Origin of the sequence: Thioalkalivibrio sp. ARh3 (assembly GCF_000377265.1) — a bacterium.
GTDB classification, from domain to species: Bacteria; Pseudomonadota; Gammaproteobacteria; order Ectothiorhodospirales; family Ectothiorhodospiraceae; genus Thioalkalivibrio; species Thioalkalivibrio thiocyanoxidans.
Genome location: NZ_KB897950.1, coordinates 1 through 225,082, shown reverse-complemented (window position 1 = coordinate 225,082; position 225,082 = coordinate 1). Strand labels below are relative to the sequence as shown.

At 67.2% G+C, this 225,082-nt stretch carries 227 protein-coding genes, 4 tRNA genes, 1 other RNA gene and 1 pseudogene (1 of these 233 cut by a window edge); 81 read left to right on the top strand and 152 right to left on the bottom strand.

Features of this window, described 5'->3' with window-relative positions:
- The 4 genes from C995_RS0109685 to leuS all read right to left on the bottom strand — a co-directional run.
- Positions 1–93: the 5' portion of a glutamate-5-semialdehyde dehydrogenase gene (locus tag C995_RS0109685; protein ID WP_018864747.1), read on the bottom strand. It extends 1,212 nt beyond the left edge of the window; 93 of the gene's 1,305 nt are visible here — the first part of the coding sequence; the start codon lies at positions 91–93; its stop codon lies off the left edge, out of view.
- A 4-nt stretch (positions 94–97) separates the two neighbouring features.
- Positions 98–1,135: a DNA polymerase III subunit delta gene (gene holA / locus C995_RS0109680; protein WP_018864746.1), complete on the bottom strand. Its 1,038-nt coding sequence runs from the start codon at positions 1,133–1,135 to the stop codon at positions 98–100.
- 278 nt (positions 1,136–1,413) lie between these two features.
- The gene (gene lptE, locus C995_RS0109675) at positions 1,414–1,971 is read right to left on the bottom strand and encodes an LPS assembly lipoprotein LptE (protein ID WP_018864745.1); all 558 of its coding nucleotides are present in this window, start codon (positions 1,969–1,971) and stop codon (positions 1,414–1,416) included.
- The gene (gene leuS, locus C995_RS0109670) at positions 1,968–4,559 is read right to left on the bottom strand and encodes a leucine--tRNA ligase (protein ID WP_018864744.1); all 2,592 of its coding nucleotides are present in this window, start codon (positions 4,557–4,559) and stop codon (positions 1,968–1,970) included. Before leuS ends, lptE begins: the two co-directional genes overlap by 4 nt.
- 209 nt (positions 4,560–4,768) lie before the next feature.
- Between leuS and C995_RS0109665 the strand changes: the two genes are divergently transcribed.
- A complete protein-coding gene (locus C995_RS0109665; protein ID WP_018864743.1) occupies positions 4,769–5,623 on the top strand; it encodes a DUF2189 domain-containing protein in 855 nt (284 codons plus the stop codon).
- 86 nt (positions 5,624–5,709) lie between these two features.
- On the opposite strand, the gene C995_RS0109660 is transcribed toward C995_RS0109665, so the two are convergent.
- Entirely contained in the window at positions 5,710–8,124 is a 2,415-nt protein-coding gene (locus tag C995_RS0109660; RefSeq protein WP_018864742.1) for a Lon protease family protein, read from the bottom strand.
- A gap of 195 nt (positions 8,125–8,319) precedes the next feature.
- On the opposite strand from C995_RS0109660, the gene C995_RS0109655 reads away from it, so the two are divergent.
- Complete coding sequence (locus C995_RS0109655) at positions 8,320–8,883, top strand: zinc ribbon-containing protein (RefSeq protein ID WP_018864741.1); 564 nt, start codon at positions 8,320–8,322, stop codon at positions 8,881–8,883.
- 47 nt (positions 8,884–8,930) lie between these two features.
- On the opposite strand, the gene lnt is transcribed toward C995_RS0109655, so the two are convergent.
- From lnt to C995_RS0109620, 7 genes are all read right to left on the bottom strand, one after another.
- Positions 8,931–10,433 (bottom strand): apolipoprotein N-acyltransferase, encoded by a 1,503-nt coding sequence (gene lnt, locus C995_RS0109650; protein ID WP_018864740.1) that lies wholly within the window; start codon positions 10,431–10,433, stop codon positions 8,931–8,933.
- Positions 10,433–11,365: an HlyC/CorC family transporter gene (locus tag C995_RS0109645; RefSeq protein ID WP_018864739.1), complete on the bottom strand. Its 933-nt coding sequence runs from the start codon at positions 11,363–11,365 to the stop codon at positions 10,433–10,435. Before C995_RS0109645 ends, lnt begins: the two co-directional genes overlap by 1 nt.
- The gene (gene ybeY / locus C995_RS0109640; RefSeq protein WP_018864738.1) at positions 11,358–11,873 is read right to left on the bottom strand and encodes an rRNA maturation RNase YbeY; all 516 of its coding nucleotides are present in this window, start codon (positions 11,871–11,873) and stop codon (positions 11,358–11,360) included. The genes C995_RS0109645 and ybeY overlap by 8 nt, the downstream gene beginning before the upstream one ends.
- Positions 11,860–12,855 carry a PhoH family protein gene (locus tag C995_RS0109635; RefSeq protein WP_018864737.1) on the bottom strand — a complete coding sequence of 332 codons (996 nt, stop codon included), beginning with the start codon at positions 12,853–12,855 and terminating at the stop codon, positions 11,860–11,862. The genes ybeY and C995_RS0109635 overlap by 14 nt, the downstream gene beginning before the upstream one ends.
- A 3-nt stretch (positions 12,856–12,858) precedes the next feature.
- On the bottom strand, positions 12,859–14,211 hold the full coding sequence (miaB, locus tag C995_RS0109630) for a tRNA (N6-isopentenyl adenosine(37)-C2)-methylthiotransferase MiaB (protein WP_018864736.1): 1,353 nt from the start codon (positions 14,209–14,211) through the stop codon (positions 12,859–12,861).
- A gap of 36 nt (positions 14,212–14,247) precedes the next feature.
- The gene (gene ssb / locus C995_RS0109625; RefSeq protein ID WP_012983503.1) at positions 14,248–14,730 is read right to left on the bottom strand and encodes a single-stranded DNA-binding protein; all 483 of its coding nucleotides are present in this window, start codon (positions 14,728–14,730) and stop codon (positions 14,248–14,250) included.
- Positions 14,731–15,129: 399 nt separating this feature from the next.
- Positions 15,130–16,518 (bottom strand): MFS transporter, encoded by a 1,389-nt coding sequence (locus C995_RS0109620; protein WP_018864735.1) that lies wholly within the window; start codon positions 16,516–16,518, stop codon positions 15,130–15,132.
- A 170-nt stretch (positions 16,519–16,688) separates the two neighbouring features.
- Here C995_RS0109620 and uvrA point away from each other — a divergent pair, with 170 nt between their 5' ends.
- Positions 16,689–19,538, top strand: coding sequence for an excinuclease ABC subunit UvrA (gene uvrA, locus C995_RS0109615; protein ID WP_018864734.1), 2,850 nt, complete (start codon positions 16,689–16,691; stop codon positions 19,536–19,538).
- A gap of 89 nt (positions 19,539–19,627) precedes the next feature.
- Here the strand turns inward: uvrA and rplQ are convergent, their stop codons facing one another.
- The 32 genes from rplQ to C995_RS0109455 form a co-directional block, all read right to left on the bottom strand.
- Positions 19,628–20,023, bottom strand: a complete 396-nt coding sequence (gene rplQ / locus C995_RS0109610) for a 50S ribosomal protein L17 (protein WP_018864733.1) — start codon at positions 20,021–20,023, stop codon at positions 19,628–19,630.
- Positions 20,024–20,065: 42 nt separating this feature from the next.
- Entirely contained in the window at positions 20,066–21,052 is a 987-nt protein-coding gene (gene rpoA, locus C995_RS0109605; protein WP_018864732.1) for a DNA-directed RNA polymerase subunit alpha, read from the bottom strand.
- A gap of 30 nt (positions 21,053–21,082) precedes the next feature.
- Positions 21,083–21,703 (bottom strand): 30S ribosomal protein S4, encoded by a 621-nt coding sequence (rpsD, locus tag C995_RS0109600; RefSeq protein WP_018864731.1) that lies wholly within the window; start codon positions 21,701–21,703, stop codon positions 21,083–21,085.
- Positions 21,704–21,718: 15 nt separating this feature from the next.
- The gene (gene rpsK, locus C995_RS0109595; protein WP_012983509.1) at positions 21,719–22,108 is read right to left on the bottom strand and encodes a 30S ribosomal protein S11; all 390 of its coding nucleotides are present in this window, start codon (positions 22,106–22,108) and stop codon (positions 21,719–21,721) included.
- Between the two features lie 21 nt (positions 22,109–22,129).
- Positions 22,130–22,486, bottom strand: coding sequence for a 30S ribosomal protein S13 (gene rpsM / locus C995_RS0109590; RefSeq protein ID WP_018864730.1), 357 nt, complete (start codon positions 22,484–22,486; stop codon positions 22,130–22,132).
- A gap of 66 nt (positions 22,487–22,552) precedes the next feature.
- Positions 22,553–22,666, bottom strand: a complete 114-nt coding sequence (gene rpmJ / locus C995_RS0109585; protein ID WP_012983511.1) for a 50S ribosomal protein L36 — start codon at positions 22,664–22,666, stop codon at positions 22,553–22,555.
- Between the two features lie 36 nt (positions 22,667–22,702).
- Positions 22,703–24,049, bottom strand: a complete 1,347-nt coding sequence (gene secY, locus C995_RS0109580) for a preprotein translocase subunit SecY (protein ID WP_026279052.1) — start codon at positions 24,047–24,049, stop codon at positions 22,703–22,705.
- Positions 24,049–24,483 (bottom strand): 50S ribosomal protein L15, encoded by a 435-nt coding sequence (rplO, locus tag C995_RS0109575; protein WP_018864728.1) that lies wholly within the window; start codon positions 24,481–24,483, stop codon positions 24,049–24,051. The genes secY and rplO overlap by 1 nt, the downstream gene beginning before the upstream one ends.
- A 3-nt stretch (positions 24,484–24,486) precedes the next feature.
- On the bottom strand, positions 24,487–24,666 hold the full coding sequence (gene rpmD / locus C995_RS0109570) for a 50S ribosomal protein L30 (RefSeq protein ID WP_018864727.1): 180 nt from the start codon (positions 24,664–24,666) through the stop codon (positions 24,487–24,489).
- Positions 24,667–24,668: 2 nt separating this feature from the next.
- Positions 24,669–25,175 carry a 30S ribosomal protein S5 gene (gene rpsE / locus C995_RS0109565; RefSeq protein WP_018864726.1) on the bottom strand — a complete coding sequence of 169 codons (507 nt, stop codon included), beginning with the start codon at positions 25,173–25,175 and terminating at the stop codon, positions 24,669–24,671.
- Positions 25,176–25,202: 27 nt separating this feature from the next.
- Positions 25,203–25,553 carry a 50S ribosomal protein L18 gene (gene rplR, locus C995_RS0109560; RefSeq protein WP_018862116.1) on the bottom strand — a complete coding sequence of 117 codons (351 nt, stop codon included), beginning with the start codon at positions 25,551–25,553 and terminating at the stop codon, positions 25,203–25,205.
- A 10-nt stretch (positions 25,554–25,563) separates the two neighbouring features.
- Positions 25,564–26,094: a 50S ribosomal protein L6 gene (gene rplF, locus C995_RS0109555; protein WP_018864725.1), complete on the bottom strand. Its 531-nt coding sequence runs from the start codon at positions 26,092–26,094 to the stop codon at positions 25,564–25,566.
- A 10-nt stretch (positions 26,095–26,104) separates the two neighbouring features.
- On the bottom strand, positions 26,105–26,497 hold the full coding sequence (rpsH, locus tag C995_RS0109550; RefSeq protein WP_018864724.1) for a 30S ribosomal protein S8: 393 nt from the start codon (positions 26,495–26,497) through the stop codon (positions 26,105–26,107).
- 13 nt (positions 26,498–26,510) lie between these two features.
- Positions 26,511–26,816 (bottom strand): 30S ribosomal protein S14, encoded by a 306-nt coding sequence (gene rpsN / locus C995_RS0109545; RefSeq protein WP_018864723.1) that lies wholly within the window; start codon positions 26,814–26,816, stop codon positions 26,511–26,513.
- Between the two features lie 13 nt (positions 26,817–26,829).
- Positions 26,830–27,369, bottom strand: coding sequence for a 50S ribosomal protein L5 (rplE, locus tag C995_RS0109540; protein WP_018864722.1), 540 nt, complete (start codon positions 27,367–27,369; stop codon positions 26,830–26,832).
- Positions 27,370–27,385: 16 nt separating this feature from the next.
- On the bottom strand, positions 27,386–27,700 hold the full coding sequence (gene rplX / locus C995_RS0109535; protein WP_018864721.1) for a 50S ribosomal protein L24: 315 nt from the start codon (positions 27,698–27,700) through the stop codon (positions 27,386–27,388).
- Between the two features lie 7 nt (positions 27,701–27,707).
- The gene (gene rplN / locus C995_RS0109530) at positions 27,708–28,076 is read right to left on the bottom strand and encodes a 50S ribosomal protein L14 (protein ID WP_018862121.1); all 369 of its coding nucleotides are present in this window, start codon (positions 28,074–28,076) and stop codon (positions 27,708–27,710) included.
- A gap of 21 nt (positions 28,077–28,097) precedes the next feature.
- The gene (rpsQ, locus tag C995_RS0109525; protein ID WP_018864720.1) at positions 28,098–28,364 is read right to left on the bottom strand and encodes a 30S ribosomal protein S17; all 267 of its coding nucleotides are present in this window, start codon (positions 28,362–28,364) and stop codon (positions 28,098–28,100) included.
- Between the two features lie 4 nt (positions 28,365–28,368).
- The gene (rpmC, locus tag C995_RS0109520; protein ID WP_018864719.1) at positions 28,369–28,560 is read right to left on the bottom strand and encodes a 50S ribosomal protein L29; all 192 of its coding nucleotides are present in this window, start codon (positions 28,558–28,560) and stop codon (positions 28,369–28,371) included.
- Positions 28,560–28,973 carry a 50S ribosomal protein L16 gene (gene rplP / locus C995_RS0109515; protein WP_018862122.1) on the bottom strand — a complete coding sequence of 138 codons (414 nt, stop codon included), beginning with the start codon at positions 28,971–28,973 and terminating at the stop codon, positions 28,560–28,562. Before rplP ends, rpmC begins: the two co-directional genes overlap by 1 nt.
- A 12-nt stretch (positions 28,974–28,985) precedes the next feature.
- The gene (gene rpsC, locus C995_RS0109510; RefSeq protein WP_018864718.1) at positions 28,986–29,666 is read right to left on the bottom strand and encodes a 30S ribosomal protein S3; all 681 of its coding nucleotides are present in this window, start codon (positions 29,664–29,666) and stop codon (positions 28,986–28,988) included.
- A 2-nt stretch (positions 29,667–29,668) separates the two neighbouring features.
- Complete coding sequence (rplV, locus tag C995_RS0109505) at positions 29,669–30,007, bottom strand: 50S ribosomal protein L22 (protein ID WP_018864717.1); 339 nt, start codon at positions 30,005–30,007, stop codon at positions 29,669–29,671.
- A gap of 9 nt (positions 30,008–30,016) precedes the next feature.
- On the bottom strand, positions 30,017–30,289 hold the full coding sequence (rpsS, locus tag C995_RS0109500; RefSeq protein ID WP_018864716.1) for a 30S ribosomal protein S19: 273 nt from the start codon (positions 30,287–30,289) through the stop codon (positions 30,017–30,019).
- Between the two features lie 12 nt (positions 30,290–30,301).
- Entirely contained in the window at positions 30,302–31,123 is an 822-nt protein-coding gene (gene rplB, locus C995_RS0109495; protein WP_018864715.1) for a 50S ribosomal protein L2, read from the bottom strand.
- A 2-nt stretch (positions 31,124–31,125) separates the two neighbouring features.
- A complete protein-coding gene (gene rplW, locus C995_RS0109490) occupies positions 31,126–31,422 on the bottom strand; it encodes a 50S ribosomal protein L23 (protein ID WP_018864714.1) in 297 nt (98 codons plus the stop codon).
- Positions 31,419–32,024 carry a 50S ribosomal protein L4 gene (rplD, locus tag C995_RS0109485; protein ID WP_018864713.1) on the bottom strand — a complete coding sequence of 202 codons (606 nt, stop codon included), beginning with the start codon at positions 32,022–32,024 and terminating at the stop codon, positions 31,419–31,421. Before rplD ends, rplW begins: the two co-directional genes overlap by 4 nt.
- Positions 32,025–32,029: 5 nt before the next feature.
- A complete protein-coding gene (gene rplC / locus C995_RS0109480) occupies positions 32,030–32,674 on the bottom strand; it encodes a 50S ribosomal protein L3 (RefSeq protein WP_018864712.1) in 645 nt (214 codons plus the stop codon).
- A 111-nt stretch (positions 32,675–32,785) separates the two neighbouring features.
- Positions 32,786–33,097: a 30S ribosomal protein S10 gene (rpsJ, locus tag C995_RS0109475; protein ID WP_012983533.1), complete on the bottom strand. Its 312-nt coding sequence runs from the start codon at positions 33,095–33,097 to the stop codon at positions 32,786–32,788.
- A gap of 5 nt (positions 33,098–33,102) precedes the next feature.
- Positions 33,103–34,293, bottom strand: a complete 1,191-nt coding sequence (gene tuf / locus C995_RS0109470; protein WP_018864711.1) for an elongation factor Tu — start codon at positions 34,291–34,293, stop codon at positions 33,103–33,105.
- 68 nt (positions 34,294–34,361) lie between these two features.
- Positions 34,362–34,437: transfer RNA gene (locus C995_RS0109465), tRNA-Thr, on the bottom strand.
- Positions 34,438–34,484: 47 nt separating this feature from the next.
- Positions 34,485–34,558: transfer RNA gene (locus C995_RS0109460), tRNA-Gly, on the bottom strand.
- Positions 34,559–34,615: 57 nt separating this feature from the next.
- Positions 34,616–34,700 (bottom strand) — tRNA-Tyr (locus tag C995_RS0109455).
- A 218-nt stretch (positions 34,701–34,918) separates the two neighbouring features.
- Between C995_RS0109455 and pilB the strand changes: the two genes are divergently transcribed.
- The 5 genes from pilB (at position 34,919) to zapD (ending at position 40,308) form a co-directional block, all read left to right on the top strand.
- A complete protein-coding gene (gene pilB, locus C995_RS0109450; protein WP_018864710.1) occupies positions 34,919–36,637 on the top strand; it encodes a type IV-A pilus assembly ATPase PilB in 1,719 nt (572 codons plus the stop codon).
- Positions 36,638–36,700: 63 nt separating this feature from the next.
- Positions 36,701–37,912, top strand: coding sequence for a type II secretion system F family protein (locus C995_RS0109445; RefSeq protein WP_018864709.1), 1,212 nt, complete (start codon positions 36,701–36,703; stop codon positions 37,910–37,912).
- Position 37,913: 1 nt separating this feature from the next.
- Positions 37,914–38,777, top strand: a complete 864-nt coding sequence (locus C995_RS0109440; RefSeq protein ID WP_018864708.1) for an A24 family peptidase — start codon at positions 37,914–37,916, stop codon at positions 38,775–38,777.
- Between the two features lie 3 nt (positions 38,778–38,780).
- Positions 38,781–39,389, top strand: a complete 609-nt coding sequence (gene coaE / locus C995_RS0109435) for a dephospho-CoA kinase (RefSeq protein WP_018864707.1) — start codon at positions 38,781–38,783, stop codon at positions 39,387–39,389.
- Between the two features lie 148 nt (positions 39,390–39,537).
- On the top strand, positions 39,538–40,308 hold the full coding sequence (zapD, locus tag C995_RS0109430; RefSeq protein WP_018864706.1) for a cell division protein ZapD: 771 nt from the start codon (positions 39,538–39,540) through the stop codon (positions 40,306–40,308).
- Between the two features lie 22 nt (positions 40,309–40,330).
- On the opposite strand, the gene C995_RS0109425 is transcribed toward zapD, so the two are convergent.
- The 4 genes from C995_RS0109425 to C995_RS0109410 all read right to left on the bottom strand — a co-directional run bounded on the left by C995_RS0109425 (position 40,331) and on the right by C995_RS0109410 (position 46,335).
- Entirely contained in the window at positions 40,331–41,332 is a 1,002-nt protein-coding gene (locus C995_RS0109425) for a Nudix family hydrolase (RefSeq protein ID WP_018864705.1), read from the bottom strand.
- Positions 41,313–42,524 (bottom strand): bifunctional glutamate N-acetyltransferase/amino-acid acetyltransferase ArgJ, encoded by a 1,212-nt coding sequence (argJ, locus tag C995_RS0109420; RefSeq protein WP_018864704.1) that lies wholly within the window; start codon positions 42,522–42,524, stop codon positions 41,313–41,315. The genes C995_RS0109425 and argJ overlap by 20 nt, the downstream gene beginning before the upstream one ends.
- Before the next feature lie 21 nt (positions 42,525–42,545).
- Positions 42,546–45,332 (bottom strand): preprotein translocase subunit SecA, encoded by a 2,787-nt coding sequence (gene secA / locus C995_RS0109415; protein ID WP_018864703.1) that lies wholly within the window; start codon positions 45,330–45,332, stop codon positions 42,546–42,548.
- Positions 45,333–45,444: 112 nt separating this feature from the next.
- Entirely contained in the window at positions 45,445–46,335 is an 891-nt protein-coding gene (locus C995_RS0109410) for a M23 family metallopeptidase (protein ID WP_018864702.1), read from the bottom strand.
- 48 nt (positions 46,336–46,383) lie between these two features.
- Here C995_RS0109410 and C995_RS0109405 point away from each other — a divergent pair, with 48 nt between their 5' ends.
- Positions 46,384–46,812 carry a DciA family protein gene (locus tag C995_RS0109405; RefSeq protein ID WP_018864701.1) on the top strand — a complete coding sequence of 143 codons (429 nt, stop codon included), beginning with the start codon at positions 46,384–46,386 and terminating at the stop codon, positions 46,810–46,812.
- A gap of 12 nt (positions 46,813–46,824) precedes the next feature.
- Here the strand turns inward: C995_RS0109405 and lpxC are convergent, their stop codons facing one another.
- The 19 genes from lpxC to rsmI all read right to left on the bottom strand — a co-directional run bounded on the left by lpxC (position 46,825) and on the right by rsmI (position 66,962).
- On the bottom strand, positions 46,825–47,748 hold the full coding sequence (gene lpxC, locus C995_RS0109400; RefSeq protein ID WP_012983556.1) for a UDP-3-O-acyl-N-acetylglucosamine deacetylase: 924 nt from the start codon (positions 47,746–47,748) through the stop codon (positions 46,825–46,827).
- A 120-nt stretch (positions 47,749–47,868) separates the two neighbouring features.
- Positions 47,869–49,026 (bottom strand): cell division protein FtsZ, encoded by a 1,158-nt coding sequence (ftsZ, locus tag C995_RS0109395; protein ID WP_018864699.1) that lies wholly within the window; start codon positions 49,024–49,026, stop codon positions 47,869–47,871.
- 91 nt (positions 49,027–49,117) lie between these two features.
- Positions 49,118–50,353: a cell division protein FtsA gene (gene ftsA / locus C995_RS0109390; RefSeq protein ID WP_018864698.1), complete on the bottom strand. Its 1,236-nt coding sequence runs from the start codon at positions 50,351–50,353 to the stop codon at positions 49,118–49,120.
- Between the two features lie 23 nt (positions 50,354–50,376).
- Complete coding sequence (locus C995_RS0109385; RefSeq protein WP_018864697.1) at positions 50,377–51,099, bottom strand: cell division protein FtsQ/DivIB; 723 nt, start codon at positions 51,097–51,099, stop codon at positions 50,377–50,379.
- A gap of 59 nt (positions 51,100–51,158) precedes the next feature.
- The gene (locus C995_RS0109380; RefSeq protein ID WP_018864696.1) at positions 51,159–52,100 is read right to left on the bottom strand and encodes a D-alanine--D-alanine ligase; all 942 of its coding nucleotides are present in this window, start codon (positions 52,098–52,100) and stop codon (positions 51,159–51,161) included.
- The gene (gene murB, locus C995_RS0109375; RefSeq protein WP_018864695.1) at positions 52,097–53,056 is read right to left on the bottom strand and encodes a UDP-N-acetylmuramate dehydrogenase; all 960 of its coding nucleotides are present in this window, start codon (positions 53,054–53,056) and stop codon (positions 52,097–52,099) included. Before murB ends, C995_RS0109380 begins: the two co-directional genes overlap by 4 nt.
- Positions 53,053–54,489, bottom strand: a complete 1,437-nt coding sequence (gene murC / locus C995_RS0109370) for a UDP-N-acetylmuramate--L-alanine ligase (RefSeq protein ID WP_018864694.1) — start codon at positions 54,487–54,489, stop codon at positions 53,053–53,055. The genes murB and murC overlap by 4 nt, the downstream gene beginning before the upstream one ends.
- Positions 54,486–55,586, bottom strand: a complete 1,101-nt coding sequence (gene murG / locus C995_RS0109365) for an undecaprenyldiphospho-muramoylpentapeptide beta-N-acetylglucosaminyltransferase (RefSeq protein ID WP_018864693.1) — start codon at positions 55,584–55,586, stop codon at positions 54,486–54,488. Before murG ends, murC begins: the two co-directional genes overlap by 4 nt.
- Positions 55,583–56,785, bottom strand: coding sequence for a putative lipid II flippase FtsW (gene ftsW / locus C995_RS0109360; RefSeq protein WP_018864692.1), 1,203 nt, complete (start codon positions 56,783–56,785; stop codon positions 55,583–55,585). The genes murG and ftsW overlap by 4 nt, the downstream gene beginning before the upstream one ends.
- Entirely contained in the window at positions 56,782–58,128 is a 1,347-nt protein-coding gene (gene murD / locus C995_RS0109355; RefSeq protein ID WP_018864691.1) for a UDP-N-acetylmuramoyl-L-alanine--D-glutamate ligase, read from the bottom strand. Before murD ends, ftsW begins: the two co-directional genes overlap by 4 nt.
- A gap of 4 nt (positions 58,129–58,132) precedes the next feature.
- The gene (gene mraY / locus C995_RS0109350; protein ID WP_018864690.1) at positions 58,133–59,215 is read right to left on the bottom strand and encodes a phospho-N-acetylmuramoyl-pentapeptide-transferase; all 1,083 of its coding nucleotides are present in this window, start codon (positions 59,213–59,215) and stop codon (positions 58,133–58,135) included.
- The gene (gene murF, locus C995_RS0109345; protein ID WP_018864689.1) at positions 59,196–60,569 is read right to left on the bottom strand and encodes a UDP-N-acetylmuramoyl-tripeptide--D-alanyl-D-alanine ligase; all 1,374 of its coding nucleotides are present in this window, start codon (positions 60,567–60,569) and stop codon (positions 59,196–59,198) included. The genes mraY and murF overlap by 20 nt, the downstream gene beginning before the upstream one ends.
- Positions 60,566–62,083: a UDP-N-acetylmuramoyl-L-alanyl-D-glutamate--2,6-diaminopimelate ligase gene (locus tag C995_RS0109340; RefSeq protein ID WP_018864688.1), complete on the bottom strand. Its 1,518-nt coding sequence runs from the start codon at positions 62,081–62,083 to the stop codon at positions 60,566–60,568. Before C995_RS0109340 ends, murF begins: the two co-directional genes overlap by 4 nt.
- Entirely contained in the window at positions 62,080–63,795 is a 1,716-nt protein-coding gene (locus C995_RS0109335; protein WP_018864687.1) for a penicillin-binding protein 2, read from the bottom strand. The genes C995_RS0109340 and C995_RS0109335 overlap by 4 nt, the downstream gene beginning before the upstream one ends.
- The gene (gene ftsL / locus C995_RS0109330) at positions 63,783–64,067 is read right to left on the bottom strand and encodes a cell division protein FtsL (RefSeq protein ID WP_018864686.1); all 285 of its coding nucleotides are present in this window, start codon (positions 64,065–64,067) and stop codon (positions 63,783–63,785) included. The genes C995_RS0109335 and ftsL overlap by 13 nt, the downstream gene beginning before the upstream one ends.
- On the bottom strand, positions 64,067–64,996 hold the full coding sequence (rsmH, locus tag C995_RS0109325) for a 16S rRNA (cytosine(1402)-N(4))-methyltransferase RsmH (protein ID WP_038070513.1): 930 nt from the start codon (positions 64,994–64,996) through the stop codon (positions 64,067–64,069). Before rsmH ends, ftsL begins: the two co-directional genes overlap by 1 nt.
- Positions 64,997–64,998: 2 nt before the next feature.
- Positions 64,999–65,439, bottom strand: coding sequence for a division/cell wall cluster transcriptional repressor MraZ (gene mraZ, locus C995_RS0109320; RefSeq protein ID WP_018862592.1), 441 nt, complete (start codon positions 65,437–65,439; stop codon positions 64,999–65,001).
- A gap of 292 nt (positions 65,440–65,731) precedes the next feature.
- An RNA gene (gene rnpB, locus C995_RS13675) (RNase P RNA component class A) lies at positions 65,732–66,078 on the bottom strand.
- 47 nt (positions 66,079–66,125) lie between these two features.
- A complete protein-coding gene (rsmI, locus tag C995_RS0109315; RefSeq protein ID WP_018864684.1) occupies positions 66,126–66,962 on the bottom strand; it encodes a 16S rRNA (cytidine(1402)-2'-O)-methyltransferase in 837 nt (278 codons plus the stop codon).
- 80 nt (positions 66,963–67,042) lie between these two features.
- Between rsmI and C995_RS0109310 the strand changes: the two genes are divergently transcribed.
- Genes C995_RS0109310 through C995_RS0109300 form a run of 3 tightly spaced genes read left to right on the top strand, consistent with a single transcriptional unit; the run spans position 67,043 to position 70,659 of the window.
- Positions 67,043–68,908 (top strand): penicillin-binding protein activator, encoded by a 1,866-nt coding sequence (locus C995_RS0109310; protein ID WP_018864683.1) that lies wholly within the window; start codon positions 67,043–67,045, stop codon positions 68,906–68,908.
- Positions 68,909–68,911: 3 nt separating this feature from the next.
- On the top strand, positions 68,912–69,268 hold the full coding sequence (locus C995_RS0109305; RefSeq protein WP_018864682.1) for a YraN family protein: 357 nt from the start codon (positions 68,912–68,914) through the stop codon (positions 69,266–69,268).
- The gene (locus tag C995_RS0109300; protein WP_018864681.1) at positions 69,265–70,659 is read left to right on the top strand and encodes an FAD-binding oxidoreductase; all 1,395 of its coding nucleotides are present in this window, start codon (positions 69,265–69,267) and stop codon (positions 70,657–70,659) included. The genes C995_RS0109305 and C995_RS0109300 overlap by 4 nt, the downstream gene beginning before the upstream one ends.
- Here the strand turns inward: C995_RS0109300 and C995_RS0109295 are convergent.
- The 6 genes from C995_RS0109295 to C995_RS0109270 form a co-directional block, all read right to left on the bottom strand.
- Positions 70,652–71,086 carry a ClpXP protease specificity-enhancing factor gene (locus tag C995_RS0109295; RefSeq protein ID WP_018864680.1) on the bottom strand — a complete coding sequence of 145 codons (435 nt, stop codon included), beginning with the start codon at positions 71,084–71,086 and terminating at the stop codon, positions 70,652–70,654. The two genes, C995_RS0109300 and C995_RS0109295, sit on opposite strands and share 8 nt — an antisense overlap.
- Positions 71,083–71,709, bottom strand: coding sequence for a glutathione S-transferase N-terminal domain-containing protein (locus C995_RS0109290; protein WP_018864679.1), 627 nt, complete (start codon positions 71,707–71,709; stop codon positions 71,083–71,085). Before C995_RS0109290 ends, C995_RS0109295 begins: the two co-directional genes overlap by 4 nt.
- Before the next feature lie 105 nt (positions 71,710–71,814).
- Positions 71,815–72,558 carry a cytochrome c1 gene (locus C995_RS0109285; RefSeq protein ID WP_018864678.1) on the bottom strand — a complete coding sequence of 248 codons (744 nt, stop codon included), beginning with the start codon at positions 72,556–72,558 and terminating at the stop codon, positions 71,815–71,817.
- A complete protein-coding gene (locus tag C995_RS0109280; protein ID WP_018864677.1) occupies positions 72,558–73,967 on the bottom strand; it encodes a cytochrome bc complex cytochrome b subunit in 1,410 nt (469 codons plus the stop codon). The genes C995_RS0109285 and C995_RS0109280 overlap by 1 nt, the downstream gene beginning before the upstream one ends.
- Entirely contained in the window at positions 73,967–74,569 is a 603-nt protein-coding gene (petA, locus tag C995_RS0109275) for a ubiquinol-cytochrome c reductase iron-sulfur subunit (RefSeq protein WP_026279051.1), read from the bottom strand. The genes C995_RS0109280 and petA overlap by 1 nt, the downstream gene beginning before the upstream one ends.
- A 332-nt stretch (positions 74,570–74,901) precedes the next feature.
- The gene (locus C995_RS0109270) at positions 74,902–75,651 is read right to left on the bottom strand and encodes a Nif3-like dinuclear metal center hexameric protein (RefSeq protein WP_026279050.1); all 750 of its coding nucleotides are present in this window, start codon (positions 75,649–75,651) and stop codon (positions 74,902–74,904) included.
- Positions 75,652–75,874: 223 nt separating this feature from the next.
- Between C995_RS0109270 and C995_RS0109265 the strand changes: the two genes are divergently transcribed.
- Entirely contained in the window at positions 75,875–76,999 is a 1,125-nt protein-coding gene (locus tag C995_RS0109265; protein ID WP_018864674.1) for a S1C family serine protease, read from the top strand.
- A gap of 42 nt (positions 77,000–77,041) precedes the next feature.
- On the opposite strand, the gene C995_RS0109260 is transcribed toward C995_RS0109265, so the two are convergent.
- From C995_RS0109260 to pepN, 6 genes are all read right to left on the bottom strand, one after another.
- Positions 77,042–77,950: a copper resistance D family protein gene (locus C995_RS0109260; RefSeq protein ID WP_018864673.1), complete on the bottom strand. Its 909-nt coding sequence runs from the start codon at positions 77,948–77,950 to the stop codon at positions 77,042–77,044.
- A gap of 3 nt (positions 77,951–77,953) precedes the next feature.
- Positions 77,954–78,322 carry a copper resistance CopC family protein gene (locus C995_RS0109255; protein WP_018864672.1) on the bottom strand — a complete coding sequence of 123 codons (369 nt, stop codon included), beginning with the start codon at positions 78,320–78,322 and terminating at the stop codon, positions 77,954–77,956.
- 108 nt (positions 78,323–78,430) lie between these two features.
- The gene (locus tag C995_RS0109250) at positions 78,431–79,852 is read right to left on the bottom strand and encodes a multicopper oxidase family protein (protein ID WP_018864671.1); all 1,422 of its coding nucleotides are present in this window, start codon (positions 79,850–79,852) and stop codon (positions 78,431–78,433) included.
- Entirely contained in the window at positions 79,852–81,585 is a 1,734-nt protein-coding gene (locus tag C995_RS0109245; RefSeq protein ID WP_018864670.1) for a TolC family protein, read from the bottom strand. Before C995_RS0109245 ends, C995_RS0109250 begins: the two co-directional genes overlap by 1 nt.
- 146 nt (positions 81,586–81,731) lie before the next feature.
- Positions 81,732–82,184: a hypothetical protein gene (locus tag C995_RS0109240; RefSeq protein ID WP_018864669.1), complete on the bottom strand. Its 453-nt coding sequence runs from the start codon at positions 82,182–82,184 to the stop codon at positions 81,732–81,734.
- A gap of 269 nt (positions 82,185–82,453) precedes the next feature.
- Positions 82,454–85,090: an aminopeptidase N gene (gene pepN / locus C995_RS0109235; RefSeq protein ID WP_018864668.1), complete on the bottom strand. Its 2,637-nt coding sequence runs from the start codon at positions 85,088–85,090 to the stop codon at positions 82,454–82,456.
- Between the two features lie 371 nt (positions 85,091–85,461).
- Here pepN and C995_RS0109230 point away from each other — a divergent pair, with 371 nt between their 5' ends.
- Both C995_RS0109230 and C995_RS0109225 read left to right on the top strand, forming a co-directional pair.
- A complete protein-coding gene (locus tag C995_RS0109230) occupies positions 85,462–86,283 on the top strand; it encodes a TatD family hydrolase (protein ID WP_018864667.1) in 822 nt (273 codons plus the stop codon).
- Positions 86,276–87,043, top strand: coding sequence for an SDR family oxidoreductase (locus tag C995_RS0109225; RefSeq protein WP_018864666.1), 768 nt, complete (start codon positions 86,276–86,278; stop codon positions 87,041–87,043). The genes C995_RS0109230 and C995_RS0109225 overlap by 8 nt, the downstream gene beginning before the upstream one ends.
- A gap of 106 nt (positions 87,044–87,149) precedes the next feature.
- Here C995_RS0109225 and C995_RS0109220 read toward each other — a convergent pair whose 3' ends face one another.
- Both C995_RS0109220 and C995_RS0109215 read right to left on the bottom strand, forming a co-directional pair.
- Positions 87,150–87,611: a UPF0158 family protein gene (locus C995_RS0109220; protein ID WP_018864665.1), complete on the bottom strand. Its 462-nt coding sequence runs from the start codon at positions 87,609–87,611 to the stop codon at positions 87,150–87,152.
- 260 nt (positions 87,612–87,871) lie between these two features.
- Positions 87,872–90,496, bottom strand: a complete 2,625-nt coding sequence (locus C995_RS0109215) for a PEP/pyruvate-binding domain-containing protein (protein WP_018864664.1) — start codon at positions 90,494–90,496, stop codon at positions 87,872–87,874.
- A 152-nt stretch (positions 90,497–90,648) separates the two neighbouring features.
- Between C995_RS0109215 and C995_RS0109210 the strand changes: the two genes are divergently transcribed.
- Positions 90,649–91,197: a glycine cleavage system protein R gene (locus C995_RS0109210; protein WP_018864663.1), complete on the top strand. Its 549-nt coding sequence runs from the start codon at positions 90,649–90,651 to the stop codon at positions 91,195–91,197.
- An 85-nt stretch (positions 91,198–91,282) separates the two neighbouring features.
- Here the strand turns inward: C995_RS0109210 and C995_RS14430 are convergent.
- Positions 91,283–91,584: pseudogene (locus C995_RS14430) on the bottom strand (haloacid dehalogenase type II); the annotation flags it as partial.
- A 116-nt stretch (positions 91,585–91,700) separates the two neighbouring features.
- On the opposite strand from C995_RS14430, the gene C995_RS0109200 reads away from it, so the two are divergent.
- The 11 genes from C995_RS0109200 to C995_RS0109150 all read left to right on the top strand — a co-directional run bounded on the left by C995_RS0109200 (position 91,701) and on the right by C995_RS0109150 (position 103,834).
- Positions 91,701–92,015 carry a BolA family transcriptional regulator gene (locus tag C995_RS0109200; RefSeq protein WP_018864661.1) on the top strand — a complete coding sequence of 105 codons (315 nt, stop codon included), beginning with the start codon at positions 91,701–91,703 and terminating at the stop codon, positions 92,013–92,015.
- Between the two features lie 10 nt (positions 92,016–92,025).
- Positions 92,026–93,231 carry an alkaline phosphatase family protein gene (locus C995_RS0109195; RefSeq protein WP_018864660.1) on the top strand — a complete coding sequence of 402 codons (1,206 nt, stop codon included), beginning with the start codon at positions 92,026–92,028 and terminating at the stop codon, positions 93,229–93,231.
- 65 nt (positions 93,232–93,296) lie between these two features.
- A complete protein-coding gene (locus C995_RS0109190; protein ID WP_018862566.1) occupies positions 93,297–93,599 on the top strand; it encodes a hypothetical protein in 303 nt (100 codons plus the stop codon).
- Between the two features lie 18 nt (positions 93,600–93,617).
- Complete coding sequence (locus tag C995_RS0109185; RefSeq protein ID WP_018864659.1) at positions 93,618–98,174, top strand: DEAD/DEAH box helicase; 4,557 nt, start codon at positions 93,618–93,620, stop codon at positions 98,172–98,174.
- Positions 98,175–98,470: 296 nt separating this feature from the next.
- Positions 98,471–98,914, top strand: coding sequence for a type II 3-dehydroquinate dehydratase (gene aroQ / locus C995_RS0109180; protein ID WP_018864658.1), 444 nt, complete (start codon positions 98,471–98,473; stop codon positions 98,912–98,914).
- Between the two features lie 7 nt (positions 98,915–98,921).
- Positions 98,922–99,380 (top strand): acetyl-CoA carboxylase biotin carboxyl carrier protein, encoded by a 459-nt coding sequence (accB, locus tag C995_RS0109175; protein WP_018864657.1) that lies wholly within the window; start codon positions 98,922–98,924, stop codon positions 99,378–99,380.
- 33 nt (positions 99,381–99,413) lie between these two features.
- On the top strand, positions 99,414–100,760 hold the full coding sequence (accC, locus tag C995_RS0109170) for an acetyl-CoA carboxylase biotin carboxylase subunit (protein ID WP_018864656.1): 1,347 nt from the start codon (positions 99,414–99,416) through the stop codon (positions 100,758–100,760).
- On the top strand, positions 100,760–101,641 hold the full coding sequence (prmA, locus tag C995_RS0109165; protein ID WP_018864655.1) for a 50S ribosomal protein L11 methyltransferase: 882 nt from the start codon (positions 100,760–100,762) through the stop codon (positions 101,639–101,641). Before accC ends, prmA begins: the two co-directional genes overlap by 1 nt.
- Before the next feature lie 78 nt (positions 101,642–101,719).
- Positions 101,720–102,457 (top strand): hypothetical protein, encoded by a 738-nt coding sequence (locus C995_RS0109160; protein WP_018864654.1) that lies wholly within the window; start codon positions 101,720–101,722, stop codon positions 102,455–102,457.
- A 61-nt stretch (positions 102,458–102,518) separates the two neighbouring features.
- A complete protein-coding gene (gene dusB / locus C995_RS0109155) occupies positions 102,519–103,511 on the top strand; it encodes a tRNA dihydrouridine synthase DusB (protein ID WP_018864653.1) in 993 nt (330 codons plus the stop codon).
- Positions 103,512–103,513: 2 nt separating this feature from the next.
- Complete coding sequence (locus C995_RS0109150) at positions 103,514–103,834, top strand: helix-turn-helix domain-containing protein (protein ID WP_018864652.1); 321 nt, start codon at positions 103,514–103,516, stop codon at positions 103,832–103,834.
- Positions 103,835–103,895: 61 nt separating this feature from the next.
- Here C995_RS0109150 and C995_RS0109145 read toward each other — a convergent pair whose 3' ends face one another.
- Positions 103,896–104,675, bottom strand: a complete 780-nt coding sequence (locus tag C995_RS0109145) for an inositol monophosphatase family protein (protein WP_018864651.1) — start codon at positions 104,673–104,675, stop codon at positions 103,896–103,898.
- A gap of 119 nt (positions 104,676–104,794) precedes the next feature.
- Here C995_RS0109145 and C995_RS0109140 point away from each other — a divergent pair, with 119 nt between their 5' ends.
- Complete coding sequence (locus C995_RS0109140; RefSeq protein ID WP_018864650.1) at positions 104,795–105,112, top strand: DUF2322 family protein; 318 nt, start codon at positions 104,795–104,797, stop codon at positions 105,110–105,112.
- 64 nt (positions 105,113–105,176) lie between these two features.
- Here C995_RS0109140 and C995_RS0109135 read toward each other — a convergent pair whose 3' ends face one another.
- Genes C995_RS0109135 through C995_RS0109120 form a run of 4 tightly spaced genes read right to left on the bottom strand, consistent with a single transcriptional unit; the run spans position 105,177 to position 106,840 of the window.
- The gene (locus tag C995_RS0109135) at positions 105,177–105,764 is read right to left on the bottom strand and encodes a histidine phosphatase family protein (RefSeq protein ID WP_018864649.1); all 588 of its coding nucleotides are present in this window, start codon (positions 105,762–105,764) and stop codon (positions 105,177–105,179) included.
- Complete coding sequence (gene ampD / locus C995_RS0109130; RefSeq protein ID WP_018864648.1) at positions 105,761–106,327, bottom strand: 1,6-anhydro-N-acetylmuramyl-L-alanine amidase AmpD; 567 nt, start codon at positions 106,325–106,327, stop codon at positions 105,761–105,763. The genes C995_RS0109135 and ampD overlap by 4 nt, the downstream gene beginning before the upstream one ends.
- Complete coding sequence (locus C995_RS0109125) at positions 106,324–106,650, bottom strand: co-chaperone YbbN (protein ID WP_081618891.1); 327 nt, start codon at positions 106,648–106,650, stop codon at positions 106,324–106,326. The genes ampD and C995_RS0109125 overlap by 4 nt, the downstream gene beginning before the upstream one ends.
- A gap of 31 nt (positions 106,651–106,681) precedes the next feature.
- A complete protein-coding gene (locus C995_RS0109120) occupies positions 106,682–106,840 on the bottom strand; it encodes an entericidin A/B family lipoprotein (protein ID WP_018864646.1) in 159 nt (52 codons plus the stop codon).
- 137 nt (positions 106,841–106,977) lie between these two features.
- Here C995_RS0109120 and C995_RS0109115 point away from each other — a divergent pair, with 137 nt between their 5' ends.
- Positions 106,978–109,029 carry a UvrD-helicase domain-containing protein gene (locus C995_RS0109115; protein WP_018864645.1) on the top strand — a complete coding sequence of 684 codons (2,052 nt, stop codon included), beginning with the start codon at positions 106,978–106,980 and terminating at the stop codon, positions 109,027–109,029.
- Between the two features lie 343 nt (positions 109,030–109,372).
- On the opposite strand, the gene C995_RS0109110 is transcribed toward C995_RS0109115, so the two are convergent.
- Entirely contained in the window at positions 109,373–111,094 is a 1,722-nt protein-coding gene (locus tag C995_RS0109110) for a potassium/proton antiporter (RefSeq protein ID WP_018864644.1), read from the bottom strand.
- Here C995_RS0109110 and C995_RS0109105 point away from each other — a divergent pair.
- Complete coding sequence (locus C995_RS0109105; RefSeq protein WP_018864643.1) at positions 111,093–112,133, top strand: lipid A deacylase LpxR family protein; 1,041 nt, start codon at positions 111,093–111,095, stop codon at positions 112,131–112,133. The genes C995_RS0109110 and C995_RS0109105 overlap by 2 nt on opposite strands.
- Before the next feature lie 15 nt (positions 112,134–112,148).
- Here C995_RS0109105 and C995_RS0109100 read toward each other — a convergent pair whose 3' ends face one another.
- The gene (locus C995_RS0109100) at positions 112,149–113,096 is read right to left on the bottom strand and encodes an MBL fold metallo-hydrolase (RefSeq protein WP_026279047.1); all 948 of its coding nucleotides are present in this window, start codon (positions 113,094–113,096) and stop codon (positions 112,149–112,151) included.
- A 149-nt stretch (positions 113,097–113,245) separates the two neighbouring features.
- Between C995_RS0109100 and C995_RS0109095 the strand changes: the two genes are divergently transcribed.
- From C995_RS0109095 to dut, 3 genes are read left to right on the top strand one after another with little or no spacing between them, the layout of a single operon-like run.
- Positions 113,246–113,842 carry a DUF502 domain-containing protein gene (locus C995_RS0109095; RefSeq protein ID WP_018864641.1) on the top strand — a complete coding sequence of 199 codons (597 nt, stop codon included), beginning with the start codon at positions 113,246–113,248 and terminating at the stop codon, positions 113,840–113,842.
- 18 nt (positions 113,843–113,860) lie between these two features.
- Positions 113,861–115,069, top strand: coding sequence for a bifunctional phosphopantothenoylcysteine decarboxylase/phosphopantothenate--cysteine ligase CoaBC (gene coaBC / locus C995_RS0109090; protein WP_018864640.1), 1,209 nt, complete (start codon positions 113,861–113,863; stop codon positions 115,067–115,069).
- A 30-nt stretch (positions 115,070–115,099) separates the two neighbouring features.
- Complete coding sequence (gene dut / locus C995_RS0109085; RefSeq protein ID WP_018864639.1) at positions 115,100–115,561, top strand: dUTP diphosphatase; 462 nt, start codon at positions 115,100–115,102, stop codon at positions 115,559–115,561.
- Between the two features lie 18 nt (positions 115,562–115,579).
- Here the strand turns inward: dut and msrA are convergent, their stop codons facing one another.
- The 13 genes from msrA to def all read right to left on the bottom strand — a co-directional run bounded on the left by msrA (position 115,580) and on the right by def (position 129,875).
- On the bottom strand, positions 115,580–116,215 hold the full coding sequence (gene msrA, locus C995_RS0109080) for a peptide-methionine (S)-S-oxide reductase MsrA (protein WP_018864638.1): 636 nt from the start codon (positions 116,213–116,215) through the stop codon (positions 115,580–115,582).
- A 31-nt stretch (positions 116,216–116,246) separates the two neighbouring features.
- Positions 116,247–117,407, bottom strand: coding sequence for a PQQ-dependent sugar dehydrogenase (locus C995_RS0109075; protein ID WP_018864637.1), 1,161 nt, complete (start codon positions 117,405–117,407; stop codon positions 116,247–116,249).
- 87 nt (positions 117,408–117,494) lie between these two features.
- Complete coding sequence (locus C995_RS0109070; RefSeq protein WP_018864636.1) at positions 117,495–118,316, bottom strand: Fpg/Nei family DNA glycosylase; 822 nt, start codon at positions 118,314–118,316, stop codon at positions 117,495–117,497.
- Positions 118,317–118,329: 13 nt separating this feature from the next.
- On the bottom strand, positions 118,330–119,307 hold the full coding sequence (locus C995_RS0109065; RefSeq protein WP_018864635.1) for a lysophospholipid acyltransferase family protein: 978 nt from the start codon (positions 119,305–119,307) through the stop codon (positions 118,330–118,332).
- Positions 119,304–119,642 carry a tetratricopeptide repeat protein gene (locus tag C995_RS0109060; RefSeq protein ID WP_018864634.1) on the bottom strand — a complete coding sequence of 113 codons (339 nt, stop codon included), beginning with the start codon at positions 119,640–119,642 and terminating at the stop codon, positions 119,304–119,306. Before C995_RS0109060 ends, C995_RS0109065 begins: the two co-directional genes overlap by 4 nt.
- A gap of 28 nt (positions 119,643–119,670) precedes the next feature.
- The gene (locus C995_RS0109055) at positions 119,671–121,125 is read right to left on the bottom strand and encodes a TrkH family potassium uptake protein (protein WP_018864633.1); all 1,455 of its coding nucleotides are present in this window, start codon (positions 121,123–121,125) and stop codon (positions 119,671–119,673) included.
- A 13-nt stretch (positions 121,126–121,138) separates the two neighbouring features.
- Positions 121,139–122,518 carry a Trk system potassium transporter TrkA gene (trkA, locus tag C995_RS0109050; RefSeq protein ID WP_018864632.1) on the bottom strand — a complete coding sequence of 460 codons (1,380 nt, stop codon included), beginning with the start codon at positions 122,516–122,518 and terminating at the stop codon, positions 121,139–121,141.
- Positions 122,519–122,580: 62 nt separating this feature from the next.
- A complete protein-coding gene (locus C995_RS0109045) occupies positions 122,581–123,960 on the bottom strand; it encodes a sigma-54 dependent transcriptional regulator (protein WP_018864631.1) in 1,380 nt (459 codons plus the stop codon).
- A complete protein-coding gene (locus tag C995_RS0109040; protein WP_038070493.1) occupies positions 123,957–126,167 on the bottom strand; it encodes an ATP-binding protein in 2,211 nt (736 codons plus the stop codon). The genes C995_RS0109045 and C995_RS0109040 overlap by 4 nt, the downstream gene beginning before the upstream one ends.
- A 280-nt stretch (positions 126,168–126,447) precedes the next feature.
- Positions 126,448–127,017: a DUF4390 domain-containing protein gene (locus C995_RS0109035; protein WP_018864629.1), complete on the bottom strand. Its 570-nt coding sequence runs from the start codon at positions 127,015–127,017 to the stop codon at positions 126,448–126,450.
- Between the two features lie 3 nt (positions 127,018–127,020).
- A complete protein-coding gene (gene rsmB / locus C995_RS0109030; protein ID WP_018864628.1) occupies positions 127,021–128,376 on the bottom strand; it encodes a 16S rRNA (cytosine(967)-C(5))-methyltransferase RsmB in 1,356 nt (451 codons plus the stop codon).
- Positions 128,377–128,379: 3 nt separating this feature from the next.
- Entirely contained in the window at positions 128,380–129,342 is a 963-nt protein-coding gene (gene fmt / locus C995_RS0109025; RefSeq protein WP_018864627.1) for a methionyl-tRNA formyltransferase, read from the bottom strand.
- On the bottom strand, positions 129,342–129,875 hold the full coding sequence (def, locus tag C995_RS0109020; RefSeq protein ID WP_018864626.1) for a peptide deformylase: 534 nt from the start codon (positions 129,873–129,875) through the stop codon (positions 129,342–129,344). Before def ends, fmt begins: the two co-directional genes overlap by 1 nt.
- Positions 129,876–130,019: 144 nt before the next feature.
- Here def and C995_RS0109015 point away from each other — a divergent pair, with 144 nt between their 5' ends.
- The 9 genes from C995_RS0109015 (at position 130,020) to ubiA (ending at position 139,984) form a co-directional block, all read left to right on the top strand.
- Positions 130,020–131,198, top strand: a complete 1,179-nt coding sequence (locus tag C995_RS0109015; protein ID WP_018864625.1) for a LysM peptidoglycan-binding domain-containing protein — start codon at positions 130,020–130,022, stop codon at positions 131,196–131,198.
- A gap of 28 nt (positions 131,199–131,226) precedes the next feature.
- Positions 131,227–132,360: a DNA-processing protein DprA gene (dprA, locus tag C995_RS0109010; RefSeq protein ID WP_018864624.1), complete on the top strand. Its 1,134-nt coding sequence runs from the start codon at positions 131,227–131,229 to the stop codon at positions 132,358–132,360.
- Entirely contained in the window at positions 132,357–132,842 is a 486-nt protein-coding gene (locus C995_RS0109005) for a DUF494 family protein (RefSeq protein ID WP_018864623.1), read from the top strand. Before dprA ends, C995_RS0109005 begins: the two co-directional genes overlap by 4 nt.
- A 141-nt stretch (positions 132,843–132,983) precedes the next feature.
- Positions 132,984–135,548 carry a DNA topoisomerase I gene (locus tag C995_RS0109000; protein WP_018864622.1) on the top strand — a complete coding sequence of 855 codons (2,565 nt, stop codon included), beginning with the start codon at positions 132,984–132,986 and terminating at the stop codon, positions 135,546–135,548.
- Complete coding sequence (locus C995_RS0108995; RefSeq protein ID WP_018864621.1) at positions 135,535–136,140, top strand: L-threonylcarbamoyladenylate synthase; 606 nt, start codon at positions 135,535–135,537, stop codon at positions 136,138–136,140. Before C995_RS0109000 ends, C995_RS0108995 begins: the two co-directional genes overlap by 14 nt.
- A 16-nt stretch (positions 136,141–136,156) precedes the next feature.
- Positions 136,157–137,086 (top strand): oxygen-dependent coproporphyrinogen oxidase, encoded by a 930-nt coding sequence (gene hemF / locus C995_RS0108990; protein ID WP_018864620.1) that lies wholly within the window; start codon positions 136,157–136,159, stop codon positions 137,084–137,086.
- Between the two features lie 22 nt (positions 137,087–137,108).
- Positions 137,109–138,125, top strand: coding sequence for a porphobilinogen synthase (hemB, locus tag C995_RS0108985; RefSeq protein WP_018864619.1), 1,017 nt, complete (start codon positions 137,109–137,111; stop codon positions 138,123–138,125).
- Positions 138,122–138,970 (top strand): shikimate dehydrogenase, encoded by an 849-nt coding sequence (gene aroE / locus C995_RS0108980; RefSeq protein ID WP_018864618.1) that lies wholly within the window; start codon positions 138,122–138,124, stop codon positions 138,968–138,970. Before hemB ends, aroE begins: the two co-directional genes overlap by 4 nt.
- A 144-nt stretch (positions 138,971–139,114) precedes the next feature.
- Entirely contained in the window at positions 139,115–139,984 is an 870-nt protein-coding gene (gene ubiA / locus C995_RS0108975) for a 4-hydroxybenzoate octaprenyltransferase (protein WP_018864617.1), read from the top strand.
- Positions 139,985–139,989: 5 nt separating this feature from the next.
- Here ubiA and C995_RS14465 read toward each other — a convergent pair whose 3' ends face one another.
- A complete protein-coding gene (locus C995_RS14465; RefSeq protein WP_255349342.1) occupies positions 139,990–140,742 on the bottom strand; it encodes a ComF family protein in 753 nt (250 codons plus the stop codon).
- Between the two features lie 36 nt (positions 140,743–140,778).
- Here C995_RS14465 and C995_RS0108965 point away from each other — a divergent pair, with 36 nt between their 5' ends.
- The 6 genes from C995_RS0108965 (at position 140,779) to C995_RS0108940 (ending at position 146,258) form a co-directional block, all read left to right on the top strand.
- Positions 140,779–141,237: a hypothetical protein gene (locus C995_RS0108965; RefSeq protein ID WP_018864615.1), complete on the top strand. Its 459-nt coding sequence runs from the start codon at positions 140,779–140,781 to the stop codon at positions 141,235–141,237.
- Positions 141,234–142,229, top strand: coding sequence for a biotin synthase BioB (gene bioB / locus C995_RS0108960; RefSeq protein WP_018864614.1), 996 nt, complete (start codon positions 141,234–141,236; stop codon positions 142,227–142,229). The genes C995_RS0108965 and bioB overlap by 4 nt, the downstream gene beginning before the upstream one ends.
- Before the next feature lie 12 nt (positions 142,230–142,241).
- Positions 142,242–142,994 carry a class I SAM-dependent methyltransferase gene (locus C995_RS0108955; RefSeq protein ID WP_018864613.1) on the top strand — a complete coding sequence of 251 codons (753 nt, stop codon included), beginning with the start codon at positions 142,242–142,244 and terminating at the stop codon, positions 142,992–142,994.
- Positions 142,995–143,018: 24 nt separating this feature from the next.
- Positions 143,019–144,200, top strand: a complete 1,182-nt coding sequence (bioF, locus tag C995_RS0108950; RefSeq protein ID WP_018864612.1) for an 8-amino-7-oxononanoate synthase — start codon at positions 143,019–143,021, stop codon at positions 144,198–144,200.
- 121 nt (positions 144,201–144,321) lie between these two features.
- Complete coding sequence (locus C995_RS0108945; RefSeq protein ID WP_018864611.1) at positions 144,322–144,900, top strand: glycine zipper domain-containing protein; 579 nt, start codon at positions 144,322–144,324, stop codon at positions 144,898–144,900.
- A 134-nt stretch (positions 144,901–145,034) separates the two neighbouring features.
- Positions 145,035–146,258: a DUF418 domain-containing protein gene (locus tag C995_RS0108940; RefSeq protein ID WP_018864610.1), complete on the top strand. Its 1,224-nt coding sequence runs from the start codon at positions 145,035–145,037 to the stop codon at positions 146,256–146,258.
- 21 nt (positions 146,259–146,279) lie between these two features.
- Here the strand turns inward: C995_RS0108940 and radC are convergent, their stop codons facing one another.
- Entirely contained in the window at positions 146,280–146,951 is a 672-nt protein-coding gene (gene radC, locus C995_RS0108935; RefSeq protein WP_018864609.1) for a DNA repair protein RadC, read from the bottom strand.
- A 176-nt stretch (positions 146,952–147,127) separates the two neighbouring features.
- Entirely contained in the window at positions 147,128–147,265 is a 138-nt protein-coding gene (locus C995_RS14240) for a hypothetical protein (RefSeq protein ID WP_018864608.1), read from the bottom strand.
- A gap of 164 nt (positions 147,266–147,429) precedes the next feature.
- Here C995_RS14240 and C995_RS0108925 point away from each other — a divergent pair, with 164 nt between their 5' ends.
- Positions 147,430–149,466, top strand: a complete 2,037-nt coding sequence (locus C995_RS0108925) for a methyl-accepting chemotaxis protein (RefSeq protein WP_018864607.1) — start codon at positions 147,430–147,432, stop codon at positions 149,464–149,466.
- Between the two features lie 109 nt (positions 149,467–149,575).
- On the opposite strand, the gene ilvD is transcribed toward C995_RS0108925, so the two are convergent.
- Positions 149,576–151,432 (bottom strand): dihydroxy-acid dehydratase, encoded by a 1,857-nt coding sequence (ilvD, locus tag C995_RS0108920; RefSeq protein ID WP_018864606.1) that lies wholly within the window; start codon positions 151,430–151,432, stop codon positions 149,576–149,578.
- Between the two features lie 82 nt (positions 151,433–151,514).
- Here ilvD and C995_RS0108915 point away from each other — a divergent pair, with 82 nt between their 5' ends.
- From C995_RS0108915 to argA, 3 genes are all read left to right on the top strand, one after another.
- Entirely contained in the window at positions 151,515–151,787 is a 273-nt protein-coding gene (locus tag C995_RS0108915; protein WP_018174900.1) for a heavy-metal-associated domain-containing protein, read from the top strand.
- Between the two features lie 15 nt (positions 151,788–151,802).
- Positions 151,803–152,273 (top strand): DUF192 domain-containing protein, encoded by a 471-nt coding sequence (locus tag C995_RS0108910; protein WP_018864605.1) that lies wholly within the window; start codon positions 151,803–151,805, stop codon positions 152,271–152,273.
- A 78-nt stretch (positions 152,274–152,351) separates the two neighbouring features.
- Positions 152,352–153,722, top strand: a complete 1,371-nt coding sequence (gene argA, locus C995_RS0108905; RefSeq protein ID WP_081618888.1) for an amino-acid N-acetyltransferase — start codon at positions 152,352–152,354, stop codon at positions 153,720–153,722.
- A gap of 33 nt (positions 153,723–153,755) precedes the next feature.
- Here the strand turns inward: argA and C995_RS0108900 are convergent, their stop codons facing one another.
- Positions 153,756–154,634 carry a sterol desaturase family protein gene (locus C995_RS0108900; RefSeq protein ID WP_018864603.1) on the bottom strand — a complete coding sequence of 293 codons (879 nt, stop codon included), beginning with the start codon at positions 154,632–154,634 and terminating at the stop codon, positions 153,756–153,758.
- Positions 154,635–154,677: 43 nt separating this feature from the next.
- Entirely contained in the window at positions 154,678–155,103 is a 426-nt protein-coding gene (dksA, locus tag C995_RS0108895; protein WP_012983659.1) for an RNA polymerase-binding protein DksA, read from the bottom strand.
- 141 nt (positions 155,104–155,244) lie between these two features.
- Here dksA and C995_RS0108890 point away from each other — a divergent pair, with 141 nt between their 5' ends.
- The 3 genes from C995_RS0108890 to murU are packed head-to-tail and all read left to right on the top strand — an operon-like array spanning position 155,245 to position 157,717.
- Positions 155,245–156,042 (top strand): metallophosphoesterase, encoded by a 798-nt coding sequence (locus C995_RS0108890; protein WP_018864602.1) that lies wholly within the window; start codon positions 155,245–155,247, stop codon positions 156,040–156,042.
- Complete coding sequence (locus C995_RS0108885) at positions 156,039–157,025, top strand: aminoglycoside phosphotransferase family protein (RefSeq protein ID WP_018864601.1); 987 nt, start codon at positions 156,039–156,041, stop codon at positions 157,023–157,025. Before C995_RS0108890 ends, C995_RS0108885 begins: the two co-directional genes overlap by 4 nt.
- Positions 157,025–157,717, top strand: coding sequence for an N-acetylmuramate alpha-1-phosphate uridylyltransferase MurU (murU, locus tag C995_RS0108880; protein WP_018864600.1), 693 nt, complete (start codon positions 157,025–157,027; stop codon positions 157,715–157,717). The genes C995_RS0108885 and murU overlap by 1 nt, the downstream gene beginning before the upstream one ends.
- Here murU and C995_RS0108875 read toward each other — a convergent pair.
- From C995_RS0108875 to C995_RS0108865, 3 genes are read right to left on the bottom strand one after another with little or no spacing between them, the layout of a single operon-like run.
- Entirely contained in the window at positions 157,702–158,196 is a 495-nt protein-coding gene (locus C995_RS0108875; protein ID WP_018864599.1) for a DsrE family protein, read from the bottom strand. The two genes, murU and C995_RS0108875, sit on opposite strands and share 16 nt — an antisense overlap.
- A gap of 40 nt (positions 158,197–158,236) precedes the next feature.
- Positions 158,237–159,049 carry a hypothetical protein gene (locus tag C995_RS0108870; protein ID WP_018864598.1) on the bottom strand — a complete coding sequence of 271 codons (813 nt, stop codon included), beginning with the start codon at positions 159,047–159,049 and terminating at the stop codon, positions 158,237–158,239.
- Positions 159,042–159,602 carry an RNA polymerase sigma factor gene (locus C995_RS0108865; RefSeq protein WP_018864597.1) on the bottom strand — a complete coding sequence of 187 codons (561 nt, stop codon included), beginning with the start codon at positions 159,600–159,602 and terminating at the stop codon, positions 159,042–159,044. Before C995_RS0108865 ends, C995_RS0108870 begins: the two co-directional genes overlap by 8 nt.
- A gap of 144 nt (positions 159,603–159,746) precedes the next feature.
- On the opposite strand from C995_RS0108865, the gene C995_RS0108860 reads away from it, so the two are divergent.
- From C995_RS0108860 to C995_RS0108850, 3 genes are read left to right on the top strand one after another with little or no spacing between them, the layout of a single operon-like run.
- A complete protein-coding gene (locus C995_RS0108860) occupies positions 159,747–160,190 on the top strand; it encodes a hypothetical protein (protein WP_018864596.1) in 444 nt (147 codons plus the stop codon).
- A 2-nt stretch (positions 160,191–160,192) separates the two neighbouring features.
- Entirely contained in the window at positions 160,193–161,629 is a 1,437-nt protein-coding gene (locus C995_RS0108855) for a glutamate-cysteine ligase family protein (RefSeq protein WP_018864595.1), read from the top strand.
- Positions 161,630–161,637: 8 nt separating this feature from the next.
- Positions 161,638–162,651 (top strand): M14 family metallopeptidase, encoded by a 1,014-nt coding sequence (locus C995_RS0108850; protein ID WP_018864594.1) that lies wholly within the window; start codon positions 161,638–161,640, stop codon positions 162,649–162,651.
- A gap of 45 nt (positions 162,652–162,696) precedes the next feature.
- Here the strand turns inward: C995_RS0108850 and C995_RS0108845 are convergent, their stop codons facing one another.
- The 5 genes from C995_RS0108845 to C995_RS0108825 form a co-directional block, all read right to left on the bottom strand.
- Complete coding sequence (locus C995_RS0108845; protein ID WP_018864593.1) at positions 162,697–164,928, bottom strand: hypothetical protein; 2,232 nt, start codon at positions 164,926–164,928, stop codon at positions 162,697–162,699.
- 211 nt (positions 164,929–165,139) lie between these two features.
- On the bottom strand, positions 165,140–165,349 hold the full coding sequence (locus tag C995_RS0108840) for a hypothetical protein (RefSeq protein ID WP_018864592.1): 210 nt from the start codon (positions 165,347–165,349) through the stop codon (positions 165,140–165,142).
- 139 nt (positions 165,350–165,488) lie between these two features.
- Positions 165,489–165,565: transfer RNA gene (locus C995_RS0108835), tRNA-Met, on the bottom strand.
- 60 nt (positions 165,566–165,625) lie between these two features.
- Positions 165,626–165,931, bottom strand: a complete 306-nt coding sequence (locus tag C995_RS0108830; RefSeq protein WP_018864591.1) for a ferredoxin — start codon at positions 165,929–165,931, stop codon at positions 165,626–165,628.
- A gap of 54 nt (positions 165,932–165,985) precedes the next feature.
- A complete protein-coding gene (locus C995_RS0108825; protein WP_018864590.1) occupies positions 165,986–166,720 on the bottom strand; it encodes a YdiY family protein in 735 nt (244 codons plus the stop codon).
- Positions 166,721–166,826: 106 nt separating this feature from the next.
- Between C995_RS0108825 and C995_RS0108820 the strand changes: the two genes are divergently transcribed.
- A complete protein-coding gene (locus tag C995_RS0108820; RefSeq protein ID WP_081618887.1) occupies positions 166,827–168,011 on the top strand; it encodes a (Fe-S)-binding protein in 1,185 nt (394 codons plus the stop codon).
- A 96-nt stretch (positions 168,012–168,107) separates the two neighbouring features.
- Positions 168,108–168,746, top strand: coding sequence for a 2-polyprenyl-3-methyl-6-methoxy-1,4-benzoquinone monooxygenase (gene coq7, locus C995_RS0108815; RefSeq protein ID WP_018862698.1), 639 nt, complete (start codon positions 168,108–168,110; stop codon positions 168,744–168,746).
- 24 nt (positions 168,747–168,770) lie between these two features.
- On the opposite strand, the gene C995_RS0108810 is transcribed toward coq7, so the two are convergent.
- From C995_RS0108810 to C995_RS0108800, 3 genes are read right to left on the bottom strand one after another with little or no spacing between them, the layout of a single operon-like run.
- Complete coding sequence (locus tag C995_RS0108810) at positions 168,771–170,942, bottom strand: HAD-IIB family hydrolase (protein WP_018864588.1); 2,172 nt, start codon at positions 170,940–170,942, stop codon at positions 168,771–168,773.
- Positions 170,943–170,954: 12 nt separating this feature from the next.
- Positions 170,955–172,352, bottom strand: coding sequence for a glycoside hydrolase 100 family protein (locus C995_RS0108805; protein ID WP_018864587.1), 1,398 nt, complete (start codon positions 172,350–172,352; stop codon positions 170,955–170,957).
- Between the two features lie 57 nt (positions 172,353–172,409).
- Complete coding sequence (locus C995_RS0108800) at positions 172,410–173,486, bottom strand: EAL domain-containing protein (protein ID WP_026279046.1); 1,077 nt, start codon at positions 173,484–173,486, stop codon at positions 172,410–172,412.
- 121 nt (positions 173,487–173,607) lie between these two features.
- Between C995_RS0108800 and msrB the strand changes: the two genes are divergently transcribed.
- Positions 173,608–174,003, top strand: a complete 396-nt coding sequence (gene msrB, locus C995_RS0108795) for a peptide-methionine (R)-S-oxide reductase MsrB (protein WP_018862690.1) — start codon at positions 173,608–173,610, stop codon at positions 174,001–174,003.
- Positions 174,004–174,034: 31 nt separating this feature from the next.
- Positions 174,035–175,234: an MFS transporter gene (locus C995_RS0108790; RefSeq protein ID WP_018864585.1), complete on the top strand. Its 1,200-nt coding sequence runs from the start codon at positions 174,035–174,037 to the stop codon at positions 175,232–175,234.
- Between the two features lie 861 nt (positions 175,235–176,095).
- Here the strand turns inward: C995_RS0108790 and C995_RS0108785 are convergent.
- The 4 genes from C995_RS0108785 to gshA all read right to left on the bottom strand — a co-directional run bounded on the left by C995_RS0108785 (position 176,096) and on the right by gshA (position 183,171).
- Positions 176,096–179,254 (bottom strand): efflux RND transporter permease subunit, encoded by a 3,159-nt coding sequence (locus C995_RS0108785; RefSeq protein ID WP_018864584.1) that lies wholly within the window; start codon positions 179,252–179,254, stop codon positions 176,096–176,098.
- Complete coding sequence (locus C995_RS0108780) at positions 179,251–180,366, bottom strand: efflux RND transporter periplasmic adaptor subunit (protein WP_018864583.1); 1,116 nt, start codon at positions 180,364–180,366, stop codon at positions 179,251–179,253. The genes C995_RS0108785 and C995_RS0108780 overlap by 4 nt, the downstream gene beginning before the upstream one ends.
- 76 nt (positions 180,367–180,442) lie before the next feature.
- Positions 180,443–181,459 carry a glutathione S-transferase family protein gene (locus C995_RS0108775; RefSeq protein WP_018864582.1) on the bottom strand — a complete coding sequence of 339 codons (1,017 nt, stop codon included), beginning with the start codon at positions 181,457–181,459 and terminating at the stop codon, positions 180,443–180,445.
- Positions 181,460–181,584: 125 nt separating this feature from the next.
- Positions 181,585–183,171, bottom strand: a complete 1,587-nt coding sequence (gene gshA, locus C995_RS0108770) for a glutamate--cysteine ligase (RefSeq protein WP_018864581.1) — start codon at positions 183,169–183,171, stop codon at positions 181,585–181,587.
- 147 nt (positions 183,172–183,318) lie between these two features.
- Between gshA and budA the strand changes: the two genes are divergently transcribed.
- The 9 genes from budA (at position 183,319) to C995_RS0108725 (ending at position 190,817) form a co-directional block, all read left to right on the top strand.
- The gene (gene budA, locus C995_RS0108765) at positions 183,319–184,131 is read left to right on the top strand and encodes an acetolactate decarboxylase (RefSeq protein ID WP_026279045.1); all 813 of its coding nucleotides are present in this window, start codon (positions 183,319–183,321) and stop codon (positions 184,129–184,131) included.
- Between the two features lie 78 nt (positions 184,132–184,209).
- Positions 184,210–184,608, top strand: coding sequence for a hypothetical protein (locus C995_RS0108760; RefSeq protein ID WP_018864579.1), 399 nt, complete (start codon positions 184,210–184,212; stop codon positions 184,606–184,608).
- Between the two features lie 100 nt (positions 184,609–184,708).
- On the top strand, positions 184,709–185,581 hold the full coding sequence (locus C995_RS0108755; RefSeq protein ID WP_018864578.1) for a helix-turn-helix domain-containing protein: 873 nt from the start codon (positions 184,709–184,711) through the stop codon (positions 185,579–185,581).
- Positions 185,582–185,770: 189 nt separating this feature from the next.
- A complete protein-coding gene (locus C995_RS0108750; protein WP_018138892.1) occupies positions 185,771–186,859 on the top strand; it encodes a class I SAM-dependent methyltransferase in 1,089 nt (362 codons plus the stop codon).
- A 21-nt stretch (positions 186,860–186,880) separates the two neighbouring features.
- On the top strand, positions 186,881–187,243 hold the full coding sequence (locus C995_RS0108745; RefSeq protein WP_018864577.1) for a group 1 truncated hemoglobin: 363 nt from the start codon (positions 186,881–186,883) through the stop codon (positions 187,241–187,243).
- A 28-nt stretch (positions 187,244–187,271) separates the two neighbouring features.
- Positions 187,272–187,739 carry a DUF302 domain-containing protein gene (locus C995_RS0108740; protein WP_018864576.1) on the top strand — a complete coding sequence of 156 codons (468 nt, stop codon included), beginning with the start codon at positions 187,272–187,274 and terminating at the stop codon, positions 187,737–187,739.
- A complete protein-coding gene (locus C995_RS0108735) occupies positions 187,720–188,343 on the top strand; it encodes a hypothetical protein (RefSeq protein ID WP_018864575.1) in 624 nt (207 codons plus the stop codon). The genes C995_RS0108740 and C995_RS0108735 overlap by 20 nt, the downstream gene beginning before the upstream one ends.
- A 20-nt stretch (positions 188,344–188,363) precedes the next feature.
- A complete protein-coding gene (locus C995_RS0108730) occupies positions 188,364–188,885 on the top strand; it encodes a TlpA family protein disulfide reductase (protein ID WP_369771652.1) in 522 nt (173 codons plus the stop codon).
- 246 nt (positions 188,886–189,131) lie between these two features.
- On the top strand, positions 189,132–190,817 hold the full coding sequence (locus tag C995_RS0108725) for an alpha/beta-hydrolase family protein (protein ID WP_018864573.1): 1,686 nt from the start codon (positions 189,132–189,134) through the stop codon (positions 190,815–190,817).
- Here the strand turns inward: C995_RS0108725 and C995_RS0108720 are convergent.
- Together C995_RS0108720 and C995_RS0108715 are read right to left on the bottom strand one after the other, a co-directional pair.
- Entirely contained in the window at positions 190,814–191,230 is a 417-nt protein-coding gene (locus tag C995_RS0108720) for an ABZJ_00895 family protein (RefSeq protein ID WP_018864572.1), read from the bottom strand. The genes C995_RS0108725 and C995_RS0108720 overlap by 4 nt on opposite strands.
- A 92-nt stretch (positions 191,231–191,322) precedes the next feature.
- Positions 191,323–191,685 carry a hypothetical protein gene (locus C995_RS0108715; protein ID WP_018864571.1) on the bottom strand — a complete coding sequence of 121 codons (363 nt, stop codon included), beginning with the start codon at positions 191,683–191,685 and terminating at the stop codon, positions 191,323–191,325.
- 214 nt (positions 191,686–191,899) lie between these two features.
- On the opposite strand from C995_RS0108715, the gene C995_RS0108710 reads away from it, so the two are divergent.
- Positions 191,900–192,736 (top strand): zinc-dependent peptidase, encoded by an 837-nt coding sequence (locus C995_RS0108710; protein WP_018864570.1) that lies wholly within the window; start codon positions 191,900–191,902, stop codon positions 192,734–192,736.
- Entirely contained in the window at positions 192,733–193,131 is a 399-nt protein-coding gene (fliL, locus tag C995_RS0108705) for a flagellar basal body-associated protein FliL (RefSeq protein WP_018864569.1), read from the top strand. The genes C995_RS0108710 and fliL overlap by 4 nt, the downstream gene beginning before the upstream one ends.
- Positions 193,132–193,232: 101 nt before the next feature.
- Here fliL and C995_RS0108700 read toward each other — a convergent pair whose 3' ends face one another.
- Complete coding sequence (locus C995_RS0108700) at positions 193,233–193,529, bottom strand: hypothetical protein (RefSeq protein ID WP_018864568.1); 297 nt, start codon at positions 193,527–193,529, stop codon at positions 193,233–193,235.
- A 75-nt stretch (positions 193,530–193,604) separates the two neighbouring features.
- Positions 193,605–195,527: an ATP-binding cassette domain-containing protein gene (locus C995_RS0108695; RefSeq protein WP_018864567.1), complete on the bottom strand. Its 1,923-nt coding sequence runs from the start codon at positions 195,525–195,527 to the stop codon at positions 193,605–193,607.
- Positions 195,528–195,789: 262 nt separating this feature from the next.
- Here C995_RS0108695 and C995_RS0108690 point away from each other — a divergent pair, with 262 nt between their 5' ends.
- Positions 195,790–196,713: a GGDEF domain-containing protein gene (locus C995_RS0108690; protein WP_018864566.1), complete on the top strand. Its 924-nt coding sequence runs from the start codon at positions 195,790–195,792 to the stop codon at positions 196,711–196,713.
- 19 nt (positions 196,714–196,732) lie between these two features.
- Here C995_RS0108690 and C995_RS0108685 read toward each other — a convergent pair whose 3' ends face one another.
- Together C995_RS0108685 and C995_RS0108680 are read right to left on the bottom strand one after the other, a co-directional pair.
- Positions 196,733–197,674, bottom strand: coding sequence for a hydrogen peroxide-inducible genes activator (locus C995_RS0108685; protein ID WP_018864565.1), 942 nt, complete (start codon positions 197,672–197,674; stop codon positions 196,733–196,735).
- Positions 197,671–198,024 carry a DUF3301 domain-containing protein gene (locus C995_RS0108680; protein ID WP_018864564.1) on the bottom strand — a complete coding sequence of 118 codons (354 nt, stop codon included), beginning with the start codon at positions 198,022–198,024 and terminating at the stop codon, positions 197,671–197,673. Before C995_RS0108680 ends, C995_RS0108685 begins: the two co-directional genes overlap by 4 nt.
- Positions 198,025–198,083: 59 nt before the next feature.
- On the opposite strand from C995_RS0108680, the gene C995_RS0108675 reads away from it, so the two are divergent.
- From C995_RS0108675 to C995_RS0108660, 4 genes are all read left to right on the top strand, one after another.
- Positions 198,084–198,917, top strand: a complete 834-nt coding sequence (locus C995_RS0108675; RefSeq protein WP_018864563.1) for an inositol monophosphatase family protein — start codon at positions 198,084–198,086, stop codon at positions 198,915–198,917.
- Positions 198,914–200,314 (top strand): adenylate/guanylate cyclase domain-containing protein, encoded by a 1,401-nt coding sequence (locus C995_RS0108670; RefSeq protein ID WP_018864562.1) that lies wholly within the window; start codon positions 198,914–198,916, stop codon positions 200,312–200,314. The genes C995_RS0108675 and C995_RS0108670 overlap by 4 nt, the downstream gene beginning before the upstream one ends.
- On the top strand, positions 200,311–201,459 hold the full coding sequence (locus tag C995_RS0108665) for a hypothetical protein (protein WP_026279043.1): 1,149 nt from the start codon (positions 200,311–200,313) through the stop codon (positions 201,457–201,459). Before C995_RS0108670 ends, C995_RS0108665 begins: the two co-directional genes overlap by 4 nt.
- A gap of 130 nt (positions 201,460–201,589) precedes the next feature.
- A complete protein-coding gene (locus C995_RS0108660; protein WP_018864560.1) occupies positions 201,590–202,804 on the top strand; it encodes a TraB/GumN family protein in 1,215 nt (404 codons plus the stop codon).
- 22 nt (positions 202,805–202,826) lie between these two features.
- On the opposite strand, the gene C995_RS0108655 is transcribed toward C995_RS0108660, so the two are convergent.
- The 4 genes from C995_RS0108655 to C995_RS0108640 all read right to left on the bottom strand — a co-directional run bounded on the left by C995_RS0108655 (position 202,827) and on the right by C995_RS0108640 (position 205,881).
- Positions 202,827–203,825: a zinc-binding dehydrogenase gene (locus tag C995_RS0108655; RefSeq protein ID WP_026279042.1), complete on the bottom strand. Its 999-nt coding sequence runs from the start codon at positions 203,823–203,825 to the stop codon at positions 202,827–202,829.
- A 71-nt stretch (positions 203,826–203,896) separates the two neighbouring features.
- Positions 203,897–204,409: a Slp family lipoprotein gene (locus tag C995_RS0108650; protein ID WP_018864558.1), complete on the bottom strand. Its 513-nt coding sequence runs from the start codon at positions 204,407–204,409 to the stop codon at positions 203,897–203,899.
- Positions 204,390–204,962, bottom strand: a complete 573-nt coding sequence (locus C995_RS0108645; RefSeq protein WP_018864557.1) for a Slp family lipoprotein — start codon at positions 204,960–204,962, stop codon at positions 204,390–204,392. The genes C995_RS0108650 and C995_RS0108645 overlap by 20 nt, the downstream gene beginning before the upstream one ends.
- A gap of 37 nt (positions 204,963–204,999) precedes the next feature.
- Complete coding sequence (locus tag C995_RS0108640) at positions 205,000–205,881, bottom strand: HDOD domain-containing protein (RefSeq protein WP_018864556.1); 882 nt, start codon at positions 205,879–205,881, stop codon at positions 205,000–205,002.
- A gap of 161 nt (positions 205,882–206,042) precedes the next feature.
- Between C995_RS0108640 and C995_RS0108635 the strand changes: the two genes are divergently transcribed.
- Positions 206,043–206,822, top strand: coding sequence for a dienelactone hydrolase family protein (locus C995_RS0108635; protein WP_018864555.1), 780 nt, complete (start codon positions 206,043–206,045; stop codon positions 206,820–206,822).
- An 80-nt stretch (positions 206,823–206,902) separates the two neighbouring features.
- Here C995_RS0108635 and C995_RS0108630 read toward each other — a convergent pair whose 3' ends face one another.
- From C995_RS0108630 to C995_RS0108605, 6 genes are all read right to left on the bottom strand, one after another.
- Complete coding sequence (locus C995_RS0108630; RefSeq protein WP_018864554.1) at positions 206,903–208,195, bottom strand: response regulator; 1,293 nt, start codon at positions 208,193–208,195, stop codon at positions 206,903–206,905.
- Between the two features lie 143 nt (positions 208,196–208,338).
- Complete coding sequence (locus tag C995_RS0108625) at positions 208,339–209,892, bottom strand: bifunctional GNAT family N-acetyltransferase/carbon-nitrogen hydrolase family protein (RefSeq protein ID WP_018864553.1); 1,554 nt, start codon at positions 209,890–209,892, stop codon at positions 208,339–208,341.
- A 41-nt stretch (positions 209,893–209,933) separates the two neighbouring features.
- A complete protein-coding gene (locus C995_RS0108620; RefSeq protein ID WP_018864552.1) occupies positions 209,934–210,257 on the bottom strand; it encodes a hypothetical protein in 324 nt (107 codons plus the stop codon).
- Positions 210,254–210,646 carry a PH domain-containing protein gene (locus C995_RS0108615; protein WP_018864551.1) on the bottom strand — a complete coding sequence of 131 codons (393 nt, stop codon included), beginning with the start codon at positions 210,644–210,646 and terminating at the stop codon, positions 210,254–210,256. Before C995_RS0108615 ends, C995_RS0108620 begins: the two co-directional genes overlap by 4 nt.
- A 106-nt stretch (positions 210,647–210,752) precedes the next feature.
- Positions 210,753–211,562: an adenosylmethionine decarboxylase gene (gene speD, locus C995_RS0108610; protein ID WP_018864550.1), complete on the bottom strand. Its 810-nt coding sequence runs from the start codon at positions 211,560–211,562 to the stop codon at positions 210,753–210,755.
- A gap of 111 nt (positions 211,563–211,673) precedes the next feature.
- On the bottom strand, positions 211,674–212,102 hold the full coding sequence (locus C995_RS0108605; protein ID WP_018864549.1) for an OsmC family protein: 429 nt from the start codon (positions 212,100–212,102) through the stop codon (positions 211,674–211,676).
- A gap of 223 nt (positions 212,103–212,325) precedes the next feature.
- Between C995_RS0108605 and crp the strand changes: the two genes are divergently transcribed.
- Positions 212,326–212,964, top strand: coding sequence for a cAMP-activated global transcriptional regulator CRP (gene crp, locus C995_RS0108600; protein ID WP_012983719.1), 639 nt, complete (start codon positions 212,326–212,328; stop codon positions 212,962–212,964).
- Positions 212,965–213,023: 59 nt separating this feature from the next.
- Here crp and trpC read toward each other — a convergent pair whose 3' ends face one another.
- The 13 genes from trpC to C995_RS0108535 all read right to left on the bottom strand — a co-directional run bounded on the left by trpC (position 213,024) and on the right by C995_RS0108535 (position 224,419).
- Positions 213,024–213,830 carry an indole-3-glycerol phosphate synthase TrpC gene (trpC, locus tag C995_RS0108595; protein WP_018864547.1) on the bottom strand — a complete coding sequence of 269 codons (807 nt, stop codon included), beginning with the start codon at positions 213,828–213,830 and terminating at the stop codon, positions 213,024–213,026.
- Positions 213,830–214,867: an anthranilate phosphoribosyltransferase gene (gene trpD / locus C995_RS0108590; RefSeq protein ID WP_018864546.1), complete on the bottom strand. Its 1,038-nt coding sequence runs from the start codon at positions 214,865–214,867 to the stop codon at positions 213,830–213,832. The genes trpC and trpD overlap by 1 nt, the downstream gene beginning before the upstream one ends.
- A gap of 77 nt (positions 214,868–214,944) precedes the next feature.
- Positions 214,945–216,135 (bottom strand): multidrug effflux MFS transporter, encoded by a 1,191-nt coding sequence (locus C995_RS0108585; RefSeq protein ID WP_018864545.1) that lies wholly within the window; start codon positions 216,133–216,135, stop codon positions 214,945–214,947.
- The gene (locus tag C995_RS0108580; protein ID WP_018864544.1) at positions 216,132–216,725 is read right to left on the bottom strand and encodes an aminodeoxychorismate/anthranilate synthase component II; all 594 of its coding nucleotides are present in this window, start codon (positions 216,723–216,725) and stop codon (positions 216,132–216,134) included. The genes C995_RS0108585 and C995_RS0108580 overlap by 4 nt, the downstream gene beginning before the upstream one ends.
- A 114-nt stretch (positions 216,726–216,839) precedes the next feature.
- Complete coding sequence (trpE, locus tag C995_RS0108575) at positions 216,840–218,327, bottom strand: anthranilate synthase component I (RefSeq protein WP_018864543.1); 1,488 nt, start codon at positions 218,325–218,327, stop codon at positions 216,840–216,842.
- A 91-nt stretch (positions 218,328–218,418) separates the two neighbouring features.
- Entirely contained in the window at positions 218,419–219,102 is a 684-nt protein-coding gene (locus C995_RS0108570) for a phosphoglycolate phosphatase (RefSeq protein ID WP_018864542.1), read from the bottom strand.
- A 17-nt stretch (positions 219,103–219,119) separates the two neighbouring features.
- Complete coding sequence (gene rpe / locus C995_RS0108565; protein WP_018864541.1) at positions 219,120–219,809, bottom strand: ribulose-phosphate 3-epimerase; 690 nt, start codon at positions 219,807–219,809, stop codon at positions 219,120–219,122.
- Between the two features lie 179 nt (positions 219,810–219,988).
- The gene (locus C995_RS0108560) at positions 219,989–220,312 is read right to left on the bottom strand and encodes a cytochrome c (protein ID WP_018864540.1); all 324 of its coding nucleotides are present in this window, start codon (positions 220,310–220,312) and stop codon (positions 219,989–219,991) included.
- A gap of 134 nt (positions 220,313–220,446) precedes the next feature.
- Entirely contained in the window at positions 220,447–221,112 is a 666-nt protein-coding gene (locus C995_RS0108555) for an energy-coupling factor ABC transporter permease (protein ID WP_018864539.1), read from the bottom strand.
- A 2-nt stretch (positions 221,113–221,114) separates the two neighbouring features.
- Positions 221,115–221,732: a class I SAM-dependent methyltransferase gene (locus tag C995_RS0108550; protein ID WP_018864538.1), complete on the bottom strand. Its 618-nt coding sequence runs from the start codon at positions 221,730–221,732 to the stop codon at positions 221,115–221,117.
- Positions 221,729–222,892 carry a 5-(carboxyamino)imidazole ribonucleotide synthase gene (locus C995_RS0108545; protein ID WP_018864537.1) on the bottom strand — a complete coding sequence of 388 codons (1,164 nt, stop codon included), beginning with the start codon at positions 222,890–222,892 and terminating at the stop codon, positions 221,729–221,731. The genes C995_RS0108550 and C995_RS0108545 overlap by 4 nt, the downstream gene beginning before the upstream one ends.
- A complete protein-coding gene (gene purE, locus C995_RS0108540) occupies positions 222,889–223,404 on the bottom strand; it encodes a 5-(carboxyamino)imidazole ribonucleotide mutase (RefSeq protein ID WP_018864536.1) in 516 nt (171 codons plus the stop codon). Before purE ends, C995_RS0108545 begins: the two co-directional genes overlap by 4 nt.
- A gap of 103 nt (positions 223,405–223,507) precedes the next feature.
- Complete coding sequence (locus C995_RS0108535) at positions 223,508–224,419, bottom strand: fructosamine kinase family protein (protein WP_018864535.1); 912 nt, start codon at positions 224,417–224,419, stop codon at positions 223,508–223,510.
- A gap of 71 nt (positions 224,420–224,490) precedes the next feature.
- On the opposite strand from C995_RS0108535, the gene C995_RS0108530 reads away from it, so the two are divergent.
- Positions 224,491–224,871, top strand: a complete 381-nt coding sequence (locus C995_RS0108530) for a group III truncated hemoglobin (RefSeq protein WP_018864534.1) — start codon at positions 224,491–224,493, stop codon at positions 224,869–224,871.
- Positions 224,872–225,082: the final 211 nt, after the last annotated feature.

Sequence of the window (225,082 nt, the reverse complement as noted above, 5' to 3'; positions counted from 1 at the left end):
CCGCGAGGCCACGCGCGCGGCACGGCCCAGCGCCTCGACCTGGGCGATCACGTCGGCGGCAGCGGATTCGGTCGGGTGTACGGCAGCGTTCATGCAATCAGACTCGTTCGGTGTTCAGTGCGGGCAATGGCCGGGACAACCGGCGGCCCGCCATACGGGCCACCAAGTCTAGCAACCCCTGCCGGGCGTTGCCGTTTTCCTGACCCTTGATGACGCGATCCACGCGCGCGGCCTCGCCCAGCAACCCGCGCGCCGCCGGCAGGCTCAGCCGCGACATCGCCTGGCGCAGGGCCTTCTGGCCGTCCCCGAAGCTGCCCTGAAAGGCCTCGCGATCCGATGCCCCGGCCGCCTTGCGCTCCATCGCCTGTACCAGCAACCGGCATTCGCGCGCCAGCGCCCAGAGGATCAGGGGCTCCGGCTGCCCCTCGTCCAGCAGGCCCTCCAGCATGCGCAGGGCATGGCGGGCATCGCCGCGCAGTGCGGTCGGCGCCAGTGAAAAAAGCTCGAAGCGTGCGGCGTCGGTGGTGGCCTCCGCCAGCACGGCCTCGTCGATCTCGGTCACGCCCGCCAGGGCCAGCTTCTCGATCTCCTGGCGCGCGGCCAGCAGATTGCCCTCGATGCGCGAGACCAGCAGCGCCAGCGCCGGGTCGGTGATCGTCAGGCCGTGGCGCTGCAGGCGGGCGCGGACCCACAGACCCAGCTGGGATGGCGGGATCGGGCGCGCGTGCAGTACCACCGCGCGGTTCTCCAGCGCCTTGAACCAGGCCGCCCGGCGCATGTCCCGATCCGGCCGCGGGAGCTGCACCAGCAGCACGAGGTCGTCCTGGGGCTCGGCCGCATAGGCCTTCAGGTGATCGCCGCCCACCTTGCCCGGCTTGCCGGTGGCCAGGCGCAGGTCCAGCACGCTGCGCTCGGCGAACAGGGACCGGTCACGGATTGCGGACTCGAACGGCGCCCAGTCGGCCTGCGCGGTCATATCCAGCACGGTCCGTTCCAGATAGCCCTGATCGCGGGCCGCCGCGCGGATCGCATCGGCCGCCTCGATCGCCTGCAGCGGCTCCTCGGCCAGCAGCAGGTAGATCGGCGCCACGCCGCGCGCCAGATCCTGTTCCAGGCGGGCGAGATCCTGGGCCATCAGTCGGTGGGTTCTCCGGCTAAGGGAACACTGATCCATGTACACGCTCGCGCTCGAGTCGCTTTTGCGTGCGAACAAGGCGCGGTGACTGCCGTGCAGTCATTCTGCACAAGGGAACCGCAACGCCGTGCGCGCGCAAAAGCGGCCGAGCCCCTTCGGGGTTGGTGCCCCAGGTTCCCCGATCCTGCGTTGCGCCGCTTGCGGGTAGAACCACTACCCGCTGCACGACGCGCCTTGTCTCGGAAAACCTGGGGTACCAACGCGAGTGTGTACATGGATCAGTGTTCCCTTGACGGTTCTTCGTCCTCGAACTCGACGTCCTCGCGCAACTGCCCGTCGGGGCCGATCACCGCCTCGATGCGGCGCTGCAGCTGGCTGACGATATCCCGGTTCATCGCCTCGCGCAGGGTCTCCTCGCGCTCGGAACGGCTGAGCACCGCCGAGCCGTCGAACAGGTAGATCCGGCTCGCGTGCAGCGTGCCCAGATCCACGGCCTCGCCGTCCACCGGGCGCAGGCGCACCTCCACCGACCGGATCAGTTCGTACTCCGCGACCCGCGCCGCGTCGGTCACCGACAGCGTGCGCCGGCGGTCGCGCACGGAACGCACATCCAGGGTCGCGCCCTGCCCCTCGGGGCGCTGATCGACAACCTCGACCCCGGCCGAGCCGAAGGCCACCGCCAGCTCGCGGTACAGGGAATCACGCGGGTTCACACCGGTGATATGCACCGGGGCCAGGGCCTCCGGCCAGTCCATGCTGCCGCGCAGCTGGAAGCCGCAGGCGGCCACGGAGACCGCCAGCCACACCACCAGCCCTGCGCGCAGCAGCGCGCTCATTGCGGCTTGACCACGAAGTTCACCAAGCGCCCGGGCACCACGATCACCTTCACCACGTTCTGCCCCTCGATGTGCCGCTGCACGTTCTCGTCACCCCGCGCGGTGGCCTCGATCGCGTCGCGGTCGGCACCGGCCGGGACCGCGATCTCGGCGCGGCGCTTGCCGTTCACCTGCACCGCCAGGGTCTCCTGCGCGGCCTGGCGCGCGGCCTCGTCGACCGTCGGCCAGGCGGTGGTCGCGACCAGCTCGTCATGGCCCAGCGCGCGCCACAGGGTCTCAGTCACATGCGGGATGATCGGCGCCAGCATGCGCACGATGCCCTCCAGGGCCTCCTGGCGCACGGCCGCGGCCTGCGCACCATCTTTCGGGAATTTTCCGAGATCGTTCAGCAGCTCCATGTTCGCGGCCACGGCCGTGTTGAAGGTCTGGCGCCGGCCGATGTCGTCGGTGACCTTGGCGATGGTGTCGTGCAGCTTGCGCCGCAGCTCGCGCCCGGCGTCGTCCAGCGCGTCCACGTCCAGCGTACCCGGGGCATCGCCGTTCACGTGCTCGTGCACCGCCCGCCACAGGCGCTTGATGAAGCGCTGCGCGCCCTCGACGCCGGAGTCGGACCACTCCAGCGACAGGTCCGGCGGTGCGGCGAACATGGTGAACAGCCGCGCGGTATCGGCGCCGAAGCGCTCGATCAGCGCCTGCGGGTCCACGCCGTTGTTCTTCGACTTGGACATCTTCTCCATGCCGCCCACGACGACCGGCTGGCCGTCCTCGCGGTGGCGTGCGGCCTTCACCGAACCGTCCTCCGCGCGTTCCAGCTCGACATCGGCCGGGTTGATCCAGTCCTTCCCGCCGTCACCGCGCTCGCGGTAGAAGGTCGGCGCGATCACCATCCCCTGGGTCAGCAGCCGGGTGAATGGCTCGTCGGAGGCCACCAGGCCCTCGTCACGCAGCAGCTTGTGGAAGAAGCGCGCGTACAGCAGATGCAGCACCGCATGCTCGATGCCGCCGACGTACTGGTCCACCGGCAGCCAGTGGTCGGCACGCGGGTCCAGCATCGCGGTGTCGTTGTCCGCGCAGGCGTAGCGGGCGAAGTACCAGCTGGATTCGAAGAAGGTATCGAAGGTATCGGTTTCGCGCCGCGCCGGCTTGCCGCATTCCGGGCAGGTCGCCTCGAAGAACTCCGGCATGCGCGCCAGCGGCGAACCGGCCCCATCCGGGATCACGTCCTCCGGCAGGCGCACCGGCAGGTCGGCTTCCGGCACCGGCACCGCACCGCAGTCGTCGCAATGGATCACCGGGATCGGGCAGCCCCAGTAACGCTGGCGCGAGATGCCCCAGTCGCGCAGGCGGTAGTTGCGCCGGCGCCGACCAAGCCCGGCCTGCTCCAGGTGTTCGGCGATCGCGCCCTTGGCCGCCTCGGAGGCCTGCCCGTCGAAGTCGCCCGAGTTCACCAGCACGCCAGGGTCTGTGAACGCGGCCCGCTGCACGTCGCACTCGGCACCGTCGGCCGGGGCGATCACCTGCCGGATCGGCAGCCCGTATTGCGTGGCAAACTCGTGGTCGCGTTCGTCGTGTGCCGGCACGGCCATCACCGCGCCGGTGCCGTATTCCATCAGCACGAAGTTGGCGACCCAGACCGGGACCTCCGCACCGGTCAGCGGATGGCGGGCGGTAAAGCCCAGCGACCGGCCCTTCTTCTCCATGGTCGCCAGATCGGCCTCGGCCACCCCACCCTGCGCGCAGTCGGCGACGAACGCGGCCAGTTCGGCATCATGTTGCGCCAGGGCCTGCACCCGCGGGTGTTCCGGGGCCAGCGCCATGTAGGAGACGCCGAACAGGGTGTCCGGGCGCGTGGTATAGACGGTCAGTGGCTCGCCGCCATCCACCGCGAACTCCAGCTCCACGCCCTCGGAACGCCCGATCCAGTTGCGCTGCATGGTGCGCACCTGGTCCGGCCAGCCATCCAGCCCGTCCAGGGCGTCCAGCAGCTCGTCGGCGTAGTCGGTGATGCGCAGGAACCACTGCGGCATCTCGCGGCGTTCGACCAGCGCGCCGGAGCGCCAGCCACGGCCCTCGATCACCTGCTCGTTGGCGAGCACGGTCTGATCCACCGGATCCCAGTTCACGGTCGCCTTCTTGCGATAGACCAGGCCCTTCTTCAGCAGGCGCACGAACAGCCACTGCTCCCAGCGGTAGTAGTCGGCATCGCAGGTCGCAAACTCGCGCGACCAGTCGTAGGCGAAGCCCAGGCGCTTGAGCTGGGTGCGCATCTGCTCGATGTTCTGGCGCGTCCAGGCGGCCGGTGGGACGTGGTTCTGCATCGCCGCGTTCTCCGCCGGCAGGCCGAAGGCGTCCCAGCCCATCGGCTGAAGGACGCTCCGGCCCTGCATGCGCTGGAAACGGGCGATCACGTCACCGATGGTGTAGTTGCGCACATGCCCCATGTGCAGCTTGCCCGAGGGGTAGGGGAACATGGACAGGCAGTAGAACGGCTCGCCGGGGGCGTCCTCGCGCGCGCGGAAGCAGTCGGCCTCCTCCCACTGGCGCTGTACCTGCGCCTCGATCACCTCCGGGGAATACTGCTCCTGCATGCGCCTCACCTGTGCCTTTATCGCGGGAAACAAAGAACTGCGCAGAATACCAGCCGCTCCCACCCCCTCCAAGCGACGGGTCAGAACCGGGAGACCCCGAAAACCAGACCGGTTTTTCGGAACAGCCTTCAAAAATTTTCCGGAACCACTGCGCAATTCCACTGGCCGAAACAGTGAGTCCACGAGAAAAGTTCCAAGGAGCTGAGGACATGAGCAAGGAAAAGGACGAAATCCCCGTTGTGAGGCGCGCCTACCCCGAGGATCTGGGGGAGCTTGCAGAAGAACACACACCGGAAACCGAGGGCCCTGCCATCCGCACAGTGGAACCCGACCATCTCGGGACCTGGCTGGGCAAAGGCTGGCGCGATCTCTGGAACACCCCCGTCGCCCTGATACATGGCCTGGTGATCGCCATCGCGGGTCTCGTAGTACTCGGCTTGTCGTGGAACCAGCCCTGGATGGCCTTCTCCTTCCTGGCCGGTTTTCTGTTCCTGGGGCCGGTGTTTGCCGTCGGCGTGAACTACCTGGCGCTCGAGCGTGAACAAGGCCGCTCGACAGGTGTGGGCCTGGGCTGGGTCACCCACCTCGGGGGCTCGGTCTGGGTATTTGCCCTGCTCCTGGCGCTGATCTTCGTCATCTGGTCCAGCTTTGTCTGGATGTGGATCGGCGTACTGAATATCGGCGCGCTAGGGGTAACCGGGCAGCTGCACCACATGGTGGCGGCAATGCTGACCACCGGCTCCGGGATCATCTCCCTGATTGGGGTGATCGTCGCCGCGATCGTGTTCGGGCTGCTGGCGTTCGTGCTGAGCCTCGTGACACTTCCCGCCATGATTGACTACCGGGCCCGCGAGGAGACCCCGCAGGCCACGCTGTTTGACGCGATCGGCGTGAGTCTGAAGGCCTTCAACCATAATCGGGGCACGCTGATTTTGTGGGGCCTGATCATCACCGCGCTATTCGTGGTGTCGGTGGCGACCGCCCTGCTGGCCTTGATCGTGATCTTCCCGTGGCTCGGCTTCGCCATGTGGCATGGCTACCGGGACTTGGTCGAGACCCCCTAGGGAAACACCCGTTAACGGCTGGTCCGCCTTCGGGGCGGACCAGACCTCAGGGGAAACTCTGCCTGGGTCGCAGCGGACACCAACACTCAGGCGTCCCTTTCGGAGGGGCTGTCCGGTCCCGCATCGGCCTGGTCATCGCGGTACCGGCGCCGGTGACTCAAGCGCGCGAACTCCGCCAGGCGATCGGCGACCATCCGGTTGAAGCTGCCTTCGGGGAACCCGCCACCCGGTGCCCGTTCGCCCGCCGTCATGCCGCTCAGGAGTTCAATGGCCTCGTCCACCGTGGCGACAGGGTAGACATGGAATCGCCCGTCGGTGATCGCGTCGCGCACATCGCGTCGCAGCATCAGATGTTCGACATTGCTACCCGGCAGCAGCACGCCGTGACCATCAAGTGCGCCCGCCTCGCGACAGACGTCGAAGAAGCCCTCGATCTTTTCGTTGACCCCACCAACAGCCTGAACCTCGCCATGCTGGTTGAGCGAACCGGTGACCGCCAGCGACTGGCGCAGCGGGATACGCGCAATCGCGGACAGCAGCGCACAAGTCTCGGCCACCGAGGCGGAGTCCCCCTCGATGTCGCCATAGGACTGCTCGAACGCCAGACTGGCGGACAGTGACAGCTCGCTGTCCTCGGCATAGTGGCTGGCAATGAAGCGGGACAGGATCATCACCGCCTTGCTGTGCACCGGTCCGCCCAGTTTCGCCTCGCGTTCGATATCGACCACCTGCCCCTTGCCCGACCGCGCAGTGGCGGTAATCCGGATCGGTCGTCCGAAGGTCGCATCGCCGAGCTGCAACAGCGAGAGGCCATTGACCTGGGCAATCTGCGCCCCGCGTGTCGCGATCAGGACCACCCCGCGCCGGATCTGCTCCAGACTGCGGCGCTGGAGCCGGGCCCCGCGCTCCTGGCGTTCCCGGATGGCCTGTTCGACCTGCACAACATCCACGATATCCGCGTCAATCTGTCCGGCCCAGTAGTCGGCCTCCAGCAGCAGATCACGCAGGGTGCGGTCATGCGCCGAGAGCTTGCGCTGATCGCCGGCCAGACGGCTGGCATGCTCGATCACGCGAGCCACGGCTGCACGATTCAGCGGCCTCAGTTCGGCACGACGCGCCATGGTAGCCAGCATGCGCGCGTACAGCGCATGGGTGTCAGCCCCGCGGTCCAGGTCGTCCTCGAAGTCGGCCTCGACCTTGAACAGCTCCAGGAAGTCCGGGTCGAACGCGGACAGCAGGTAATAGAGCAGGCGATCACCGATCAGAACCACTTTCGGCATCACCGGGATCGGCTCCGGCTCCAGCCCCACCGTGCTCACCAGTCCGAACAGGCGTTCCAGCGACTCGATGCGCACCTCGCCAGAAAACAGCACTCGCTTGAGGCTCTCCCAGGCCAGTGGCTGGGTCAGCACACGCCGGGCGTCCAGGATCAGGTACCCCCCACTGGCCCGGTGCAGGGCGCCGGCACGCACCAGCGAGAAGTCCGTGAACAGAGCCCCTTCGTGCATCTGATGCTCAATCAGGCCGGTCAGGTGCTGATGATTCGGCAGGTCCTCGTAGATCACCGGAGCGCCCCGTGTGGCGGCATGATCCACCAGCAGGTTGATGCGAAAGCGTTCCAGCAGTCCTTCGGGGGGTGCATGGCCACGGCCGCGGCGAAATGCCTCCGCGTGCCGGACTACATCGTCCAGGATCGCTTCCAGGTGTTCGACCACGGCCGGCAGATCCGACCACCGCTCCTTCAGTTCGTGGATCGGGCCACCCAGCGTCCACTGCAACATTTCGGCGTTCAGCGCCCGGATCTTTTCCTGCAACTCCTTGCGCAAGCGGGGGATCTGGCGCAGCGCCTGGCGAAGCTTCTCCTGCAGTTCCTCGACCTTGGCGTCGATGCGGTCGCGTTCCTCCTCGGACAGAGCATCGTATTCGTCTGGCTTGAGCATCTCCCCGTCACGCATCGGCGCGAACGAGAAGGTGTTCGGCGCACTGATCAGCGCGATATCGTGCGCCTCGGCCTCTTCCTGCACCTTGCGCACGCCCTCGGTCTGCTCCTCTTCCGAGGCGTCCTTCAATTCCTGCAGGCGCCGCTGGTACTCCTCGCTCTCGAAGGCGGCCGGGATACTGCTGTGCAGGTCGTCGATCAGACGATCCAGATCGGCCTGCAGAGTCTGGCCCTCGCCGGCCGCCAGCCGCATGGCTCGCGGACGCTCCGGGCAGGCAAAGTTGAACACATAACCCCAGTCCGGCGGCACAGGCTCGTCGGCCGCGCGCCCTTCCAGAAAGCGCCGTACCAGCTCGTGCCGTCCGCTGCCCGCTGGCCCCAGCACGAACAGGTTGAAACCGTTGCCACGCATCGACGCACCGAATTCCAGCGTGTGCAGCAACCGTTCCTGGCCACAGGGCAGCTCCAGTGCCTCCAGCGTCTCGGTGGTCTCGAACTCCAGATGCTCCGGAGGGCACCGGTGATAGACCTGCTCCGCGGTCAGGGGTGCGGGTCGCGTCATGATCGTCTCCCTTGTCGTCAGCCCCTACCTTGCAGCAGTTCCGAGTCGCTATGCACCCCCTCGTTTGCCCGGACCCGGCCAATTCGCTTTCGCGACTCTGGCTTGGTCCGGGCATCGTGCTACCTTGGGCGCATCAGCGTCCGACACGTCCCCGAACGGGACCCCAGTCACCTATCGGCCAGCGAGGAACAGCGCATGAGCGACAAGCCCAGTGGTACGCCCCCGGAGCATGATCAGGAACGCGAACATCGCCTGAGCAGCGCTTACCAGCGCATGCTGCACGAGGTCACCGAAGACCTGGAAAAACTGGAGGAGAAGACCAGCAAGGCGATAACCGAGTCGCTCGAGAACGCCCGCGATCGCGTGCAGAAGGCTCGCAACCTGACCCGCGAAGAGGCCCACGAAGTGATGGACTACCTGCGCCGCGACCTGCAGGACCTGGGGGCCTATCTGGACAGCCGCAGCGAGGACTGGCGCGGCTGGCTGCGGATCGACCTCGGCCTGATCGAGGCCAGCATCCTCAGCGCACTGGAACGCATCGCGGATCGCACCCGGATCGAGATCACGGAATTGACCGCCCGCGCCCAGGTGATGGGCGAATGGCACACCGGCGAGATCACCGGCCCCGGCGAGCTGCTGTGCAAGAAATGCGGCCATGCGCTGCACATGACCAAGGTCGCGCGCATTCCGCCCTGCTCCAATTGCCACAACACGACCTTCCGCCGTGGCCCGGGCGCCAGCGAGACCGCAGAGGCCTAGGAGCCGATCAGTCCCGGGTCCGACAGGCTCCTAGTCCAGCGGAAACGTCAAAGCGACTGTGACCGGGTACGGCGGCGCCCCACCGCCGCACCCAGCACCACCAGGACCAGCGCGGCCAGCACGGCCGGGCCCTCGCCCAGCGCGGCGGCCGGGGTCAGCCCGGTGCGCGGCTCCAGGGTCCCGCGGACCACCTCGCGGGTAAACAGTCCCGAACGCTCCAGAATGCGGCCATCGGCATCGATCAGCGCCGAGATGCCGGTGTTGGTCGAGCGCACCATCGGGCGCCCGGTCTCCACCGCGCGAACCCGGGCGATCTGCAGGTGCTGGGCCGGGGCCAGACTGTCGCCGAACCAGGCGTCATTGGAGACGTTGACCAGGAATCCGGCCTCCGGCAGGGCTGCGCGGATGTGACGGGCATAGGCGGACTCGTAGCAGATACTGACCCCGGCGGTCGTCCCGGCCATCTCCATGCGGCCATCACCCGTACCCGGAGAGAGATCCGACATCGGGATCTGCAGCAGCCGGTCCAGCCAGGCCAGGCGGTCGCGCAGCGGGATGTACTCGCCAAAGGGCACCAGCTGGCGCTTGTTGTAGCCCGCGCCACTGCCGACATGCACCACCGAATTGAAGACATCCCGCCCCTCGGCCTCGTAGTCGAAGATGCCGACCACCAGCTCGCCACCGGCGTCGGCCAGCTCGCTCGCAATGCCTTCCAGGGGGTCATGCACCTCGGTGTAGAACGCCGGGATCGCGGTCTCCGGCCAGACGATCAGGGCGTCCCCGACGGCCTCGCGGGTCAACCCCCGATAGATGTCGAGCGAATGCTCGATGCCGTCCGGGGCCCACTTGCGGGCCTGGTCGATGTTGCCCTGTACCATCGCCACCGGGATCTCCTCCCCGGTGGGGTCCACCCAGCGCACGAGCCCCAGTGCCAGCGATGCGATCACCACCGCAACGGCGAGCCCCGCGCCCACCCAACGCTGCCCGGCCAGGAACACGCTGACCACGGCCACCGCGAGCAACGCGACCATCAGACCGGCGCCCAGCTCCCCGGCCAGTGGCAGCCAGCCCTGCAGCGGGGTGTCCAGCACCGTATGCCCGAACAGCAGCCAGGGGAAGCCCGAGAACAGCCAGGAGCGGGCCAGCTCCACCAGCACCACGCCCCCGGCCAGGGCCAGCAGTCCGGCTGGTTGCGCCAGCGGCAGAAAGCGCGCAGCGAGCCCCGCGAGCAGGGCCGGATAAAGGGCCATCACCAGCACGAAGAGCACGGTAATGACCGAGGCCACGATCAGGGGCGCCTCCCCGAACACCAGCAGGCTGTTGAAGATCCAGCTAACCCCGGTCCCGAAGAACCCGAGCCCGAAGGCATAGCCGGTAAATGCGGCCTGCCGCGCCGGGGCGCCAATCAGGAGCCCGAACCAGACGGCCAGGCCCAGGGGCGCGGCCAGAAACCAGCCCACCGGGGCAAAGGCGAGGGTCGCCCCCGCCCCTGCGACCAGGGCCAGCAACGCGATGGCCCAGGTGGGCAGACGCTCGGCCAGTGGCTGCATCAGGCCCCCTTGTGCTCGCCACCGTCGGCCGGCTGGCCCTCGAAGGTCTGGCCGGGGTCATCCGTGGCCGGGGCCACGTCGGGTCCCGGCCGGCGCATCTCCAGCAGATGCAGACGGCGGTTGTCCGCGCGGAGCACGCGAAAGCGCATGCCGTCGATCACGATCTGCTCGCCGCGGCGCGGCACATGGCCAAAGTGCGACAGCACCAGTCCGCCAATGGTGTCGAAGTCGTCCTCGCTGTAAGCGGTCTGGAAGTAGGCGTTGAACTCCTCCATCGGCGTCAGCGCCTTGATGGTGTAGCGCCCGCCGGGGTGCTGCATGATCTGGGTCAGGTAGTCCTCGACATCGTGCTCGTCCTCGATCTCGCCGACGATCTGCTCCAGCACGTCCTCGATGGTCACCAGCCCGGCCACGCCACCGTATTCGTCCACCACGATGGCCATGTGGTTGCGGCTCAGGCGGAATTCCTTCAGCAGCACGTTCAGGCGCTTGCTCTCCGGCACGAACACCGCCGGGCGCAGGATCTCCTGCATGTCGAAGGCGGCATCGTCGGGCTCGCCGAAAAAGCGCAGCAGGTCCTTGGCCAGCAGCACACCGACGACCTCGTCGCGGTGGTCCCCGACCACCGGCAGGCGCGAGTGCGCGGAGGCCACCACGTCGGGCAGGAACTCGGACAGGCGCGCGTCGCGGCGGACGACCTCCATCTGGGCACGCGGGATCATGATGTCGCGCACCTGCATGTCGGCCACGTTGAGCACGCCCTCGAGCATGGTCAGGGCCTCGGGGTCGACCAGCTCGCGACCGTGCGCGTCGCGCAGCGTCTCGATCAGTTCGGGGCGGGTGGCCGGATCGCGGCGCGGCCACAGGCGCGTCTTCGCGCGTTCCAGCCAGCGCCGCCAGGCAGGTTGCTCGTCGGGTACGGGTTCAGGCATCGGGGACGGTTCCGGTGGAGGGCGCGTTCGAGTCACGGGCCGGAGAGCCGGTCTGATAGGGGTCCGGATAGCCTAACCCGGCCAGGATCGAGCGCTCAACGGCCTCCATCGCCCCGGCCTCGCCGGGTTCCTGGTGATCCATGCCCTGCAGATGCAGCAGGCCATGCACCACCATGTGACTGTAATGGGCCCGCAGGGACTTGCCCTGCTCGGCCGCCTCGCGCGCCAGCACCGGCGCACAGAGCACGATATCGCCGAGATAGAGCGGCTCGCCCGCCGCCATCGCGGGCAGGTCGGGGGCAGGGAAGGACAGCACGTTGGTCGCGTAGTCACGCCCGCGAAACCCCCGGTTCAGCTCCAGGCCCTCGTCGGCATCCACCACGCGCAGGGTTACACCGGCCCGACCGGCCCCGCGCCATGCGGCGCGCGCGGCCCGATGCAGGGTGCCCGCGGACGGGAGCCCCCGGCGCGGCAGGGCATACTGGACCACGACCTCAAGCGTCGCCATCGCCCCGGGATCCGCCCTCCTGTGCCGCGCCATCCTCGTGTGCGTCGTAGGCCTCGACGATGCGCTGCACCAGCGGGTGGCGCACCACATCACCGGCCTGGAAACGCGTAATGCTCACACCGTCCACGCCCTGCAGGATCTGCATTGCGTGCTTCAGGCCCGAGCGCTGGCCGCGCGGCAGATCCACCTGGGTGATATCGCCGTTGACGACCGCCGTGGAACCAAAGCCGATCCGCGTGAGGAACATCTTCATCTGCTCGACGGTGGTGTTCTGTGCCTCGTCAAGGATGATGAAGGCCTCGTTCAGCGTGCGCCCGCGCATGTAGGCCAGTGGGGCGACCTCGATCACCTGGCGCTCCATCAGGCGCGCGGTCTGGTCGAAGCCCATCAGCTCGTACAGGGCGTCGTACATCGGGCGCAGGTAGGGGTCGATCTTCTGCGCGAGATCGCCAGGCAGGAACCCCAGGCGCTCGCCCGCCTCCACCGCCGGCCGCACCAGCACCAGACGCTGCACGCGGTCCTGCTCCAAGGCCGCGACGGCGGCGGCCACCGCAAGAAAGGTCTTGCCGGTCCCGGCGGGGCCGATCCCGAAGCTCAGGTCGTACTGCTGGATCGAGGCCAGATAGCCGCTCTGGCGCGGACCGCGGCCCCGGATCACCGCACGCTTCAGGCGCAGGGCGGGATCGGCGGCGGCCGGCTCGGCCTCCGCCAGCCCCTCCATGTGTGCGGTCTGCAGCGCGGTGTGCACCTGCTCCAGGCTGACCGGTTCCTCCTGCGCCATACGGTGGAGGTCGTGGATCAGCGCGCCGGCGGCCCGCACCGCGTTCTTTGGCCCGGTCAGATTGAAGCGCGGCCCGCGGTTGTGCACGGCCACGCCCAGGCGCGACTCGATCAGGCGCAGATGGGCATCCAGCGGACCGGACAGACGCGCGAGCGTCTCCTGATCCCCCGGCTCCAGGGTGAAATCCAGGCGGTTACTCATCAATCAGGCGCCGACGGCGGCGGACATCGCCCGCTCCACCGCGCGGCCGCGCAGGGAATGCGCCAAGGCCTCGGTGATCTCGACCGGAATCATCTGCCCGATCAGGCCGGGATCGCCCGCAAAGTTCACGATGCGGTTGTTCGCCGTGCGTCCGGCCAGTTCGCCGGGATTGCGCTTGGCCGGGCCCTCGACCAGGACCGGCTCGATGTTGCCGACCATCGCCTGATTGCGTTCGCGCCCGTGCTGTTCGATCAGGGCCTGCAACTCGGCCAGGCGGGCCTTCTTGGTGGCCAGCGGCACGTCGTCCGGCAGCGCGGCCGCCGGCGTACCCGGGCGGGCGCTGTAGATGAAGCTGAAGGAGAAGTCGAAGTGCAGCTCCTCGATCAGCTTCATGGTCGCCGCGTGGTCGGCATCCGTCTCGCCGGGGAAACCAACAATGAAGTCGGAGGACAGGTCCAGGTCCGGACGCGCCTCGCGCAGGCGGCGGATCTTGGACTTGTATTCCAGGATCGTGTGGCCACGCTTCATCTGCGCCAGGATGCGGTCGGAACCGCTCTGCACCGGCAGGTGCAGGTGGCTGACCAGCTTCGGCTCGTCGGCATAGGCCTGAATCAGCGAATCGGAGAACTCCACCGGGTGCGACGTGGTGAAGCGGATGCGCTCGATACCGTCCACTGCGGCGACGTAGTGGATCAGCAGCGCGAGGTCGGCGGTATCACCGTCCTCCATCGGCCCGCGATAGGCATTCACGTTCTGCCCCAGCAGGTTGATCTCCTTGACCCCCTGCCCGGCCAACGCCACGACCTCGGCGATCACGTCGTCGAACGGCCGGCTGATCTCGTCACCCCGGGTGTAGGGCACCACGCAGAAGCTGCAGTACTTGGAACAGCCCTCCATCACCGAGACGAACGCAGTCGGGCCATCGGCCTTCGGCTCGGGCAGGCGGTCGAACTTCTCGATCTCGGGGAAGGAGATGTCAACCACCGGGGCGCGCTCGCGGCGCACCGACTGGATCATCGCCGGCAGGCGGTGCAGGGTCTGCGGGCCGAACACCAGATCCACGTACGGGGCCCGGGCCCGCAGGGCATCGCCCTCCTGGCTGGCGACACAGCCGCCAACCCCGATGATCACCTCGGGCCGGCGCTCCTTAATCTGCCGCCAGCGCCCCAGCAGCGAGAACACCTTCTCCTGCGCCTTCTCGCGGATGGAGCAGGTATTCATCAGCAGGACGTCGGCCTGCTCGGGGTCATCGGTACGCTCCGCCCCGTGCAGCTCGCGCAGGGCGTCGAGCATGCGGTCGGAGTCGTACTCGTTCATCTGACACCCGTGTGTCTGGATGTAGACCTTGCGGATCATGCGTTCGTACTTGTGTTGGTGGACGTCAGGTACTTCTCAAAACGGGACGTCGTCGTCATCGAAGGCGCCGCCGGAGACCGGGGCGCTGCTGCGGTTGCCGCCCTGCTGGCCACCACCGCCGTAGGAACTGCCGCCGCCATAGCCCGGATCCTGGTCGAACCCGCCGCCACCGCCGCTGCCCCCGCGGCCGCCGATCAGCTGCATGTCGTTGGCCACGATCTCGGTGCTGTAGCGGTCATTGCCGGACTGGTCCTGCCACTTGCGGGTCTGGATCTTGCCCTCGATATAAACCTGCGAGCCCTTGGACAGGTACTGCGCGGCGATATCGGCCAGACGCCCGAACATCACCACGCGGTGCCATTCGGTGTTCTCGCGCTTCTCGCCGGAGTTCTTGTCGGTCCACTGCTCCGAGGTGGCCAGACGCAGATTGGTCACGGTAACCCCGTTGGGGGTCTCGCGCTTTTCCGGGTCGGCCCCGAGATTACCGAGCAGGATGACTTTGTTGACGCCACGGGCCATGGGAACTCCTTGTGTCTGGCGCCTTGTGCAGGGCGCGGGAAACGAACCGTTAAGGAAACACTGATCAATGTACACACTCGCGTTGGTACCCCAGGTTTTCCGAGACAAGGCGCGCCGTGCAGCGGGTAGTGGTTCTACCCGCAAGCGGCGCAACGCAGGATCGGGGAACCTGGGGTGCCAACCCCAAGGGGCTCGGCCGCCCGTTTTTGATAACAACGGGCGCGGGAACGGCGTTGCGGCTCCCTTGTGCAGAATGACTGCACGGCAGTCACCGCGCCTTGTTCGCACGCAAAAGCGACTCGAGCGCGTACATTGGTCAGTGTTTCCTTAATTGTAGCAGGGCGCCCGCGAGCCGGCAGCGCCCATGTGCGGTTTTGTGCTCCACCCGAGCGGAGTAGCTCAATCCCCGCGCGCAGCCACCACAGCGGGGGGCTGCGCCAGCCAGGCCACCAGATCCTCCGTATCCGGCCCGCCAGGGTCGACCTTGACGTACAGCGAGCGCACATCGGGCGACAGCGCCACCTCCACAATGCCCGGCCAACCGGCCAGCGCGTAGCGCAGTTCGGCCTCGCGACCGGCCCAGTGAGCGGGAACCGCCAGCACACGGTTCGAGCGGTAGCGCGGCTGCATGTGCCAAGCGGCCGCAAACCAGATCAGCAACAGCGGCACAGCCGCAAGAAAGACACCGGCCGGCCCCGCCAGAGTCAGGACACCACCCCCGAGCAGCCCCCCGGCGAATATGCCCAGAAACTGGGCCGTCGCAAATCCTCCCATGGCCGTGCCCTTGTGCGCGACGGGCGCCTCCCGAGCGACCAGCGACGGCAGAGCGGCCTCCAGCAGGTTGAAGGCGGCGAAAAACGCCACCATCAGGGCCACAATGAACACCATCCCCATGCCGTTGAAGAGCACCAGCGCCAGCAGGAGCTGGACCAGCACGAGCAGGGCGATCGCGCCGCGCATCACCGCATGCACACGCCGGCGGCGCTCGCCCAGAATGATCCCCGGCAGCATCAGGGCAAAGCCCGCCAGAAGCACCGGGACATAAAAGCGCCAGTGCTCGGCGCCTCCCAGGCCCAGATGTTCGACCAGTAGCAGCGGGATCACGAGGAAATTGGCCGCGAGCACCAGATGCAGCACGAAGATACCGAGATTCAGGCGCAGCAACTCCGGTTCGCGCAGCACCCATGGCAGCGCGGACCAGATGGGGACCATGTCCGGGTGCTGCCGCACGCGCTCCGGATTGGGTACCCAGAACAGCAGGATCACGATCGCGAGCACTCCGAGCAGCGCGGACAGGCCGAAGACCCCGCTCAACCCGGCCGCTCGATCGACCACCGGCCCCAGCGCCATCGAGGCGGTAAAGGTCACCCCGATGGTCAGGCCAATGGCCGCGAGTGCACGCATGCGCCGTTCCTCGCCGACCAGGTCGGCGGTCAGCGCCAGGATCACCGCGGCCACCGCCCCGGCGCCCTGCAGGGCGCGACCCAGGATCACCCCGTGTACAGTCTCCGCCAGAGCCGCAACCAGGCTCCCGAGCACGAAAAGCGCGAGCCCGCCGAGGATCAGGGGCTTGCGCCCCAGCCGGTCGGACAACAGACCAAACGGGATCTGCAGCAGCGCCTGGGTCAGCCCGTAGATCCCCAGCGCCAGCCCCATCAAGAACGGCGTGGCGCCCGCGAGCGTGTCCAGGTGCAGCATGAACACCGGCAGCACCATGAACAGACCGGCCATGCGCGCGCCATAGATGGCCGCGAGACCGGAGGTTGCGCGCAGCTCGCGGGGCGTCATGCCGGTGAAATCCGAAGGGAAGGACGGGCTGTCATGCGTGCCGAGTTTACCGGTAACAATGCCACGGAAACCATGGCGGCGGTCGCCGGGGTGTTACCATGAGCGGTTTGCGCCCCACAGCCGTCTGGCGGGCGCCCATCGCCCAAACAGGTTAGAGCCAATACCGATCCATGGACAGCATCAGCATCCGCGGGGCCCGCACCCACAACCTGAAGAACATCGATCTCGACCTGCCGCGCGACCGGCTGATCGTGATCACCGGCGTGTCCGGTTCCGGCAAGTCCTCGCTGGCCTTCGACACCCTGTTTGCCGAGGGGCAGCGCCGTTACGTGGAGAGCCTGTCCACCTATGCCCGGCAGTTCCTGTCGATGATGGAAAAGCCGGACGTGGACCAGATCGAGGGCCTGTCGCCGGCGATCTCCATCGAGCAGAAAAGCACCTCGCACAACCCGCGCTCCACGGTTGGCACCATCACCGAAATTTACGACTACCTGCGCCTGCTGTTCGCCCGTGCCGGCGAGCCGCGCTGCCCGGAACACGGCGAGACCCTGGCCGCCCAGACCATCTCGCAGATGGTGGACCAGGTGCTGGATCTGCCCGAGGGCGAAAAGGTGATGCTGCTGGCCCCGATCGTGCGCGGACGCAAGGGCGAGCACCACAAGCTGCTGGAGTCCATGCGCGCCCAGGGCTACCTGCGCGCCCGCATCAACGGCGAGATCCACGACCTCGACGCCCTCCCCGCGCTGGATCCCAAGCGCAAGCACAACATCGAGATCGTGATCGACCGCTTCAAGGTCCGCGAGGACCTGCGCCAGCGCCTGGCCGAGTCCTTCGAGACCGCGACCGAACTGGCGGACGGGCTAGCACTGATCGCCTGGATGGATGAGCCCAAGCGCGAGCCAATGATCTTTTCCGCGCGCTATGCCTGCCCCGTCTGCGGCTATGCGCTGCGCGAGCTGGAACCCCGGCTGTTCTCGTTCAACAACCCGGCCGGCGCCTGCCCCACCTGCGATGGGCTCGGCGTGCGCCAGTACTTCGACCCGGAGCGGGTGGTCTCGCAACCCGAACTGAGTCTGGCCGGCGGGGCAGTGCGTGGCTGGGACCGACGCAATGCCTGGTACTTCAGCCTGCTGAACAGCCTGGCCCGGCATTACGGCTTTGACGTCGAAACCGCCTGGCAGGAGCTGCCGGCCGAGGTCCGGGCCGTGGTGTTGCACGGCTCCGGCAAGGAGAAGGTCAAGCTGTCGACGCCAGCCGCGAATGGCCGCCTGCGCACCGACGAGCGCGTGTTCGAGGGGGTCATTCCGAACCTGGAGCGGCGCTACCGCGAGACCGACTCCGCTGCGGTACGCGAGGAGCTGGGGCGCTATCTGGCCGAACAGGCCTGCCCCGAGTGCCACGGCACACGCCTGAATTCCGCAGCACGACATGTATTCATCAGCGACCTGACACTGCCCGAGGTCACGCACATGAGCGTGGCCGACGCACGGGCCTTCTTCGCCGAGCTGCGCCTGCCGGGACGCTTCGCCCAGATCGCGGAGAAGATCGTGCGCGAGATCGGCGCGCGCCTGGGATTCCTGAACGATGTCGGGCTCGACTATCTGACCCTCGACCGTTCCGCCGACACGCTGTCCGGTGGCGAGGCCCAGCGCATCCGGCTGGCGTCACAGATCGGGTCCGCCCTGGTCGGGGTGATGTACATCCTCGACGAACCTTCGATCGGGCTGCACCAGCGCGACAACGAGCGCCTGCTCAACACCCTGTGCCACCTGCGCGACCTCGGCAACACCGTGATGGTGGTCGAGCACGACGAAGACGCGATTCGCGCGGCCGATCATGTCGTCGACATCGGTCCCGGTGCGGGCCGCCACGGCGGCCGAATCGTGGCCGCCGGCACCCCGGACGAGGTGGCCCGTAACCCGGATTCCCTGACTGGGGCCTACCTCAACGGCACGCGGGCCATTGCGGTGCCGGAACAACGCATTGCGCCGGACCCCGAGCGCGAGATCCGCGTGATCGGCGCGCACGGCAACAACCTCAAGGGCGGCGAGTTCGCGTTCCCGACGGGCCTGCTGACCTGCGTCACCGGGGTCTCCGGCTCCGGCAAGTCCACGCTGGTCAACAATACGCTGTACCCGGCCGTCGCCGTCGCGCTGCATGGTGGTCGCCATACGGTCGCGCCGCACGAGCGCATTGAAGGCCTCGAGTTGATCGACAAGGTCGTCGACATCGACCAGAGCCCGATCGGGCGTACCCCGCGCTCCAACCCGGCGACCTACACCGGGCTCTTCACCCCGATCCGCGAGCTGTTTGCCGCCACGGCCGAGTCCCGCTCGCGTGGCTACAAGCCCGGGCGCTTTTCGTTCAACGTGCGCGGTGGGCGCTGCGAGGCCTGTCAGGGCGATGGCGTCATCAAGGTCGAGATGCACTTCCTCCCGGATGTGTTTGTCCCCTGCGACGTCTGCAAGGGCAAGCGCTACAACCGCGAGACCCTGGAGGTCCGCTACAAGGGCAAGAGCATCCACGAGGTGCTGGATATGACCGTCGAGGAAGCCCTCGAGTTCTTCCAGCCGGTCCCCGTGATCCATCGCAAGCTCGAGATGCTGATGGAGGTCGGGCTGTCCTACATCCAGCTCGGCCAGAACGCCACCACCCTGTCCGGGGGCGAGGCCCAGCGCATCAAGCTGGCCCGAGAGCTGTCCAAGCGCGATACCGGCCGCACGCTGTACATCCTCGACGAGCCGACCACCGGCCTGCACTTCGAGGACATCGCCCAGCTACTGCGGGTCCTCCACCGCCTGCGCGACCACGGCAATACCATTGTCGTGATCGAGCACAACCTCGACGTGATCAAGACCGCCGACTGGCTGATCGACATCGGACCCGAGGGCGGCAGTGGCGGCGGCGAGCTGCTCGTTGCGGGTACGCCGGAGACGGTCGCCGCCACCCCGCGCAGCCACACGGGGCGCTTTCTTGCGCCGTTGCTGCGCCGCTCTCAGGGCAGGGTCGCCTCGGCCTGAGGCAATCCGCTGCCTGTTATTTACCGCACCCCAGACGCAAGAAAGCCGACCACCTGGGCCGGCTTTCCTGTCGCGGGTCGCTTAGCCGATCAGGCGGCTTCGCCATTCCCCTGATCCGCGTCCGGCTCCGGCCGATCGACCAGCTCCACGTACGCCATCGGGGCATTGTCGCCCGCGCGATACCCGCACTTCAGAATCCGCAGGTACCCACCGGGCCGCCCCTCGTAGCGCGGGCCCAGCTCGTTGAACAGCTTCCCCACGACCTCCTTGTCGCGCAGCCGCGCGAACGCGGTCCGGCGCCCGTGCACGCTGTCTTCCTTCGCGAGGGTGATCAGCGGTTCGGCGACGCGGCGCAGTTCCTTGGCCTTCGGCAGCGTGGTCTTGATCAGTTCGTGCCGGAACAGGGCCACGGACAGGGCCTGAAAGGTGGCCTTGCGGTGCGAGCTGTTACGGCCCAGCTGACGGCCGGAATGACGATGACGCATGAGAGATTTCCTCTGAAATACGGTTGGCGCGAAGCGCCGTGATTACTCGTTGTCGTCGCGCAGACCCGGCGGCGGCCAGTTCTCGAGACGCATCCCGAGCGACAGACCATGAGTGGCCAGCGTGTCCTTGATCTCGGTCAGCGACTTCTTGCCCAGGTTGGGCGCACGCAGCAGCTCAACCTCAGTGCGCTGCACCAGATCGCCGATGTAGTACAGGTTCTCGGCCTTCAGGCAGTTCGCCGAACGCACGGTCAGTTCCAGCTCGTCCACCGGACGCAGCAGGATCGGATCGATCGCGCCGGCAGTCGTGCCCGGCACCTCGCCCATCTCTTCCTGGAGATCGACGAACGGGGCTAGCTGACCCTGCAGGATCGTCGCCGCCTGACGCACCGCGTCATCCGGGGCGATCGCACCATTGGTTTCGAGCTCCAGCACCAAGCGATCCATGTCGGTGCGCTGCGCCAGACGGGCGCTCTCGACACGGTAGGCCACGCGGCGGATCGGGCTGAAACTGGCGTCCAGCAGCAGCCGACCAATGCCGGTCTCGTCGCCTTCGGCCTGGCGGCGAGTGCTCACCGGCTCGTAGCCGCGTCCGGCACGGGCGCTCAGGGTCATGTCGAGCTCGACGTTCTTGGTGATGGTCGCGATCACGTGCTCGGGGTTCACCACCTCGACGTCGTGATCCACGGTGATGTCACCAGCGGTCACCACGCACGGGCCCTTCTTCTTCAGGGTCAGCGTCGACTCTTCGCGGCTGTGCATACGCAGCGCCACACCCTTCAGGTTCAGCAGGATGTCGACCACGTCTTCCTGCACACCCTCGATCGCGGTGTACTCGTGCAGCACGCCCTCGATACGGGCCTCGACGATCGCGGCACCCGGGATCGACGACAGCAGTACGCGGCGCAGGGCGTTACCCAGCGTATGACCGAAGCCCCGCTCGAGCGGCTCCAGCGCGACCTTGGCCTGGTTCCGATTCTCGGCCTCGACCTCGATCTGTTGTTTCTTGACCAGTTCGTTGGACTGCATGGTGTCTCCTGGCGGAAGGCCGCTATACGATTACTTCGAGTACAGCTCGACGACGAGCGACTCGTTGATGTCGGCGGGCAGGTCGGAGCGGTCGGGGATCGCCTTGAAGGTGCCCTCGAACTTGCTCGTATCCACTTCCACCCAGGACGGAAAACCGCTCTGCTCGGCCAGGGTCATCGCATCCTGGATGCGCACCTGCTTGCGTGCCTTCTCGCGTATGCTGACCACGTCGGAGGGCTGCACCTGGTAGGCAGCAATGTTCACCACCTGTCCATTGACCAGCACCGCGCGGTGCGACACCAGCTGACGCGCCTCGGAGCGGGTGCTCCCGAAGCCCATGCGATACACGACGTTGTCCAGACGGCCCTCCAGCAGCTTCAGCAGGTTCTCACCCGTGGAGCCCTTGCGCTGGGCGGCCTTCTTGTAATAGTTGCGGAACTGCTTTTCCAGCACCCCGTAGATGCGGCGCAGCTTCTGCTTTTCGCGCAGCTGCACGGCGTAATCGGACAGGCGGGTGCGGCGTTCGCCGTGCTGCCCCGGGGCCTTGTCCAGCTTGCACTTGGTCTCCAGCGCGCGCGCCCGGCTCTTCAGCCCCAGGTCCACGCCTTCGCGGCGACTCAGCTTGCATTTCGGTCCAATGTAACGAGCCATTCTTGAACTCCAGCCTTAAACGCGGCGTTTCTTGGGCGGCCGGCAGCCGTTGTGGGGGATCGGGGTTACATCACTGATGTTGGTGATCTTGAACCCCGCGTTGTTCAGCGCACGAACCGCCGACTCGCGACCCGGGCCCGGCCCGCGCACCATCACGTCGAGGTTCTTCACGCCATGCTCGGCGGCAGCCGAACCCGCACGTTCCGCGGCCACCTGGGCCGCGAACGGGGTCGACTTGCGCGAGCCACGGAAGCCGGACCCACCGGAAGTGGCCCAGCTGATCGTGTTGCCCTGACGATCGGTGATGGTGATGATCGTGTTGTTGAACGTGGCGTATACGTGAGCCACGCCCTCGGCGATATTCTTGCGGACCTTTTTCTTGGTCCGGGTCTGCGCTTGTGCCATGTACCTGTGATCCCAGTCTGATTACTTACGAATCGGGCGACGCGGGCCCTTGCGGGTCCGGGCGTTCGTCTGCGTCTGCTGGCCGCGCAGCGGCAGGCCGCGACGATGACGCACCCCGCGATAGCAGCCCAGATCCATCAACCGCTTGATGTTCATGCTGATCTCGCGGCGCAGATCCCCTTCCACCGGAATGCGATCGATCTGCGCGCGCAGAGCGTCGACTTCGGCATCGGTCAGATCCCGCACCTTGATTTCCGGACGCACCCCGGCGGCCTCGCAGATCTGGCGCGCCCGGGTCGGGCCAATGCCATAGATCGCGGTCAGCGCAATCACGGTGTGCTTCTGGTCAGGAATATTGATTCCAGCGACGCGAGCCATCCAACATCTCCATCAGAATCCGGCAAAGCCGGCTATAGTAGCAATGAATACCAGTGACGCCAAGCCTTAGCCCTGGCGTTGCTTGTGGCGCTTGTCCGAGCAGATCACGCGGACCACGCCATTACGCCGGATCACCTTGCAGTTGCGGCAGATCGGCTTTACGGATGCCCGTACCTTCATGGTCTTTCTCCTTCAACGGATTCCCAACGGGATGGTCTAGCGGATCCCGGTCCCGCCGAATCCCTTCAGATTCGCCTTTTTCATCAGTCCTTCGTACTGGTGCGACACCAGGTGCGACTGCAACTGGGCCATGAAGTCCATCACCACAATCACGATGATCAACAGCGACGTCCCACCAAAGTAGAAGGGCACGTTCCAGTACAGAATCAGGAACTCCGGTAGCAGACACACGGCGGTGATGTACACCGCACCCACCGCGGTCAACCGGGTCATGACCCCGTCGATAAACCGTTCCGTCTGGACGCCCGGCCGGATCCCCGGGATAAAGGCGCCCTGCTTCTTCAGGTTTTCCGCCGTATCGCGCGAGTTGAACACCAGCGCGGTATAGAAGAAACAGAAGAAAATAATCGCCGCCGCGTAAAAGCCCACGTACAGCGGCTGCCCGGGCGCAAGCGTCGTCGACAGCTCGCGCAGCCAGTCCATCCCCTCGGCCTGCCCAAACCATTGCCCCAGAGTCGAGGGGAACAGAATGATACTCGACGCGAAGATCGGCGGGATCACGCCCGCCATATTCAGCTTCAAAGGCAGGTGGGAAGACTGGCCGCCCACGACCTTTCGCCCCACCTGGCGCTTGGCATAGTTGATCGTGACGCGCCTTTGTCCGCGCTCCACGAACACCACGAAGGCGGTCACCGCAAGCGCCAGCACGATCAGGATCACCACAAACGCGGCCGCCAGTTCACCGGTGCGCGCCAGTTCCAGGGTTCCGCCAATCGCACCCGGAAGGCCCGCCACAATCCCGGCGAAGATAATGATCGAGATCCCGTTGCCGATCCCTCGCTCGGTAATCTGCTCACCCAGCCACATCAGGAACAGCGTCCCGGTCACCAGCGACACGACTACCGTAAAGATAAAGATCGGCCCCGGATTCAGCGCCATCGGCATCCCCTGGATGGTCTGTCCGTTCAGGGCGATCCCGATCCCGATACTCTGAAAGAGCGCAAGCGCCACGGTCCCGTAGCGCGTGTACTGCGTAATCTTCCGGCGACCCTGCTCGCCTTCTTTCTTCAACTGCTGCAGAGCCGGAACGGTCGCCGCGAGCAGCTGCATGATGATCGCCGCCGAGATATACGGCATCACCCCCAGGGCGAAGATCGACAGCCGCTCCAGCGCACCCCCGGAGAACATGTTGAACATGTCCAGGATGGTCCCACTCTGCTCCTCGAAGAACTGAGAGACCGCCACCGGATTGATGCCCGGCACCGGAATAAATGTCCCGATGCGGTAGACGACCAAGGCGCCCAGCACGAAAAGCAGGCGTTGCCGCAACTCCGTAAAGCCGGTGAGCCCGCCACCGGATCGTGCTGTCGCTCCTCGCGCCATTATTCGGCCTCGACGCTCCCGCCGGCCGCCTCAATGGCTGCCTTGGCCCCCTTGGTCACGCCCACGCCATTGACGACGCAGGCCTGGGACACCTCGCCGGAGGCGAAGATCTTCGCGCTCTGGGCGATCTCGGGAATCACGCCGGCCTTTTTCAGGCTCTCCAGCGTGACCGCCCCTTCCACCTTGGCCAGCTCGCTCAGACGCACTTCGGCTGCGTAGCGCTGCTTGCGCGACCGAAAGCCCACCTTGGGGAGGCGGCGCTGCAGCGGCATCTGGCCGCCTTCGAAGCCCGTCTTGGTAAAACCGCCCGACCGGGACTTCTGTCCCTTGTGGCCACGGCCACCGGTCTTGCCGAGGCCGGAGCCGATACCGCGGCCCACGCGCTTGCCCGGCTTGCGAGCGCCGGCGGGGCTGGAAATGTCGTTGAGTCTCATAGGTCAGACTTCCTCTACCTTCAGCAGGTACGACACCTTGCGGACCATACCCAGATTCTCGGGCGTGGCCTCGACTACAGAGGTGCTGTGGGTCTTGCGCAGGCCGAGGCCGCGAACACAGGCCTTGTGGTTCTTCAGCCGTCCAGCGGTGCTGCGCACCAGGGTCAGTTTCAGCTTGCTCATGACTAGCTCGTCACTTCGTCGACAGACTTGCCGCGCTTGGCAGCGACGCGTTCGGGCGAGTTCACCTTGGTGAGCCCTTCGATGGTCGCCTGCACGACGTTAATCGGGTTCCGCGAGCCAACACACTTGGCCAGCACGTTGTGCACCCCCGCGACCTCGAGCACCGCACGCATCGCGCCACCGGCGATCACGCCCGTACCTTCCGAGGCCGGCTGCATGTACACCTTCGCGGCGCCGTGGCGGCCATTGACCGCATAGTGCAGGGTACCGTCCTTCAGCGAGACATCGCGCATCTCCTGACGCGCCTGCTGCATCGCCTTCTGGATGGCCTGAGGGACCTCGCGGGCCTTGCCATAGCCAAACCCGACGCGACCTTCTCCATCACCCACGACAGTCAGGGCGGCAAAGCGGAACTGACGCCCGCCCTTGACCACCTTGGCCACGCGGTTCACGCCGATCAGCTTTTCCTGCAGGCCGTCGGTGGCTTCGCTTACATCATTACGTGCCATTAATCTTCTCCGGTGGGTCGCGCTGGACTAGAACTGCAGGCCGTTTTCACGGGCGGCGTCGGCCAGGGCCTTTACGCGTCCGTGATAACGAAAGCCCGCACGGTCGAACGCGACCTGTTCGATTCCGGCTTTCTTTGCGCGCTCGGCGATCACCTGGCCCACGCGGGCCGCCGCTTCGGCGTTCCCGGTGTTGCCGGCGCTCTTGAGCTCCTTCTCGACGGTGGAGGCCGCAGCCACCACAGCGTCGCCCGAAGGGGCGATGATCTGCGCATACATGTGGCGCGGCGTCCGGTGAATACAGAGACGATGCACCCCCAGCTCGCGGATCTTGAACCGCGCGCGACGCGCCCTCTTGAGTCTAGCCTCTTTCTTGTCCACTGGTGCCTACCTACTTCTTCTTGGCTTCTTTACGCACAATGCGCTCGTCTTTGTACTTCACGCCCTTGCCCTTGTAGGGCTCCGGCGGACGGAAGGCGCGAATATTCGCGGCCACCTGCCCCACCTTCTGGCGATCCGTTCCCTTCACCACCACCTCGGTCGCGCTGGGGGTCTCGATCGTGACCCCTTCGGGCACATCGAACTCGATCGGGTGCGAGTAGCCCAGCGTCAGATTGAGCTTCGTGCCCTGCATCTGCGCCCGGTAGCCAACGCCGACCAGCTCGAGCTTCCGCTCGAAGCCCTCGCTGACGCCGTGTACATGGTTGCCCAGGATGGCGCGGATGGTACCGGCCAGGGCCATGTTCTTGGCGTTTTCGTTGGCCTTCACCCGGACGACGCCGTCCTCGACCGTGACCGTAACCGCCTCGGGGCAAGCCAGCTGCAGCTCGCCCTTCGGACCCTTGACCTTGATCTCGCCTTCGGCCTGCTCCACGGCCACGCCGTTGGGCAGCTGGATCGGCAGATTTGCAATGCGCGACATGGCTGATTCCTCAGTAAATCTTGCAGAGGACCTCGCCACCCTGGCCGGCGGCCCGGGCTGCGCGATCACTCATGACACCCTGCGACGTGGAGATCACCGCAACACCGAGCCCCTGGTTAATCCGCGGGAGCTCGTCCTTGCCGCGGTAGATCCGCAGACCCGGGCGGGAAATCCGTTCAACGCTCTCGATGACCGGACGCCCTTCGAAATATTTCAGCTTAACCAGGAGCTTCTTCTGCGCGGCCTCGCCCTCGACCTGCACGTCGCCCACAAACCCCTCGTCGGCAAACACCTTGAGGATGCGTTCCTTGGCCTTGCTGAACGGGATCGCGACCTGCTCCTTGTTCGCGCGCTGCGCATTGCGCACGCGGGTGAGCATGTCGGAAATCGGATCGGTCATCATTGCTTCTGTCTCCTTACCAGCTCGACTTGCGCAGGCCCGGGATTTCGCCCTTCATGGCGTGCTCCCGCAGCTTGTTCCGCCCAAGGCCGAACCGACGGTAATAACCCTTCGGGCGACCGGTGACGCCACAGCGATTCTTCTGTCGCACCGCCGCGGAATCGCGCGGCAGCTTCTGCAGGGCGTGCATCGCCGCCAGGCGCTCTTCGGAGGACTTCGTTTCGTCCACCAGGATCGCCTTGAGTTCCGCACGCTTCGCTGCGTATTTCTTGACCAGACGGGCGCGCTTTTTTTCGCGCTCGATCATCGATGTCTTCGCCATGTGCGCCTACCTCTTAGTTGCGGAACGGGAACCGGAAGGCTTCCAGCAGTGCCTTGGCTTCCTCGTCCGTCTTTGCGCTCGTTGTAATGGTGATGTCCATGCCGCGCAGTTTGTCGACACGGTCATAGTCAATTTCGGGGAAGATGATCTGCTCCTTGATCCCCAGCGAGTAGTTCCCGCGACCATCGAACGCCTTGGCGCTGAAGCCCCGGAAGTCACGCACACGCGGCAGGGCCACGTTGATCAGGCGGTCCAGGAACTCGTACATCTGCCGACTACGAAGGGTCACCTTGCAACCGATCGGGTAGTCGTCTCGGATCTTGAACCCGGCGATTGACTTGCGGGCCTTCGTCACCACGGGCTTCTGCCCGGCGATGGCCGTCATGTCGCTGACCGCATGCTCAATGATCTTCTTGTCCGCGACTGCATCACCCAGACCCATGTTCAGGGTCACCTTGGTGACACGCGGGATTTCCATCACGTTCGCATAGCTGAACTGCTGCTGCAGCGCCTGCTTCACGTTGGATTCGTATTCTTCTCTCAAGCGTTCCATAAACCGTCCGTCCGCGTTATGCGTCCACGACCTCGCCGTTCGAACGGAAGACGCGCACCTTGCGGCCGTCTTCCAGGGTCTTGAACGACACGCGATCACCCTTGTCGGTTGCCGGGTTGAAGAGCATTACATTGGAGACATCGATCGGCATTTCCTTCTCGATGATCCCGCCACCGATCCCGCGCTGCGGGTTCGGCTTCTGATGCTTCTTCACCATGTTGATGTTCTGGACCAGGACCTTTCCGTCCAGCACCTTGATGATGGTGCCGCGCCGGCCCTTGTCCTTTCCTGCGATCACGACGACGTCGTCGCCTTTGCGAATCTTCTTCATCACGACCTCACAGCACTTCCGGGGCGAGGGAAATAATCTTCATGTACTTCTCCCCTCGCAGTTCACGCGTCACCGGCCCGAAGATACGAGTGCCGATCGGCTGGTGCTGGTTGTTCAGCAGCACCGCCGCGTTGCGATCGAAACGAATGATCGACCCGTCGGGGCGGCGCACGCCCGAGGCGGTGCGCACCACGACCGCGTTATACACGTCGCCCTTTTTGACCTTGCCGCGCGGGATGGCGTCCTTGACGCTCACCTTGATCACATCGCCCACGCGCGCATAACGACGGTGCGAACCACCCAGTACCTTGATGCACTGGATGCGACGGGCGCCGCTATTGTCGGCGGCCTCGAGAACGGTCTGCATTTGAATCATGACTTATCTCCCAGCGGCCGATCAGAGCGCGTCGTGCCCGACCACTTCGATCAGGGCAAAGCGCTTCTGCTTGGACATCGGCCGGCACTCACGGATACGCACGCGGTCACCCATGCGCGAGACATTGTCCTCGTCATGGACGTGCAGCTTGGTGCTGCGCCGGATGAACTTGCCGTACAGCGGATGACGCACGCGGCGTTCGACCAGGACCGTGCGGGTCTTGTCCATCTTGTCGCTGATCACGCGCCCAACGACGGATCGCTGGGTCTTGGAGACTTGCTCGGTCATCTTCTTAGCCTGCCTTTCGTTCGTTCATCAGCGTCTTGATCTGCGCGATCTCGCGCCGCACCTTGCCGACCCGGTCGGGGCGCGCCAACTGGCCAACGGCCTTCTGCATGCGCAGCCCGAACTGCTCCTTGTAGAGCGCCTCGAGCTCGGTGTTGAGCTCTTCGTCGGATTTCTTTCTCAGTTCGCTCGCTTTCATCACATCACCTGCCGACGGGTAAACACCGTCTTCACCGGCAACTTGGCGGCCGCCAGACGCATCGCTTCGCGCGCCACGTCTTCCTGCACACCTTCCATTTCGTAGAGCATGCGACCGGGCTGCACCTTGCACACCCAGTATTCGACGCCGCCCTTGCCCTTGCCCATACGCACTTCGAGGGGCTTCTTGGTCACCGGCACGTCCGGGAACACGCGGATCCAGATCTTCCCGCCACGTTTGATGTGACGGACCATCGCGCGACGCGCGGCCTCGATCTGGCGGGCGGTAATCCGGCCGCGTTCGACGGCCTGCAGGCCGTACTCGCCGAAGCTGACCTTGGCACCGGTCGAGGCCATGCCCCGGTTACGGCCCTTGAACTGCTTGCGGAACTTGGTTCTTTTTGGCTGCAGCATGATCTTTAAGTCCTAGCTCGCTTTGGCGGCGGCACGGGTCCCTTCGGTCGGCTCCAGGCCAAAGACCTCGCCCTTGAAGATCCAGACCTTCACGCCAATGATCCCGTAGGTGGTCCGCGCTTCCGCAAACCCGTAGTCGATGTCGGCACGCAGGGTGTGCAGCGGTACGCGCCCTTCGCGATACCACTCGGAGCGCGCGATCTCGGCACCGTTCAGGCGACCGGACACGTGTACCTTGATGCCCTGGGCACCGAGGCGCATCGCATTGCCCACCGCCCGCTTCATCGCGCGACGGAACATGATGCGGCGCTCGAGCTGCTGGGCGATCCCTTCGGCCACCAGCTGTGCCTCGACCTCGGGCTTGCGCACTTCCTCGATATTGATCTTCACGCTGCCCTGGTCGAGACCCGTCTCGCGGGCGACGTCGCGGCGCAGCTTCTCGATATCCTCGCCCTTCTTGCCGATCACGATACCCGGACGCGCGGTCTGGATCGTGATGTGCGCGGCCTTGGCCGGTCGCTCGATGCTGATCCGGCTCACCGACGCGTGAGCCAGCTTCTTTTGCAGAAACTCGCGCAGCTGGATGTCGTTGTTGAGCGTCTCGCCAAACTCGCGACCATCGGCGTACCAGGTGGCTGACCACGGGCGAGAGATGCCCAGGCGGATGCCGGTCGGATGTACTTTCTGACCCATGCTTAGGCTCCCTTCTCGCTGACGCCGATGACGATATGGCTGGTACGCTTCAGGATGCGGTTACCGCGGCCCTTCGCACGGGCATGCATCCTCTTGAGCACCGGGCCTTCGTCGACCTGGATACGCGACACGAGCAGCTCGTCGATATCGGCACCGTCATTGTTCTCCGCGTTCGCGATCGCCGACTCCAGCACCTTCTTGACGATGGCGGCCGGCTTCTTCGCGCTGAACGTGAGCTCGTTGAGCGCTTCCTCGACCCGCAGCCCACGGACCTGATCGGCGACCAGGCGAGCCTTTTGCGGGGAGATCCGCGCGAAACGCAGTTTTGCAATCGTTTCCATCGTTCGTCCTCAGCGCGACTTCTTGTTCGCGATATGACCCTTGAAGGTCCGCGTCAAGGCAAATTCGCCCAGCTTGTGGCCCACCATGTTCTCGTTGACGAGTACAGGCACGTGCTGCCGGCCGTTGTGGACAGCGATGGTCAGCCCGACCATTTGCGGGATGATCATCGAACGCCGGGACCAGGTCTTGATTGGACGGCGATCGTTTTTCTCCACCGCCTCTTCCACCTTCTTGCGCAGGTGGTGGTCGACGAACGGGCCTTTCTTCAGTGAACGCGGCATGCTGGGACTCCGTTACTTCTTCCGCCGACGCACAATCATGCCGTCGGTACGCTTGTTGTTGCGGGTCTTGTAACCCTTAGTCGGACGACCCCACGGGGTCACCGGGTGGCGGCCGAAGTTGCGGCCTTCGCCACCACCGTGCGGGTGGTCGACCGGGTTCATGGCCGTACCACGAACCGTCGGGCGCACACCCTTCCAGCGCTTGGCGCCGGCCTTCCCGAATTTCTTCAGGCTGTGCTCGGAATGACCCACTTCGCCAACCACGGCACGGCACTCCGACGGCACCCGGCGCATTTCGCCCGAGCCCAGACGCAGGGTCGCATGCTGGCCTTCGCGGGCCACGACCTGCGCGGAGGTACCGGCGGAGCGAACCATCTGCGCGCCCTTGCCGGGCTTCAGCTCCACGCAGTGCACGGTGGTACCGACCGGGATCGAGCGCAGCGGCATCGCATTACCCGGCCGAATCGGCGCCTGGCTGCCACTGGCGACCTGATCACCCTGTTTCAGCCCCTTCGGCGCGATGATGTAGCGACGCTCGCCATCGGCGTAGAGCAGCAGGGCCAGATGGGCGCTACGGTTCGGGTCGTACTCCAACCGTTCGACGCGCGCGGGGACGTTGTCCTTGTTGCGCTTGAAGTCGACCACGCGATAGCGCTGCTTGTGGCCTCCGCCGACGTGACGGGTCGTGATCCGGCCCGTGTTGTTGCGACCACCGGACCGAGTCTTCTTTTCGATCAGCGCGGCATGCGGCGCACCCTTGTACAGGTTGTCACCACGGATCTGGACCGCGTGGCGACGCCCGGCCGAGGTCGGATTCGTCTTGATAATCGCCATGACTAGACCTGGTCTCCTTCACCCATGTCGATGCTTTCGCCTTCGGCGAGCGACACATAGGCCTTCTTCCAGTGGTTGCGACGCCCGAACAGGCGGCCGAAGCGCTTCTGCTTGCCCTGCTGCTTGAGGGTGCGCACATTTTCCACACGCACCTCGAACAACTGCTCGACCGCCGCCTTGATCTCGTCCTTGCTCGCATCGGGCAGCACGCGAAACACGTACTGGCCCATCTCGCCGGCCATGGTGGACTTCTCCGAGACCACCGGACCCTGAATCACCTGCATCAGACGCGCACTCATGCCAGCCACCCCTCAATCTTGCGGATTGCCGCTTCGGTCATCACGACCGTTTCCGCGCCGACCAGGTTCGCCGGGTTGATCCCGGCAGCGTCGACCACGTCGATGTGCGGCACATTACCGAGCGCACGCGCCGTCATCTCGTCGTATTCGGCCAGCACGACCAGCCCCTTCGCCAGGCCGAGCTCGTTGAGCTTCGCCACGCCGTCACGGGTCTTGCCGGAGGCAACCGCGAAGTCCGCAACCACCTTGAGACGATCCTGACGGACCAGCTCGGAGAGGATCGACGCCATCGCGGCGCGATACATCTTCTTGTTCAGCTTCTGCGAGAAGTCGCGATTGCGCGCCGCGAACACCTTGCCACCACCGGTCCACAGGGGGCTGCGGATCGTGCCCGCGCGGGCCCGGCCGGTGCCCTTCTGGCGGAACGGCTTGGCGCCACCCCCGCTGACATCGGAGCGCGTCTTCTGTGCGCGCGTGCCCTGGCGCTGGCCGGCGAGAAACGCGACCACGCTCTGGTGCACAAGCGACTCGTTGAAGTCGCGCTCGAAGCAAACGGGCGACAACTCCACGCTGGCGCCGGTATCGGCTGTCGTTACTTGCATTGTCTTCAACCCTTCGCCTTGACGGCCGGACGAATCATCACGTCGGTGCTCGGCGCACCCGGGACCGCACCCTGGATCAGCACCAGACTGCGATCCGCATCCACCCGAACCACCTTCAGGTTCTGGATGGTCTTGCGCTCGGCGCCCATATGGCCAGCCATCTTCTTGCCCTTGAACACGCGACCCGGGCTCTGGTTCTGCCCGATCGAACCCGGGGCGCGGTGCGCCAGCGAGTTCCCGTGCGTCGCGTCCTGGGTGCGGAAGTTGTGACGCTTGACCGCACCCTGAAAACCCTTGCCCTTGCTCTGCGAGGTCACGTCCACGACCTGACCTTCCTCAAAGCGATCGACGGTAATCGCATCGCCCGGGGCAAGACCGTCGAGCTCGGATTCGTCGACCCGGAACTCCCACAGGCCGCGACCCGGCTCCACCGAGGCTGCCGCGTAGTGCCCGGCTTCGGGCTTGCTGACCCGGGACGGCTTGCGGCTGCCCGCCGTCACCTGGACCGCGTTGTAACCGTCGCCTTCGGTGCGCTTGATCTGGACCACGCGATTGTTGTCCACCTGCAGCACAGTCACCGGCACGGAGACACCGTCGTCGGTGAAGACGCGGCTCATGCCTAGTTTGCGACCGATGAGTCCAATGGCCATTGCAAAACCCCTTCCGTATCGAACGGCGCTGGCGAGCGCCCTAAAGCCGTGGCCCGGCGAACAATTCCGCCGGGCCACGGAAAGCCCAATAGTATGGCAGAAAGTTACGAGTTAGTTAAGTCGAATCTGAACATTCACGCCGGCGGCGAGATCCAGCTTCATCAGGGCATCCACGGTCTTGTCGGTCGGATCGAGGATATCCATCAGACGCTTGTGCGTGCGCAGCTCGTACTGGTCACGCGCGTCCTTGTTGACATGCGGCGAGATCAGCACGGTGTACGACTCGCGCTTCGTCGGCAGCGGGATCGGTCCCTTGACGCGGGCGCCGGTGCGCTTCGCGGTCTCGACGATCTCGGCCGCGGAGCGGTCGATCAGTCGATGGTCAAAGGCCTTAAGGCGAATTCGGATACGCTGGTTTGCCATCTCGTTCACTCAATAATCTTGGATACGACGCCGGCGCCGACGGTGCGGCCGCCTTCGCGGATCGCAAAGCGCAGACCATCTTCCATCGCGATCGGGCTGATCAGCGACACAGTCATTTTCACGTTGTCGCCCGGCATCACCATCTCGGTGCCTTCCGGCAGCTCCACCGAACCCGTCACGTCTGTCGTACGGAAGTAGAACTGCGGGCGATAACCATTGAAGAACGGGGTATGACGGCCGCCCTCGTCCTTGCCCAGGATGTACACCTCGGCCTCGAAATGCGTGTGCGGGGTGATCGAACCCGGCTTGCACAGCACCTGACCACGCTGCACCTCGTCGCGCTTGGTCCCACGCAGCAGAATGCCGACGTTGTCACCCGCCTCGCCCTGGTCCAGCAGCTTGCGGAACATCTCGACACCCGTGACGGTGGTCTTCTGGGTGTCGCGGATACCGACAATCTCGATCTCCTCGCCCACCTTGACCACACCGCGCTCGATACGGCCGGTCACCACCGTGCCGCGGCCCGAGATCGAGAACACGTCTTCCACCGGCATCAGGAAGTCGCCGTCCACGGCGCGTTCCGGTTCCGGAATCCAGCTATCCATCGCCTCGACCAGCTTGTAGATCGCCTGCGCGCCCACTTCGCTGTCGTCACCCTCCAGCGCCTTCAGCGCGGAACCGGTGACCACCGGGGTGTCGTCGCCCGGGAAGTCATACGAGGACAGCAGATCGCGCACTTCCATCTCGACCAGCTCGAGCAGCTCGGGGTCGTCGACCATGTCGGCCTTGTTCAGGAACACCACGATGTACGGCACACCGACCTGACGCGCCAGCAGGATGTGCTCGCGGGTCTGCGGCATCGGGCCATCGGCCGCCGACACCACCAGAATCGCGCCGTCCATCTGCGCCGCACCCGTGATCATGTTCTTCACGTAGTCCGCGTGACCCGGGCAGTCCACATGCGCGTAGTGACGCGTGTCGGATTCGTATTCCACGTGCGCCGTGGCAATCGTAATCCCGCGCGCCTTCTCTTCCGGCGCATTGTCGATCTGGTCAAACGCACGGGCCTCGCTGCCGTACTTCTTGCCCAGCACCGCCGTCATCGCCGCCGTCAGCGTGGTCTTGCCATGGTCCACATGACCAATCGTCCCCACATTCACATGCGGCTTCTTACGCTCGAACTTTTCCTTGGACATCTCTCGCTTCCCCGGATCGTGACGCTTTCACAAGCGACGCAGGTTGTACGCTGACTTACACAAAAAATTGGAGCTCATGACCGGACTTGAACCGGTGACCTCTTCCTTACCAAGGAAGTGCTCTACCGACTGAGCTACATGAGCCTGACCTACCTGGCCAGGGCCGGACCCGAACCTAGCGCCGGATCAACTGGAGCGGGTGATGGGAATCGAACCCACATCATCAGCTTGGAAGGCTGAGGTTCTACCATTGAACTACACCCGCAGAACCCTGGCTTGCCGAACCACCGCCCCGCTACAGGCCGCTGGCTTGAAAACCCGATGGTGGAGGGAGGAGGATTCGAACCTCCGAAGGCTGAGCCAGCAGATTTACAGTCTGCCCCCGTTGACCGCTTGGGTATCCCTCCTCGATCAAGCCGCGTATTCTGAACCAGTGCGAACGACAGCGTCAAGCGGAGACTGCGGGACCGGCGCCGAAGACAGGATTCGCAGCCCGCACGCGCGGGCTCGGCTTCCATTCTCTGCCTATGATCGCTCTCATACGTGGCGTCTGACGGTTTCCATTCCACCACGGACACACGTAGAGTGTGCCTATTGAGGATCAAGGATTCGCGCGTAGACGCCCATGTCCAAAACCACAACGGCGCCCCGCCTGCCGGGGCTGGCCAAGCGTCTCGTGGACGCTGGCCTGATCGCGGAAGATATCGCTGCCCAGATCGCCGAGGAATCGCGCGCTCAGCAGACCCCGTTAATGGCCCTGCTCGCCAGCAAGGGGCAGGTGTCCGAGGCCCGCCTCGCCGAGGCCGCGGCCGAGGAGTTCGGGCTCCCGGTACTGGATTTGTCCTGCTTTGAACCAGAGCTGCTGCCCAAGGATCACCTGAACGAGAAGCTGATCCAGAAGCATCACGCCCTGCCGATCATGCAGCGCGGCAACCGGCTCTATATCGCCGTCTCCGACCCCACCAACCTGGGCGCCACCGACGAGTTCAAGTTCGCCACCGGGATGCCCGTAGAGGCCGTGCTCGTCGAGGGGCACAAGCTGGACCGGCTGATCGACAGCGCCCTGAGCGCCGCCTCGTCACTGATGGACGACCTCGGTGACGACGACCTGGAAAACCTGGCGATCGAGTCCGGTGGCGGCGACGAGGGCGACACCTCGGATGCCGCCGATGCCGTGGACGACGCGCCCGTGGTGCGCTTCGTCAACAAGCTGCTGATGGACGCAATCAACCGCAAGGCATCGGATATCCACCTCGAGCCTTTCGAGAAGGACTTCCGGGTGCGCTTTCGCATCGACGGCGTGCTGCACGAGGTGGCCCACCCACCCAACACCCTGGCGCCAAGGATCACCGCGCGCGTGAAGGTCATGTCGCGCATGGACATCGCCGAACGCCGTGTCCCTCAGGACGGACGCATCAAGCTGAAGCTGTCACGCACCCGTGCGATCGACTTCCGCGTCTCCTCGCTGCCCACGCTGTACGGCGAGAAGATCGTGATGCGTATCCTCGACCCCAGCAGCACCCAGATGGGGATCGACCAGCTGGGCTACGAGGAGCACCAGAAGGAGGCCTACCTCCAGGCGCTCAAGCGGCCCTACGGGATGATCCTGGTTACGGGCCCGACCGGCTCGGGCAAGACGGTGTCCCTGTATACCGGCCTCGGGATCCTGAACACCGCGGACCGCAACATCTCGACGGCGGAAGACCCCTCCGAAATCAACATGCCCGGGGTCAACCAGGTGAACATAAACCCCAAGGTCGGACTGACCTTCGCGAGCGCCCTGCGCGCCTTCCTGCGCCAGGATCCGGACGTGATCATGGTCGGGGAGATCCGCGACCTGGAGACCGCGGAGATCTCGATCAAGGCCGCCCAGACCGGACATCTGGTGCTCTCCACGCTGCACACCAACGATGCGCCGCAGACCCTGACCCGCCTGGCGAACATGGGTGTCCCACCCTACAACATCGCCTCGTCGATCCTGCTGATCATTGCGCAGCGCCTGGCGCGCCGGCTGTGCCCGAACTGCAAGGAGCCGGAGGATCTCCCGGAGGAGGTTCTGCGCAAGGAGGGTTTCACGGACGCGGACATCCAGGCCGGGGTAACCGCCTATCGGGCGGCGGGATGCGACCAGTGCACCAACGGCTACAAGGGGCGGGTCGGCATCTATCAAGTCATGCCGATCAGCGAGGAGATGCAGCGCGGCATCCTGGAGGGCTACAACTCGATGCAACTGGCCCAACAAGCGGCAAAGGAAGGGGTCGAGGACCTGCGTCGCGCCGGCCTGATGAAGGTCATGGCAGGGCTGACCAGCCTCGAGGAAGTCAATCGGGTGACAAAAGACTAGAACGCCACGACCCGTCGGGAGGGACTCCTCCGACCCGGGTCGCCAGCACAGGGGGACAGGTAGATGGCCGATTCCGGGACAATCTACGCGTGGGAAGGGCTGAACAAGAACGGCGACCGGGTCAAGGGCGAGACCCCGGCGGACAGCGAGGCCGTCGCACGGTCAGAGCTGCGCAAGAACGGCATCAACGTCGTCAAGATTCGCAAGAAACCGAAGTCGCTGTTCTCCGGCGGCAACAAGAAGATCGTCCCGGCGGACATCGCCTACTTCCTGCGACAGATGACCACGATGCTGCAATCCGGCGTGCCGCTGGTGCAGGCCTTCGAGATCGTTGGCCGCGGCAACGAAAAGCCGGCCATGCGCGATCTCGTGCTCAAGCTCAAGGCCGACGTCGAGGGCGGCGAGACCTTCGCCGCCGCACTGGCCAAGCAGCCCAAGCACTTCGACGACCTGGTGGTCAACCTGGTCGAGGCCGGTGAACAGGCAGGGACGCTCGAGACCCTGCTGGACAAGGTCGCCACCTACAAGGAAAAGACCGAGGCCCTGAAGGCCAAGATCAAGAAGGCCTTGTTCTATCCGGCCGCGGTCATTGTGGTCGCGATCGTGGTCACCGCGATCCTGCTGATCTACGTGGTCCCGCAGTTCGAATCGCTGTTCCAGGGATTCGGCGCCGACCTTCCGGTCTTCACCCGCATGGTGGTCGACCTCTCCAACTTCGTGCAGGCCTGGTGGTGGTTGATCCTCGCGATCATGGTCGCAATCGGCTTCGCCTTCGTGCAGACCCGACAGCGCTCGCCGCGCTTCGCACGCTTCCTCGACCTCGCCTCGCTCAAGGCTCCGGCTTTCGGCCCGATCCTGCGCAAGGCCGCCATCGCCCGCTTCGCGCGGACGCTGTCCACCATGTTCTCCGCGGGTGTACCGCTGGTCGATGCCCTGACCTCGGTCTCCGGCGCCACGGGTAACGCGCTGTATCGCGAGGCCACGCTGCGCATGCGCGACGAGACCTCGGCCGGGGCCCAGCTGCAGTGGTCGATGCGCAATACCGGGGTGTTCCCCAACATGGTCGTACAAATGGTTTCGATCGGAGAAGAATCCGGGTCGCTGGACTCGATGCTGGCGAAAGTCGCGGACTTCTACGAGGCGGAGGTGGACAACGCCGTGGACAGCCTCTCGAGCCTGCTGGAGCCCCTGATCATGGTGATCCTGGGCGTGCTGGTCGGCGGCCTCGTGATCGCGATGTACCTGCCCATCTTCCAGATGGGTCAGGTTATCTAGGATGCCCGGCACGGAAGCGTTGCTGCCCCTGTCCTGGGCAATCGCGGTCGCGGCGGTATTCGGGCTGCTGATCGGCAGTTTTCTGAATGTCGTCATCGCCCGGCTGCCGGTGATGCTGGAGCGCGGCTGGAATGCCGAGGCACGGGCGATCCTGGAGCAGGAACCCGCTGCGGACGATACCCCGTTCGACCTGCTGCGCCCGCGTTCGCGCTGCCCCCACTGCAAGCGGCCGATCCGGGCACACGAGAATATCCCGATACTCAGCTTCCTCTGGTTGCGCGGGCGCTGCCCGGGATGCGGCACGGCCATCAGCTGGCAGTATCCGCTGGTCGAGATCCTCACTGCGACCCTGTTTGCACTGACCATCTGGCACTTCGGGGCTGGCACGACCGCGCTGCTGGCGCTGGTCTTCACCGGCGTCCTCATCGCCGCCGCCGGGATCGATGCGCGCACCACCCTGCTGCCGGATCAGCTGACCCTGCCGCTTCTGTGGCTGGGCCTGCTGGTCAACATCCCGGGCACCTTCACCGACCTGCAGTCGGCCGTGATCGGGGCAGCGGCAGGCTACCTGGTGCTGTGGCTGATCTTCCACGGCTTTCGCCTGGCTACCGGCAAGGAGGGCATGGGGTACGGCGACTTCAAGCTGCTCGCCGCACTGGGGGCATGGCTGGGCTGGCAGGCGCTGCCGGTCATCCTGCTGCTCGCCTCCCTGGTCGGGGCAGTGGTCGGCGTCCTGCTGATCCTGCTGCGCGGGCGCGACCGCAACATACCGATCCCGTTCGGACCGTATCTCGCGGCGGCCGGCTGGCTGGCGCTGATCTGGGGCGATACGCTGGTGGCGTTCTACTTCCCACAGGGGCTCTAGTTCATGCGGCGGGTCGGACTGACAGGCGGGATTGGCTGCGGCAAGAGCCGCGTCGCCGGACTGTTCGCCAGCCTGGGGGTTCCGGTGCTGGACGCCGACCGGGTCACCCGCGAACTGCAGGAGCCCGGACACGACCTGCACGCCGCGATCGTCCGCCACTTCGGCCCGGGGATACTGGACCCCCGGGGGCACCTGGACCGAGGAGCCCTGCGCGCGCGGATCTTTGCCGAGCCCGAGGAGCGCAAGGCCCTGGAAGCGCTGGTGCATCCCGCGGTCCACGCAGAACTGGAACGCCGGCTCCGCGACCTGCCAGACACGAACGGATATGCGCTGATCGTCGTGCCATTGCTGTTCGAGGCCGGCTGGGACAGCGAGTTCGACCAGGTCATCGTGGTCGACTGCCAGCCGGAGGAACAGCTTGCGCGGGTCACCCACCGCGACGGCCGCACACCGGCCGAAGTGCAGGCGATCATGGACTGCCAGCTGAGCCCGGAAGAACGCCGCCGGCGCGGCGACCGGGTGATCACCAACGACAGCACGACCACGGACGAGGATCTCCACCGCCAGGTCTCCGCCCTGCACCAACAGCTGCGATCCGGAACAGACAACTAGGAGCCGGTCGGCGCGCCTCGCGGGACCAACACTGTGCGCCGGCCCCGACTCCTGGCGGGGGCGGGTAGAAAGTCCCCCCCAAAATACCGGATACTGCCGTGATCTTGTTGCCGCGCAACGCTGCGAACCCAAGCCGGATGGGCCGCCCGTGACCCAATTGCTCACCTTCGAACAACCGCTCCATGAACGCGTGCGACTACTGTTGCGCCTGGAGGCGCTGGCGCAGCGGTTCGGGGACGCCCTGGAGTCCGGACGCCCGTTCGACCACCACGAGGCCCTGGTCTCGCTGGTCGACATCTATGCGCTGGTCACCCGGGTCGACATCAAGCGTGAACTGATGGGCGAGATCGAACGCCAGACCGCAAATCTCAACCGCCTCACCAACCAGCCTGGCGTCGACCCGGAACGCTTTTCCGAGACCATGCAGGCCCAGAAACGCCTGCACTCGGCGCTGGAGGAACAGGCCGGCGCGCTCGATCACCGGGTGCGCGGAAACGAATTTTTCAACAGCGTGCGCCAACGCATGGCGCTGCCCGGCGGCGCTTTCGACTTCGACCTCCCCATCTATCACCACTGGCTGGCCCAGAGCTCCCCGGAGCGCACGGCCCTGCTGCTGGAGTGGTTCGAGCCGCTAAACACAGTCGCCGAGGCAACCGTGCAGGTCCTGTCCTACATGCGCCAGTCCGGACGCTCGGAATCCGCCCTCGCGGAAGACGGCTATTTCGAGCGCAGCCTGGACACGAGCCACGCATGGCAACTGATCCGCGTCAGTGTCGACCCCGACGCGGGGTTCTATCCGGAGATCAGTGCGGGGCGCCAGCGCTTCACGGTCCGATTTTTCTCGCCCGAGGACTTCCGCAACCGCCCCGTACCCGCGGCACGAGACATCGAGTTCCAGCTGTGTTGCTGCGCCCTTTGAGCCGGCCGCACGCCCCCGCGCTTTAACCCGGTTGTGAACCGGGGCCTTGTTCGAGCAACCCGCGGATCGCCGCGATACCCTGCGCACCGCAGGTCCGGGCCTGCCCCAGGTCTGCCTCCTGCATCCCGCCCAGGGCATAAACCGGGACCCCCGCCTCGCGCACCTGTGCCGCAAAGCGCTCCCACCCCATACCGGGCAGACCCGGGTGGGATGCGGTAGCCCGAACCGGGCTCAGGACCGCAAAGTCCAGCCCCAGGCGGGCAACCGCCGCCAGCCCTTCGGCGTCGTGCACCGAGGCGGCGACCGGCCCCGAGACGGGAGGACGCCCCGAACACTCTCGCCAGCGCCGTTCCGGCAGGTGCCAGCCCGTCCCCGGCAGATCATCGACCCACTCCCAGGGCGCATTTGCGAGCAGCGGGATGCCGCGCGCCCGAGCGAAGCGATGCAGCGGCTCGATCAGGGCCCGGTAATCCGCCCGCTCGAGGCCCGGGGCGCGCACCTGTACCATCGGACTCGACAGACGCGCCAGCGCCGCCTGTACCTGCTCGATCACAGCCGGGATCTCGGACCGCCCGGCGGGTGCAGGGGTGATCAGGTAGTGCTGCGGCAGGACCAGGGCCTGGAACATCGGGTGATTGGCGGCGGGGAAATCCGTGGGTTCCAGAGTCGCCGGGTCGCGCCAGGCCCATTCCTGACCCTCGCGACCATGCACCTCGCCGGACCAGTCGGTCACCCGGAACACGCGCAGGGCCACGGAACACTCGGCAAAGTCATGGCGCACGGTCAGGCACTGGACACCCCCACGCACGACGATCCCCAGCTCCTCGTGCAGCTCGCGCGCAAGGCCCGCAAAGGCACTCTCGCCGGCATCAATTTTGCCGCCCGGAAACTCCCAGTAACCGCCCAGGTGCCGTCCGGCCAGGCGACGACTGACCAGCACGCGGCCGTCGCCATTGAGGACCAGCCCCACCGCGACCTCCAGCGGCGAAGTCGGATGGCCCGGCTCAGGACCGGTATTCGGCATTGATACGAACGTACTCGTGGGAGAAATCACAGGTGTACTTGCGGGCCGCGGCCTGCCCCCGACCCAGCGCGATCCGGATCTCGATCTCGTCCTGGGCAAAGGCCTGCTGCCCGGCTGCCTCGGTGTAGTCCGGGGAACGCCCGCCCCCACGGACGATCTCCACACCATTGACGGTGATGGCGACCTGCTCGATCACCAGGCCCGTAACGCCGGCGCGACCGACTGCGGCCAGGATGCGCCCCCAGTTGGGGTCGGAGGCGAACAGGGCGGTCTTGACCAGCGGCGACAGGGCAACGGTCTCGGCCACCCGCGAGGCCTCGGCCCCGTCACGGGCCGATTCCACCGCCACGGTCACGAACTTGGTCGCACCCTCGCCGTCGCGCACGATCGCCTGCGCGAGCTCAAGGCACAGATCCCCGAGTGCGCGCGCGAAGGCCTCGCGGTCCTCGGCCGTTGCCAGCGTTGCGCCACTGGCGCCCGAGGCCATGCAGACGACCGCATCGTTCGTGGAGGTGTCGCCATCCACCGTAATGGCGTTGAAGCTGGCCGCATTCGCTTCACGCAGCAAAGGCAGCAGCTCGGCTTCGGTGATAGCGAGATCGGTCCCGATGAACCCGAGCATCGTGGCCATGTTCGGGTGAATCATCCCGGAGCCCTTGGCGATCCCCGTCAGGGTCACGGTACCGCCCGACAGCTCGATGCGGCGACTGCTGCCCTTGAGCACCGTATCGGTGGTCATGATCGCGCGGCCGGCCGGCATCCAGCCATTTGGGACCAGGGCCGCGTGCAGGGCGGGCAGGGCCGTGGTGATCCGCTCGACCGGTAACGGCTCGCCAATCACCCCGGTGGAAAACGGCAGCACCGCGCGGGCATCGCCCCCCACCACCTCGGCGACCGCCTCGCAACAGGCACGCGCGGCGGCCAGCCCCGGCTCGCCGGTCCCGGCATTGGCATTGCCCGCGTTGATCAGCAGCCAGCGGCCGGAAGCCTCGGCCTGATGCTCGCGGGCGACGATGACCGGGGCGGCACAGAAGGCGTTGGTAGTGTAGAGCGCGGCAATGGTGGCATCCGGGCCGGCGTCGACCAGCACCAGATCGTCACGCCCGGCGTAGCGAATGGCTGCCGCCGTCGTGGCCAGGCGGATGCCCGGCACCGGCAGCAATGTGTCCGGGGGTTGCAGCCCAACGGCCATGTTCAGTGTTTCCCTAGACGCTCAGAGCTTGCCGTGGCACTGCTTGTACTTCTTGCCCGAACCGCACCAGCAGGGCTCGTTGCGCCCGAGCTTGGGACCCTCGCGACGATAGGGGGTATCACCGCTCGCCACCGGCTCGCGCTCTTCCGCCCCGGCCTCCAGCGCGCTGTCCGGATTCTCGTGCTGGAACTCCATGTCGGATTCGGCCGGGGCCTTCTTCTTCGGCTGCAGCGCCTCGACCTCTTCGGGCGAACGCAGTTGGATACGCAGCAGATACTTGATCACGTCGTGCTTGATGCGCTCCAGCAGGGACTGGAACATCGCGAAGGCTTCTTTTTTGTATTCCTGCTTCGGGTTGCGTTGCGCGTAACCGCGCAGCCCGATGCCCTGGCGCAGGTAGTCCATCGCGGCCAGGTGTTCCTTCCACTGGGTATCCAGCACCTGCAGCATCATGTCGCGCTGCAGGCGGTTCATCGTGGTGTCGCCCAGCTGCTCGCGCTTGCCGGCGAGCAGCGTTCGGGCGTGCTCGATAATCCGCTCGCGCAGCGGCTCCTCGTGCAGGTCTTCCTCGGACTCGAGCCACTGCTTCACGGGTAGTTCGATCCCGAACTCGCCGGTCAGGGCCTGCTCGAGACCCTCGACGTCCCATTCGTCCTCGATCGAGCCCGGCGGGATGTACTCGCTGATCTGGGCATTGATCACGTCGCCGAGCAAGGCATCGATGGTGTCACTGATGTCCTCGGTGGTCAGCAGTTCCGCACGCTGCTCGTAGATCACCCGCCGCTGGTCATTGGCGACGTCGTCGTACTCCAGCAGCTGCTTGCGGATATCGAAGTTGTGCGCCTCGACCTTGCGCTGGGCGTTCTCGATCGCCCGCGAAACCCAGGCGTTCTCGATCGCCTCGCCTTCCTTCATCCCCAGGCGCTGCATCAGGCCGCGGACGCGCTCGGAGGCGAACACCCGCATCAGGTTGTCTTCCAGCGAAAGGAAGAAGCGGCTGGAACCCGGATCGCCCTGGCGCCCGGAACGCCCGCGCAACTGGTTGTCGATACGGCGGGATTCGTGGCGCTCGGAACCGATGATGTGCAGTCCCCCGGCCTCCAGCACCTGGTCGTGACGCTTCTGCCAGTCGGCCTTGATCTTCTCCCGCGTCGCGGTGTCCTCCGGATCGACCTCGGCCAGCTCGGCATCCAGCGAGCCCCCCAGCACGATGTCGGTCCCGCGGCCGGCCATGTTGGTCGCCAGCGTGATCGCGCCCGGGCGCCCGGCATGGGCAATGATCGCCGCCTCGCGCTCGTGCTGCTTGGCGTTGAGCACCTCGAACTTGATCCCGGTCTTCTTCAGCCGGTCTGCCAGGCGCTCGGAGGCCTCCACGGAGGCGGTGCCGACCAGTACGGGCTGGCCCCGATCCACGCACCACTGGATCTCCTTGATGATCGCATCGTACTTCTCGTCCTGGGTCAGGTAGACGAGGTCCTGCATGTCGTCGCGCACGAGCGGCTTGTTGCCGGGCACGACCACGACCTCGAGTCCATAGATCGTCTGGAACTCGTAGGCCTCGGTGTCCGCGGTACCGGTCATGCCGGAGAGCTTCTCGTACAGGCGGAAGTAGTTCTGGAAGGTGATCGAGGCCAGCGTCTGATTCTCGCGCTGGATCGGCACGCCCTCCTTCGCCTCGATCGCCTGATGCAGGCCCTCGGACCAGCGGCGGCCGCCCATGATGCGGCCGGTGAATTCGTCGATGATCTGCACCTTGTTGTCGCGCACCAGGTAGTCCACGTCGCGGTGGAACAGGGCATGGGCCCGCAGCGCGGCATTCAGGTGATGCAGGACCTGGATCGAACCGGCGTCGTACAGGGACTGGTATTCCTCCAGCAGCCCCTCCTCGCGCAGCAACTGCTCAGCCTTCTCGTGACCGTCCTCGCTCAGGAAGACCTGCTTGGCCTTCTCGTCGACGTAGTAGTCGCCCTCGCTCTCCTCGTCTTCCTGACGGGTGAGCTGGGGCGGGATCTTGTTCAGCCTTTCGTACAGCTCGGAGCTGTCGCCACTGGGGCCGGAGATGATCAGCGGGGTCCGGGCCTCGTCGATCAGGATCGAGTCGACCTCGTCGACCACCGCAAAATTGAGGCCGCGCTGTACCCGCTGATCGGCCGAAAAGGCCATGTTGTCACGCAGGTAGTCAAAGCCGAACTCGTTGTTGGTGCCGTAGGTAATGTCCGCGGCATAGGCCTCGCGGCGAGTCACGGGGCGCAGGTGATCCATCCCCCCTTCCTCGGCCTTGTAATCGGGGTCGTACAGATACGAGGCGCTGTCCACGCCCTGCCCCCCGGAGGAGTTGACTACACCGACGCTTAGCCCCAGCGCATGATAAAGCTGACCCATCCAGGCGGCATCGCGGCGGGCCAGGTAGTCGTTCACCGTCACCACGTGCACGCCGTCGCCAGTCAGGGCATTGAGGTACACGGGCAGCGTGGCGACCAGGGTCTTGCCTTCCCCCGTGCGCATCTCCGCGATGCGCCCGTCGTTCAGCACCATGCCGCCGATCAGCTGTACATCGAAGTGGCGCATGCCCAGCACGTGAATGCTCATGGCACGGCAGACTGCAAAGGCCTCCGGCAACAGCTTGTCGAGGGACTCGCCGTCCTGGGCCCGCTTGCGCAGCTCGGTGGTCTTGTGATGCAGCTCTTCGCGCGGCAGGGCCTCGTTGGCTTCCGCCAGGGCGTTTATCTGCTCGACCTGCTTGCGATATCGCTTGATGATGCGGTCGTTGCGACTGCCGAAGAACTTCTGTACGAGCTGCTTGACCATAGGGATCCGCTTGAGGGGGCTTGTGAGAGCCAACCGTTGTCCGAAACCCGCTTAGGATAAACCATCCGCCCACCACCTGCGCGGGGGCGGACACCGGCAAGGGGTTTCGGTTTCAGTCGTCGTCGGGCAGGAAGTCGTAGGGGTTGACGGCCCGCCCTGCTTTCAGGACTTCGTAGTGCAGATGGGTATCGGTGGCGCGGCCGGTGCGGCCCATCCGCGCAATGCTATCGCCGGCGCTCACGCGCTGACCGGCCTCGACCAGCAACTCCGAGTTGTGCGCATAGCGCGTGCGCAAGCCACCGCCATGGTCGATTTCGACCATCTTGCCGTAGGCGTCGCGCTTGCCCGAGAAAACCACCACGCCACCCCCCGCCGCACGGATGTCCGAGCCATGGCTGCCGGCGAAATCCATCCCCGAGTGGAAGCGTCGCTCGCCGGTAAACGGGTCATTCCGATAGCCAAACGCGGAGCTAATCCAGGCCTCGTCATCCACCGGCATGAGCTGAGGGCGCAGGGCCTCGCGCGACGCATCCTCGCGCAGCGTATCGTCGATCAGGGCCACCGAGGCCTGGTGCCGATTGAGAAGACGCTCCAAGGCATGGAGGCGTTCATCCATGGCCATGGGGGAATCCGGGCCTTCCAGTTCGGGGCCACCCTGCCCCCCCATCGCGGGCACCAGTTCGGACAGATCCAGATCGAGGGTCTCCCCCACCGAACGCATGCGCAGATCCACACGAGCGAGCTGCCGCTCCAGTGTCACCACACGCTCTGCCAGATGCTTGAGCCCCTCGTGGGCAACCTCGCGCTCGGCGGCCTCGATGACGGCCTGGTCACTGCCCGGGACAACGGGGACCTGGACGACCTCTCGCTGCTGCTGCCCCACCCAGTAGGCACCAGCGACGGCCGCCACCATCAGGGCCAGCAGCGTGGCGGCGAGGATAAGGGTGGCACGCAGCGGAAGCCGGGTACACAGGCCGTCCGGTCGTAGTACGATCAGTTGCATGGCTTTCTCGATTACTCTTGTACTGTCGGACTGCGCGGGGCGGCAGCGATGATGCCGCGCCCCGCCAACCGCTTTGTTGCGGCCAATCTGAGCGTTCACTGTTCCCGCGATCTGGAGCTGGAGCGGGCTCTCGCCCCCGTGGTGGGCGAGGAACTGCGGCGCGGGCGCCTGGCCCTGACCCGACAGGGAGAAACCCTGATCGCGGTTTGCACCGATCGCGCGCTGGCGACCGAGATCCGCTTCCAGCAGCGCGAGCTGCTCAAGACGCTCGCGGCGGCCGGCATCGACGGCACCACCGAGGTGCGCATCCGACTCGACAGCACGCCACGCGCGCCGCAACCCGAGCCGGTCGCGGTCCAGCGCGAGATCCCGGAGGCGGCCCGCTCGCTACTCAGGCAGACCGCCCGTTCGGTCAGCGATCCGGCGCTGTCCGGGGCGCTGGAACGCCTGGCCGCGCTGTCCTCGCGGGGACGCTAGCCCCCGCCGGGCCTAGCCGGTAGCGATCGTTGGCGCCAACTGGCCGAAGGAGATCGGCAGCCGCTCCGAGGGGTCCTCGAAGGTAACCTTTTCCCAGGCGGTCTCGTCCGCCGCCAGCTGGCGAATCAGCTGGTTGTTCAGCGCATGCCCGGACTTGTGCCCGGTAAACGCGCCGATCAGGCTGTGGCCCAGCAGGTACAGATCCCCGACCACATCGAGGATCTTGTGCTTGACCAGCTCGTTGTCGTAGCGCAGGCCATTCTCGTTCAGGATCTTGTAGTCATCGAGCACTACGGCGTTGTCCAGGCTGCCGCCCAGCGCCAGCTGGTTGGCGCGCAGGGCCTCGATGTCGCGCATGAACCCGAAGGTCCGGGCACGCGAAACCTCCTTCACAAAGGAGGTGGACGAGAAGTCCAGCTCGGCACGCTGGCTCCCGTCGGTGAACATCGGGTGTTCGAAGTCGATGCAGAAACCGACCTTGAACCCGTCGTAGGGGTCGAAGCGCACCCATTTGTCGCCCTCGCGGACTTCCACGCTGCGCTTCACCCGGATGAATTCCTTGGGGGCGTCCTGTTCCTTGAGCCCGGCGGACTGCAACAGGAACACGAACGGCCCGGCACTGCCGTCCATGATCGGGACCTCGGCGGCACTGACATCCACGTGCAGGTTGTCGATACCCAGCCCCGCGATCGCGGAGAGCAGGTGTTCCACGGTGGAAACACGCACGTCTCCCTTGACCAGCGTTGTCGACAAACGTGTGTCGCCCACGTTCTCCGCCCGGGCCGGGATTTCGACGACAGGATCCAGATCGCTCCGATGGAAAACGATCCCGGTATTCACCGGCGCTGGTCGCAACGTCAACACGACCTTCTCCCCGGTATGCAGCCCCACGCCTGTGGCCCGGATGCTGTTCTTGAGCGTTCTTTGTCGAATCAACGCGTATAACCTCTTTCTTTTCAGGCGCATAGTGGAGCCCGGGCCCTCCCGGGCTCCTCATGCACACAACGATTACCGCATTATTGCAAGTTTCCGCCCTCCCTGCATGCGGCCCCTTGCTCAGTCGGCCTGTTTGCGCAGAAAGGCCGGGATATCGAGCACATCGATGCCTTGCTGCTGGTTGTAGTCCACCGCGAGATTGTCCCCGCCACGACGTTTGACGGTCGGCTGATCGAGGTCCACCTCGACGTCGGAGCCCACCGCGCGCTTGGGCTGGGCATCCACAACGCGTACCTGGGGACGTTCCTGCTGGGACGGCTGAGCCCCCAGACCGGTGGCCACCAGGGTCACGCGCAGTTCGTCGCTCATCTCCGGATCGATCACGGTCCCGACCACCACGGTCGCGTCCTCGGAGGCCAGGGCCTTCACGGCCTCGCCAACCTCCTCGAACTCGCCGATGCCGACATCCATACCCCCGGTAACGTTCACCAGGATGCCGCGAGCGCCCGAGATGTCCACATCCTCCAGCAGCGGGCTGGCGATCGCAGCCTCGGCAGCCTGCCGCGCACGGTCCTCGCCGGTCCCGGACCCGGTCCCCATCATGGCCATGCCCATCTCGCGCATCACGTTGCGCACGTCGGCAAAGTCGACGTTGATCAGGCCCGGACGGGTGATCAGCTCGGCGATCCCCTGTACCGCACCGAACAGCACGTCGTTGGCGGCCTTGAAGGCATCCAGCAGCGTGGTGTTCTTGCCCAGCACGGTCAGCAGCTTCTCGTTCGGGATGGTGATCAGCGAATCGACCTGCTCGGTCAGCGCCTTGATCCCGGACACAGCCACCTGCATGCGCTTCTTGCCCTCGAACGGGAACGGCTTGGTGACCACCGCGACGGTCAGGATGCCCATCTCCTTTGCGATCTGCGCGACCACCGGGGCCGCCCCGGTGCCGGTACCACCACCCATGCCGGCGGTGATGAACACCATGTCCGCACCCTGGAGCAGGTCCTGGATGCGCTCGCGGTCCTCCAGGGCCGCCTCGCGCCCGACCGACGGATCGGCCCCGGCACCCAGGCCCTTGGTGATGTCGCCGCCCAGCTGCAGCAGCGTCTTGGAGTCCAGGCTCTTCAGGGCCTGGGCATCGGTGTTGGCGCAGATGAAGTCCACGCCGTCGAGTTGCGAGTGAACCATGTGCTGTACGGCATTGCCGCCACCACCCCCAACACCAACGACCTTGATCGTGGCGTTCTGGCTAAAGGTATCCATCAGTTCGAACGTCATGGCTGCGTCCTCTCGGTTCGTGTGTACATGTCAGTTGTTTGTCCATGGTCGGAGAGCGGTCCGACCCCCATAACTCCGGCGGCCCCGGTCATCAGAGCTGTCCGGAAAACCAGCGCTTCATGCGCGCCCATACACCCTGGAACCCGCTGCTCACGGGCCGGGCCTCCTGCTCCGCACGCGATTCGCGGGCATAGAGCAGCAGCCCCACCCCCGTCGCGTGGATCGGATTCTTCACCACATCCAGGAGCCCGGTGACGCGTTGCGGCACCCCCAGGCGCACGGGCATGTGAAAGACCTCTTCGGCGAGGTCCACCACACCTTCCATTCGGGACGAGCCGCCGGTCAGCACCACCCCGGCGGCAATCATTTCCTCGGTACCGCTGCGGCGCAGTTCCGCCTGCACCAGTTGCAGCAGTTCCTCGTAGCGCGGCTCGACCACGGAGGCGAGCGTCTGGCGCGACAGCCGGCGCGCGGCGCGATCGCCGACACCGGGGACCTCGATGGTCTCGCCCGGGTCGGCCAGCGTGCGCAGCGCGCAGGCGTACTTGATCTTGAGTTCGTCGGCGTACTGGGTCGGCGTACGCAGGGCCACCGCGATGTCGTTGGTCACCTGGTCCCCGGCAATCGGGATCACCGCGGTGTGCATGATCGCGCCGTGGGCGAACACTGCGATGTCGGTCGTGCCGCCGCCGACATCCACCAGGCAGACACCCAGGTCCTTCTCGTCCTCGCTGAGTACCGAATAGCTGGAGGCCAGCTGTTCCAGGATGATGTCGTCCACCCGCAGCCCGCAGCGCTCCACGCACTTGACGATGTTCTGCGCCGCGGACACCGCGCCGGTCACCAGGTGCACCTTGGCCTCCAGCCGCACCCCGGACATCCCGATCGGCTCGCGGATGCCCTCCTGTTCGTCGATGATGTATTCCTGCGGCAGCACGTGGAGGATGCGCTGGTCGGCCGGGATGGCGATCGCACGGGCGGCATCGATCACCCGGTCCACGTCACCGGGGACCACCTCGCCATCCTTGATCGCGACCACGCCGGTGGAGTTGTAGCTCTTGATGTGGGAGCCGGCGATCCCGGTGTAGACCGAATGGATCTCGCAGCCGGCCATCAACTCGGCCTCCTCGACCGCGCGCTGGATCGACTGGACGGTGGACTCGATGTTCACGACCACGCCCTTCTTCAGCCCGCGCGATGGCGAGGAGCCGATACCGATGATCTCGATCTCGCCCTCGTCGGTCAGCTCGCCGACGATCGCCTCGATCTTCGAGGTGCCGACATCCAGGCCAACGATCAGTCCGGGTTCCGACTTCTTTGCCATCATCTTTCTGCGTCCTGTCGTTCGTGTCATCGGGCGTTGCCGCCGTTGTTGTCCGCTTCTTCGGCCCAGGCCACGGCCAGACCGTGCGGATAGCGCAGGTCCACCCGCGCAATCGGGGCGTCCTCGCGCGCCCGCAGGGCCGGTGCCGCGCGCACCAGCTGGCCCAGCCGGTTCAGATTCACGTCGCGGCCCATCAGGACCTCGGCCCCGTCGGCCAGATGGATCGTCCAGTCATGCCGCTTGCCCTCGTGCACGCCCACGACCTCGAACCCGGCATCGGCCAGGCGCGCGGAGACCTCCAGGTAGCGGTGCATCAGCACCACCTGACGGCCGTCCTCGCCGGCCAGTGCCGGCAGGAAATCCCATTCGGCGAGATCCACCGGTCCGAACAGACGGCCGTGGCGGTCCACCAGGTGGTCGTCGCCCCACTGGGCTACCGGAACCGGCTCGGTCACATGAATCTCCAGGGTGTCCGGCCAGCGCCGGCGCAGCTGCACCGCGTCCACCCAGGGCATCGCCTGCAACTCCTCGCGCAGGACCTCGAGGTCCGTGCCCACGAACCCCGGCGCATGCGCCCGCACCCGCTCGAGGATCGCGTCCGTGTCGGCATGACTCGGCTCGCCGGCAATCTGGATGGAGCCGATCGGCAGATGCTGGTCCGGATCGAAGTGCAGCCACAGGCTGAAGCCCAGCACCAGCGCCCCCGCCAGCCCCATGCCGGCGAGCAGTCGCAGCCCCGGCCCCGCCATGGCCTGCAGGCGCGATGGACCTTCCGGCCGCCGCGCGGGTCGCATTGTGCGTCGCGCGCTCAACGCAGCCCCCCGCATTCAAAGCTGGAATCGAGGATGCGCAGACACAGCTCGTCGAAATCGATGCCCGCCTGCGCGGCCGCCTTCGGCACCAGCGAGTGGTCGGTCATGCCGGGGATGGTGTTGACCTCGATCAGGAAGTTCTCGCCGTGCTCGTCCTGCAGGATGTCCACCCGGCCCCAGCCGCAGCCCTCGAGCGTGGCAAAGGCAGCGATCGCCAGCGACTGCAGCTCCAGCTGGGCACTGCGCGACAGGTCCGGGGGCGGGCACAGGTAGCCGGTATCGTCCGCCTCGTACTTCGCGTGGTAGTCGTAGAATCCGGTCGCCGCGCGAATCTCGATCACCGGCAGCGGCTCGTTGCCGAGCACCGCAACCGTGTATTCGCGCCCGGTGATCCACTGCTCGGCGAACACCTGCCCCGGCTGCACGCGCGCCGCATCAAAGGCAGCCGGCAGGTCCTCGGCACGATCAACCCGGGTGATGCCCAGACTGGAACCACCGCGCGCGGGCTTGACGATCAGCGGGAGGCCGAGGGCATCGGCCACCGCCTCCGGATCGAAGCCCGGCGTCAGCAGCCGATACGGCGCGCTCGGGAGATTGGTCCCCGCCCAGAGTCGCTTGCAGGCCAGCTTGTCCATGCCCAGCGCCGAGCCCAGCACCCCGGTCCCGGTGTAGGGCATGCCGGCCATGTCGAGGCAGCCCTGCAGCGTGCCGTCCTCGCCGCACTCGCCATGCAGGGCGATGAACACCCGGTCATAGTCCTCCAGCGCCATGCAGCGCGCCGTCTCGCGGGTGAGATCGACGGCATGGGCATCGACGCCCTGGCGGCGCAGCGCGGCCAGCACGGCGTTGCCGCTCTTGAGCGAGATGTCCCGCTCGCCGGACCAGCCGCCCATCAAGACCGCCACACGTCCATATTCTTCCGGTTTGCGCCTGCTCATTGCCTTCCCTCGATTGTCTCGTCCGTGGGACCCGGTCGACCCAGCAGCCGCACCTCCGGCTCCAGGCGTACACCAAAGCGCCGCTCCACCTCGCTTTGCGCGTGGCGTAGCAGCCATTCGATGTCGGCGGCCTGCGCCGAGCCATCGTGGGTAATGAAATTCGCGTGCTTGGGCGAGATCTCCGCGCCACCGTGGCGCAGGCCCTTCAGTCCCGCCGCCTCGATCAGGCGCGCGGCGTGATCGCCGGGCGGGTTGCGGAACACCGACCCGCAGGACGGCAGGCCCAGTGGCTGCTTCTGTGAGCGCTCGCGCAGCAGCTCCTTGATGCGCGCCGTGCCAGCGGCCGGATCGCCGGGCTCCAGCTGCAGCACGCAGCCGGTAAACCACTCGTCCGGACCCTCGACGCTGCGATAGCCGATGCGGTACTCGCCCGGTTGACGCTGGTGCTCCTGCCCGCCGGCATCCACGGTGGATACCGACTCGACCAGCGGCCAGATCTCGCCGCCCCAGGCCCCCGCGTTCATGCGCAGCGCGCCGCCCAGGGTGCCCGGGATGCCGGCCAGGAACTCGCCGCCCACCAGGCCCTCGCGGGCACAGAACCGTGCGGCCTGGGCACAGGCGAGCCCCGCACCCAGTTGTACACGGTTGCCCTCCAGGCGCTCGCGCTCGTTGAGGACCCCGGACAGGTGCACCACGAGCCCTTCGATGCCGCCGTCGCGGATCAGGACGTTGCTGCCCAGGCCCAGGAAGGTCACCGGCATAGCGGGGGCATGCCGGGCGTGATCCGCCAGTGCCGACACCAGGTCGGCCCGGTCCACCGGCCGGAACAGCCAGTCGGCCGGACCGCCCACACGCCAGGAGGTCAACCCGGCCAGCGGGGCCTCGGGCCGCACCTGGCCCCGAGGGGCATGAGCAAACGGGCCGTTCACCGGTTCCACCGCGCGCGCCGCCATCATGTCGCACTCCCGGGGCGCTTCTTCGCCCCCAGCTGTTCCGGCAACAGGCTCGCCAGCCGGCCGATATCACCGGCCCCCTGGGTGATCACGACGTCGTTGGACTTGAGCATCCCGGACAGGACGTCGGCGACGTCCGCCGCATGCTCGACGAACACCGGCTCGACCTGTCCGCGCAGCCGGATCGCCCGCGCGAGGCTGCGGCCGTCTGCGCTGGGGATCGGCTCCTCGCCGGCGGGATAGACCTCCAGCAGGATCAGCACATCGGCCTCGGACAGGGCCTCGGCGAAGTCCTCGAACAGGTCGCGTGTGCGGGTGTAACGGTGCGGCTGGAACACGGTGATGCGCCGCCGGTCGGGCCAGGCGTCGCGCCCCGCGGCCTGGGTCGCCGCGATCTCGCGCGGGTGGTGGCCGTAGTCGTCGACCAGGGTCAGCGGGCCCTGCGCGGTATCGAGCTCCTGCACCTGGAAGCGCCGACCGATCCCCTGGAAGCGCTCCAGCGCCGCCTGGATCGCGTCGGGGGCGACCTCCAGTTCGTGCGCGACGGCCGCCGCAGCCAGGGCATTGAGCACGTTGTGGCGCCCGGGCAGGTTCAGCGTGACCGGGAACGCGGCCTGTCCCGGCAGCTTCAGATCAAAGAACATGCGCACGCCTTCCTGGCGCACGTTCAGGGCGCGCACATCGGCTTCCGCCTCGATGCCGTAGGTCAGGCGCGGGCGCTCCAGTTCCGGATAGAGATCGCGCACCTGCGGGTCGTCCGCGCACAACACGGCGATGCCGTAGAACGGCAGGTGGTGCAGGAACTCGAGGAAGGTCGCGCGCAGGTTCCCGAAGTCGTTGCCATAGGTCCCGAGGTGGTCGGCATCGATATTGGTCACGATGCTGATCATCGGCTGCAGGTGCAGGAACGAAGCGTCGCTTTCGTCGGCCTCGGCGACCAGGTAGTCGCCCGCCCCCAGGTTCGAGTGACTGGCGGTGCTGTTCAGGCGCCCGCCGATCACGAAGGTGGGGTCCATGCCGGCCTCGGCAAGCACGCTGGCCACCAGGCTGGTCGTGGTGGTCTTGCCGTGGGTACCCGCCACGGCGATGCCGTAGCGAAAGCGCATCAGCTCCGCGAGCATCTCCGCCCGGCGCACGATCGGGATCCCGCGGCGGCGGGCCGCCTGCACCTCGGGGTTGGAGGGGTCGATTGCGCTGGACACCACCAGCACATCGGCCTCGGCAACGTTCTCTTCCGTATGAGCGGGTGCCACCGGGATCCCCATGCCGGTCAGTCGCGCGACCATCGCGGACTGGCCGAGATCCGATCCGGAGACCTGGTAGCCCAGCTGATGCAGGACCTCGGCGATCCCGCTCATGCCGGAACCACCGATGCCGACACAGTGAATACGGCGGATGCGGCGCATCGCGTGGCGTGGCAGACGCGGGGCATTCATGAGCTCTGCCTCCCCCGCCGGGCATTGGCCATCTCCAGGCAGGCCTCGGCCAGACGCTCGGCAGTGTCCGGGCAGGCCTGGTCGCGGGCCAGGCGCGCGCGTTCCCGCAGCGCCTCGCGCCCCAGCGGACGCACAATCTCGGCGACCCGCTCGGGCGTCAGATCGGCATCCGCCAGGCGCCAGGCCGCACCCGCCTCGACGAGGGCTCGGGCATTCGCGGTCTGATGATCGTCGACCGCATGCGGATACGGCACGAACAGGGCCGGGACGCCAGCCGCCGCAACCTCGGCCACGGTCAGCGCACCGGCCCGACAGATCACCAGATCCGCCCAGGCATAGGCCTCGGCCATGTCCTCGATAAACGGGGTCACTTCGTATTCCAGCGCGGTCTCGGCATAGGCCGCGCGCGCCTCGTCCAGCGTGCGCTCCCCGGCCTGGTGGCGAATCACCAGCGGCTGCGCGGGACGGGCCTGCTCGAGCCCCGCCGGCACGACACGGTTCAGCGAACGCGCGCCGAGGCTGCCGCCCAGCACCAGCACCCGCAGCGGGCCGGAGCGCGCGTCGAAGCGCTCCTCGGGCTCCGGCAGCGCCGCGATCTCCGTGCGCACCGGATTGCCCACGACGGTCACCGTATGGCGCTCGGGGAAGGCATGGTCGAAGCCCGCATAGACGCGGTCTGCGATGCGTGCCAGCCAGCGGTTGGTCAGACCGGCGACCGCGTTCTGCTCGTGGATCGCCAGCGGGCGGCCCAGCGCGGCGGCCATCAGGCCGCCGGGGCCGGCCGCAAATCCGCCAAAGCCGATCACGGCGGCCGGACGCAGCCGGGTAATCAGGGCCAGCGCCGCCCACAGCGAGATGCCGAGACGCCACGGGGCCAGCAGCAGCCCCACCAGCCCCTTGCCGCGCACGCCGCTGATCGGGAGGGTGTGCAGCTCGATCCCCGCCGCGGGCACCAGGCGCGATTCGATGCCGCGCGAGGTACCCAGCCAGAGGACCTCGGCACCGCGGGCGCGCAGGGCCTCGGCGACGGCCAGCCCCGGGAAGACGTGTCCGCCGGTACCCCCGGCCATGATCAGGATGCGCAGGGGATTGTTCATGTCCGCCCCCTCTTGCGCCGCGGCGAGCTCGGCTGGCGCGGGGCCGGGACCTGCGCCTCGCGATAGACCCGCATCACCAGCCCGATCGCCATCAGCGTGACGATCAGCGAACTGCCGCCGTAACTGAGGAACGGCAGCGTCATGCCCTTGGTCGGCAGGAGCCCCATGTTCACCGCGAGATTGAGCGCGCTTTGCAGCGCCAGCCAGATCGCGACACCGAAGGCCAGGTGAGAGCCGAACGCATGGCCCGCACGCTCCGCCCAGAGCCCGATCTTCACGCAACGCCAGACCACCACCGTAAACAGCACGATCAGGGCAAGCACACCGATAAAGCCAAATTCCTCGGCGAAGACCGCGAACAGGAAGTCGTTGTGGGCCTCCGGCAGGTAGAACAGCTTCTGCACGCTGTTGCCCAGACCGGCGCCGAACCAGCCGCCCGAGCCGATTGCGATCAGCGACTGGGTCAGCTGGAACCCGGTCGCAAACGGATCCTGCCAGGGGTCCAGGAATGCAGTCAGGCGCGCAACCCGGTAGGGCGCGGCTACCGCGACAAATGCCATGCCCACCGCGATGGTCGCGCCGAGCGCGGCAAACTGCCACAGCTTGGCACCGGCCAGGAACAGCATGCCCATGCCGATCGCCAGCATGATGGCCGCGCCGCCAAAGTCGGGTTGCAGCAGCAGCAACACGGTGCCGAAGCCCAGCACGACCAGCGGACGCACAAACCCCAGCAGGTGCAACCGCAGGGTCGAGTAGTGGCGCACGATATAACCGGCCAGGTACATCACCACCAGCAGCTTCACCGGCTCGGCCACCTGGAGATTGAACATCCCGATCGGGATCCAGCGGGTCGCGCCGTTCACGGTGCGGCCCACGCCCGGCAGCAACACCGCGATCAGCAGCACCATCACCAGGATCAGCAGCCACGGCCCGGCGCGTTCCCAGCGCTGCAGCGGGACCGTCCACATAACCGTCGCCAGTGCGAGCCCGATGGCGGCGAACAGCACCTGGCGCTGGAAGAAGTGCCAGATGTTGCCGTAGTAGCGCTCGCCCAGATCCATCGAGGCCGAGGCGACCATGATCAGACCGAGCCCGAGCAGCAGCGCGGCCGCAGCCAGCAGCGGCAGATCCACGCTGTTGCGCAGGCCGTCGAGCGAATCGCGCGACGGCAGTCCGAGGGGCAGCGATCCGGTACTCATGCCGCACGCTCCCGCACAGCCCGCGCGAAGTCGTCACCACGCGCCTGGTAGTTGTCGTACATGTCGAGGCTCGCGCAGCCCGGCGAGAGCAGTACGGTGTCGCCGGGCTGCGCCCAGGCGGCCGCCTGTTCCACGGCCGCGGTCATGTCGTCCACCCGCTGCACCGGCACCACCGAGGCCAGGGCCCGGGCAATCAGCGGGGCATCCTCGCCGAGCAGCACCACGCCCCGGACCTTGCCGGGCACGTAGTCCGCCAGCGGCGAGAAATCCTGCCCCTTGCCCTGCCCGCCGGCGATCAGCACCAGCGGCCCCGGGGTACCCCGCAGCGCGGCCAGGGTCGCACCCACGTTCGTGCCCTTGGAGTCGTTGATGTAGTCGACCTCGGCCACCCGCGCGATCCACTGCGAGCGGTGTGGCAGCCCCGCAAAATCGGCCAGCGCCGCCAATGCCTCCGCCCGCGCCTGCGGCGATTCCAGCCACGGCCAGGCCAGGGCCAGGGCGGCCAGGGCATTGGCCCAGTTGTGTTGCCCGCGGATGCGCAGACGTGCCGTGGACAGCAAGCGCTCGTTGCCACGCACCAGATCCGGCTCGTCCTCGCCGGTGGTGACGCCAAAATCGGTCGCTGCGAGCGGGGCATCCAGTCCAAACGAGACCACTCGCAACCCTGCCGGCAGGGGCAGTTCGCGCAACCAACGGTCATCACGGTTGAGCACGCCGCGTTCGGCGCGATCGAGGATGCGGGCCTTGGCCTGGATGTACGCCCCGAGGTCCGGATAGCGATCCAGATGGTCCGGAGAGATATTCAGGATTGCGGCCCCGGCCGGTGCCAGGCAATCGCTGCGCTCGAGCTGAAAGCTCGACAGCTCCAGGACATAGACCTCCACCGCCGCATCCAGCAGGTCCAGCGCGGGGGTACCGAAATTGCCCCCCATGGCGACCTTCTGGCCGGCCGCGCTCAGGATCTCGCCGACCAGGGCCGTGACCGTGCTCTTCCCGTTGGACCCCGTAATCGCGACGACCGGGGCGTCGACAGCCTCGGCGAACAGGTCGATGTCCCCGGTGATGGTCGCACCCGCCTTGCGCGCCCGAGCGACGGCCGGGCATTCCAGCGCGACTCCCGGGGAGACGATCAGTCGCGCATAGCGCGAGGTATCAAGCTCGTCCAGCGGCCCGGCCCAGGCCTTGGCAAGCCAGGCGGCGTCGGCGCCGGCCGTCAGTGCCGGTGGGTCGCGACGCGTGTCGGTGATCGCGAAATTCTCGCCACGCGCACGCAGGAATCGAGCGACGGACTGCCCCGTCGCTCCGGTTCCCACGATCAGATTGTGCGGCTGTGGCTTCGACATGGCGTCAGCGGATCTTCAGGGTCGCGAGACCGATCAGGACGAACACGACGGTCAGGATCCAGAAGCGCACGATCACGCGCGGCTCCGGCCAGCCCTTGAGTTCGAAGTGGTGGTGCAGCGGCGCCATGCGGAAGATGCGCCGCCCGGTGAGCTTGAACGAGGCGACCTGCAGCATCACCGACAGCGTCTCCAGCACGAAGATGCCGCCCATGATCAGGAGCACGATCTCCTGACGGGTCAGGATCGCCATCATGCCCAGGGCTGCCCCCAGGGCCAGGGCCCCGACATCACCCATGAAGACCTGGGCGGGATAGGCGTTGAACCACAAAAAGCCGAGCCCGGCCCCGACCAGTGCGGCGGCGAAGATCCCGACCTCGCCCACCCCCGGCACTGCGGGGATCTGCAGGTAATCCGCGAATACTGCGTGGCCGGCCGCATAGGCGAAGACCCCGAGGGCCCCGGCCACCAGCACCGCCGGCATGATCGCCAGGCCATCGAGGCCGTCGGTCAGGTTGACCGCGTTGGAGGAGCCGACCACGACCAGCCAGACCAGCGGGATAAACAACCAGCCGAGGTGGTACTCGAAGTCCTTGAAGAAGGGGAGATAGAAGCTCGTTTCGACCGGGCTTTGCGCGGTCGCCATGATCACCCCGGCGGCGACCAGCGCGAACAAGGTCTGCCACAGGATCTTTGCCCTGGCCGTCAGCCCCTTGCTGTTGCCGTAGCGCAGCTTCAGGTAGTCGTCCCAGCCTCCGACCGCACCAAAGGCCAGCGTGGTCAGCAGCACGATCCAGACAAAGCGATTGGTCAGATCGCTCCAAAGCAGGGTCGCTACTGCGACCGCCACCAGGATCAGCGCCCCGCCCATCGTCGGCGTGCCGGCCTTGCTCAGGTGCGACTCCGGGCCGTCGTCCCGGACCTGCTGGCCGACATTGCCGACCGTCAGCCGGCGGATCATCGCCGGACCAATCAGCAGCGCGATCGCCAGCGCGGTCACCACGCCCAGGATCGCGCGCAGGGTCAGGTACTGGAAGACCGTGAAGCCGCTATGGAACTGCGCGAGATATTCAGTCAGCGCGAACAGCATTCGCAGCCCCCCGTGCCGACGGGGCCAGCTCCAGGCCCTCTATGATCCGCTCCATGCGTTGGCTGCGCGAGCCCTTGACCAGAACCGTAGTGTCGTCCTGCAGCAGCCCCTCCAGCCGTGCTTGCAGCGCATCATGATCGGCAAACCACTCGCCGCCCTCGCCAAAGGCCTCGGCACTGTCGCGGGCGGCCTCGCCCAGCGCCAGGCAGTAGTCGAGGCCCATTGCGCGGGCCAGACTCCCGGTCTCCCGGTGCAGCGCCGGGGTCTCCGTACCCAGCTCGCCCATTGCGCCCAGGACGAGGATCCTCCGGCCGGGCATGGCTGCCAGCACCTCGAGCCCCGCGCGCAGAGAATCCGGGTTGGCGTTGTAGGTGTCGTCCCACAGGCGGGCGCCACTGACGTGCCAGAGTTCCTGCAGACGCCCCTGCACCGGGGCCCAGCGCGCCAGACCGTTGGCGATCGCATCGATCGGCACCCCCACCGCATTCGCCGCTGCGGCCGCGGCAACCGCATTGGCGGCGACATGGCGCCCCGGACTGGACAAGCGCAGGTCACGTCCGCCCCCCAGGATGGTCAGCCGCAAACGGTCGGGAGCCTGCCACATGCCCTCGACCTCTCCACCACCCTCCAGGGAAAAGCGCTGGCAGTGATGGTGTTCGTTCAACGACAGCCAGTAATCGGCGAATGGATCATCCAGGTTGATCACCGCGGTACCGCCCTGGGACGGCAGGCCGGAGAAGATTTCGGCCTTCGCGTGAGCCACGCCCTCGAGGCTGCCGAAGCCCTCCAGGTGGGCCCGCCCCGCGTTGGTGATCAGCGCGACCATCGGCTCGGTCCAGCGCGCCATACGGGCAATCTCGCCGGCATGGTTGGCGCCCATCTCGATCACCGCGTAATCGGTGTCCTCGGGCATGGCCAGCAGGGTCAGCGGCACGCCGATCTCGTTGTTCAGGTTGCCCTGGGTGGCATGCACCGAGCCCACCCCCTCGAGGATGCAGCGCAGCATCTCCTTGGTCGTGGTCTTGCCATTGGAGCCGGTCAGCGCAATCACGCGCGCCCGGCTGCGGCGGCGCCAGTGCTGGGCCAGTCGACCCAGGGCCTCGCCGGCATCGGCCACCACCACCTGCGGATGCGGAACCTCCAGCATGCGTTCCACCAGCAGCACGGCCGCCGGCAGATCGGCGGCGACATGCTCGTGGGCATCAAAACGCGGGCCGCGCAGGGCCACGAACAGCCCTCCGTCGAGCGGTTGCCGGGTGTCGGTGAACACCCCCTCGAAGACCTGCTCCCCGTCGCCATTTTCCAGTCGGCCGCGCACGGCGTCCGCCAGTTCCTGTCCGGTCATCCGGATCATTGGATATCCCCCCCACTGTCTCCCGCGTTCGTGCGAGCGCCGAGCTGGCGTGCCAGCTCGCGATCGCTGAACGGATAAAACCGCGTACCCACCTGCTGGGTGGTCTCGTGCCCCTTGCCCGCCAGCAGGATCACGTCGCCCGCGCCCGCCTCGGCCACGGCCGCACGTACTGCCGCCTCGCGATCGCCCACCTCGCGGCAGGCCTCGGGCCGGTCACAGCCGGCCAGCACGGCGGTCCGGATCGCGGCCGGGTCTTCCGAACGCGGGTTGTCGTCCGTCACGATCACCTGATCGGCGCGCGCACTGGCGGCCCGGCCCATGGCCGGACGCTTGGTGATATCGCGATCGCCGCCGCAGCCAAAGACCACGATCAGACGACCGGCCGTGTGCGGGCGCAGCGCGTCGAGTGCCGCGGCCAGGGCCTGTTCGGTGTGGGCATAGTCCACAACCAATAACGCCCCGCCGGGCAGTTCGAAGCGCTCCATGCGCCCCGGGACACCGCGCAGACGCGACACCGCATCCACACCGGCGGGCCAGGAATGACCCAGCGCACGCAGAGCGGCGAGCGTCGCCAGCAGGTTGCCGACCTGAAACAGCCCGAACAGGGCCGTCTGTACGGGCCAGGCACCACCCTCCGCCTCCAGCGTGAAACGGATCCCGTCGGCGCGGGCCTCGACCTCGCGCGCAACCAGATCGGCCGCTGCCCCCACCGCGCTGTACGTCAGGGTGCGCCCGGCCGTGGTTTCGCGGATCAGGCGCTGCCCGAGGGCGTCGTCGGCGTTGAGTACGGCGGTCTCCAGCCCCGGCCAGGCAAACAGCCGTGCCTTGGCATCGGCATAGGCCTGCTCACTGCCGTGAAAATCCAGATGATCCGATCCTAGGCGGGTCAGCACGGCGACGCGCACCGGGAGCCCGGCCATGCGCCCCTGTTCGAGCCCGTGCGACGAGGCCTCGATCGAGAGCGCCTGGCAGCCGTCGGCGGCTAGCCGGGCCAGGTGCCGGTGCAGGTCGATCACGCCCGGGGTCGTGTGGCCACAGTCCTCCAGCGCCCCGAAGCGGCCCACGCCCAGCGTGCCGACCACCCCCGTGGGGACACCGAGCTGCTCCAGGGCGCTGGCCAGCAGCTGGCTGACCGAGGTCTTGCCATCGGTACCGGTTACCGCGACCACGGGGTACTCGGCCGGCCAGGCACCCCACAGGGCATCGCAGATCGCCGGCAGCGCGGCGCGCAGACCGGGGAGATGCAGCACCGGGATATCCAGGGCCGGGGCCGCCTCGGCCTCGTCCCACAGGATGGCCACCGCGCCCTGCTCGGCTGCCGCCCGCGCATGGGCAAGGCCGTGGCCCTGCGTTCCACGCAGAGCGACAAAGACTGCCCCCGGGGTCACGCGGCGGCTGTCCTGGACGAGATCGGTCACACACTGTCCGGCGACCTCGCCCGCCAGCGGCGGCGCACCAGCGGGCCACAGGCTGCCGAGCGTCGGGACGGTCTGGACCGTATTCGCCGCCATCATGTCGAGCCCTCGCGCTCGGCAGCGAACTGCATCGGGAGATCCGGCATCGCGTCCGGGCGCACGTTGAACATCCGCAAAGCCGAGCCGATCACGTTCCGAAATACCGGCGCCGCCACCGCGCCACCGAAGTAGGTGCCGGCATTGGGCTCGTCGATCACCACGGCCATCACGAAACGCGGATCCGATGCCGGCGCCAGCCCTACGAAGCTGGAGATATAGCGATCTTCGGTGTAGCCACCGGGGCCGCTCTTGCGGCTGGTTCCGGTCTTGCCCGCGATGCGGTAGCCGTCGATCGCGGCCTGGCGGGCGGTACCCTCGGAGCCGATGGTGTGCTCCATCATCGCAAGCACGCGCTGGGCGGTCTCCGGGGTCATCACGGCGGCCGGCTCGCGCAGGTCATCGGCAATCTGCACCAACTGCACCGGGATGCGCTGGCCGTCGTTGGCGAATGCGGTATAGGCCGCGGCCATCTGCAGGGGCGTGATCGACAGGCCGTAGCCATAGCCCATCGTGGCCTGCTCGACCTCGCGCCAGGTCGGGAAGTCGCGCAGGCGGCCACTCACCTCGCCCGGGAAGTGCGTCCCGGTCGACTGGCCGAACCCGGCCTGATGCAGCACCTGCCAGAACCGGTCCGGCGGCAGGTCCAGTGCCAGCTTGGTCGCCCCGACATTGCTGGAACGCGCGATCAGGGTCGTCAGGTCGATCACGCCATAGTCACGAAAGTCGCGCACGGTCAGCCGCCCGACACGCATGGTCCCGGGACGGGTGTCCAGGGTCACGTTGGGGTCGATGATGCCCGCATCCAGCGCCGCGGCCACGGTGAAGGGTTTGACCACCGACCCCGGCTCCATGCTGTCCGTCAGCGACCGGTTGCGCGCGAGTTCCGAGCGGATCGAGCCGCGATTGTTCGGATTGAAGCTCGGCTGATTGACCATCGCCAGGACATCGCCCGTACGGGCATCCAGCAGCACGGCAGAGCCGCCCTGAGCATCATGCTCGGCCACCGCGGCCTTCAGCTCGCGGTAGGCCAGGTACTGCAGGCGCTGGTCGATGGTCAGGCGCAACGTGCGGCCGTCGCGGGCGGGCCGGATGCTGGCCACATCGCGGATCGTGCGTCCGTGGCGATCGCGCAGGACACGCTTGGCACCCGGCGCGCCCGACAGCCAGTCGTTGAACGCAAGCTCCACGCCCTCCTGCCCGCGATCGTCAATATCGGTGTAGCCGAGGACGTGCGAGGTCGTCTCGCCATGCGGGTAGTAGCGCCGGAACTCGCGCGTCAGGCCAAGCCCCTGGATGCGCAGGGCGGTCACCTGCTCCGCCTGGGCCGGCAGCATATGCCGACGCAGGTACATGAACTCCCGGCCGGCACGCGTCTCGATGCGCTCGGCCAGCCAGTCGGCATCGACCTGCAGCGCCTCGGCCAGCTCCGGCCAGCGGTCGCGCTGCTCCAGCAGGTCCTTGGGATTGGCCCAGGCGGTCTGTACCGGGGCGGAGATCGCCAGGGGTTCGCCATTGCGATCGGTCACCATGCCGCGATGGGCCGACTCGGTCAGCGTGCGCACCTGGCGCTGCTCGCCCTGCTGCGTCAGGAAGTCGCGGCTGAGCACCTGCAGATCGATGGCGCGCAGCACCAGGGCCACGAGCACCAGCGCGGACACGACTAGCAGTACCTTCAGGCGGCCATGGCTGACTTGGCGCTTCAGGGCTCCCATGTACGCCCCCCGATCACCACGATGCGATCCGGCTCGGGCTTGATCATGCCCAGTTCCTCGAGCGCCTGCTGCTCGATACGCCCCTGTGTCGCCCAGGTCGACTGCTCGATCTGCAGCTGCGTCCACTCCAGGTTCAGGGTGTCGCGCTCCGAAAGCTCCGACTGGTGCGCAATAAAGGCCTGGCGTGCCTCGTGTTTGGCCGCCACCACGCCGACGGCGGAGGCGAAGACCCCGGTCGCCAGGATGATCAGGATGAAGCCGCGAAAGACCATCAGGTGCGCTCCCCCACGCGCAGCACCGCCGAGCGCGCACGCGGGTTGCGGCGCTGCTCTTCGGCATCGGCACGCACCGGCTTGCCGATCGCGCGCCACGGGCGCTCGGGCGTTTCGGGCATGACCGGCAAACCGCGCGGCAGGCGCGCGTCCGGGCGCGGGCCACGCAACGCCTGCTTGACCATCCGGTCCTCCAGCGAATGAAAGCTGATCACCACCATGCGCGCGCCCGGGTGCAGCACCTCCGGGATCGTCTCGAGCCACTGCTCCAGCTCCTCGAGCTCCCGATTCACATGGATACGCAGGGCCTGAAAGGTGCGCGTGGCCGGATGTTTGCCCGGCTCGCGGCCGGGCACTGCGCGGCGCACGATCTCGGCCAGCTGGGCGGTCCGCGTAATCGGGGCCTCGGCGCGCGCGGCGATGATCGCACGGGCGATACGACGCGAATGGCGCTCCTCGCCGTAGTGGTAGATCACATCCGCGATCTCGTCCTGCTCCGCGCGGGCCAGCCAGTCCGCCGCGCTCTCGCCCTGCGCGGGGTCCATGCGCATATCCAGCGGGCCGTCATGCTGGAAGCTGAAACCGCGCTCGGGGGTGTCCAGCTGCGGCGAGGAGACCCCCAGATCCAGGAACACGCCATCCGGCGCACGATCGGGGAAGCGCCGGCGCAGGGTATCGGCCATCGCCGAGAACGGGCCCGGCTCGAAGACAAAGCGTGGATCGTCCGCAAACGAAGAGGCGGCCGCAGCCGCCTCGGGGTCCCGGTCCATCGCCAGCAGGCATCCGCCGGCACCGAGGCGATCGAGAATCGCACGGCTGTGTCCGCCGCGCCCGAAGGTCCCATCCACGTAGAACCCGTCAGCGCGCACGGCCAGCCCCTCCAGCACCGCGTCGCGCAGCACCGGGATATGAATGGCGGCTTCCGTCATGGTCACAACGCAATGGACTCGAGCGCGTCGTCATCCACATCACCCCCCAGCGCCTGCTCGCAACGGGCATCCCAGGAATCGGCATCCCAGATCTCGAACTTGTTGCCCTGCCCCAGCAGCACCGCGCGCTTGTCCAGACTGGCGTACTGGCGAAGCGGCGTCGGCAGCAGCAGACGGCCACTGCCGTCCAGCTCGCACTCGGTCGCATGACCGACCAGGAGGCGCTGCAGGTTGCGGACCTTCGGATTCATGTTGGGGCGGGACATCAGGCTTTGCTCGATGCGCTCCCACTCGGGGAACGGGTACAGGAGCAGGCAGCGGTCGGGGTCAACGGTGATCACCAGCTGGCCGCCACAGGATGCCGCCAGCGCATCGCGATAGCGCGCGGGCATGGCCAAGCGACCCTTGGCATCCAGATTGAGCTGGCTTACGCCTCGAAACATGGCCGGTACCGGTTGCGGTGGTTACCCACCTTTTCCCACCTTTTCCCACTTTTCGACACTATAGGTACGGCTATCTCCAGGAGTCAAGAAAATTGACCCGAAAAAACCAAAAATAAGCGTTGAATCACAGAGACTTAGCGAAGCCCCACCCAGCCATGGCGCGGGCACAAAATAAGACCCCAAAAGCCGCGCCTTGAGGGCCACACTTAAGAAACTACTTCACTATTTTTCGACAGGAACCGCCGACACGGCGACACGCAGGCCCGCGGACGGGGTACGAAAGGTGGGAAAAAGTGGGAGCCGGCCGTAAGCCGGGTTCTGTCGTGGACAGTCATTCATCTGGGACGTCCGTCACCGGACGCCTCGAGCAGCCTACCCGGGTGCGATGCGGGCCACACCATGCACCCCTATTTGGCCTTGCTCCGGACGGGGTTTACCCTGCCACGGACTGTTACCAGCCGTGCGGTGCGCTCTTACCGCACCATTTCACCCTTACCTGTGCCCGAAGGCCATCGGCGGTGTATTTTCTGCGGCACTTTCCGTCGGCTCGCGCCGCCCAGGCGTTACCTGGCGTCCTGCCCTGTGGAGCCCGGACTTTCCTCCGCATCCAGTGGATGCAGCGACTGCCAGGCCAGCTCCCGCGCTCCTTTTACGCCCGCACCCGCAACAAAGCAAGGAAAACCCCATCAGCCCTCGTCCTTCAAACGCAGGGCCCGGGCGTAGACACGGTTGCGCGGCAGCCCGGTGGCATCGGCCAGCACCCGCACAGCCCGCTTCAACGGGAGCTCACCCAGCAACGCCCCCAGCAACCGCTCATGTTCGTCGGCCAGCGGGGCATCCTCGGACTCCGGGTCGGCCGCCTGCGGGGCCGGCGCAAGGATCAGGACGAATTCACCACGCAGACGATTGGCATCGGCATCGAGCCAGGCCGGGAGTTCGGCAGCGGCTCCTCTGTAGTGTTCCTCGAACTGCTTGGTCAACTCGCGCCCGAGGAACACCACCCGCTCCGGCGCCAGCGCGGCCAGGTCGTCGGCCGCGGCGCGCACACGATGCGAGGACTCGAACAGGATCGTGGTCACCGGCTGCACCAGCAGGGCCTCCAGGCGGCGACGGCGGGCCCCGCCGGCATGCGGAAGGAAACCCTCGAAACAGAAACGGTCGGATGGCAGACCGGCGACGGCCAGCGCGGCGAGCGGCGCACTGGCGCCGGGTATCGCGCGCACCGGCAGCCCCGCCTCGGTCGCCGCCCGTACCAGGCGATAGCCCGGGTCGGAGACCAGCGGTGTCCCGGCATCCGAGATCAGTGCCAGATCGTCGCCCGCCTCCAGCGCGGACAATAACGAAGGGATACGGTCGCGTTCGTTATGCTCATGGAGGCTCACCAGCGGGGTCTGCACCCCCAGATGCGACAGCAATCCTGCGCTGTGTCGCGTATCCTCCGCAGCGATACGCGATACTCGCGCCAGCACATCACGGGCACGGGGGCTCAGATCGGCCAGATTGCCGATCGGGGTCGCAACCACCCATAACGTGCCGCAATTCGTTGACACAACCTGATGCGCTTTCAATACTGACTCCTCAATACGCTGATCATCCCGCTATCGTGAACTTGCACCGTTATTTTGCCGCCGGAGGGCGCTACCGGGGCCGCCTCGCCCTGAGTCTGCTCGCCGGCGCGATCCTCGCCGGCTGCGCGACGCCGCGCCCCGACCCGACCCCCGCCCCGGAACCGGAGGAGGAACGACCCGAGGTCGTCGACCTTCCGGCGCACGAGCGCGCGCCCGTCCTGATCAGCGAGGCCTGGGCCGATCCGCAGCCGGACAGCGTGCGCGCAGCGATCGACGCGGTGCTGGACCTGGACGATCCGGACGGCGACCTGATCGACCGCGCCGACGCGCTGTGGCGCGACCTGGATGCCGAAGACCGCGAGCCACTGGCGGACCGCGTACGCGGCGGCCGACTGGCGGCCGCACGCGGTGACTGGGACGCGGCGCGCGAACGGCTCGGGGCCGATGACCCGGATGACGAGACACGAACCGCCGAGGTCTACCGCGACGGCCTGGCGCTGCACGCCCGGCTGTTGGAGCACGAACGGCAATGGTATCAGGGGCTGGACGCCCGCCTGCGCCTGGACAGCATGCTGGTGCTGGAACCGGACGCACAAACCGCCAACCAGGAACGCATCTGGGGCCTGCTTGCGGCCCTGCGCCCGGCCCAGCGCGACCGTCTGGCCACCAACGAGCTTCCGGACGCAGAACCCTGGGTACGCCTGTTCGCCGGTCTTCGCGGCGTGAATTCACAAGACGAAGCCCGGCACGTGGCGCGGCAGTGGCGAGAGCGCTACCCGTCGCACCCGGCCAACAGCCTGCTCCCGGAGCTGGTCGCGAGCCACCCGCTCCAGGCCGAGATGCCGGACACCATCCTGGTACTGCTGCCCCTGTCAGGGGATCTGGCCCAGTTGGGCAATGCAATACTGGACGGGATCACTCGGGCCTATTACGCAGAAACCGGGGGCCAGGGCCGACTGGTGATAAGGGATACGCGCGGAGACGCCGAGACGGCGGCCGAGCTCTATCGCCGGGGCGTCGAGGACGGGGTGGACCGTATCATCGGCCCACTGGACCGTGAGGCCGTGCGCGCGGTGGTCGGGAGCGACGACACACGGCCGACGCTGCTGCTCAATCGGACCCGCCTGGACGGGAACGGCGCCTTCGGCACCCTCGCGCTGAACCCCGAGGAAGACGCATACGCCGTAGTGGACCGCGCGATACGTACCGGCTGGAGGAATCCACTGGTCATCCTTCCGGAGGGCGAGTTTGGTGACCGGGTGGCTCAGGCCTACCAGGATGCGCTCGCCGACTACGGGCTGCGGCCACGCGACATCGTGCGACTGCGCCCGGATGCCGAAGACATCAATACCCAAGTCAGCGATGCACTGGGGATCGAGCAGAGCGAGGCGCGCATTCGCGAGGTCGCGCGCCGCACCGGCTTGAGCCTGGAAGGCGACCCCCAGGTTCGAGGCGATGCCGACCATCTGTTTGTGACCGGGACCTCTCGCCAGATGCGGCAGCTGGTGCCCTATCTGCATTTCCATGGCGCGCGACAGCTGCCGATTATGGCGACCCCCCACATCTACGCCGGGCAACCGAACGCCAATCGCGACCGCGACCTGAACGGCATCGTGTTCCCCGACGCCCCCTACCTGCTGACGACCATCGAGCCGCTGAACGGCGAGATGTCCGACGGCGGAGCGGAGGCGCTTCCGCGCTTTGTCGCGCTGGGCATGGATGCCCTGCGCCTGAGCCTGCATGATCGTGCAGTGCGCGAGGCGGCCCACCATCAACTCGTCGGGGGCGCCGGCACCTGGTCACTTAACCCGGTAAGTGGTGACTGGGTGCGCGACCCGGCCTGGGCGCGCTTCGAGCGCGGCGAGCCCCGCCAGCTGGGGACCACCAGCGAAGGCAACTGACCGATGTTCCGCCCGGGTGCCACCGGCCAGGCTGCCGAGGAGCGGGCGGCGCAGTACCTTGCAGGGCAAGGACTCGAACTCGTGGCGCGCAACGTGCGCCGCCCCTGGGGAGAGCTCGACCTGATCGCCCGCGAGGGCGAAACGCTGGTACTGGTGGAGGTACGCAAGCGCAGCCACCGCGGCTTTGGCGGCGGTGCCGAGAGCATCGACAGGGGCAAACGCAGGCGCCTGCTGCGCGCCGCGGAGGGGTATCTGCAGGAGACCCGCTGGCAAGGGCCCGTTCGCTTTGACGTGGTACTCCTCGACGGCGATGACGCGATCGAATGGCTGCCCGACGCCATTCAGGGGGATCCGGCATGACGCCTCTGGCGCGCGAGATCGAGCAACTGCTGCCCGCCGAGGACCGCCTGCTGGACCCGGCCGACTGCTGGTCCTACGGCGCCGACAACTCCAAGCTGCACGCCCCTCCGGAGGCAGTGGCCTTCGCCCGTGATGCGGAGACCGTCGCCGAACTGGTGCGGCTTTGTCGGCGCCTCGGCGCAGCCCTGACCTGTCGTGGGCGCGGCACCGGGACCACCGGCGCGGCGGTCCCCGATCACGGCGGACTGGTCCTGTCGTTCGAGCGCATGAACCGCATCCTGGAGGTCGACCCGGCAAACCGCTGGCTGATCGCGGAGCCCGGCGTGACCAACGGCGAGGTGCAGGCGGCGGCGGATGCCCACGGGTTTTTCTGGCCCCCCGACCCCACGAGCAGCGCCTACTGCACACTCGGGGGCAATCTCGCTTACAACTCGGCCGGGCCCCACGCCGTGAAGTACGGAACGCCGCGCGACAACACCCTCGGGCTGGCAGGGGTCGCCGGCACCGGCGAGCCATTCCGCACCGGCGTGCACACCACGAAGGGGGTTGTAGGATATGACCTGACCCGGCTGCTGATCGGCTCCGAGGGGACGCTGGCCGTAATCACCGAGGCCACGCTGCGCCTCACACCGCAACCCGAGGCGACGCGCCTGATCCAGGCGGTGTATCGGACCGTGGGCGACGCGGCTGCGGCAGTCTCCCGGCTGATGGGCCGCGCCGAGATCCCGTCGGCCCTGGAGTTCATGGACCACTCGGCGATCGCCATGATCCGCGACTATGCGCCGGACTGCCCGCTGCCGCGCGACGCCGGGGCCATTCTGATGATCGAGACCGATGGCACCGAGGCCGGGATCGACGCCACGACGCGCGGCGTCCGCGCCGCCGCGGGTGGCGAGGGCTGCCTGCAGACCAGCAGTGCCGACACCCCGGAAGAGGCCCAGGCCCTGTGGGCCGTGCGCAAGGCCCTCTCGCCGGCCCTGCGCACCGTCGCGCCGAAGAAGATCAACGAGGATGTGGTCGTGCCCGTCTCCCGCATACCCGACCTGATCGCCGGCCTCGACCGGCTCGCGCAGACGCACGCGATCAAGATCGTGAACTTTGGTCATGCCGGCAACGGCAACATCCACGTAAATCTGCTGGTGAACCCGGACGATCCGCAGGAGCTCGCCGCCGCCGAACGCTGCCTGGACGAGGTGTTCACGCTGGTACTGGGGCTGGGGGGCACGCTGTCCGGCGAACACGGCATCGGACTGGTAAAACGCGCCTTTGTGGGCCGGGAGATCGATCCCGTGGCGCTGAACCTGATGGCCGGGATCAAGCAGAGCTTCGATCCCGACAACATCCTGAACCCCGGCAAGGCGCCAGGGCCGGACATCACCGGGACTACTTGACGACCTTGAGGGCGGGGCCCTTGCGCTTGGCAGCCGGCTTGTCCCCGTCCTGTCCCGAACCCGTGGGGCCCGAGTCGTCCGGTCCATCGCCACCCGGGCCATCTTCCGGCCCCGGTCCCGGCTCGCTGCCGAACATCATCCCCTGTCCGTTCTCGCGCGCATAGACGGCGAGCACGGCCTGTGTGGGTACGTAGACATCCATTGGATTGCCGGCAAAGCGAGCAGAGAAGGCCACGGCCTCGTCCCCGATATTCAGGGCCTGCACGGCGGACGGGCCGATGTTGAGGGTGATCTTGCCCTGCTCGACAAAGGCATCGGGTACCAGCGTACCCTCCACCGTGGCGTCGACCAGGATGTGCGGCGTAAAGCCGTTATCCGTGATCCACTCCCACAGGGCCCGGAGCAGATAGGGACGCGAAGAGGTCACAGCCTCAGCTCGCGCTCGGCCTCGGTGAGACTAATCTGGAAGGAATCCCGCTTGCAGACCCGATCAGCGTATTCCTGGATCGCGGTCGGGAGCGAATCGAGGTCGATCCCCAGGGCCGGCAGGCGCCACATCACCGGGGCAATCGCGCAGTCGACGATGCTGAACTCGTCACTCAGGAAGTACGGTTTCAGCTCAAAAATCTCCGCCGAGTTCAGCAGACTCTCGCGCAGAATCTTGCGCGCCTTTGTGAGCCCCCCGCCCGCGGCCTTGTTGACCGCGTCCAGCCCTTCGTACCAGTCGCGCTCGACGCGATAAAGCGCCAGACGCGCGGCGGCACGCGAGACGGGATCCACCGGCATCAGCGGCGGATGAGGAAATCGCTCGTCCAGGTACTCGGTGATGACATGCGTCCCGTACAGCGCCAGGTCCCGATCGACCAGCGTCGGCACCTCGTTGTAGGGATTGAGATCGGAGAGATCCTCGGGGAGTTCGTCCGGCCCGAGGTTGACGACATCCACCGCGATGTCCTTCTCGGCGAGGATGATGCGCACGCGATGACAGCGCACACAATCGTGAGCGGAAAACAGGGTCATAACGGAACGACGATTGGCGACCAGCGCCATGGCTTTCTCCCTACCCCGGTCCAACGGCACGCCGCGCCGGGCAGACGGTCAATAACACCGGCAGGCGCTCTTCCATAAGCGCCCGCCGGCGACGGTTCAGGCCGCCTAGTGTACGTCTTTCCAGTACTCCTTTTTCAAGAAGTAGGCCAGCACGGTAAACACGGCCAGGAAGATCAGAACGTACAGGCCAATGCGCTGACGGTCGAGCTGCATCGGCTCGCCCATGTACGAAAGGTAGGTGACCAGGTCACGCACCGCACGATCGTACTCGCTCTGGCTCATCGAACCGCTGCGCACGAGCTCCAGGCGCTCGTTGCCCTCGTCGTCCTCGACCAGCTCCTGCCAGCCCTGCAGTTCCCACAGCACGTGCGGCATGCCGACGTTGCTGAACTGGGTGTTGTTGGCACCCAGCGGACGATCCTCGTCGATGTAGAAGCTCTTGAGGAAGGTGTACACCCAGTCTTCGCCGTGGATACGGGTCGTCAGCGTCAGATCCGGCGGAGTCACGCCGAACGCCTCGTCGGCGTAGTCCTTGGTCATGGCGTTCTTCATCAGCGAACCCGGGTTGACCAGCTCGCCGTCCTCGTCGGTGACGAAGATGAAGTTCTGCTCTACCTGCTCCTCGGTCAGCCCGATGTCGCGACCCACACGGTTGTAGCGCATGTACTCGGTCGAATGGCAGGCCATGCAGTAGTTCATGTACAGCCGGGCGCCCCGCTGCAGCGACGCCTGGTTGCTCACGTCCACGTTGGCCTTTTGCAGGTCACCGGAACCGCCGGCGGCCAGGGCCGCCGGGGTTGCGAGCAGGGCCACGAGGGCCACGAATGTCGTTGCGATAAACGTTTTCATTACGAAGTCACCCTTTCCGGAACGGCGCGGTCACGACCCAGACCCCGGGCAAAGACCGGGACCACCATGCAGACGAACAGATGCGCGGTCGGGATCAGCCAGGACCACAGGATCATGCTCGCGTCACTCGGGTCGAAGCGCGAGATGTCGTACATGGTGTAGATACCCACGACCACGGCAAACGCGACCAGACTGAATACCGCGGACCGCTCCTTGCTGAGGAACCACAGCAGGAAGAAGAACGCGAAGTACACGATGGACCAGCGGAAGCTCATTTCGCTCACCATCGTGGTGGCCTGCTGCAGACCCAGCCAGCCGAGAACCACGAAGGCCACCACGAACGCCGCCAGGTTGAACTTGGCCGCGAACGAGCGATAGCGCATCGACAGAACCGGGTTGCGGTCCAGCCAGGGGATAAAGAACAGCATCATCACCGCGGCACCCATGGCCACCACGCCGAGGAACGGATCCGGCACGGAACGCAGCACCGAGTACATCGAGGTGAAGTACCAGACCGGCGGAATCAGCTCGGGCGTAACCAGCGGATCGGCCGGGATCATGTTGTCGGGCTTCAGGAACAGACCGCCGCCCATCGGGAAGAAGAACATGATCACCGCGAAGACCATCAGGAAGACGCCGACGCCGACGATGTCCTTCACGGTGTAGTACGGGTGGAACGGGATGCCGTCCTTCGGGATGCCGTTCTCGTCCTTGTTCTTCTTGATCTCGACGCCGTCCGGGTTGTTCGAGCCCACCTCGTGCAGCGCGATGATGTGCGCGGCCACCAGCAGGATCAGCACCAGCGGCAGGGCAATCACGTGCAGCGCGAAGAAGCGCGTCAGCGTGGCGTCGGACAGCAGGAAGTCACCGCGAATCCAGGTCACCAGGTCCGGCCCGATGTACGGGATGGTCTGGAACAGGTTCACGATCACCTGCGCGCCCCAGTAGGACATCTGGCCCCACGGCAGCAGGTAGCCGGCGAAGGCTTCGGCCATCAGCACCAGATAGATCAGCACACCGAAGATCCAGATCAGCTCGCGCGGCTTCTTGTAGGAGCCGTACAGCAGCGCCCGGAACATGTGCAGATAGACGACCACGAAGAACATCGAGGCGCCGGTGGAGTGCATGTAGCGAATCAGCCAGCCCCACTCCACGTCACGCATGATGTACTCGACCGACGCGAACGCGAGTTCCGCATCGGGCTTGTAGAACATGGTCAGGAAGATGCCGGAGACGATCTGGATGACCAGCACCAGCAGCGCCAGAGAGCCGAAGAAATACCAGAAGTTGAAGTTCTTCGGCGTGTAATACTGAGCCAGATGCTCATTCCACATCTGGGACAGGGGGAAGCGGGCATCGATCCAGCCCAGCAGACCACCCTGCCATTTTTCCGCGGGATTACCGGCCATCAGACAGTCCCTCCGTCTTCATCTTCACCCACGAGCAGCAGGTCATCCGTGATGTAGTGGTGCGGCGGAATCTCGAGGTTGTCGACCGCCGGCATGTTGCGGTAGACGCGACCGGCCATATCGAAGCGCGAACCGTGGCAGCCGCACAGCCAGCCGCCCTGCCAGTCGGAGCCCATGTCGGGATCGCCGATTTCCGGGCGGAAGGACGGGGAGCAGCCGAGGTGGGTGCAGATGCCGATCACCACCAGGACTTCCGGCTTGATCGAGCGGTGCTCGTTCTGCGCGTATTCCGGCTGCTGGGCCTCGTTCTCGGAGTCCGGGTCGCGCAGGCGATCGGTCACCTTGGACAAACCTTCCAGCATCTCGTCGGTACGCCGCACGATCCAGACCGGCTGGCCGCGCCACTCGATGCTGACGCGCTGACCGGGCTCGACCTCGCTCACATCGAACTCGACCGGAGCCCCTGCCGCCTGAGCGCGTGCGCTGGGCTGCAAGGACGCCAGGAACGGAGTCGCGACCGCTGCGACACCGGCACCGCCCACGACTGTCGTCGCGGCGACGAGGAACCGGCGACGGCCTCGATTTACGCCTTGGTTTGCCATGTTTGTCTCTCCAAACAACGTGTTGAAATCGTGTCCCGGCAGCCACTCGGTACATGAACGAGGGCGCGGAAGGACCCGCCGGCCACCCCGTCAGCGCGCCGCCTGGGGCGCGCTGACGGGCGAACGGGCAGACCGCCGCGGGCGGCCAGTAAAATCCCGATAGAATTCCCGAACACGCTAATAAGGTCAAGTAGCTGAATGCCTTAAGAACGGGCGCAGGCCGCCTCCCGAGGCGGCCGATAGATCATAAGTTGTTCATGATAAAGGCGGGATTGCGGCACCCCGAAGTGCGCACGAAATAGCGCGCCAAGGGGCACGCCGCGGCGCCACACTCAGGCGGGGTTGTCGATATCGATAAATCGGTGCTCCAGACCGAAGCGCTCGGCGCACCATTCCCCCAGGGCGGGCGCCCCGTAACGCTCGGTCGCGTGATGCCCGGCGGCAAAATAGTGCACGCCCGTCTCGCGCGCCTCGTGGGTGGTCTGTTCGGAGATCTCGCCACTGATATAGGCATCCACGCCCTGCGCCGCCGCTTCCATCAGCAACGACTGGGCCCCGCCGGTACACCAGGCGACACGCCGGATCGGCCGCTCGGCACCCGGCACCCACAGGCATTCCCGCCCCAGCACCGATGAGATGTGGTCGCGCAGGCCCTCTCCTGACACCTCGCTGGCGGGGCGTCCGTACTGACCCACGCCGTCCTCGCGCAACACGCCCTCGATCGCGAAATCGAGGCGACTGGCCAATTGTGCGTTATTGCCGAGCTCCGGGTGCGCATCCAGCGGCAGGTGGTAGGCCACAAGATTGATATCGTGCTCCAGCAGACGCCGCAGGCGCGCGCGCTTCATCCCGGTGATCACCTCCGGCTCGCCCTTCCAGAAATAGCCATGGTGAACCAGGATCGTGTCGGCCCCGTCCTCGATCGCAGCCTCGACCAGCGCCAGCGACGCCGTGACCCCACTGATGATGCGGCGCACCTCGGTTCGCCCCTCCACCTGGAGCCCGTTCGGACAATAGTCGCGAAAGCGCTCCGGCTGGAGCTCCTCGTTCAGGGCCTGCATCAACACGTCACGTTCGATCACGATCGAGTCTCCGGTTACCTGGAAAAACACTGAACAAGACCATCCCGGCCTTCCCAGCCGCACGCCGCGCTGCAACACGCGGTTTGCCAATTGCTTCACACAAGCCCCGTGCGGGGGATCAGTTCTCGCGGCAGGTCGATATACCACAGGGCAGGGCCGATAGATCAGGTGCCCTGCGGGTCCGGCGGCTGTGCAGCCCCTGCCATTTCGGTATATTCGCCCTATGGTGAATTTCTCGCGTTTCCTGCTGCAAGCAGCCCTGACCGGCGTGGCGATCGCCGTGGTCGTGGCCGTGTTCTTTCCGCATGTCCTCGATCGCGACGGGGAGGAACGGGCGCAGCTTCAGGTCGCCGAGCCCCTCCCCACCACGGCGGGCGAAGCCGCGGTCAGCTATGCAGACGGCGTCGAGCGAGCCGCGCCCGCCGTGGTCAACATCATGACCTCGCGCGTGCTCGACACCCCCGGCATCCTTGATCTGCACGAGTTCTTCGGCCAGCCGACGCCACCCCCTGGCGATACCGAGCAGGCCAGCCTGGGTTCCGGCGTGATCATGACCGATCAGGGGCATATCCTGACCAATCACCACGTAATCGAGGAGGCGGACGCGATCGCGGTAGTGCTTCCCGATGGCGAAGCACACCCGGCCGAGATTATTGGCATCGACCCCGACACCGACCTCGCCGTCTTGCGCATCCGCGCAGAGGATGTGGCAGTGGCCACGGCCGGCCATTCGCGCAACCTGCGCGTCGGCGATGTGGTGCTCGCCATCGGCAACCCCTTCGGGGTCGGCCAGACCGTGACCCAGGGGATTGTCTCCGCCACCGGGCGCAACCAGCTCGGCATCAACACCTTTGAAGATTTCATTCAGACCGACGCGGCAATCAACCCGGGCAACTCCGGCGGCGCCCTGATCAATGCACGGGGCGATGTCATCGGTATCAATACCGCGATTTTCTCGCGCTCCGGGGGCTCGCATGGCATCGGCTTCGCGATCCCGGTGGACCTCGCCCGCGAGGTAATGACCGAGATCATTGAACAGGGCTATGTCGCCCGCGGCTGGCTGGGCATTGAGGTCCAGGCGATGAACCGCGAGCTGGCCGACTCCTTCGGGCTGGATACCCCGCGCGGAGTCCTGGTCGCCGGCATCCTGCGCGACGGCCCGGCCCAGGAGGCCGGCATCGAGATCGGCGACGTGATTACCCACCTCAAGGGCGATGCGGTCAACAGCCCGCGCGAGGCCCTGAACATCATCGCCCGGACCGATCCGGGTTCCGCTCTGTCGATCAAGCTCCTGCGCGACGGCGAAGAAGTCGAACTCGAGGCCACCGTCGCCCAGCGGCCGATCTGATACCCAACGGCACCTCCCGGACGTCCGGGAGGTGCCTTTTCTCTACCCGTTGGCCGGGGAACTGACCGTGGTCAGTACGGCCGTAACCAGCAACACCAGCCCCACCAGCCCGATCTCCAGCGCGATGCTGCGCCGCAGGCGCTGCGAGGCCCGGGGTTCACCACGCTCGAAGGCCGGCACCAGGCGCCACTTGTTGGACGCCGCCAGCAGCAGGAGCAGGGCCACGATCAGCACTTTGCCGAGCAGGAACTGCCCGTAGCCGGTGGTGAACAGTGGCGCGACCCCCCCGAGCAGCAGCGCGGCCAGGGCCACCCCTGCCAGCACCAGCAGGCCCACGCCCCATACCGCCACCCGACCGAAGCGATCCAGGATACGAATGGCATCCGCCCCGCCGGGCGGATGCCCCGCCAGGCGATACAGGGGCCACAGCGAGCCGACCCAGAACGCAGCCGCCAGTACATGAAGCATCAGCAGGCCACCCAGCAACCACCGGGGTTCGTAGACCGTATGCCCGACCTGCACGAATGCGAGCAGGACCAGCAACACACCGGCAAGGCTGAGACCGTAACCCAGCCCCGGCAGCCGCCGGGCATCCAGCAGGATCGCCTGCACCAGCAGCAAACCGCTCACAGCCAGGATCAGCTGGGTTCCCTGCGCGCCCTCGAACACCATCCCGAGCAGCATCGGGTCGAACGCCGCGGCGCCATTGCCGCCCCCGAGATACCCGGCCTGAAGCGGCCACTCGATCAGGGCCAGCGCGATCGCGACCCAGGCCGCGATCGCGCCCGAACGACTGGCCGCCTGCCGCTCCGGATCAGGCAGATCCGGAAACGCCAGGCGAAACAGCACCGCCCCGGCCGCCAGCAAGGCACCGGCATAGAACCCGGTCGCCACCAGGATTATGGCAACCGTCCAGGCATCCACACCGACCAGTGCGGACAGCCAGGCCACGGCTCAGTCCTCCACCGTAAAGCGGAAGGTCCCCGACATCATGTGGCCGTCACGGGCCAGACCGCGCCAGCGCACCTCGTAATTGCCGGGCTCCATCGAGCCGGCCGGTTGCACATGGTATTCCTCGGTCGGGTCATTGCCCGGCTCGTTCTCGAGGGACACACGGCCCTGCGGGCCCACCACGTCGAACTGGGTAATGCGCATCGCGCCATCGAAGTGAATCCCGATCTCCTCCGGGGTGCCCTGCACCGTGGAACCGTCCTCCGGGACATGCCCCATCTCGCCCTCGTGGGCCAGCAGGGGCGCGGCGACAGCCAGCAGCAGGGCCGCAAGGGCGGAACGCAGGGTATTGCGGGTACGAATCGTCATCATGATTGAGTTTCCTCTTTCTTAAGTGCAGTCGTGTCGTGTCAGAGTCCGCCGGCCGCAGGCCACCGGGGGCCGCCTTGCGGCGGCCCCGGCACCCGCGCCGGTGGAAGCTCAGTGGTTATGGCCTTCGTGGCCGTTATGTCCTCCATGTCCACCATGGCCGTGATGCCCGTGGGCATCGCGGCTGGGGGTCGGGAGCCCGTCGGAATCCGCATCCGCGACCTTGCCGCGACGTACCGGATTGCCGAAATCGGGGTCACTGCTCACTCTCCAGGCGACCTCACCTTCCGGGTGCCAGTACCAACCCGGATCGCTGAAGTCCCCGGGCTCCTGGTCGTCACGCACCTTGACCAGGGTGAACATGCCGCCCATACCGATGTTGCCGAACGGTCCGTGCCCCATGCCCATCGGCAGGGTGTTCTCCGGCCCCGGCATGTGGCCCGCATCGGTGTGATCCTGGTGGTCCGCCATGCCGTGTTCACCCATCGCCATGTAGCCGGGCAGCAGGGTGCGGATCTCCTCCTCGAGGCCGGACTGGTCCACACCCAGGGTGTTGGCGATGCCGTGCCCCATCGGGTTCATCGTGTGGTGGGTCATGTGGCAGTGGAACGCCCAGTCACCGGGTGGCGCGATGAATTCGATATCCCGGGTCTGGCCGACCGCCACGATCTCGGTGGTCTCCTTGCGCCACTGCTCGCGCGGCCAGCGCCCGCCATCGGAGCCGGTCACCTCGAAGGACACCCCGTGCACGTGCATCGGGTGGTTCCACATCGACAGGTTGCCCATGCGGATGCGCACCCGCTCGCCGGTCTTCGCCACCAGCGAGTCGATGGCCGGGAACACCTTGGAGTTCATCGACCACAGGTCGAAGTCGACCATGATCGACGGGTCCGGCGTGCGGGTGCCGGGATGCAGCGCCCAGTTGTGCAGCAGGATCGCGTAGTCGCGGTCCACCGGCTCGATCTCGCCGTCCTTCGGGTGGATGATGAACATCCCCATCATCCCCATCGCCATCTGCACCATCTCGTCGGCATGCGGGTGGTACATGTGCGTGCCGTGCTGGTTCAGCTCGAACTCGTAGACGAAGGTCTCGCCCGGATGGATCGGCGGCTGGGTCACGCCCTTCACGCCGTCCATGCCCGAGGGCAGATGGATGCCGTGCCAGTGCACCGAGGTGTACTCCGGCAGGCGATTGGTCACGTAGATCCGGACCTTGTCGCCCTCCACCGCCTCGATGGTCGGCCCCGGCGTGGTGCCGTTGTAGCCCCAGCACCTGGCCACCGAACCGGGCGCGAACTCGTGCTCGATCTCTTCGGCAACCAAGTGGAACTCCTTCACGCCGTTGTTCATCTCGTACGGCAGGGTCCAGCCGTTCGGCGTGTGCACCGGCATGTAGCCCTGATCGGTGCGCTCGCCGGGCGTGGTTTCGCCCTCGTTGTGGTGCTCGTGACCCGTTTCGGCCATCACCCGGGTCAGGGTGGTTGCCGGCAGCATTGCCGCGCCGGCGGCCAGCAGGAAGTTACGCCGTTTCATCAGTGATGCCCTCCGTGACCGTCGTCGCCGTGGTCACCGTGATCGCCATGGTCATGATCTCCGTGATCTCCGTGATCTCCGTGATCTCCGTGATCTCCGTGATCTCCGTGATCTCCGTGATCTCCGTGATCCCCGTGATCCCCGTGATCCCCGTGATCCCCGTGATCCCCGTGATCCCCGTGATCCCCGTGATCCCCGTGATCCCCGTGATCCCCGTGATCCCCGTGATCCCCGTGATCCCCGTGATCCCCGTGATCCCCGTGATCCCCGTGATCCCCGTGGTCCCCGTGGTCCCCGTGGTCCCCGTGGTCCCCGTGGTCCCCGTGGTCACCGTGGTCACCGTGGTCACCGTGGTCATGATGGTCGTGATCCATCTCGGACGGGTCATGCTCGAGCGCGTCGGTCTCGAGGTAGCCCTCGTCACCCGGCGCTCCATCCGGCAGCTCGCCGGCCACCGTAAAGGCCAGATCCACGCGTGCCCGCCAGTAGTCACCCAGCGCGGCCACGGCCCGCTGCCAGTCGGCCAGCTCTTCCTGCTTGGTCACCAGCAGGTCGAAGACATCGTCGAACATGAAGTTCACACGTTCCTGCATGCGCTCCAGCTCGATCTCGCGGGCCGGCAGCAGCTCGTAGCGCTTGGCGCTGAATTTGTCCCGGTGATGGGCCAGTCGCACAAAGTGCTGGTGGACATCGGCCGTAACGGCCTGCTCCAGCTGGGCCCGTCGGGCCTCGCCGTCCTCCAGTCGTGCCTCGGCGCGGGCGATGCCGGCCTGATTCTGGTTGAAGATCGGCAGGGTGAACGAAATGCCACCGCCCCACAGGCGGGTGCCGTCCGTCTCGCGCTCAAACTCGATACCGGGCTCGATGTCGCCCAACCAGCGATAGCGCCGCACCAGGGCCACACCCTCGGTGAGCCCCTCCAGGGCATGGTCCACGGCCCGCAGGTCCAGACGCTGCTCCAGGGCCTGTTCGACCAGGCCCTCGCGATCCTCCACGCCGGCCAGCGGCAGCGGCAGCTTGCCGGGGACCTCCCAGTCATCGACCTCGCCGGGCAGCCCCATCAGGTGGGCCAGACGCAGACGTGTCTCGCGTTCGCGCTGACGCGCATCCTCGAGCTTCAGCCGCGCCTCGGCGGCACGAATGTTGAGCTGCGCGCGTTTAAGGTCCGTCATGTTGCCGGCGTCGTAGAAGCGCTCGCCCAGCAGCGACCCGAGATCCGCCGCCCGGGTCTCCAGCGCCTGCACCTGAGCCCGCTGGCGCGCGGCCACTGCGTCATACCAGGCGCGCTCCGTGTCCGAGGCAAGGGCCACCATGCCTTCGGCCAGTTGCAGACGGGTGGACTCCCAGTGGGATTCGGCAATGTCCTGACGCGCACTGCGCATCAGCAGACCGGAAATACCCCAGGCCAGCCCGACCCCGACTTCGTTACCGCCACCGCCCTCGGGGCGCATCACCGACAGCGACAGGGTGGGATTCGAAAACTGGGAGGCCTCGACCACGTCGGCGGCCGTCAGATCCAGTTTGGCGTAGGCCTGCTGCATACGCGGGTTGCGCCACAGGGCCTGATGGATGGCCTCCTCGAGCGTCAGCTCGCCAGAGGGGCGGGGCATCTCCGACTCGGGCAGGTCGATCCCCTGCACCGAGATGTCCTCCGCCAGTTCGGAGCGGTCCAGCTCGGGCGCGGTGACCGCGCAACCGGCGAGGAACAGCACCGAAACGACGGGGAGCAGCAATCGGGTTGCTCGCATCGTGAAAATCTCCTTGATCGGACTTCGATTCCGCATCCCGCGCGAACGCGCGACACGGCCTTGCCGCCCACCAGTACCGGGTGGAACCCGGACGTGCGGACAGCCCCGGCGCTCGGGCCGGTACAGTCAGATCAGGAGAGGATCGGGGGTCGGTATAACGCGGTCGCAGGCGGACCGTTCTGGAAGGAATACAGGCGCATGGCCTGCGTGACCGGAGTCAGCAGGTGCATGCCGGTGATGGACGGCATGCCCTGGCAGTGGCTGCAGGCCGAGCAACTCGCCAGGCAGGCGGCATCCACGCAATCCACGTGCTGGATCACCCCGCTGGCAGCAGAGGAATCCGAAGTCTCGTGGGTATGGTCGTCGGCATGCCGGGTGTCGGCATGATCGTCATGCGCATGGTGATCATGGTCGTCGCCGTGCGCGTGATCATGTGAGTGGGCATCCGGATGATCGTGGGCCGCGTGATCCGCAGCCTTGTCGCCCTTCGACTGGGCCCCGTGCATCGCATGCCCGGCGTGCCCGTCTTCCACACTCGCAACCGCCGCGAGCGCCGGCAGGCCGGCAATCGCCAGCACCAGCATCCAGCACAGCAGTCGGTGGAAGACCCTTTTCACGTCGGCCAAACCTCGTTTGGGGCCATCTCGGCCCAGCAATCGGCGGTCAACATACCACACCCCACACCCTTGGGCGCCATCCCTGTAGGAGGCCAGCCCTCTGGCCGATGGGGACTTAACCAGCGCCCCATCGGCGAGGGGCTCGTCTCCTGCAAATCCGGGGCTACCCACTGTAGGAGGCCAGCCCCTGGCCGATTGCGACCTGACCAGCACCCATCGGCCAGAGGGCTGGCCTCCTACGCGAGCGCGCGCTCGATCACGTCGCGCAGGTCGCGCGACAATTCGAGTGCGGCGAGGCGCTCGAGTTCCGCACGCATCTGCTCGCCGCGAACGCTGTCCACCTTCTGCCAGCGCGTCAGCGGCTGGGCCAGGCGCGCGGCGGTCTGCGGGTTCATCGGATCCAGCTTCTCGATGAAGGCGCCCATGCGGCGGTAGCCCGCGCCATCTTCCTGGTGGAAATGGCGTTCGTTGCGCGCCATGAACGGCCCCAGCACCGCACGCACCCGGTTCGGGTTGGTCCAGCGGAACCCGGGGTGCCCCAGCAGCGCCTCCAGGCGCTCGAAGCCGCCGGGGACCTGGCTGCCGGCCTGCAGGCCGAAGTACTTGTCCAGCACCAGCGGATCGTCGCGGTAGCGCTGCTCGAAGTCCGTCAGCAGCACCTCGCGTGCCTCGTGATCCAGCTCGTTCACCGCATTCAGCGCACCCATGCGCATGGTCATGCTGCGCGCCTTCTGGCACTGCGCCAGGGCCTCCGGCACCGCGGCCTGGTCGCCGGCGGCCACACGCAGCGCCAGCAGGCGGTTGCGCAACTGGCGCCGGCCCATCGCCTCGGCGGTGAAGGCGCCGTTGTCCACGGCATCCAGCTTCGGCTGGATCTGCTGCATCGCGCCGGCCAGCGGGGCGTAAAGGCGCTTCTCCAGGTCGTCGCGCTCCATGCGCAGGCGCACCGGATCGACGCGCTCGAACAGCTCGGCCAGCTCGCGCGTGGGCGGCAGTTGCAGGATAGTCGCCAGCAGCACCGGCTCGATCGCCGGGTCCTCGATCAGGGCATGCAGGGCGTGCTCGGTGGCGGCCTCCAGCGCGGAGTCGGCGGCGTCGTGCTGGATGCGCGTGCGGATCGCGCGGCGGAACAGGGTCTGCGCGGCCTCCCAGCGGGAGAAGGCGTCATCGTCGTGCGCCAGCAGGTGGGCCAGTTCGTCCACGCCCTGGTTGGCGTTCAGGATCACCGGGGCGGAGAAGCCGCGCAGCCAGGAGATCGCGACCGGCTCGGCGGACAGATTTTCGAAGCAGAAGGTGTGCTCGGCGGCATCCAGCTCGAGCACCCATTCGTCGCGCTCGGCCTCGTCGCCTTCCCGGCGCGCGCGGATGCGCTGGCCGTCGGCATCGAGAAAGGCCATGCGCACCGGGATCACCACCGGCTCCTTGTGCGCCTGCCCCGGGGTCGGCGGGGTCTCCTGCGCGAGTGTGATACGGGCCGGTCCGCCGGGGCCGTCGAACGCGGTGCTTGCGGTCACGTGCGGCGTGCCGGCCTGGGTGTACCAGCGCTTGAAGCGGGAGAGATCGCGCCCGCTGGCCTCGGCCATCACCGCGACAAAGTCGTCTGTCGTCACTGCCTGGCCGTCGAAGCGCTGGAAGTAGAGATCCAGCCCCCGGCGGAAGGTCTCGCGCCCGATCAGGGTACGCAGCATGCGGATCAGCTCCGCGCCCTTCTCGTACACCGTCAGGGTGTAGAAGTTGTTGATCTCGGCGTAGTGGTCCGGGCGCACGGGGTGCGCCAGCGGCCCGGCGTCCTCGGGGAACTGATGGGCGCGCAGCAGCGAGACATCGTCGATGCGCTTGACCCCGAACAGGGTGCAGTCGGTGGTGAACTCCTGGTCGCGGAAGACCGTGAGCCCCTCCTTCAGCGACAGCTGGAACCAGTCGCGGCAGGTCACGCGGTTACCGGACCAGTTGTGGAAGTACTCGTGGGCGATCACCGACTCGATGGCGACAAAGTCGCTGTCGGTGGCGGTGTCGGGGCTGGCGAGCACGTACTTGGCGTTGAACAGGTTCAGCCCCTTGTTCTCCATCGCCCCCATGTTGAAGTCGTCCACCGCGACGATCATGTACACGTCCAGATCGTATTCGCGGCCGAAGGCCTCCTCGTCATAGCGCATCGCCCGCTTCAGCGAGGCCAGCGCGTGATCGCAGCGATCGGCGTTGTGCGCCTCCACATAAAGCTCCAGCGCCACCTCGCGCCCGGACATGGTGGTGAAGGTGTCGCGCTGGCAGGCCAGATCCCCGGCGACCAGCGCGAACAGGTACGACGGCTTGGGAAACGGGTCCTCCCACACCGCGTAGTGGCGCCCGCCGTCCAGCTCGCCGGCCTCCACGCGGTTGCCGTTGGCCAGCAGCACCGGGTACTGCGCCCGGTCCGCCTCCAGGCGCACGCGGTAGGTGGTCAGCACATCCGGGCGGTCGGGGAAGAAGGTGATGCGGCGAAAGCCCTCCGGCTCGCACTGCGTGCACAGATTGCCGCTGGAGGCGTACAGGCCTTCCAGCGCGGTGTTCTGCTCCGGGTGACAGCGGCTGACGATCTCCAGCCGCGCACGCTCCGGCAGGCCGTGCAGCAGCAGGCCCTCGGCATCCTGCTCCAGCAGGTCCTCGCCCGGCTCCGCGCCATCCACGGTCAGTGACACCAGCTCGACGCCATCGCCGTAGAGCCGCAGCGCCCCGTTCGGCTCCACCGCCTGCGGGTTGCGCCGCACCGCCATGCGCGTGGTCACCTCGGTGGTCGCCGCGGCCAGATCAAAGTCCAGCTCCAGGTCCTCCACCACAAACGCCGGCGGCTGGTAATCGCTCAGATAAACCGCCTGGGGACTCGCATCACGCATTCCAAACTCCAGTCATCAATCGCTTTCCACACGTATCACGCCCGGCAAGCACGAACGCTAAACCCCGACAAAGGCAACGTCATTGCGAGGCGCCGAAGGCGCCGCGGCAACCTCCATCCGCCACTCCCCACGTTTCTCGGTTCCACCACCGGGGCTTCCTCACAGAGATCGCCACGTCGCTGCGCTCCTCGCGATGACACCGTTCCTTACCCCCGTCATTGCGAGGAGCCGAAGGCGACGAAGCAACCTCCATCCGCCACCCCGAGGCGCGACCGAGCCCACCCGAACAGATTGCCACGGCCCCATTGGCGCCTCGCAATGACGGCGCCGGGGATCTGGCGCTGCGCGCCCAATCCGTTAGCATACCGCGCATGGAATGGATCGATATCTGCTTCAACCTGACCCACGAATCCTTCAACAAGGAACGCGACGAGGTCCTCGAGCGCGCGCGCGAGGCCGGCGTGTCCTGGATGCTGATCACCGGCGCCGACGCCCACCAGAGCGAGAAGTGCCTGGCGATCGCCGACCAGTACCCGGACTGCTGCCGCGCCACCCTGGGCGTGCACCCGCACCTGGCCAGACAGTGGACCGACGCGACCGCCGCGCGGTTCAGTGACCTCGCCCGCGCGGACGCCAACGTCGTCGCCATGGGCGAGATGGGGCTGGACTACAACCGTGACCACTCGCCGCGCCCGCAGCAGCGCATCGCCTTCGAAGCCCAGCTGGAACTGGCCGCCGATCTCGGCCTGCCGCTGTTCCTGCACGAGCGTGACGCCCACCACGACTTCGCGCAGATCCTGCGCCGCTGGCGCGACAAGGTACCGGCCGCCGTGGTGCACTGCTTCACCGGCGAGGCCGACGCCCTGGCCGAATACCTCGACCTCGACTGCCACATCGGCATCACCGGCTGGGTCTGCGACGAGCGCCGCGGCAGACACCTGCACCCGCTGGTCCCGACCATCCCGCGCGGCCGCCTGATGATCGAGACCGACGCCCCCTACCTCCTGCCGCGCACCCTGCCCAAGGGCAGCGGCAAGAAGCTCGGTAACGGTCGGCGCAACGAGCCCGCCTTCCTCCCCCACATCGGCGAATACGTGGCCCGGTTGCGCGACGAGCCCCCGGAAGACCTCGCCGCCCACACCACCGCCACCGCCCGCGCCTTCTACAACCTGCCCGAAACTGCCAGTGCCTGAGGCCCCGGACAGCGGGCCGCAACGGGTCGCGCTGATCACCGGCGCGGCGCGCGGGATCGGGCTCGGCATTGCCGAGCGCCTGGCGCGGGATGGCTGGCAGGTGGTGCTGGCCGATATCGACGGCCGCGAATGCGAACAGTCCGCCGCGAGCCTGGGGCCCGCCGCCCGGGCCATCGCGCTGGATGTCCGCGACGAGGAACAGGTCCGCGAGGCCATTCGGCGCACGGAGGAATGGTACGGCGGCCTCGATGCCCTGGTGAACAACGCCGGCATCAGCGACCCGCACTCCGGGCCACTGGAAGAACTGGAGCTGGCCGACTGGCAGCGCTGGCTGGATACCAACCTGACCGGCGTCTTCCTGCTCGGCAAGTACGCCCTGCCCCTGCTGCGCCGCCGCCGGGGCGCCATCGTGAACATCAGCTCCACCCGCGCCCTGCAGTCGGAGCCGGACACCGAGGCCTACGCCGCCAGCAAGGGCGGGCTGGACGCCTTCACCCACGCGCTGGCCATCAGCGCCGGCCCGGAGGTCCGCGTCAACGCCATCCGCCCCGGCTGGATCGACACCCGCAGCCCCGACCAGCAACAGGCCGAACCGCTGTCCGCACAGGACCACGCCCAGCACCCGGTCGGCCGCGTCGGCCAGCCCGGCGACATCGCCGCCCTCACCGCCTTTCTGCTCGGCCCCGACGCCGGCTTCGTCACCGGCCAGATATGGACCGCCGACGGCGGTATGACCCGCCGCATGATCTACGCCGACTGACCGCACGGCAGTCACCACGCCTTGTTCGCACGCCTGAATTCAACAGATCACTGCAACGCCTCAGTTCGGTTGGGGTGGTCCACAGCAGCCGTAGAACGGGTGGCTGTCACGCTTCGACAAAGGGGATACCCTCCGCCTCGAAAAAATCGGCGAGGAACGCCTTCAGCGCCTTGTCGCGACAGGCATACCAGTCCTGCTCGATCCCCCTGTCATGGATCAGGTCCTTGAACCGGCGGAACGCACCGCGACCTCGGATGGCCTCCAGCAGTTTGGCGCGGACTGCCGGATCCTCCTGCAGGCGGCAGAACTGATCCATCACCCCGTACTCGTCAAAGTCGAACTGGTCCGGAAGCCGCACATAGTCATCCGAGGCGTGTACGGCCCGCACCGTCTGCAGCACCTCCTGCTGCCAGTCCGGAAGATCCAGTGGTTCACACTCGGCCAGGGCCTCGTCTTCGTCGCTGAAGCCCACCACCTCACCGGTCGCCCGGTGGACATAGGTCTGCCAGCCATCCGTGAGCGGATCCATCTGCTCCACGACGTCCGTCAACACCACCGGAAGCGGCATCGCGCCCTCCCCTGCACAGCTGTTCACATCGTCTTCACGCGCCGGGCAACGCGGGGCAAACGGCGCTACCCCAAAGCATATTCCAATGCCCGAACATCGGCATTCAAGCGCCCCCGGCATTGACCGCGCTGCGTCCGCATCAATGCAACAGGGCGTACGCCCCGCCACGTCGAGGTCGATAGCGCCCGACAGCGGGAAGGCATCCCCTCTGAAGCAGCCTTCGCCCCGGATGAGCGTTACCGCGCCAAGCGCGGCGGATTTCAGCCGTTGGCGGTCTGACAGGCGAGCAGGCGCTGTTGCACCACGTCGGCGACCACCCGCAGGGCGGCGTCGCGGGTGTCATGGACCTGCACGGTTGCGAGTACCGCGGGGTCCACGGGGTCCCCGATGTCGACCTCGGGCGTGTGCGCGGGGCACCCGTCGAGCCAGGCGGGGTGGTACTCGCAGCCCGGTTCGGCGGGGAACAGCGCAGCATAGGCGATCCGCGCCTCCACCAGGTCCTGGAAGAAGTGGCTGCCGAACGAGAGGTCGGGGACGATACCGGCGTCGGGGTCGGCCACCTCCACCAGCATGCGCACGCGGTCGATGTCGGCGAAGCGCACGGGGACGCCCAGCTCGGGGGTGCTGGTGCCCCAGCGGCCGGGGCCGATCAGGAGCGTGGTGCAGTCACCCGCGGTGGCGTACTGGCGGTTGAGGGCACCCACCAGGCGGGCCACGGCGTATTTCTGCGGGCGGGACAGCACCGCATAGCGGGCACCGTCCACGCGGATGACGCGATCGATGACGAGATCCATGTTGCCGCCCATGAAGCGGCCGGCACTGGCGAAGAACAACTGCCCGGGGTCGATCGGGTCCGGCAGTTCCACCGGGCGATCGCTGCCCAGCGTGGCGAGCGGGCGGCACTGCACCAGGTTCACGCCGGCGGCGCCGTCGGCGTCCAGGTGCACGGTGAACTCGACATCCACCGGATGGGCGTAGGCGGCCTCCAGGGTCTTGAGCAGGTCGCGCATCAGCGGGGCGAAATCGGTGCGCTGCAGTAGCGGGGTAAAGGTCACCCGCCACAGGCGCTCCTCGCGCCCCTGCTCGCGGGCGCGGCGGCCGGCCTCGCGGTCGATCTCGCCGAGCAGGTTCAGCGGCAGGCCCGGAGCGGCCTCGGCCAGCGCCTGGATGGGCACGGCGGCCTCGCGGTTGGCCTCGATGTCGAGCACATCGGCGGCGTGCTGGGAGTAGCGATACGCCTCGTCCCGGCTGTGAAATGGCCGTCGTTCGGGCCGGTCCAGCGCCACCACGCAGGCATGGTCGCGCGCGACCCGGTCCACCGCGCGGGTGCCCAGCCCCAGCACCAGGCGCAGCATCCCGGCCGCCGGATCCAGCGCGCCGTCCCAGACGAAGGTGTTCCAGGAGACCCCGACGCCGGCGGCGTCCGGCAGATAGTAGCGCCCGTGGTAGCGGCCGTTGACCCGCTGCAGCAGCAGCGCCATGGGTTCTTCCTGATCCATCAGCCCACGCTGCTGGCGGTAGCTCAGCGCATCGTCGCTCATCGTCGATGCATAGACCTGGCGGATGGCGTCTTCCAGCTGGGCCAGGCGCTCGCCGGGGCTGCCCTGGTTCACGCAGAACACGCTCTCGTACTTGCCGGCAAAGGCATTGCCGAACCCGTCTTCCAGCAGGCTGCTGGAACGTACCAGGATCGGGTACTGGCCATAGTGATCGAGCACGCGTTCCAGCTCGCGGCGCACCTCCGGCGGGATCTCGCCGTGCAGCATGTCGCGGCGCAGGCTGCGCGCCTCGTCGAAGTAACCCTCCGCGGTGCGCTGGCGCATCAGCCGCGGCCACCAGCCGTTGTGTACCAGATAGGCGTAGTACACGTCCGCGCCGATGAAGTGCGAGTCGTGCGGCTCCAGTGAGCGCCCCCACCGCTGCGAGTCCTGAGCGAGCAGGACTTGCCGCGCCAGCAGCATGCCCGCGGCCTTGCCGCCGATGTAGCCACTGCCGACCATGCGGCTGCGGATCGCCAGCAGCTCCTCCAGCCCGAGGTGGCGCCGCGCCAGTTCCAGCATGCGCTCGTCGCGGCCGATCAGCACCCGCAGGATGTCGTCCTGCACCCGGGCGCGGTCGGCCGCCGGCGCCTCCTGCGCCAGCGCATCGGAGGCGGCGAGGAACAGGCGGTCCCAGTAGTCCAGCAGCTGCCGGCCGTGCGACTGCCCGGGGCGCTGTTCCTCCAGCAGGGCCTGCAGCCGCGTGGCCTCGCTGCTGTCCACCACCGGCTCGAACCGCGTGCCGTGCTGGCGGTGCGGCAGGAACATCGTCGGCGAGCTGCGCTGCCACACCTTCACCGGCTGTACGTGCACCGCCTCGCCGGCGCGGCGCACGTCGATCAGCACCTGCGTGGTCTCGCGGATGCGCGACAGCGTAGTGTGCGAATGGCTGTGCGGATGCAGCGCGAACCAGGCCACCGTGTCCATCTCGTACAGATACGGGCAGATGGCGCGGAAGAAGTTGCCCACCATGTGATCGGTGGCCCAGGCATCCAGCAGCTCGGACAGGCAATCGCACAGATAGAACGCGCCGCGACCGTGCTCGGTGATCAGACGGTAGACGTGGCGGGTGAACGGCTCGAACCCGCGCAGCGCGTCGATGTCCACCACCTCGATCCCCGGGCCGGCCTCCACCAGCGGCGGATGGGCGCCGAAGCGCAGATAGATGATCGAGCGACGCTGGGTGCGGGCCGCGGCCACGAACGGCCGGACAAAGCGTCGGTAGTCCTCGATGTCGTCGACCCGCCAGACCACGTTGTCGCCGATCCGCAGCCCGTCGAGCACCCGGTCCAGGCCGTCCAGCCCGGTGGAGACGGTCTCCTGCTGAGGTTGCGGATCGGTGGCCATCAAGCGCCCGTCCAGTCTGGGCGCCCCACAGTACCCCCTGCCCCACAGGCGCTCAACGCTCGGCACACCCGGACGCCCCCGTGAATGCAACTAATGGGCATCACTTGACTTACCATGGACTGTCCTGCCCCAGCGGCAACAGGAGATTTACCATGAAGACATCTTTGATTCTGACGCTCATCGGCCCGGACCGTCCGGGGATGGTCAGCGCGGTGGCGGCCCGGGCGCGTGCGGCGGGCGGCAACTGGCTGGAGAGTCGCATGGCACAACTGGCCGGACAGTTTGCCGGCGTGGTGCTACTGGAAGTCGACACGGATGCAGCCGACGAGCTGGAGGCGGCGCTGCGCGAGCTGGAAGAAAAGGACGGGTTGAAGGTGCACGTCCAGCGGGGCAGCGAGCTGCCGGCGACCGCACGGCACTCGGTGTTGCTCGACCTGATCGGACACGACCGACCGGGGATCGTGCAGGATATTACCGCCGTGCTCTCGCGCCACGGCGTGAGCGTCGAGACACTGGAGACCGCCTGCGAACCGGGCTCAATGACCGGCGAGCCGATGTTCCGCGCGAAGGCCCGCCTGGGGGTCCCCGAAGGCCTGGACCTGGATAACCTGCAGGACGACCTGGAGGCCCTGGCCAATGAGCTGATGGTCGACCTCGAACTCCGCGACCCGCTGCAGGAACCACCCGAGGCCGCGGCCTGACCCGGACGGCAACCCACGATTAGTCTCGACGTGCCGCCCGGATGACCGCCTCGGGATCGTTTCCCACCACTTTGCGCAGTACGCGGGCCGGGCCGGCATCGGCGAAGGCCGGGAGCTGTCGATAGCGCCGCAACAGCTCCGCCTCCTGCCCCGGTGGGAGCGCGATACCCAGCGCCTCGCAGCAGTACCGCAACGCCTGCTCGGTGCAGGTATCGAAATCCGCGTGCGCCCCCTCAGCCCGCGCCGGAAGGTGTACTCCAGCTGCTTCTCGCGCCAGGCACGCGCCAGCACCGTCGCTCGCTCGCCCATCCACCCCTTGAGCGTCGCCGCAATCCCCTGCGTGTCAATCAGCGTCCCGTACACATCAAACGCCAGCGTCTGCCGCATACACCCTCCCACTCGCGTTGACCCTGCTGCATCCCGCCCGGCGGATGGCGGATCTGGACATCGCCGCTGCTCGGCGAAACACTGCACGCGTTGAATCCAATTGTCAGGAAATGCCCATGAGCATGCAGGAGACCATTACCCGGAAGCTGGAGGAGCGCTTTGCGCCCGAGCATCTGGAGGTGGTGAACGAGAGCCACATGCACAACGTGCCGCCCGGTTCGGAGTCGCATTTCAAGGTGACGGTGGTGTCCGAGGCCTTTCGTGACCAGAAGCTGATCGCGCGACACCGGCTGGTAAACCAGGCCCTCGCCGACGAGCTGGCCGGTGGCATCCACGCCCTGGCGCTGCACACGCTGGACCCGGACCAGTGGTTCGAGCGTGCCGGCAAGGTCGCCGACTCCCCGCCCTGCATGGGGGGCGACAAGGACTGAAATCTTGCCCATGAGGGACACCCCTGCGGCCGAATCGGCCGTCGACCACATCCTGCGCGCCCGGCTGGAAGCACCCGGGCTGATGGACCTGCTCGGCCAGATCGAGGCCAGCCTGAGCCCGGCGGCCAGCCACCCGCCGCTGCCGGGCGTATCCGAGCACCTGGGGCCGGACCGCCACATCGTGCTGTGGCTGATCGACGGCTTCGCCACCCGCTATCGCCGCCATACGCCGCTGCTGGGCGCAGACTACGTAACCGACCTCGAGACCGTGTTCCCCAGCACCACGGCGACCGCGATCAGCAGCATCCTGACCGGGCGCACACCCGCGCAGCACGGCCTGCTCGGCTGGCACACCCGCCTGCCGTCCGCCGAGTGCACGCTGACGGTGCTGATGGGCCAGGAGCGCGACGCCGAGGACCGTCCGGCCACGCTCGGTTACCGCGAGCTGACCGGTCGCGTACAGCCGGACCGCCTGGTCGACCGGCTCGGCTGCCACACGACCATGATCGGCCCGGACTGGATCGGCGGCACACCATACAACCGCATGATGAACGGCTCCGCCGCGTTCATCGGCTTCGAGGACCTGTCCGAGCTGCCGGCGCGGGTGGCCGCGCATGTGAACGCGACGCCCGGGCCGCATTTCACCTACGTGTACTGGTCGGAGCTGGACCACCTGGGCCACGCCTATGGCCCGGAGAGCCCGGAGGTGGAGCGCCACCTGAAGCAGCTGGACCTGGCCTACACCGCGACCTGCGCGCAGATCCAGCGCCCGGAGGGCATCTTCCTGACCACCGCCGACCACGGCATGCGCAGCATGGAACGCCGGCTGGACCTGCGCGAGCACCCGGCGGTGCAGGCCTGCCTGCGCCACCGCCTGACCGGCGAGCCCCGTGCGGCCATCGCTCATGTGCGGGAGGGGCGGGATGCGGAGTTTCGCCGTGCGCTGCACGCCGCGTTCGGCACGGACGTGGCGGCAGTCCCGGCCGCCGACTGGCTGGGGCCCGGCACGCTGGGCCTGCCCCCGGGGCATCACCGTGAGCACCCCGAGCTCCGGGCACGCGCCGGCGACTACCTGCTGCTGCCCGCGGAGGACGCCTACCTGGTGGACCCGCCGGCCGACGACGAGGGACCGTTCTTCCGCGGTGCCCACGGCGGCCTGTCGCCGGAGGAACGGCATATTCCGCTGTTTCTTCGGAATATCGGCCAGTCGCGGTAAACTGTCGGGTTCTGTGCCGGCCAAACGGGCTGGCGCTGGCTGAAACAAGACTGTCCCGAGATCCCATGAACGACACCGCCGACCAGACCTACAACAACGCCGCCCAGCACCTGATCGAGCTGGCAAACCGGCTCGCCGATGACGGGCAGGCCGCAGAGACCGGCGACGTCGCCGACGGCCTGCTGGCCGGTGCCGTGCACTTCTGGCTGTACAGCCGCCAGCCCTGTGGCGATCCGTTGTGCGAAGACTGTGCGCCGTTCGCGGACGCCGAGAGCCGTCTGGCCATGCTGCACGAGTTGATCGACGAGCTGGCGCGCGACAGCGACTACTTCCACGCCACCACCGACACCACCGTCGGCCACGCCTGACCCGCTACGCCCGAGCCGATGCCGGTCACGCCCTTTCGCCCCGCGACCGATACCTGGTTCGGCGAGGCCTTCGGGCAGGCGACCGCGATCCAGTCGCGCGGCTGGCCCGCGATCCGGGCCGGCCGCCACTGCCTGCTGATCGCCCCCACCGGCAGCGGCAAGACCCTCGCCGCGTTCCTCAGCGCCATTGACCGCCTGACCGGCGAGCTTGCACCGGATGCCCGTCGCGGCTACTCGGTGCTGTACATCTCGCCGCTGAAGGCGCTGGCCACCGATATCGAACGCAACCTGCGCGCCCCGCTGACCGGGATCGCGCAGACCGCCGCGCGTCTGGACCAGACCGCGGGCCAGACCGTGGACGAGACCCCGGGCGAGCCGGTCGTGCACATCCGCACCGGCGACACCCCGCAGGCCGAGCGCCGCGCCCAGGCGCGCGAACCCGGCGACATCCTGGTGACCACGCCGGAATCGCTGTACTTGCTGCTGGGCTCGAAGGCCGCCGAGAACCTCGAGTCCATCCACACGGTGATCATCGACGAGGTACATGCGCTGGCCGGCAACAAGCGCGGCGCGCACCTTGCCCTGTCGCTGGAACGCCTGGCCGAACGCTGTGGCGAGGACCCGCAGCGCATCGGGCTGTCCGCCACCGTGCACCCGGTGGAAGTAGCGCGCGGCTTCCTCGGCGGCGACCGCGAGGTGGAGGTGATCGACGCCGCCGAGCCACCGCGCCTGGACCTCGAGATCCTTGCCCCCGAGGAGCCGCCCGCCGAGCACGCAGCACCGACCGTCGAGGGCCCGGAGGCGACAAGCCCCATGCCATCCGGCCCGATCCCGTCCGGTTCCATCCTCGGCGCGGTGTACGGCCAGGGCACCGGGCAGCTCCCTACCGGTGGCGGCGACCGCGCCGCACGCCTGGAGCCGCGCCTGCTGGCCGCGATCCTGGAGCACCGCTCCACCATCGTGTTCGTGAACAGTCGCGGGCTGTGCGAACGCCTGGTCCAGCGCATCAACGAGGCCTGGCGGGAGCAGCAGCCGGAGGATGCCGAGCCGGTGGAGGACCTGGTCGCCGCCCACCACGGCAGCGTGTCCCACGAGCGCCGTGCCGAGATCGAGGGCCGGCTGAAGACCGGGCGCCTGCGCGGCATCGTCGCCACCAGCTCGCTGGAGCTGGGCATCGACATGGGCGCGGTGGACCTGGTGATCATGGTCGAATCCCCCGGCGCGGTCGCCCGTGGGCTGCAGCGCGCCGGGCGCGCCGGGCACGGCGTGGGCCAGGTCTCGCGCTCGCTGCTGCTGCCGCGCTTTCGTGGCGACCTGCTCGAATGCGCGGTGATCGGCGAGCGTATGCAGGCCGGCGCGCTGGAACCGATCCACGCCCCGCACAACCCGCTGGACGTACTCGCCCAGCAGATCGTCGCGATGGTCTGCGAACGCCCGCGCACGGTGGACGAGCTGCACGCGCTGGTCCGCCGCGCCGCGCCCTGGCGCGAGCTGTCGCGCCCGCTGCTCGAGGCCACGCTGGACATGCTCTCCGGCCATTACCCGAGCACCGACTTCGCCGACCTGCGCCCCTGGCTCGCCTGGGACCGCGCCCGCGACGAGCTGACCCCGCGCCGGGGGGCGGCGCTGGCCGCGCGCCTGAACGCCGGGACCATCCCCGACCGCGGGCTGTACGGCGTGCATGTCGGCGAGGGGGGGCCGCGCATCGGCGAGCTGGACGAGGAGATGGTGTTCGAGCTGAAGACCGGCGAGAACGTGACCCTGGGTGCCAGCACCTGGCACGTGGAGGCGATTACCCGTGACCGCGTGCTCGTCTCCCCCGCCCCCGGCGAGGTTGGCAAGCTCCCGTTCTGGCATGGCGATGGCCCCGGCCGCCCGATCCAGCTCGGCCAGGCCATCGGCGCCGCCACCGAGCGGCTGGCCCGCATGGGCCGCGCCGAACGCACGACCTGGCTCAGGGAACACGCGCCACTGTCGGAGGCGGCGGTGGAGACCCTCTGCGACTACATCGACGAGCAGCGCGAGGCCACCGGGCAGCTGCCATCGGACCAGCGCATTGTGGTCGAGCGCTTCCGCGACGAGGTCGGCGACTGGCGCGTCTGCATCCTGACCCCGTTCGGCGCGCGCGTGCACGCCCCCTGGGCGCTGGCCCTTCAGGGCGCGCTGACCAGCCGGTCCGGCTTCGAGGTGCAGGTGATGTACACCGACGACGGCATCGTGCTGCGCCTGGCCGACAGCGAGGACCTGCCCGAACTGGACGCCTTGTTCCCCGACCCGGAGGAGCTGGAAGAGGCGGTCACCCGCGAGCTGGGCAACTCCACGCTGTTCGCCAGCGCCTTTCGCGAGAACGCGGCACGCGCCCTGCTGCTGGTACGCAATCGCCCCGGCCAGCGCACCCCGCTGTGGGCGCAACGCCTGAAGTCGCAGCAGCTGCTGGCCTCGGTGCGCGAGTACGCGAGTTTTCCGGTGGTGCTGGAGACCTACCGCCAGGTGCTGGCCGACGTGTTCGATCTGGACGCCCTGCGCCAGATCCTGCGCGGCGTGCAGGAACGCCGCATCCGCGTGCACGAGGTAGAGACGCCGCAGGCCTCGCCGTTCGCCCGCAGCCTGGTGTTCGCCTATGTCGCGGCCTACATCTACGAGCAGGACGCGCCGATGGCCGAGCGCAAGGCCCAGGCGCTCACGCTCGACCGCGGCATGCTGGTCGAACTGCTGGGCCAGGCCGAACTGCGCGAGCTGATTGACCCCGACGCCCTGGCCGAGCTGGAGGCCGAGCTAGCACACGCCACCGAGGCAACCCGGGTGCAGGACGCCGACGCCCTGCACGACCTGCTGCGCCGGCGCGGGGACCTGAGCCCGGACGAAGTGGCGGCCGCCTGCGCCGAGGCGCCGGGGCCGTGGCTGGAACAGCTCGCCCGGTCCCTGCGCGCGGTGGCGGTGCGCATCGCTGGCGAGCCGCGCTGGATCGCGGCCGAGGACGCCGCGCTGTACCGCGATGCCCTAGGTGTGGTGCCGCCGCCCGGCCTGCCCGCCGCCTTCCTGGAACCGCCGCAGCGCCCGCTGGAACAGCTGCTGCGCCGCTACGCCCGTACCCACGGCCCGTTCCGAAGCGAGGACCTGGGCGCACGCTACGGCCTCGCGCCGGGCGCACTGCTGCCGGCGCTCGAGAGCTTGGAGCGCGCCGGCGTGCTGCTGCGCGGCGAGATCCGCCCGCAGGGCACCGGCGAGGACTGGTGCGAACTGGACATCCTGCGGCGACTGAAACGCCGCACCCTGGCGCGGCTGCGCGACGAGGCGGCCGCGGTCGATGCCCGTGCGCTGGGCCGCTTCCTGCCCGCCTGGCAGGGCCTGGCCGAACCCGGCCGCGGGGCGGGCGCCCTGCGCGACACGCTGACACAACTGGAGGGCATCGCCCTGCCCTGGTCCGCCTGGACCGCCCATGTGCTGCCGATGCGGGTGCGCGACTTCTCGCTGGATGCGCTGGACCGCATCACCGCCTCCGGGGAATTCGTCTGGGTCGGAAGTGGCGCGCTGGGCCAGCGCGACGGGCGCATCCGCTTCCTGCGCCGCGAACAGGCGATGGTGCTGCTGGAACCGGAGGCCGATGCCACGGATACCCCCGCCAGCGACGACCCGCTGGCGCAGGCGATCCTGGAGGCCTTGGACCGGCGCGGCGCCTGCTTCTACCTGGAGCTGGAACGCGCGGCCCGCAGCGCGCAGCCGGACGCCCGCCAGGACGCGATCGAGGCCGCAATCTGGGACCTGGTCTGGGCCGGGCAGATCACCAACGACACCTTCGCGCCACTGCGCAGCCTGGGCCAGCGCAGGACGTCCACACGCGGCCGCCGGCGACCGGGACAGGGTCTGGCCGGCGGGCGCTGGTCACGGGTCGCCGAGCTGATCGACCCCGGCGTGTCGCTGACCGAGCGCGCCCGCGAACAGGCCGAGAGCCTGCTGGCCCGCTACGGCGTGGTCAGCCGCGAGATGGCCCGCGCCGAGGGCCTGCCCGGCGGCTTCGGCCGCGTGTACCCCGTCTACCGCGCGATGGAGGATGCCGGCAAGCTGCGCCGCGGCCACTTCGTCGAGGGCCTGACCGGCGCGCAGTTCGCCCGCGCCGGCGCGGTGGATCGCCTGCGCGCCCTGGAACGCGCGGTCGACGACACCCCCGAACCCCAGTGGCTGGCCAGCGTCGACCCGGCCAGCCCCTGGGGCCTGCTCCTGCCCTGGCCGGAGCCGCCGGAAGCGGCCGAGGGCCGCCTGCGCCGCGTGGCCGGGGCGCTGGTCGCGCTGGCCGGTGGCCAGCCGCTGCTATACCTGGCCACTTCCGGCCGCCAGCTGTTCGTCTGGGAGACCATCCCCGGCATCGACACCGGCGAGGCACACGCGGCACTCGTCACCGAGGCGATCCGCCAGCTCGCGAGCAGCGGCTGGCTGCCGAAGCGACGCGGCGTAACCATCGAGAGCATCAACGGCGAACCGGCGCGCCAGTCCCCGTTCGCGGCCGCGCTGCGCGCCGGCGGTGCCATGGGCGAGGTCCGTGGCCTGCGCCTGGAACCGCCCACCGGCCGCCGTTGATGCGATTCGCCGCGCTCTGCGCATCCTACGGGGCATGGTCGCAGATCGGGGCAGTGTCGTAGGGTGCGTTGAGCCCTGCGAAACGCACCGTTCGCCCGGAATCTCGCGAGGCTCGAACGGCTGCCCCAACTCATCGGCATATCGCAGTCGCCCATCACACGAGCCCGGGCAAAAAACGCCTGTCTGGCTGGACACTCGCACCACCGGTACGGCAGAATCCCGTTCATTCGATGCACCCTCCATTTTTGGTGCAATCGCGTCCATTCACGACAGGATCGCTGCCGATTCCGCTCATCATGCCTTCTATCCTGCTGCTCAACGGCCCCAACCTGAACCTGCTGGGACAGCGGGAGCCGGAGCGGTACGGGCACTATACGCTGGCGGACATCGAGGCCGACCTGACGGCGCACGCCCAGGCCGCCGGGGAAACCCTCGCCTGCTTCCAGAGCAACCATGAAGGCGAGCTGATCGACCGCATCCATGCGGCGCGCAGCGAGGGCGTACGCCGCATCCTGATCAACCCGGGCGGCCTGACGCACACCAGCGTAAGCCTGCGCGACGCCCTGCTGGGCGTCGACATCCCGTTTTACGAGATTCACATCAGCAACATCCACGCGCGCGAGGCGTTTCGCCATACTTCGCGCCTGGCCGATGTCGCCGCCGGCACCCTGAGCGGGTTCGGCGTGATCGGCTACCGGATGGCGCTGGACGCGGCAATCGCGGCCCTCAAGGAGTCATAGACACCCCATGGATATTCGCAAGGTCAAGAAACTGATCGATCTGCTCGACGAGAGCGGCATCCACGAGATCGAGATTCACGAAGGCGAGGAATCGGTGCGCATCACGCGCTCGCCGAGCGGCACGGCCGTGGCGGCCGCCCCGGCGGCGATGCCGGCCCCGGCCCCGGCATCCGCACCGGCCGCGTCGGCCGGCGACCCCCCCGCCGCGGAACCCGCGGCGCCGGCAGTGGACGGCCACCCGGTCACCGCGCCGATGGTCGGCACCTTCTACCGTGCCCCGAGCCCCGGCGCGAAGCCCTTTGTCGAGGTCGGCCAGACGGTAGAGGTCGGCGAGACACTGTGCATCATCGAGGCAATGAAGATGCTCAACCCCATCGAGGCGGACCAGGCCGGCACCATCCGCGACATCCTGGTCGAGAACGGCAACCCGGTGGAATACGGCCAGCCCCTGTTCATCATCGGCTGACGCCCCCCGACTCCGCTGCCTACAGGTCCGAGCATGTTTGAAAAGATTCTGATCGCCAACCGCGGCGAGATCGCCCTGCGGGTCCTGCGCACCTGCCGCGAGATGGGCATCGCGACGGTCGCGGTGCACTCCAGCGCCGACCGCGACCTGAAGCACGTGCGCCTGGCCGACGAGTCGGTCTGCATCGGTCCGGCCGCCTCCGGCGAGAGCTACCTGAATATCCCCGCGCTGATCGCCGCGGCCGAGGTGACCGATGCCGGCGCGATCCACCCCGGCTACGGCTTCCTGTCCGAGAACGCGGACTTCGCCGAGCGCGTGGAGTCCTCGGGCTTTGCCTTCATCGGCCCGCGCGCCGAGACGATTCGCCTGATGGGCGACAAGGTCTCGGCCAAGCAGGCGATGCTGGACGCCGGCGTCCCCTGCGTGCCCGGCTCCGGCGGCGCGCTGACCGACGACGCCGACACCAACATGGCGCTGGCCCGCGAGATCGGCTACCCGGTGATCATCAAGGCCGCCGCGGGCGGCGGTGGCCGCGGCATGCGCGTAGTGCACACCGAGGGGGCGCTGCTGCATTCGATCTCGCTGACCCGCAGCGAGGCCCAGCAGGGGTTCGGCAACGACACCCTGTACATGGAGAAGTACCTCGAGCACCCGCGCCACGTGGAATTCCAGATCCTCTCCGACAGCCAGGGCAACGCCATCTGCCTGGGCGAGCGCGACTGCTCGATGCAGCGCCGCCACCAGAAGGTGATCGAGGAAGCCCCGGCACCGGGCATCACCGACGAGCAGCGCCAGGCCATGAGCGAACGGCTGGTCCGGGCCTGCCAGGAGATCGGCTACCGCGGCGCCGGGACCTTCGAGTTCCTGTACGAGAACGGGGAGTTCTACTTCATCGAGATGAACACCCGGCTGCAGGTCGAGCACACCGTGACCGAGCAGGTCACCGGCATCGACCTGGTGCGCGAGCAGATTCGCATCGCGGCGGGCGAGCCGCTGTCCCTGACCCAGGACCAGGTGGAGATCCGCGGGCATGCGATCGAGTGCCGCATCAACGCCGAGAATCCGGCCACGTTCATCCCCAGCCCGGGCACCATCCAGCAGTATCACGCCCCGGGCGGGCTCGGCATCCGCATGGATACCCATATCTACAACGGCTATGCGGTGCCGCCCTACTACGACTCGATGATCGGCAAGCTGATCGCCCACGGTCATAACCGCAACGTCGCGATCGCCCGCATGCGCGGCGCGCTCGGCGAGATCGTGATCGACGGGATCGAGACCAACATCGCCCTGCACAGCGAGCTGATAAACGACGCGAACTTCCAGAACGGTGGGACCGATATCCACTACCTGGAAAAGAAGCTGAAGTCGCTGACCTGATGAGCCTCGCCGAGCTGCAGTGCCAGATCGCCCCGGAACAGGCCGAGCCCCTGGAGGATGCCCTGTTCGAGCTCGGCGCCGTGAGCGTGGAGCTGCACGACGGCGCCGACGAGCCGCTGTTCGAGCCGCCGCTTGGCACCCATCCGCTGTGGTCCAGCGTGTGCCTGAAGGCCGTGTTCGCCGACGCCACCCAGGCCGAGCTGGCCGCCGCGTCGCTGGAGCGTCGCCAGCCGGCACCGGAGTCCATCTCCGTGGTCGCGATCGAGGACCAGGACTGGGTGCGTGCGGGGCTCGACGGCCTGGGCGCCATCCACTGTGGGGGGCCACTGTGGATCGTGCCCTCCTGGGAAACCCCGCCCGACGTCGAGGATGGCGTATTCGTGCATCTCGACCCGGGCCTGGCCTTTGGCACCGGCAATCACCCGACCACCGCCATGTGCCTGAAATCGCTGGCGGCGAACCCGCCACGCGACCAGCAGGTGCTCGACTACGGCTGCGGCTCCGGCATTCTCGCGATTGCCGCGTTGAAGCTGGGGGCACGGCATGCGGTGGGCACCGACATCGACCGCCAGGCCGTCCAGGCCACCTACAGCAATGCGGCGGCCAACGACATCCCCGAGGACCGGATCGAGGTCGGCCTGACCGACCACCCGATACCGGATGCGGGCTTTGACCTGGTGATCGCCAACATCCTGGCCAAGCCCCTGATCGACCTCGCCCCGGAACTGGCCCGTGCGGCCCGCCCGGGGGCGCGCCTGCTGCTGGCCGGCCTGCTGGAACGCCAGGCCGACGAGGTCATGGCAGCCTACGCGGACGCCTTCGACATCGGGATCGAGGACACCCGCGAGGGCTGGGCCCTGCTCAGCGGGCGCCGGCGCTAGCGTATGCGCACGCGTACGGGCCGCGAACGTGTACATGGGTCAGTGTTTCCCTAGTACGGCTGACCGAAGCCCCTCGCGATGCTCGCCCGCTGCCCCCATTGTGGCGTTGCCCACACCCTGACCCGCGGCGAGGAGCTGCGTCTGGACCAGGCACACTGCGATGCCTGCGGCGTGGACTTTGCGGTGTTCCCGGCACTCGAGATCGGCGGCGCCGGCGAACGGGCGACCGGCCCCGGCATCTCGGCGGTCCAGCACACGGAACCCCTGAACATTGAGTCCCGCCCCAGGCAGCACGCACAGGAACTCGATATCGATACCCGCCCCGGGCAGGCCACGGCATATCCGGGACGGCGCCCGGGGCGGGCGTTCGCCACCTTTTTGACCCTCCTGCTGCTCGCCCTCCTCGCCCTGCAGCTGCTGCTGGCGCCGCCGGTGCCCCCGGGGACCTGGAGCGGGCTGGACCACGCCCGGGCGAGCCTCTGCGCCACCCCCCGTATCGAGGATCTCTGCCCGCCGTGGGAACCCGCACGCGAACCGGAACGCATCCGCGTCTCGTCCCCGAATCTGGAGACCACCGACGCGGGAGACCTGTCCATCCGATTCGAGCTGACAAGCCCCCTGAGACAGGCCTGGCCGGTGGTGGACATCCAGCTGTCCGATCGGCTGGGCACACGCCGCGGCAAGTGGCGCCTCCACCCGGCGGATGGCCATGCCAACCTGGACGCATCGATGAGCGCGGGTCGCCGCTATGCGATCGAGATCGAATTACCCGATACCGGGCCGCACATCACCGGGGCCGAAATCACGCTGCACTGAGCCCGCTTTGCACGGCAGCTGCTAGAATCGCGTGTTCGACCCCCGTTGGCCTGAACCCCTCATGCAGCTTGGTCCTCACCATTTCCCCGACCCGCCCGTATTTCTGGCCCCGATGGCAGGCGTCAGCGACCGCCCCCTGCGCCTGATCGCGCGGCGCCTGGGTGCGAGCGCGGCCGTCTCGGAGATGGTCACCTCGGACACGCGCCTGTGGGGCAGCGACAAGAGCCGGCACCGGCTGGACCATCGCCAGGAACCCCGCCCGCGCATCGTCCAGCTGTTGGGCAACGAGCCCGAGGCGCTGGCCGAGGCCGCGCGCGAGAACGTGCGCCGCGGGGCGGACGTGATCGACCTGAACCTCGGCTGCCCGGCCAAGAAGGTCTGCAGCAAGGCCGCGGGCTCGGCCCTGCTGGGCGAGCCGGAGCGGGTACACGAACTGCTGACCGCACTGGTGGAGAGCGTCGAGGTGCCGGTCACGCTGAAGATGCGCCTGGGGCTGGATCGCGAGCGGATCAACGCCGAGACCATCGCGGGCATCGCGCAGGATTGCGGTATCGCGATGCTGACGGTACACGGGCGCACCCGCGCCGACGCCTATCGCGGCACGGCCGACTACGAGGCCATCGCGCGTGTGGTACGGGCCGTTTCCATTCCGGTGCTGGCCAACGGCGACGTGGTCGATATCGACAGTGCGCACCGGGCGCTCGCAATCACCGGCGCCACCGGGCTGATGATCGGGCGCGGGGCACAGGGGCGCCCCTGGCTGCCCGGCCAGATCCGCGCCGCCCTGGCCGGCGAGCCGGTGCCGGACGACCCGGCATGGGAGGCGCGTCTTGCGCTGATCGAGGAACATTTGCGGGCCCTGCATTCGCAATACGGCGAAATGCAGGGCGTACGTATCGCGCGCAAGCACCTGGGCTGGTATCTTCAGCACTTGGGTCTCGGGGAGGACCCAACCCGGGCGGCACGGGCTTCCCTTCTCGCCGCCACTACCGCTAGTGAACAGCTTGGGCGCCTGCGCGCCATTCTCTCAGGAATCACAAGCGAGGCCGCATGAGGATGGACGTACCCTCTTTCGAACAAGAACAAAGCGGGGAGCCGGTATCATCGGGCAACCTCGCGTCGGGCTGCGTACTCGCCGAGTCGGTGCGCAATGCGCTGGACCAGTACTTCGAGACGCTGGACGGGCAGAGTAGTCACGATCTCTACGCGCTCGTGATGAACGAGGTCGAGCGCCCGCTACTGGCCTGCGTGCTGGAGCGCTGCAACGGCAACCAGAGCCGGGCGGCGGCGCTTCTGGGGCTCAACCGCGCCACGCTGCGCAAGAAGCTGCGCGCCCATGGTCTGGTCAGCGAGAACGGCAACGGCGCCCAGCGCTAACCCCCGACGGACCCGACACACGCCCGCCACCTGACGGGCGTGTGCGCAATCATCGACCGAACTACACCTTCCAGCCGAGGCGCTGCAGCGCCGTGCGGTGCAGTTCCGGCGTCGCGGCCGCCAGCACGTTGGTGGTCTGCAGGTCCAGTTCGCCGCCGGACAGATTGGTGAAGGTCCCACCCGCCTCGCGCACGATCACGGCCAGCGCCGCGATATCGAGGATGTTCACATCCGATTCGATGATCAGGTCGATGCTGCCGCGCGCCAGCAGGTGGTAGTGGTAGAAGTCGCCATAGCCGCGCGTGCGATTGACCTCGGCCATGATCCCGCCCAGCGCCTTCCAGCCTTCGGCATTCTGCGCAAGGGTCTTCAGGTTCCCGGTGGACAACGAGGCGCGGCCCAGTTCGGTGGTCGGGGCGACGGCAATCTTTTCGCCGTTGAGGAAGGCGCCCTGGCCCTTTTCCGCCCAGGCGCGCTCGCCGAACTGCATACCGTTGGACAGCCCCAGGATCAGCTCGCCCTTGTGCATCAGCGCGATCTGGGTGGAGAAGAACGGGTAGCGACGCACGAAGCTCTTGGTGCCATCGATCGGGTCGATCAGCCAGACGTAGTCGGAGTCCATGTCCGACTGGCCGGTTTCCTCGCCATAGAAGCCGTGATCCGGGAAGCGCTCGCGGATCACCTGGCGGATCGCCTGCTCGCTTTCCACGTCGGCGCGCGTCACGGGCGTGTCGTCGGGCTTGGTCTCGACGTCGACGCCGGCGGCGTAGTAGTGACGGATGACCTTGTCCGCGGCATCGGCGGCGGCCTGGGCGGCCTCCATAAACGCGCTCTGCTGCATGCTGCTACCCCTTCGCAAAAAAGGGCTTATCTTAACACGGGGCCCGTCGGAGCCCGGCAGGCGGTTGTCCCGGCCCCGGCATGCCCCGATAATGCCGCCATCTTTTCGAGGAGTCCGACATGCCCAAGAACCTGCCCGACGTCAGCAATCTCGAACGCCTGGAACTGTTCGGCGAGGACTACAACCCGAGCGCGACCATCGAGAACGTGGACGGCCAGACCCTGTCGCTGCAGATCTACTACCAGCTGGCGCTGGACTACGGTGGCATCGGCCCGAAGGCCGCCAACTCCGGTTTGCTGATGTACGGCAGCCATGCCGACGATGCCCGCGCCAACCCGGGCAAGCACCCCAACATCGACCGCCTGTTCGAGATCCTCGACAAGGGCTACTACCTGTCGGTGAAGGCGGTACCCAAGCGCAAGAGCCGCGCCGGCTAGTTCTTCGCGGAGACGCTGCCCCGTTCCGGCGTGCATGCGCAAACCGGAACGCGTCTTCCGCGCATCACGGCAGGCGGTTGGTGTGGATCACGCGCCAGCCGCGCGTCGGATGCCGGTGCAGCCGGGTCCGGCTCGCATACTCGCATTCCAGCTGGAACAGCCGCTCGTCCGGAACCCCCATCACCCAGCCGACCAGCGCCCGGATGACCCCGGCGTGCACGATCACCAGCACGCGTTCCGCCGACTGGCCGCCGACCGCGGTCTCGAAGGCCGTCTCCACCCGCCGGCGAAAGGCCCCCAGCGGCTCCGCCCCGGCTGGCCGCGAATGCACGGGGTCGGCATAGAACGCCCGGTATTCGTCGGGCCGTTCGCGCTGCAGCTCGACCCGTGTACGCCCCTCCCAGTCACCAAAGCCGACCTCGCGCAGGCCCGGCTCCAGATGCAGGGACAGGTCACGCTCGTCCACCAGGCGTTCGGCAAACGCCCGGCAGCGGCGCATCGGCGAGCTGACGACCGCCTGCCAGCCGTCATCGTCGCGCACCGCGTGTTCCATCTGCGTCCATCCCTGCGCGCTGAGCGGGTCGTCACAGCCATGCCCACGATAGCGCTGCCCGCCCTCCGGTTCGCCGTGTCGCAACAGATCCACAATCATGCCGTGTCCTCGCTCAGGCAGGCCTCCAGGCAGGCCCAGTCGAAATGCGGGCCCGGGTCGGTCTTGCGCCCGGGGGCGATGTCGCAGTGGCCCGCCAGCGCATCCGGGGTGATGGCCGGAAAGCGTTCGCGCAGCCAGCCGATCAGGCGGGCCAGCTCGGCGTACTGTACCGGCGTGAACGGGTCGTCGTCGGTACCCTCGAGTTCGATTCCAATGGAAAAATCGTTGCAGCGCTCGCGGCCACGCCACTGCGAGACACCGGCATGCCAGGCCCGCCGGGAGAACGGCACAAACTGGGTTGCCGCGCCTTCTCGGTCGATCAGTACATGGGCGGATACGCGCAGGTCGGCGATCTGCGCAAAATACGGGTGGGCATCGGGGTCGAGCCGGTTCTGGAACAGCTCGGCCACATGTGACCCGCCAAATTCGCCCGGCGGCAGGCTGATGGCATGCACAACGATCAGCTCGGGCTCCATCCCCGGAGGGCGCGCGTCCTGGTTCGGGCTCTCGAGCACGCGGGCCGGCGGCCACCAGTCGCGATCCATGGCGCAGGCTTCGGTCACGGGGCCTCCTCGGGTGCGCGCTGCAGACAGGCCGCGAGGGCCTCGCGCAGCAACGGCAGGCGCGGCGGGGCCTCGAGGCGGCCGTGGTAGGCGCCGGCGTTGAACACAAACAGGGCCGGGAGGTGGAAGACCTCGAACTCGCGCACCAGCGCGGTATCCGTCTCCGCATCCACGACGAACAGGGCGGGTGCGTCAGACTCGGCCTGCCACTGCTCCAGCACCCGCCCCATGACCTTGCAGGCCCCGCAGCCCCGGCGGGTGAACAGGATCACCGCCGGGCCCGGAACCTCCAGGAGGTGTTGATGGAAATGGAACTGCGTCAGACGGGACAGGCCCGTCTGACGCGGGGACGGGTCAGTCGGAGTTGTCTTCGGCCTGTCGCTCAATGGATTCACCGGCATCCTGCACGTCTTCGCCAAACCCCTCCATAGTGGCGCAACCGGCGATGCCAAGCGAGCCCAGGGACACCAGCAGGATCAGCAGGGCGGCGGGGATACGGGAAGCGAACTGCATACGGCCTCCTCTCTTTCGTGATTCGGTCCTTGATACCGACCTTCAAAGGACGTTTCCGGGACGGTCACACTTTATGAGGCGCACGCACTGGGGTAGTTTACGCGCCGCCCTCTTTTCGTGAAGGAAGTCGCAACCCCGTGTCCGACCTGAATGCGCAACAACAGGCGGCCGTGACCACCACGGACCGCCCCCTGCTGGTGCTGGCCGGGGCCGGTTCGGGCAAGACCCGCGTGATCACCGAGAAGATCGCGCACCTGATCGAGCAGCGCGGGCTGGAGGCGCGCCGGATTGTCGCGATCACCTTTACCAACAAGGCCGCGCGCGAAATGCGCGAGCGCGTCCAGGGGCGCCTGTCGAAGGAACAGGCACGCGGGCTCGGCGTCTCCACCTTCCACACCTTCGGGCTGCACTTCCTGCGCCGCGAACTGGCGGCGGCCGGACTGCGTGCGGGATTCTCCATCCTCGACCCGGGCGACTGCCGCTCGCTGCTGCGCGAGATCACCTACCGCGACGATACTGGCTCCGAGGTCGACGCCCTGATTGGCCACATCAGCCGCTGGAAGAACGACCTGATGACGCCGGAAGAGGCGCTGCACGAGGCCAGCCAGATGAGCGACGCCCCGGAGGCAACCGCCGCGGCCAACCTCTACCCGCGCTACGAGGATGCCCTGCGGGCCTACAACGCGGTGGACTTCGACGACCTGATCAAGCGCCCGGTGGACTGCCTGCGCGCGGACGCGGAGCTGCGCAACCGCTGGCAGGACCGCATCCGCCACCTGCTGGTGGACGAATACCAGGACACCAATTCCGCGCAGTACCAGCTGGTGCGCCTGCTGGTCGGCGTCAGCGATGGCCTGACGGTAGTCGGCGACGACGACCAGTCGATCTACGCCTGGCGCGGCGCCCGCCCGGAGAACCTCGCGCGTCTGCAGCAGGACTTCCCGCGTCTGGAGGTGATCAAGCTGGAGCAGAACTACCGCTCCACCAACCGCATCCTGCATACCGCGAATGCGCTGATCGCCAACAACCCGCATGTATTCGAGAAACGCCTGTGGAGTGCGCTCGGCGAGGGCGAGAAGATCGAGGTCATCGGCTGCTCCGACGCCGACACCGAGGCCGCGCGCGTGGTCTCCGAGCTGATGCGCCGGCGCTTCCGCCTGAATGCAGGCTGGGGCGACTTCGCGATCCTCTACCGCAGCAATCACCAGTCCAGGCTGTTCGAGAAGCTCCTGCGCGAGCAGGGCATCCCCTACCGCCTGAGTGGCGGACAGTCGTTCTTCGAGAAGGCCGAAATCAAGGACCTGGTCGCCTACCTGCGCCTGCTCGCTAACCCGGACGACAACACCGCCTTCCTGCGCGTGGTCAACGTGCCGCGCCGCGAGATCGGCCCGGCAACGCTGGAGAAGCTGGGCCACTACGCCAACCAGCGTGGCACCTCGCTGCTGCAGGCCGCGCGCGGGGCCGGCCTTTCCGAGTACATGGATGCCCGCGCGCAGGCGCGCCTGGAACGCTTCACCGACTGGGTCGACGGCTTCCAGCGTCGCAGCGAGGAGGAGGCCCCGGACGCGCTGCTGCGCGCCCTGGTCGAGGACATCGACTACGAATCCTGGCTGCTGGAGAACAGCTCCAACCCGCGGGCCGCGACCCGGCGCATGGAGAACGTGCGCGAGTTCATCGACTGGGTTGGACGCATGGGCGGCGGCAACACCACCGCGGAGTACGGCGACGACGAGGCGGACGACGAGCAGACCATGGACCTGGCCGATATCGTCAACCGCATCAGCCTGATGGACATCCTCGACCGCAACCGGGAGTCCCAAGACGGCGACGAGTCCGTGCAGCTCCTGACCCTGCACACGGCTAAGGGCCTGGAGTTCCCGCATGTCTGCCTGGTGGGTTTCGAGGAGGAACTGCTGCCGCACCGGGTCAGCGTGGAGGACGATTCCATCGAGGAAGAGCGGCGGCTCGCCTATGTCGGGCTGACCCGCGCCCGGCAGACCCTGCTGATCACCTACGCCCAGAACCGGACCCGCTACGGCGAGACCATCGAATGCGAGCCCTCGCGCTTTCTGGACGAGCTGCCCGAAGAACACCTCGAATGGCCGGACGCCAGGCCGCCGGATCCCGAGACGCAGAAGCTCACCGCCCAGGCCCACCTGGCGGGCCTGAAGGCCATGCTCGGCAACTAGTCCCCATCGGCGGCCGGGGGAGTATTCGCTCACGCATTGGGGTGCCCGGCCCATTCCGGGCACCCCGGCCCGCCCCCCCTTTTCCTCTACAGCCTGAAGCGATGCGTGCCGGTCACCGGGCGGCGGCGAAGGCACTGCGGGCATCAATAACGAGGGGCGACCCGCTCGCCCAAAGCCTCAGACCCACCTCATCCACAAAGTATGAAATTCATCACACTCGCTTCTTCTCTTATACCAAACCCCTCATACCAATTGGAACAACGAATGCCTTCTGTGCTGATCCACGGAGGAGAGTGCCCGGGCCAGGGGCCACCGTGGCACCCCGGGAGACGCGCCAGCGGCATCAATGCCGCAGTTTCAGGCCGACCCTGGTGATGCGGGCGCCGTCCATCTCGCGGATGACCAGACGCATCGGGCCAAGATCGACGGCATCACCGACGACCGGCTCGGCCTGGAGTTCGCGGCGCAGATAGGCCTCCAGGGTGTCGCCCTGACGCTCGGGCGGGACCGGGGCACCGTAGGCCATACCGACCGCGCCGAGCTGGGCATCGCCATTGAGGGCGAACTCCCCGAACACGCTGCGCTCGGTCAGGCGTTCCGGCACCTGGTCCTGCGGGACGAACAAGCGGTCGAGGTCATGCAGGTCGGCCGGGGCGACCATGATGTAGAGATGGTCGCCGGCGTGCAGATCCAGCAGCTCGAGCGTATCCAGCAGTTTGCCCTCACGCAGGTGGGCCACGACCCGCGCACTGCCCGGCAGACGGAAGTTCGACCATGCCTCGCGCACGACCGGCGTGGTCTCGGCCAGGCGATAGCCGACCAGTTCCATCTCCTGCTGTCCGGGGATGTCCAGCTCGGTGCGCTGCACCCGGGCAGTGGTGGGTGGCAGCTCCAGCCCCAGCCAGCGGGCCGAGGTTGCCACGGTCCAGCCCTGCACCAGCAGCGAGATCAGCACCACGAAGAACACCACGTGGAAGAAGTAGCCGGCCAGTTCCAGACCCGCCAGCAGCGGGAACAGGGCGAGGATGATCGGCACCGCGCCGCGCAGGCCGACCCAGGCGATGAAGACCTGCTCGCGCCAGGGGAAGCGGAACGGAAACAGACACAGCCATACGGCCAGGGGCCGCGCGACCAGGATCAGGACCGCGGCGACGAGCCCCGCATCCAGGGCCACCGGCGGCAGGCCCGAGGGCGTCACCAGCATGCCCAGCATCAGGAACATCCCGATCTGTGCGAGCGAGGCGATCCCGTCGTGGAAGCGCTTGATGTTCTGCGAGGCCTCCAGCGGCCGGTTGCCGATCAACAGTCCCGCCAGGTACACGGCCAGAAAGCCCGAGCCGCCCACCAGGCCGGTCAGGCCGAAGATGGCCAGTGCCCCGGCCATCGCGAACAGCGGGTACAGCCCGCCCGCCATCGGCACCCGGTTGATCAGCGCCAGCAGGGCGAAACCGCCCGCTACACCAAACAAGGCCCCCAGCCCCATCTGCTGGACAAACTCGATGGCGACAACCACACCGAACTGCTGATCGGGCATCAGCAGCAGCTCGATCAGCACGATGGTCAGGAAGATCGCCATCGGGTCGTTGGAGCCGGACTCGATCTCGAGCGTGGCACCGACTCGGCTTTTCAGCTCGAGCCCGCGCGAGCGCAACAGCGAGAACACCGCCGCCGCGTCGGTGGACCCCACAATCGCCCCCAGCAGCAGCCCCTCCAGCCAGGACAGCCCCAGCCACCAGACGGCAAAGACCCCGGTCAGGCCCGAGGTAACGAGCACCCCGAACGTGGCCAGCCCCAGGGCTGGTTTCAGCCCGATGCGGAAATTGCGAGCAGGAGTGCGCATCCCGCCGTCGAACAGGATAATCGCGAGCGCGGCCGAGCCGACCAGATAGGCCAGGGTGATATTCTCCACCTCGAGGCCGCCCGGGCCCTCTGGCCCGAGCAGCATGCCGATCACCAGGAACACCAGCAGCAGGGGCACACCCAGCCGCGAGGTGATCACGCTCGAAAGGATGCTGCCCAACAGCACAATGGCCGCCAGGAAGATGATCTGGTTGGAGAGGTCCATGCGTCGATCATACCGGAAGCCCCCGAAAACCCGCCCGGGGAGAGCGGCCCTTGCCCTGGCCGGCGCGCTGGCCGTCCCGCTGGGTTTCGCAGCAGCGCCGGCCGCCGCCGAGCGCGGCGTCGACGCGCTGCACTTCGAGTTCGAGAACGACCTGTTCGCCGGTGAGGACCGCTACTACACCAATGGCTTCCGCATCGGCTGGACGCGCAGCGAGGAGCGCGTACCCCCCTGGCTGCAGCGGGTCGCGGACGCCCTGCCCTACTTCGTCGATCGCGAGGAGCGCGGGCGCCTGAAATCGGCCATCCACCTGGGCCAGAACATGTACACCCCGGAGGACATCGAGCGCTCGCCCGCGGACCCGGACGACCGCCCCTACGCCGGCTGGCTTTATCTGAACTTCAGCCTGGCCGAGGATCACGGCGACCGGCTAGACCGCCTGCAGGTCACCGTGGGCACCGTCGGGCCCGCCTCGCTGGCCGACCGCACACAGAAGGAAGTCCACAGCTGGTCCAGCGCGCCGCAACCACAAGGCTGGGACGATCAGATCGGCAACGAGGCAACCCTGATGGTGGGCTACGAGCGCCAGCTGCGCGGGCGCTCGCATCGCGCCGAGGGCGGCTGGGGCTGGGACCTGACGCCACACTGGGGCGCGACCGTGGGCAGCCCGTTCACCTTCGCCAACGCCGGCGCGATCGTGCGCGCCGGCCGCAACCTGCCGCGCGACTACGGCCCGCCCCGGATCAACCCGGCGCTATCGGGTTCGCATACCTTCGAGACAGTCGGCTCCGCAGGCGGCTACCTGTTCGCGGGGGTGGATACCCGGCTGATGGCCTATGACCTGTTCCTGGACGGCCCGCTGTTTCGCGACGGGCCCTCGGTGAACAAGCATCCGGCGGTTGGGGAGTTGACCGCCGGGTTCGTGTTCCACGTGGGCGGGGTGCGCCTGGGCTACACCCATGTCTGGCGTTCGCGCGAATTCAGCGGCCAGGCCAAGGGCGCGGCGGAGTTTGGATCGCTGCACGCCACCTGGCAGTTCTGACTTCGGCCGCACGTCTCAGAACACCGCGGCCTCGACATCGGGATAGGTCGTGGCGACCGAGCGGTCGATCTTGTCCTCGAACCCGGGGTAGTCCTCGATGATGTCCGCCATGCGCTCGCGCACGAGCGGCACGGTCTCGTAGTCGGGCAGCCCCTGGTCCACGCCCTCCTCGATCGCGTCCCAGAGGGTGGCCAGGTAGTTCTGCAGGCGTGGCAGGGTCTCCGCCCCTTCGAGCCGGCCATGGCCGGGGACGACCACATCGGGTTCCAGCGCGATCAGCTCGTCCAGCAGTTCGATCCACCGCGCGACGTCGCCATCCCAGACCGAGGGGGCACGGTCGCTGTACACCACATCCCCGGCCAGCAGGATCTTCGTCTGCGGCAGCCAGACGATCAGGTCACCCGGCGAGTGGGCACCGCCCGAGGGCACGATCACCACCTCCTTGCCGCCCAGATCGCGCGTGACGCGCTCGTCCACGGGCGTATTCGGCAGCAGTGGTGTGGTATCGCCGGTCGCGCCCTCGGTCATCTCGCGAAAGTTCTCGACCCAGGTCTCGGCCTCTGCCTCCATGCGCTCGATGGCCTCGGGGCCGGCCATGATCTCCGGATCGTCCTCGGCGAAGGCATGATTGCCCAGCCAGTGGTCCCCATGACTGTGGCTGTTCACGATCCAGCGCACCGGCTGATCGGTGACCTCGCGAATCGCCGCGCGCAGGGCCACGCCCATGGTCTCGGATGAGCCCGTATCGAAAACGAGCACGCCCTCGCCGGTCACCACGAATGCCATGTTCGCGTTCCAGCCGAGATTCTCGCGACTGGGGAAATCGCGCGCCGGGGTCATCACCGCATAGACCCCCGGGGCCACAACCTCGGGCTGCATTTCGTAGTCCTCGGGCGCCGCCGGCCCTCCGGCCGGCGACGACGTCACGAAGACCAATGCCATCGCCAACCCCGCCAGCACCACACCCACCGGTTTCCATGTACGCATCGCGGTCACTCCCGAATGATCCTGCATACCCCATGGTAGACCCGCTGGCCATCGCAATGTGCGCAGCGCCGCCCGCGTGCCCGAAACTGGTAGCATCGGGGCCTCCCCTGGGACGGAGACTGCAGGTGCGCAAGATTTCCCGGACCTTCCTGACCGGCCTGGCGGCCATCCTGCCCCTGGTCATCACCGTGGCCCTGCTCTGGTGGCTGGGCACCACCGCGGAGACGGTGCTGGGCGGGCTGCTGCGCGCGATCCTGCCCGACGCCCTGTATTTCCCGGGCCTGGGCATCCTCGCCGGGCTGGGGCTCGTGTTCGCGCTGGGCGTCCTGCTCCAGGCCTATGTGGTGCGCGGCCTGTTCGACTGGATGGAATCGCTGATGCAGCGCATCCCGGTGGTCAAGACCATCCACGGGACCGTGCGCGACGTAACGAATCTTCTTTCCGGCGACATCCACCAGCGCTTCGGGCAGGCCGTGCTGGTCACCTTTCCGGGCAGCGACTTCAAACTGGTCGGCTTTGTCACCCGCGAGGACTTCGAGGGACTGCCGGACAACCTGGGTGGCGCGGAAACCATCGCGGTATACACGCCAATGAGCTACCAGATCGGCGGCTACACACTGATGCTGCCGCGCAGCCGCGTGGAACCGCTTGATATGTCGCTGGAAGACGCGATGCGCTATGCCCTGACCGCCGGCGTCTCCGCGCGCCAGGAAAAGACCTGAACGGGTAGAATCCGCCGCATGACGGACCATGAAAGCCAACCTAGGATCCTGATCGGCGTCAGCGGCGGCATCGCCGCCTACAAGGCCTGCGAGCTGGTGCGCGAGCTGAAGCGCGCCGGTTGCGAGGTGCGCGTGGTCATGACCGCCGGCGCCCGCGCCTTCGTGACCCCGCTGACCTTCCAGGCCCTGTCCGGGGCGCCGGTGCGCACCGAGCTGCTGGATGCCGAGGCGGAATCCGGCATGGATCACATCGCCCTGGCGCGCTGGGCCGACCGCGTCGTGGTCGCCCCGGCCAGCGCCAGCCTGATGGCGCGCTACGCCCAGGGCCTGGCGGACGATCTGCTGAGTACCCTGTTGCTGGCCACCACCGCCCCGGTCGCGCTGGCACCGGCGATGAACCATCGCATGTGGACGCATCCGGCCACCCAGGCCAATGTCACAACCCTGATCGAGCGCGGCGTGACCCTGATCGGGCCGGACAGGGGCGACCAGGCCTGTGGCGAGCAGGGCGAGGGACGCATGCGCGAACCCGCCGCGATCGCACGGGAGCTGCTGCAGCCGGCACATGCCCCGCTGGCCGGGCGTCACGTACTGATTACCGCCGGCCCCACCTTCGAGCCGATCGACCCCGTGCGCTTTATCGGCAACCGCAGCTCCGGGCGCATGGGCTTTGCACTGGCCGCGGCCGCGCGCGACGCGGGCGCACACGTGACCCTGGTGCATGGGCCGACGGCCGAGGCCGTGCCCGCGGGCGTCTCGGGTATTGCCACGGAAACGGCCGCCGCCATGCACGCCGCAGTGATGGAACGCCTGCCCGAGACCGACATCCTGATCGCGGCCGCGGCGGTGGCCGACTACCGCCCGGCGGAACCGCAGGCGCAGAAGATCAAGAAGTCCGACCCGTTGATGCACCTGGCGCTGGAGCGCACCCGCGACATCCTGGCCGAGGCGGCGACCCAGGCAGCCTCCCTCCCCCGGCGCCCGTTCCTGGTCGGCTTTGCAGCCGAAACCGACCACCTGCAGGAACATGCCGAGGCCAAGCGCCGCGCCAAGGGGATCGACCTGATCGCCGCCAATCGGGTCGACGAGGGCCGCGCCTTCGGCACGCCCGACAACGAACTGCTGTGTCTCTGGGAAGGTGGCGAGCGCCGGTTCCCGCGCCAATCGAAGACCCAGCTGGCGCGGGCGCTGATCGACCTGATTGTCGAGCGCCTGGGGCAACACTGATCGCATACGAAACGGACCAAGGAACGCCGAATGCCCGTCCCCGAGATTGACCTGAAGATCCTGGACCCGCGCATGGGCGCGGACTTCCCGCTGCCCGCCCCGGCCACCGACGGCTCGGCTGGCGTCGACCTGCGCGCGATGATCGAGGCACCGCTGACGCTTGAACCGGGCACCGCCGAACTGATCCCGACCGGGCTCTCGATCCATATCGAGGACCCGGGCTACGCCGGGATGATCCTCCCCCGCTCCGGGCTTGGCCACAAGCACGGTCTGGTGCTGGGCAACCTGGTCGGCCTGATCGACGCCGACTACCAGGGGCCGCTGATGGTCTCCTGCTGGAACCGGGGTGCGCAGGCGTACACCCTGGAGGTGGGCGAGCGCCTGGCGCAACTGGTGATCGTCCCGGTCGTGCAGCCACGCTTCCGCGTGGTCGAGGACTTCGAGGAGAGTACGCGCGGGATCGGCGGCTTCGGTTCCTCCGGCCGCGGATGACCGCGACTCGTTGATCCCTCAGCCCGAAGGATACGGAACGCCCAGCCCGCCCAGACCGCAATAGCCGTTGGGCACCTTGGCCAGGTACTGCTGGTGGTAGTCCTCGGCGAAGTACCAGGCGTCCAGGGGCTGGATCTCCGTGGTGATGGCGCCGCGCCCCGCAGCGTCCAGCGCGGCCTGGTAGCGCTCGCGGCTGACCTCGGCCGCCGCCTGCTGCTCGGCCGAGCCCACGTATATCGCGGAGCGGTACTGCGTGCCGACATCATTGCCCTGGCGCATGCCCTGGGTCGGGTCGTGCCCCTCCCAGAACACCCGCAAAAGCGTATCGATCGATACCCGGGCCGGGTCGAACACGACACGCACCAGCTCCGTGTGCCCGGTCTGCCCGGAACAGACCTCCCGGTAGGTCGGGTTGCGGGTGTAGCCACCGCCATAGCCCACACTGGTCGAGTACACGCCCTCGATCTGCCAGAACAGGCGCTCCGCACCCCAGAAACAGCCCATGCCCACATGCAGCACCTGCATGCCATCCGGATAGGGCGGCGCGAGTGGCGTGCCCAGCACCATGTGCCGTGGCGGGACCGGCAGCGGCTCGTCGCGCCCGGGCAGAGCCTCCTCGGGCGCGGGCATGCGCGGCTCGGAAAACGCAAACATTACGGGACTCCGTCGCAGAAACGTGGATTCGTCAGCCGGGATCGGCCGGGGTCAGCCGGATCAGTTCGCCCGGGTTGTGGTCGGTCAGGATCCAGATCGCGCCATCATGCACGCGCACATCGCGGATGCGGCGGCCGAGATCCGGCAGCAGGTCCTGCTCGTTGACCAGTTCGCGATCCTCGAAGGTCAGCCTGCGCAGGGTCTCCCCGCGCAGCCCGCCGACCAGCAGATCGCCATCCCAGTCTGCAAAGGCCGGATCGCGCAGGATCGCCATACCCGAGGGCGCGATCGCCGGCGTCCAGTAGTGCAGTGGCGACTCCATTCCCTCCTTCTCGGTCAGGCCCTCTCCAACCGGTCCGCCGGTATATTCCCGCCCCTGGCTGATCACCGGCCAGCCGTAGTTCAGGCCGCGCTCGATGATGTTCACCTCGTCGCCACCGCGCGGGCCATGCTCGTTCTGCCAGAAGGTGCCGGTCTCGGGGTCGATCACCATGCCCTGCGGGTTGCGCACCCCCCAGGCCCACAGTTCCGGTTTGGCCTCGTCATCATCCACCAGCGGGTTGTCATCGGGTACCGAACCATCGTCATGCAGACGGACAATACTGCCGATGTGAGTGGACGTGTCCTGTGAATGATCGCGATCTCCACGGTCCCCGATGCTGATAAAGACGTAGTGGTCCGCATCGAACACGATGCGCGACCCGAAGTGGCGACCGCCGCGTACTCCCGGCTCGGCCGAGAACAGCACCTCGACATCCTGCAGGGCACCATCGGCGAACCGCCCGCGCGCCAGGCGGGTCGTCTGACCACCGTCCACCTGCGCGGAATAGGTAAAGTACAGCCAGCCGGTTTCCTCGAAATCCGGGTGCAGGGCCAGATCCAGGAGGCCACCCTGGTTCTGCGAAACCAGGTCATCCGGCAAGCCGGAGACCAGGTCACCGCGCCCCTCGAGGTTTTCCGCGTCGGCAAAATAGCGGAGCTGTCCGGGCCGCTCGCTGATCAGCACCCCGCCATCCGGCAGAAAGGCAATCGCCCAGGGATGATTCAGCTCCGTGTGCAGGACCTCGCCCCGCAGGTCGCCATCGGCCGCGTAGAACTCCTCGGCCGCGATCCCGGCCGAACCCCCACAGGCCACCAGGAGCCCGCCCAGCAATGGGGCCGCCAGCAACCGCCCCGGGTATCGCTTGTCCATGTCCCTGCCCTCGTTAGGTCCGTATCCGTTGGTGGCCCGTACCCGCCGCCGGGTTCCCTGGGGTACCAACGCGAGCGTGTACATTGATCAGTGTTTCCCTGGCTGACAGGACGGGCACCAGTAGGTGGAGCGCAGGTGTTCGCCCGCCAGCGCCCGCTCCACCGGTGTCCCGCACGTCCGGCAGGCCTGCCCGCCGCGCCCGTACACGTTCAGGTACTCGTCCGTCTCGGCCCGCTCGCGCGTGATGCGCGGACCGGGCTTGAGGTTGCGCCGCAGCAGGCGCGCCGCCTCGCGATAGAGCGCGAGGAGCTTGTCATCCGCAATCGCACCGACCGGGTCGAGCGGATGCCGTCCCTGCAGGAACAGCACCTCCGACTTGTAGATGTTCCCGATGCCGGACGCCAGCGACTGATCCAGCAGCACGTCCAGGATGGGGCGCACCGGGTCGCTGTGGGCCCGGATGCGTCGGACGACCGCGGTCAGGTCCACCGCCGGGTCCAGCAGATCCGGTCCTACGCGCGCATCCAGCCGCTCCGGGTCGCCGCGCCCCTCCGGCCGGGGCTGCCAGGCGAGTTCGCGCGGATGAAAACAGACCAGCACCCGGTCCGCCAGCCGCAGCACGGCCCAGGCCTGATGCTCCGGCTTGTGCCAGGCGGCCCCGGGCGCATACTGGTGCCAGGTCCCGTACATCCCCAGGTGCGTACGCAGCTGCCAGGCGCGGCCCGCGGCGTCATCCAGCTCGATCAGCAGATGCTTGCCGCGCGCACTCACGCCACGCGCAGCCATGGCCCCATGCTCCACCAGTGCCGCACCACGCCGGGACCGGGTCGCCACAACCTCCAGCGCGGCACCGGCCAGCACCGGATCCAGCGCCCGGGCGAGCTTGTGGATGGTATCGCCCTCGGGCATTGCCGCAGGACGATCAGCGCTTGCGGCTGGGATAGAGCTGCGGCTCGCCCTCGGGGCGGGTGCGGAACAGGCGCATGGACCACAGGTACTGGGCCGGGGCCTGCGTAATCCCGCGTTCGATGGCCTGATTCATCTGCCGGGCATCGGCATGATCGTCGCCGCCGGGGAAGCCCACGAGCGGCGGCCAAAGGCGCATCACGTACTGGTCCGCCACCGAGTCGTACCAGGCGAAGCTGGGCAGCACGGCCGCCTTCGACATACGCGCCAGGCGGCCCAGCGCGGTGAGCGTCGCCTTGGGGACCCCGAAGAAGTCGACGAACACCGCCCCCTCGGCACCGAGGTCCTCGTCCGGCAGGTAATAGAAGAAACGGCCGCGGCGGAGCTGGCGAATGGCCGGGCGCAGGCCCTGCTCGCGGGCGAAGATGTCGCCCGAGTAGCGTGTGCGGCTGCGATGGTTGATCCACTCCAGCACCGGGTTCTTCATCGGCTTGGCGAACGACACGCCGTCGTACATCTGGCTCATGCGCACGCCGCCGTAGTCCAGTGCCAAGGAGTGCGGGGCAAGGATGATCACCGGCGTGCCGGCCACCTGCAGGCGCTCGTAGTGCTCCAGCCCCTCCACGCGGATGCGCGCGGCGTGCTGGCCGGGCTTGCCGAACCAGAGCAGGCCGTAGTCCAGCACGGTCTGCGCCTGGTAGCGGTAATAGGCCTCCATGCGCTTCTCGCGCTCAGCCGGGGTCATCTCGGGGAAACACAGCTCGAGGTTGCGCTCCACCACCGCGCGGCTGCGCCCGGCGCCCTTGCGGATCAGCCGCCCGAGTCCCCGGGCCAGCGCATGCACGGCCGGGCGCGGCATCTCCTGCAGCACCCAGGCCACGCCCAGCAACAGCCAGCTGCCCCAGTAGCGCGGGGCGAAATGACGGGCGGTCAGCGGGGCCTGATAGGCGCCCGCCTCAGGACTCGAACGGCCCTCCCCGACCTGTTCGCTCATGCGCCCCCGCCCGCGTCGAGCTGCTTGCGTGCGCGCTTCGCATAGACCTCCATCTCTTTCACCGCCTGCAGGTCGCCCTTCTCGGTAGCGATGGCCATGCCGCGCTCGCAGGTGGAGAGCGCGGCCTGCGGCCGCTCCAGGTCGACGAGGGTCTTGGCCAGCAGCTTCCAGGCGGCGGAATAGCCGCCATCCAGTTCCAGCGCGCGTTCCAGGTGCGGGATCGCGGCCTCCTTCTGGCCGTCGGTTGCCAGGGCATTGCCCAGCGAAAAACGCAGCATCGCGGAGTCCTGTCCGCCATCCAGCATGTTCTGGAAGCGTTCGATCATGTCACTCATAGGGCTCCTCCTTCTGGATATCTTCAGGCTAACGCCGCCAGAAGGCGGGCGACAGAAGCACCAGCACGGTAAAGATTTCCAGCCGGCCCATCAGCATGGCCAGCACCAGCACCCACTTGCTGAAGTCGTTGATCGACTGAAAGTTGGGCCCGACTTCGCCCAGCCCCGGGCCAAGGTTGTTCAGGGTCGCGGCTACCGCAGAAAACGACGTGACCTGATCGAGTCCCGAGGCCATCAGCGCCAGCATCATCACCACGAAGACCATTACGTAGGCGGCGAGGAAGCCCCAGACCGCCTGGACCACGCGGTCGGGCGCCTCCTTGCCGTTCACCTTCACCGCGATTCGGGCATGGGGATGGATCAGGCGCTTGATCTCGCGCAGGCCCTGCTTGGCCAGCAGCAGCACGCGCACCACCTTCATCCCGCCGCCGGTGGAGCCCGTGCAACCTCCAATAAAGGACAGGAAGATCAGCAGAACCGGCAGGAACCCCGGCCAGAGATAGAAGGCATCGGTCGCATAACCCGTGGTAGTCGCGATAGAGACGACATGGAACACCCCCCGACGCAGGGCATCACCGACCTGGTCGGTGAAACCGCTCCAGAGCATGAAACCGACCACCACAATCACGGCGGAACCGAGCACCAGCAGGTAGGTGCGCAGTTCCTCATCCCGCTGGTAGGGCTTCCAGGTCGCGCGGTGCAGCACCAGGAAGTGCAGCGCAAAGTTCATCCCGCCGAGGATCATGAACGCGATCGCGACCGTCTCGATCGCCACCGAATCGAAGTGGCCGATGCTGGCGTCATAGGTCGAGAAGCCGCCGATAGCCACCGTGGTAAACGAGTGCGCAACCGCGTCGAAGGCCTCCATCCCGGCGGCCCAGTAGGCCAGCGCACAGGCCACGGTCAGACCCAGGTAGATGTACCAGAGGTTGCGCGCGGTCTCGGCAATGCGCGGGGTCAGCTTGTTGTCGCGGATCGGGCCGGGGGTTTCGGCCTTGAACAGCTGCATGCCGCCCACGCCCAGCAGCGGCAGGATCGCCACCGCCAGCACGATGATCCCCATGCCCCCCAGCCACTGCAGCTGCTGGCGATACCACAGGATCGCGCGCGGCAGGTCGTCCAGCCCGGTAAGCACCGTCGCCCCGGTGGTGGTGAGTCCTGACATCGACTCGAACACCGCATCGGTAAACGAGACCGGCAGGTTCGGGTCCAGCACCAGCGGTGCCGCCCCGGCGATCCCCAGCCCCAGCCAGAACAGCACCACCAGGATGAAACCGTCACGCACCTGCAGCTCGCAGCGCGCCTTGTACAGCGAGCCCCACAGGATCCCGCCGATCAGCAGCAACAGCGCGAACGCCTGCAGAAACACCCAGGCCGTGGATTCGCCATAGAGAAAGCCGATCAGCGCCGGCGGCAGCATGGTCAGGCTGAACAGCGTCAGCAGGACCCCAAGCAGGCGGGCGGTGGATGCGAAATGCAGCATCGGCCAGTACGACCTAGAAGAACAGCGCGGAGGGCTGGAACAGGCGCTGCACCTGCTTGACCTTGCGCCGGTCGGTCAGGAACAGGATCACGTGGTCGCCGGCCTCGATCACCGTGTCGTGGTGCGGGATGATCACGTCCTCGCCGCGCACCACCGCGCCCACGCTCGTGCCCTCGGGGAAGTCGATCTCCTCGATCTGCCGGCCGACCACCTGCGAGGTGCGGGCATCGCCGTTCACCACCGTCTCGATCGCCTCGGCCGCGCCGCGACGCAGGGTGTGCACGGTGGCCGTCCCGCCCTCGCGCACGCGTGCCAGCAGCGCGCTGATGGTCGCCTGCTGCGGCGAAATCGCGACATCGATCGTGCCGCTTTGCAGCAGGTCCACATAGCTCGGGCGGTTGATCAGCGACATTACCTTGCGCACGCCCCAGCGCTTGGCCAGCATGCCGGCAAAGATGTTCGCCTGGTCGTCGTTGGTCACCGCGCAGAAGACATCATTGTGCTCGATGCCGATCGATTCGAGGAAGCGGTCGTCCGCGCTGTCGCCATGCAGCACGAGCACATTGCTGGGCAGCAAGCGCGCGAGGTAGTCCGCACGGTCGGGATCACGCTCGATCACCTTGACCCGATAACGCTTGCTGAGCGTCTCCGCCAGGCGCTCGCCGATATTGCCACCCCCGGCGATCATGATGCGCTTGTACGGCTTTTCCATCTTGCGCAGCTCCGAGGTCACCGCGCGGATGTTCTTCTTCGCCGCGACGAAGAAGACCTCGTCGTCGGCCTCGATCACGGTATCGCCATCCGGCTGGATGGAGCGGTTCTTGCGAAAGATGGCGGCGACCCGGGTGTGGATGCCGGGCATGTCGCTTTTGAGGTTTTTCAGCTCGTGCCCGACCAGCGGCCCACCGTAGTAGGCGCGCACGCCAACCAGCGACACCAGCCCCTCGGCGAACTCCAGCACCTGCAGCGAGCCCGGATGCTCGATCAGGCGGTGGATATGGCGGGTGACGATCGCCTCCGGCGAGATCAGCATGTCCACCGGCATCGCATCCTGGGCGAACAGTGCCGGAGTCTCGTGGTAGTCCCGCGAGCGCACGCGGGCGATCTTGGTTTCGACGTTGAACAGGGTGGAGGCGACCTGACAGGCGATCATGTTCACTTCGTCGGAGTCGGTCACCGCAATGACCATCGAGGCGTCCTGAGCCCCGGCGACCTCCAGCACGCTCGGGTGCGAGGCGAAGCCATTCACCGTCTTGATGTCGAACTGATCCTCCAGCTCGGCCAGGCGCTCGGCGCGGGAGTCGACGATGGTGATGTCGATGCCGTCGGCGCTCAGGGCCTCGGCCAGTGACTGGCCCACCTGCCCGGCGCCGAGGATGATGATGTGCTTCATGCGTCTCCCGTCCCGGAGATGTCAGGGCGCCGTGCCAGGTAAACGAATGTCTCCCTGGCGCCTCAGCCGTCGGCCTTCACCCGTTTTGGATCGATGCCCAGTGCCTTGAACTTGCGATAGAGATGGGTGCGCTCCAGCCCCACCCGCTCGGCCAGCCGTGTCATGTTGCCTTCCGAACGCTCCAGTTGCTGGATCAGATACTCGCGCTCGAACTGCTCGCGCGCCTCGCGCAGCGGCAGGTCGGGGATCGCCAGCGCCCCCTCCTCGAACTCATCGCCGCGCTGCGGCTGGCCGGTCAGGGTGCGCTCGACCTCGTCGCGGGTGATCTCGTCGCCGGAGCCGAGGATCATCATCCGCTGCACGAGGTTGCGCAGCTCGCGCACATTGCCGGGCCACTGATACTGCTGCAGCCGCTCCAGCGCCGGACGCTGGAACACCCGCATCGGCAGGCCTTCCTGCTGGTGCAGATGACGCATATGGTAGTCCAGCAGCTCCGGGATGTCCTCCGCGTGCTCGCGCAGCGGTGGGATCGCCAGTGGCAGTACGTTCAGCCGGTAATACAGGTCCTCGCGAAACCGGCCCTGCTCCACGGCCTCGCCGAGATCGTGCTGAGTGGCGGCGATCACCCGTACATTGACGCTGATCGGCTGGTCGCCCCCGATCCGGGTGATGCGCTGGGTGTCCAGGGCATGCAGCAGCCGGCCCTGCGTCTGCATGTCCATCTCCGCGACCTCGTCGAGAAACAGCACGCCACCGCCCGCCTGCTCCAGCAAGCCATAGCGCACGCGGTCGCCCTGCTCGCTGCCGAACAGCTCGCCAATCGCCTCCTCGCCCGACAGCGAACCGACCGAGACCACGATGAACGGACTGTCCCGGCGCGCGCTGCGCGCATGCAGAAGGCGGGCGAAGGTCTGCTTGCCCACCCCGGGTTCGCCGGTGATCAGCACCCAGGTGTCGTGCTGCGCCATGCGCTGCACCTGGTCGCGCAGATTCACCATCACGGCACTGCCGCCCACCGGATCGGCGACCGTGCCGGCATGGCGTTTCAGACCCACATTCTCGCGCTGCAGGCGGGCAGCCTCCAGGGCGTTGTTCAGCGTGATCAGCAGCTTGTCGATCGACAGCGGCTTTTCGATGAAGTCATAGGCGCCCAGCCGCGTGGCATCGACGGCAGTCTCCACGTTGCCGTGCCCGGAGATCATCACCACCGGGCACGGCAGGCCCTCGTCGTCGCCCCATTCCTTGAGCAGGGATATCCCGTCACCGTCCGGCATCCAGACGTCGAGCAGGATCAGATCGGGTCGCCGGCTGCGGCGCTGGGCCTTGGCCTCGGTCACCGAGCCGGCCAGCGCCACCTGGTAGCCCTCGTCCTCGAGGACATCCTGCAACAGCATCCGGATATCCGGTTCGTCGTCGACGACCAGTACGTAGGGTTCGCTCATTCCCGTTCCTCGTGGGCCAGGGCCTGCGGGGTATGCTCCACCGGGATGCGGATGCGGAAGACGGCCCCGCCTTCGCCCGCCGGTGCATTATGGCACTCAATCATGCCCCCATGTTCCTCGACGATCTTCTGTGCGACCGCCAAACCGAGACCGGTTCCACGTGGCTTGTCCGTCGTGTAGGGCTCAAAGATGCGCTCCAGGAGGTCGGGCTTGATCCCAGGGCCGGTGTCGGTTACGCGCAGCTCGATGTGCGGCCCGGCCGGATCGTCGAGATAGGCTGTCGCGATATGGACCGTGAACCCGTCCTGCTCCTTGCCGGCCTCCAGCGCATTCTTGATGAGGTTGTGCAACAGCTGGCGCAGGCGTCCGGCATCGCCACGTATCCCGGGGAGCTCCGGCTCCAGATCGGTCTGCACACGGGAATGCCCGTCGGAATCGACATACAGCTCGCATACATCCTGGATCAGCTGGTTCAGGTCCACCGAACCAAGCTCCAGGCGCGGGGCCTGGGCGTAGTCGCGGAAGGCGTTGACCAGCGTCTTCATGGCCTCCACCTGCTGGATGATCGTGCCGGTCGCACGATCCAGAACATCACGGTCGGCCCCGTCCAGGACCTTGCCCAGACGGCGCGACAGACGCTCGGCAGAGAGCTGGATCGGAGTCAACGGGTTCTTGATCTCGTGCGCCAGGCGGCGTGCTACCTCGCCCCAGGCGGCGTCGCGCTGCGCCTTCAGGAACTCGGTCATGTCATCGAACACGATCGCATGCAGGCCGCGGCTGGAGCCCGAGGTCGGCAGCCAGACGGCGCGCGTCATCAGTACCTTGCGCCCGCTGCGGGTGAATACGACCACCTGCCGTGACCATTCGTCCTCCTGCCGCACCAGGGCATCGCTGATCGCCTCGAAGAACTGCCCGACCAGCGGGCACTCGACACCCAACTCGGAGATCGGACGGGTGCGGGCGCCCTGCAGCTCGCACTCCAGGATCTGGCCGGCGGCCTCGTTGGCGGTGCGCAGGCGCAGACTGCCGTCCAGCGCCAGCACGCCGGAACGGAGATGCTGGAGGACACTCTCCAGATAGGCACGCTCGGCATCCAGCAGGCGGCGGTTGCGCTCGGCCTCGTCACGGGCCTCGTTCAGCGTGCGCGTCATGGCGTTGAACGACTGCACCAGAAAACCCAGCTCGTCGGCCCGTTGCACCGCGAGCCGGGTGGAATAGTCCCCGGCCGCGACCGAGCGTGTCCCCTGCACCAGGTCGGAGATCGGGCGCACCATACGTCGCGCGACCAGCAGTCCGGCCCACAACGCCGCCATCAGGGAGATCGCCAGGGCCAGCGACAGGGTGAAGATAAAGCCCTGGATAATGGGGCCGCGCAGGTAGGCGAACTCGCGGTAGCCGGCGAAGGCATCCTCCACGCGCTGCGACAGTGCCGACATGCGCGGGTCCACCGGGTAGATCCCCTGCAGGATGCGGTTCTCCGCCCCCGGTCGGCGACTGCTGGTGGTGGCCACCACACGGATGACCAGCGAGCCATCGGGCTGCGGCTCCAGTCGAGAGTAGGGCTGCTCCGGGCGGACCCGCATCAGGATATCGGCCCCCGGCGGGCTCGGCAGGCGGCGGATCGGGCTGTCGGTGGAGGAGGCGATGATGCGGTTGTTGGAACCGACCAGGGTCAGTTCCTGGGCCTCGACCTGGCGGCGATAGTCATTCAGGGCCAGCGGGACCAGGCCCTCGGACACGCCTTCCAGCTCGCTCATCATCTCCTGCGTCTCGGTCGCCAGCTGGCGCACACGCAGATCCAGCGACGAACGCGACAGCTCCAGGGCGTCCTCCAGGGCGGAATCCACGCGCACGTCGAACCACGAATCCACGCCCTCGTTCAGGAACTCGAAGGAGAAGTAATAGACGACCGAGACCGGCAGCACCGCGACCAGCATGAACCCCCCGACCAGCCTCAGCGTCAGGCGACTGCCGGGCACGCCCTTGCGATACTGGGCGACCATGCGCACGAACTGATGGATGATCAGGCCACCCAGCACCAGTAGGATTGCGGCGTGGAATACCAGCAGCCACAGGAACAGCTGCTCGAAGCGGGCCTGGTCCTGCGCCGCCCCGCCCATGACCACCAGCGAGGTCAGCAGCAGCAGGAACAGCAGGCCCATGCCCAGCAGGCCCCACGGGAAGCGCCTTAGGGAAACGCTGATCAATGTACACCCTCGCGTTGGCAACCCAGGTTTTCCGAGACCAGGTGCGTCGCGCAGCGGGTAGTGGTTCTACCCGCCCGTTCTTGATTGATTCGGGGCGCAACGCAGGATCGGGGAACCTGGGGTACCAACCCCAAGGGGCTCGGCCGCCCGTTGTTATCAATAACGGGCGCGGGAACGGCGTTTCGGCGCCCTTGTGCAGAATGACTGCACGGCCGTCGCCGCGCCTTGTTCGCACGCAAGAGCGACGAAGCAGCAAGCGTGTACATTGACCAGCGTTTCCCTAATCCAGGGACCATCGGTGCCACTCCCGCCGGGTGGTGAGGTCGCCGCGCAGTCCGGCATCCAGCTGCAACGGCAAGGGCAGCGCCGAATACACCAGGAGCAGGCGCGCCGCCATGTTGTAGTCTTCCGGACGCTCGCGCACCGCACCCGGCACGCCATGCATCGGCAGGCGCCCGAGTCGCCGGGCCACATGCTCCAGGGCATCGCCCAGGGTCGGTTTGAGCTCCATCCGGTCGTCGTTCACGTCGGTTACCAGGAAGTAGCGGTTCAGCGCAAAGTATTGCAGCTTGACGCGGCGTGTCTCGCTCTGCACGGACTCCCGCCCCAGCCAGCGATCTTGTTCGATACGCGCCTCGGCCTCGAACTCCAGCGTGACACCATTGGCCAGCGCCTCCTCCAGCACCTGAGGCAGCCGCATATCGAGCAGCAGGCGCACCAGCAGGGTGTCATCGTCCATCCAAAGGTGGCGGGCGTCACGGATCTCCAGCGCCTGTGCCGTGACCGGGAAAAGCGCCAGGACGAGCAACCATGCCATCAGAAATCCGATCACCGACCGCCCCGCGCGCATGGCTCAATCCTTCGTCAACAACGCGTAGTAGAAGCCATCACCGCCTTCCAGGCCCAGTGGCAGCGCCCAGCCCGCCGACCGCGCGCGGGCGCCGGCGATCGGCGGACCACCCTCGGGCGCCAGCGCCCGCGCATCCGGCGTACGCTGGAGAAAGCCCGAAACCACCGCGTCATTCTCCTCGGCCAACAGCGAGCAGGTCGCGTACAGCAGACGCCCTCCGGGGCGCAGCAACCCCCAGGCCGCCTCCAGGATACGCGCCTGCTCCGCCGCCAGGCGCGGGATGTCGTCGGCGCGGCGCAGGGTCTTGATGTCCGGGTGGCGCCGGATCACTCCGGTCGCCGAGCAGGGGACATCCAGCAGGATCGCATCGAAGGGCTGGCCGTCCCACCAGGCATCGGGGTCGCCCACGTCGGCCGCGGTCAGCTGCGCGGCAAAACCCAGCCGGTCCAGGTTCTCGCGCACCTGCACCAGGCGCTCGGCGTCGCTGTCCAGCGCGGTCAACCGGAGTTCGCCACGGGCCCGCTCCAGCAAGTGCCCGGTCTTGCCGCCCGGGGCCGCGCAGGCATCCAGCACACGCTCGCCCGGCTGCGGATCGAGCAGCACCGCTGCCCACTGCGCGGACGCGTCCTGCACCGAGAGCCGACCCTCGGCAAAACCGGGCAGCCGGGCCACGTCGGCGGGCTCCTCCAGGGTCAGGGCCGCCTCCAGTTGCGGATGCGGCTGCGCGGGGTGGCCCGCCACGACCAGTGCCTGGAGGGCGTCCTCGCGCGAGATGCGGGACAGGTTCACGCGCAGGGTCATGGGCGCGGGCCGGGTGGCCGCCTCCAGCAGCGCCTCCCAGTCGTCGGGCCAGGAGGCGCGGATCGCCTCCAGCAGCCATTCCGGAACGGCATAACGCAGCGCCGGGTCTTCCCGGACCGCGGCCTCCAGCGCATCCTGCTCGCGCTGCGCGCGCCGCAGTACCGCATTGATCAGCCCCACGGCACCGGGGCGATGGATCGCCCGCGCGAGTTCCGCGGTCTCGCGCACCGCCGCGTGGTCCCGGGTGGAGAAATGCATCAGTTCGGCCAGCCCCTGCGCCAACAGCACACCGATCACCGCGTCTTTCTTGCGCAGCGGGCGCTCCAGGAACCCGTTCACCAGCGCCGACAGCTGCGGATACCAGCGCAGCGTGGTGTAGGCCAGCGCCTGCACCCAGGCCGCGTCGCGGGCATTCAGTCCGTCGGTCGCGTGCTCGACCGCGCGCGTCAGGGAATGCCCCTGCAGAACGACCCCCTCGGCCGCCTCCAGTGCTCGCTGCCGCGGGGAGCGCGAGTCCACCCGCGAGGGCACGATCCGTCCGGAGCGCTTGCCCGCCATCGCTCAGCCGCCCAAGAGGCGCTGCCCGACCAGCGCCGTGGTGTTGGCCCAGTCCGCGGCCGCGACCGGACGCTTGCCCGGCAGCTGCACGGTTTCCAGACGCAGCCGGCCCTCCCCGGTGCCGATCTCCACCCCGTCGCGGCCCGCGGCACGGATGGTGCCCGGCTCCGGATCCGCCGGCCCGGGCAGCGGGCTCGAGGCATGCACGCGGATCACCTGCTCGCCCCAGCGCGCCTGGGCGACCGGCCAGGGGTTGAAGGCCCGCACCTGGCGATCCAGCTCCACCGCCGGGCGGGCAAAGTCGAGCCAGGCCTCGTCTTTCTCCAGCTTGTGCGCGTAGGTCGCGTGGGCATCGTCCTGCGGTTCCGGCTGCGAGCGGCCCGCGAGGATCCCGGGCAGCTGCTCCAGCAGCAGTTCGGCGCCCATCGCGGCCAGCGTGTCGTGGAGTTCGCCGGTGGTGGTCGTTTCCGTGATCGGGGTCGCGCGACAGGCGTGCACCGGCCCCGTGTCCAGGCCGGGCGCCATCTGCATCAGGCAGACCCCGGTCTCGGTGTCACCGGCCAGGATCGCGCGGTGGATCGGCGCGGCGCCGCGCCAGCGAGGCAGCAGCGAGGCATGGATGTTCAGTCCGCCCCGAGGGGGAATGTCCAGCACGGCGCGCGGCAGAATCAGCCCGTAGGCCGCCACGACCAGGATATCCGGGCGCCAGGCGGCCAGTTCGGCCTGCGCCTCGGGCGATTTCAGGGATTCCGGCTGCAGCACCGGGATGCCGGCTGCCTCGGCGGCGACCTTGACCGGACTCGGGCGCAGCTGACGTCCGCGCCCCGCCGGGCGATCCGGCTGGGTATACACGGCCACGGGCCGCGGGCCACGCTCGATCAGGGCCTCCAGCGCGGGGACCGCGAAGTCGGGCGTGCCGGCATAGACAATGCGCAGGGACTCGACGTCCGTGTCCGCCACTCCCATCAGACGGCAGGCGCCGCGGCCTTGTCTCCCGCGCCGGCCCGCGCGCCCTGCTTCTCCAGCTTCTTGCGGATGCGATTGCGCTTCAGGCTGGAGAGGTAGTCCACGAACAGCTTGCCGTCGAGGTGGTCAATCTCGTGCTGGATGCAGACGGCCAGAAGACCATTGATGTCCAGTTCGAAGGGCTGGCCATCACGGCCGAGGGCGCGCACGCGGATATGGTCGGCGCGCTGCACCCGTTCGTAGAATCCGGGCACCGACAGGCAGCCCTCGTCCATCTCCTCCTCGCCGGAGGTCTCGAGGATCTCGGGGTTGATCAGCACGTGCGGCGCGCTCTGGTCATCGGAGACATCCGCCACCAGCACCCGCTTTTGCACGTTGATCTGGGTGGCCGCCAGACCAATGCCCGGGGCGTCGTACATCGTTTCCAGCATGTCGTCGACCAGAGTGCGGATCTCGTCGTCCACCGTCTCCACCGGCTCCGCCTTCAGCCGCAGACGGGGATCCGGAAAATGCAGTATTTCGCGCTTGGCCATGAAAAACCTCAAACTTTGTACTGTACAGATGACGCAATTCTGCTAACGTTGGACCGCAATATCCGCGGAATTGCGTCATCCGCATGGGGCCGGGCTAAAGCAAGGGAAGGCTCGGGGAGCGCGCGGACCTGACAGGGGACAGTAATGTACAAGACCAGGGCGACCACGACCTTCGTTCTGCCGGGCATTTTACTCAGTGTAACGCTGTTGCTCGGCGCCTGCGCAGCCACCCAGACCGAAGAGGGGGCGACCACCTCTTCGGACACAGAAGCCACGCAAACGGCCCGCGACGAGGACAGCTCCCGCGAAAACGGCCGGGCCTCCGACGTTTCCGAAACCCCGGAGCCCGAACCCGAACTGCGGGAATCGGCGCCCGAACGCTATGTGGTCCGCGAGGGCGACACCCTGTGGGACATCGCCGCGATGTTCCTGCGCGACCCCTGGTACTGGCCGGAGATCTGGCTGGTGAACCCGGAGGTCGAGAACCCCCATCTGATCTACCCGGGCGACGTCCTCAGCATCTATTACGTGGATGGCGAGCCGCGCATCACCGTGGACGGCGGCCCGCGCGTGCGCCCGACCAAGCGCCTGTCGCCCGAGATCCGGGTGGTGGAGCGCGAAGAGGACGTGACCCCGATCTCCACCCTGCAGTCGTTCATGTTCCGCCCGCAGGTGCTGGACGACGAAACGCTGGACAACGCCCCCTACATCCTCGCCTCGCAGGACGAGCGCGTGATCTTCGGCCCGGGCGACCGTGTCTACGTGCGCAACGCCGAAGACACGCAGCAATACGACCTCTATCACATCGTGCGTCGCGACGGCGAGCTGGTAGACCCGGACACGGGCGAGAAGCTGGGCATCGCGACCCTGCCGATTGGCGAGGCGGAGATCGTCGAGCCCGGCAATGTGGCCCGCGCGAACATCCGCAAGGGCGAGCGCGAGGCCATCCGCGGCGACCGTCTGGTCCCCTTTGCCGACGAGCAGGACATGCTGTTCGAGATCGGGCGCCCGCCGGAGGACATGGAGGGGACGATCATCTCCCTGTTCGACGCGATCAGTCAGATCGGCCAGCTGCAGGCCGCGATCATCAACCGCGGCGCGCGCGACGGTATCGAGAACGGCCAGGTCATGACGGCCTACACCGCCGGCCGTCAGGTTCGCGATCCGGTCAGCGACCAGCCGAACGAGGTCGTCACGCTGCCCGAGGAATCGATCGGCACCGTGATGGTGTTCCAGACCTTCGAGAAGGTCTCCTACATCCTGGTCACGGAAGCCGAGCGCACCCTGCGCGAGGGCGACAAGGTCCGCCATCCGTCGCACTGATCCGCTCGCACGGGCATCAGGACCACCGATGGCCGACGACCGGGACCGGGCGGGACATCACCGCGACTGGCTGGAACTGATCAACACCCCGGGGCTCGGCCACCAGCGCCTGCTGCACCTGGTCAGCGCCTTTGGCGGGCCCGGCGCCGCCCTGGCCGCTCCCCCAGGCGAATGGCGGCGCCACGGCGTCGACCTGGACATCGACCCGGCGGCCCGCACGGCAGGCGCCGATGCCGACCAGGCCTGGCTGGAGCAGGACGAGCGACATCACCTGCTGTGCCGCGACGACCCGGACTACCCGCCGCTGCTGGCCGAACTCCCCGATCCGCCGCCCGTCCTGTATCTCAACGGTGATCCAGCGCTGTTGCATCGCCCGCAGATCGCGATCATCGGCGCGCGCGAGTGCACGCCGCAGGGCGAACGCCTGGCCGGCGAGTTCGCGCGCGAGCTTGCCTGTGCCGGCGTGGTCGTGACCAGCGGTCTGGCGCGCGGCATCGACGGGGCCGCGCACGAGGGAGCCCTGGCCGCCGCCGGTGGCCGCACGATCGCGGTCGTCGCGACCGGCCCGGACCGCATCTACCCCGCCCAGCATCGCCGCCTCACCCACCGCATCGCGGATCACGGCCTGGTCGTCTCGCTGTGGCCAACCGGCACACGCCCGCTGGCGCGCAACTTCCCGCAGCGCAACCGGGTGATCAGCGGCATGGCCCTGGGGACGGTCGTCGTCGAGGCCGCGCTGAAGAGCGGCTCGCTGATCACCGCCCGCCTGGCGGCGGAACAGGGCCGGCAGGTCTACGCAGTGCCCGGCTCGGTCCTGAGCCCGGTTAGCCGCGGCTGCCATCGCCTGATCCGTGACGGCGCTCAACTCGTGGAATCGGCCGACGAAGTGCTGGAGGACCTCGCGGACTGGCTCGGTGTCGCCCCCGGGGAGACGCCCGGCACATCGCCGGAACCGGCCCGGGAGCCCCTGGACCCCGAGCAGGAACGCGTGCTGAACGCGATGGGTTTTGACCCGATTCCGCTGGAAACCCTGCGGGATCGCACCAAATTGACCATCGAACGGCTTTCATCCATGCTGGTTTTGCTGGAACTCAACGGCCGTGTGGCCGCCCTCGACCACGGGCGCTACCAGCGCCTCGACGCAGGATCCCCTGAATCATGAACGAAAGCGTGCTGGATGTGCTCATGTACCTGTTCGAGCACACCATGGACGAGGAATCCGACGAGGAGCCGGATCGCGCGGAACTGGAACGCCACCTGGTGGAGGCCGGTTTCGCCCGCCCGGAGATTGACCGCGCCATGGGCTGGCTGGATCGCCTGATGAGCGAGGCCCCCCTCACCGGCCGCGGCGGCGACAGCGCGGCCCAGCGCATCTATGCCCCGGAGGAGCGCAAGCGCCTGGACACCGAGGCGCACGGCTTCCTGCTGCACCTGGAGCAAAACGGGCTGCTAACCGCCGGCACCCGCGAGCTGGTGCTGGACCGCGTGATGGAGCTGGACGCCGAGGAGATCGATCTCGACCAGCTGCGCTGGGTGGTGCTGATGGTGCTGTTCAACCAGCCCGACGACGCGATCGCCTATTCCCGCCTGGAAGAGGTGATGCGCGACGATGCCGGCCCTTCGGCCGTGGATTATCTGCACTGAATCCCCCGTCCTTCGGCAACGAAGCGGTAGCCAACCGGCATTTCCTCCTCTAGTCTTTAGCGCCCGTGAACCCGGTCGCTGCCACGCGACCGCGATCGCCCCGATACGGAACCCGCTGCCACGGAGACGGTCCCGAGCGACATGAGCAAGCACCTCGTCATCGTAGAGTCGCCCGCCAAGGGCAAGACCATCGAAAAGTACCTCGGCCCGGACTACCAGGTCATGGCTTCCTATGGCCATGTGCGCGACCTGGTGCCCAAGGAGGGCGCGGTGGACCCGGAAAACGGGTTCCGCATGAAGTACGACATCATCGAACGCAGCGAAAAGCAGATCGAGGCGATCGCGAAGGCGCTGAAGAAATCCGACGACCTGATCCTCGCGACTGACCCCGACCGCGAAGGCGAGGCGATCTCCTGGCATCTCTACGAGGTGCTGCGCGACCGCGGCCTGCTGGACGATCGCGGCGTGCATCGGGTCGTGTTCCACGAGATCACCAAGAAGGCGATCCAGCAGGCGATCGAGGAGCCGCGCGACCTGGCCCAGCCGCTGATCGACGCCCAGCAGGCGCGCCGCGCGCTGGACTATCTGGTCGGCTTCAACCTCTCCCCGCTGCTGTGGCGCAAGATCAAGCGCGGCCTGTCCGCCGGGCGCGTGCAGAGCCCGGCACTGCGTATGATCTGCGAGCGCGAGGACGAGATCGAGGCCTTCGTCCCGCGCGAATACTGGACCCTGGATGCGAAGGTCGAGCGCCAGGAGCAGCCGTTCACCGCGCGCCTGACCTACCTGGACGGCAACAAGCTGGACCAGTTCGACCTGAACAGCGCCGAACTCGCACATGACGCCCAGAAGCGCCTGACCGAGGCCGCGAACGGCGAGCTGCGCGTCGCGAAGGTCGAGAAGAAGCAGCGCCGCCGCAACCCGGCCGCGCCGTTCACCACCTCGACCCTGCAGCAGGAGGCCTCACGCAAGCTGGGCTTTACCGCGTCGCGCACCATGCGCACCGCGCAGCAGCTGTACGAGGGGATCGATCTGGGCTCCGGCGCGATCGGCCTGATCACCTACATGCGTACCGACTCGGTGGCCCTGGCCGGCGAGGCGATTGGCGAGATCCGCGGCCTGATCGAGGAGCGTTACGGCGACAACAACGTCCCCGACAGCCCGCGCCAGTACAAGACGAAATCGAAGAACGCGCAGGAGGCCCACGAGGCCATCCGCCCGACCTCCGTGCGCCGCCTGCCGAACGAGGTCCGGGCTCGCCTGACCAGCGACCAGGCACGCCTGTACGACCTGATCTGGAAGCGCACCGTTGCCTGCCAGATGATCCACGCGACCTTCGACACCGTCGCCGCCGATCTGGTCCCGGGCGACAGCCGGCACCAGTTCCGCGCCACCGGCTCCACCCTGGTCGACCCCGGTTTCATCGCGGTCTACCAGGAGGGCCGCGACGACGCGCAGGATGACGACGAGGACAAGCGCCTGCCGGAAATGGCCGAGGGCGACACGGTCAAACTCGAAGAGGTCACCGCCGACCAGCACTTCACCGAGCCGCCGCCGCGCTACACCGAGGCCAGCCTGGTGAAGACCCTGGAGGAATACGGCATCGGCCGTCCGTCCACCTACGCCAGCATCATCTCCACGCTGCAGTCGCGCGAGTACGTGGAGATGGACGGCAAGCGCTTCATCCCGACCGATACCGGCCGGATCGTGAACAGCTTCCTGACCCAGCACTTCGACCGCTACGTGGACTACGACTTCACCGCAAAGCTCGAGGACGAGCTGGACGCGATCTCGCGCGGCGAGAAGGACTGGGTCCCGGTGCTGGAGGATTTCTGGGGCGACTTCCGCGACCGGGTGAAGGAGAAGGAAGAAAACGTCACCCGCGCCGAGGCCGTGCAGTCGCGCGAGCTCGGCACCGACCCGAAGAGCGGGCGCCCGGTCAGCGTGCGCCTGGGCCGTTTCGGCCCGATCGTGCAGATCGGCACCAAGGACGACGAGGAGAAGCCGCGCTTCGCCGGCCTGCTGCCCGGGCAGAAGATGGACAAGATCACCCTCGACGAGGCGCTGGAGCTGTTCAAGCTGCCGCGTGACCTCGGCGAGACGCCCGAGGGCGAACCGGTGATGGTCAACATCGGCCGCTTCGGCCCGTACGTGAAGTACGGCTCGAAGTACGCCTCCCTCGGCCCGGACGACGACGTCTGGACCATCGAGCTGCCACGCGCGCTGGAGATTGTCGCCGAGAAGAAGAAGAAGGACGCCGAACGCTTCATCAAGAGCTTCGACGAAGAGGGCATCCAGGTCCTCAACGGCCGCTACGGACCGTATGTGACCGACGGCAAGAAGAACGCCAAGATCCCCAAGGAGACCGATCCCAAGTCCCTGACGCTGGAGCAGTGCCAGGAACTGATCGCCGCCGCCCCGGAACGCAAGGGCCGCGGCCGCAAGGGGGCGGCCAAGTCGACCGGCAAGTCCTCCGGGAAGACCGCCTCCAAGTCGTCGACCGCAAAGAAGACGACCACGAAAAAGGCAGCCACCACCAAGAAGGCCGCCAGCAAGACGGGCACGAAAAAGGCCACCGCAAAGAAGACGAGCACGCCGAAGAAGGCCCCGGCCAAGAAGGCTTCGACCGCCAAGTCTGGTAGCGCGAAATCCGGCAGCGGCGACAGCCGCCTGAGTGCCCAGCCCTCCGGCGACCGTGGACCCGAATAGCCAACCGCTGCTAACCCCCGAGATCGAGCCCGTCGCGCAGTGCGTGCGCGACGGCGGCGTGATCGCCTACCCCACCGAGGCGGTCTTCGGCCTTGGCTGCCGCCCGGATGACCTTCAGGCGATCGATCGCATCCTCGAGGTCAAGGGCCGCCCGGCCGCCAAGGGCCTGATCGTGGTCACCGACCGGCTGGATCGCCTTGCGCCCTGGCTGGCGCCGCTACCGGCCGAACGCCGGGCCGAGATCGACGCCAGCTGGCCTGGGCCGACCACCTGGCTGCTACCCGTCACCGATGCCTGCCCGCCGCTGCTGCGCGGCGAACACAACAGCCTCGCGGTACGCGTCACCGCCCACCCGGAGACGCGCGCGCTGTGCGCGGCCTCCGCCAGCGCCCTGGTCTCCACCAGCGCCAACCGCGCGGGCGCGAAGCCCTGTCGCAGCTGGGACTGCGTGGCCACGCAGCTCGGGACAGGCATCGACGCGATCCTGCAGGCAGAATGTGGCGGGCGCACCGCACCCAGCGCGATCCGCGATGCCCGCACCGGGGCCTGGGTCCGGGGAGCGCCGGAACCCGACACCAATACCGACAACTGATCAACCGGGACGCAGCATGAGCCAGGACAACGTCTCCATCGACCGCGTGATCGAATACCTGCAGGGCCTGCAGGACCGCATCTGCCAGGGCCTCGAGGGCCTGGACGGCCAGGCTCGCTTCCAGGAGGATGCCTGGGAACGCCCGGCCGGGGGCGGCGGCCGCACCCGCGTACTGCGCGAGGGCGCGGTGTTCGAGCAGGCCGGGGTCAACTTCTCCCATGTGATGGGCGACAACCTCCCGGCCTCGGCCACCGCGCACCGCCCGGAGATGGCCGGGCGCTCGTTCCAGGCCACCGGCGTGTCGCTGGTGATCCACCCGCACAACCCGTATGTGCCAACCTCGCACGCGAACGTGCGCTTCTTCATCGCGGAGAAGCCCGGCGAGGAGCCGATCTGGTGGTTCGGCGGCGGCTTCGACCTGACCCCGTACTACGGTTTCGACGAGGACTGCATCCACTGGCACCGCACCGCCGAGGCCGCCTGCCGCCCGTTCGGCGAGCACCTCTACCCGGCGCACAAGCAGTGGTGCGACGAGTACTTCCACCTCAAGCACCGCGACGAGCCGCGCGGCGTCGGCGGGCTGTTCTTCGACGACTTCAGCGAGGGTGGCTTCGAGCACGCCTTCGGCTACATGCAGAGCGTCGGCAATGCCTATCTGGATGCCTATGGCCCGATCGTCGAGCGTCGCCACGCGACCGAATACGGCGAGCGCGAGCGCCAGTTCCAGCTCTACCGGCGCGGGCGCTATGTCGAGTTCAACCTGGTCTACGACCGCGGTACCCTGTTCGGCCTGCAGTCGGGCGGGCGCACCGAGTCGATCCTGATGTCGCTGCCGCCGCTGGTGCGCTGGGAATACAACTACCAGCCGGAGGCCGGCACGCCCGAGGCCGAACTCTACGAGCGCTATCTGAAGCCGCGCGACTGGCTGGCCGAGTCCGCCGGCTGACCCACCAACAAGGACGACCCGCATGACCGCACCGATCGCCCCCTATCCCGCCGGCCGTCCGCGCCGCATGCGCCGCGACGCCTTCTCCCGCCGCCTGATGCGCGAGCATCACCTGTGCGCGGACGACCTGATCCTGCCGGTGTTCGTCACCGAGGGCGAGGGGGTGCGCGAGGCGGTGCCGTCGATGCCCGGCGTGGAACGCGTCACCATCGACCTGCTGCTGGAGGAGGCAGCTGCGGCCGTGCGCCTCGGCATCCCGGCGCTGGCCCTGTTCCCGGTGGTCCCGAGCGAGAAGAAGGGCCTGGATGCCGCCGAGGCCTGGAACCCCGAGGGCCTGGCCCAGCGCGCGGTTCGCGCACTGAAGCAGGCCCACCCCGAGCTGGGCGTAATCACTGACGTCGCCCTGGACCCGTTCACCACCCACGGCCAGGACGGCATCATCGACGACGACGGCTACGTGGTGAACGACATCACCGTCGAGGCCCTGGTGAAGCAGGCGCTGTCGCATGCCGCGGCCGGGGCCGACGTGGTCGCCCCCTCCGACATGATGGACGGGCGCATCGGCGCGATCCGCACCGCACTGGAGGACGGCGGGCATGTGCACACGCGCATCCTCGCCTACTCCGCCAAGTACGCCTCGGCCTTCTACGGCCCGTTCCGCGACGCGGTGGGCTCGGCCGGCAATCTGGGCAAGGGCGGCAAGGAGACCTACCAGATGGACCCGGCCAACGGCGACGAGGCCTTGCACGAGGTCGCGCTCGACCTGGCCGAGGGCGCGGACATGGTGATGGTCAAGCCGGGGATGCCGTATCTGGACGTGGTCCGCCGGATTCGCGACGAGTTCCAGCGCCCGACCTTCGTCTATCACGTCTCCGGCGAGTACGCGATGCTCAAGGCCGCCGCCGAACGCGGCTGGCTCGACGAACGCGCCTGCGTGCTGGAGGCCCTGACCGGCATGAAGCGCGCGGGGGCCGACGGCATCCTGACCTACTACGCCCGCACCGTGGCCGAATGGCTGGCGGAGGACGCGGCCCGATGAGCGAGCCGCGCCCGGATCGTTATGGCGTGGTCGGCAACCCGATCCGCCATTCGCTGTCGCCGCGCATCCATGCCCTGTTCGCCGAACAGACCGGCCAGCACCTGACCTACGAGGCCCTGCTGGGCACCCCGGGGCAGTTCGCCGAGGAGGTCTGGGCGTGGTTCTCCTCCGGGTTCCGCGGCCTGAACGTGACCGTCCCGTTCAAGGAAGAGGCCTTCGCCCTGGCCCGGGTGCTGACCGACCGTGCCCGGCGCGCCGGCGCCGTGAACACCCTCTGGCGCGACGAGGAGCGCCAGCTCCACGGCGACAACACCGACGGCATCGGCTTCTGCCGCGACCTCGACCGCCTGGGTGGCGAAGTGCCCGGCCGGCGCATCCTGATCCTCGGGGCCGGCGGCGCGACCCGCGGGCTGCTACAGCCCCTGCTGGAGCGCCACCCCGCACAGCTGGTGATCGCCAACCGCACTGCGGCGCGGGCCGAGGCGCTGGCCGAGGACTTCGCCGACCTGGCGATTGAGACCGAACTCTCCGCCTGCGGCCTCGAGGCCCTGCCTACTGGCCCGTTCGACCTGGTCGTCAACGCCACCGCCGCGGGTCTGTCCGACGAGGGCCTGAGCCTGCCCGCGACGCTGGTGCACCCGGACAGCCTGGCCTACGACCTGGTCTACGGCCCGGGTGCGGCCCGGTTCCTCGACTGGGCCCGGGATGCCGGCTGTCGGCAGACGGCGGACGGCCTGGGCATGCTGGTCGAGCAGGCCGCCGAGGCCTTCGCGATCTGGCGCGGCGTCCACCCCGACACCACCCCCGTATTGCACCAACTGCGTCACGAAACCGACCCGGCCTGATCCGGCGGGCATTCCCGCAGTGCGTGTGGCACCCCCATCGGCTGATGCGGGTCCTGCTTACCGCGGCAGCAATATCCGGCCGGAGATGCCCGGCCGACCCAGCCTGCCTTCATCCGGCGCGCCGGGCTGGTAAGCTTGGCCGCCATGGACGCACGTGCACGCCTGTGGGAACTGGCCCGACTGGTCCGCCTGGACCGCCCTGTCGGCATCTATCTGCTGCTGTGGCCGACCCTGTGGGCGCTGTGGGTCGCGGCCGAGGGCTGGCCGCCGGGTTCGCTGATCTTCATCTTCGCTGCCGGCGTCGTGCTGATGCGCTCGGCCGGCTGCGCGATCAACGACTACGCGGATCGCGACTTCGACGTCCATGTCGCCCGCACGCGCGACCGCCCGCTGGCGCTCGGCACGATCACCCCGAACGAGGCGCTCGTGACCTTCGCGGTTCTCGCTCTGACCGCCTTCGTGCTGGTGCTGTTCACCAACCTGCTGACCATTCTCTATTCCCTGGTCGCGGTGGTGCTGGCCGCCACCTATCCCTTCGCCAAGCGCTTCCACCACTTTCCGCAGGTGCACCTGGGCGCGGCCTTCGCCTGGGCGGTGCCTATGGCCTTTACTGCGGTCACCGGGGACCACCCGCCCCCGCTCGCCTGGCTACTGTACGTGACCGTGCTGGCCTGGACCGTGGTGTATGACACCTTCTACGGCATGATCGACCGCGAGGACGACCTGAAAATCGGGGTGAAGTCCACCGCCATCGCGTTCGGCGAAATGGACCGGCTGATTACCGCGGGACTCCAGGTGCTCGTCTGGCTGGGGCTCTACCTGATTGGCCAGCATGCCGGGTTCGGCGGCTACTACACGGCGGGGCTGGTGATCGTGGCGATGCTGATGTTCTACCAGCAGTTCCTGATCGCCGAACGCGAGCCGGCCGACTGCCTGCGGGCATTCAAGAACAACCACTACCTCGGCGCCGTGGTGATGCTCGCGATGATCGCAGACCATCATCTGGGGGGCTGACTCGGTTACGCGCGGGCGAGCGCCAGACCCTCGACCGACGCGGCCCCGGCCTTGAGCAGCGCACGGGCCAGCGCATCCAGGGTCGCCCCGGTCGTGACCACGTCATCCACCACCAGTACCCGTTCACCCGCCAGCGCCGCATTCACGGCGAACGCATCGCGCAGGTTCCGGCGGCGCTGCGGGCCGCTCAGCGTCTGTTGCGAAGGAGTAGCCCGTACGCGGCGTACGCATGCGGTATCCAGCGGGACCCCCAGGACCTCGGCGACGCACCGCGCCAGCGGCTCGCACTGATTGAACCCGCGCTCGCGCAGACGCGAGGGGTGAAGGGGAACCGGCACCACTCGGGTGGGTAACAACGCCGAAGCATCCCTGCGTTCGCGGGCCGTCTGTGCAGCCAGGTCCACGAGGATACGTTCGGCGCGGGCGTGGCCACTGCGTTTGTAGGCCAGCAGCACCCGGTCCAGTGGCCAGGCATAGGCCCATGGCGCCCGCAGGGCGTCTACTGCCGGAGGGCGCCGCTGACAGACGGGGCAGGCCACTGTCGCCGGCAGGGGTGCCGCGCAACCCGGGCACGGCGCCTCCACCCGCACCAGGTCCTCGCGGCAGCCGGGACAGATGGCCCCGCCCGCCGGCAACGGGGCCAGACACAATCCGCAGTGATCGGGGTACAGCGCCCGGGCCGCCCAGGCGCCCAGCGCGTACAGCGCTCCCGATCGCCGGCCAGTTCGCCGCGGAGTGGCTGAAGGGGTATGAGCCATGATGGTATGCTTCCGCTTTTGCACTCAGGGTAGTCCATGGCGACCAAGACCGTCTCCGGCCGCAAGTCCCGGCGCGCCGCCTCACTGTTCGATATCGGCAACCTGATCAGTGTCTCCATTGCCGGCATCCCGCTGTTCGTGGTCAGCAGCGACGAGGTCGGGGTCGGGTTCATCATTGCCGCGATCATGGGCATCGTGCCGCTTGTGCTGTGGTTCGGTGGCTCCATGCTGGTCTATGCCCTGAACAGGCACCACCCGGATCCGCGGGTCGGGTACCACACCCAGTGGGCCGCCTACCGCTATTACGCCCTGATGGGCGCGCTGATCGTGGTCGCCACCTTCTTCCCGCCGGATCTCGACTACTACCGTGCCTACTGGGCGATCGCCGCGGCGATCCTGCTGCCCTGGACGATCTACGCGCTGTACACCATCTACCGCGAGCCGTGGATGGACGTCGAGATCCCGGACGACTTCGACGAGGAACATCACCGATGAGCACGCCCCGCCACGACTGGAACATCGACGAGGTCGAGGCCCTGCTCGACCTGCCGCTGAACGACCTGATCTTTCGCGCGCAGACGGTGCACCGCGAGCACTTCGACCCGAACGCGGTGCAGGTGAGCACGCTGCTGTCGATCAAGACCGGGGCCTGCCCGGAGGACTGCGCCTACTGCCCGCAGAGCGCGCACCACGACGTGGAGCTGGAACGCGAACGCCTGCTGCCGCTGGAGGAAGTGCTCGAGGCCGCGCGCAACGCCCGCGCCCAGGGCGCGACCCGCTTCTGCATGGGCGCGGCCTGGCGCAATCCGACCGACAAGAACCTGGAACGCGTGATCGAGATGGTGCGCGCGGTCAAGGACGAGGGGCTGGAGACCTGCATGACCCTCGGCATGCTGAAGGCCGAGCAGGCGAAACGCCTGTCCGAGGCGGGGCTGGACTACTACAACCACAACCTCGACACCTCGCCGGAGTTTTACGGCCACATCATCTCCACGCGCACCTATGAGGACCGTCTGGAGACCCTGGAGCACGTGCGCGAAGCCGGCATGAACGTCTGCTGCGGCGGCATCCTCGGCATGGGCGAGTCGCGCCGCGACCGCGCGCGCCTGCTGCAGCAGATGTCCAACCTGCCGAAGCACCCGGAGTCGGTCCCGATCAACCAGCTGATCCAGGTCGAGGGCACCCCACTGCACGGGATCGAGGACCTCGACCCGCTGGAGTTCGTGCGCACCATCGCCGTGACCCGCATCCTGATGCCGACCTCCTACGTGCGCCTGTCCGCCGGGCGCACCGAGATGTCCGACGAGATGCAGGCCCTGTGCTTCCTGGCCGGCGCCAACTCGCTGTTCTACGGCGACACCCTGCTGACCACCCCGAACCCCGGCGAGAACCACGACCTCGCGCTGTTCGAGCGCCTCGGCCTGCGCCCGGAGACCGGGCCGGAAGCCCCCGCGGAATCGGACCGGCCCGCCTCCGCATCGGCCTGAGCCAACCGGCCGGTGGCGGGCGACTTTCCCGATCATTTCTCGGCAGTGGCGACGGCGTATGCCCGCCACCGCCCGGACTACCCCGCCGAGCTGTTTGACTGGCTGGCCGCGCACACCCCGCGCCACGCGCGCGCCTGGGACTGCGCCAGCGGCAATGGTCAGGCCGCGCAGGGCCTGAAGCCTCACTTCCAGCACGTCGTGGCGACCGATGCCGCCCCGGCCCTGCTGGCCACCCTGCCGGTGGCCACCGGGATCGACCGCGTGGCCTGCGTCGCCGAGGCCTGCGCACTGGCCGATACCTCAGTGGATCTCGCCTGCGTCGCCCAGGCCGCGCACTGGTTTCGCCACGCCGAATTCCATCACGAGGTCGCACGCGTCCTGCGCCCGGGCGGCCTGCTGGCGATCTGGGGCTACGGCATCCTGCGCGCCGAGGACCCGGCGCTGGACCGCCTGCTGGCCGACTTCCACGACACCACCCTGGCGCCCTGGTGGCCGGAAGAGCGAAACCATATCCGCAGCCACTACCGCGACCTGCCGTTCCCCTGGCCGGAGATCGAGACGCCCGAGTTTCGTATCGACCGCGCATGGGACCGCGACACCCTGCTCGGCTATCTCGGCACCTGGTCCGCCATCCGCCGCGCGCAGGCCGCCGGGCAGGATCCGCTGGCCGCACTGGAGCCCGCCCTGCTCGCGCTGTGGCCGAACGCGGACATCACCGCCCGCGTGCACTGGCCGATCTTCCTGCGCGCCGGGCTGCGGCCGTGAGCGATCCAGCATGAGCCATTCACCGTGAGCAAGTCGCTGCAGGCCTTTCTGCAGGCCCGCCTCGACCGCGTGCGCACGCACGAACGCTGGCGCCGTCTGCGCACCCTGAACGGACCACAGCAGCCGGAGCAGGTCATCGACGGCCAGCCGGTTGTCGCCTTCTGCTCCAACGACTACCTGGGCCTGGCGGCCGATCCGGCCGTTACCGCCGCCGCCCGCGAGGCCCTCGACCGCTACGGGGTCGGGGCCGGGGCCGCCCATCTGATCAACGGCCACACCCGCGCCCATGTGGAGCTGGAACAGGCGCTGGCGCGCTTCACCGGGCGCGAGCGCGCGCTGCTGTTATCCACCGGCTACATGGCCAACCTGGCGCTGGTACAGACGCTGGCCGGCCGTCACGACACGGTATTCGAGGACCGCTGGAACCATGCCTCGCTGATCGATGCGGTACGCCTGGCGGGCGCGCGCAGCCAGCGCTATCGCCATGCCGATCCCGGGCACCTGCGCGAACGCCTGGAGCAGGCGCCCGATAGCGGTCACCGCCTGATCGTGACCGACGGGGTGTTCTCCATGGATGGCGACATCGCCCCGCTGCCGGAGCTGGCCGCGCTGGCGCGCGAGTTCGATGCCTGGCTGATGGTGGATGACGCCCACGGCCTGTCGGTGCTGGGCGCGACCGGCGGCGGCAGCTGCCAGCACCACGGCCTCGGCGCGGACGAGGTGCCGATCCTGATGGGCACGCTGGGCAAGGGCTTCGGCACCGCCGGGGCCTTCGTCGCCGGCTCCGAGGCCCTGATCGAGACCCTGATCCAGACCGCGCGCCCCTACATCTACACCACCGCGATGCCGGCCGCCCTCGCCGCCGCAACACTGGCCTCCGTGCACATCGCCGAGGCCGCCACGGATCGGCGTGCACACCTGCAGGGCCTGCTGCAGCGCCTGGGGGCGGGCCTGGACCGCCTCGGCCTGGAACACCCGCCCCCGTTGACCCCGATCCAGCCGGTCCACATCGGTGACGCCCGCTGCGCCAGCGCCGTGGCCGAGAGGCTGCTGGCCGCCGGCTTCCTGGTCCCGGCCATCCGCCCCCCCACGGTCCCCGACGGCCAGGCACGGCTGCGCATCACCCTGTCCGCCGCCCACACCGATGCCCAGGTGGATGCCCTGCTCCAGGCGCTGGAGCAGGCCCTCGAACAGGCGACTCCGTGAACCCGTGCACAGCCCGGCATTGACGCCCTTCACGTTTCCAAAAACCGCCATTCCCCGTTAAAGAACCGTTCAGCGGCCCCGCGCGAGGCTGGAGCCGAACACGGTCGACAGGAGACGGAGCATGGCACGGAAACGCAACCACTCCCGACGCGGTGTACCCGCTCATCTGAAGGCACTGGCGGCCGTCGTGCTGTTCGGGTTCGCTGCCGACACCCTGGCCTCCCCGCCGCCCTGGGCACCGGCCCACGGCTGGCGCGCGCAAAACGACCCGGGGTATGCCGGCTATCACGGCTACAGTTACGACCACTGGGAACACGACTACGGCGTGATGGACGGCCGCTGCAACCGCGACGCGATCGGCGCAGCGATTGGCGGCGGTGCCGGCGCGGTCATCGGCCACCAGGTCGGCGACGGCGATCCGGTGGCCGTCCTGATCGGCGCGGCCGGTGGGGCGGCCCTGGGCGGCATGATCGGGCGCCAGATGGATCGCTCCGATCAGGCCTGCATGGGCCATGCCCTGGAACTGGCCGAGCCCGGACAGCCCGTGTACTGGGACAACGCCCATGGCCAGCCGGTGCGCATGACCCCGGGGCGCGTGCGCGACAGCGGCTGCCGAGAGTTCGAGATGATGATCGACGGCGCGCGCCACACCGGAACGGCCTGCCCGGACGATCCCGGGCACTGGGAGATCCGCGGATAAACGACAAATGGCCCGGGGCCTTGAACGGCCCCGGGCACAATCGCCTATCCTGCAGGGCCAACCTGCCCTGACCCGGCCGGCCATGTCTTCCGTCCGGCTACCGAAGGGCCGCACAGCACGGAATGGCTCACTCCATGCCCCGGATCCTGCCCGCCAATACGCCCCCGTCCGCACCGGAACGCGTGATCGTTCTGGATGTGCTGCGCGGGGTCGCGATCCTCGGCATCCTGGTGATGAACATCCAGTCGTTCGGCCGCATCTCCAGCGAATACCTGAATCCGATGGCCCTGGGCCCCCTCCCGCTGGCGGACTGGATCGCCTGGATCGTGGTCCATGTACTGGCCGACGAGAAGTTCATCAGCATGCTGACCCTGCTGTTCGGTGCCGGGATCGTACTGATGGCCTCGGGTTCACGTCAGCCGTCGGACACCTTCGAACAGCGCTTTCGCCGCCGCATGGGATGGTTGTTCCTGATCGGGCTGGCCCACGGGCTGATCCTGTGGCCCGGCGACATCCTCGCGGCGTACGCGGTGTGCGGGCTGGTGGCCATGCATTTTCGCGACCACCCGCCGATGACGCTGCTGGGCCTCGGGGTCGCGCTGATCGGAGGACTGACCGCGCTCTGGCTCGTGCTGAGCGCGGTCCTGATCTTCCTCGTCCCTGAACACTGGCTACAGACGCTCAACGATCGCTACTGGCAGCCCGGCGCCGATGTCGTCAGCGACGAGCTCAATCGGATGTCCCTGCACTGGTTGGCGGCGACCGGCGAGCGGGCGACCGGCGCCCTGACCGCGCAACTGTGGATGTTCTTCTCCGAGCGCCTGTGGCAGATGCTCGCGATGATGTTCATCGGCATGGCCCTGATGCGGCTCGGCTTCCTCCACGGGAGCTGGTCACTGGCCGGCTACCGGCGCGTCGTGCTGGCCGGACTGGGCATCGGCATCCCGCTGGTGCTGGCGGGGTTGTGGTTCAACACAGCCGTGGAATGGGATCTGCGCTACTCGATGTTCCTGGGCCGCATCGCGAATCTGTGGGGCAGTGTCGCGATCGCCCTGGCCTGGGTGGCCCTGGTGATCCTGCTGGCCCACCCCGACGGGCGCCGGCGGATCCTGCCGGGCGTCATCCGCGCGCTGGAGGCGGTCGGCCGCCTCGCGCTGACCAACTACATCGGCCAGTCGATCCTCGCCGCGATGATCTTCTACGGGATCGGGCTGGGCCTGTTCTCGCAATTCGGCCACCTCGAACTGCTCGGCATCGTGCTGGCGATCTGGGCCGTGCAGGTCGCCTTCTCCCTGGTGTGGCAGCGCTACGTCGGCGCGGGCCCGATCGAGACCCTGTGGCGGCGCCTGGCGCACTAATTCACCCGAGTCTCCCGAACGCTACAGGAGCCCTCGTTCGGCCATGGATATCGGACTATCGGCGATCACCACGTGATCGAGTATCCGCACATCCACCAGCCCCAGGGCCTCGCTCAAGCGCCGGGTGATCGCGATATCCGAGCGTGAGGGCTCCGCCACCCCGGACGGGTGGTTGTGGGCCAGGATCACCGCGGCCGCGTTGTGGTGCAGCACGCGGCGCACGACCTCGCGCGGGTGCACGGCGGCGCCGTCAATCTTGCCGCGGAACAATTCCTCGAAGGCGATCACCCGGTGACGGTTGTCCAGGAACAGGACCGCGAAGACCTCGAATGGATAGTCGCGCAGACGCGCCGCGAGGAACTGGCGGGTGGCGGTCGGCGAGGTCAGCGCATCGCCACGCTCCAGATCGGCGGCCAGGTGCCGCCGCCCCATCTCGAGCACCGCCTGGAGCTGGGCGTACTTCGCATCGCCCAGCCCCGGCGCCGCGCAGAACCCCGACTGATCGGCCTGCAGTAGCGGCCGCAGTCCGCCGAAGCGGCTGAGCAGATCGCGCGCGACATCGACCGCACTCTTGCCGGCCACGCCGGTGCGCAGAAAGATCGCCAGCAGCTCCGCATCCGAAAGCGCGGCCGCGCCCCGCTCGATCAGCTTCTCCCGCGGGCGCTCGGCCGCGGGCCAGTCGGTAATCGCCATAGCCACCTCCCTGTGGTTCGGTCGTTTGGTTCTAGCCGCCTCGGTCATCCCGACTTTAGCGAAGAACCGTAGGATGCGCTGAGCAAAGCGAAACGCATCGATTCGGACACCAATGGCAAGCATGATGCGTTTCGCTGCCGCTCAACGCATCCTACGACCCTGCTGGTAGCCCTCGGTCAGTCCTCGAAGCGGGAGATGTCGCGCACCGCGCCGAACGCGGCGGAGGTCGTCATCAGGGCGTAGGCGCGCAGGGCCTGGGTGACCGGGCGGGTCCGCGAATCGGGCTTCCAGGCCTTCGCGCCGCGGGCCTCCATCGCCTCGCACCGCCCCAAAACTACGCTGCGGCGACCCCTCATATCCCCATCAGGCCTGACACAGGCCTAAAGAACCGCTGTTGGCGACCGTTAAGGCTGGGGCAGGGACGGATCTCGCGCTCCAGACATCCAAGGGCTGGACGTGCACGACTGAGGAGAATTCCATGGACGCCCTCTTCCACCCAGCCACCTGGCTGATGAATCGCTTCCGGTATCCGATCAAGTTCGGGCTGATCTTCGTCGTCGTCTTGTTGCCACTGCTGATGCTCAGCGGCATCACCCTGGTCAACCTGAACGACAACATCCGATTCGTAAGCAACGAACGCCAGGGGTTGGCTTATATCGAGGCCGCGCGCGAACCAGTGGAATATATTCAGCAGCACCGCGGCATGATGGCGGCCCTGCTGGGCGGTGATGACGGCGCGCGTGCCCGGCTACGCGAGATCGGTCACCAGGTCGACCAGGCGCTGGAGGATCTTGCAGCCGTCGACCGGGACCTTGGCGCTACCCTGGGAACTCGGAGCCAGTTCGATCGCATTGGCCAGACCTGGGAAGGTCTCCAGGCGGACGGAGACTCGATGACACCCTCGGAGAGCCTGCAACGCCATACCGATCTGATCGCCGACCTGCTCGACCTGATCGGCAATGTCGCCGATGCCTCCGAGATCACCCTGGATCCATACCTCGACAGCTATTACCTCGGCGATGCCCTTGTGAACCGCCTGCCGAACCTGACCGAGACCATGGGACAGGCCCGGGCGGTAGGCTCCGGCGCCGCAGCGGCAGGCGAACTGGATGGGGATACCCGCGTCCGGCTTGCGGTGCTGTCCGCCAACATGGATTCCATCACTGGAGACCTCGAGTCGGGCCTGGAGGCCGCGTTCTCGGCCAACCCGGAACTTGCAGACCGACTCCGCGAGCATGTCGAGCGCAACGAAGCTGCGGTTGAAGAATTCTCCCTCATCGTGCAGGAGGAACTGCTGAACACCGACACGATCGAAATTGCCGCCAGCGAGGTGTTCGACGCCGCCACGCGCTCCATTGACACTACCTTTGCGCTTTACGACGCGACCGTCCCTGAACTGGACGCCATTTTCGCCGACCGGATTCGCAGCGACACGCTTGTGCGCAACCTGGCGATCGCCGTTGTTGTGGGCGTACTCCTGCTGCTCGCGTATCTCTTCGTCGGGCTGTATCGCTCGATCAAGGACAGCGTAGAACAGTTCAATGACGCAACCCAGCGCATGGCGGGCGGGGATCTCACGACCCGGGTCGCCATCCAGACCCAGGACGAGATGCACGATGTCGGGGAACGCTTTAACAGCATGGCGACGCAGTTCGAGGGTCTGATCCAGCAGATCATCGGCGCCACCGCGCAGCTCGCCTCGGCCTCCGAAGAGCTGGCTACCGTGTCGCGGGACAGCGCCTCCAGCGTGGAACGCCAACGTCAGGAAACCGATCAGGTCGCCACCGCGATGAACGAGATGACGGCCACCGTGCAGGATGTCGCCGGCAATGCGGCCAGTGCCGCCGACACCACCCGCAACACCGACCGCGAGGCGAACAACGGCCTGGAGGTGGTCGCTGCAAACTCGAAATCCATCGCCCAACTGGCCCGCGAGCTCGAAAACGCCGCCGAGGTAATCAAGCGGGTTTCATCGGACAGCGAGACGATCGGCAGCGTGCTCGACGTGATCAAGGGCATCGCGGAGCAGACCAACCTGCTGGCCCTGAATGCCGCCATCGAGGCAGCGCGGGCTGGAGAGAGCGGGCGCGGCTTCGCGGTGGTCGCAGACGAAGTTCGCACCCTGGCCTCGCGCACCCAGGACTCGACCCAGGAGATCGAAGAGATGATCGAGCGCCTGCAAAGCGGCGCCCGCGAGGCGGTCAAGGTGATGGATCACAGTCGCGAACAGGCCCAGACCGGTGTCGACCAGGCCGACCAGGCCGCGAAGGCACTGCAGGCGATCACACAAGCGGTAGGCAACATCAGCGAGATGAACACCCAGATCGCCTCGGCCGCTGAACAACAAAGCGCCACGACCGAGGAGATGAACCGGAGCATCGTCAGCATCCGCGAAATCGCGGAGCAGACGGCCAGCGGTTCTGAACAGACGACCTCGGCCAGCGACGAACTGGCACGGCTGGCCGCAGACCTTCAGGCCCAGACCAGCTCGTTCACCATCTCGCAACGCGGATAACACCCCCGACGCTTGGGCAGGCCTGGATCGTCAGGTGGCGCCCCATGCACAGACGAGGTCCAACCCGAGTCACCGCCGGACGGTGCCCGGGATGCCTCGCGCCGTGTGACTACCCCTCCTCGAAGCGGGAGATGTCGCGCACCGCACCGAAGGCGGCGGAGGTCGTCATCAGGGCGTAGGCGCGCAGGGCCTGGGTGACCGGGCGTTCGCGCGACTCGGGCTTCCAGGCCTTCGCGCCGCGGGCCTCCATCGCCTCGCGACGGGCCGCCAGGGTGGCGTCGTCGACGTCGATGCGGATCTCGCGCCCGGGGATATCGATCACGATGGTGTCACCCTCCTCGATCAGACCAATCGCACCGCCCTGCGCGGCCTCCGGCGAGACATGGCCGATGGACAGCCCGGAGGTACCCCCGGAGAAGCGCCCGTCGGTGATCAGCGCGCATTCCTTGCCCAGCCCCTTGGACTTCAGATACGAGGTCGGGTAGAGCATCTCCTGCATGCCGGGGCCGCCCTTCGGACCCTCGTAGCGGATGATCACGACGTCACCCGCCTGGATGCGGTCACCGAGGATCGCCTCGACGGCCGCGTCCTGGCTCTCGAACACCCGCGCGGGGCCGGAGAACTTCAGGATGCTCTCGTCGACGCCCGCGGTCTTCACGATGCAGCCGTCCGGGGCCATGTTGCCGTAGAGCACGGCCAGGCCGCCGTCCTGCGAGTAGGCATGTTCGATGTCGCGGATGCAGCCGTTCTCGCGGTCGATGTCCAGGCTGTCCCAGGTCTTGTCCTGGCTGAACGCGACCTGGGTGGGCACGCCGCCCGGCGCGGCCTTGTACAGGGTCTCGGAGGCGGCGGCGTGGCGCATCACGTCCCACTGCTCCAGCGCCTGGCCCATGGTGTCGGCGTGGACCGTCGGGATATCACGATGGATCAGCCCACCACGGTCCAGCTCGGCGAGGATGCCGACCACGCCACCGGCGCGGTGCACGTCTTCCATGTGATAGAGCTGGGTGGCCGGGGCCACCTTGCACAGGTTCGGGACCTTGCGCGACAGACGGTCGATGTCCGCCATGGTGAAGTCCACCTCGCCCTCGCGCGCGGCCGCCAGCAGATGCAGCACGGTGTTGGTGGAGCCGCCCATCGCGATATCCAGACTCATCGCGTTCTCGAAGGCCTCGAAGGTAGCGATCGAACGCGGCAGCACGGATTCGTCGTCCTGCTCGTAGTAGCGCTTCGCGAGCTCGACCACGCGCCGACCGGCCTGTTCGAACAGCGACTTGCGCCCGGCATGGGTGGCCAGCAGCGAGCCGTTGCCCGGCAGCGACAGGCCCAGGGCCTCGGTCAGGCAGTTCATCGAATTGGCGGTGAACATGCCGGAGCAGGAGCCGCAGGTCGGGCAGGCGGAGCGCTCAATGGCCTCCACTTCCTCGTCGCTGGCGCTCGAGTCCGCGGCCTTGACCATCGCGTCCACCAGATCCAGGTGGATCACGTTGTCGCTGCCCGGCGCCTGCACCTTGCCGGCCTCCATCGGGCCGCCAGAGACGAACACCACCGGGATGTTCAGGCGCATCGCGGCCATCAGCATCCCCGGGGTGATCTTGTCGCAGTTGGAGATACACACCAGCGCATCCGCACAGTGGGCATTGACCATGTACTCGACGGAGTCAGCGATGATCTCGCGCGAGGGCAGCGAATAGAGCATCCCGCCGTGGCCCATCGCGATACCGTCATCCACCGCGATGGTGTTGAACTCCTTGGCGACACCACCGGCCTTCTCCACCTCGCCGGCGACCAGCTGGCCCAGATCCTTCAGGTGCACGTGCCCGGGCACGAACTGGGTGAAGGAGTTGGCAATGGCGATGATCGGCTTGCCGAAGTCGCCATCCTTCATGCCGGTGGCGCGCCACAGGGCGCGGGCGCCGGCCATGTTGCGGCCGTGGGTGGTGGTGCGGGAACGATAGGCGGGCATGGTCGGATCTCGTGAACGTTTATGCAGATGCGGAATCGTACATAATGAGTCGTGCAAACCCCAGTTTCCGGAGGAACCGTTAATGAAAATCGAGGTCGAGAACATCAAGTGCGGTGGCTGCGCCAGCTCCATCCGCAAGGGCCTGATGCAGGTCGAAGGCGTCACTGAAGCCGAGGTCGACGTGGAAGGCGGCGCCGTGGAAGTCCAGGCCCCGGATAGCGCCCGCGAAGCGGTCGCGGCGAAGCTGGCCAGCATGGGCTACCCCGAGGTGGGCTCGGTCTCCGGCCTGCGTTCCGCCAGCGCCAAGGCCAAGTCCTTCGCCAGCTGCGCCGTGGGGCGCATGAGCGGCGACTAGCCGGCAACGGACGACATGCGTGCAGTCTCGCGTATCGCGCCCGCCCTCGTGGCGGGCGCGGCTTTGCTGGGAGTCCTGCTGCTGTGGGGCGCGACCCAGGCCGAGTCCGGCCTGCCCGTCACCGAGCTCCAGGTGGGCGAACGCACGCTTAGCGTGGAGATCGCCGCCGACGAGCCCGCCCGCCGGAAGGGCCTGATGCACCGCGAGGAACTGGCCGACGACCAGGGGATGCTGTTCGTCTGGGAGCACCCGGCGCGCTACGCGATGTGGATGCGCAACACCTACATCCCGCTGGACGTCGCGTTTATCGACACCGATTACCGAATCACCAACATCGAGACCATGGAGCCACAGACCACCACCCTGCACGAAGCCAAACGCGACGTGCTCTATGCGCTGGAGGTCAACGCAGGCTGGTTCGAGGAAAACGACATCAGCGCCGGCGACCGGATCGACGACCTCCCGCACGCGCTGGGCAAGAAATAGCCCAGATCTCGCACTGATGCGCCCGCTGCGCGCTTTCCCTACACTGTCCGACAAGCCCATCCGCGCGCGGACACGCCCGTGAACCCTCCCGCCACCGCCAGTGCCACGCCCGGCGCGCCCAGCGAAACCCGGGCCGCCCCGCACCCCTCGGAACTCGACTGGTTCCGCGGGGCGGTGCCGTATATCGCCGCGCACCGGGGCCGGACGATGGTCATCGCGCTGGCCGGCGAGGCCGCGCTGGCACCGGAATTCCCGGAGCTGATGCGCGATATCGCCAAACTGCACGCGCTCGGTGTGCGGGTGGTGCTGGTCTATGGCGTGCGCCCCCAGATCGAGGCCCGACTGGCCGAGCGCGGCCTGACTCCGCAGTACGCGGAGGGCCTGCGGGTCACCGACGCGCCGGCGCTGGAGGCCGTGCTCGATGCGGTCGGCCGGCTGCGTCTGCAGATCGAGGGCCTGCTCTCGCGCAGTCTTGGCCAGCCGGGCACCGGCAATGCACGGCTGCGCGTGGCCAGCGGCAATTTCGTCACCGCGCGCCCCCTCGGCGTGCGCGGCGGCGTGGACTTCCACTACACCGGCGAGGTGCGCGGGGTCGACACCGAGGCCCTCCGCCACCTGCTGGACCGGGAACAGGTGGCGCTGGTCTCGCCGCTGGGGTACTCGCCCACCGGCGAGGTGTTCAACCTCTCGGGCGAGGACGTGGCGACCCAGGTCGCGATCGCCCTGAACGCGGACAAGCTGATCTTCCTGACCGAGGCGGGGGTCCTGCGCGATCCTCAGAGCGGGGTCCTGGACCAGCTAACCGTGCCCGCCGCAGAACGGCTCCTGGCGGAGTCGGAGGATCTGCCGGAGGAACTGGCCAATCACCTCCAGAGCGCGATCGATGCCTGTCACCAGCGCGAGATGCGCGTCCACCTGGTGGATCGCCATGACGATGGCGGCCTGCTGATCGAGCTGTTCACCCGCCAGGGAATCGGCACGCTGGTCTCGCGCGAACCGCTGGAGCGGCTGCGCCAGGCGACGATCGACGATGTCGGCGGCATCCATGCCCTGCTGCAGCCGCTGGAGGCCGAGGGCATCCTGGTTCATCGCGCGCGCGAGCACCTGGAACTGGAGATCGAGCGCTTCCAGGTGCTGGATGCCGATGGCCTGATCATCGGCACGGCCGCGTTGTATCCGTTTGGCGAACAGGCGGCCGAGATCGCCTGCCTGGCCCTGCACAGCGACTATCGCGGAAGTGGCCGTGGTGACCGCCTGCTGGCGGCCATGGAGTCGCTGGCGCGCGAACAGGGCGCGCGGCAACTGTTCGTGCTGACGACCCGCACCGCACAGTGGTTCCAGGAACGCGGCTACACGCCCGGCCAGGTCAATGACCTCCCGTCGGAGCGGCAAGCGCACTACAACCAGGCGCGGAATTCCCGGGTCTACACGAAATCACTCCGGCCCTGACCCTTCCTCTGCCGTCCGACGGAGTACTCGCCCTCAGGGTCGGCGGCGAGTGACCTCCTCCTTCGATTCCCCCTGGGTCTCGGGCCGGCGATTGATCGGATAGCTGTCGGCGGGTCCGACGAAGGGCTGGATCAGCATGCGATCGAGCCGCTCCCAGGCGGGATCGCGGAACTGGTTCAACCCGATGGTCATCCCCTCGTGCCCGTCCTGTGGCTGCGCACGGTAGGTCCCCATGATCCGGTCCCAAAGCGACAGGTTGAAGCCGAAATTCGAGTTGGTCTCGTGCGGATACCAGGAGTGGTGAACCCGATGGAAGTCGGGCGTGACGACGAACCAGCGCAGCACCCGGTCCACCGGGGCCGGCATGCGCACGTTGGAGTGGTTGAACAGGGCCAGTGAGCTGAGGATGACCTCGAAGATCAGCACCGCCAGTGCCGGGGCTCCAATCGCCACCACCACCATGGCCTTGATACCGAACGACAGCAGGATTTCCAGCGGGTGGAAGCGCAGGCCGGTGGTCAGGTCGAAGTCGAGATCCGCATGGTGCATGCGGTGCAGCCGCCACAGCGACGGGATGGCATGAAACATCACGTGCTGGGCCCAGATCGCGAAATCGAGGACCACGACCGCAATCAGCACGACCAGCCAGAAGGGCAGGTCCAGCACCTGCAACAGTCCCCAGCCCTGGGTCTCGACGAACAGACCCAGGCCCACCAGCCCCGCCGGGAACAGGAGGCGGGTCAGCAGCGTGCCGGTAATCACCACGCCCCAGTTGTTCGACCAGCGATAGGCCTTGCCCACCGACAGGGGGCGCCGTGGCCCCAGGATCTCCCAGGTCGCCATGATCGCCAGAACGGACAGCAGGATGCCGATTCGAATAATCGGCTCCTGCGCCAGAAACCAGTCCGCCATGCGTGTGCCCTGCGTGTAGTTGCAGGCGCGGTCGCGCCCCTACCTACTGACCGAAGCGCGCCTCGTTGCGTTCATGGGCCTCCTGGGCCGCCACGCTCAGAGTCGCGATCGGACGAGCCTCCAGGCGAGCGATACCGATCGGCTCGCCGGTCTCCTCGCAGTAGCCGTACTCGCCCAGGTCGATCCGCGCCAGCGCCGCATCGATCTTGTTCAGCAGCTTGCGGTAGCGATCCCGCGTGCGCAGCTCCAGCCCGGCGTCGGCCTCGTGGGTCGCGCGGTCGTTGGGGTCCGGTTCCTGCCAGCTCTCGGTGCGCAGGTGTTCGAGCGTCTGCTCGGACTCCTCGATCAGCTCCGCACGCCAGGCCTCGAGCTTGGCGCGAAAGTAGTCCAGCTGACGCGGATTCATGTAGGGTTCGTCCTCGGACGGACGATACCCGGACTCCAGGATGGTTTCGGCTTCTTGGCTCATATCGGCCCCTCGCCGGACCGTCTTCCGACCCCATGTCGGAACGGACCCGGCACGACGACAGGTACACCCGATCCAGTATAGGGCACTTCCCCGCGCGGACGGCAAACGGCGCGCAACAATCGCCGCACTTCACGGGAACCCATGCACACCATGAGAACCACGCAGCGCCTGATACAGATCAGTGACACCCACCTGGGCCGCGAGCCTGGGCCAATCCGGCCCGGCTATCCGGACAGCGATACCCAGCTGGAGCGAATCCTGGGCGCCCTGCCCCGGGAGCCGGCGGCGGATGCCCTGCTGCTGAGCGGCGATCTGGCCGAGGATCCGGATCCGGCGACGTATGCACGGCTGGCGCGACTGCTACGCAGCCGGCGCGAACCGATGCTCGCACTCGCCGGCAACCATGACGATTCCCGGACCCTGCGCGCGGCCCTGGAGCGCGAAACCTGTCAGGTCCATGGCGAGATGATACTAGGCCCCTGGAAGCTGATCGGCCTCGATTCCAGCACCCCCGGCGAGGCGGCGGGCCGTCTGGACACGGCACAGTGCGAGCGCCTGGAACAAAGCCTGTCGGCCCATCCGGATCACCCCACGATCGTCGCCCTGCATCATCCGCCAGTGGCCATCGGCAGCGCCTGGATGGATCGGCTGGGGCTGCTCGATCCGGACGCGCTGTTTGCGGTGCTCGACCGCCATTCGCAGGTGCGCGCCTGCCTGTTCGGACACATCCACCAGGACTTCCGGGATCGGCGGGGTTCGATCGAGCTCCTCGGGAGCCCATCGACCTGCGTGCAGTTCACGCCAGGCTCCGAAAAGTTCGCCGTGGATGCGGCCCTGGACGCCGGCTACCGCATCCTGGATCTGTACCCGGATGGGCGATTCGAGACGCAGGTGGTCCGTGTACCCGGGACCCACACAGCCGCGGAGCCTTCGGCATGAATACGCCAGACGCCCGCACCCAGGCCCTGCAGCACTGGCTGGATACCCTGCCCGGGACGTTCGGGGATCTGCGCCTGCTGCGTGCGGATGCGAGCTTTCGCCGCTATTTCCGGGCCCGCCGGAACGGGGTATCGGTGGTAATCATGGACGCCCCGCCCGAACGCGAGGCGACCTGGCCCTTCGTACGGATTGCTCGGCTCCTGGAGGGTCTGGGGCTGCGACCGCCCCGAGTGCTCGAACACGACGCCGACTCGGGCTTTGTTCTTCTGGAGGATCTGGGGGACCGCACCTTCACCCAGGCCCTGGCCGAGGGGGCGGACGAATGGCCTCTGTACCAGCGCGGACTGGATACACTGGCCACGCTCCATCGGCGCTGGCCGGAACAAGGGCGCGCCGATGGCATCCCTCCCTACGACCGCGAGCGCCTACTGGCAGAGACGACCCTCTATGCGGACTGGTACTGGCCGCGGCTGTGGGGTCACACCATGCCGGATGCCATGCGCTCAGAGTTCGACACTGCCTGGCACCAGGTGCTGGATGCCCTGCCGGGCCTCCCGGACACCCTGGTGCTGCGCGATTTCCATGTCGACAACCTGATGCTGCCTCCCGGCGACGAGCAGGCCTGCGCGCTGCTGGACTTTCAGGATGCGGTGATTGGCAGCCCCGCCTACGACGTGGTCTCGCTGCTGGAAGATGCCCGTCGCGAGGTCTCGGCCGACACGGTCGCCCACGGGCTCGAACACTATCTGGCGAACGCGGACCTCCCCCGCGCGTCGTTCATGGCGCACTATCACGTGCTGGGCGTTCAGCGCACGGTGAAGATCCTGGGCATCTTCGTGCGCCTCGCGGAACGCGACGGCAAGCCCCGCTATCTGGAGCACCTGCCGCGCCTGCACCGGCTACTGGAACAGGGACTGCGTCACCCGGAGCTGGAGCCGGTCGCTCGCTGGTTTTCCGCCCACGCGGCCAGGGAGCACGCCTGATGCGCGCGATGATCCTGGCCGCCGGACGCGGCGAGCGCATGCGCCCGCTCACCGACCATTGCCCAAAGCCACTGCTGCCGGTCGCCGGGCGCCCGCTGATCGCCTACACCCTGGAGCGCCTGGCTCGGGCCGGCTACCGCACGGTGGTGATCAATACCGCACACCTGGGCGAACAGATCCGCGAGACCCTGGGGCGCAAATATGCAGGCATGCGGCTGTTGTACTCCGAGGAGCCGGAGGGTGCCCTGGAAACCGCGGGAGGTATCCGTCAGGCCCTGCCCCTGCTGGGCGACGAGCCGTTTCTGGTGGTCAATGGCGACGTCTGGTGCGAGCACCCGCTTCACCCGCCTGCGAAACGACTGCTCACGGAGAGTGGCCGGCTCGCGCACCTGGTGCTGGTGGACAACCCGGCGCACCACCCGCAGGGCGACTTTCGGCTCTCGGACGGACGGGTATCGCTGGGTCAGGGCACACCGCTGACCTTCAGCGGCATCGGCTGGTATCACCCCGCGCTGTTCGCGGACCTGCCCGAGGGTCGCCGCCCACTGGGCCCCTTATTGCGCGAGGTCATCGACGGTGGTCGCGTGAGCGGAGAGCACTACCAGGGGGACTGGCGCGACATCGGCACGCCCGAGCGCCTCGCGGCGCTGGAGGTGGACATCGACCAGCGCCGGGATCACGGCTTGATGTAGGTATACCCCGCGCGCTGCAACCGGGTCAGCTCGCCAATACCCGAAGGTACTCGGTCCTCGGGCTGGGCATCGTACAGATCGTCCAGCCCGATCCCCCGCTTGTCCAGCGTGTTGCCACAGACCAGAAACCGCACATCCTGCATCTTCAGGGTGTCCACCGTGGCGCGAAGGTCCGGTTCCTCGTTCGCGTACTGCAACAGGCTGACTCCGCCACCGTGCATCACGACCTTGATCTCGAGGCGATCCATCCCACTCCCGTCGATATGGTTCTGCAGGTTGCGCAGGGCGTTCAGGTGCAGGGCCGGATCATCGGCGTTGATGTGGTAGACCACCTGCAGCGTGTCGTCGGCATCAGCGGCAGCGCCGTTTCGCTCGGGCCCGAACAAGGCCCAGCTGCCCCCCAGCGACAGGAGAAAAAGGGCCCCGGCCAAGAGCCAGCCCGGGCGCGCAAAGCGCGCAGGAAAAGGGAGGGGGTTCATCGCCACCCTGGGCCCACGGGACGCCCCGCGACGGGTGCGATCATACCTTGATGTAGATCCAGCCCTCGGCCTGGCGGCGGGCGGCCTCGGCCACGCCGGAATCGATTCGTTCCGCCTGCGGGAGAATGTCCACCGCGCCACCCTCCTCGCGCGCGAGACGTTCGAGGGTCTGGGCACAGGCCGTGAAACGCAGGCTCGAATACTCCTCGCTCAGTGCCGCGATACGTTCGGGATAGGGGGCCCGGTCCGTGCGCAGGAAGTCCATCGCATTGTTGTGCACCACGACCTGCACGTTCAGTTCGCGACCATCGGCCGCCGCATCGCGGTACATCGCTTCGATGTCGTCCAGCAGCTCGGACATGGATTTCGGATCAGCCTCGTTGACATGCAGCAGGATCTGGTCGGTCTCGGTCGCCGCGACGACCTGCGGGGCAGCATCGCCAGCCTGATCGCCACGGACCATCAGCGCCGTCTCCCCGGCATCGCCACCGATCTGGGCGGTGGGCTCACCGCTCGCCAGGAAGCCGGCATCGCGCGTGATCTCGTAGCCCGCCAGGGACCCCAGCACCAGCGCCACGACCCCGGCCGCCATCGACGGGAACCAGTGACTGCGGGAGGACCGGGAGATGCGACAGCGTCCGCCACCGGACTGGGCCGTGGGCAGATCCTCGTAGGCCATGCCCACCAGCTCCTTGAGCTGGTGCATATCGCAGACCTCGCGGCTCAGCCGCTCGCTGGAGGAGATTAGCTTCAGTGTATTGAGGCGGTCCTCGGGCGAGAATTCGCCATCGACGAACGCATTGAGGATCTCCTCGCTGGGGCGATCCTGCGCATTGAGACGGTGTTCAGCCATGCCGATTCCTCACTACCTGGAGATGGGGTCCATCGGCCGCTTGCCCCTGGTCGGCCCGCTGATCCAAAAGCACCTTTTTCAGTTGCGCCCGAGCCCGGCTCAGGCGACTCATCACGGTCCCGATCGGCACATCCAGCACCTCCGAGACCTCCGAGTACGCGAACCCCTCGAGGTCCACGAGCGACACCACCTGTCGGTGATCCGCGCTCAACTGCGCCATCGCGCGGTGGACATCTGCGACCATCCGGTTGCGTTCGGTCTGCATCTCCGGACAGTCCTCGCAAGGCAGCTCCATGCTGTCCACGTCCACCGTATCCTTTTGCCGCCGCCCCCAGTCCCGGTAGCAGTTGGTCATGATGCGGAACACCCAGGCCTTCAGGGCGCTCTCGTCCTGCAACGATTTCAGCCGGGTCAGGGCCTTCATCATCGCTTCCTGCACCAGGTCGTCGGCCAGGGCGGCATCGTGACACCAGGCAAAGGCCATGCGGTACATCTGCGGCCGAAGGTCACAGACCTTCTGGCGCAACCGCCTCTGCGCGAACCAGGTCGCCATGTTGTATTTCCTCCATCCGCAGGGCCGTACGTGCGGCCTTGCTTGTTCTTGTACCTTGTAGGACGCTACCCCACGCAGCGCTATTCCGGTCCAGGCCCTTCTCTTTGTGGCCCGCGTCCCGAATCCCCAGCCTCAGGATACCCAATGCCCTTCGATCCGCAACAACTGGAAGCCTCCTTTGCATTCGACCCGGAGACCACCCGTGACCTGCGCGAGCGCTGGTCGCGCCTGATCACGGATGCCGTCTGGGGCGACCTGAAGACCGGGACCATCGGGGCAGTGCCCCGCCTGCGCAAGCGCCTGCTGGAGCTGGGCGAGAACCTGCGGTCGCTGCTGTCCGACCGCGCCTGGATTCCGCACGAGCGCGAACGCGTGAAGGGGGCAATGGCGGCCGCGCTCAACCTGCGCGACAGCCTGCAGCAGACCGATCGTGCGGCGAAACTGCTGAACGGCGGCGAGGATTTCGCAGCCTTCGAGGCCGACTACCTGGCCTTTCGCAAGGCGCTGCTCACCTTCGTCGAACAGCACGAACAGGTCTGGGGCGACCTCCTCGAGAGCCTCTACGACGACGCGTCGGACGAGGACTGACCTTGGGTCAGGAGATCGCCGACGAGCACTTCGGCGCCCAGGATTACGAGCGCTTTCGCGCCGCCCTGAGCCGCGAGACGGAACTGCTGCACGAATGGCTGGAACAGCAGGCGGATGGCCCGGTGGTCCCGCCACGACTCGGATTCGAGATCGAGGCCTGGCTTTGCGATACGGCCGGGCGTCCCCTGCCGATCAACCAGGCGGTCCTCGAGTCCATGGACAGCCCGCTGGCCACGCTGGAACTCGCCCAGTTCAACCTCGAACTCAACTCCTCGGTCTTTCAGGTGGGGCCCGGATGCTTCGCGGCGATCCTCGCGGAGTTGAAGGAGACCCTGCGCCAGGCGCGCCGCGCCGCACGCCACCACCAGGCCGAACTGCTGATGGCGGGCACGCTCCCGACCCTCCAGCCGGAGGACCTCGGCCTGCGCCACATGTCCCCCCAGGCGCGTTATCGCGCGCTGAACACGGCGGTGCTGGAACAGCGCGCACAGCGCCCGCTCCAGCTCGACATCGTCGGGCGCGAGCACCTGCAGCACACCCACCGCGACGTGATGCTGGAGGCCCTGGCCACCTCGTTCCAGGTCCACACGGAAACCCGCCCCGCGATTGCCCACCGCGTCTACAACGCCAGCTTGGTGGCCAGCGCCCCGGTACTGGCCGCGGCCGGCAATACCCCGTTCGTGTTTGGTCATGACCTGTGGTGCGAGAGCCGTATCCCGGTGTTCGAGCAATCGGTCGAGGTGGGCGGCTTCGCCGGCAGCGCACGCGGCCCGATCCGGCGCGTGACCTTCGGCACGGGATACCTGCATCAGTCGATTGGCGAGCTGTTCACCGAGAACCTGGAGCACTTTCCGGTCCTGCTGCCGGCAAGGTTCGATGCCCCGCCACAGGAGCTGCGTCACCTGGCCCTGCACAACGGGACGATCTGGCGCTGGAATCGGCCGATCGTGGGCATCGACGAACGCGGTCGACGCAACCTCCGACTGGAGTTCCGCTGCCTCCCGGCCGGGCCGACGCTGATCGACATGCTGGCGAACACAGCGTTCTCGATGGGGCTGACCGAACACCTGATTCACGAGTCACCCGACGGCACCCTGGGTACGCCCTTCTCGGAGGCACGCGACAACTTCTACAATGCCGCGCGCCACGGGCTGGATGCCCGGCTGCGCTGGGGACACGCATCACCGGAGCCGGCGCCCCGCCTGATCCGGCGACACCTGCTGCCCCGGGCCGCCGCGGGACTCGAACGCCTGGGCGTCGATCCAGCCGAGGCCAACAGCCTGCTCGGGATCATCGCGGCACGCACCGCCACGCGGCAGACCGGGGCTCGGTGGCAGCGCGACTGGGTCGCGCGTCACGGGCGCGACTGGTCCGGTCTCGTGCGCGCCTATCGCGGCTGGCAGAACACCGGCTCGCCGGTCCACACCTGGGGGCTCTGATTCGACCCATGACCAAGAACCTGCCCGAACTGCACGAACTGCCCGATGGCTTTCTCGACGCCACCCCGCAGAGCCTGCACGAATGCGTACCCGAGCCCACCCTGATCCACCTGGAGGGGCAGCGCAGCCCGGCGGTCGCGGTCGTCCTGCTGCTGCATGGCAACGAGCCCGTGGGCCTGCAGGCGGTCCAGCGGCTGCTGCGGCACTACACGGGGAAACCCCTGCCGCGCACACTGACGCTGGTCATCGGCAACCCTCGGGCCGCAGCCGTCAGCCAGCGCCATCTCGACGAGCAGCCGGACTTCAATCGCATCTGGCCCGGCACCGAACAGGCTGGATCTCCGGAGGCCGAGCGCTTCGCCGACGTCTGCCGTCGCCTCGAACAACGCGGGCTGTTCGCCGCGGTCGACCTGCACAACAACACCGGGCGCAACCCGCATTACGCCTGCATCAACAGCCTGGACCCGGCGTTCATGAACCTGGCCGCGCTGTTCAGCCGCACCGTGGTCTACTTCACGCGCCCACGCGGCGTCGCCTCGATGGCGCTGGCGCGGATCGCCCCGTCCGTCACGCTGGAATGTGGCCCGCCGAATGACGAATCGGGCATCCAGCACGCCTTCGAGATGCTGGACGCAGTGCTGCACCTGGACCACTTTCCGGAACACCCGCCGCGGCCGGGCGACATCGAGATCTTCCACACCGTGGCCCAGGTACGCGTGCGACCCGGGCTGCAGGCCGGGCTGGACGCACAGCACGATGTCCGGCTCGAACCCGACCTGGACCGCCTGAACTTCCAGCTGCTCCCGGCCCGCTCGACACTGGTACGTATCCGCCCCGAGGTGGACAGCCCACTGGTCGCGATCGCCGAGGACGGGCGCGAAGTGACCGGTGAGTATCTGGAGACGCGTGGCGACGAGATCCGGCTCAAGCGCGCGGCGATGCCGTCGATGCTGACGCTGGATTCGAGGGTGATCGCGCAGGATTGCCTGTGCTACCTGATGGAGCCGCTGGCCCTGCCCTGAGGCGAGAGGTCCACCCCTGAGAGCTCAGGGGCAGCCCCACCCTACCTACTTCTTGCTGCTGGCCCGACGCTTGGTTGCGGTGGTACCGGTCTTGCCGTCGTTCAGGCTGATGATCTGCGTCTTGCTGGTGCGGTGGCGGTAGATCTCGCGCAGGTAGCGAATCGCCTGCTTGACGTTCTCGCGACTCAGGCGGATGTCGTTGATCGAGACGAAGCTTTTCTCGTCGCTGCACATCTCGCGATACTTCTTCTCGTACATCGGCTTGATCGCGTACCAGTTGGTATCGAGGATGCGCGTCGGGTTCTCGAATTCGTTGAGCATCTCGTCCACGCGCTGCTCGTCGAATTCCTCGGCCCGGATCAGGTCCAGCACCGCATGGTCGAGGGTGTCATCGAAGCGGGTCTTGTCATTGGCGAAGCAGCGCTTGATGTAGGCAACGAACAGGGTCAGGAAGTCGTCCGACAGGCAGGGACTCTTCACCACCAGGGTGGTCAGCGACAGGTTGGCCGAGGCCCCGATGACCAGGGCATAACGCTTGAGCGTGGTGTTCGGAAACAGCCCGTTCAGGTGCGTCTTCAGCCGGTTCAGGTCCATGTAGGACAGCTTGTAGTCCTTGGGCAGCGACAGGATCGTGACGATGGACGAGCAGTTCTTGAAGAAGTGCAGGTCGCGCAGGTGGACCGCGTCCATGCTCGACTCCTTGTACTTCTTCAAGGCCTCGCGGTAGCGCGGGGCATCGATCGGCAGCAGGCTGATGCCCTCGATCGCCTCGGTCTGCTTGTTAAAGTGCGGCAGGTCGATGGACCGATAAAACAGATCGTCGATATCCAGCGGGCCGTGCCCGACCGGGGCGTGCTCGCCAGTGGCCACCTCGGACTCCGCATAGGCCACGGCGACCGGCCCCGCCAGACTCATGAACAGGTCGTTCGCATCGAGGCGGATCGTCTCGCCAATGTCGACCCCGGCGCGGCGGAAGTAGTCTTCGTCGTAGTCGGTGGTTACTGCCTGCGCGGTCAGGATGTTGAAGATCTGCTGGGAGATGTACTGGTTCGCGTACTTCTCCATGGCGTTCACGTCGACATTGCGGATATTGCCGTCGTCGGTCTCCTCCGCGTAGCGCATGATGTCGTTGGAGATCAGCATCATCGCGTTCCAGGGGCGGATGCGGTGCATCATGTCCTCGTCGCGGGTCTCCTCGGCCTCGAAGTTGTAGGAGAAGTCCCATTCCTCCGCGAGATACTTGCACAGCAGGCGCCCGGCATTGATGTGCAGCGCCTCGGACATCTCCACCCGGTTGTCCTGGATGTTCGGCAGGATGCAGATACCGGCGGCAAAGATCGGCTCGAACACGAACGAGTGGTCGCGGTTGGCCTTGTCGCGCTTTTCCAGCTTCGGGTCGAAGGTCTTGCGCATGTAGGAGTACTGCTGCGCAAGCCCGAACTCGGAGGCCATGCCGGAGCCCGTACCCCCGCCCGCGCTGAAGATGTAGAAGTACAGCCGCGACTGGTTGGCCTTGATGCCGCAGGAATCGATCAGATAGGAGTGGATGAATTTCCAGTCCTCGTTGGAAAACTGATCGGTGTCCTTGTTCAGGATGATGCGCGCAAGGTACTGACCCAGGATGGGCGCGTTACCGGCCCCGCCGGCATGCACCTCGGACAGATCCATGATCTTCATCTTGTTGTAGTTGTCGATGAAGTTGTCCTGCCCGGCACGGCTGGAGAAGCGAATGCGCCCCTCGATGTCCTTGTCCAGATCGCCCAGCATCACCATCGGCTCGATCAGGAACACCGGCTTCACCGCATTGGACGGCGGCAGGTTCAGGCTCTTGCGAATCCAGCGCAGCGGCCGCACCTCCTTCTCGCGACCACCATTTTCTTCGTTGTCCAGCTCGCGCATGTATTCCGAGCGAGCGCTGTGGACCAGCGCCGCGACATCGAGGGCCACATTGGAGCCGCAGCGCCCGACGCCGATCAGACACACCGACGGGAAGCACTGCTGCTTGTGTTCGTCGGCGGCGCTCCCCTTGGTCAGTCGCGGGAATACCGTGCTGCGCAGATGATCGAGATTTTCGAGGATCCGGTCGAGGTCGCGCTCGGTAAAGTAGTGCGGTTCTGCGCGATCCTGGGTGGTGCGCATCGAGGCACGCCCGCCCCCGGCGGCCGGCACGGCCGCACGCGGCCGGTCAGGCGTTGCCACGGGCGTTCCACGCACGGCATTGCCCGTATCCTCGGGAGGGTTCTCCGGCGCGCGATCGCTGGGCTTGGACGTGGACATGCCTGTACTCCTGTATGAATCGCTCGAAAATGAGCGCTGGTTCCTTGCGCCTCGCACTAAAGCATGGCAGGCGAAGGGTTTCAAGCAGACAGGAAGGACGGGGCAGGAACGCCTTCGGCGCAAGAAATTACAGGCAGGCAGGCGTCCGCTCAGCAGACGGCGCAATCAGACAAGAGACGGACGACGAAAGGAATACGTCGTCGTAGAAAACTCAGTCGTCCCGCTCCACGCGCTCGAGAACCTGCTGGATGTGGTCACCCTTGCGGTAGTTCGGGAGGTCCCGCTGCATGTCGGCCAGGGCCTTCTCGCGCGCCTGCTCGCTGTCATACCAGCGATAGGACTCCCAATCGGGCCCCAGCAGGTGCGGCATGGCCATGGTGCTGCCTTCCGGCAGGCGGATGCGGATTCCGTAACGTTTCATGGAGTTCGTCCGATGTTGGTCCCAATGAGCCGGGCCGGCCGGGGCGCAGTCTAGCCGAGCCCCGAAAGGCCAGCAACAAACCGGGACAGCCCTCGGAACGAACAAGGGGCTGCCGAAGCAGCCCCTTGCGGGAAGACGGTGGTGGCTACGCCCTGATTCGAACAGGGGACCCCATCATTATGAGTGATGTGCTCTAACCAGCTGAGCTACGTAGCCACGCGGGGTGCGAATTCTCCGGAGCCGCCCGCACAAAGTCAAGTCGATGCGCGAAGCGGGTCAGATCTGCAGGCGCTCGACGACCCGCCCGTTCTTCAGGTGTTCCTCGAGGATCTCGTCGATGTCGCGCTCGTCGTGGTAGGTGTACCAGACACCCTCTGGATAGACGACGGCGATCGGGCCCTCGTTGCAGCGGTCCAGGCAGCCGGCGGTATTGACCCGTACCTGCCCCTTGCCGTGGATCCCCATCGCCTTGGCGCGATCCTTCGCGTAGGCGCGCATTTCGGTGGCTCCGTGGTCCTCGCAGCAGTTGTCGTCTTCGCGGCAGTTGGTGCAGAAGAAGATGTGGCGTTCGTAGTAGCCCATCGTGTGCTCCGTCTTTCGATCAGCGCATGATAGCGCGGTACGCGGCCGATCCGGTTACTGGAAGCGATAGACCAGACTCACGTCGGTGATCGTGTCGGTCTTCTCGGTGCCCGGATCGACATCGGTGTTGTGCTTGACCGTGAAGCTCGTACGCAACGACAGCTGATTGGTCATGTCGGCGGTAAGCGCCAGGATGTTTTCGATCTCGGTATTGTCGGAACCGGCCAGGATCAGCAGCTCGTCAGTCAGGCGTGCATTCTCGGAGAAGTCCCAGCGGAAATTGCCGGCCAGACGGCCCACGGGCTCGCGTTCGGTAGTTCCCTCGGCGCGCTGCTTGTACTGACGCATACCGCCACCCGCTTCGGCATCCAGCTTGACCGTCTCGCGATCGACCAGGCGGCGGCCGTAACCACCGGTCAGCGAGCTCTGATAGACAAAACTGCTGAAGCGATCACGCTCGTAGCGCGCCGCACCGAACAGGTAGTCATGTTCAGCCAGCTTGCGGTCCAGCTGGTAGCTGCCCACATAGCGCTGTCCGGTCGTGTCGTCATCTTCCTCATGGTAGTGCCCGTCCAGGCGTATGCGGTTGCGCCATTCTTCCGCCGTATGTTCCGAACGGAACCGGGTCTTGGCGGTGGTGGACTCGGTATTGCCGGTGGTCTTGGAGGCCCCCAGCTCGATACTGGTCTCCCAACCCTCCGCATCCCAGGCGATGGCCGGCAGGGCTGGTATGCTCACCAGCATGAACAGTGCAAGCGAGGAGCGAAGGGGTCGGGACGAACGCGGCATGGAAGATCTCCCGGAACAAGACAGTGGGGGCGAAACCCTAGCAAAGCCCTTGGGTACTTCGGACCAACCGCCCCGATTTCAGGGTCTTTCCGCGGCCGATCAGTGCGTGCACTGCGGGCTATGCCTGCCGCACTGTCCCACGTACGGCTGGCATCAGGTCGAAGGGGACTCGCCGCGCGGGCGTCTGACCCTGATGCAGGGGCTGGCCCAGGGCCGGCTGGAGCCGCAATCATCCCGCCTGCGCGAGCACCTGGAGGGCTGCCTCGGCTGCCGCAGCTGCGAGGTCGTCTGTCCGGCGCGTGTCCCGTTCGGCGCATTGATGGATCGCGCACGCGAGATCCTCGAGGACCACCCACCGGAGCCCCGCCCCGGCAGTCTCAGATTGCGACAGTCCCTGCAGACCGCCGCCCTGCGCCATGGGTCGCTGCGTGCCCTCGGGGGCGTGACCGCCCGCGTCGCCCGCAAGACCGGGGTGCAACGCTGGCTGCGCCCCGGCCAGCCGCTGTGGCGCACCCTGGACCATACCCGTGCCTCGCTGGCACCGGCGCCGCAGCTGGCGGGCACCGTCGCCCCGGAGCACGCGGATGCCCTCCTGTTTAGCGGGTGCATGGATCGCTTCTTTACCGGACCGGACCTGGAGGCCGCGCTCGCCGTACTGCAACAGCTCGGATTCCGGATCGCGGTGCCGCGCGGACAGGTCTGCTGCGGGGCACTGGAGCAGCATGGCGGGCGGCCACAGGCGGCACGCACCCTGCAGCAGCGCAATCTGGAGATCCTGGACGGCGAGGCCCCGGTGATCACCCTGGACAGTGGGTGCGAAGCCACGCTGCGCGAGGTCCCCGAGGGCAGCCTGGGGGGGCGCAGCATGAGCCTGACCCGTTTCCTGAGCGAACACCTGAAGGCCGAGCCCGCGCCTCCGACCTGGCGCGACAGCGCGGTACGCGTCGCGCTGCACCTTCCTTGCACTCTGCGCAACGTGACACGCGAGACGCGCGACCTGACCGGGCTGTTGCAACAACTGCCAGGCGTCACCCTGACTGACGTATCCGGCGCCCCGAACTGCTGCGGTGCGGGTGGCACCGTGATGCTTGCGCTGCCGGAGATGTCCGACGGGCTGGGCACGGCCACCCTGGATGCGCTGACCGCCGCTGCGCCGGATCTGATCGTGAGCCCGAATGTCGGTTGCAGCGTCCACCTGCGTGCGCTGGCAGACGACCGCGGGGGACCGCCAATCCTTTCGCCAGCCCGCTTTCTCGCCAGTCGGCTCGGCTCCGGCCCCTCTCCGACCTGACGGCCGCAATCGCTTGCGTTACGCTAGGCTACCAACGCGAGCGTGTACATTAATCAGTGTTTCCCTAGAGCCATTCCCTGCGAAACGGGCATCACCATGCGCAAACTCAGCCCCCTGGATCACCTGATCGGCCAGGCCGATGCGTTCGTCAAGGTCGTGGCCGGCCAAGCCCGCTCCACCGGCCGCCCGTCGCCCGGGGGCGACGACTGGCCGCACCTGGAAGAGGACGACCGCAAGCTGTCGACCCGCCTGATGCGGGTCAACCATGCCGGCGAGGTCGCCGCGCAGGGGCTGTACCAGGGTCAGATGCTGACCGCGCGCAACCCGCAGATCCGCGAGCACCTGGACCAGGCCTCGCGCGAGGAAGGCGACCACCTGCACTGGTGCGCGCAGCGTGTGCACGAGCTGGGCGGCCACACGAGCCTGCTGGGGCCGTTCTGGTACATCGGTTCGTTCGGGCTCGGCGCCGTGGCGGGACTGGCAGGGGATGCGTGGAGTCTGGGCTTTATCGACGAGACCGAGCGTCAGGTCGAGCGCCACCTGGACCGCCACCTGGAGCGCCTGCCGAAGAGCGACGAGACCTCCGCCCGTATCCTCGAGCAGATGAAGCAGGACGAGGTGGAACACGGGGCGCATGCCATGGCGCTGGGCGGCCGGCCGCCCCCCTGGCCGGTACGCAACGTGCTGATGCCGCTCACCTCCGGCGTGATGACGCGCACCGCCTACTGGATCTGACTCGGCTCGCCGGCACCACCGGCGTTATTCGTCGGCCGGGATGTCGCAGCGGTTGGGCAGATCGAAGTGCTCGATGCCCTCCAGGATGCCGCGCGCATAGGTCGCGTCGGCGAAGAAGATGCGCTGGAACCCGCGCAGCCCTTCCAACTCCGGCTGGTGATTCCCGACCACGACCCCGAGCAGCCGCCCGCGCAGCATGTCCTCGTCGTTACCGGAGTCCCCGGCGACCAGCACATGTTCGAGCGGGATGCCCCACTTGTCGGACAGGTAGCGCACCGCGAGCCCCTTGGAGGCGCGCACCGGGAGCAGATCCAGATAGCGCTTGTGCGAGTAGATCACGCGCGCGTGCAGATCCTCGCGGTACAGGCGGGTCTCGACGCTCTCGGCATCCAGCTCCCCCGGAGGATCGACGAAGAAGCTCACCTTGAATGCCCGCTGGTCCTCCTGTGGCTGCAGCTCCAGCCCGGGCACCTTCAGCAGACACTCGCGCAGGCGATCGGGCTCCCAGCGATGACTGATATGCCGCGCCCAGCCACGATCCTCGGTCCGGTCCACCCCGTAATGGATCTCACTGCCCACCGAGGTAATCCAGACATCCGGGGCGGGCACTCCGTGTTCTTCCAGCACGGCCGCGGCGGAGTCCACCCGGCGACCCGTGGCGACGCCGAACACCACCTGCTTGCGGTGACGCTTGAGCCAGGCCACAAAGGCCCGCGTGGCCCTGGCATCACCCAGCAGTGTGTTGTCGATGTCCGTGATCACGGCGCGATCGGCCTTGGCCAGCCGACCGGAGGTCGAGCGCTGCTCGCGCCGCGTCTGGCGCACCTCCTTGCTGAGCTCCTTGACCAGCTTCACGTACTTCTCGGCATGCCCGTCCCAGGAGTAGTGCTGGCGCACGCCCTTCAGGCCCGCGCGCGAATAGCGCTGCCAGCGCGGGCGGTCCGCGAGGATGCCCTGGATCGCATCGGCGATCCCTTCCGGGTCCAGCGGATCGACCAGCAACCCGTTGTGGCAGCGCGAGATGATCTCCTCGGGACCCCCGTCGTTGGTGGCGACGATCGGGGCGCCGCTGGCGGCGGCCTCGATCAGCGTAAGGCCGAACGGCTCGGTCAGCGCGGGGTTGACGAACACCCCCTTGCTGGATGCGACCAGGCGGTAGAGATCGGGCACGTCCTCCGAGCTGTGGTGCTTCGGATAGGCCACGCGGCCGTAGAGGTCGTGGCGGTCGATGCGCAGCAAGAGGTCCGTCAGTACGTCGCGCGCGCCCTTGTCGAGGTCGCGGATGTCGTCGCGATTACCGGCCACGATCACCAGGTTGGCGTTCTCCTGCAGCCACTCGTTGCCGGCATAGGCCTCGACCAGGGCACGGATGTTCTTGCGCTCGTCGGCCCGGGAAAGCGCCATGATCAGCGGGCGGTCGGGCTTTTGCAGGAACCGCCGGATCTCGGGCCAGATGGGCGGCCTGCGCTGGCCGCGCTTGGGTGGATGGAAGCGTTCGAGGTCAGTCCCCGGCGGGATCACCTCCATGCGCTCGGGCTGGTAGTTGTCGTACGCCGCATACTGCTCGCCAATCTCCTGGCGCGTGCTGGCGATCACCCGGTGGGCATGGGCCAGGGCCTCTTCCTCGGCGTGGATGCGGGTGGCGATGTTGTAGCGCGACTCGATGTCGTCGTCGGACATCCCGCCCTCGCGCAGGCGCTCGCGCTTGACCCGACCCAGGGAATGCCCGGTCTGGAGCATCGGCGCGCCCAGCAGGTTGGACAGGCGCACCGCCACATGTCCGGCATCGGCATAGTGCCCGTGAATCACGTCCGGGCGCAGCCCGACCTCTCGGATATGCCCGAGGGCGTTGTCGGCGAAGCAGTCGAGATACGGCCAGAGCTTTTCCTTGCGCAGGTAGCGCCTGGGCCCGCAGTCCAGGCGCACGATGAAGGCGCCGTCGCCGAGCGACTCCTCGCGCTGGGCATAGTCGTCCGAGACGCGGTTATCGACAATGCGCCGTGTCAGCAGGTCGACCCGCCCCACCTGCGGGTGTCGCGCCAGCGCCCGTGCCAGCTCCACCACATAGAGCGTCTGTCCGCCGGTATCGGCGTCGCGCCCCAGCTCCAGATCCTGCCCCCGGATCAACCCGTGGACACTGATCAGGACGAGATACAGACCCTCGCCGTCACGGGCCTTGCTCTGGGTCTTTTTCATCGACGCACATCCTCATGGCAATTCCGGTTCCGGGCTGTCGAACAGGCTCATGGTCTCGGGGTTGTCGAGCAGCGCCTGCGACACCAGCACGGCGGTGGCCGACCAGGTCTGCTGGTAGTTGGCGCGCCGACCGATCAGCCGGCCGTGACGGCCGTCGTAGTACTCCGGCCAGTCGTCGCGGTGCAGGCGTTCCGCCGCCACCGCATGCACGCTGCGCGCGAGATCCGGACGCCCGACCCGCAGCGCGGCACCGGTAAACGCCCACAGCAGCGCCGGCCAGTTGCCGCCGTTGTGGTACGACCACGGGGTATTCTTGGGATCGGAGCCGGTTAGTAGGCGCCATTCCTCGCCGCTCATGGCCGGGTAGCAGATCTTGACCGGCATGGTCCCGATCAGGTCCTCGAAGCGCTGCTCGAAGGTCTGCATGATGGAGCGCGACTCGCGCTCGTCGGCCAGGCCGAACAGGACCGCCAGCAGATTGCCGAAGCTGAAGAAGCGAAAGTCCATCCGCCCAGGGCCGAGGTTGCCGACCAGGTACCCGCTCTCCGACGGCAGCCAGTCCACCAGCCAGTCAGGGATGCTCTCGGGGTAGATGTTCAGCGCGTTCTCCGACTCGTGGCCGAAGTGCTCGGTGCGATAGCGATGGATGTCGTTCAGCCGCTCCAGATCCAGCCAGTAGTAGTGGCGGATGTAGTCGGACAACTGCCGGGTACGGATCGCGGACTGCTCGCAGAGCTGCTCGGAGTCGGTATCACAGGGTTCGAGCATCGCCAGCGAGGCCTTCAGCATGCCGTAGAACAGTGCCTGGATCTCCAGCGGATGGCCGAACACGCCCATGCGCCGGTCGATCATGAAGCTGCCGTCCGGCACCAGCAGGGTCGGGAAGACCTCGAAGCGGTCCTGCAGACAGATACTGAGGATCAGCCGGATACCGCGCTGCACATCCGGCGACTTGATGAAGTCGTGATCCCCGGTCTGGTTCTGGTAGGCACGCAGCAGGAGCACCCACCACATCATCGAATCCACCGGTGCCACGCGCCCGATCGCCCGGTCACCGAAGTCCGCGGCCAGGGCCTCGCGACCGTTCTCGTCGGTAAACACGCGAAAGCTCGCCGGCATCACCCGCGGCAGCCGGCGGTGACCCTCGATCTCCTCCTGGGTATCGCGGATCTGCAGGATCAGCGACAGAAAATCGCGCACGGCCTCCGGTTCGTCGTTCAGCAGATAGACAAGCCCGGAAGGCACAAAATCGCGGATGAAGCAGTCGGCATAGTTCTCGGCCGGGGCGCGGGCATCCAGGCTGGCGACCGTGCCGACCGTCCGCCCCTGGTAGCGGACCTCGGCATCGCGCAGCAACTGGAACGCCGCCTCCAGCGTCGGGTTGCGGGCATCAGGTGGAAGCTGGTTCATGCCCTCGAGTCTATGTAAACGCGTGCGCTTGTGCACGCCCGGGCAAGACCCGCGCGGTCATGCCCCCGGGTGTACCGGCAGGGGTGGCTCGGCGGCCGGGCGGGCGAACAGGTAGCCCTGGCAGTAGTCGACCCGGTCCTTCAGCCACTGCCACTCCCCCGGGGTCTCGATGCCCTCGGCGATGATCTGTACGTCGAGTTCACGCGCGAGCTCGACGACCTTGTCGAGGATCTTCTGCTGATAGGGATCGCCGTCGATACCGCTGACCAGTTCGCGGTCGATCTTCACGAAATCCGGGCGCAACTGAGACAGCATGTTCAGCGAGGCATAGCCTGCGCCGAGATCATCCAGGGCAACCTGGAACCCGGCCCGGCGATACCGGTCGACGATCCCGGCCAGATGATCCAGCTCCTTGACCTGATCACTCTCGATCACTTCGAACACAAAACCGCTCGGACCATCCCCCTCCGGGCGTGACAGGATCTCGCGCACGGTCGTTTCCAGACAGAAGGCTGGGTCGTAGATCGCGGTCGGATTGAAATTGATGAACAGGTGGCTACCGATACCCCGCTCGGACGCCCGCCGAATGGCATTGATACGCGCCGAGCGGTCCAGATGGAACAGCAGTTCGGCGTTGCGCGCGGTGCGAAACAGCTCGTTCGGGGGGATGATTCCACCGTCCGGCGCACTGGCCCGAACCAGGGCCTCGTAGGCGAAGACCTCGGTGGGACGTGCCGCATGCACGATCGGCTGAAAGTGAAAGTCCAGCGCGTCGTTCGCCAGGATGACCGACAGATCACGGGCATTGTGACGCGCGATCAGCGTGGACAGCAGATGGGTGTCCTGCAGATGTCCGAGACCGAACTGCTCGCCCTCCGGCACAAAGGTCGCGCGGCAGCCAGCCTGCTCGGATCCGCTCAGCACCTGATCCAGCCGAGCCAGCGCATCCCCCAGCCCGCCCGCGCCGGACACCGGCATCGCCAGGATACCGGAGGTCGGCTCGCTGCAGGGGATCTGTTCCTCGACCATCCGGCGCCGCAGAGCGCTGCGGGTGTGCGCCAGCACCGGCGCCAGAAAAAGGGTGCCGGCCTCCGCCGGCAACAGGTGGATCCGTTCACAATCCGGGCAACTCACGACCACCTCCAGCGGTCTCGCCTGGCCACGCCATGTCCGGGCTGCCAGTGGTAGGATCAGGCGGGCGGCACAACGTGACAGCACGCATGTGTCATGACCATATCACCCCTGCGGAGGCTGCATGAAAGATTCCGGATTTTCCGACGACGACCTGCGCCGCCGACTGACCCCCGAGCAGTACCGCATCGCCCGCGAAGGCGCCACCGAGCCGCCATTTACCGGCGCCTACAACAACCACAAGGACGATGGCATCTACCACTGCGCGGTCTGCGGGGCCGCCCTGTTCGACTCCGCGACAAAGTTCGATTCCGGCTCGGGCTGGCCCAGCTACACGGCACCGGCGGCACCCGACGCGGTCACCGAGCATCGTGACCGTTCGCTAGGCATGGAGCGCACCGAGGTCCGCTGCGCGGATTGCGACTCGCATCTGGGGCATGTCTTTCCCGACGGCCCGGCCCCGACTGGTCTGCGCTACTGCATCAACTCCGCCGTGCTCGATTTTCGCCCGCGCGACTGAACAGGTTGCCAACCGACTGGAAAGGAATCCCGTGCCCTCTTCGACCACGCCGCGCGAACGCGTGAACGTCCTGCTGCTGGCCACGGCACAGGCGCTGTTCCTGATCGCCGCAGTCACCGTGATGACGCTGAGCGGCGTGGTCGGCGAACGCCTCGCGGCCGATCCCGCCCTGGCCACCCTGCCGGTCGCCGCGATGATGGTCGGCACCCTGGTTACTACCCTGCCGGCCTCCCTGTTCATGAAGCGCTTCGGACGGCGCACCGGCTTCCTGCTGGGCACCAGCGTGGGCGGGGCCGGTGGCGCCGCGCTGGCTGCGGCCGGGGTCTTCGCCGAGGCCTTCTGGCTGTTCGTGCTGGGCAATCTGCTCCTGGGAGCCTACCAGGCCTTCGCGATGTACTACCGCTTTGCCGCCGCCGACGTGGCCAGCCCCGCCTTTCGCCCGCGCGCGATCTCGCTGGTCATGGCCGGTGGCGTCGTGGCCGCCTTCCTCGGCCCCTGGAACGCCCACCATGCCCAGGCCCTGCTGCCGGGCACGCCGGAGGCTGGCCCCTACCTGGTCCTCGGCGCCCTGGCCCTGCTGGCGATGGCACTGCTGGCCTGGCTGCGCGTGCCGGCGCCACCGCCGGAGGAACGCGGCCCGGCCCGGCCGATGCGCGAGATCCTGCCGCAAGGGCGCTTCCTCGTGGCACTGACCGCGGCCGCGCTGGGCTATGCGGTCATGGTGCTGCTGATGACGGCGACGCCACTGGCCATGCGCCAGGCGGGGTTCGACATGGGCCAGATCGCACTGGTGATGCAGTGGCACGTGCTGGGGATGTTCGCGCCCTCGTTCGTAACCGGCCACCTGATCACCCGCCTCGGGATCACGCGCATCCTGGCACTCGGCAATGCACTGGTGCTGTTCAGCGTGGCGACTGCCGCGCACGGGGAGACGCTGGGGCATTTCTGGCTGGCGCTGTTCCTGCTGGGGGTCGGCTGGAACTTCCTGTTCATTGGCGGCAGTACGCTACTGACGACCACGCATACCGCCACCGAGAAGGGCAAGGTCCAGGGCGTGAACGACCTGACCATCTTCACGCTGGTCACGGCCGGCTCGCTGCTGGCCGGGGCGCTGCTGCGGCCACTGGGCTGGGACGGCCTGAACCTGGCCATGCTGTCGGTGATCGCGCTACTGACCATCGCCATCGCCTGGCTCTGGTTCGACGACACCCGCGCCCCGGCGCGCGCCTGACACACGCCGAACCCTGATCTACCGTTGCCGGGCCGCCTGCCTAGTTGAGGCTGGCCCTGGTTCGGCATCCGGTGTTTACGTGCCTTCGGTCCGCATACTGCCGTGCGCTGTCTCGGCAGCGCACCCCGAGCTACTTCTTTGCTCGTGCAAAGAAGTAGCCAAGAAACACGCCCGGGATTCGCCCGGGAACCTTGCTCCGGACGCGCCAGGCCGGCGGCGCTGAAACTCGCTGCGCTGTCGCTTCGCTCAGACAGTCAGCGCCTTCTCCCGGCCTGTCACGCCCTCCACAAGGGGCTCATATCGGGAGGGTAGGTCAAGACAGGGGGTGTTCCAGCACCTGCCGTAAGCCCCGAACTGTAGGGTGCCGTTGAGCGCAGCGAAACGCACCATGCCAACGTCGGGGCAACCCTGATGCGATTCGCTGCGCTCATCACATCCTACGATGGGGTCCGGCGCCCGCTTGCGGGCGCGGCACGCCAGGGCCGCAGGCCGCGCGTGCCAAGATGTCCGAATACCTAGTTTCCATCCATTGGCACGAACGTCAGGACAGCCGTTGTCTTGACCTTATCCCCCCGTATGAAGCCCCTTGCGGAAGGGCCCTCGGGACGGAAGAGAGGCGCTGACTGTCTGAGCGGAGCGTAGCGTAGCGAGTTTCAGCGCCGCCGGCCCGAGGGCCCTGGAGCAAGGTCCCCGGGCGGAATCCGGGTGCCCTTCTTTGGGTACTTTCTTGGGCAAGCAAGAAAGTGCCTCGCGGCGCGCTCGCGAGTGAGCGCACGGCAGGCGGCCGGACGAAGCCACCGTAAACTCCAGAGGACGAACCAGGCCCCGCCCCAGCAGGGCAGGCGGCCCGGCAACGGGAAATCAGGGTTCGGCGCGTGGGGCGGATGAGGCGCGGGCGCCGCGGCGTTCGCCGTCGACGTCGGTGACTTCGGCGTCGAGGTCGTGCAGGCGGCGGGTAGTCGCCAGCGGCGAGGTGGTGCCGCGCGCGACCAGGCTGTAGGCCGCCGGGATCACGAACAGCGTGAACAGCGTGGCGAACAGCACGCCGGAGAACACCGCCACCCCGATCACGAAGCGCGTCTCCTCGCCCGGCCCGGAGGCCAGGATCAGCGGGATCGACCCGGCTACGGTGGTCAGCGCGGTCATCAGCACCGGCCGCAGGCGCATACGCGCCGCCTCGACCACGGCGGTGTCGAAATCGCGCCCGCGGTCACGCAACTGGTTGGCGAACTCGACAATCAGGATGCCGTTCTTCGCCGCCAGCCCGATCAGCATGACCATTCCGATCTGGCTGTAGATATTCAGGGTCTGGCCGGTCAGGTGCAGCCCGAGCAATGCCCCGACCACCGCGAGCGGTACGGTCAGCATGATCACGAACGGGTGCACGAAGCTCTCGAACTGTGCGGCCAGCACCAGGAACACAACCAGCAACGCCAGCGCAAAGACGAACAGGATCGCCTCGGATCCCGTGCGCAGGTCCAGCGACTCGCCCTTGTAGTCGATCCCGGCCTCGTCGGGCAGCAACTCCGCCGCCTTGGCATCCAGGGCATCCAGCGCCTGACCGAGCGTCATCCCGTCCTGCAGGCCGGCGGTCAGGGTGACCGAGCGGGAGCGGTTGTAGCGCTCCAGCGACGAGGGACCGGCGAACTCCTCGTAGGTGACCAGACTCGACAGCGGCACCATGGAGCCGGCCGCCGAACGCACGTAGAGGTTGTCGATATCCCCCGGGGTGCGGCGTTGGTCCGTCAGCCCCTCGATGATCACGTCGTACTCCTCGCCACGATCGACAAAGGTGGTCACATCGCGGCCGCCGAGCACGATGTCCAGCGTGCGCCCGACATCGCGCATGGATACGCCGAGGTCGCCTGCGCGATCGCGGTCCAGGCGTACATTGATCTGCGGCTGCGTGGGCTCGTAGTCGAGATCCACGCGTGTGAGGCCGTCAATGCCCTCGGCCGCCTCGCGCATGATCTCGCCCCACTCCTCGAGGGTGTCGTAGTCCGGCCCGGAGATCACGAACTGTACGGGCGGACCGATACGTCCGCGCGAGAGGCCCTGGCGCATGACCACGCGCGCCTCGACCCCCGGCATCTCTTCGACGATTTCCCTCACCTCGTCGATCACCTCCTGCCCCGACATGTCGCGGTCATCCCAGTGCTCGAGGATCGCGATCACAAAGCCGTTGTTCATCAGCTCCGAGCCACCGAAGCCGCGCGGCGTACGCACCAGGGCCCGGCGAATGGGACCATCCTCGATCAAGGGCTGGATGCGCGTCTCGATCTCGGCCATCTGGCGGCTCATGTAGTCGAAATTGGCCCCCTCCGGGCCGTCCACCATTACGAAGAAGGCACCACGATCCTCGTGCGGTGCGAACTCCTCGGGCAGGGTGTCGAACAGATACCAGGCCGCCGCGAGCACCAGGGCAAGGATCGGCACGATCAGCCAGGCGCCCTTCAGGCCGGTCTGCAGCGCCCGCCCGTAACCGCGTTCCAGGTAGGAAAAGCCACGGCTGATGAAGCGCGCCGCACCGGTGTCGTCGTCGCCCTTGTGCATCAAGCGCCCGGACAGCACCGGCGCGAGGGTGAGCGCGACAATACTGGAGAAGAACACGGCGATCGCCATCGCGATCGCGAACTCCGTAAACAGGCGTCCGACCGTACCCTCGAGGAAGGCCAGCGGCACGAATACCGCGATCAGTACCGAGGTGGTTGCCACGATCGCGAAGCCCACCTGCCCGGCGCCGCGATAAGCGGCCAGCAGGCCGGGCTCGCCACGCTCGATGCGGCGATGGATGTTCTCCAGCATCACGATGGAATCATCCACCACCAACCCGACCGCAAGCACCAGCGCCAGCAGGGTCAGCAGGTTGACCGAGAAACCGAACAGGTTGATGCCGATAAAGGCCGCCGTGATCGCCACGGGTACCGTGACCGCCGGGATGATGGTCGCCCGCCAGCTGCCCAGGAACAGCCAGATCACGAACACCACCGCCGCGGTTGCCACGGCCAGTGTGATGTAGACCTCGCGGATCGCCCCCTCGATGAACACCGACTCGTCGTAGGTGGTCACCAGCGAGGTGCCCTCCGGCAGGCTGTCCTGCAGATCGGCCGCCAGGGCCTTCACCCCGTTGGCGACATCCAGCACGTTTGCGTTCGACTGGCGGATGATCCCCAGCCCGATCATGTCCTCGCGGTTGCCCCGGAACTCGCTGCGTTCGGTGTCCGCGCCGATATTGACCTCGGCGACGTCGCTCAGCCGCACCAGCTGCCCTTCCTCGCCACGCTTGAGCACGAGGTTGGAGAAGTCCTCCGGGGTGCGGTACTGGCGATCGACCCGCACCGTGAACTCGCGCTCGACCGACTCCAGACGCCCGGCCGGGAGCTCGACGTTCTCCTGTTCCAGGGCATCGGCGATGTCCGTTACGGTCAGCTCGCGCGCAGCCAGGGCCTCGCGGTCCACCCAGATCCGCATCGCATAGCTGCGCGCACCGCCGCGGCGCACCAGCGCGACACCATCCACCACCGAGATGCGGTCGATCAGGTGACGCTCCGCGTAGTCCGCCAGCTCCAGCTGATCCATCGTGGTACTGGACAGGTTCAGCCAGAGGATCGGGTTGGCGTCGGCATCCGCCTTGGTGACCTCCGGCGGGTCAATATCCTCGGGCAGGTCGCGCATCGCGCGGCTGACGGCCTCGCGCACGTCGTTGGCCGCCGCGTCCAGGTCGCGATTCAGGTTGAATTCGATGGTAATGCGGGACTGGCCGTCCTCGCTGGTGGACTCCACATAGCGGATGCCCTCGATCCCCGCGACCCGGTCTTCCAGCCGCTGGGTCACCTCGCGCTCGATGATGTCGCCGCTGGCGCCAGGGTAGACGGTGTCGATCGTGACCACGGGCGGGTCCACGTCGGGGTATTCACGTAGCGGCAGGTTGTCGTAGGCGATCAGGCCGAAGGTAATCAGCAGCAGGTTGAAGACAATCGCCAGGACCGGACGGCGATTGGCGACATCCGAGATAATCATTGCGCGTCACCGGCCTCGCCGGTTTCCAGGAACTCGGGCACGCGCGGCGGCAGTACGCGCACGGACTGCCCGTCACGCACCCGGGACACGCCCTCGGAGACGACCACATCCCCGGTTTCCAGCCCGGAGAGGATCTCGGCAAAGCCCGGCATGCGCCGCCCGATGCGGATCCGTACGCGCTCTACCGTGCCGTCATCCAGATGGCGGAAGGTGAAGTGCTCATCCGCCACCTGCTGGATCGCGCCCTCGGGAATCGCGACCCGTTCGACCGGATCCAGCGCCAGGCGAATATTGACCAGCATCCCCGGGCGCAGGATGAAGTCGGGGTTGTCCACCGTCGCGCGCACCGTCAGCGTCCGGGTCGACACATCGAGGCGGTTGCTCACCGCAGAGACCTGCCCCTCGAACGCGCCGATCGCGCTGCGGCCCATTACCGTGCTGCCCAGTGGAATCGCGGCCGCGTGCCGCTCGGGCACCGCGAAATCGACCCTCACCCGTTCGATATCGTCCAGCTCCGCGATCGGGGTGCCGGGGCTTACCAGCGAACCGGGACTGACCTGACGCAGACCCAGCCGGCCGGAGAACGGGGCACGGATGGTGCGATTGGCCACACGCGCCTGGGCGGCCGCCAGCCGGGCCTCGGCCTCGCTCAGGCGCGAGCGCTGCTGGTCTACCTGCTGCTGTGTCACGACGCCATCGGCCACGCGATCGCGCACACGTTCCAGTTCGCGCCGGGCCTCCTCCACCTGGACCCGGGCCTCGCGCAGAGCCGCCTCGGCCTCGTCCGCATCCAGGCGCACCAGGACCTGCCCGGCCTCGACCTCGTCGCCGTCGTCGAACAGGACCTCGACCACGCGCTCGGTCACGTTTGCCGTGACCAGTACCGACTCGTTGGCGCGGACCGTGCCCAGGGACTCGACGATGGTTTCGAAGGTGCGCGGCTGCACGATGGAGGTCCGTACCGGGGTGCGACGATCCGTCTCCTCGGGGGCTTCATCAGTGGCCTGGCCCTCTCCGTTGGCCTCCGGACGTTCACCCTCGAACCCGTACCAGACGGCCACGCCAAGCGCCACCACGGCCAACAACCCCAGCAACCAGCCAATCGCCTTCACCCAGCCAACCCCTCGATACAAGGATGGCCCGGGCAAACCCGGGCCAGCGTAGTCCCCGCCAATAGTGTAACGACCGTCACATCTCCGCGGCGTTCCGAAGCTCGGCCGGGAGATCCCCCAGCGGCCGACCGTGCGGCGCACTGTAATCGATCACCGGGCCCTTCGGCACGATGCCACTGGGATTCAGCATCGGGTGGCTGCCGTAGTAGTGCGACTTGATGTGATCCATGCGCACGGTCTCGGCCACGCCGGGGCGCTGGTAGAGCATGCGCAGGTAGGCCGACAGCGCCGGGAAGTCGATAATGCGCTGGCGGTTGCACTTGAAGTGGCTGTAGTAGACCGGGTCGAAGCGCACCAGCGTGGTGAACAGCCGCCAGTCGGCCTCGGTGATCCGGTCACCCACCAGGAACGGCTGGCGCGCCAGGCGCTCTTCCAGCCAGTCCAGGGTCTCGAACAGGCGGTCCCAGGCGGCATCGTAGGCCTTCTGGGAGGTCGCGAAGCCGGAGCGGTAGACCCCGTTGTTCACGTTCTCGTAGACACGCTCGTTGACCGCGTGGATCTCCTCGCGCAGGTCCTCCGGGTAGAAATCCAGGGTGTTGCCGGTGATGCCGTCGAAGGCGCTGTTGAACATGCGCACCAGGTCTTCCGACTCGTTGTTCACGATCCGGTCGGTCTGGGTGTCGAACAGCACCGGGACGGTCACGATGCCCGTGTACTTCGGATCGGTGCGGGTGTAGAGCTCGTGCATGTAGCGTGAGCCGTGCACCCGGTCGCCGGTGCAGCCGTCACAGTCATCGAAGGACCAGCCGGCATCGCCCATGTAGTGATGCACGACCGACAGCCCGATGTGCGGCTCCAGACCCTTGAGCCTGCGCAGGATCAACGCGCGGTGTGCCCAGGGGCAGGCATAGGAGACGTACAGGTGATAGCGCCCGGACTCGGCCGGGTAGCCGCCCTCGCCCAGCGGGCCCGCGGAGCCGTCGGCAGTCACGTAGTTGCGGTACTGCTGGTCCTGGCGCACGAACTCGCCGTTCTCGTCGGACTCCTCTTCCAGCCAGCCCTCGCGCAGTTCGCCGTTGATCAGAAGACTCATGGGATTCCCTCGGAGACGGTCCGGCCGCCACGGTTACGGATGATGAGCCCCGATTATCCTGTCGATAAATCCGAAAATAAATTGCGTAATTTGCGCTTGATAATTCGAAAATATCGAACTCAAACTCAGGAGGCGCGCAGGGTCCCGTCGAAGTAGCGCTGCAGGAAGGTGTCGAAATCCAGGGTATCGGCCGTCTCGATCGCCGCCTGCTCCGCCAGGCTCTGGCGCGCCAGGGCCTCCAGGGTCTCCGCGCGCGGCAATGGGCCGTTAAAGCGAAACGCCTCGCGGTGCTGCGCGGACAGACGGCGCGCATAGCGGTAGAAGCCTTCCTCCCGCGCCATCATGTCTTCAAGCATGCGTGCCGAGGGGGTCAGGTCGGCCTGTTCGACCTTGCCCCACTGCTCGCTGAGGGCGCGGCGGTACGGGTCGCCCGGCAGCTCCTGGTCAAGGATCGCGGCGACCGGGCGCATCACGGCCAGCAGCTTCCGGGCCCAGTCCTGCAGCGCGATCTCGCCGTCGGGGCGGCGCAGTTTCAACCCGGGCCGGCGGCCGTAGTGCGCCACATCCAGCAGGTTGGCGTCGATCGCATCCAGCTCACCCGGCTCCAGCTGCGGCCCCGGATGCAGCAGGCAGGTCAGGGCGAACACCTCGAGAAAGCGCAGCTGGGTCTCGTCCACCCCCAACGGGTGCTGGGCATTGATATCCACCGAGCGCAGCTCGACATACTCGATCCCGCGTGCCTCCAGCGCATCGGTGGGCTTCTCGAAGCGCTCCAGCGGCTGCTTCGGGCGCACGGTGGAGTAGTACTCGTTCTCGATCTGCAGGATGTTGGCGTTGAGCTGGCGGTATTCGCCATCGACTTTCACTCCGATGCGCTCCCACTCCGGACTGGGCGTGTTGATTGCGCAGCGCAGCGAGTCGACATAGCCGGCCAGCGAGTTGTAGTCCGCCTTGATGCCGGTGTCCGCCTCCTTGCGGTTGGTGTAGCCGATGTCGCCCATGCGCAGGCTGGTGGCATGCGGGAGGTAGGAGGTGTCGTCGTCGAAGTCCTCCAGCACCGCCCCGTGGCCCTCGAGAAAGGAATTGCAAACGGCCGGCGAGGCCCCGAACAGGTACGGCACCAGCCAGCCGAAGCGCAGCAGGTTGCGGATCATGCCCATCATGCGCTCGTCGCGGAACGCGCGGTCGTCTTGTTCGCCCAGCACCTGCGCGAGCGCCGGCCAGAACTCGGGACGCGGGGAATAGTTGAAGTGCACACCCGCGATCACCTGCATCTTGCGCCCGTAGCGATGCCCCAGCCCGATGCGGTAGACCGTCTTCATGCGTCCAGCGTTGGACGTGCCGTACTCCGCGACCGGGATGGCGCTGTCATCGGCGGTCACGCAGGGCATGGAGGTGGACCACAGGGTCTCGTCGCCGACATTGGCGGCGGCGAAGGCCTGCAGGTCGTGCAGGAAACCCAGCGTCTCGCGCACGTCGTCGAACGGCGGGGTGACCAGCTCCAGCAGGGCCTCGGAGTAGTCGGTCGTGATATTCGGATGGGTCAGGGCCGAGCCCAGCGCCGTCGGGTGCGGGGTCAGGGCCGGCGACCCTTGCGGGCCAACGCGCAGGGTCTCCTTCTCCAGGCCAATGCGCCCGTGCAGGCCGGTGCCCGCCAGGCGCTCCGCCAGCTGCGCGACCAGTCCCTGCAGATTGCGTTCGTCGGTTCCCACTGGGCTGCGTTTCCTGCCTGTCTGCAAACCCGGCGAACATACCGGAATGCGCCCCCGGGGTCACATGCAACCGGCACGGGGTTGCGGGAAGCTCTGCGCCCGCGCAACCTTCCCGGCAACCGATTGCGCTGACCGGAAACCGCCGAGATGCCCAGTAACAAGCTGCCCCCTGAATTAATGGAACGCCTGAATGCGCGCGCCCGCCGCGAGGACCTGGACCCGCAGGCCCTGCTCGAGCGCTGGCTGGAGACGCCGGCGGCCCCCGCCAGCCTGTACGTCTCGGCACCGGTGAACGCCCTGGTCGAAGGACTTTATCGCGAGGACACGACGATCGCCGACATCCTTGATCGCGGCGATTTCGGGCTGGGTACCTTCAACGACCTCGACGGCGAGATGGTGGTCCTGGATGGCGAGGTCTTCCAGCTGCGCTCGGACGGCCGCGCCTACGCGGTCGTGCCGGAGACGCGCACGCCCTTCGCCTGCGTCACGCGCTTTCGCCCGTGGAGCGAGGAAACCATCAATACCCCGATGGACTACGACGGGCTGCTCGCCCTGTTCGACCGTCTGATCCCGTCACACAACATGGTCTACGCGATTCGGCTGGACGGCGTTTTCGACTACGTGCGCACCCGCTCGGTCCCGCGCCAGGATGCCTACCGGCCGCTGGTGGAGGTCGCCCGCGAGCAGCCGGAATACGAATTCGAGGGCATCGAGGGTTCGATGGCCGGCTTCTGGACCCCCGCGTTCATGCAGTCGGTCGCGGTGCCCGGCTACCACCTGCACTTTATCGATGCCGACCGCCGCTGCGGCGGTCACCTGCTCGAGGCCCGCCCGCGATCCATCCGGATCACCCTGCAGCACCTCCCGCGCGTGGATCTGGGCCTGCCCATGACGCTGGACTACCTGACCGCGGACCTGTCGCGGGACACATCCGAGGACCTGGACGAGGCCGAACACTGACCTGACCGTTCATACGCGCCTTTGCCTGCGCCCGCGCTGTATATTAGTCTTTTCTTATTTTTCGTAATCGGGGCGCCAGTGGACCAGGAAAGACAACGCCGCAGCTGGGACGAGATCGTGGTGGATGCCCTGCGCACGCCCGCCGCCTGGCTGTTCCTGCTCGGGCTGGCCGCGGGGGCGGCACTGGTGCACTGGGGCGTCGAGCCGGGGCCGCCCGAGGGGGTCCTGATGGTCACCCTGCACAACGACAGCGAGGTCCCCATCCGCGCGGTTCACTTCGACTTCGGGCACGACCTGTCCGAGTCGTCGCTGCGCGAGGGCGAGATCGGCCCCGGAGAACGCCGCCGTGTGGCACTGAACCACCCACCCGGGGCCGGTTTCAACGTGGAGATCCGCTACGCCGACGGCCATGAACAGGAGTTCTGCGCCAACCGCGGCGTGGAGGGCCGGGAACAGGAAGTCCGGGTCTATCGCTGACACCCCTGTCGCGGGAATCCCGTCACAAGTGGATCGACGGCTCGCCATGGCCTATAAGCCAGGTTGCGGGGTGCAGACGATGCCACAACGATCGACCAGTATGCTCGACTTCTTTGCGCGGGGGCGCGACGCGCCGTTCCTGCAGGAGGTCCGCGCGCGGGGAAACCCGCCGATCCCGATGCTCGAGAACGCCCACCCGCCGGGGCGCATGAGCACCCCGCCGGTGCGCGAGCTGATGATCAGCGACACCTGCGGGGCGCCCTTTCGCTTTCGTTGCGACATCGGTGCCGGGGCTTTTTCCGGCTGGGCAGACCCGAAGGAGTTCGTGGTGATCCCACCGAACGTTCCTACTTACTGCCAGATGCACGACCCTGCCAGGATGCGTTTTGTCGGTATACCAGCGGGACTCGCCCGCGCCTGCCTGGAACGCGACCCCGATGACCCACTGGACTTTGGTCCCCTTCATACCCGCACACAGGCCGACCCACTGGTGAGTCAGGCCCTGGCGTGCCTTTGGCAGGAGATGGGGCGGCAGGATCCGGCCGCACGTCTGTTCGTGGAAAGCATGATCGCGGTGCTGGTCGTGCGCCTCGCCCGCCTCGCGGATCAGCACCAGGAACTGGCGTCGCGCCGAGCGGGTCTCGCGCCGCACCAGTCGGCACGGGTCATCGAATACATGCGCGGCCATCTGGATCACCGTGTCACACTGGGCGACCTGGCCGCCCTGACCGGTCTGTCACCCTGGCACTTCGCGCGCGCCTTTCGCGAGACGCATGGCCTGCCACCACATCGGTACCTCACGCGCCTGCGCCTGGAGCGGGCCCGCGACCTGCTGGTCCGCACCCCCCTGAGCGTTACCGAGATCGCCAGCGCCACCGGGTACTCGTCGCAGCAGCTGGCCCGACACTTCCGCCGCGCCTTCGGTGTTGCCCCGGCGGCCTACCGGCGCATCCACGCGGGCAGCGCCGCATAGGGCCACACGGTTTTTTCGAGCCTTCCTCGCTCGACCCGCACCCGCCTCGGGGTGGCCGGCCAGCGGCGGACGCCCCCGGCGGGACATTTGCCGCAAGAAAGCGCCGCCCGGCGCAAGTTTCTGACAGCGCAGGGCGCCCCCGCCCCCTAGGCTCGAGACAAAGCCATCCGCCACCCCCGAGGCCGGCCCATGTCTTCTGTCTCGCAAACCAGAGCAACGCCACGGACTGCCGAGGCCTTCGGCGAGCACCTGATCGAGGTCCTCAACCACGGCGCGGTGTGCCTGATGCTCTCGGTCGGACACCGCACCGGGCTGTTCGACCAGATGCGCGACCGACCCGCCGCGACCGCGGAGGCGATCGCCACGGCCGCGGGCCTTAACCCGCGCTACGTGCGCGAATGGCTGGGCGCGATGGCCACCGGCGGCTTCGTCACCGTGGAGCCGGAGGGCCCGCGCTTCGCCCTGCCCCCGGCACACGCCGCCTGCCTGACCCGGGCCGCCGCGGCTGACAACCTGGCCGTCTTCGCCCAGTACATCGGCCTGCTGGGCGGGGTGGAGGACCGGATCGTGGACGCCTTCCATACCGGCGAAGGCGTCGGATACGAACACTATGCCCGCTTCCACGAGGTGATGGCCGAGGACAGCGGCCAGTCCGTCCTGTCGTCGCTGGAAAGCGACATCCTGCCGCTGGTGCCGGGCCTGACCGATCACCTCGAACGCGGCATCCGCGTACTAGATGTCGGCTGCGGCAGGGGCCGTATCCTCAACCGGCTGGCGACGCTCTACCCGCGCAGCGAGTTCACGGGGCTCGACCTGTCGGCAGAGGCCATCGAGCAGGCCCGAGCCGAGACGCAGACCCTCGGGCTGGACAACGCGGTGTTCATTGAGGCGGATGCCGCGACGCTCGATCGCCACGTGCCGGCACGCCAGTTCGAGCTGATTACCACCTTCGACGCCATCCACGACCAGGCCGACCCGCTGGCCACCCTGGAGGGCATCCACCGCGCACTCGCGCCCGAAGGGATCTACCTGATGCAGGACATCCGCGGTTCCGGCGCGATCCGCGACGATCTCGATCATCCCCTGGGCCCCTTTCTCTACACCGTGTCCTGCATGCACTGCATGCCGGTATCACTCGCTCAGGGCGGCCCGGGACTGGGCGCGATGTGGGGCGAGCCCCGGGCCCGCGAATACCTGACGCGCGCCGGCTTTCACGACATCCAGGTCCATCAACTGGCCCATGACCCGCAGAACAACTGGTACGTGGCCACCCGATAACCCCCGCGAGGAGGATTCATCATGACCGACACAAGTCTCTACGAACGCCTGGGCGGCGAGACGCGCATCCGCGAACTCGCCACGACCATCTTCGACAAGCACACGCAGAACGCCACCATCCGCAACCGCTACACCAATACGGATCGCGATGACGTGATTCGCCTGGTGACCGAATTCATCTGCAACGGCACCGGCGGCCCGCAGGCCTACAGCGGACGCGACATGCTGACCACCCATCGCGGCATGAACATCAGCGAAGAGGAATTCGTCGCAGTGGTCGACGACATCGTCGAGGCCCTGGACGAACACGGGGTCGGCCAGCGCGAGAAGGAAGAACTGCTGATGATCTCCTGGTCGCTGAAGCCGGAGATCGTGCGCGTCTGACATCCCTGTCTCCCTGGAGGACACCATCATGAACATACCTGCACACTTCCCCGCGCTCGCCCTGTGCATCGCCGGCGCCGCCGCTGTGGGCCTGGGCACACCGATCGCCAGCGCGGACGAACCGGACGACCACTTCATCATCCGCGACTGCGAACAGTCCCGCGAGGATCTGGCCCGCGCCATCCGCGAGTTCGCCGAGAACGAGGAGGACTGGATCTTTCTGGCCGAGTTCGACCTGGCCGGTGGCGACATCACGGCCCTGAAGGTCTGCTATCTGCCACTGGGCCCGGACATCGTGGATGCCGGACTGCACGTCGGAGCGATGATGCCCTGCGGCCAGATCGGTCTGTACGAGGAGAACGGCAACACGAAACTCTCGATGCTGCATCCGAAGTTCATGACCACGCTGCAGCCGCACCCCAGTCTGGAGCGCGCGGTAGAACGCGCCGAGCCGGCCTTCGAGACGCTGCTCGATCATGTCCTGGGTGGTCCGTAGCGCACGCGACCCGGCACGCTGGCCCCGCTGCCTTGCGCTGGCCCTGCTGGCACTGGCCGCGTCACTGGCGTCGGCCAGCGCCGGGGCCTCGGGAGAATTACAGATACACACGGACGCAAGCAGCGGCCTGACGACCTGGACGTGGCAGGACAGGAGTCTCTCGCTGGAGCTGGCGCAACTGCTACCGGACCAGACGCGCGCGTTCTTCCAGGGGCGTGGCTTCGGCTCCGACCACGCCGAGCTTGTCGCAAGCCATTGCGTCTTTCAGGCGATCCTGCGCAATCGCGGCCAGCATGCCATCGAGGTGGCCCTGCCCCACTGGAGCAGCCACGGACCGGAAGGGTCAGCCCCTCCGCGCACAAACCGGGACTGGCAGGCCGCATGGGCGCAAGGGGAGGTAGCGGACGCGGCACGCATCGCCTTTCGCTGGGCCCTGTTTCCCGGCGAGCATCACTTCGAACCCGGCGACTGGCTGATGGGCATGATCCTGTTCGATCTCCCGCCAGCCACCCCCTTTGAACTCACGTTGCGCTGGCGTGAGGCCGGGGAGACGCAAGAGGCCCGGCTGCCGGACCTGAGCTGTGCCGGGGAACCGTCGGGATGACGACCATGCACCGGATCACGATGGGCCTGATCCTTGTCGCCCTGCTGGCTGGCACCGGCGCGGCCGACACCGGCACTCTTACCGGCATCGAGCCGCGCCCGGAAGCCCCGCCCCTGGAACTCGGAGATCTGGACGGCCGGGAGCACACCCTGGGCGATTACCGGGGCCAGGTCGTGGTCGTGAACTTCTGGGCGACCTGGTGCCCGCCGTGCCGCGAGGAGTTGCCATCCCTGCAGAGACTGTGGGACACGCTGGGGCCCGAAGGGCTGGTCGTCCTCGGCGTCAACGTTGGCGAGGACGCCGATCGCATCTTCTTTTTCACCGCCGACTACCCGGTCGACTTCCCCCTGTTGCTGGACCGCGATGCCAACGCCATCGATACCTGGCCGGTACGCGGCATCCCCACCACCTTTGTGATCGACCCGGAGGGACGCATCGCGTATCGCGCCATCGGGGCGCGCGAGTTCGACCACCCCGACATCGTCGAACGACTGCGCGAGTTGCGGCGGACCCACTCACCCGAGGCAGCCATGCCCGAGTAACGCGGGTCCGGGGTCGGCGCGCGTTGCGCAGACCGAGACGTCATTCAAGGAACCATGCCTCCGGGGCAGGCATATCCGGCACCACCGACTCAAGGCGCCGGGCACGCTCGAACCGGTGCCCTAGCCACTTGCAGCCGCTGCCCAGCACGCGGAGCCGGGGCCCGGCCAGGGGATGCGGAGACTTGAACCCGCGCGGCCACCCCGACAGGATGTTGGTTTCCCTCTCGCACAGGAACTGCGCACGCGATGTCGGTCGTCGCCCACCTGCAAACCCGCCTGCGGCGCTTCATCTGGCCGGGCTGGGCAACCCGTGTCCTGGGGTCGCTGTCGATCCCGGGGCTGATCCTGGCCACGCTGTTTTTCGCCGCCTCGCTGACGCCAAGCCTGATCCCGCGTACGGACGATGTGCAGGGCATCCTGTCCGGATTGTCGCTGGCCGCGGGATACGGGCTGGGCGTGTTTTTCCACTGGCTGTGGTCCTACCTGGAGCTGCCAGAGTTCGGCGAGCGTACGCACAACACCCTGGTGGTAATCGCCGGCGGCGGGGCCGCGCTGATCGTGCTGACGTTCCTGTGGCAGGCCACCGAGTGGCAGAACACCATCCGCGAGCTGATGGAGCAGGAGCCAGTGGACGGCGGCTTCCCGATCCGGCTGGGCCTCATCGCCGCGGCGGTATTCGCGGCCACCCTTGCCGTCGCACGACTGTTCCGGCTGCTGGTACGTTTTCTTGCGCGGCACCTGCGGCGCTTCGTCCCGCGGCGGCTTTCGAATGTGATCGGCGTCCTGGCCGCCGCCGCCGTGTTCTGGGCCATCATTGACGGCGTGGTGCTGGAGTACGGCCTGCGCACCGCCGATCGCAGCTTCCAGCAGTTCGACGTACGCGAGTACCCCGGGGCCGAACAACCCACCAACCCCGCTCGCACCGGCAGTGCCGAGTCGTTGATCTCCTGGGACGAGGGACTGGGCCGTCAGGGCCAGCGCTTTATCAGCGACACCCCGGCCGCGTCCGATATTGCGGACTTCACCCGCGAAGAGGCCCTTGATCCGATTCGGGTGTACGTCGGCCTGAATGCGGCGGAGGAAATCGAGGAACGTGCACGCCTGGCCCTGCAGGAGCTCGTTCGCACGGACGCCTTCGAGCGCTCCGTATTGATTCTGGCAACCCCCACCGGACGCGGCTGGGTGGACAACCGCGCAATCGCGCCGGTGGAATACCTGCACGGCGGCGACATCGCAACGGTCGCCGTCCAGTACTCCTACCTGCCGAGCTGGCTGTCGCTGATGTCGGAATCCCAGTACGGCCACGAGACGGCCCAGGCCGTATTCGCGGAGATCTACAGCTACTGGAAACAGCTCCCCGCGGACGCGCGACCGGAGCTTTACCTCTATGGCCTGAGCCTGGGTGCGCTGAACTCCGAACGCGCAGCGGACCTGTACGACGTGATCGGCGACCCGTTCAACGGTGCGCTCTGGGCGGGGCCACCGTTTCGAAGCGAGACCTGGCGCGACATCACGCGCCAGCGCCAGCCGGACTCCCCGGCCTGGCTCCCGCGTTTTCGCGACAGTTCGGTCGTGCGCTTCACCAACCAGGAGAACCACCTCGACATCCCCGGCGCCTCGTGGGGCCCGATGCGCATCGTTTACCTGCAGTACGCGAGCGACCCGATCACCTTCTTCGAGCCTCAGGCGCTGTACCGGAAGCCGGAATGGATGCAGCATCCACGCGGTCCGGACGTCTCGCCGGACCTGACCTGGTATCCGGTCGTCACCATGCTTCAGCTGGCCGTGGATGTGGCCATCGGCGATGCCGCGCCGCGCGGCTACGGCCACGTCTACGCGGCTGAACACTATGTCGACGCCTGGCAGGCGGTGACGGATACGGAGTGGTCCGAAGACGAGATCGCATGGCTCAAGCGCCACCTGGCCGACTAGTCGGAAGCCCCATGGGGAACCAGGCCGCGCTTGCGGAGATTGCGCCCCGTGAGGTTGACCAGCGCCACCACGAATCCCGCATACAAAAGCGCGAAGAAGCCCACGATCCCGAGGACCACGGCGTCGAGTGCGATGCCTTCGGCCCATACCAGCAGCAGCGTGAGGGGCAGCTGGGTACCCCAGAGCACGGCCACCATCACTGTGATCACCCGCCGTTTCTCGGAGGGTGACAGATAGCGCCCGTTCCTGCGCCCGAAGGCCTCGCACGGCCACATGACCGCCAGCACGAGAATCGCGATGCCGAGCGGCGTACCGAGCTCGTCCAGCCCGAACCAGGCCACCACCAACATCGCAACGATCGACAGCGAGAAATAAAGCAGGACGAACCGCGTCAGCAGATTCTTGATGGACATGATCCCCCTCCCTGGGTGTGCGTCGGCCGCACCATCCTGTGCGGCCTGAATGAAATCCGAAGTTGCGCCGACCCTGCGGTCAGGGCGGGCCGCTACTGCTCGGCAAACTCCGCGTCCTCGATGATCACGGGATAGGTATAGCCCGCGCCGAAGTCGCGATCCAGAACCAGCGTCCCCGTCACCGAGACGCGATCGCCGGCCTCGGGCAACTCGGTGGACGTGATCGTGATGTAGTCACCCTCGCTGCCGGTTCCATCCACGAAGTGGACAAAGTTCACGCCCATGATGTCCTCGTTGACCCGACCCACGATCCCCTCCAGGCGGACCATTTCGCCTTCGAGTTCAGCCGGCGCCTGGTTCAGTTGCTCGACCGTATGGACCTCATCCGCGGCCACGAAGGGCACCCAAAGTGCCACCACCAGCAGTCCCGCCACGATTCCCGCTTGCTTGCGCATCCGCTCAACTCCGTCGTCTTGTTTGTGGCAGCCGTGCCGGGCCGCCCGAGTCCGCGATTCTGGCACAGAACGACCCCTTCGCGTCGCGACGCCGTCGCCCGGCGCGGACAGGAGGCCCGATGGTCTTCGACAGCCGCCCGTCGCCCGCCCTGTCCCGGGCTGGGCCGCATCCGTCCAGGCGGCATGCCGGCCGCAAACATGCGACGATGTGGCTATGCACGACACGCCCCACTATCCTTTGCGCGGCCTGCTCAAGCGGCTGATCGAGCCCTTTGCGGCCGGTCATGCCGGCCGAGTCTCGCTAAGCCCCGATGAGTGGGAGACGCTGCGGCGCCAGGTCCCGTTTATCGCGACCCTCACCCCCGAGGAGACCGAGCGTCTGAAGGGACTGGTGGAAGGGCTGCTGGGAACCCGGGAGTTCGTGGGCATCGAATCGGAGCCGACACCGGGGCAGTGCCGCATGATCGCGGCCTACGCCGCGCTGCCGGTCCTGGAGCTGGGGCTCGCCCCCTACCGCGACTGGCGCACGCTGGTGCTTTACCCAGACACCTTCGTGCCGGAGCACGAATGGGTGGACGAGGACGGCATCGTGCATCAGGGGGCCATGCCGCAGTCCGGCGAGGCTTGGGAGCGTGGCCCGGTGATTCTGTCCTGGGCCGATATCGTTCGCGACGGTGCCGTGGTGGTGCACGAGATGACCCACGTACTGGATGCCGGCAACGGCGACGTGAACGGCTTTCCGCCGCTCGCGCGCGACCACTCCGCCGAGGACTGGACCCGTGACTTCACCGCCGCCTACGAGGCATTTGTCGCGGCCGTGGAGAACGACACCCCGGAAGACCAGCTGCCGCTGGACCCCTACGCCGCGACCGCACCGGAGGAGTTCCTGGCCGTGGCCGCGGAGGCCTTCTTCTTCGAGCCGCAGGGGCTGCGCGAGACCCTGCCGGCGGTCTATGATCATCTGGCCCGATATTTCCGCCAGGAACCGCACCGTCGCGCGGCGACCATCGCCACGCGAGGGACCCACTTGCCACACGAGATCTCCGCATGAAGACCCCGTCGCCAAGCCTTTTCCTGCTTCTCCTGCTGTGGTGGGTCATCCCCGGCAGCGTCCTCGCAGTCGATGACCTGGACAGCCGCTACGTGACCCTGGAACCCGTGGTGGTCAACATGGAGTCTTCCGACCGCGCCCGCTACCTGCAGGCGAAGATTCAGCTCGAGGCCGCCGAGATGGACGATGCCCGCCAGATCCGCGAACACATCCCGGCCGTCCGCGATCGCCTCATCCAGGTCATGGGGGGGCGCGCGCCCGACAACCTGCGTGGCAGCGCGGCCCGCGAAGACCTGCGTCAGGAGGCGCTGGAGGAACTCAACGAACTGCTGGAGGAACTGACCGGCGCGCCCCGCATCGAGGCCCTGTACTTCTCCGACTTCATTCGCCAGTAACGCACGCCCCCCATAAAGGAGACCCCGGCAACCACATCCTGCCGGGGTCCAAGGGGCCCGACGGAGGACCGGGCCGGGGTCCCGCCAGGGACCCAGTAAAATCAGTGCGGCCGGTGCAGCAGTGGCATCTCGCCACGCTCGACCATGTGCCGGATCAGTGTCGCCCGCCCCGGATCCGCCTGCTCCAGCTCGGCGGCACACTGCGAGTCCTGGTGCGTGGCCTCGGCCAGCAGTACTTCGAGCTCGCGCAGGTCCACCTTCGGCTGCTGCAAATCCTCCGGCTTCGGGTTTTCCACCATGTGGGTCTCCCAGAACATCCTGGGATGCCAGCAGTGCAATTGCGCGTCCGGGTGATGAAAGAGTTCTACACAGCGACGATTGAGTTCCTGTGCATTCATTGCGAATGACCCCTCTTGCCGGTGTATTCACCCTCCTGTATAGACGCCCGAATATCCGAGTTCAAGGGTCAGGCATTAGGCCCTGGTCACAGAATCATCCCGGTCCGACTCAAGCCGTGCCGCCTCCAGCGCCTCGAGCGCCTCCATCCATTCCGCCTCGGCGTTCTCCAGGCGCGTGCGCAACTCGCCCTGTTCGCGGGTGAGTTCCGCCAGGCGACCCGCGTTGCCTCCCGCGTACAGGGCGGGATCGGCCAGCTCGCCCTCGATCGCCTGCAGCCGATCTTGCAGCTCGCCGCAGGTCTGTTCCGCCGCATCGGCCCGCTTCTGCAGGGGACGCAACGCCGCGCGCGCCTGCGCAGCCTGCTGACGCCGTTCCTTCTGTGAACGCGGCGCCTCGATGGTGGGGGTGATCGACGGAGTGGAGGCGCTCTGTGCCTCCCGCTCGCGCTGCAGCTCACGAGCGTAGTCGTCCAGGTCACCGTCGAATTCTGTGAGATACCCACCCTCGACCCGCCAGAAACGGTCGCAGACACGCGCCAGCAGTTCCCGGTCGTGCGCCACCACGACCAGCCCGCCGGCATAGTTCTCCAGCGCCTCGGCCAGGGCCTCGCGCATATCGAGGTCCAGGTGATTGGTCGGCTCGTCAAGCAGCAACAGCGCGGGCGCCTGCCAGATCAGCATCGCCAGAACCAGGCGCACCCGCTCGCCACCGGAGCACTGACCAACGGGGCCATCCGCGCGCTCGCCTGGAAACCCCAACCCCCCCAGGAAGTCGCGCAGGCGCTGTTCGGGGGCGGCGGCGTCCAGCCGCTTCATATGCGTCAGGGGCGAGGCCGCAAGGTCCAGTTGCTCACGCTGATGCTGGGCGAAATACCCCACCCTCAAATTGGGGTCGACGCGCCGCTCGCCCGCCGTCGGCGCGAGCACGCCCGCCAGCAGGGACAACAGCGTCGATTTCCCGGCGCCATTGGGCCCCAGCACACCAATGCGATCCTCCGGGCGCAGACGCAGATCAGTCGCCTGCAGGCGACAGGTCTCGCCCTCGCAGACCTCCGCCGCCTCCAGCGCCAGCAGTGGGTCGGGTAGTCGCTCCGGGGTCGGGATCTCCAGGTGGATCGGGCGCGCGGCGCGAATCACGGCGACCTCGTCCAGCCGTTCGAGGCGCTTCAGCCGGCTCTGGGCCTGGCGCGCCTTGCTGGCCTTGGCGCGAAAGCGGCGCACGAAGTCCTCCAGGTGCGCACGCTCGGCCGCAACCTTCGCCGCGGCGGCCTCGCTTTGTGCGGCGGCCTCCGCGCGTCGCGCCTCCGCCTGGGAATAGCCGCCGCTGTAGAGCTGGATCCGCCCACGCTCGATATGGGCGATGTGCGTCACAACCGCATCCAGGAAACGTCGGTCATGTGCGATCACGATGACCGTGCCAGGATAACGCGCCAGCCAGCCCTCCAGCCAGACGATGGCCTCCATGTCGAGGTGGTTGGTCGGCTCGTCCAGCAGCAGCAGGTCCGAGCGGGTCATCAGGGTCCGCCCCAGACCAAGCCGCATGCGCCAGCCACCGGAGAAGTCGCTCATCGGGCGATCGGCATCCTCCGGCGCAAACCCGAGACCGGCCAGCAGGCGGCGCGCCCGGGCATCGGCGGCCCAGCCATCGATTGCGTCGATGGCCGCATACAGCCGCGCGTGTTCCGCGCCATCCTCGACCGACTCCAGCTGCCGCTCCAGGTCGCGCAGCTCGGCGTCGCCGTCGAGCACGTAGTCGACCGCGCGGCGGGGGCTGCCCGGGACCTCCTGCGGGAGATGGGCCACGACCCACTCCTCCGGCACCTCGACCTGGCCCGCATCCACGGACAACTCGCCCTGCAATGCCGCCAGCAACGAGGACTTGCCGCAACCATTCGCGCCGGTGAGGCCCACGCGCCACCCGGCGTGAACAGTGAGGTCGCTGTGCTGCAACAGCACCTGCCGGCCACGCCGCAACTCAATGTCGGAGAGACGAATCATGGGCGCAGTTTAGGGAAACGCTGAAAAAACATACACGCCGGCACACGCGGCCAAAGGCTGCACCCGCACCGATGCGTCAATATCTTGCCACCCCTTGCCGCCCTGGGCGGTCCCGCCTTGCCGCCCCGGCAGAAGGGCGCCGATTTTTTGTCACCCGCTCAAACCAATCCCACACAACATGCTGTTTGTGTGGCCTTTAATCAGTCTGGCACAAAAATCGCTTTACCCGGGGTCCGAGACTATTGGATTTGGCGAGGAAGCCATGAATCGCGACGGAAACGCAGGGAATCTGCGCCTGGTACCGGGCAAGGGGAAATCGACCGCACGCCCCGAGGCCCCATTCGATGCACTGGCCTTCGTCCAGTCTCTGACCGCAACACTGGAATTTGAGACCGTGCTTCAGCGCCTGCACGAGCAGCTCTACGCCCTCCTGCAGCATTCAGGCTGGATCTTCTACACCGAGGGCGACGAGCAATCCTGGTCGGGCGGCGAGGACGATCGCCATCGTATCGAATACGGACTGAGCTACAACGGCGCCAGCATGGGCTCGCTGATCCTGATGCGCGGACGCCGTTTCAGCGACGCGGAACAGCAGCAGATCGAAGCCGTGCTGGGCCTGGCCGCCCCGGCCCTGCACAACGCCCATCGGTACCGCCGACTCGTATCCACCCTGGAGACCGACGAGCTCACGGGACTGGGCAACCGCCGCGCCTTCGAGATCCAGGGTGCCAAATGGCTGGCCGACTGCCGGCGCCAGGACCGCCCCCTGTCCGTGCTGGCCATTGACCTGGATCACTTCAAGCGCATCAATGACGACTATGGCCATTCCGTCGGGGATGAGCTGCTGCGCCGGGTAGCCGATACCCTGCGCACGGCCACGCGACAGTCCGATCTGCTCGTGCGCATGGGCGGGGAAGAGTTTCTGGCCGTCTTGCCGGGCGCGGACCTGGCTTGTGCCATGGAATGCGCAGAGCGCATCCGTCTGGCAATTGGCAGCATCCGCACCACCGCGACGGCCGACGACGCATCGGCCCTGCAAAGCGAGGGCATGGTCAGGGTCACCGCCAGCATCGGGGTTGCCAGCGTTGGCCGCAACACCACCCTGCAGGCCCTCTATCAGAAGGCCGACGAGGCGCTGTACGCTGCCAAGCAGTCCGGTCGCAACCGCGTCCTGGCCGGCCACTGAATCCCAGCCCGTTCGGTCTTCAGCAACTCTCTCCGGGCTGAATGAAATCCACGCAGGTCAGTGCGGTGGCGAGTATGGCCTGACGCAGGGCCTCAATCGCTTCCGGACGCGGAAAGCTGGTGCGCCAGGCCAGTGCCACCCGGCGACTGGGCACCGGATCCTGGAACCGGCGCACGGCCAGCAGGCGCTGGGCGTAGCGATCCGCCCCTACGGCCGTACATGGCAGGATGGTCACTCCCATGCCCGAGGCCACCATATGGCGGATCGTTTCCAGTGAGGATCCCTCGAGATTGCGCGGCGTACTGCCGTCTGCGGTAACCGTCCTCTGGCAGGCGGGACACCGCTCCAGCACCTGGTCACGGAAGCAGTGCCCGGCCCCGAGCATCAGCAGGGTGGCATCCGCCATGTCTTCGAGTGCCAGCGTCTCCTTGTCCTGTAACGGGTGGCCGCCCGGCAGCACCGCAACGAATGGCTCGTCATACAATGGAAGCGTGACCACTCCCGGCTCCTCAAACGGCAGCGAGATCACGATTACGTCCAGCTCGCCCTGCTTCAGACGCTGCCGCAATCGGTCCGTGTAGTTTTCCTCGATGACCAGCGGCATCCTCGGTGCGCGTTCGCGCAACGCGGGGATCAGTTCGGGCAGCAGGTACGGCCCGATGGTATAAATCGCCCCAAGCCGCAGGGGTCCGGCCAGTTGATCCTGGCTTTGCACCGCCACCGCACGCAGCTGTTCCACCTCGGTCAGTACACGCCGTGCCTGCGCCACCACCTGCTCGCCGGCAGGAGTCACATTCACATCGCCACGCCCACGCTCGAACAGCGTGACGCCCAGTTCATCCTCGAGTTTGCGAATGGCAACCGACAAAGAGGGCTGGCTGACATGACAGGCCTCGGCCGCGCGGCCAAAATGACGCTGGTCGGCCACCGCCACGACATAGCGAAGCTCGCTCAGCGTCATAGCCCGGGGCCCCGATGCCCCGCACCGTCATCGCCATCCACCAGGCGCCCGTCATCGGGCAGATCGAGGGTGACCTGACGCAGGCGACGGCCGTCCAGCGAAATCTCGCCGACATGCCGACTGGAGCCGTCGGTGGCAAACTCAAAGCGGTACTGCCGCCACCAGCCCAGCCCCCCAGGCCGGCGCCGGATGGCCTGGTGCGTGCGCACTACACTGCCGTCGAGGAACTGCACACCGGCCTGTTCACAGCTGCGCCGTGCGATCTGGCGCACACGCTCGTGCGTGCGCCAGGAGTCATTCACATAAAAGGCCACCAGAACCAGGGCGAGGATTATCAGCAAAGCCGTCATGGATCGGTATGATACCCACATTCCATTTCCGGCCGACGATCACCCCAAACTCGACACCCATGCCCATCAGCGACCCCGTGTTCAATCAACTGGCCGAAGAGCTCCGTGCTGTCGGCCGCAGCGAGCTGCTACCGCGCTTCGAGGCCGGGATTGCGGTGGACTACAAGGACGATGGCTCGGTAATTACCCAGGCCGACCACGCCGTTGATGCTCGGCTGCGCGACCTTTTAACGCGCACGGTCGCAGACGAACCCGTGCTGAGCGAGGAGCAGCCCCGGCAGGAACAAGCCCGCGTGCTCGAACAGGCACCAGCCTTCTGGCTGGTCGACCCCCTGGATGGCACCAGCAATTTCGCCGGCGGCATGCCCTTTTTCGCGATCTCCATTGCACGCATCGAACAAGACCGAGTGACCCACGGCGCGACGTACGACCCAGTGCGCGACGAACTCTTTACTGCACGAGAAGACGGGCCGCTACTGCTGAACGATGTGCCCCCTCCGGCGGCCACCCGCGCGCCAGCCAGCCGCCTGGACCAGGCGATAGCCCTGGTCGATTACAAGCGCCTGGGCCCCGACCTGGCGGCTGCCATGGCCACGGACGCCCCGTATCGCTCGCAGCGCAACCTGGGGGCCTGCGCCCTGGAATGGGCGTGGCTGGCAGCCGGACGTGCCGATCTGTATCTGCACGGCGGACAGGCCCTGTGGGACAGCGCCGCCGGGACCCTGATGCTGGCGCGCGCAGGCGGCACGATGAGCAACCTCGACGGCGAGGCGGCATTCAGCCGCTCCCTGGAGAAGCGCTCCGCCATAGCGGCGCGCTCGGCAGCATTATTTGATCTGTGGCAGGCGTGGCTGACCCCACGCCGAAAGTCCTCCATGGCCTCCGTCTCGTGAAAGCCAGGAAACAAGGCAACGGGCGTCTCTCTGCGGGGGATTTCACCCCACGCTATCTCCCCATTGCGTGGAAAATCGTCGCGGTCGTCGCCATTCTCACCCTGCTCGGGATCGGCACCCTGTCGGTCGTGGTGCTGAATCAGGTCACCAACGTCCTCAATAACCAGGTACGGGCTCAGGCCGAGCTGACCCTGGCACCCATCGCGCGCACCTCGGCCGAGCTTATGCTGGCCGAAGACCATCTGACGCTGGAGACCCTGCTGAATTCGCTGGTCGAGGACGGTCGCGTGGAATCGGTAACCGCCTACGCCATCGACCGCGGCGCAATCGCCTCGGCTGGTACCCCGCCCTCGCCAGCCGGGGGCATCGGTGAAGGGGTCTGGCCATTGGCGGCTTCGGCTGAGCCCTACCGGCGCGAGGTGCGCTTTCAGGATGTCCAGGTCGGCTACATCGAGGCTCATATCGACACGACCCCGATGCAGGAGCTGATCCGCAACACGATCAATGCGGGGATCGCGACCGCCATCGGCGTCTTTCTGCTCAGCCTGATCCTGGCGATCGATATCAGCAAGCGCCTGGTGCGCCCGCTGGAGCGCCTGGCACACGCCATGCGCGAACGCATACGCCACCCGGTCGACGAGCACGGGCGCCCCTTGCCGATGGTGCACGAGGACGAGATCGCCCAGCTCACCGCTGCCTTCAACAACATGGCCCAGGACCTGCTGCGCAAGGACCAGGTCGAATCGGCTCTGCGCCGTTATGTATCCGACGCGATCGCCCAGGACATCCTGGAAAACCTGGACCGCATCGAGCTGGGCGGGCGTGCGGTCGAGGGGTCCGTGCTGTTTGCGGACATCAAGGGGTATACCGCGCTGTCGGAACGCTGCACGCCGGAAGAGCTCGGGCGCATGCTGAACGAATTCTTCGGTCCGATGGCGGAATGTATTGCCCGTCACGGTGGAACGGTAGACAAGTACATGGGCGACTGTACCATGGCGGTCTTCGGCCTCGGCGGCGATGACAACCATCGCCAGACTGCGGCGCAAACCGGCCTCGCATTGCTGGAAACAGTTGCCGCCATCAACGCTGAGCGTGAAGGCCGGGGCGAGGAACGTGTCGAGTTCCGCATTGGCCTGAACGCAGGCGAGATGCTGGCCGGCAACATGGGCGCCCAGGACCGCATGCAATTCACCGTGGTCGGCGACACCGTCAACGTGGCGGCGCGCCTGGTTACGGTCGCACCATCCGCCGGCATGGTGACCACCCAGTACTTCATGGAACATGAGCAGGTGAAAGGGCAGTTCAAGACCGAGCATTGGGGAACCCACGAGTTACACGGGGTCAGCGAGCCCCTCGAGGTCGTCCGCATACTTGCGGCGGCGGACGCCACTCGATGAGGTTCCAGACGTTGAGACCTGGCCTGCTGCTGGCGCTGCTGGCCCTGCTGTTTTTGCAGGGATGTGCCGGCATGCAGCCCTTCATGCCCATAGAAGACCAGATCGAAGCCGCCGTCGAGGAGGGGGCCTACCAGCACGCCCTGGACCTGATCGACGAGCACGACCCCGAACCGGCCGACGAATGGACCACGCGCCGCGAGGAGATCGAACTCCTGGCTCGGGAGGCTGCCGAACGGGCAATGGAGGACGCGCGCGCCGTTTCCGGCGAGGGCGCGGTCGCCAAGGCCCTGGAAATCCTGGAGGACGCCGAGTCCCGTCTGCCCGAGAGTGAAGAGCGGGCGCATTTCATGAACCAGCTGGAACGCCAGCGCGAAGTCGGCCTGCGCACCCTGCAGCAGCGCCACGACATCCTCGAGGCCCGCAATCTGGTCGAGCAGTTGCGCTTGCTGGAAATCATGCATCCCCTGGTCCATGACTCCGGCCAGCTGCCCGCAGACCCGGACACCCTGAACGAGCGCGCGCCCAACCTGGCCCAGACCCTGGAACGCTATGCGGAGGAGAGCGAGGGTCGCGAACAGCTGGACCTGCTGCGCCTGGCGCAGGAACTGTCCCCCGACAGTGAACGCGCCGCCCGCATCCGCGAGGTCGACGAGGAGTTGCGCACACGCGAGGAAGACCAGGACCGCGAAGAGGAAGCCGAGCGCGTGTCCGCGATCAATGCACAGCTTCGTCAGGCACTGGAAGCGGGCGAATTGCAGCGTGCCGCCCAGTGGTGCCGCAGCGGGGACCTCCAGCTGGACGAAGAGGCCTCCGGCCCCGACCAGGCGGCGCAGCGCGCACGCATATCCCTGTGCGATGAATGGCGCGAGCAACGCGATGCACGCACCGAGCACCTGCTGGAAGAGGGTCGTCGTCAGTACACGGCCGGCCAGATCCAGGAAGCCGTCACCACGTGGGAGGAGGGGCTTGCGCTTGCCCCCAGCCACTCCGGGCTGGCCACCGCACGGGAACGCGCCCTGCGCGTGCTCGAACGCCTGGATACCCTGCGCATCCCCGAGGCCATGGTGCCCGTGGATCCTGACGCCGCACCCATACCCGAGTCCGAAGACCTGGCGCCCGAGGCAGACGGGGAAGACCCATCCTGACACCGGCCGCACCCATGGAATGATCCTGCGAGGGAGACGCTGATGGCGTCGCAAGCTTGCGATTCCATCAGCGTCTCCCTAGGATTCCCGCGCTGCCGCCCCGCACGCCCAACCGGACCACCCGCTTGCGATGACCACCTCTGTCCATGACCTGATCGCCGACGAACCTCACCGCATCCTTCGGCTCGGGGACACGGAGGTGGTCGTACTCGGCACGGCCCACGTTTCGCGCGCCAGCGCCGACAAGGTACGCGCGCTGGTAGATACTGGCGAGTTCGACGCCGTAGCGATCGAGCTCTGCGAAAGCCGCCAGCGCGCGATGCTGGACCCTGAGGCAATCAAGCGCATGGACCTGTTCAGCGTTATGCGCCAGGGCCAGGCCCCAATGATCGCCGCGAGCCTCGCACTGGGGGCCTATCAGCAGCGCCTGGCCGAGCAGTACGGAATCGAGCCGGGTGCCGAGATGCGCGCGGCGATGGACGCAGCCCTGGATGGCGGGCTGCCGCTGGCCCTGATCGATCGCGACCTCGGCCTGACGCTACGCCGCACCTATCGTGCGGTGCCCTGGTGGCAACGCATGGGTCTGATCGGCGGGCTGTTCGGCTCGGTCCTCTCGCGCGAGAAGATCGACGAATCGGAGATTGAACGGCTGAAGGAAGGCGACATGCTGGAGTCCACCTTCAGCGAGTTCGCCGAACAGTCGGAGGACCTCTACCGCACGCTGATCCACGAACGCGATCAGTACATGGCCGCCCACCTGCGACGCATGGCCGAGTCCGGCAACCATCGCCGCATCCTCGCCGTGGTCGGTGCCGGGCACCTTTCCGGGATCGCGACCCAGGCGCAAGACGAACTGACGCCCCCCGACGCCATCCTGGACTCCCTCGACCAGCCGCCCCCCAAGGCTCGCTGGCCGAAGATCCTGCCGTGGGTGATCGTCGCCGTGATCCTGTCCGGCTTCGTGATCGGCTTTTTGCGCAACCCGGACATCGGCCTGCAGATGGTGATGGACTGGGTGATGATCAATGGTGGCCTGGCCGCCATTGGCGCGATTATCGCGCTGGCCCACCCTCTGACCGTGGTGACGGCGGCACTGGCCGCGCCCCTGACCTCGCTGAACCCGACCATCGGCGTGGGCTTCGTGGCGGCCGCGGCCGAGCTGTTTCTGCGCAAGCCACGTGTCGACGACTTTGCGCGCCTGCGCCAGGACACCACCACCCCGAGGGGCTGGTGGCACAACCGGGTCTCGCGCGTGCTGCTGGTCTTCCTGCTGACCACGCTCGGTTCCGCCGCCGGCACCTATATTGGCGGGGCGCGCGTGTTCAGCCATCTGTTCGGTAGCTGATCCAGGGAGACGCTGGTTACTCCTACTCCGGGATTCGCAGCACCAGCTTGCCGCGGCGGCCACCGGCCTCGATACGCCGATGCGCCTCGACCGCCTCTGCCATTGGCAGGCTGTCTTCCACATTCACCTGCAACCGCCCGCTGGCAAGTCGCGCGAGCCCCTCGGCCACCAGGGTAGCCTGATGCTTCAGGCGCCGGCGGTCCCCTTCCAGCATCGGGGTCAGCATCAGCTCCAGGCTGATACTCGGATTCCGCAGGCGCGCCGCGTTCCAGTCCACCTCATCCGGCGGCGCCAGGAGCGTGACCAGGTCACCCCCATAGGCCACCTGTGCCAGCCCTTCGCGAAACGTCTGCCCGCCCACCGTATCCAGCACGACGTCGAAACCGCGACCGTCGGTGTAGGCCCGGATGGACTCCCCGGCGTCGGGCTGAGTGAGATCGACCACGTCACCGCCGAGGCCGGTCACCAGACGCCGGGCCTCCTCGCGTCGCACGAGCCCCAGGACCCGGGCCCCTGCCGCGCGCGCGATCTGCACGGCCATCTGTCCCACCCCACCCGCGGCGGCATGCACCAGCACCGTCTGGCCACGCTGCAGGTCGGCCCGCTCGAACAACGCCTCCCAGGCGGTCAGCCAGGCCAATGGCAGGGCCGCAGCCTGCAGGTCGGTCACCGCGGCCGGCACGGGGACGACAGCCGCCTCGGGGACCACCACCTGCTCGGCATAGGTACCCGGGCTCGCGCCCACACCACCAAAGCAGAAGGCCACACGCTGCCGCGGACGCACATGGCGCACACCGCTGGCGCAGGACTCGACCACGCCGACACCGTCACAGCCGGGCGTGTTACGCGGCGCCCCGGGGACCAGCATGCCGCGCGCCCGAACCTTGGTATCGACGGGGTTCACGCCGGCCGCCAACAGGCGGACCTTCACCTCATCGGACCCCGCCAGCTCGGGCTCGGGGACTTCTCTCAGCTGCAGGACATCAGCCTCACCGGGCTCGTCGAAAACGATCGCTCGCATCGGCGACTCCTCGTGTTTGAACATGCCTTGTGGATTTCGATACCGCTTCGGGAGGCTTTGCCAGCGGCGCGCTAGAGCCCGATCCCAATGCCGATCCCGAAACGCACGCCCGACGACGGTCGCGGCGGCTCCGGGTCCGGCCACAGATGCGCAGAGTAGGCATCCAGCAGTGGGAAGACATACGCGAGCTCGCCAATCGATCCCTCCTCGGTTCCCGATACCGTGCCTACCGCCGTGATCCGCCGCCCCGGGCGGTAGTCGACCGGATCGGCAAAACCATCGACCTTGAGGCGAAAACGCCCCGTATTAGCCTGCCGCGTCTGGGGCTCCTGACGCTGCAAGGGATAGCTGACCACTTCGATCACCGTGCTGTCCGGCCGGTTGTCGACTCGGGCGATGATTCCGCCCCAGACCTGATCCTCGGCCGGCAGGTTATCGGCCGTCACGCTGCGGGGGGGCACGGGGTCACCCACCGCGTCAGGGATTTCCAGCGGACCGGGGGCACAGCCGGCCAGCACCACCACCATCACCAGCGCCAGGCTGAAGATCGCGGCACGCCAGGTGTTACCAGTACCAGGGATCATATCGCCAGGGGTCGTAACGCCAGTGGTAGGGATGCGGCCGCCAGTAGGGCCCCATATAGCCGGGTGGGCCCCATGGGTCGTAGTAATACGGGTCGCGAGGCGGCGGACGCTTGGCCCACAGGTGCACCGTCTCCGCATCAATGCGGACAAAGCGGTAGTCAAACTCGCCAATCGAGCCTTCCTCGATTCCGTCGATCCGGCCACGCACGGTCACTTCGCGCCCCGTCCCGTATACCTGGGGGTCGAGGAAATCGTCGATATAGGCGCGAAAACGTCCCTCTGACTGGTCGACCTCGCGCGGACGCGCCTCGCGGCTGAGCGGACGCGCCACAATCTCGAGCCGGGTACCGTCCCGAGTATTCTCGACGTCCGCGATCACACCCCCCCACACCACCTCCTGACCCTGCACCGCCTCGGGGTCGGCCAGGACGTCGGCACGCGCGAGCGGCTCCTCGGGTAGCGGCCCGACCCCTTCGGGGATACTGGCGCAGCCCACGACCAACCCGCCGAGCAGCAACACGGCCAGCAGAGAAAATTGGCGGCATGGGTTCATGTCCGTTAGGACCGTTCAGAGCACGGCAAGGTTCGCACTACTCCGGGACTGGCGCACAAAGCGCCTCGACATCCACGACCTCGTGCTGGGCGGCCTCCACGGCCTGCAACAGGTCTTCGGGCTCCAGCCCGACCGTCTCCCAGACATCCGCACTCACCGGCGGCGCGTCGGCCCAGTCGCGCGAGTCGATCTCGGCCAGGTGGGCCCCCGTATTGGCGAGGTGCACCAGCGCCACCGCCAGGCGATGCGCCTCGGGAGCTGACTGCGGATGATGATGCCCGGCCACACAGGCAACCAGCCCCTCCGGCAGCCCCCAGTGGGCTGCCAGGGCCTCGCCCAGCTCCGCGTGGTCAAACCCGAGCTGCTCGCGCTCGGCGTCCTGCGGGTTCAAGCCGTCCCCGATGTCCAGACTGGATAGAAACGCGCGATGCGCCGCCTCCGGCGACTGGGTGAACAGCAAGAGCTTGCCCAGATCATGCAACAGCCCGGCAAGAAACACGCTGCCGGCCTGGCGGGGCAGAACCCGGTCGGCCAGATGACGGGCAATCACGGCACAGTAGGCGGAGTGGCGCCAGAACACCTCCAGCGGAAGACGTTCCTGGTCGGGAATGTTGCTGGTGGCGCGTGTAATTGCGCCCGCGACCACCAGACGCTGGAGGGTATCCCGCCCCAGAAGGTTCACCGCCCGTTCGACTGTATCCACAGTGCGGGCCTGTGCGTAGACAGGGCTGTTGGCCAGGCGCAGGACCAGCGCCACCAGGCCGGGGTCACGCCCGAGACTACTGGCGATCTGTCCCGCTGTGCTGGTGTCATCCTCCAGCAGGCGCGCCACGTCGAACACGACCTGCGGCATCGCCAGCAGCTTGTCAGCCGACTGGACGCGGGCCTCGAGGCTTTCCTTTGCGTGCATCTCCGACATCCAGGCGCTCCATCACAGGGCCGCACGCCCCGCTGCCCCCTACTGTAACCCCACGTTTCCCGCCAGGGAAACGAAGGGCAGGAAAAACGCGGCAGCACGAACCATAATCAGAACCCCCAGTCATTATTGGGTGCTTGTCCCCAAACAGCGGAGTTTCTGCCATGGCATTGCGTCTGACGGTTGCGCTATTCGCTTTCACTCTCCCCGGCCTGGCTCTGGCCGGCATCCAGACCGAGGAGGTCACCTACGAACACGACGGCGAGGAGATGACCGGCTATCTCGCCTACCCCGACAGCGACGGCCCCCACCCGGGCGTGTTGGTGGTCCATGAGTGGTGGGGTCACAACGAGTATGCCCGCGAGCGGGCCGAACAACTGGCACAGGAGGGCTATGCCGCGTTCGCTCTGGACATGTACGGCAGCGGCAAGAAGGCGGATCACCCGTCGGACGCCGGCGAGTTCGCCGGTCAGATCCGTGGCAACCGGGACCTCCTGATGGGCCGTTTTACCGCCGCGCATGACTGGCTCAAGGACCACGACGCCACGGCCGATCAGGCCCTGGCGGCGGTGGGCTACTGCTTCGGCGGCACAGTGGTGCTCGAGGCCGCACGCGCCGGAATGGATCTCGCGCTGGTCGCCAGCTTCCACGGCGCGCTGGAAACCGATCACCCGGCCGGTACGGGCGACGTCAAGGCCGAGGTGCTGGTCTTCAACGGTGCGGCCGACCCGATGGTGCCGCCGGAGCAGGTGGCCGACTTCCGCGAAGAAATGGACAACGCCGAGGCGACCTACACCTTCGTCGACTTCTCCGGTGTGGTGCACAGCTTCACCAACCCCAGGGCCGACGAAGTCGCCGAGAAATTCGACATGCCAGTGGGCTATGACGAACGGGCCGACCGCGACTCCTGGAAACACCTGCTCAGCGCCCTGGGGCGCATGTGATTCAGACTTCGACAAGCGTGTGAGTGTGGCGGGCCGCCGCCGGCCACACTCACCCCCATGAACCGCAACAACCAGACCGGTCAGAAATTGCGGAAGAAGATCAGGGTCCCCAATCCCACCACGATGGCGACCATCACCAGGATGGCCAGCTTCAGCCACCGCCACCCGCGCGATCGCGCCGGCCGACTACGACGGCCGCGAGACGAAGTGCGAGGGGCCGGTGCATCCGCCGCCAGGGACGGCCCGGACGGGACCGATTCGTTGGCCCGGGCCACCAGGGGCTCGTGCGGCTCGACGCGTGGAGAAGAGGTGTCGCGCTCTTCCCCCGCCGCAGGCGAAGTCGATTCCGGACTGGTCACCCCCTGCTCCAGTTCACGAACCCGGGCCCGCAGGGCCTGATTGCGCTCGCGCGCTTCTCTCAGCTCCTGCTCGCGCTGCGCCAGCCGCTCGCCAAGAGCCGAAGCGGAACCGTCCTGCTCCGAACAACGGGCCTCCAGGTCGGCACGGGCCCGCTCGGCCGCGGCCGCGCGTTCGCACTGCTGGTTGCGCTCCTTGCGCAATCGGGCCGCATCCTCCAGGGCCTGGTCCCGTTCCTTCTGTACCGTCTCGCGCAGCCGGTCGAGCTCCACCAGCTCGTGATCCAGACGGATATTCTCGTTCTCGAACTCGCGCACCCGGGCGCGTAACTTTTCGAGCTCCTCGAGCTGCTCGGGCGCGCCGGGTGTCGGTGCTTCTTCATCGGGGTCTTCGCCCGCGATCATCTCGGCTGCCTGGAGTTCGGCCAGCTGACCCTCGCTTTCTTCGGCTCGCTGCAAGGCGGCCGTTGCCTCGTCCCGGGCCTCGCTCAGCGCCGTGCGCAGGCGCTCGATCTCGCGCTGCGCCTCGCGCTCGTCGGCCGACTGCTGGCGAAGCATCAGTTCGCGGCGCAGCCGCTCCACTTCCTGTCGCAGGGCCTGGTCACCGCCGGCGGGGGCAAGCGGCAGCAGTTCATTGACTACCTCGCGCACGCGACCGGGGATGAAGGGCTTCATCAGCACGGCATTGGCGCCCAGTTGCAGCCATTCACGGCTGGCTTCCTCGTCGCTTTCCTGCCCGGTAATGATGACCACCGGCAGATCGGACGGGAGCCCTTCCACGCCATCTCGGATGCGCAACAGCAGGTCCTGACCGTCCAGGCCCGGCATGGACAGATCGGTCAGGACCAGGCCGATGTCGGCGTTGCGCTGCAGGAGTGACCAGGCCTCTTCGCCATCCGCCGCCTCGTAAACGACGCGCTCACCCTGCAGGATGCGCTGCAGGGCGATACGGATCACCTTGGAATCATCCACCACCAGTATGGCGGTGCGGGTCATTGGCGGTTGCTGTTCGGTCATGAAAGTCCCCCTGGGCACGTCGAGGCCACATATCCCTGCGTGGCCGGGCTCGAGCGCCCTTGAGCAGGTTACGCATGCGCCCGCCCCGACGCCAGCACACGGCACACCCCGACGCGAACCAGATCACGTTTTTGTACATCCACTCAGACGGGCTTCGACTTCCACTGGACCGCGTACAGGTCCCGCCGCCGATCGCGCAGGTTGCGCACCGAGCCGTGGTTGCGCAGCTCCTTGAGATTGTCGAGATCGAGATCGACAATCAGGGTCATCTCCGTGTTGGGGGTGGCCTCGGCCGCGACCGCGTCGTGGGGAAAGGCGAAATCAGACGGCGTAAACACCGCAGCCTGGGAATACTGCATGTCCATGTTCTCGACCCTGGGGAGATTGCCAACCGAGCCCGACATCACCACGTAGCACTCGTTCTCGATGGCGCGCGCCTGAGCGCAGCGACGCACCCGCAGGTAGGCGTTCTTGGTGTCGGTCCAGAACGGCACGAACAGGATCTGCAACCCCTTCTCGGCCATCACCCGCGGCAGCTCCGGAAATTCCACGTCATAGCAGATCAGGATGCCGATCTTGCCGAAGTCGGTGTCGAACACGTGCACCTCATCGCCGCCCTGCAGTCCCCAGTAGGCGACCTCGTCGGGGGTCACGTGCACCTTGTACTGGCGGTCCCAGGTTCCGTCACGCCGACACAGGTAGCAGACGTTGCGCAGGACCTCGTCGCTGTATTCGGGCATCGACCCGGCAACGATATTGATGTTGTAGGCAAGTGCCAGGCGCACCATCTCCTCGCGGATCTGCTCGGTGTATTCCGACAGGTGGCGCACCGCTTCGGCCGGGTACTCCTGGTTGAACGCACCCATCAGCGGACCATTGAAGAATTCCGGGAACAGCACGCAATCGGAGCGGTAACCCGAGACCGCATCCACGAAATACTCGACCTGCTGAAACAGGGAATCGAGGTCTGGCGTGGGACGCATCTGCCACTGAACCACGCCGATGCGCACATCCGAACGGCTTCCGCCGATCAGCTTCTCCTTCTCCTCGTAGTAGATGTTGAGCCACTCGATCAGCGTCGCAAAGGCGCCGGACTTCTCGTCGTCCGGGAGGTAGTTGGTGATGATCTTGCGAACGTGGAAATCATTGGCGAGCTGAAAGGTCAGGATGGGATCAGTGATCTCGTGGTTCTTGACCTTCTCCACATACTGCTGCGGGGTCAGCTCGTCCCGATATTGCTCATAGCCCGGAATGCGCCCCCCGGCCACGATCGCCCGCAGATTGAGCTTCTGGCACAGTTCCTTGCGCGCGTCATACAGACGCCGTCCGAGGCGCAGCCCGCGGTAACCGGGATGAACGAAGATATCGACCCCGTACAGGGTGTCGCCGTCCGGGTCATGGGTCGTCAGAAAACCGTTGCCGGTAATCTGCCAGTAGCTGTGCTGATCCCCAAAACGCTTGTACTCGACAATCAGGCTGATTGCCGCAGCCACCACCTTGCCGTTGTCCTCGATACAGATCTGGCCTTCGGGAAAGCGTGAGATCTGCGAGCGAAACTGGGCCTCGCTCCAGGCCCCGTCGAGGTCCTCGTACACCCGCTCCATGATCTCGCGGATATCGTCGTAGTCCTCCATACGCGTCGGCCGCAGCGTCAGGTGGTGCGGTGCGTTGGGGTCGGCATCTTGCTGATTGCTCACGCGTTGGCACTCCGTGGTGGTGGGACCATCCGCCGGCCGGCTCAGAAGACCCAGGCCAGCAGCAGCCAGAAGAAGACAAAGAACAAAAAGAAACCGGGGATCATGAACTGCAGCTCGCCGATCAGCCCCTCCCCGGCCGCCAGTGCGAACACCAGCATCACCAGCAGCGAGACGATCGCGGCGACCAGGGCAGCCATCGCCAGCCCCATACCATCGTCAAAGGTAGCGGCCACCCACCCGGACAGTCCGGGCAGGGTGACCGCCATGGCCAGTACGATCAACGCCACCAGCAGCGCGGCCAGGGCCGAGGTCCCCAGTAGGATGCGCAGGGCCAGGCGGCTGTCACGGTGATCACGGGAGTTCATGCAGCTGCCTCGCGACGATCCCGCACATAATCACGCACGCGGTGCGGGTCGGGGATCCCGGCCACCCGAAACTCCGGGTTGTCGCCAGTGGTATACACGGCAATCTCGCCCACCCGGAAGACCCGGTTCCAGAAGCTCTGGTCCACCTTCACAGTGCGGATCTGGCCGATATCCAGGTCCACATGGGACTTGCTGAGCAGCCCCTCTTCCAGATGCACCTGGTCGGCGTCGATGCGCAGACGCACCGACCGCGTCTGCAGATACCACCACAGCAGAATCAGGAGCCCCAGACCAAAGGCCGCGATCAGCAGAACACTGAAAACGAAACCAAACGGGTGGTTGCGAAACATCGCCGGACGGGCGTCGATCGCGGGGGCACGACTGGTCATGGGACCTCCGGTTCGCGGACAGTACCGACAGTGTGCCAGATGGCATGCCTGACGCGGATATCGCCAGAGGATGCTGTCGCGCCAATGAGCAAACGCGGCGTTTGTATCAGGCCGGACGGCTCATGTTCTTGCCGTAGAAGATCTCCATCATCTCGTGCTTGAGCAGCTTGGCGATGCGCTTGGCCTCCCGGGCCGAGTAGTCGTCCTTGCCCAGGCCGAACAGGTAGTTGTCGAGGTCGAAGTCCTTCAGCACCATCTTGGTGTGGAACAGGTACTCCTGGTACACGTTCACGTCCACCATCTGGTACTTGTCCTTGGTATCGCGCGAGAGGAAGTCCTGGATGGAGTTGATCTTGTGGTCGATAAAGTGCTTCTTGCCACGCACGTCGCGGGTAAAACCGCGCACTCGATAGTCCATGATCACAATATCCGACTCGAAGCTGTGAATCAGGTAGTTCAGGGCACGCAGCGGCGAGATGCGCCCGCAGGTGGACACATCGATATCCGCGCGAAAGGTCGCGATCCCGCCCTCCGGGTGGGACTCCGGATACGTGTGGACCGTAATATGGCTCTTGTCGAGGTGGCCGACCACCGTTTCCGGCAGCGGGCCTGGGCCCTCGGTATACCCGATCTTCTCGGTGGCCACCGGCTCTTCCGAGATCAGCATGGTGACCGAGGCGCCCTGAGGATCATAGTCCTGGCGCGAGATATCCAGGATGTTGGCTCCGATCAGATGAGCCACGTCGGACAGAATCTGGGTGAGACGCTGGGCGTTGTAGGCCTCGTCGATGTACGCGATGTACTCGTCTCGATGGCGTTCGCCGGAGGCGTAGCAGATATCGTAGATATTGAAGCTCAGGCTCTTGGTCAGGTTATTGAACCCGTGGAGCTTGATCTGCTTCTTGTGGCGGGGCATGGCGTTTCCTCTTGCCCGGGACGCAGGGAACGGCGGATTGTAGACGTCCCGGCCCGTCAGGGAAACACGCCGTCCCCGCTAGTGAAAATTTCCGGCGTCCCACCCGGACGCTCAGCGCGGGGCGGGACCCTCGACAATCTCGAAGTCGTGGGTAACCCTGGCCGCGGCCCCGAGCATCAGCGAGGCCGAGCAGTATTTCTCCGCGGACAGTTCCACCGCGCGGCCCACCTGCTTCTCCGACAGACCATGGCCATACACCCGAAAGTGCACGTGGATGTCGGTAAACACCTTGGGCACCGTCTCCGCCCGCGTGCCGTCCACCGTGACCTCGCAGTCGAGGACCTCCTGGCGCCCCTTCTTGAGCATTGCCACGACATCGAAACTGGTACACCCACCCAGCCCCAGTAACAACATCTCCATCGGGCGGGCCCCGAGGTTTCGCCCGCCGGCATCCGGGGGGCCATCCATCACCACCGCATGCCCACTGCCGGTCTCGCCGACAAACGCCACCTGTTCCAGCCACTTCACCCTGACCCGCATAAGCGTCTCCTTTTACCCACAAATTCCGGCCTTTTGGAAGGCCTTGTGTGGCCTATACTCAACAAAACATGCACAAACTTTGAGACGACAAGCACAGAACAGAACCCGGGTCAGCGCATTTTGTGACTCGATCCCGACACCCGGGTCCCGCTTGTGGAGGGCTGGATTACACTGAAACCCGTCCCCACTACGCGAGACGTGAGAAGCCATGGATGCCATGACCATGAATAACCCGTTCGTCTATCGCCCGGCGCAACCGTCGCCGGCACTTGAGCGCTTTCTCGGCTACTGCCACCGCCGGCACTACCGCAAGCGCACGACGATCATTCATTCCGGTACGGTACCGGATACGCTGTATTACGTCGTCAGCGGATCCGTTTCGGTGCTGGGCGAGAACAACGGTCACGAACTCGTCCTGGCCTACCTGAACAAGGGCGAATTCTTCGGCGAACTCGGCATGTTCGAGGATGACCCGCGTTCGGCCACGGTCGTCACCCGCGAGGATACCGAGACCGCCGAGATCCCCTATACCCAGTTCCGCGAGATCGTGCAGCGCGACCCGGAGATCCTGATGCTGCTGACCAGCCAGATCGCCACCCGCCTGCGCCAGACCTCGCGCAAGGTGATGGACCTGGCCTTTGTCGACGTTACCGGCCGCATTGCCCACACCCTGCTGGATCTGGCACGCCAGCCCGACGCGATGACCCACCCGGACGGCATGCAGCTGCGCATCACCCGTCAGGAGATCGCGCGCATCGTCGGCTGCTCGCGCGAAATGGCCGGACGCGTCCTGAAGGACCTGGAGGAACGCGGGCTGATCACCGCCCACGGCAAGACCATCGTCGTGTTCGGCACCCGCTGAACGGCATCCTGGCAAGAGCCTGCCCGCAGCGAACGCGGGCGGGCGCCTCGCCCGCGGGTTCAGTCCTCGCCGCGGAACAGCCGGCCCAGCGCCAGCCCCGGATCCTCGGTGCGCATGAAGGCCTCGCCCACCAGGAAGGCATTCACCCCCGCCTCCTGCATGCGCGCCACATCCTCGCGGGTATGGATGCCGCTCTCGGTGACCAGTAGTGCCGAGTCCGGCACCTGGCCCTTCAGCTCCAACGTGGTCTCCAGCCGCGTCTCGAAGCTGCGCAGGTCGCGGTTGTTGATGCCGATCAGGTCCGCGCCGATGTTCTTCGCGCGCTCGAGCTCCTCGGCATCGTGCACCTCGACCAGGGCATCCATGCCCAGCTCGCGGGTCAGGAAGTACAGCTCGTGCAGCGCGGTGTCATCCAGCGCGGCGGCGATCAGCAGCACGCAGTCCGCCCCCAGCACCCGCGCCTCGTAGACCTGATAGAGGTCGATCACGAAGTCCTTGCGCAGAATCGGCAGCTTGCAGGCCACGCGCGCATCGCGCAGATCCCCGTCACGCCCCTTGAAGAAGTCCACGTCGGTCAGCACCGACAGGCAGGTGGCTCCGTGTTCCTCGTAGCTGCGGGCAAAGGCCTCGGGGTTGAAGTTCGGGCTGATCTGCCCCTGGCTGGGGCTGGCCTTCTTGATCTCCGCGATCACGGCCGCGCGCCCGGCATCGATATCGCGTTGCAGCGCCGCCCGGAACCCGCGCGGCTCCGGAGCCGAGCCCATCCAGCCACGCAGCTCGCGCAACGGCCAGAAGGCCTCGCGTTCCTTCAGCTCCTCGCGCTTGCGCTCGAGGATCCGCTTGAGGATGTCCGGGACGTCGTTCATCAGATTCCTGCTCCTTGATTGGTCAATCGTGCACTGGTCGCCTGCAGCCGCTCCAGGCGCTCGCGGGCGGCACCCGAATCGATCGCCGCGGCCGCGCGGCCAACACCCGCGGCCAGCGACTCGGCGCCACCCCCGGCGTAGATCGCGGCCCCGGCGTTCAGCAGGACGATGTCGCGGGCCGCGCCGACCTGCCCCTCCAGCACCCCGCGCAGCATCGCGGCCGAGGCCTCCACGCTGTCGACCCGGATCGCATCCAGCCCGCTCCGTGTCAGCCCGAAGTCCTCGGGCACGATGGTGTACTCCTCGATCACACCATCCTTCAGCTCCGCCACACGCGTCGGGGCGCCGATGCTGATCTCGTCCAGCCCGTCCTCGGCGTGCACCACCAGCACGTGCTCGCTGCCCAGCCCCTTCAGGGCCTCGGCCAGCGGACGCACCCAGGCTTCGGAGAACACGCCCAGCACCTGATTCGGCGCCCCGGCGGGATTGGTCAGCGGGCCCAGCACGTTGAACAGTGTGCGCACGCCAAGTTCCTTGCGCGGGCCGATCGCGTGCTTCATCGCGCCATGATGGGCCGGGGCAAACAGGAAGCCCACGCCGACCTCCTCGATGCAGGACCCGACCGCCTCCGGCGACAGCCCGAGATGAATCCCCAGGTGCTCCAGTACGTCCGCGGAGCCGGACTTCGACGACACCGAACGGTTGCCGTGCTTGGCCACCCGCACGCCACCGGCCGCCGCAACCAGCGCCGAGGCGGTCGAGATATTGAAGGTGCCCGAGGCATCGCCGCCGGTGCCGCAGGTATCGACCAGCCCGGTCCGCGGTACATCCACGCGCGTCGCCAGCTCGCGCATCACGCCGGCCGCCGCACGAATCTCCTCGATGGTCTCGCCCTTCATGCGCAGGGCCACCAGCAGCCCGCCAATCTGGGCGTCGGTGGCCTCGCCGGTCATCACCGCCTGCATTACGGCGGTCATGGCCGCCTCATCCAGGTTCTGACGTTCGATCAGGGCCGCTATGGCTTGCTGCACGGTCACAGGGCTGCTCCTGTCGGGGAATCGGGAGCGCTAGTGTAACGCCCGCTCCCGCGCGGCACGAACCAGGGAAACACCGATTAGCGTTTCCCTAACCCCCCGCCGAACCAGACGAATGCAGCAAAGAGCCAGATGACCGCCGCACCGGCGACCAGGTGCAACAGGACGTCATCCAGCCAGTCGACCACGAAGAGCGTGAGCAGGGCCGCAAACCCGAGCTGGATAAAGGCCTGCATCGCCGAGGCCATGCCGCGCGCGCCCGGATAGCAGTCCAGCGCCAGCAGGGTCAGCGAGGGCATCCCCAGGGCCAGGGCGAAGCTGTACAGGGCAAACGGCAGGGTCACCGCCGCCACCGACGGTTCCGGGGCCAGCGCCGCCCAGCCCACCAGCGCCAGTGAAATCCCGGTGAGCAACAAGCCGATGCGGACCGTGACCTCGGGCGCCACGCGCCCGGCGCTCCAGCCGGAGGCCACGCCCCCCAGCATCAGCCCCACCACCATGGGCGCGAACAGCCACCAGAAATCGCGCTCGCCGCCTCCGAGATGCACATAGATCAGCGCAGGCGAGGCCGCGACGAACAGGAACTTGGCCCCGAACAGGGTGGTATGCACCAGCACCGGCTGCAGGAACTGCACATTGCGCAGCGTGCCCGTATAGCGCCCGAGCACCAGCCGCGGCCGGCTGGACACGCGCCCGACCGGGGGCAGGGTCTCCGGCAGCCAGAGACGCGCGGCCAGCAGCAGCACGACCCCGTAGAGCACCAGGAACGCAAACACCGAGCGCCACCCGAATGCGGATTGCAGATAGCCGCCCAGGATGGGGGCGATCGCAGGCCCCATCGCGAACATGATCGTCACAATCGCGAATACGCGCCGCGCATCGATGGGGTCGAAACGGTCGCGCACCAGGGCACGGCTCACCACCACCCCGGCCGCCGCCGCGAAGCCCTGACCGATACGCAGCCCGATCACCTGCCAGTATTCCACCGCCACCACCAGTAGCGCGGATGTCGCGACGTAGGCCACCAGCGCCCACAGCACGACCGGACGCCGGCCAAAGGCATCCGACAGCGGCCCGGCCACCAGGGTGGCCAGGGCAAACGCGACCAGATAGGAGGACAGCGTCGCCTGCATCGCCGCACCGTCGACGGACAGGTCCGCGGCCATCGCCGGGAACGACGGCAGGTAGGTATCCAGCGAGAACGGCGCCAGCAGCGCCAGAGGTGCGACCAGCAGCGCGAAGCGCAGCCGCGTCCGTTGATGCGGCGTCACGCCGGTTGCGGCAGGCGGCGCAGGAAGTTGTCGAGGAGCTCGTGCCCCTGCCGGGTCAGGATGGATTCGGGGTGGAACTGCACGCCCTCGACGTCCAGTTCACGGTGGCGCAGGCCCATGATCTCGTCGCGGGTGCCATCCTCGCGCTCGGTCCAGGCGGTGACCTCCAGGCAATCGGGCAGCGAGGCCGACTCCACCACCAGGGAGTGATAGCGCGTGGCCTCCAGCGGGTTCTCGAGGCCCGCAAAGACTCCCACCCCGGTGTGATGCACCGGGGAGGTCTTGCCGTGCATGATCTCGCGGGCCCGCACCACGCGCCCGCCGAACACCTGACCAATCGCCTGATGCCCGAGGCAGACCCCGAAGATCGGGATCTGCCCGGCAAAGCGGCGGATCACCTCCATGGACACACCCGCCTCGTTCGGAGTGCAGGGCCCGGGCGAGATCATGATCCCGGCAGGCGCCAGGTCGGTGACCTGGTCGGGTGTGATCTGGTCGTTGCGGTGCACCTCGACCTCCGCCCCCAACTCGCCCAGGTACTGGACCAGATTGAAGGTGAACGAGTCGTAGTTGTCGATCATCAGGATCATGCCGGGAGTCCCTCCGCCGCACCGGACCGGTACAGATCGCAGACTAGCGCGAGTGCGCCCGGCGTGCCCGACAACCGCGCTCGCGCTGCCCGTTCTGCACCGGTCATCACGTCCTCAGCCACGGTGCCTGCGCGGCCCCAGTCCGCCCAACGCCAGCTCGGCCGCGCGCACGACCGCGCGCCCCTTGTTCAGGGTCTCCTGCCACTCGTTCTCGGGCACCGAGTCGTGCACCACCCCGGCGCCGGCCTGAATGTGCAGCTCACCGTCGTGCAGTACGGCCGTGCGGATCGCGATCGCGGTGTCCATGTTGCCGGACCAGGAGAGGTAGCCGACCGCCCCGGAATACGGCCCGCGCTTGACCGGCTCCAGCTCGTCGATGATCTCCAGCGCGCGGATCTTCGGCGCGCCGGAGACCGTGCCGGCCGGAAAGGTCGCGCGCAGCACGTCCATCGGCGAGTGTCCCGGGGCGAGTTGGCCCTCCACGTTGGAGACGATGTGCATCACGTGCGAATAGCGCTCGATGGTCATGGTGTCGGTCACCTCCACCGAGCCGATCTCGCAGACCCGCCCGACGTCGTTGCGCCCGAGATCGATCAGCATCAGGTGCTCGGCGCACTCCTTCGGGTCCGCCAGCAGCTCGACCTCCAGCGCGCGGTCTTCCTCCTCGGTACGCCCGCGCGGGCGGGTGCCGGCGATCGGGCGCACGGTCACGCGGTCGTCCTCCAGCCGCACCAGGATCTCCGGCGAGGCCCCGACCACGTGGTGGTCGTCCAGGTCCAGGTAGTACATGTAGGGCGACGGGTTCAGCGCCCGCAACGCGCGGTAGAGGTTCAGCGGTGGCGCCGAGAACGGGACGCTCATGCGCTGCGCCAGCACCACCTGCATCACGTCGCCGTCCATGATGTATTCCTGCGCCCGCGCCACGGCCGCCTGGAAGCCCTCGGCCGACCAGCCCGGCACATACTCCGGCACCGCGTGCGGGTGCGGTGGGTCTCCCGGCGGCACCAGCGGCTCGCCGATCCGGCTCTCCAGCTCGTCGAGGCGTTCCGCGGCCACGACCTGCCCGTCGGGGCGCGAGGTATCGGCATGCACCACCAGATACAGCCGCCCGGAGAGGTTGTCGTAGACCACGACCTCCTCCGAAACCATCAGCAGGATATCTGGCAGCCCCAGCGCATCGGGCTTTTCCGGGCCCTCCAGGCGCGGCTCGATCAGGCGCACGGTCTCGAAGCCGAAGTAGCCGACCAGGCCACCGGTGAAGCGCGGCAGGCCCGGCAGTTCGGCGACCTTGAAGCGCGCCTGGTAGGCCTCGATCCAGGCCAGCGGATCGGTCTCGGTGGTCTGCTCGACCACCTTGCCGTCGGTCTCCACCGTGATGTCGTGGCCGTGCACCCGCACCCGGGTCCGCGCCGGCAGGCCGATGAAGGAGTAGCGACCCCAGCGCTCCCCGCCCTGCACCGACTCGAACAGGTAGGAATACGGCCGGTTAGCCAGCTTCAGGAAGATGGACAGGGGCGTCTCGAGATCCGCCAGGACCTCGCGCACCAGCGGGATGCGGTTATAGCCCTCGCGGGCCAGTGCGTCGAACTGTTCGGGGGTCATCACAAGGGTTCCTGACAAGAGAGGGGCAGACGGCGCGGCAGATCAGTCGCCGTTTCGCCATCGCCCCGCTGTCCGGTCCATTGCGATCATGTCAGGCCGCCCGGGCGGGCAGCAGCTCCGGCAGTTCGTCCAGCCGGTCGAGCACCGCATCCGGGTGTTCGTCGCGGATATCAAAGCCGTGATTGTAGCCGTAGGTCATGCAGACGATCTGGAAGCCGGCCGCGCGTGCCGCCTTCACGTCGCTCTTCGAGTCCCCGACCATCAGCGATTCGGAGGGCTCGACACCCAACTCCCTGGCCGCGTGCAGCAGTGGCGCCGGGTCAGGTTTCTTCTGCGGCAGGGCGTCGCCGGCGACCACGATCTCGAAGTCGTCGAGGATGCCCTTTTCGCGCAGTAGCGGCACGGTGAAGCGCTCGGCCTTGTTGGTCACGCAGCCCAGGCGGTAACCGGCGGCCTTCAGCTGATCCAGCCCCTCGCGCACCCCCGGATACAGCGGCGAGCGCCCGGCGGTGTTCTCCTGGTAGATGCGCATGAATACCGGCAGTGCCCGCTCGAAGGCCTCCGGGTCCGGCTCGCCGTCGAGCGCATTGAGCAGCGCCCGCTTGACCAGCCGTTCCACGCCGTTGCCGACCCAGTTGCGCACGGCCGCCTCGCCGCGCTCGGGCAGACCCAGCTCGCGCATCATGGCATCCACGCTATAGGCCAGGTCCGGCACGCTGTCGATCAGCGTGCCGTCCAGGTCAATCAGGATCATGCGGGGGCGCTTCAGGGACATCCCGGTCTCCGGACGAATCAGGCCTTGGCCATCTCGTCGCGCATCTGCTGGATGATGCTGTTGTAGCGGTTCGCGTCGGCATCGCTGCCGGCACCGAAGATCGCGGAACCGGCGACGAAGGTATCGGCCCCCGCGGCCTTGATCTCGCGGATATTGTCAGCCTTCACGCCGCCGTCGATCTCGAGGCGGATGTCACGCCCGGAGGCGTCGATCATCTTGCGCGCCTCGCGCAGCTTGTCGAGGGTGGCCGGGATGAACTTCTGGCCGCCAAAGCCCGGGTTCACCGACATCAGCAGGACCATGTCGACCTTGTCCATCACGTAGTCGAGATAGGACAGCGGGGTCGCCGGATTGAACACCAGACCCGCCTTGCAGCCCTCGGAGTGGATCAACTGCAGGGTGCGGTCGATATGGTCGGAGGCCTCCGGGTGGAAGGTGATGTAGCTGGCGCCGGCCTGGGCGAAGTCCGGGATGATACGGTCCACCGGCTTGACCATCAGGTGGACGTCGATCGGCGCAGTCACGCCGTGCTTGCGCAGGGCATCGCAGACCAGCGGACCGATGGTCAGGTTCGGCACGTAGTGGTTGTCCATCACGTCGAAGTGGACGATGTCCGCGCCGGAGGCCAGGACGTTGTCGACTTCCTCGCCCAGGCGGGCGAAGTCGGCGGACAGGATGGACGGGGCAATGAAATCGGGTTGTGCCATGGGAAGCCTCGCAGGAATCTCTGGGATAGCGGGACCGACCATCGGCCACGCTCTCGGAACCGCGGAACTTTACCGGATGCCGCCATGGCAGGCAAAAGGCGACGCATGCGACAGGCCCTCCAACGCAAACGGGCCGGGGAAACCCCGGCCCGTCGGCTTGCCGCTTCGCGGTTGCCGAATCAGTTGAATTCGGTCTCGATGAAGGCGGCCACATTGGCGATATCGTCATCGCTCAGCGCCTGGGCATGCGGGCGCATCAGACCGGTATGGGAACCGATCTCTTCACCGGCGCGGTAGCGCTCGAGCTTGTCGGTCACGTACTCGGCGTCACGACCGGCCAGCGCGGGGAAGATCGCCTGGCCCTTGCCTTCGGCCCCATGGCAGCTCAGGCAGGTAGACTGGTACTTGGACTGGCCAGCCTGGATGTCGGTCGCCTGCGCGGCGGACGACAGCATCAGCACACTTCCTGCAATCCCGGCCAGAACGAACAGCTTGGTTTTCATTGTTGTGGTCTCCTCGTTTGCAGCTCACCAACGGGGTTGCACCCCATCGTGAAGCGAACGTTAGCAGGGCTTCCCTGAATGGTGCATTAACATAAAAGCAAATGGGGGCATACGGACACCCGGACGCTCGACGATCAGCGTCCGTGCACGTAGCGCTCGTCCGACCAGGTCGCCAACCACTCCGGACGCACCATCACCAGGCCGGTGACCACCATGCCGTTGAGGACGGCCTCGGGCAGTACGAGCAGGGCCAGATAACGCACGTAATCGCGATAGATATCGTCCCAGGCCAGGTCGGTGAACAGCCCGTAGATCACCGCCGAGGCCAGCACCGTGGCGGCCACCGTCAGGGCCCCGCCAAGGAACGCGACGCCATACAGGTAGATGAACATGTGGCGTGGCAGCCAGGCCTCGGTCGCCCGCAGCAGCCCCCAGGTCAGGGCCACCGGCAGCACGCCCGCCAGCAACACCGTCAGCGGAAAGGCCGAGAGTGGCACCGCCCCCAGCAGGGCCAGCCCCGCCACCACCAGAAACACCATCAGGATCGCCAGCTGCCAGCCAAACATCAGCGTGATCGTGGCCATGCCGAGAAAATGCAGCGCCAGACCCTCCAGGGCCTGCGCGCGCAGCCCCCAGATCAGCAGCAGACACAGCGTGGCGATCACAAAGAGCTGCGTTCGCCCGGGGACAAAGAAGGCCTCCCAGGGCATGCGCCGCAGCATGATCAGCAGCCCCGCCCCCAGCAGGAGGGCGGACAGCACGCGGAGCGCAACCGGGAGTTCGCCCGCCCCCTCGACCATGGTCAGTCGGGCTCGCGTTCGGCGGCCGCGACGGTGTACTCGCGGCCCTGCTTGACCTTGTCGTAGTTGCCGAACACTTCCTTGAACCCCTTCTCGATAAAACGCCGCAACCCGGTAATGGTTACGACATAGATGCGACCACCGGGGTTCATCTGCTCGTGGGCATCGAGCAGATAGGTGTAAAGCATCTCCCGCCCTACCTTGGCCGGCAGATTGGACGCCACGAGATCGAAGCGGCGCTCGCGGATCTGGGCGAAGCCGTTGCTGGTCACGCACTCGACGTTGGTAATGCCGTTGAGCTCGGCGTTGCGCCGGCTGTACTCGACCGCGAGAAAATTGGTGTCCACCAGCGTCGTCGTGCCCTGCGGCGCCTTGCGCGCCAGGGTCAGGCCGATCGGGCCATAGCCGCAGCCCAGATCCAGGCAATCGTCATCCGGGCGCACCTCGATGCGATCCAGCAGCATGCGCGTGCCATCGTCGATCCGGCGCGGCGAAAAAAGCCCCCAGGTCGTTCGAAAGCGCAGGGACTCGCCCGCCAGGGTATCGGCGAATTCGAGGTCGCGCTTGAGCTCCGCCTGACGCGCACGCCGCGAACGGGCATCGGGGAACGCCTCGGTCACGTGGTCACCCCGGCCGCCCGCGCCAGGTCCTGCCAAAGCCCCTCGGCGGTGGACGCCGGGGCCATCGCATCGTCCTCGCCGGGCAGACCCAGCACGCTCAGGTGTCCCATCTTGCGCCCCGCCCGCGCCTCGCTCTTGCCGTACAGATGCAGACGCGCACGCCCGGCCTCCAGCGCACCGGACCAGTCCGGGCTGCCGTCCGCGGGCCACAGGTCCCCCAGCAGATTGACCATCGCCACCGGGGCCGTCAGGCGCGCCGGGGCCAACCCCAGACCGCAAACCGCGCGCACCTGCTGCTCGAACTGGGACACGGTGCAGGCGTCCAGCGTGTAATGGCCGGTGTTGTGCGGGCGCGGGGCGATCTCGTTGACCAGCAGCTCTCCCCCCATCGTCAGGAAGAACTCGACCGCCAGCACGCCACAATAGTCGAGGCGATCGGCAATCAACTGCGCGATCGCCACCGCGCGCCCGGACAGGTCCGTGTCGACACGCGCCGGCACCCGGCTCAGGTGCAGGATGCCGTCTCGATGCACGTTTTCGGATACCGGGAAGGCCTCACTGCGACCGTCGAAGGTGCGCGCCACCACCACCGACAGTTCACGCTCCAGCTGCACCCGTTCCTCGAGCACACAGTCCACGCCACCGAGCTCCGCGTGCGCGGCCGCCAGATCGCCCATGTGATCCATCGGGCGCTGTCCCTTGCCGTCGTACCCCAGCCGGGCGGTCTTCAGGAGCGCCGGGAAGGACGGTGCACCGGAGGCGTCCTCGCCACCATCGCCGCCGGCCGTCACCGGGCGCCAGGGCGCAACCGCTACCCCGATCTCGGCGAGAAAGCGCTTCTCCTCCAGCCGGTCCTGGGCCACGCCCAGCGCGCAAAGACCGGGGCGCAGACAGGCATTGGCCTCCAGCCATTCCAGTGCCGGGCGCGGGATGTTCTCGAACTCGCAGGTAATCACCGCGCACTGGCCGGCCAGGGCCGACAGCGTCTCCGCATCCTCGTAGGGCTGGCAAAGATGGCGTGTTGCGACCTGTCCGGCGGGGCTGTGCGGGTCGGGGTCCAGCACCCAGACCGCATAGCCCATCTCGCGCGCGGCCCGCACAAAGTAGCGACCGAGCTGCCCGCCGCCGAGCAGCCCCAGGGTGGCGGGAGGCAGGATCATGATGCGGCCGGCGGCAGGATCTGGTTAAGCACCGTATCGCGCTGCGCGCGCCGGAAGGCGTCCAGCCGTTCGCACAGAGCGGGGTCGGAGTTCGCGAGCATCGCGGCGGCAAACAAGGCCGCATTGGCCGCGCCGGCCTCGCCAATGGCGAAGGTCGCGACCGGGATCCCCTTCGGCATCTGCACGATCGACAGCAGCGAGTCCTGCCCCTTCAGGTGGCGCGAAGCGACCGGCACGCCGAGCACCGGCACCGAGGTCTTGGCGGCCAGCATCCCGGGCAGATGCGCGGCGCCCCCGGCCCCGGCAATGATCGCGGCCAGACCGCGTTCGCGGGCCTGTTCGGCGTACTCGAAAAGGAGATCCGGGGTGCGGTGGGCGGAGACCACCCGAGCCTCACAGGGGACGCCCAGTTCTTCCAGCACGTCCACTGCGCATTCCATCGTCGCCCAGTCGGAGGTACTGCCCATCACCACACCCACGCGTGGGGTAGTCTTGTCGTTGTTGCCCGTCATGGACGGAACCTTAGCCGCCCCGCCCCGGGGCGACAAGCCCGCGATGCGGCCGAATCCTCACGGCGCCGGGCTGACACCGGTCGACCGCCCCCTCGGGTGCCGCTCATCTCAGCTCCGCCAGCAACTGGCGGATCATGCGCTCGGCCTGGGAACCATAGCCCCCGCCAAACAGGTGATCGTGATTCAGGATGTGGTAGAGGTTGTAGAGCGTCTTGCGCACCGGGTAGCCGGTGTCGACCGGACGCATCTCCTCGTAGGCGTCGAAGAAGTCCTGCCCGGGATGGCCGAACAGCTCCATCATCGCCAGATCCGCCTCCGGATCCCCGTAGTAGACGGCCGGATCGAACAGCACGGCCGTACCATCGGACTGGAAGCCCCAGTTACCGCTCCACAGGTCCCCGTGCAGCAGTGAAGGCTCGGGGCGGTAGTCGCTGAAGAACCCGCCCAGATTCGCTTCCAGGGACTCCAGCGCCTGGATCAGCGAATGCGCGGCCCCGCGCTCACGCGCCAGACCCCGCTGGAAGCCGAGGCGCTCGTCGCGATAGAACGATACCCAGTCCTCGTGCTGGCGGTTCGACTGCGGTGTCGAGCCGATGTAGTTGTCGTGATCCAGCCCGAAGCGCGCCGCCGTCTTCATGTGCATGTCGGCCACCCCGTGCCCCAGCGCGACCCCGTCGCGCCGCCCCCCCAGGTCCAGCTCCTCCAACACGATAAAGCACACCTCCCCGGCCTTGCCCGTACCGATCACCGCCGGGATCCGCACTCGTTCGCAGCGGGCCAGTTCCTCCAGCCCGCGCGCCTCGGCCGCAAACATCGCCTCGGCCATGGCGCCACGATTGAGTTTCACGAAATAGGTCCGGCCATCGGTCCCGGTCACGCGCTGGGCCTGGTTGATCGAACCCCCGGAACAGGCCTGGCTTCCTGTCGGCTCGAACGCGCTTGCGGTATGGTCCGTGATGCACTGGGCCACCGCCGCCGTGATGGCGTCGGGGCCCGCAGAGTCCAATCGGTTCATCCTCGGTATCCGGCTTGCTGATCAACGTGCAGGTTAACGGTTGCCGCGGGATTCGTCAGGAGACCTACCCCATGGCTTTTCGCAAACTCGAGCCGCTGTGCGACAAGATCGGTGCCGACCGCATCCGCGCGGTCATCGACGACTTCTATCGCCGCCTGTCCAGCGACCCGGAGATCGGGCACCACTTCGAACGCATCCAGGACTTCGAGTCCCATGTCCGGCGCATCTCGGATTTCTGGTACATGAACCTGGGCGGACGCCTGGAGCAACCGCCCACGATCGACATGGTCGGCAAGCATGCGCCGCTGAACCTGACCGAGGCCGATCTCGCGGTCTGGATGCGGCACTTCAAGGCGAGCACCGAGGAGCATCTGGAGGCGCCACTGGCGGCCGAATGGCAGCAGCTGGCGGATGGTATCGCCAGCCGGATGCGCGAGGACATCATTCGCTAGCGTCGCCCTACCCTCCTGCCCTGTTGAGGCTGGCCCTGGTTCGGCATCCGGTGTTTACGGTGCCTTCGTCCGGCCGCCTGCCTGCGCTGTTTCGCCAGCGCGCCGCGAGGTACTTTCTTGCTTGCCCAAGAAAGTACCCAAAGAAGGGCACCCGGATTCCGCCCGGGAACCTTGCTCCAGGGCCCTCGGGCCGGCGGCGCTGAAACTCGCT

Bases quoted from the DNA above. Each gene is read 5' to 3' on its own strand.
- holA (WP_018864746.1), bottom strand. From the start codon at position 1,135: ATGGCCCAGGATCTCGCCCGCCTGGAACAGGATCTGGCGCGCGGCGTG.
- lptE (WP_018864745.1), bottom strand. From the start codon at position 1,971: ATGAGCGCGCTGCTGCGCGCAGGGCTGGTGGTGTGGCTGGCGGTCTCC.
- leuS (WP_018864744.1), bottom strand. From the start codon at position 4,559: ATGCAGGAGCAGTATTCCCCGGAGGTGATCGAGGCGCAGGTACAGCGC.
- C995_RS0109665 (WP_018864743.1), top strand. From the start codon at position 4,769: ATGAGCAAGGAAAAGGACGAAATCCCCGTTGTGAGGCGCGCCTACCCC.
- C995_RS0109660 (WP_018864742.1), bottom strand. From the start codon at position 8,124: ATGACGCGACCCGCACCCCTGACCGCGGAGCAGGTCTATCACCGGTGC.
- C995_RS0109655 (WP_018864741.1), top strand. From the start codon at position 8,320: ATGAGCGACAAGCCCAGTGGTACGCCCCCGGAGCATGATCAGGAACGC.
- lnt (WP_018864740.1), bottom strand. From the start codon at position 10,433: ATGCAGCCACTGGCCGAGCGTCTGCCCACCTGGGCCATCGCGTTGCTG.
- C995_RS0109645 (WP_018864739.1), bottom strand. From the start codon at position 11,365: ATGCCTGAACCCGTACCCGACGAGCAACCTGCCTGGCGGCGCTGGCTG.
- ybeY (WP_018864738.1), bottom strand. From the start codon at position 11,873: ATGGCGACGCTTGAGGTCGTGGTCCAGTATGCCCTGCCGCGCCGGGGG.
- C995_RS0109635 (WP_018864737.1), bottom strand. From the start codon at position 12,855: ATGAGTAACCGCCTGGATTTCACCCTGGAGCCGGGGGATCAGGAGACG.
- miaB (WP_018864736.1), bottom strand. From the start codon at position 14,211: ATGATCCGCAAGGTCTACATCCAGACACACGGGTGTCAGATGAACGAG.
- ssb (WP_012983503.1), bottom strand. From the start codon at position 14,730: ATGGCCCGTGGCGTCAACAAAGTCATCCTGCTCGGTAATCTCGGGGCC.
- C995_RS0109620 (WP_018864735.1), bottom strand. From the start codon at position 16,518: ATGACGCCCCGCGAGCTGCGCGCAACCTCCGGTCTCGCGGCCATCTAT.
- uvrA (WP_018864734.1), top strand. From the start codon at position 16,689: ATGGACAGCATCAGCATCCGCGGGGCCCGCACCCACAACCTGAAGAAC.
- rplQ (WP_018864733.1), bottom strand. From the start codon at position 20,023: ATGCGTCATCGTCATTCCGGCCGTCAGCTGGGCCGTAACAGCTCGCAC.
- rpoA (WP_018864732.1), bottom strand. From the start codon at position 21,052: ATGCAGTCCAACGAACTGGTCAAGAAACAACAGATCGAGGTCGAGGCC.
- rpsD (WP_018864731.1), bottom strand. From the start codon at position 21,703: ATGGCTCGTTACATTGGACCGAAATGCAAGCTGAGTCGCCGCGAAGGC.
- rpsK (WP_012983509.1), bottom strand. From the start codon at position 22,108: ATGGCACAAGCGCAGACCCGGACCAAGAAAAAGGTCCGCAAGAATATC.
- rpsM (WP_018864730.1), bottom strand. From the start codon at position 22,486: ATGGCTCGCGTCGCTGGAATCAATATTCCTGACCAGAAGCACACCGTG.
- rpmJ (WP_012983511.1), bottom strand. From the start codon at position 22,666: ATGAAGGTACGGGCATCCGTAAAGCCGATCTGCCGCAACTGCAAGGTG.
- secY (WP_026279052.1), bottom strand. From the start codon at position 24,049: ATGGCGCGAGGAGCGACAGCACGATCCGGTGGCGGGCTCACCGGCTTT.
- rplO (WP_018864728.1), bottom strand. From the start codon at position 24,483: ATGAGACTCAACGACATTTCCAGCCCCGCCGGCGCTCGCAAGCCGGGC.
- rpmD (WP_018864727.1), bottom strand. From the start codon at position 24,666: ATGAGCAAGCTGAAACTGACCCTGGTGCGCAGCACCGCTGGACGGCTG.
- rpsE (WP_018864726.1), bottom strand. From the start codon at position 25,175: ATGGCACGTAATGATGTAAGCGAAGCCACCGACGGCCTGCAGGAAAAG.
- rplF (WP_018864725.1), bottom strand. From the start codon at position 26,094: ATGTCGCGCATTGCAAATCTGCCGATCCAGCTGCCCAACGGCGTGGCC.
- rpsH (WP_018864724.1), bottom strand. From the start codon at position 26,497: ATGATGACCGATCCGATTTCCGACATGCTCACCCGCGTGCGCAATGCG.
- rpsN (WP_018864723.1), bottom strand. From the start codon at position 26,816: ATGGCGAAGACATCGATGATCGAGCGCGAAAAAAAGCGCGCCCGTCTG.
- rplE (WP_018864722.1), bottom strand. From the start codon at position 27,369: ATGGAACGCTTGAGAGAAGAATACGAATCCAACGTGAAGCAGGCGCTG.
- rplX (WP_018864721.1), bottom strand. From the start codon at position 27,700: ATGAAGAAGATTCGCAAAGGCGACGACGTCGTCGTGATCGCAGGAAAG.
- rplN (WP_018862121.1), bottom strand. From the start codon at position 28,076: ATGATTCAAATGCAGACCGTTCTCGAGGCCGCCGACAATAGCGGCGCC.
- rpsQ (WP_018864720.1), bottom strand. From the start codon at position 28,364: ATGACCGAGCAAGTCTCCAAGACCCAGCGATCCGTCGTTGGGCGCGTG.
- rpmC (WP_018864719.1), bottom strand. From the start codon at position 28,560: ATGAAAGCGAGCGAACTGAGAAAGAAATCCGACGAAGAGCTCAACACC.
- rplP (WP_018862122.1), bottom strand. From the start codon at position 28,973: ATGCTGCAGCCAAAAAGAACCAAGTTCCGCAAGCAGTTCAAGGGCCGT.
- rpsC (WP_018864718.1), bottom strand. From the start codon at position 29,666: ATGGGTCAGAAAGTACATCCGACCGGCATCCGCCTGGGCATCTCTCGC.
- rplV (WP_018864717.1), bottom strand. From the start codon at position 30,007: ATGGAAACGATTGCAAAACTGCGTTTCGCGCGGATCTCCCCGCAAAAG.
- rpsS (WP_018864716.1), bottom strand. From the start codon at position 30,289: ATGCCGCGTTCACTGAAGAAAGGCCCGTTCGTCGACCACCACCTGCGC.
- rplB (WP_018864715.1), bottom strand. From the start codon at position 31,123: ATGGCGATTATCAAGACGAATCCGACCTCGGCCGGGCGTCGCCACGCG.
- rplW (WP_018864714.1), bottom strand. From the start codon at position 31,422: ATGAGTGCGCGTCTGATGCAGGTGATTCAGGGTCCGGTGGTCTCGGAG.
- rplD (WP_018864713.1), bottom strand. From the start codon at position 32,024: ATGCAAGTAACGACAGCCGATACCGGCGCCAGCGTGGAGTTGTCGCCC.
- rplC (WP_018864712.1), bottom strand. From the start codon at position 32,674: ATGGCCATTGGACTCATCGGTCGCAAACTAGGCATGAGCCGCGTCTTC.
- rpsJ (WP_012983533.1), bottom strand. From the start codon at position 33,097: ATGGCAAACCAGCGTATCCGAATTCGCCTTAAGGCCTTTGACCATCGA.
- tuf (WP_018864711.1), bottom strand. From the start codon at position 34,293: ATGTCCAAGGAAAAGTTCGAGCGTAAGAAGCCGCATGTGAATGTGGGG.
- pilB (WP_018864710.1), top strand. From the start codon at position 34,919: ATGTCCAAAACCACAACGGCGCCCCGCCTGCCGGGGCTGGCCAAGCGT.
- C995_RS0109445 (WP_018864709.1), top strand. From the start codon at position 36,701: ATGGCCGATTCCGGGACAATCTACGCGTGGGAAGGGCTGAACAAGAAC.
- C995_RS0109440 (WP_018864708.1), top strand. From the start codon at position 37,914: ATGCCCGGCACGGAAGCGTTGCTGCCCCTGTCCTGGGCAATCGCGGTC.
- coaE (WP_018864707.1), top strand. From the start codon at position 38,781: ATGCGGCGGGTCGGACTGACAGGCGGGATTGGCTGCGGCAAGAGCCGC.
- C995_RS0109425 (WP_018864705.1), bottom strand. From the start codon at position 41,332: ATGCCGAATACCGGTCCTGAGCCGGGCCATCCGACTTCGCCGCTGGAG.
- argJ (WP_018864704.1), bottom strand. From the start codon at position 42,524: ATGGCCGTTGGGCTGCAACCCCCGGACACATTGCTGCCGGTGCCGGGC.
- secA (WP_018864703.1), bottom strand. From the start codon at position 45,332: ATGGTCAAGCAGCTCGTACAGAAGTTCTTCGGCAGTCGCAACGACCGC.
- C995_RS0109410 (WP_018864702.1), bottom strand. From the start codon at position 46,335: ATGCAACTGATCGTACTACGACCGGACGGCCTGTGTACCCGGCTTCCG.
- C995_RS0109405 (WP_018864701.1), top strand. From the start codon at position 46,384: ATGATGCCGCGCCCCGCCAACCGCTTTGTTGCGGCCAATCTGAGCGTT.
- ftsZ (WP_018864699.1), bottom strand. From the start codon at position 49,026: ATGACGTTCGAACTGATGGATACCTTTAGCCAGAACGCCACGATCAAG.
- ftsA (WP_018864698.1), bottom strand. From the start codon at position 50,353: ATGATGGCAAAGAAGTCGGAACCCGGACTGATCGTTGGCCTGGATGTC.
- C995_RS0109385 (WP_018864697.1), bottom strand. From the start codon at position 51,099: ATGGCGGGGCCGGGGCTGCGACTGCTCGCCGGCATGGGGCTGGCGGGG.
- C995_RS0109380 (WP_018864696.1), bottom strand. From the start codon at position 52,100: ATGAGCAGGCGCAAACCGGAAGAATATGGACGTGTGGCGGTCTTGATG.
- murB (WP_018864695.1), bottom strand. From the start codon at position 53,056: ATGATGGCGGCGCGCGCGGTGGAACCGGTGAACGGCCCGTTTGCTCAT.
- murC (WP_018864694.1), bottom strand. From the start codon at position 54,489: ATGAATGCCCCGCGTCTGCCACGCCACGCGATGCGCCGCATCCGCCGT.
- murG (WP_018864693.1), bottom strand. From the start codon at position 55,586: ATGAACAATCCCCTGCGCATCCTGATCATGGCCGGGGGTACCGGCGGA.
- ftsW (WP_018864692.1), bottom strand. From the start codon at position 56,785: ATGAGTACCGGATCGCTGCCCCTCGGACTGCCGTCGCGCGATTCGCTC.
- murD (WP_018864691.1), bottom strand. From the start codon at position 58,128: ATGTCGAAGCCACAGCCGCACAATCTGATCGTGGGAACCGGAGCGACG.
- mraY (WP_018864690.1), bottom strand. From the start codon at position 59,215: ATGCTGTTCGCGCTGACTGAATATCTCGCGCAGTTCCATAGCGGCTTC.
- murF (WP_018864689.1), bottom strand. From the start codon at position 60,569: ATGATCCGGATGACCGGACAGGAACTGGCGGACGCCGTGCGCGGCCGA.
- C995_RS0109340 (WP_018864688.1), bottom strand. From the start codon at position 62,083: ATGATGGCGGCGAATACGGTCCAGACCGTCCCGACGCTCGGCAGCCTG.
- C995_RS0109335 (WP_018864687.1), bottom strand. From the start codon at position 63,795: ATGGGAGCCCTGAAGCGCCAAGTCAGCCATGGCCGCCTGAAGGTACTG.
- ftsL (WP_018864686.1), bottom strand. From the start codon at position 64,067: ATGGTCTTTCGCGGCTTCATCCTGATCATCCTGGCGACCGGGGTCTTC.
- rsmH (WP_038070513.1), bottom strand. From the start codon at position 64,996: ATGACGGAAGCCGCCATTCATATCCCGGTGCTGCGCGACGCGGTGCTG.
- mraZ (WP_018862592.1), bottom strand. From the start codon at position 65,439: ATGTTTCGAGGCGTAAGCCAGCTCAATCTGGATGCCAAGGGTCGCTTG.
- C995_RS0109305 (WP_018864682.1), top strand. From the start codon at position 68,912: ATGTTCCGCCCGGGTGCCACCGGCCAGGCTGCCGAGGAGCGGGCGGCG.
- C995_RS0109300 (WP_018864681.1), top strand. From the start codon at position 69,265: ATGACGCCTCTGGCGCGCGAGATCGAGCAACTGCTGCCCGCCGAGGAC.
- C995_RS0109290 (WP_018864679.1), bottom strand. From the start codon at position 71,709: ATGGCGCTGGTCGCCAATCGTCGTTCCGTTATGACCCTGTTTTCCGCT.
- C995_RS0109285 (WP_018864678.1), bottom strand. From the start codon at position 72,558: ATGAAAACGTTTATCGCAACGACATTCGTGGCCCTCGTGGCCCTGCTC.
- C995_RS0109280 (WP_018864677.1), bottom strand. From the start codon at position 73,967: ATGGCCGGTAATCCCGCGGAAAAATGGCAGGGTGGTCTGCTGGGCTGG.
- petA (WP_026279051.1), bottom strand. From the start codon at position 74,569: ATGGCAAACCAAGGCGTAAATCGAGGCCGTCGCCGGTTCCTCGTCGCC.
- C995_RS0109265 (WP_018864674.1), top strand. From the start codon at position 75,875: ATGGTGAATTTCTCGCGTTTCCTGCTGCAAGCAGCCCTGACCGGCGTG.
- C995_RS0109255 (WP_018864672.1), bottom strand. From the start codon at position 78,322: ATGATGACGATTCGTACCCGCAATACCCTGCGTTCCGCCCTTGCGGCC.
- C995_RS0109250 (WP_018864671.1), bottom strand. From the start codon at position 79,852: ATGAAACGGCGTAACTTCCTGCTGGCCGCCGGCGCGGCAATGCTGCCG.
- C995_RS0109240 (WP_018864669.1), bottom strand. From the start codon at position 82,184: ATGCTGGTGCTGGCGATTGCCGGCCTGCCGGCGCTCGCGGCGGTTGCG.
- pepN (WP_018864668.1), bottom strand. From the start codon at position 85,090: ATGCGTGATGCGAGTCCCCAGGCGGTTTATCTGAGCGATTACCAGCCG.
- C995_RS0109230 (WP_018864667.1), top strand. From the start codon at position 85,462: ATGGAATGGATCGATATCTGCTTCAACCTGACCCACGAATCCTTCAAC.
- C995_RS0109220 (WP_018864665.1), bottom strand. From the start codon at position 87,611: ATGCCGCTTCCGGTGGTGTTGACGGACGTCGTGGAGCAGATGGATCCG.
- C995_RS0109215 (WP_018864664.1), bottom strand. From the start codon at position 90,496: ATGGCCACCGATCCGCAACCTCAGCAGGAGACCGTCTCCACCGGGCTG.
- C995_RS0109210 (WP_018864663.1), top strand. From the start codon at position 90,649: ATGAAGACATCTTTGATTCTGACGCTCATCGGCCCGGACCGTCCGGGG.
- C995_RS0109200 (WP_018864661.1), top strand. From the start codon at position 91,701: ATGAGCATGCAGGAGACCATTACCCGGAAGCTGGAGGAGCGCTTTGCG.
- C995_RS0109195 (WP_018864660.1), top strand. From the start codon at position 92,026: ATGAGGGACACCCCTGCGGCCGAATCGGCCGTCGACCACATCCTGCGC.
- C995_RS0109190 (WP_018862566.1), top strand. From the start codon at position 93,297: ATGAACGACACCGCCGACCAGACCTACAACAACGCCGCCCAGCACCTG.
- C995_RS0109185 (WP_018864659.1), top strand. From the start codon at position 93,618: ATGCCGGTCACGCCCTTTCGCCCCGCGACCGATACCTGGTTCGGCGAG.
- aroQ (WP_018864658.1), top strand. From the start codon at position 98,471: ATGCCTTCTATCCTGCTGCTCAACGGCCCCAACCTGAACCTGCTGGGA.
- accB (WP_018864657.1), top strand. From the start codon at position 98,922: ATGGATATTCGCAAGGTCAAGAAACTGATCGATCTGCTCGACGAGAGC.
- accC (WP_018864656.1), top strand. From the start codon at position 99,414: ATGTTTGAAAAGATTCTGATCGCCAACCGCGGCGAGATCGCCCTGCGG.
- prmA (WP_018864655.1), top strand. From the start codon at position 100,760: ATGAGCCTCGCCGAGCTGCAGTGCCAGATCGCCCCGGAACAGGCCGAG.
- C995_RS0109160 (WP_018864654.1), top strand. From the start codon at position 101,720: ATGCTCGCCCGCTGCCCCCATTGTGGCGTTGCCCACACCCTGACCCGC.
- dusB (WP_018864653.1), top strand. From the start codon at position 102,519: ATGCAGCTTGGTCCTCACCATTTCCCCGACCCGCCCGTATTTCTGGCC.
- C995_RS0109150 (WP_018864652.1), top strand. From the start codon at position 103,514: ATGGACGTACCCTCTTTCGAACAAGAACAAAGCGGGGAGCCGGTATCA.
- C995_RS0109145 (WP_018864651.1), bottom strand. From the start codon at position 104,675: ATGCAGCAGAGCGCGTTTATGGAGGCCGCCCAGGCCGCCGCCGATGCC.
- C995_RS0109140 (WP_018864650.1), top strand. From the start codon at position 104,795: ATGCCCAAGAACCTGCCCGACGTCAGCAATCTCGAACGCCTGGAACTG.
- C995_RS0109135 (WP_018864649.1), bottom strand. From the start codon at position 105,764: ATGATTGTGGATCTGTTGCGACACGGCGAACCGGAGGGCGGGCAGCGC.
- C995_RS0109120 (WP_018864646.1), bottom strand. From the start codon at position 106,840: ATGCAGTTCGCTTCCCGTATCCCCGCCGCCCTGCTGATCCTGCTGGTG.
- C995_RS0109105 (WP_018864643.1), top strand. From the start codon at position 111,093: ATGCGTCGATCATACCGGAAGCCCCCGAAAACCCGCCCGGGGAGAGCG.
- C995_RS0109110 (WP_018864644.1), bottom strand. From the start codon at position 111,094: ATGGACCTCTCCAACCAGATCATCTTCCTGGCGGCCATTGTGCTGTTG.
- coaBC (WP_018864640.1), top strand. From the start codon at position 113,861: ATGACGGACCATGAAAGCCAACCTAGGATCCTGATCGGCGTCAGCGGC.
- dut (WP_018864639.1), top strand. From the start codon at position 115,100: ATGCCCGTCCCCGAGATTGACCTGAAGATCCTGGACCCGCGCATGGGC.
- msrA (WP_018864638.1), bottom strand. From the start codon at position 116,215: ATGTTTGCGTTTTCCGAGCCGCGCATGCCCGCGCCCGAGGAGGCTCTG.
- C995_RS0109075 (WP_018864637.1), bottom strand. From the start codon at position 117,407: ATGGACAAGCGATACCCGGGGCGGTTGCTGGCGGCCCCATTGCTGGGC.
- C995_RS0109070 (WP_018864636.1), bottom strand. From the start codon at position 118,316: ATGCCCGAGGGCGATACCATCCACAAGCTCGCCCGGGCGCTGGATCCG.
- C995_RS0109065 (WP_018864635.1), bottom strand. From the start codon at position 119,307: ATGAGCGAACAGGTCGGGGAGGGCCGTTCGAGTCCTGAGGCGGGCGCC.
- C995_RS0109060 (WP_018864634.1), bottom strand. From the start codon at position 119,642: ATGAGTGACATGATCGAACGCTTCCAGAACATGCTGGATGGCGGACAG.
- C995_RS0109055 (WP_018864633.1), bottom strand. From the start codon at position 121,125: ATGCTGCATTTCGCATCCACCGCCCGCCTGCTTGGGGTCCTGCTGACG.
- trkA (WP_018864632.1), bottom strand. From the start codon at position 122,518: ATGAAGCACATCATCATCCTCGGCGCCGGGCAGGTGGGCCAGTCACTG.
- C995_RS0109045 (WP_018864631.1), bottom strand. From the start codon at position 123,960: ATGAGCGAACCCTACGTACTGGTCGTCGACGACGAACCGGATATCCGG.
- C995_RS0109035 (WP_018864629.1), bottom strand. From the start codon at position 127,017: ATGCGCGCGGGGCGGTCGGTGATCGGATTTCTGATGGCATGGTTGCTC.
- rsmB (WP_018864628.1), bottom strand. From the start codon at position 128,376: ATGGCGGGCAAGCGCTCCGGACGGATCGTGCCCTCGCGGGTGGACTCG.
- fmt (WP_018864627.1), bottom strand. From the start codon at position 129,342: ATGGGAGTGGCGGACACGGACGTCGAGTCCCTGCGCATTGTCTATGCC.
- def (WP_018864626.1), bottom strand. From the start codon at position 129,875: ATGGCCAAGCGCGAAATACTGCATTTTCCGGATCCCCGTCTGCGGCTG.
- C995_RS0109015 (WP_018864625.1), top strand. From the start codon at position 130,020: ATGTACAAGACCAGGGCGACCACGACCTTCGTTCTGCCGGGCATTTTA.
- dprA (WP_018864624.1), top strand. From the start codon at position 131,227: ATGGCCGACGACCGGGACCGGGCGGGACATCACCGCGACTGGCTGGAA.
- C995_RS0109005 (WP_018864623.1), top strand. From the start codon at position 132,357: ATGAACGAAAGCGTGCTGGATGTGCTCATGTACCTGTTCGAGCACACC.
- C995_RS0109000 (WP_018864622.1), top strand. From the start codon at position 132,984: ATGAGCAAGCACCTCGTCATCGTAGAGTCGCCCGCCAAGGGCAAGACC.
- hemF (WP_018864620.1), top strand. From the start codon at position 136,157: ATGAGCCAGGACAACGTCTCCATCGACCGCGTGATCGAATACCTGCAG.
- hemB (WP_018864619.1), top strand. From the start codon at position 137,109: ATGACCGCACCGATCGCCCCCTATCCCGCCGGCCGTCCGCGCCGCATG.
- aroE (WP_018864618.1), top strand. From the start codon at position 138,122: ATGAGCGAGCCGCGCCCGGATCGTTATGGCGTGGTCGGCAACCCGATC.
- ubiA (WP_018864617.1), top strand. From the start codon at position 139,115: ATGGACGCACGTGCACGCCTGTGGGAACTGGCCCGACTGGTCCGCCTG.
- C995_RS14465 (WP_255349342.1), bottom strand. From the start codon at position 140,742: ATGGCTCATACCCCTTCAGCCACTCCGCGGCGAACTGGCCGGCGATCG.
- C995_RS0108965 (WP_018864615.1), top strand. From the start codon at position 140,779: ATGGCGACCAAGACCGTCTCCGGCCGCAAGTCCCGGCGCGCCGCCTCA.
- bioB (WP_018864614.1), top strand. From the start codon at position 141,234: ATGAGCACGCCCCGCCACGACTGGAACATCGACGAGGTCGAGGCCCTG.
- C995_RS0108945 (WP_018864611.1), top strand. From the start codon at position 144,322: ATGGCACGGAAACGCAACCACTCCCGACGCGGTGTACCCGCTCATCTG.
- C995_RS0108940 (WP_018864610.1), top strand. From the start codon at position 145,035: ATGCCCCGGATCCTGCCCGCCAATACGCCCCCGTCCGCACCGGAACGC.
- radC (WP_018864609.1), bottom strand. From the start codon at position 146,951: ATGGCGATTACCGACTGGCCCGCGGCCGAGCGCCCGCGGGAGAAGCTG.
- C995_RS14240 (WP_018864608.1), bottom strand. From the start codon at position 147,265: ATGGAGGCCCGCGGCGCGAAGGCCTGGAAGCCCGATTCGCGGACCCGC.
- C995_RS0108925 (WP_018864607.1), top strand. From the start codon at position 147,430: ATGGACGCCCTCTTCCACCCAGCCACCTGGCTGATGAATCGCTTCCGG.
- ilvD (WP_018864606.1), bottom strand. From the start codon at position 151,432: ATGCCCGCCTATCGTTCCCGCACCACCACCCACGGCCGCAACATGGCC.
- C995_RS0108915 (WP_018174900.1), top strand. From the start codon at position 151,515: ATGAAAATCGAGGTCGAGAACATCAAGTGCGGTGGCTGCGCCAGCTCC.
- C995_RS0108910 (WP_018864605.1), top strand. From the start codon at position 151,803: ATGCGTGCAGTCTCGCGTATCGCGCCCGCCCTCGTGGCGGGCGCGGCT.
- C995_RS0108900 (WP_018864603.1), bottom strand. From the start codon at position 154,634: ATGGCGGACTGGTTTCTGGCGCAGGAGCCGATTATTCGAATCGGCATC.
- dksA (WP_012983659.1), bottom strand. From the start codon at position 155,103: ATGAGCCAAGAAGCCGAAACCATCCTGGAGTCCGGGTATCGTCCGTCC.
- C995_RS0108890 (WP_018864602.1), top strand. From the start codon at position 155,245: ATGCACACCATGAGAACCACGCAGCGCCTGATACAGATCAGTGACACC.
- C995_RS0108885 (WP_018864601.1), top strand. From the start codon at position 156,039: ATGAATACGCCAGACGCCCGCACCCAGGCCCTGCAGCACTGGCTGGAT.
- murU (WP_018864600.1), top strand. From the start codon at position 157,025: ATGCGCGCGATGATCCTGGCCGCCGGACGCGGCGAGCGCATGCGCCCG.
- C995_RS0108875 (WP_018864599.1), bottom strand. From the start codon at position 158,196: ATGAACCCCCTCCCTTTTCCTGCGCGCTTTGCGCGCCCGGGCTGGCTC.
- C995_RS0108870 (WP_018864598.1), bottom strand. From the start codon at position 159,049: ATGGCTGAACACCGTCTCAATGCGCAGGATCGCCCCAGCGAGGAGATC.
- C995_RS0108865 (WP_018864597.1), bottom strand. From the start codon at position 159,602: ATGGCGACCTGGTTCGCGCAGAGGCGGTTGCGCCAGAAGGTCTGTGAC.
- C995_RS0108860 (WP_018864596.1), top strand. From the start codon at position 159,747: ATGCCCTTCGATCCGCAACAACTGGAAGCCTCCTTTGCATTCGACCCG.
- C995_RS0108850 (WP_018864594.1), top strand. From the start codon at position 161,638: ATGACCAAGAACCTGCCCGAACTGCACGAACTGCCCGATGGCTTTCTC.
- C995_RS0108845 (WP_018864593.1), bottom strand. From the start codon at position 164,928: ATGTCCACGTCCAAGCCCAGCGATCGCGCGCCGGAGAACCCTCCCGAG.
- C995_RS0108840 (WP_018864592.1), bottom strand. From the start codon at position 165,349: ATGAAACGTTACGGAATCCGCATCCGCCTGCCGGAAGGCAGCACCATG.
- C995_RS0108830 (WP_018864591.1), bottom strand. From the start codon at position 165,931: ATGGGCTACTACGAACGCCACATCTTCTTCTGCACCAACTGCCGCGAA.
- C995_RS0108825 (WP_018864590.1), bottom strand. From the start codon at position 166,720: ATGCCGCGTTCGTCCCGACCCCTTCGCTCCTCGCTTGCACTGTTCATG.
- coq7 (WP_018862698.1), top strand. From the start codon at position 168,108: ATGCGCAAACTCAGCCCCCTGGATCACCTGATCGGCCAGGCCGATGCG.
- C995_RS0108810 (WP_018864588.1), bottom strand. From the start codon at position 170,942: ATGAAAAAGACCCAGAGCAAGGCCCGTGACGGCGAGGGTCTGTATCTC.
- C995_RS0108805 (WP_018864587.1), bottom strand. From the start codon at position 172,352: ATGAACCAGCTTCCACCTGATGCCCGCAACCCGACGCTGGAGGCGGCG.
- msrB (WP_018862690.1), top strand. From the start codon at position 173,608: ATGAAAGATTCCGGATTTTCCGACGACGACCTGCGCCGCCGACTGACC.
- C995_RS0108785 (WP_018864584.1), bottom strand. From the start codon at position 179,254: ATGATTATCTCGGATGTCGCCAATCGCCGTCCGGTCCTGGCGATTGTC.
- C995_RS0108775 (WP_018864582.1), bottom strand. From the start codon at position 181,459: ATGAGTCTTCTGATCAACGGCGAACTGCGCGAGGGCTGGCTGGAAGAG.
- budA (WP_026279045.1), top strand. From the start codon at position 183,319: ATGCCCAGTAACAAGCTGCCCCCTGAATTAATGGAACGCCTGAATGCG.
- C995_RS0108755 (WP_018864578.1), top strand. From the start codon at position 184,709: ATGCTCGACTTCTTTGCGCGGGGGCGCGACGCGCCGTTCCTGCAGGAG.
- C995_RS0108750 (WP_018138892.1), top strand. From the start codon at position 185,771: ATGTCTTCTGTCTCGCAAACCAGAGCAACGCCACGGACTGCCGAGGCC.
- C995_RS0108745 (WP_018864577.1), top strand. From the start codon at position 186,881: ATGACCGACACAAGTCTCTACGAACGCCTGGGCGGCGAGACGCGCATC.
- C995_RS0108740 (WP_018864576.1), top strand. From the start codon at position 187,272: ATGAACATACCTGCACACTTCCCCGCGCTCGCCCTGTGCATCGCCGGC.
- C995_RS0108735 (WP_018864575.1), top strand. From the start codon at position 187,720: ATGTCCTGGGTGGTCCGTAGCGCACGCGACCCGGCACGCTGGCCCCGC.
- C995_RS0108730 (WP_369771652.1), top strand. From the start codon at position 188,364: ATGGGCCTGATCCTTGTCGCCCTGCTGGCTGGCACCGGCGCGGCCGAC.
- C995_RS0108725 (WP_018864573.1), top strand. From the start codon at position 189,132: ATGTCGGTCGTCGCCCACCTGCAAACCCGCCTGCGGCGCTTCATCTGG.
- C995_RS0108720 (WP_018864572.1), bottom strand. From the start codon at position 191,230: ATGTCCATCAAGAATCTGCTGACGCGGTTCGTCCTGCTTTATTTCTCG.
- C995_RS0108715 (WP_018864571.1), bottom strand. From the start codon at position 191,685: ATGCGCAAGCAAGCGGGAATCGTGGCGGGACTGCTGGTGGTGGCACTT.
- C995_RS0108710 (WP_018864570.1), top strand. From the start codon at position 191,900: ATGCACGACACGCCCCACTATCCTTTGCGCGGCCTGCTCAAGCGGCTG.
- fliL (WP_018864569.1), top strand. From the start codon at position 192,733: ATGAAGACCCCGTCGCCAAGCCTTTTCCTGCTTCTCCTGCTGTGGTGG.
- C995_RS0108700 (WP_018864568.1), bottom strand. From the start codon at position 193,529: ATGAATGCACAGGAACTCAATCGTCGCTGTGTAGAACTCTTTCATCAC.
- C995_RS0108695 (WP_018864567.1), bottom strand. From the start codon at position 195,527: ATGATTCGTCTCTCCGACATTGAGTTGCGGCGTGGCCGGCAGGTGCTG.
- C995_RS0108690 (WP_018864566.1), top strand. From the start codon at position 195,790: ATGAATCGCGACGGAAACGCAGGGAATCTGCGCCTGGTACCGGGCAAG.
- C995_RS0108685 (WP_018864565.1), bottom strand. From the start codon at position 197,674: ATGACGCTGAGCGAGCTTCGCTATGTCGTGGCGGTGGCCGACCAGCGT.
- C995_RS0108680 (WP_018864564.1), bottom strand. From the start codon at position 198,024: ATGACGGCTTTGCTGATAATCCTCGCCCTGGTTCTGGTGGCCTTTTAT.
- C995_RS0108675 (WP_018864563.1), top strand. From the start codon at position 198,084: ATGCCCATCAGCGACCCCGTGTTCAATCAACTGGCCGAAGAGCTCCGT.
- C995_RS0108665 (WP_026279043.1), top strand. From the start codon at position 200,311: ATGAGGTTCCAGACGTTGAGACCTGGCCTGCTGCTGGCGCTGCTGGCC.
- C995_RS0108660 (WP_018864560.1), top strand. From the start codon at position 201,590: ATGACCACCTCTGTCCATGACCTGATCGCCGACGAACCTCACCGCATC.
- C995_RS0108655 (WP_026279042.1), bottom strand. From the start codon at position 203,825: ATGCGAGCGATCGTTTTCGACGAGCCCGGTGAGGCTGATGTCCTGCAG.
- C995_RS0108650 (WP_018864558.1), bottom strand. From the start codon at position 204,409: ATGATCCCTGGTACTGGTAACACCTGGCGTGCCGCGATCTTCAGCCTG.
- C995_RS0108645 (WP_018864557.1), bottom strand. From the start codon at position 204,962: ATGAACCCATGCCGCCAATTTTCTCTGCTGGCCGTGTTGCTGCTCGGC.
- C995_RS0108640 (WP_018864556.1), bottom strand. From the start codon at position 205,881: ATGTCGGAGATGCACGCAAAGGAAAGCCTCGAGGCCCGCGTCCAGTCG.
- C995_RS0108635 (WP_018864555.1), top strand. From the start codon at position 206,043: ATGGCATTGCGTCTGACGGTTGCGCTATTCGCTTTCACTCTCCCCGGC.
- C995_RS0108630 (WP_018864554.1), bottom strand. From the start codon at position 208,195: ATGACCGAACAGCAACCGCCAATGACCCGCACCGCCATACTGGTGGTG.
- C995_RS0108620 (WP_018864552.1), bottom strand. From the start codon at position 210,257: ATGAACTCCCGTGATCACCGTGACAGCCGCCTGGCCCTGCGCATCCTA.
- C995_RS0108615 (WP_018864551.1), bottom strand. From the start codon at position 210,646: ATGACCAGTCGTGCCCCCGCGATCGACGCCCGTCCGGCGATGTTTCGC.
- speD (WP_018864550.1), bottom strand. From the start codon at position 211,562: ATGCCCCGCCACAAGAAGCAGATCAAGCTCCACGGGTTCAATAACCTG.
- C995_RS0108605 (WP_018864549.1), bottom strand. From the start codon at position 212,102: ATGCGGGTCAGGGTGAAGTGGCTGGAACAGGTGGCGTTTGTCGGCGAG.
- crp (WP_012983719.1), top strand. From the start codon at position 212,326: ATGAATAACCCGTTCGTCTATCGCCCGGCGCAACCGTCGCCGGCACTT.
- trpC (WP_018864547.1), bottom strand. From the start codon at position 213,830: ATGAACGACGTCCCGGACATCCTCAAGCGGATCCTCGAGCGCAAGCGC.
- C995_RS0108580 (WP_018864544.1), bottom strand. From the start codon at position 216,725: ATGATCCTGATGATCGACAACTACGACTCGTTCACCTTCAATCTGGTC.
- trpE (WP_018864543.1), bottom strand. From the start codon at position 218,327: ATGACCCCCGAACAGTTCGACGCACTGGCCCGCGAGGGCTATAACCGC.
- C995_RS0108570 (WP_018864542.1), bottom strand. From the start codon at position 219,102: ATGTCCCTGAAGCGCCCCCGCATGATCCTGATTGACCTGGACGGCACG.
- rpe (WP_018864541.1), bottom strand. From the start codon at position 219,809: ATGGCACAACCCGATTTCATTGCCCCGTCCATCCTGTCCGCCGACTTC.
- C995_RS0108560 (WP_018864540.1), bottom strand. From the start codon at position 220,312: ATGAAAACCAAGCTGTTCGTTCTGGCCGGGATTGCAGGAAGTGTGCTG.
- C995_RS0108555 (WP_018864539.1), bottom strand. From the start codon at position 221,112: ATGGTCGAGGGGGCGGGCGAACTCCCGGTTGCGCTCCGCGTGCTGTCC.
- C995_RS0108545 (WP_018864537.1), bottom strand. From the start codon at position 222,892: ATGATCCTGCCTCCCGCCACCCTGGGGCTGCTCGGCGGCGGGCAGCTC.
- purE (WP_018864536.1), bottom strand. From the start codon at position 223,404: ATGACGGGCAACAACGACAAGACTACCCCACGCGTGGGTGTGGTGATG.
- C995_RS0108535 (WP_018864535.1), bottom strand. From the start codon at position 224,419: ATGAACCGATTGGACTCTGCGGGCCCCGACGCCATCACGGCGGCGGTG.
- C995_RS0108530 (WP_018864534.1), top strand. From the start codon at position 224,491: ATGGCTTTTCGCAAACTCGAGCCGCTGTGCGACAAGATCGGTGCCGAC.